Source organism: Dokdonella sp. GW821-FHT11D02 (genome assembly GCF_058808595.1).
Genome location: NZ_CM179520.1, coordinates 3,433,043 through 3,658,604 on the forward strand (window position 1 = coordinate 3,433,043; position 225,562 = coordinate 3,658,604).

At 65.5% G+C, this 225,562-nt stretch carries 217 protein-coding genes and 3 tRNA genes (2 of these 220 cut by a window edge); 80 read left to right on the top strand and 140 right to left on the bottom strand.

The genetic code is table 11. From position 1 onward, the window contains the following. Together AC3QL3_RS14620 and AC3QL3_RS14625 are read right to left on the bottom strand one after the other, a co-directional pair. Positions 1-189, bottom strand: partial view of a serine/threonine-protein kinase gene (locus AC3QL3_RS14620; protein ID WP_492894829.1) — the start only. The gene continues 2,613 nt to the left of window position 1, outside the view; only the first 189 of its 2,802 coding nucleotides appear in the window; the start codon lies at positions 187-189; the stop codon falls past the left edge of the window. Positions 190-254: 65 nt separating this feature from the next. Next, positions 255-800: an ECF-type sigma factor gene (locus tag AC3QL3_RS14625; RefSeq protein ID WP_492894830.1), complete on the bottom strand. Its 546-nt coding sequence runs from the start codon at positions 798-800 to the stop codon at positions 255-257. 139 nt (positions 801-939) lie between these two features. Between AC3QL3_RS14625 and AC3QL3_RS14630 the strand changes: the two genes are divergently transcribed. From AC3QL3_RS14630 to AC3QL3_RS14640, 3 genes are all read left to right on the top strand, one after another. Beyond that, complete coding sequence (locus AC3QL3_RS14630; protein WP_492894831.1) at positions 940-1,893, top strand: hypothetical protein; 954 nt, start codon at positions 940-942, stop codon at positions 1,891-1,893. A 50-nt stretch (positions 1,894-1,943) separates the two neighbouring features. Next, the gene (locus AC3QL3_RS14635) at positions 1,944-2,330 is read left to right on the top strand and encodes a glutaredoxin domain-containing protein (RefSeq protein WP_492894832.1); all 387 of its coding nucleotides are present in this window, start codon (positions 1,944-1,946) and stop codon (positions 2,328-2,330) included. Between the two features lie 154 nt (positions 2,331-2,484). Further along, a complete protein-coding gene (locus AC3QL3_RS14640) occupies positions 2,485-2,658 on the top strand; it encodes a hypothetical protein (RefSeq protein ID WP_492894833.1) in 174 nt (57 codons plus the stop codon). Positions 2,659-2,797: 139 nt separating this feature from the next. Here AC3QL3_RS14640 and kdsB read toward each other — a convergent pair whose 3' ends face one another. After that, positions 2,798-3,574, bottom strand: a complete 777-nt coding sequence (gene kdsB / locus AC3QL3_RS14645) for a 3-deoxy-manno-octulosonate cytidylyltransferase (RefSeq protein ID WP_492894834.1) — start codon at positions 3,572-3,574, stop codon at positions 2,798-2,800. 123 nt (positions 3,575-3,697) lie between these two features. Here kdsB and AC3QL3_RS14650 point away from each other — a divergent pair, with 123 nt between their 5' ends. Both AC3QL3_RS14650 and AC3QL3_RS14655 read left to right on the top strand, forming a co-directional pair. Continuing rightward, entirely contained in the window at positions 3,698-4,630 is a 933-nt protein-coding gene (locus tag AC3QL3_RS14650) for a DMT family transporter (protein ID WP_492894835.1), read from the top strand. Between the two features lie 12 nt (positions 4,631-4,642). Next, positions 4,643-5,233, top strand: a complete 591-nt coding sequence (locus tag AC3QL3_RS14655) for a DUF8453 domain-containing protein (protein WP_492894836.1) — start codon at positions 4,643-4,645, stop codon at positions 5,231-5,233. A 1-nt stretch (position 5,234) separates the two neighbouring features. On the opposite strand, the gene AC3QL3_RS14660 is transcribed toward AC3QL3_RS14655, so the two are convergent. The 3 genes from AC3QL3_RS14660 to ispG all read right to left on the bottom strand — a co-directional run bounded on the left by AC3QL3_RS14660 (position 5,235) and on the right by ispG (position 9,232). Continuing rightward, entirely contained in the window at positions 5,235-6,137 is a 903-nt protein-coding gene (locus AC3QL3_RS14660; protein ID WP_492894837.1) for a ribokinase, read from the bottom strand. Between the two features lie 69 nt (positions 6,138-6,206). Beyond that, complete coding sequence (locus AC3QL3_RS14665; protein WP_492894838.1) at positions 6,207-7,889, bottom strand: ArnT family glycosyltransferase; 1,683 nt, start codon at positions 7,887-7,889, stop codon at positions 6,207-6,209. An 83-nt stretch (positions 7,890-7,972) separates the two neighbouring features. Then, positions 7,973-9,232, bottom strand: coding sequence for a flavodoxin-dependent (E)-4-hydroxy-3-methylbut-2-enyl-diphosphate synthase (gene ispG / locus AC3QL3_RS14670; RefSeq protein WP_492894839.1), 1,260 nt, complete (start codon positions 9,230-9,232; stop codon positions 7,973-7,975). 365 nt (positions 9,233-9,597) lie between these two features. On the opposite strand from ispG, the gene AC3QL3_RS14675 reads away from it, so the two are divergent. Then, a complete protein-coding gene (locus AC3QL3_RS14675; protein ID WP_492894840.1) occupies positions 9,598-10,596 on the top strand; it encodes a peptidoglycan-binding protein in 999 nt (332 codons plus the stop codon). Between the two features lie 74 nt (positions 10,597-10,670). Here the strand turns inward: AC3QL3_RS14675 and AC3QL3_RS14680 are convergent, their stop codons facing one another. Next, complete coding sequence (locus AC3QL3_RS14680; protein ID WP_492894841.1) at positions 10,671-12,350, bottom strand: cyclic-di-GMP receptor FimW-related protein; 1,680 nt, start codon at positions 12,348-12,350, stop codon at positions 10,671-10,673. 59 nt (positions 12,351-12,409) lie between these two features. Between AC3QL3_RS14680 and AC3QL3_RS14685 the strand changes: the two genes are divergently transcribed. Continuing rightward, the gene (locus AC3QL3_RS14685) at positions 12,410-13,831 is read left to right on the top strand and encodes a phospholipase D-like domain-containing protein (RefSeq protein ID WP_492894842.1); all 1,422 of its coding nucleotides are present in this window, start codon (positions 12,410-12,412) and stop codon (positions 13,829-13,831) included. A 39-nt stretch (positions 13,832-13,870) separates the two neighbouring features. Continuing rightward, positions 13,871-15,250 (top strand): exodeoxyribonuclease VII large subunit, encoded by a 1,380-nt coding sequence (gene xseA / locus AC3QL3_RS14690; RefSeq protein ID WP_492894843.1) that lies wholly within the window; start codon positions 13,871-13,873, stop codon positions 15,248-15,250. A 7-nt stretch (positions 15,251-15,257) separates the two neighbouring features. Here the strand turns inward: xseA and AC3QL3_RS14695 are convergent, their stop codons facing one another. The 5 genes from AC3QL3_RS14695 to AC3QL3_RS14715 all read right to left on the bottom strand — a co-directional run bounded on the left by AC3QL3_RS14695 (position 15,258) and on the right by AC3QL3_RS14715 (position 24,335). Next, on the bottom strand, positions 15,258-15,716 hold the full coding sequence (locus AC3QL3_RS14695) for a DUF1249 domain-containing protein (RefSeq protein WP_492894844.1): 459 nt from the start codon (positions 15,714-15,716) through the stop codon (positions 15,258-15,260). Between the two features lie 306 nt (positions 15,717-16,022). Beyond that, a complete protein-coding gene (ppsR, locus tag AC3QL3_RS14700) occupies positions 16,023-16,838 on the bottom strand; it encodes a posphoenolpyruvate synthetase regulatory kinase/phosphorylase PpsR (RefSeq protein WP_492894845.1) in 816 nt (271 codons plus the stop codon). A 181-nt stretch (positions 16,839-17,019) separates the two neighbouring features. Next, positions 17,020-19,590 carry an LVIVD repeat-containing protein gene (locus AC3QL3_RS14705; protein ID WP_492894846.1) on the bottom strand — a complete coding sequence of 857 codons (2,571 nt, stop codon included), beginning with the start codon at positions 19,588-19,590 and terminating at the stop codon, positions 17,020-17,022. Between the two features lie 132 nt (positions 19,591-19,722). After that, on the bottom strand, positions 19,723-21,738 hold the full coding sequence (locus tag AC3QL3_RS14710) for an LVIVD repeat-containing protein (protein WP_492894847.1): 2,016 nt from the start codon (positions 21,736-21,738) through the stop codon (positions 19,723-19,725). 251 nt (positions 21,739-21,989) lie between these two features. Next, the gene (locus AC3QL3_RS14715; protein WP_492894848.1) at positions 21,990-24,335 is read right to left on the bottom strand and encodes a winged helix-turn-helix domain-containing protein; all 2,346 of its coding nucleotides are present in this window, start codon (positions 24,333-24,335) and stop codon (positions 21,990-21,992) included. 116 nt (positions 24,336-24,451) lie between these two features. Here AC3QL3_RS14715 and ppsA point away from each other — a divergent pair, with 116 nt between their 5' ends. Together ppsA and AC3QL3_RS14725 are read left to right on the top strand one after the other, a co-directional pair. Continuing rightward, positions 24,452-26,839 carry a phosphoenolpyruvate synthase gene (gene ppsA, locus AC3QL3_RS14720; RefSeq protein WP_492894849.1) on the top strand — a complete coding sequence of 796 codons (2,388 nt, stop codon included), beginning with the start codon at positions 24,452-24,454 and terminating at the stop codon, positions 26,837-26,839. A gap of 72 nt (positions 26,840-26,911) precedes the next feature. After that, entirely contained in the window at positions 26,912-27,841 is a 930-nt protein-coding gene (locus AC3QL3_RS14725) for a CHAD domain-containing protein (protein WP_492894850.1), read from the top strand. Here AC3QL3_RS14725 and AC3QL3_RS14730 read toward each other — a convergent pair. The 3 genes from AC3QL3_RS14730 to dksA form a co-directional block, all read right to left on the bottom strand. After that, positions 27,834-28,772, bottom strand: coding sequence for an isopenicillin N synthase family dioxygenase (locus AC3QL3_RS14730; RefSeq protein WP_492894851.1), 939 nt, complete (start codon positions 28,770-28,772; stop codon positions 27,834-27,836). The two genes, AC3QL3_RS14725 and AC3QL3_RS14730, sit on opposite strands and share 8 nt — an antisense overlap. A gap of 4 nt (positions 28,773-28,776) precedes the next feature. Further along, positions 28,777-30,132 (bottom strand): phosphoglucosamine mutase, encoded by a 1,356-nt coding sequence (gene glmM / locus AC3QL3_RS14735; RefSeq protein ID WP_492894852.1) that lies wholly within the window; start codon positions 30,130-30,132, stop codon positions 28,777-28,779. 125 nt (positions 30,133-30,257) lie between these two features. Then, entirely contained in the window at positions 30,258-31,178 is a 921-nt protein-coding gene (gene dksA / locus AC3QL3_RS14740) for an RNA polymerase-binding protein DksA (RefSeq protein WP_492894853.1), read from the bottom strand. A gap of 117 nt (positions 31,179-31,295) precedes the next feature. On the opposite strand from dksA, the gene yidD reads away from it, so the two are divergent. The 5 genes from yidD to AC3QL3_RS14765 all read left to right on the top strand — a co-directional run bounded on the left by yidD (position 31,296) and on the right by AC3QL3_RS14765 (position 36,592). After that, positions 31,296-31,565 (top strand): membrane protein insertion efficiency factor YidD, encoded by a 270-nt coding sequence (gene yidD, locus AC3QL3_RS14745; RefSeq protein WP_492894854.1) that lies wholly within the window; start codon positions 31,296-31,298, stop codon positions 31,563-31,565. After that, positions 31,558-32,892 carry a dihydroorotase gene (locus AC3QL3_RS14750; protein WP_492894855.1) on the top strand — a complete coding sequence of 445 codons (1,335 nt, stop codon included), beginning with the start codon at positions 31,558-31,560 and terminating at the stop codon, positions 32,890-32,892. Before yidD ends, AC3QL3_RS14750 begins: the two co-directional genes overlap by 8 nt. Further along, positions 32,889-33,764 (top strand): M23 family metallopeptidase, encoded by an 876-nt coding sequence (locus AC3QL3_RS14755; protein WP_492894856.1) that lies wholly within the window; start codon positions 32,889-32,891, stop codon positions 33,762-33,764. Before AC3QL3_RS14750 ends, AC3QL3_RS14755 begins: the two co-directional genes overlap by 4 nt. Positions 33,765-33,901: 137 nt before the next feature. Further along, positions 33,902-36,169, top strand: coding sequence for a TonB-dependent receptor (locus tag AC3QL3_RS14760; RefSeq protein WP_492894857.1), 2,268 nt, complete (start codon positions 33,902-33,904; stop codon positions 36,167-36,169). A 42-nt stretch (positions 36,170-36,211) separates the two neighbouring features. Then, positions 36,212-36,592 (top strand): hypothetical protein, encoded by a 381-nt coding sequence (locus tag AC3QL3_RS14765; protein WP_492894858.1) that lies wholly within the window; start codon positions 36,212-36,214, stop codon positions 36,590-36,592. 35 nt (positions 36,593-36,627) lie between these two features. On the opposite strand, the gene AC3QL3_RS14770 is transcribed toward AC3QL3_RS14765, so the two are convergent. Next, complete coding sequence (locus AC3QL3_RS14770) at positions 36,628-37,035, bottom strand: hypothetical protein (protein ID WP_492894859.1); 408 nt, start codon at positions 37,033-37,035, stop codon at positions 36,628-36,630. Positions 37,036-37,326: 291 nt separating this feature from the next. Between AC3QL3_RS14770 and AC3QL3_RS14775 the strand changes: the two genes are divergently transcribed. Further along, the gene (locus AC3QL3_RS14775) at positions 37,327-37,638 is read left to right on the top strand and encodes a hypothetical protein (RefSeq protein WP_492894860.1); all 312 of its coding nucleotides are present in this window, start codon (positions 37,327-37,329) and stop codon (positions 37,636-37,638) included. 101 nt (positions 37,639-37,739) lie between these two features. Here AC3QL3_RS14775 and folE2 read toward each other — a convergent pair whose 3' ends face one another. The 6 genes from folE2 to efp form a co-directional block, all read right to left on the bottom strand. After that, entirely contained in the window at positions 37,740-38,690 is a 951-nt protein-coding gene (folE2, locus tag AC3QL3_RS14780) for a GTP cyclohydrolase FolE2 (protein WP_492894861.1), read from the bottom strand. A 109-nt stretch (positions 38,691-38,799) separates the two neighbouring features. Further along, positions 38,800-39,624, bottom strand: coding sequence for a squalene/phytoene synthase family protein (locus AC3QL3_RS14785; RefSeq protein ID WP_492894862.1), 825 nt, complete (start codon positions 39,622-39,624; stop codon positions 38,800-38,802). 4 nt (positions 39,625-39,628) lie between these two features. Next, positions 39,629-40,297: an HAD family hydrolase gene (locus AC3QL3_RS14790; RefSeq protein WP_492894863.1), complete on the bottom strand. Its 669-nt coding sequence runs from the start codon at positions 40,295-40,297 to the stop codon at positions 39,629-39,631. Further along, positions 40,294-40,998 (bottom strand): bifunctional 2-polyprenyl-6-hydroxyphenol methylase/3-demethylubiquinol 3-O-methyltransferase UbiG, encoded by a 705-nt coding sequence (gene ubiG / locus AC3QL3_RS14795; RefSeq protein WP_492894864.1) that lies wholly within the window; start codon positions 40,996-40,998, stop codon positions 40,294-40,296. Before ubiG ends, AC3QL3_RS14790 begins: the two co-directional genes overlap by 4 nt. A gap of 22 nt (positions 40,999-41,020) precedes the next feature. After that, on the bottom strand, positions 41,021-42,349 hold the full coding sequence (locus tag AC3QL3_RS14800) for a TRZ/ATZ family hydrolase (RefSeq protein WP_492894865.1): 1,329 nt from the start codon (positions 42,347-42,349) through the stop codon (positions 41,021-41,023). 117 nt (positions 42,350-42,466) lie between these two features. Further along, positions 42,467-43,033, bottom strand: a complete 567-nt coding sequence (gene efp, locus AC3QL3_RS14805) for an elongation factor P (protein ID WP_492894866.1) — start codon at positions 43,031-43,033, stop codon at positions 42,467-42,469. 101 nt (positions 43,034-43,134) lie between these two features. Between efp and epmB the strand changes: the two genes are divergently transcribed. Together epmB and AC3QL3_RS14815 are read left to right on the top strand one after the other, a co-directional pair. Continuing rightward, positions 43,135-44,127, top strand: coding sequence for an EF-P beta-lysylation protein EpmB (gene epmB, locus AC3QL3_RS14810; protein ID WP_492894867.1), 993 nt, complete (start codon positions 43,135-43,137; stop codon positions 44,125-44,127). Between the two features lie 208 nt (positions 44,128-44,335). Then, the gene (locus tag AC3QL3_RS14815; RefSeq protein ID WP_492894868.1) at positions 44,336-46,411 is read left to right on the top strand and encodes a GGDEF/EAL domain-containing response regulator; all 2,076 of its coding nucleotides are present in this window, start codon (positions 44,336-44,338) and stop codon (positions 46,409-46,411) included. Between the two features lie 53 nt (positions 46,412-46,464). On the opposite strand, the gene htpX is transcribed toward AC3QL3_RS14815, so the two are convergent. Continuing rightward, complete coding sequence (gene htpX / locus AC3QL3_RS14820) at positions 46,465-47,343, bottom strand: protease HtpX (RefSeq protein ID WP_492894869.1); 879 nt, start codon at positions 47,341-47,343, stop codon at positions 46,465-46,467. Between the two features lie 189 nt (positions 47,344-47,532). Between htpX and gluQRS the strand changes: the two genes are divergently transcribed. The 5 genes from gluQRS to AC3QL3_RS14845 all read left to right on the top strand — a co-directional run bounded on the left by gluQRS (position 47,533) and on the right by AC3QL3_RS14845 (position 52,371). Continuing rightward, a complete protein-coding gene (gene gluQRS / locus AC3QL3_RS14825) occupies positions 47,533-48,423 on the top strand; it encodes a tRNA glutamyl-Q(34) synthetase GluQRS (protein WP_492894870.1) in 891 nt (296 codons plus the stop codon). 69 nt (positions 48,424-48,492) lie between these two features. Then, positions 48,493-49,233 carry an acetoacetyl-CoA reductase gene (phbB, locus tag AC3QL3_RS14830; RefSeq protein ID WP_492894871.1) on the top strand — a complete coding sequence of 247 codons (741 nt, stop codon included), beginning with the start codon at positions 48,493-48,495 and terminating at the stop codon, positions 49,231-49,233. Positions 49,234-49,563: 330 nt separating this feature from the next. Next, positions 49,564-50,064, top strand: coding sequence for a polyhydroxyalkanoate synthesis repressor PhaR (gene phaR / locus AC3QL3_RS14835; RefSeq protein ID WP_492894872.1), 501 nt, complete (start codon positions 49,564-49,566; stop codon positions 50,062-50,064). Positions 50,065-50,186: 122 nt separating this feature from the next. After that, complete coding sequence (phbB, locus tag AC3QL3_RS14840) at positions 50,187-50,933, top strand: acetoacetyl-CoA reductase (RefSeq protein WP_492894873.1); 747 nt, start codon at positions 50,187-50,189, stop codon at positions 50,931-50,933. 850 nt (positions 50,934-51,783) lie between these two features. Beyond that, entirely contained in the window at positions 51,784-52,371 is a 588-nt protein-coding gene (locus AC3QL3_RS14845) for a PraA/PraB family alkane oxidation protein activator (RefSeq protein ID WP_492894874.1), read from the top strand. Between the two features lie 191 nt (positions 52,372-52,562). Here AC3QL3_RS14845 and AC3QL3_RS14850 read toward each other — a convergent pair whose 3' ends face one another. After that, the gene (locus AC3QL3_RS14850; RefSeq protein WP_492894875.1) at positions 52,563-53,507 is read right to left on the bottom strand and encodes a LysR family transcriptional regulator; all 945 of its coding nucleotides are present in this window, start codon (positions 53,505-53,507) and stop codon (positions 52,563-52,565) included. A gap of 101 nt (positions 53,508-53,608) precedes the next feature. Here AC3QL3_RS14850 and AC3QL3_RS14855 point away from each other — a divergent pair, with 101 nt between their 5' ends. Continuing rightward, a complete protein-coding gene (locus tag AC3QL3_RS14855) occupies positions 53,609-55,033 on the top strand; it encodes an aldehyde dehydrogenase family protein (RefSeq protein ID WP_492894876.1) in 1,425 nt (474 codons plus the stop codon). Between the two features lie 53 nt (positions 55,034-55,086). On the opposite strand, the gene AC3QL3_RS14860 is transcribed toward AC3QL3_RS14855, so the two are convergent. From AC3QL3_RS14860 to bamJ, 9 genes are all read right to left on the bottom strand, one after another. Continuing rightward, entirely contained in the window at positions 55,087-55,866 is a 780-nt protein-coding gene (locus tag AC3QL3_RS14860; protein WP_492894877.1) for a PA3715 family protein, read from the bottom strand. Between the two features lie 642 nt (positions 55,867-56,508). Next, a complete protein-coding gene (locus AC3QL3_RS14865) occupies positions 56,509-57,546 on the bottom strand; it encodes a hypothetical protein (RefSeq protein ID WP_492894878.1) in 1,038 nt (345 codons plus the stop codon). Positions 57,547-57,632: 86 nt separating this feature from the next. Continuing rightward, the gene (locus AC3QL3_RS14870) at positions 57,633-58,244 is read right to left on the bottom strand and encodes a DUF2058 family protein (RefSeq protein WP_492894879.1); all 612 of its coding nucleotides are present in this window, start codon (positions 58,242-58,244) and stop codon (positions 57,633-57,635) included. A 471-nt stretch (positions 58,245-58,715) separates the two neighbouring features. Beyond that, on the bottom strand, positions 58,716-58,931 hold the full coding sequence (locus AC3QL3_RS14875) for a SlyX family protein (protein ID WP_492894880.1): 216 nt from the start codon (positions 58,929-58,931) through the stop codon (positions 58,716-58,718). After that, a complete protein-coding gene (gmd, locus tag AC3QL3_RS14880; RefSeq protein WP_492894881.1) occupies positions 58,928-60,067 on the bottom strand; it encodes a GDP-mannose 4,6-dehydratase in 1,140 nt (379 codons plus the stop codon). Before gmd ends, AC3QL3_RS14875 begins: the two co-directional genes overlap by 4 nt. Positions 60,068-60,165: 98 nt before the next feature. Next, positions 60,166-61,509 carry a DUF1501 domain-containing protein gene (locus AC3QL3_RS14885; RefSeq protein WP_492894882.1) on the bottom strand — a complete coding sequence of 448 codons (1,344 nt, stop codon included), beginning with the start codon at positions 61,507-61,509 and terminating at the stop codon, positions 60,166-60,168. Positions 61,510-61,519: 10 nt separating this feature from the next. Beyond that, the gene (locus AC3QL3_RS14890; protein WP_492894883.1) at positions 61,520-63,367 is read right to left on the bottom strand and encodes a DUF1800 family protein; all 1,848 of its coding nucleotides are present in this window, start codon (positions 63,365-63,367) and stop codon (positions 61,520-61,522) included. 108 nt (positions 63,368-63,475) lie between these two features. After that, complete coding sequence (locus AC3QL3_RS14895; RefSeq protein ID WP_492894884.1) at positions 63,476-64,819, bottom strand: UDP-glucose dehydrogenase family protein; 1,344 nt, start codon at positions 64,817-64,819, stop codon at positions 63,476-63,478. A 425-nt stretch (positions 64,820-65,244) separates the two neighbouring features. Beyond that, positions 65,245-66,081, bottom strand: a complete 837-nt coding sequence (bamJ, locus tag AC3QL3_RS14900; RefSeq protein WP_492894885.1) for a BamJ family beta-barrel-assembly machinery protein — start codon at positions 66,079-66,081, stop codon at positions 65,245-65,247. Between the two features lie 316 nt (positions 66,082-66,397). Here bamJ and AC3QL3_RS14905 point away from each other — a divergent pair, with 316 nt between their 5' ends. The 5 genes from AC3QL3_RS14905 to AC3QL3_RS14925 are packed head-to-tail and all read left to right on the top strand — an operon-like array spanning position 66,398 to position 70,259. Further along, complete coding sequence (locus AC3QL3_RS14905; protein ID WP_492894886.1) at positions 66,398-66,766, top strand: hypothetical protein; 369 nt, start codon at positions 66,398-66,400, stop codon at positions 66,764-66,766. 5 nt (positions 66,767-66,771) lie between these two features. Further along, positions 66,772-67,140, top strand: a complete 369-nt coding sequence (locus AC3QL3_RS14910; protein WP_492894887.1) for a GntR family transcriptional regulator — start codon at positions 66,772-66,774, stop codon at positions 67,138-67,140. Next, a complete protein-coding gene (locus tag AC3QL3_RS14915; RefSeq protein WP_492894888.1) occupies positions 67,137-68,021 on the top strand; it encodes an ABC transporter ATP-binding protein in 885 nt (294 codons plus the stop codon). Before AC3QL3_RS14910 ends, AC3QL3_RS14915 begins: the two co-directional genes overlap by 4 nt. Next, the gene (locus AC3QL3_RS14920) at positions 68,018-68,995 is read left to right on the top strand and encodes a hypothetical protein (RefSeq protein WP_492894889.1); all 978 of its coding nucleotides are present in this window, start codon (positions 68,018-68,020) and stop codon (positions 68,993-68,995) included. Before AC3QL3_RS14915 ends, AC3QL3_RS14920 begins: the two co-directional genes overlap by 4 nt. Before the next feature lie 34 nt (positions 68,996-69,029). Further along, on the top strand, positions 69,030-70,259 hold the full coding sequence (locus AC3QL3_RS14925) for a serine hydrolase domain-containing protein (protein WP_492894890.1): 1,230 nt from the start codon (positions 69,030-69,032) through the stop codon (positions 70,257-70,259). Positions 70,260-70,265: 6 nt separating this feature from the next. Here the strand turns inward: AC3QL3_RS14925 and AC3QL3_RS14930 are convergent, their stop codons facing one another. Continuing rightward, positions 70,266-71,363, bottom strand: coding sequence for a hypothetical protein (locus AC3QL3_RS14930; protein WP_492894891.1), 1,098 nt, complete (start codon positions 71,361-71,363; stop codon positions 70,266-70,268). A 353-nt stretch (positions 71,364-71,716) separates the two neighbouring features. Then, the gene (locus tag AC3QL3_RS14935) at positions 71,717-73,111 is read right to left on the bottom strand and encodes a class II fumarate hydratase (protein WP_492894892.1); all 1,395 of its coding nucleotides are present in this window, start codon (positions 73,109-73,111) and stop codon (positions 71,717-71,719) included. 109 nt (positions 73,112-73,220) lie between these two features. On the opposite strand from AC3QL3_RS14935, the gene AC3QL3_RS14940 reads away from it, so the two are divergent. The 3 genes from AC3QL3_RS14940 to bla are packed head-to-tail and all read left to right on the top strand — an operon-like array spanning position 73,221 to position 76,826. Beyond that, the gene (locus AC3QL3_RS14940; protein WP_492894893.1) at positions 73,221-74,537 is read left to right on the top strand and encodes a hemolysin family protein; all 1,317 of its coding nucleotides are present in this window, start codon (positions 73,221-73,223) and stop codon (positions 74,535-74,537) included. Next, on the top strand, positions 74,534-75,913 hold the full coding sequence (gene purB / locus AC3QL3_RS14945) for an adenylosuccinate lyase (protein WP_492894894.1): 1,380 nt from the start codon (positions 74,534-74,536) through the stop codon (positions 75,911-75,913). Before AC3QL3_RS14940 ends, purB begins: the two co-directional genes overlap by 4 nt. Before the next feature lie 10 nt (positions 75,914-75,923). Then, complete coding sequence (bla, locus tag AC3QL3_RS14950) at positions 75,924-76,826, top strand: subclass B3 metallo-beta-lactamase (protein WP_492894895.1); 903 nt, start codon at positions 75,924-75,926, stop codon at positions 76,824-76,826. A gap of 24 nt (positions 76,827-76,850) precedes the next feature. Here bla and gstA read toward each other — a convergent pair whose 3' ends face one another. Continuing rightward, positions 76,851-77,471 (bottom strand): glutathione transferase GstA, encoded by a 621-nt coding sequence (gene gstA, locus AC3QL3_RS14955; RefSeq protein WP_492894896.1) that lies wholly within the window; start codon positions 77,469-77,471, stop codon positions 76,851-76,853. Between the two features lie 167 nt (positions 77,472-77,638). Here gstA and AC3QL3_RS14960 point away from each other — a divergent pair, with 167 nt between their 5' ends. The 9 genes from AC3QL3_RS14960 to pilH all read left to right on the top strand — a co-directional run bounded on the left by AC3QL3_RS14960 (position 77,639) and on the right by pilH (position 88,135). Next, positions 77,639-78,040: a winged helix-turn-helix transcriptional regulator gene (locus AC3QL3_RS14960; RefSeq protein ID WP_492894897.1), complete on the top strand. Its 402-nt coding sequence runs from the start codon at positions 77,639-77,641 to the stop codon at positions 78,038-78,040. After that, positions 78,037-79,335, top strand: coding sequence for a JmjC domain-containing protein (locus AC3QL3_RS14965; protein ID WP_492894898.1), 1,299 nt, complete (start codon positions 78,037-78,039; stop codon positions 79,333-79,335). Before AC3QL3_RS14960 ends, AC3QL3_RS14965 begins: the two co-directional genes overlap by 4 nt. Further along, entirely contained in the window at positions 79,332-80,270 is a 939-nt protein-coding gene (locus AC3QL3_RS14970; RefSeq protein WP_492894899.1) for a GNAT family N-acetyltransferase, read from the top strand. Before AC3QL3_RS14965 ends, AC3QL3_RS14970 begins: the two co-directional genes overlap by 4 nt. A gap of 149 nt (positions 80,271-80,419) precedes the next feature. Continuing rightward, a complete protein-coding gene (locus AC3QL3_RS14975) occupies positions 80,420-83,311 on the top strand; it encodes a 2-oxoglutarate dehydrogenase E1 component (RefSeq protein ID WP_492894900.1) in 2,892 nt (963 codons plus the stop codon). 56 nt (positions 83,312-83,367) lie between these two features. After that, positions 83,368-84,609 carry a 2-oxoglutarate dehydrogenase complex dihydrolipoyllysine-residue succinyltransferase gene (gene odhB / locus AC3QL3_RS14980; protein ID WP_492894901.1) on the top strand — a complete coding sequence of 414 codons (1,242 nt, stop codon included), beginning with the start codon at positions 83,368-83,370 and terminating at the stop codon, positions 84,607-84,609. A 113-nt stretch (positions 84,610-84,722) separates the two neighbouring features. After that, entirely contained in the window at positions 84,723-86,147 is a 1,425-nt protein-coding gene (lpdA, locus tag AC3QL3_RS14985) for a dihydrolipoyl dehydrogenase (RefSeq protein ID WP_492894902.1), read from the top strand. Between the two features lie 87 nt (positions 86,148-86,234). After that, on the top strand, positions 86,235-86,711 hold the full coding sequence (locus AC3QL3_RS14990) for a pyrimidine dimer DNA glycosylase/endonuclease V (protein WP_492894903.1): 477 nt from the start codon (positions 86,235-86,237) through the stop codon (positions 86,709-86,711). After that, positions 86,708-87,703 (top strand): YhdH/YhfP family quinone oxidoreductase, encoded by a 996-nt coding sequence (locus AC3QL3_RS14995; RefSeq protein ID WP_492894904.1) that lies wholly within the window; start codon positions 86,708-86,710, stop codon positions 87,701-87,703. Before AC3QL3_RS14990 ends, AC3QL3_RS14995 begins: the two co-directional genes overlap by 4 nt. A 63-nt stretch (positions 87,704-87,766) precedes the next feature. Continuing rightward, positions 87,767-88,135 carry a twitching motility response regulator PilH gene (gene pilH, locus AC3QL3_RS15000; protein ID WP_492894905.1) on the top strand — a complete coding sequence of 123 codons (369 nt, stop codon included), beginning with the start codon at positions 87,767-87,769 and terminating at the stop codon, positions 88,133-88,135. A gap of 14 nt (positions 88,136-88,149) precedes the next feature. Here pilH and AC3QL3_RS15005 read toward each other — a convergent pair whose 3' ends face one another. Next, on the bottom strand, positions 88,150-89,049 hold the full coding sequence (locus AC3QL3_RS15005; protein WP_492894906.1) for a DnaJ C-terminal domain-containing protein: 900 nt from the start codon (positions 89,047-89,049) through the stop codon (positions 88,150-88,152). 314 nt (positions 89,050-89,363) lie between these two features. Between AC3QL3_RS15005 and AC3QL3_RS15010 the strand changes: the two genes are divergently transcribed. Further along, complete coding sequence (locus AC3QL3_RS15010; RefSeq protein WP_492894907.1) at positions 89,364-89,495, top strand: hypothetical protein; 132 nt, start codon at positions 89,364-89,366, stop codon at positions 89,493-89,495. On the opposite strand, the gene AC3QL3_RS15015 is transcribed toward AC3QL3_RS15010, so the two are convergent. Further along, on the bottom strand, positions 89,485-89,904 hold the full coding sequence (locus AC3QL3_RS15015) for an Hsp20/alpha crystallin family protein (RefSeq protein ID WP_492894908.1): 420 nt from the start codon (positions 89,902-89,904) through the stop codon (positions 89,485-89,487). The genes AC3QL3_RS15010 and AC3QL3_RS15015 overlap by 11 nt on opposite strands. 179 nt (positions 89,905-90,083) lie before the next feature. Between AC3QL3_RS15015 and AC3QL3_RS15020 the strand changes: the two genes are divergently transcribed. Continuing rightward, entirely contained in the window at positions 90,084-90,560 is a 477-nt protein-coding gene (locus tag AC3QL3_RS15020; RefSeq protein ID WP_492894909.1) for a peroxiredoxin, read from the top strand. Between the two features lie 58 nt (positions 90,561-90,618). On the opposite strand, the gene gyrA is transcribed toward AC3QL3_RS15020, so the two are convergent. The 17 genes from gyrA to murJ all read right to left on the bottom strand — a co-directional run bounded on the left by gyrA (position 90,619) and on the right by murJ (position 111,363). Continuing rightward, entirely contained in the window at positions 90,619-93,219 is a 2,601-nt protein-coding gene (gene gyrA, locus AC3QL3_RS15025) for a DNA gyrase subunit A (protein ID WP_492894910.1), read from the bottom strand. Between the two features lie 137 nt (positions 93,220-93,356). Next, positions 93,357-93,785: a GtrA family protein gene (locus tag AC3QL3_RS15030; RefSeq protein ID WP_492894911.1), complete on the bottom strand. Its 429-nt coding sequence runs from the start codon at positions 93,783-93,785 to the stop codon at positions 93,357-93,359. Between the two features lie 18 nt (positions 93,786-93,803). Next, positions 93,804-94,841 (bottom strand): S-methyl-5-thioribose-1-phosphate isomerase, encoded by a 1,038-nt coding sequence (gene mtnA, locus AC3QL3_RS15035; RefSeq protein WP_492894912.1) that lies wholly within the window; start codon positions 94,839-94,841, stop codon positions 93,804-93,806. Between the two features lie 108 nt (positions 94,842-94,949). After that, positions 94,950-95,024: transfer RNA gene (locus tag AC3QL3_RS15040), tRNA-Val, on the bottom strand. A 95-nt stretch (positions 95,025-95,119) separates the two neighbouring features. Then, positions 95,120-95,195: transfer RNA gene (locus AC3QL3_RS15045), tRNA-Thr, on the bottom strand. Positions 95,196-95,231: 36 nt separating this feature from the next. Further along, positions 95,232-95,714 carry a type IV pilin protein gene (locus tag AC3QL3_RS15050; protein WP_492894913.1) on the bottom strand — a complete coding sequence of 161 codons (483 nt, stop codon included), beginning with the start codon at positions 95,712-95,714 and terminating at the stop codon, positions 95,232-95,234. A 14-nt stretch (positions 95,715-95,728) separates the two neighbouring features. Continuing rightward, on the bottom strand, positions 95,729-100,918 hold the full coding sequence (locus AC3QL3_RS15055) for a PilC/PilY family type IV pilus protein (RefSeq protein WP_492894914.1): 5,190 nt from the start codon (positions 100,916-100,918) through the stop codon (positions 95,729-95,731). A 33-nt stretch (positions 100,919-100,951) separates the two neighbouring features. Further along, a complete protein-coding gene (locus AC3QL3_RS15060) occupies positions 100,952-101,452 on the bottom strand; it encodes a pilus assembly PilX family protein (protein WP_492894915.1) in 501 nt (166 codons plus the stop codon). 9 nt (positions 101,453-101,461) lie between these two features. Then, positions 101,462-102,733: a PilW family protein gene (locus tag AC3QL3_RS15065; protein ID WP_492894916.1), complete on the bottom strand. Its 1,272-nt coding sequence runs from the start codon at positions 102,731-102,733 to the stop codon at positions 101,462-101,464. Positions 102,734-102,756: 23 nt separating this feature from the next. Beyond that, entirely contained in the window at positions 102,757-103,182 is a 426-nt protein-coding gene (pilV, locus tag AC3QL3_RS15070; protein ID WP_492894917.1) for a type IV pilus modification protein PilV, read from the bottom strand. 29 nt (positions 103,183-103,211) lie between these two features. Then, the gene (locus tag AC3QL3_RS15075; RefSeq protein ID WP_492894918.1) at positions 103,212-103,874 is read right to left on the bottom strand and encodes a GspH/FimT family pseudopilin; all 663 of its coding nucleotides are present in this window, start codon (positions 103,872-103,874) and stop codon (positions 103,212-103,214) included. A gap of 70 nt (positions 103,875-103,944) precedes the next feature. Continuing rightward, a complete protein-coding gene (gene ispH / locus AC3QL3_RS15080; RefSeq protein WP_492894919.1) occupies positions 103,945-104,892 on the bottom strand; it encodes a 4-hydroxy-3-methylbut-2-enyl diphosphate reductase in 948 nt (315 codons plus the stop codon). Further along, positions 104,892-105,356: a cupin domain-containing protein gene (locus tag AC3QL3_RS15085; RefSeq protein ID WP_492894920.1), complete on the bottom strand. Its 465-nt coding sequence runs from the start codon at positions 105,354-105,356 to the stop codon at positions 104,892-104,894. Before AC3QL3_RS15085 ends, ispH begins: the two co-directional genes overlap by 1 nt. Continuing rightward, positions 105,353-105,838: a signal peptidase II gene (gene lspA, locus AC3QL3_RS15090; RefSeq protein WP_492894921.1), complete on the bottom strand. Its 486-nt coding sequence runs from the start codon at positions 105,836-105,838 to the stop codon at positions 105,353-105,355. The genes AC3QL3_RS15085 and lspA overlap by 4 nt, the downstream gene beginning before the upstream one ends. Before the next feature lie 2 nt (positions 105,839-105,840). Further along, positions 105,841-108,720, bottom strand: a complete 2,880-nt coding sequence (gene ileS / locus AC3QL3_RS15095) for an isoleucine--tRNA ligase (protein WP_492894922.1) — start codon at positions 108,718-108,720, stop codon at positions 105,841-105,843. Positions 108,721-108,767: 47 nt separating this feature from the next. After that, complete coding sequence (locus AC3QL3_RS15100) at positions 108,768-109,733, bottom strand: bifunctional riboflavin kinase/FAD synthetase (protein ID WP_492894923.1); 966 nt, start codon at positions 109,731-109,733, stop codon at positions 108,768-108,770. A 22-nt stretch (positions 109,734-109,755) separates the two neighbouring features. Then, positions 109,756-111,363 carry a murein biosynthesis integral membrane protein MurJ gene (murJ, locus tag AC3QL3_RS15105; protein ID WP_492894924.1) on the bottom strand — a complete coding sequence of 536 codons (1,608 nt, stop codon included), beginning with the start codon at positions 111,361-111,363 and terminating at the stop codon, positions 109,756-109,758. A gap of 179 nt (positions 111,364-111,542) precedes the next feature. On the opposite strand from murJ, the gene rpsT reads away from it, so the two are divergent. Then, complete coding sequence (gene rpsT, locus AC3QL3_RS15110; protein WP_492894925.1) at positions 111,543-111,806, top strand: 30S ribosomal protein S20; 264 nt, start codon at positions 111,543-111,545, stop codon at positions 111,804-111,806. 202 nt (positions 111,807-112,008) lie between these two features. On the opposite strand, the gene cgtA is transcribed toward rpsT, so the two are convergent. From cgtA to AC3QL3_RS15135, 5 genes are all read right to left on the bottom strand, one after another. Continuing rightward, positions 112,009-113,046 carry an Obg family GTPase CgtA gene (cgtA, locus tag AC3QL3_RS15115; protein ID WP_492894926.1) on the bottom strand — a complete coding sequence of 346 codons (1,038 nt, stop codon included), beginning with the start codon at positions 113,044-113,046 and terminating at the stop codon, positions 112,009-112,011. A gap of 229 nt (positions 113,047-113,275) precedes the next feature. Further along, positions 113,276-113,533, bottom strand: coding sequence for a 50S ribosomal protein L27 (rpmA, locus tag AC3QL3_RS15120; RefSeq protein ID WP_492894927.1), 258 nt, complete (start codon positions 113,531-113,533; stop codon positions 113,276-113,278). A gap of 11 nt (positions 113,534-113,544) precedes the next feature. Then, on the bottom strand, positions 113,545-113,865 hold the full coding sequence (gene rplU / locus AC3QL3_RS15125; protein ID WP_492894928.1) for a 50S ribosomal protein L21: 321 nt from the start codon (positions 113,863-113,865) through the stop codon (positions 113,545-113,547). 238 nt (positions 113,866-114,103) lie between these two features. Further along, entirely contained in the window at positions 114,104-115,747 is a 1,644-nt protein-coding gene (locus tag AC3QL3_RS15130; protein WP_492894929.1) for a hypothetical protein, read from the bottom strand. Positions 115,748-115,927: 180 nt separating this feature from the next. After that, positions 115,928-117,589, bottom strand: a complete 1,662-nt coding sequence (locus AC3QL3_RS15135) for a trypsin-like serine peptidase (protein ID WP_492894930.1) — start codon at positions 117,587-117,589, stop codon at positions 115,928-115,930. Positions 117,590-117,699: 110 nt separating this feature from the next. Between AC3QL3_RS15135 and uvrA the strand changes: the two genes are divergently transcribed. Together uvrA and AC3QL3_RS15145 are read left to right on the top strand one after the other, a co-directional pair. Beyond that, positions 117,700-120,570 carry an excinuclease ABC subunit UvrA gene (gene uvrA / locus AC3QL3_RS15140; RefSeq protein ID WP_492894931.1) on the top strand — a complete coding sequence of 957 codons (2,871 nt, stop codon included), beginning with the start codon at positions 117,700-117,702 and terminating at the stop codon, positions 120,568-120,570. Further along, positions 120,567-121,055: an acyl-CoA thioesterase gene (locus AC3QL3_RS15145; protein WP_492894932.1), complete on the top strand. Its 489-nt coding sequence runs from the start codon at positions 120,567-120,569 to the stop codon at positions 121,053-121,055. Before uvrA ends, AC3QL3_RS15145 begins: the two co-directional genes overlap by 4 nt. A gap of 13 nt (positions 121,056-121,068) precedes the next feature. Here the strand turns inward: AC3QL3_RS15145 and AC3QL3_RS15150 are convergent, their stop codons facing one another. Next, positions 121,069-121,542: a copper chaperone PCu(A)C gene (locus AC3QL3_RS15150; protein WP_492894933.1), complete on the bottom strand. Its 474-nt coding sequence runs from the start codon at positions 121,540-121,542 to the stop codon at positions 121,069-121,071. Positions 121,543-121,603: 61 nt separating this feature from the next. Between AC3QL3_RS15150 and AC3QL3_RS15155 the strand changes: the two genes are divergently transcribed. The 3 genes from AC3QL3_RS15155 (at position 121,604) to AC3QL3_RS15165 (ending at position 127,132) form a co-directional block, all read left to right on the top strand. Beyond that, complete coding sequence (locus tag AC3QL3_RS15155) at positions 121,604-123,028, top strand: DUF4139 domain-containing protein (RefSeq protein ID WP_492894934.1); 1,425 nt, start codon at positions 121,604-121,606, stop codon at positions 123,026-123,028. Between the two features lie 66 nt (positions 123,029-123,094). Further along, entirely contained in the window at positions 123,095-123,865 is a 771-nt protein-coding gene (locus tag AC3QL3_RS15160; RefSeq protein ID WP_492894935.1) for an enoyl-CoA hydratase/isomerase family protein, read from the top strand. A gap of 1,218 nt (positions 123,866-125,083) precedes the next feature. Then, on the top strand, positions 125,084-127,132 hold the full coding sequence (locus tag AC3QL3_RS15165; protein WP_492894936.1) for a Kelch repeat-containing protein: 2,049 nt from the start codon (positions 125,084-125,086) through the stop codon (positions 127,130-127,132). A gap of 27 nt (positions 127,133-127,159) precedes the next feature. On the opposite strand, the gene AC3QL3_RS15170 is transcribed toward AC3QL3_RS15165, so the two are convergent. From AC3QL3_RS15170 to AC3QL3_RS15215, 10 genes are all read right to left on the bottom strand, one after another. Beyond that, the gene (locus tag AC3QL3_RS15170) at positions 127,160-128,011 is read right to left on the bottom strand and encodes a sulfurtransferase (protein WP_492894937.1); all 852 of its coding nucleotides are present in this window, start codon (positions 128,009-128,011) and stop codon (positions 127,160-127,162) included. Next, positions 128,008-128,634 carry a CoA pyrophosphatase gene (locus tag AC3QL3_RS15175; protein ID WP_492894938.1) on the bottom strand — a complete coding sequence of 209 codons (627 nt, stop codon included), beginning with the start codon at positions 128,632-128,634 and terminating at the stop codon, positions 128,008-128,010. The genes AC3QL3_RS15170 and AC3QL3_RS15175 overlap by 4 nt, the downstream gene beginning before the upstream one ends. Continuing rightward, positions 128,631-128,822 (bottom strand): DUF1289 domain-containing protein, encoded by a 192-nt coding sequence (locus tag AC3QL3_RS15180; RefSeq protein ID WP_492894939.1) that lies wholly within the window; start codon positions 128,820-128,822, stop codon positions 128,631-128,633. Before AC3QL3_RS15180 ends, AC3QL3_RS15175 begins: the two co-directional genes overlap by 4 nt. Before the next feature lie 115 nt (positions 128,823-128,937). Then, entirely contained in the window at positions 128,938-129,588 is a 651-nt protein-coding gene (locus tag AC3QL3_RS15185; protein WP_492894940.1) for an FKBP-type peptidyl-prolyl cis-trans isomerase, read from the bottom strand. A gap of 143 nt (positions 129,589-129,731) precedes the next feature. Further along, positions 129,732-130,250, bottom strand: a complete 519-nt coding sequence (locus AC3QL3_RS15190; RefSeq protein ID WP_492894941.1) for a metallophosphoesterase family protein — start codon at positions 130,248-130,250, stop codon at positions 129,732-129,734. 22 nt (positions 130,251-130,272) lie between these two features. Next, complete coding sequence (locus AC3QL3_RS15195; RefSeq protein WP_492894942.1) at positions 130,273-131,181, bottom strand: DUF1684 domain-containing protein; 909 nt, start codon at positions 131,179-131,181, stop codon at positions 130,273-130,275. 130 nt (positions 131,182-131,311) lie between these two features. Then, positions 131,312-133,141: a DNA mismatch repair endonuclease MutL gene (mutL, locus tag AC3QL3_RS15200; protein ID WP_492894943.1), complete on the bottom strand. Its 1,830-nt coding sequence runs from the start codon at positions 133,139-133,141 to the stop codon at positions 131,312-131,314. A gap of 164 nt (positions 133,142-133,305) precedes the next feature. Beyond that, positions 133,306-134,646, bottom strand: a complete 1,341-nt coding sequence (locus AC3QL3_RS15205; protein WP_492894944.1) for an N-acetylmuramoyl-L-alanine amidase — start codon at positions 134,644-134,646, stop codon at positions 133,306-133,308. A gap of 112 nt (positions 134,647-134,758) precedes the next feature. Further along, positions 134,759-135,229 (bottom strand): tRNA (adenosine(37)-N6)-threonylcarbamoyltransferase complex ATPase subunit type 1 TsaE, encoded by a 471-nt coding sequence (gene tsaE / locus AC3QL3_RS15210; RefSeq protein ID WP_492894945.1) that lies wholly within the window; start codon positions 135,227-135,229, stop codon positions 134,759-134,761. Then, positions 135,226-136,716: an NAD(P)H-hydrate dehydratase gene (locus AC3QL3_RS15215; protein ID WP_492894946.1), complete on the bottom strand. Its 1,491-nt coding sequence runs from the start codon at positions 136,714-136,716 to the stop codon at positions 135,226-135,228. Before AC3QL3_RS15215 ends, tsaE begins: the two co-directional genes overlap by 4 nt. Before the next feature lie 70 nt (positions 136,717-136,786). Here AC3QL3_RS15215 and queG point away from each other — a divergent pair, with 70 nt between their 5' ends. Beyond that, positions 136,787-137,863, top strand: coding sequence for a tRNA epoxyqueuosine(34) reductase QueG (gene queG / locus AC3QL3_RS15220; protein WP_492894947.1), 1,077 nt, complete (start codon positions 136,787-136,789; stop codon positions 137,861-137,863). Between the two features lie 76 nt (positions 137,864-137,939). Here queG and panD read toward each other — a convergent pair whose 3' ends face one another. The 7 genes from panD to pcnB all read right to left on the bottom strand — a co-directional run bounded on the left by panD (position 137,940) and on the right by pcnB (position 144,326). Then, positions 137,940-138,320: an aspartate 1-decarboxylase gene (gene panD / locus AC3QL3_RS15225; RefSeq protein WP_492894948.1), complete on the bottom strand. Its 381-nt coding sequence runs from the start codon at positions 138,318-138,320 to the stop codon at positions 137,940-137,942. 283 nt (positions 138,321-138,603) lie between these two features. Beyond that, positions 138,604-139,449, bottom strand: a complete 846-nt coding sequence (panC, locus tag AC3QL3_RS15230; RefSeq protein ID WP_492894949.1) for a pantoate--beta-alanine ligase — start codon at positions 139,447-139,449, stop codon at positions 138,604-138,606. 10 nt (positions 139,450-139,459) lie between these two features. Then, complete coding sequence (gene panB, locus AC3QL3_RS15235) at positions 139,460-140,275, bottom strand: 3-methyl-2-oxobutanoate hydroxymethyltransferase (RefSeq protein WP_492894950.1); 816 nt, start codon at positions 140,273-140,275, stop codon at positions 139,460-139,462. A 148-nt stretch (positions 140,276-140,423) separates the two neighbouring features. Beyond that, positions 140,424-141,983 carry an asparagine synthase-related protein gene (locus AC3QL3_RS15240; protein WP_492894951.1) on the bottom strand — a complete coding sequence of 520 codons (1,560 nt, stop codon included), beginning with the start codon at positions 141,981-141,983 and terminating at the stop codon, positions 140,424-140,426. Between the two features lie 238 nt (positions 141,984-142,221). Continuing rightward, a complete protein-coding gene (locus tag AC3QL3_RS15245; RefSeq protein ID WP_492894952.1) occupies positions 142,222-142,395 on the bottom strand; it encodes a hypothetical protein in 174 nt (57 codons plus the stop codon). Between the two features lie 76 nt (positions 142,396-142,471). Then, a complete protein-coding gene (folK, locus tag AC3QL3_RS15250) occupies positions 142,472-142,975 on the bottom strand; it encodes a 2-amino-4-hydroxy-6-hydroxymethyldihydropteridine diphosphokinase (protein WP_492894953.1) in 504 nt (167 codons plus the stop codon). Beyond that, entirely contained in the window at positions 142,965-144,326 is a 1,362-nt protein-coding gene (gene pcnB, locus AC3QL3_RS15255) for a polynucleotide adenylyltransferase PcnB (protein ID WP_492894954.1), read from the bottom strand. The genes folK and pcnB overlap by 11 nt, the downstream gene beginning before the upstream one ends. A gap of 74 nt (positions 144,327-144,400) precedes the next feature. On the opposite strand from pcnB, the gene AC3QL3_RS15260 reads away from it, so the two are divergent. Both AC3QL3_RS15260 and fdxA read left to right on the top strand, forming a co-directional pair. Beyond that, positions 144,401-144,476, top strand: a tRNA-Glu gene (locus tag AC3QL3_RS15260). A 191-nt stretch (positions 144,477-144,667) separates the two neighbouring features. Beyond that, positions 144,668-144,991 (top strand): ferredoxin FdxA, encoded by a 324-nt coding sequence (gene fdxA / locus AC3QL3_RS15265; RefSeq protein WP_492894955.1) that lies wholly within the window; start codon positions 144,668-144,670, stop codon positions 144,989-144,991. A 54-nt stretch (positions 144,992-145,045) separates the two neighbouring features. Here the strand turns inward: fdxA and AC3QL3_RS15270 are convergent, their stop codons facing one another. Together AC3QL3_RS15270 and dapA are read right to left on the bottom strand one after the other, a co-directional pair. Beyond that, positions 145,046-145,669 carry a hypothetical protein gene (locus AC3QL3_RS15270; protein WP_492894956.1) on the bottom strand — a complete coding sequence of 208 codons (624 nt, stop codon included), beginning with the start codon at positions 145,667-145,669 and terminating at the stop codon, positions 145,046-145,048. Positions 145,670-145,713: 44 nt separating this feature from the next. Continuing rightward, positions 145,714-146,613, bottom strand: coding sequence for a 4-hydroxy-tetrahydrodipicolinate synthase (dapA, locus tag AC3QL3_RS15275; RefSeq protein WP_492894957.1), 900 nt, complete (start codon positions 146,611-146,613; stop codon positions 145,714-145,716). A 169-nt stretch (positions 146,614-146,782) separates the two neighbouring features. On the opposite strand from dapA, the gene AC3QL3_RS15280 reads away from it, so the two are divergent. The 3 genes from AC3QL3_RS15280 (at position 146,783) to AC3QL3_RS15290 (ending at position 149,317) form a co-directional block, all read left to right on the top strand. Next, positions 146,783-147,370, top strand: coding sequence for a glycine cleavage system transcriptional repressor (locus AC3QL3_RS15280; RefSeq protein WP_492898937.1), 588 nt, complete (start codon positions 146,783-146,785; stop codon positions 147,368-147,370). Next, positions 147,370-147,834: a peroxiredoxin gene (locus AC3QL3_RS15285; RefSeq protein ID WP_492894958.1), complete on the top strand. Its 465-nt coding sequence runs from the start codon at positions 147,370-147,372 to the stop codon at positions 147,832-147,834. Before AC3QL3_RS15280 ends, AC3QL3_RS15285 begins: the two co-directional genes overlap by 1 nt. An 85-nt stretch (positions 147,835-147,919) precedes the next feature. Then, complete coding sequence (locus AC3QL3_RS15290) at positions 147,920-149,317, top strand: PhoH family protein (RefSeq protein ID WP_492894959.1); 1,398 nt, start codon at positions 147,920-147,922, stop codon at positions 149,315-149,317. 107 nt (positions 149,318-149,424) lie between these two features. On the opposite strand, the gene AC3QL3_RS15295 is transcribed toward AC3QL3_RS15290, so the two are convergent. Continuing rightward, complete coding sequence (locus AC3QL3_RS15295; RefSeq protein ID WP_492894960.1) at positions 149,425-150,465, bottom strand: hypothetical protein; 1,041 nt, start codon at positions 150,463-150,465, stop codon at positions 149,425-149,427. 322 nt (positions 150,466-150,787) lie between these two features. Between AC3QL3_RS15295 and thiD the strand changes: the two genes are divergently transcribed. Continuing rightward, entirely contained in the window at positions 150,788-151,612 is an 825-nt protein-coding gene (gene thiD / locus AC3QL3_RS15300) for a bifunctional hydroxymethylpyrimidine kinase/phosphomethylpyrimidine kinase (RefSeq protein ID WP_492894961.1), read from the top strand. A 24-nt stretch (positions 151,613-151,636) separates the two neighbouring features. Here thiD and AC3QL3_RS15305 read toward each other — a convergent pair whose 3' ends face one another. Next, complete coding sequence (locus AC3QL3_RS15305) at positions 151,637-152,650, bottom strand: isocitrate dehydrogenase (RefSeq protein ID WP_492894962.1); 1,014 nt, start codon at positions 152,648-152,650, stop codon at positions 151,637-151,639. A gap of 322 nt (positions 152,651-152,972) precedes the next feature. Here AC3QL3_RS15305 and AC3QL3_RS15310 point away from each other — a divergent pair, with 322 nt between their 5' ends. Beyond that, entirely contained in the window at positions 152,973-153,983 is a 1,011-nt protein-coding gene (locus tag AC3QL3_RS15310) for a hypothetical protein (protein ID WP_492894963.1), read from the top strand. Between the two features lies 1 nt (position 153,984). On the opposite strand, the gene AC3QL3_RS15315 is transcribed toward AC3QL3_RS15310, so the two are convergent. Beyond that, a complete protein-coding gene (locus AC3QL3_RS15315; RefSeq protein ID WP_492894964.1) occupies positions 153,985-154,362 on the bottom strand; it encodes a carboxymuconolactone decarboxylase family protein in 378 nt (125 codons plus the stop codon). After that, a complete protein-coding gene (gene grxC / locus AC3QL3_RS15320) occupies positions 154,359-154,622 on the bottom strand; it encodes a glutaredoxin 3 (protein ID WP_492898939.1) in 264 nt (87 codons plus the stop codon). The genes AC3QL3_RS15315 and grxC overlap by 4 nt, the downstream gene beginning before the upstream one ends. A 278-nt stretch (positions 154,623-154,900) precedes the next feature. Here grxC and AC3QL3_RS15325 point away from each other — a divergent pair, with 278 nt between their 5' ends. The 8 genes from AC3QL3_RS15325 to AC3QL3_RS15360 all read left to right on the top strand — a co-directional run bounded on the left by AC3QL3_RS15325 (position 154,901) and on the right by AC3QL3_RS15360 (position 165,428). Then, complete coding sequence (locus tag AC3QL3_RS15325) at positions 154,901-156,682, top strand: M48 family metalloprotease (RefSeq protein ID WP_492894965.1); 1,782 nt, start codon at positions 154,901-154,903, stop codon at positions 156,680-156,682. Positions 156,683-156,821: 139 nt separating this feature from the next. Next, on the top strand, positions 156,822-157,511 hold the full coding sequence (phoB, locus tag AC3QL3_RS15330) for a phosphate regulon transcriptional regulator PhoB (RefSeq protein WP_291185122.1): 690 nt from the start codon (positions 156,822-156,824) through the stop codon (positions 157,509-157,511). Positions 157,512-157,599: 88 nt separating this feature from the next. Then, positions 157,600-158,913: a phosphate regulon sensor histidine kinase PhoR gene (phoR, locus tag AC3QL3_RS15335; protein WP_492894966.1), complete on the top strand. Its 1,314-nt coding sequence runs from the start codon at positions 157,600-157,602 to the stop codon at positions 158,911-158,913. Further along, the gene (locus AC3QL3_RS15340) at positions 158,910-159,854 is read left to right on the top strand and encodes a PstS family phosphate ABC transporter substrate-binding protein (RefSeq protein WP_492894967.1); all 945 of its coding nucleotides are present in this window, start codon (positions 158,910-158,912) and stop codon (positions 159,852-159,854) included. The genes phoR and AC3QL3_RS15340 overlap by 4 nt, the downstream gene beginning before the upstream one ends. Before the next feature lie 152 nt (positions 159,855-160,006). Further along, positions 160,007-162,085, top strand: a complete 2,079-nt coding sequence (gene ppk1, locus AC3QL3_RS15345) for a polyphosphate kinase 1 (protein ID WP_492894968.1) — start codon at positions 160,007-160,009, stop codon at positions 162,083-162,085. Positions 162,086-162,214: 129 nt separating this feature from the next. Beyond that, a complete protein-coding gene (ppx, locus tag AC3QL3_RS15350; protein ID WP_492894969.1) occupies positions 162,215-163,744 on the top strand; it encodes an exopolyphosphatase in 1,530 nt (509 codons plus the stop codon). A gap of 96 nt (positions 163,745-163,840) precedes the next feature. Further along, a complete protein-coding gene (locus AC3QL3_RS15355) occupies positions 163,841-164,530 on the top strand; it encodes a peptidylprolyl isomerase (protein WP_492894970.1) in 690 nt (229 codons plus the stop codon). A gap of 172 nt (positions 164,531-164,702) precedes the next feature. Further along, positions 164,703-165,428, top strand: a complete 726-nt coding sequence (locus AC3QL3_RS15360) for a UDP-2,3-diacylglucosamine diphosphatase (protein WP_492894971.1) — start codon at positions 164,703-164,705, stop codon at positions 165,426-165,428. 51 nt (positions 165,429-165,479) lie between these two features. Here the strand turns inward: AC3QL3_RS15360 and AC3QL3_RS15365 are convergent, their stop codons facing one another. The 4 genes from AC3QL3_RS15365 to AC3QL3_RS15380 form a co-directional block, all read right to left on the bottom strand. Continuing rightward, a complete protein-coding gene (locus tag AC3QL3_RS15365) occupies positions 165,480-166,694 on the bottom strand; it encodes an FG-GAP repeat protein (RefSeq protein ID WP_492894972.1) in 1,215 nt (404 codons plus the stop codon). Positions 166,695-166,776: 82 nt separating this feature from the next. Next, the gene (locus AC3QL3_RS15370; protein WP_492894973.1) at positions 166,777-168,150 is read right to left on the bottom strand and encodes a hypothetical protein; all 1,374 of its coding nucleotides are present in this window, start codon (positions 168,148-168,150) and stop codon (positions 166,777-166,779) included. A gap of 65 nt (positions 168,151-168,215) precedes the next feature. Continuing rightward, positions 168,216-168,713: a hypothetical protein gene (locus AC3QL3_RS15375; protein WP_492894974.1), complete on the bottom strand. Its 498-nt coding sequence runs from the start codon at positions 168,711-168,713 to the stop codon at positions 168,216-168,218. Between the two features lie 44 nt (positions 168,714-168,757). Beyond that, complete coding sequence (locus AC3QL3_RS15380; protein WP_492894975.1) at positions 168,758-169,549, bottom strand: hypothetical protein; 792 nt, start codon at positions 169,547-169,549, stop codon at positions 168,758-168,760. 473 nt (positions 169,550-170,022) lie between these two features. On the opposite strand from AC3QL3_RS15380, the gene AC3QL3_RS15385 reads away from it, so the two are divergent. Genes AC3QL3_RS15385 through AC3QL3_RS15395 form a run of 3 tightly spaced genes read left to right on the top strand, consistent with a single transcriptional unit; the run spans position 170,023 to position 172,299 of the window. Continuing rightward, on the top strand, positions 170,023-170,769 hold the full coding sequence (locus tag AC3QL3_RS15385; protein ID WP_492894976.1) for a glycosyltransferase family 2 protein: 747 nt from the start codon (positions 170,023-170,025) through the stop codon (positions 170,767-170,769). After that, on the top strand, positions 170,763-171,143 hold the full coding sequence (locus AC3QL3_RS15390; protein ID WP_492894977.1) for a DUF2304 domain-containing protein: 381 nt from the start codon (positions 170,763-170,765) through the stop codon (positions 171,141-171,143). The genes AC3QL3_RS15385 and AC3QL3_RS15390 overlap by 7 nt, the downstream gene beginning before the upstream one ends. A gap of 13 nt (positions 171,144-171,156) precedes the next feature. After that, positions 171,157-172,299, top strand: a complete 1,143-nt coding sequence (locus tag AC3QL3_RS15395; RefSeq protein ID WP_492894978.1) for a glycosyltransferase — start codon at positions 171,157-171,159, stop codon at positions 172,297-172,299. Here the strand turns inward: AC3QL3_RS15395 and AC3QL3_RS15400 are convergent. The 7 genes from AC3QL3_RS15400 to folC all read right to left on the bottom strand — a co-directional run bounded on the left by AC3QL3_RS15400 (position 172,241) and on the right by folC (position 180,346). Further along, complete coding sequence (locus tag AC3QL3_RS15400) at positions 172,241-173,692, bottom strand: hypothetical protein (protein ID WP_492894979.1); 1,452 nt, start codon at positions 173,690-173,692, stop codon at positions 172,241-172,243. The two genes, AC3QL3_RS15395 and AC3QL3_RS15400, sit on opposite strands and share 59 nt — an antisense overlap. Beyond that, positions 173,682-174,884: a hypothetical protein gene (locus AC3QL3_RS15405; protein WP_492894980.1), complete on the bottom strand. Its 1,203-nt coding sequence runs from the start codon at positions 174,882-174,884 to the stop codon at positions 173,682-173,684. The genes AC3QL3_RS15400 and AC3QL3_RS15405 overlap by 11 nt, the downstream gene beginning before the upstream one ends. 38 nt (positions 174,885-174,922) lie before the next feature. Continuing rightward, the gene (locus AC3QL3_RS15410) at positions 174,923-175,741 is read right to left on the bottom strand and encodes a ferritin-like domain-containing protein (protein ID WP_492894981.1); all 819 of its coding nucleotides are present in this window, start codon (positions 175,739-175,741) and stop codon (positions 174,923-174,925) included. Between the two features lie 131 nt (positions 175,742-175,872). After that, on the bottom strand, positions 175,873-177,351 hold the full coding sequence (gene purF / locus AC3QL3_RS15415; RefSeq protein ID WP_492894982.1) for an amidophosphoribosyltransferase: 1,479 nt from the start codon (positions 177,349-177,351) through the stop codon (positions 175,873-175,875). 11 nt (positions 177,352-177,362) lie between these two features. Beyond that, positions 177,363-177,932 carry a CvpA family protein gene (locus tag AC3QL3_RS15420; RefSeq protein WP_492894983.1) on the bottom strand — a complete coding sequence of 190 codons (570 nt, stop codon included), beginning with the start codon at positions 177,930-177,932 and terminating at the stop codon, positions 177,363-177,365. Positions 177,933-178,040: 108 nt separating this feature from the next. Further along, positions 178,041-178,973 (bottom strand): SPOR domain-containing protein, encoded by a 933-nt coding sequence (locus AC3QL3_RS15425; protein WP_492894984.1) that lies wholly within the window; start codon positions 178,971-178,973, stop codon positions 178,041-178,043. Positions 178,974-179,032: 59 nt separating this feature from the next. Next, on the bottom strand, positions 179,033-180,346 hold the full coding sequence (gene folC / locus AC3QL3_RS15430; protein WP_492894985.1) for a bifunctional tetrahydrofolate synthase/dihydrofolate synthase: 1,314 nt from the start codon (positions 180,344-180,346) through the stop codon (positions 179,033-179,035). A gap of 124 nt (positions 180,347-180,470) precedes the next feature. Here folC and AC3QL3_RS15435 point away from each other — a divergent pair, with 124 nt between their 5' ends. Together AC3QL3_RS15435 and AC3QL3_RS15440 are read left to right on the top strand one after the other, a co-directional pair. Then, the gene (locus tag AC3QL3_RS15435) at positions 180,471-181,220 is read left to right on the top strand and encodes a M15 family metallopeptidase (RefSeq protein WP_492894986.1); all 750 of its coding nucleotides are present in this window, start codon (positions 180,471-180,473) and stop codon (positions 181,218-181,220) included. A gap of 82 nt (positions 181,221-181,302) precedes the next feature. Further along, the gene (locus AC3QL3_RS15440; RefSeq protein WP_492894987.1) at positions 181,303-181,914 is read left to right on the top strand and encodes a glutathione S-transferase family protein; all 612 of its coding nucleotides are present in this window, start codon (positions 181,303-181,305) and stop codon (positions 181,912-181,914) included. 28 nt (positions 181,915-181,942) lie between these two features. Here AC3QL3_RS15440 and prpC read toward each other — a convergent pair whose 3' ends face one another. The 4 genes from prpC to prpE all read right to left on the bottom strand — a co-directional run bounded on the left by prpC (position 181,943) and on the right by prpE (position 186,576). After that, positions 181,943-183,097, bottom strand: a complete 1,155-nt coding sequence (prpC, locus tag AC3QL3_RS15445) for a bifunctional 2-methylcitrate synthase/citrate synthase (protein ID WP_492894988.1) — start codon at positions 183,095-183,097, stop codon at positions 181,943-181,945. A gap of 43 nt (positions 183,098-183,140) precedes the next feature. Further along, positions 183,141-183,707, bottom strand: a complete 567-nt coding sequence (locus AC3QL3_RS15450; protein ID WP_492894989.1) for a hypothetical protein — start codon at positions 183,705-183,707, stop codon at positions 183,141-183,143. Positions 183,708-183,711: 4 nt separating this feature from the next. Beyond that, positions 183,712-184,605, bottom strand: coding sequence for a methylisocitrate lyase (gene prpB / locus AC3QL3_RS15455; protein WP_492894990.1), 894 nt, complete (start codon positions 184,603-184,605; stop codon positions 183,712-183,714). Between the two features lie 75 nt (positions 184,606-184,680). Then, positions 184,681-186,576 (bottom strand): propionate--CoA ligase, encoded by a 1,896-nt coding sequence (prpE, locus tag AC3QL3_RS15460; RefSeq protein WP_492894991.1) that lies wholly within the window; start codon positions 186,574-186,576, stop codon positions 184,681-184,683. Positions 186,577-186,719: 143 nt separating this feature from the next. On the opposite strand from prpE, the gene AC3QL3_RS15465 reads away from it, so the two are divergent. Genes AC3QL3_RS15465 through AC3QL3_RS15480 form a run of 4 tightly spaced genes read left to right on the top strand, consistent with a single transcriptional unit; the run spans position 186,720 to position 190,416 of the window. Further along, positions 186,720-187,382 (top strand): TetR/AcrR family transcriptional regulator, encoded by a 663-nt coding sequence (locus tag AC3QL3_RS15465; RefSeq protein WP_492894992.1) that lies wholly within the window; start codon positions 186,720-186,722, stop codon positions 187,380-187,382. Then, on the top strand, positions 187,375-188,364 hold the full coding sequence (locus AC3QL3_RS15470) for an HlyD family secretion protein (RefSeq protein ID WP_492894993.1): 990 nt from the start codon (positions 187,375-187,377) through the stop codon (positions 188,362-188,364). The genes AC3QL3_RS15465 and AC3QL3_RS15470 overlap by 8 nt, the downstream gene beginning before the upstream one ends. 22 nt (positions 188,365-188,386) lie before the next feature. After that, positions 188,387-189,307 carry an ABC transporter ATP-binding protein gene (locus tag AC3QL3_RS15475; RefSeq protein ID WP_492898941.1) on the top strand — a complete coding sequence of 307 codons (921 nt, stop codon included), beginning with the start codon at positions 188,387-188,389 and terminating at the stop codon, positions 189,305-189,307. Next, a complete protein-coding gene (locus tag AC3QL3_RS15480) occupies positions 189,304-190,416 on the top strand; it encodes an ABC transporter permease (protein WP_492894994.1) in 1,113 nt (370 codons plus the stop codon). The genes AC3QL3_RS15475 and AC3QL3_RS15480 overlap by 4 nt, the downstream gene beginning before the upstream one ends. Before the next feature lie 42 nt (positions 190,417-190,458). Here the strand turns inward: AC3QL3_RS15480 and AC3QL3_RS15485 are convergent, their stop codons facing one another. From AC3QL3_RS15485 to AC3QL3_RS15505, 5 genes are all read right to left on the bottom strand, one after another. Then, positions 190,459-192,528, bottom strand: coding sequence for a S46 family peptidase (locus AC3QL3_RS15485; RefSeq protein WP_492894995.1), 2,070 nt, complete (start codon positions 192,526-192,528; stop codon positions 190,459-190,461). Between the two features lie 91 nt (positions 192,529-192,619). After that, positions 192,620-193,606: a malate dehydrogenase gene (locus AC3QL3_RS15490; protein ID WP_492894996.1), complete on the bottom strand. Its 987-nt coding sequence runs from the start codon at positions 193,604-193,606 to the stop codon at positions 192,620-192,622. A 77-nt stretch (positions 193,607-193,683) separates the two neighbouring features. After that, positions 193,684-194,049, bottom strand: a complete 366-nt coding sequence (locus tag AC3QL3_RS15495) for a glutaredoxin family protein (protein ID WP_492894997.1) — start codon at positions 194,047-194,049, stop codon at positions 193,684-193,686. A 4-nt stretch (positions 194,050-194,053) separates the two neighbouring features. Beyond that, positions 194,054-195,250: an aminotransferase class I/II-fold pyridoxal phosphate-dependent enzyme gene (locus AC3QL3_RS15500; RefSeq protein WP_492894998.1), complete on the bottom strand. Its 1,197-nt coding sequence runs from the start codon at positions 195,248-195,250 to the stop codon at positions 194,054-194,056. A gap of 175 nt (positions 195,251-195,425) precedes the next feature. Further along, positions 195,426-196,877 carry a coniferyl aldehyde dehydrogenase gene (locus AC3QL3_RS15505; protein ID WP_492894999.1) on the bottom strand — a complete coding sequence of 484 codons (1,452 nt, stop codon included), beginning with the start codon at positions 196,875-196,877 and terminating at the stop codon, positions 195,426-195,428. An 83-nt stretch (positions 196,878-196,960) separates the two neighbouring features. Here AC3QL3_RS15505 and AC3QL3_RS15510 point away from each other — a divergent pair, with 83 nt between their 5' ends. Together AC3QL3_RS15510 and AC3QL3_RS15515 are read left to right on the top strand one after the other, a co-directional pair. Continuing rightward, complete coding sequence (locus tag AC3QL3_RS15510) at positions 196,961-197,602, top strand: TetR/AcrR family transcriptional regulator (RefSeq protein WP_492895000.1); 642 nt, start codon at positions 196,961-196,963, stop codon at positions 197,600-197,602. Between the two features lie 110 nt (positions 197,603-197,712). Beyond that, the gene (locus tag AC3QL3_RS15515; RefSeq protein WP_492895001.1) at positions 197,713-197,976 is read left to right on the top strand and encodes a GlsB/YeaQ/YmgE family stress response membrane protein; all 264 of its coding nucleotides are present in this window, start codon (positions 197,713-197,715) and stop codon (positions 197,974-197,976) included. A 50-nt stretch (positions 197,977-198,026) separates the two neighbouring features. On the opposite strand, the gene AC3QL3_RS15520 is transcribed toward AC3QL3_RS15515, so the two are convergent. Next, complete coding sequence (locus AC3QL3_RS15520) at positions 198,027-198,560, bottom strand: peptidylprolyl isomerase (RefSeq protein ID WP_492895002.1); 534 nt, start codon at positions 198,558-198,560, stop codon at positions 198,027-198,029. A gap of 162 nt (positions 198,561-198,722) precedes the next feature. Between AC3QL3_RS15520 and typA the strand changes: the two genes are divergently transcribed. Both typA and AC3QL3_RS15530 read left to right on the top strand, forming a co-directional pair. Next, positions 198,723-200,555, top strand: coding sequence for a translational GTPase TypA (gene typA / locus AC3QL3_RS15525; RefSeq protein ID WP_492895003.1), 1,833 nt, complete (start codon positions 198,723-198,725; stop codon positions 200,553-200,555). A gap of 4 nt (positions 200,556-200,559) precedes the next feature. After that, entirely contained in the window at positions 200,560-201,510 is a 951-nt protein-coding gene (locus AC3QL3_RS15530) for a tetratricopeptide repeat protein (protein WP_492895004.1), read from the top strand. Between the two features lie 83 nt (positions 201,511-201,593). Here the strand turns inward: AC3QL3_RS15530 and AC3QL3_RS15535 are convergent, their stop codons facing one another. After that, complete coding sequence (locus tag AC3QL3_RS15535) at positions 201,594-201,869, bottom strand: hypothetical protein (protein ID WP_492895005.1); 276 nt, start codon at positions 201,867-201,869, stop codon at positions 201,594-201,596. Here AC3QL3_RS15535 and AC3QL3_RS15540 point away from each other — a divergent pair. Beyond that, on the top strand, positions 201,858-202,592 hold the full coding sequence (locus tag AC3QL3_RS15540) for a M48 family metallopeptidase (protein ID WP_492895006.1): 735 nt from the start codon (positions 201,858-201,860) through the stop codon (positions 202,590-202,592). The genes AC3QL3_RS15535 and AC3QL3_RS15540 overlap by 12 nt on opposite strands. A 17-nt stretch (positions 202,593-202,609) precedes the next feature. Then, positions 202,610-203,392, top strand: a complete 783-nt coding sequence (locus tag AC3QL3_RS15545) for a thioredoxin domain-containing protein (protein WP_492895007.1) — start codon at positions 202,610-202,612, stop codon at positions 203,390-203,392. A gap of 64 nt (positions 203,393-203,456) precedes the next feature. Here AC3QL3_RS15545 and AC3QL3_RS15550 read toward each other — a convergent pair whose 3' ends face one another. The 34 genes from AC3QL3_RS15550 to rpoC form a co-directional block, all read right to left on the bottom strand. After that, positions 203,457-204,836 carry a class II 3-deoxy-7-phosphoheptulonate synthase gene (locus AC3QL3_RS15550; RefSeq protein WP_492895008.1) on the bottom strand — a complete coding sequence of 460 codons (1,380 nt, stop codon included), beginning with the start codon at positions 204,834-204,836 and terminating at the stop codon, positions 203,457-203,459. A gap of 79 nt (positions 204,837-204,915) precedes the next feature. Further along, entirely contained in the window at positions 204,916-205,443 is a 528-nt protein-coding gene (locus tag AC3QL3_RS15555; RefSeq protein ID WP_492895009.1) for a disulfide bond formation protein B, read from the bottom strand. A 244-nt stretch (positions 205,444-205,687) separates the two neighbouring features. After that, complete coding sequence (gene rplQ, locus AC3QL3_RS15560; RefSeq protein ID WP_492895010.1) at positions 205,688-206,077, bottom strand: 50S ribosomal protein L17; 390 nt, start codon at positions 206,075-206,077, stop codon at positions 205,688-205,690. 203 nt (positions 206,078-206,280) lie between these two features. Next, entirely contained in the window at positions 206,281-207,279 is a 999-nt protein-coding gene (locus tag AC3QL3_RS15565) for a DNA-directed RNA polymerase subunit alpha (protein WP_492895011.1), read from the bottom strand. A 136-nt stretch (positions 207,280-207,415) separates the two neighbouring features. After that, positions 207,416-208,048, bottom strand: coding sequence for a 30S ribosomal protein S4 (gene rpsD / locus AC3QL3_RS15570; RefSeq protein ID WP_492895012.1), 633 nt, complete (start codon positions 208,046-208,048; stop codon positions 207,416-207,418). Positions 208,049-208,123: 75 nt separating this feature from the next. Further along, positions 208,124-208,516 carry a 30S ribosomal protein S11 gene (gene rpsK, locus AC3QL3_RS15575; protein ID WP_291184965.1) on the bottom strand — a complete coding sequence of 131 codons (393 nt, stop codon included), beginning with the start codon at positions 208,514-208,516 and terminating at the stop codon, positions 208,124-208,126. Positions 208,517-208,610: 94 nt separating this feature from the next. Then, positions 208,611-208,967, bottom strand: a complete 357-nt coding sequence (gene rpsM / locus AC3QL3_RS15580) for a 30S ribosomal protein S13 (protein ID WP_492895013.1) — start codon at positions 208,965-208,967, stop codon at positions 208,611-208,613. A gap of 109 nt (positions 208,968-209,076) precedes the next feature. Next, positions 209,077-210,369: a preprotein translocase subunit SecY gene (secY, locus tag AC3QL3_RS15585; protein ID WP_492898943.1), complete on the bottom strand. Its 1,293-nt coding sequence runs from the start codon at positions 210,367-210,369 to the stop codon at positions 209,077-209,079. 24 nt (positions 210,370-210,393) lie between these two features. Next, the gene (gene rplO / locus AC3QL3_RS15590) at positions 210,394-210,828 is read right to left on the bottom strand and encodes a 50S ribosomal protein L15 (RefSeq protein WP_492895014.1); all 435 of its coding nucleotides are present in this window, start codon (positions 210,826-210,828) and stop codon (positions 210,394-210,396) included. A gap of 43 nt (positions 210,829-210,871) precedes the next feature. Next, a complete protein-coding gene (gene rpmD / locus AC3QL3_RS15595) occupies positions 210,872-211,081 on the bottom strand; it encodes a 50S ribosomal protein L30 (RefSeq protein WP_492895015.1) in 210 nt (69 codons plus the stop codon). Further along, positions 211,074-211,586: a 30S ribosomal protein S5 gene (rpsE, locus tag AC3QL3_RS15600; RefSeq protein ID WP_492895016.1), complete on the bottom strand. Its 513-nt coding sequence runs from the start codon at positions 211,584-211,586 to the stop codon at positions 211,074-211,076. The genes rpmD and rpsE overlap by 8 nt, the downstream gene beginning before the upstream one ends. Positions 211,587-211,723: 137 nt before the next feature. Further along, positions 211,724-212,077 carry a 50S ribosomal protein L18 gene (gene rplR / locus AC3QL3_RS15605; RefSeq protein WP_492895017.1) on the bottom strand — a complete coding sequence of 118 codons (354 nt, stop codon included), beginning with the start codon at positions 212,075-212,077 and terminating at the stop codon, positions 211,724-211,726. Positions 212,078-212,169: 92 nt separating this feature from the next. Beyond that, entirely contained in the window at positions 212,170-212,697 is a 528-nt protein-coding gene (rplF, locus tag AC3QL3_RS15610; protein ID WP_492895018.1) for a 50S ribosomal protein L6, read from the bottom strand. 21 nt (positions 212,698-212,718) lie between these two features. Continuing rightward, positions 212,719-213,114, bottom strand: a complete 396-nt coding sequence (gene rpsH / locus AC3QL3_RS15615) for a 30S ribosomal protein S8 (protein ID WP_492895019.1) — start codon at positions 213,112-213,114, stop codon at positions 212,719-212,721. Positions 213,115-213,187: 73 nt separating this feature from the next. Next, on the bottom strand, positions 213,188-213,493 hold the full coding sequence (gene rpsN / locus AC3QL3_RS15620) for a 30S ribosomal protein S14 (protein ID WP_492895020.1): 306 nt from the start codon (positions 213,491-213,493) through the stop codon (positions 213,188-213,190). Positions 213,494-213,509: 16 nt separating this feature from the next. Then, positions 213,510-214,052, bottom strand: a complete 543-nt coding sequence (gene rplE / locus AC3QL3_RS15625) for a 50S ribosomal protein L5 (protein WP_492895021.1) — start codon at positions 214,050-214,052, stop codon at positions 213,510-213,512. 11 nt (positions 214,053-214,063) lie between these two features. After that, a complete protein-coding gene (gene rplX, locus AC3QL3_RS15630; RefSeq protein ID WP_492895022.1) occupies positions 214,064-214,378 on the bottom strand; it encodes a 50S ribosomal protein L24 in 315 nt (104 codons plus the stop codon). 13 nt (positions 214,379-214,391) lie between these two features. Beyond that, positions 214,392-214,760 (bottom strand): 50S ribosomal protein L14, encoded by a 369-nt coding sequence (gene rplN / locus AC3QL3_RS15635; protein ID WP_291186492.1) that lies wholly within the window; start codon positions 214,758-214,760, stop codon positions 214,392-214,394. Positions 214,761-214,785: 25 nt separating this feature from the next. Beyond that, complete coding sequence (gene rpsQ / locus AC3QL3_RS15640) at positions 214,786-215,061, bottom strand: 30S ribosomal protein S17 (protein ID WP_492895023.1); 276 nt, start codon at positions 215,059-215,061, stop codon at positions 214,786-214,788. 1 nt (position 215,062) lies between these two features. After that, a complete protein-coding gene (gene rpmC / locus AC3QL3_RS15645) occupies positions 215,063-215,257 on the bottom strand; it encodes a 50S ribosomal protein L29 (protein ID WP_492895024.1) in 195 nt (64 codons plus the stop codon). Then, positions 215,257-215,670 carry a 50S ribosomal protein L16 gene (rplP, locus tag AC3QL3_RS15650; RefSeq protein WP_492895025.1) on the bottom strand — a complete coding sequence of 138 codons (414 nt, stop codon included), beginning with the start codon at positions 215,668-215,670 and terminating at the stop codon, positions 215,257-215,259. The genes rpmC and rplP overlap by 1 nt, the downstream gene beginning before the upstream one ends. Positions 215,671-215,743: 73 nt before the next feature. After that, positions 215,744-216,448 (bottom strand): 30S ribosomal protein S3, encoded by a 705-nt coding sequence (gene rpsC / locus AC3QL3_RS15655; protein ID WP_492895026.1) that lies wholly within the window; start codon positions 216,446-216,448, stop codon positions 215,744-215,746. A gap of 17 nt (positions 216,449-216,465) precedes the next feature. Next, positions 216,466-216,795, bottom strand: a complete 330-nt coding sequence (rplV, locus tag AC3QL3_RS15660; protein ID WP_492898945.1) for a 50S ribosomal protein L22 — start codon at positions 216,793-216,795, stop codon at positions 216,466-216,468. 14 nt (positions 216,796-216,809) lie between these two features. Next, the gene (gene rpsS / locus AC3QL3_RS15665; RefSeq protein ID WP_291184930.1) at positions 216,810-217,094 is read right to left on the bottom strand and encodes a 30S ribosomal protein S19; all 285 of its coding nucleotides are present in this window, start codon (positions 217,092-217,094) and stop codon (positions 216,810-216,812) included. Positions 217,095-217,107: 13 nt separating this feature from the next. Beyond that, a complete protein-coding gene (rplB, locus tag AC3QL3_RS15670; RefSeq protein ID WP_492895027.1) occupies positions 217,108-217,935 on the bottom strand; it encodes a 50S ribosomal protein L2 in 828 nt (275 codons plus the stop codon). Positions 217,936-217,983: 48 nt separating this feature from the next. Then, positions 217,984-218,274: a 50S ribosomal protein L23 gene (rplW, locus tag AC3QL3_RS15675; protein WP_492898947.1), complete on the bottom strand. Its 291-nt coding sequence runs from the start codon at positions 218,272-218,274 to the stop codon at positions 217,984-217,986. Beyond that, complete coding sequence (gene rplD, locus AC3QL3_RS15680) at positions 218,271-218,873, bottom strand: 50S ribosomal protein L4 (protein ID WP_492895028.1); 603 nt, start codon at positions 218,871-218,873, stop codon at positions 218,271-218,273. Before rplD ends, rplW begins: the two co-directional genes overlap by 4 nt. 10 nt (positions 218,874-218,883) lie before the next feature. After that, entirely contained in the window at positions 218,884-219,528 is a 645-nt protein-coding gene (gene rplC, locus AC3QL3_RS15685) for a 50S ribosomal protein L3 (protein ID WP_492895029.1), read from the bottom strand. A 9-nt stretch (positions 219,529-219,537) separates the two neighbouring features. Next, the gene (gene rpsJ, locus AC3QL3_RS15690) at positions 219,538-219,849 is read right to left on the bottom strand and encodes a 30S ribosomal protein S10 (RefSeq protein ID WP_291186485.1); all 312 of its coding nucleotides are present in this window, start codon (positions 219,847-219,849) and stop codon (positions 219,538-219,540) included. 419 nt (positions 219,850-220,268) lie between these two features. Then, a complete protein-coding gene (gene tuf, locus AC3QL3_RS15695; RefSeq protein WP_492895030.1) occupies positions 220,269-221,459 on the bottom strand; it encodes an elongation factor Tu in 1,191 nt (396 codons plus the stop codon). An 88-nt stretch (positions 221,460-221,547) separates the two neighbouring features. After that, complete coding sequence (fusA, locus tag AC3QL3_RS15700) at positions 221,548-223,638, bottom strand: elongation factor G (protein WP_492895031.1); 2,091 nt, start codon at positions 223,636-223,638, stop codon at positions 221,548-221,550. A gap of 219 nt (positions 223,639-223,857) precedes the next feature. Next, on the bottom strand, positions 223,858-224,325 hold the full coding sequence (rpsG, locus tag AC3QL3_RS15705; RefSeq protein WP_343794027.1) for a 30S ribosomal protein S7: 468 nt from the start codon (positions 224,323-224,325) through the stop codon (positions 223,858-223,860). A gap of 77 nt (positions 224,326-224,402) precedes the next feature. Then, positions 224,403-224,777, bottom strand: coding sequence for a 30S ribosomal protein S12 (gene rpsL / locus AC3QL3_RS15710; protein ID WP_492895032.1), 375 nt, complete (start codon positions 224,775-224,777; stop codon positions 224,403-224,405). 243 nt (positions 224,778-225,020) lie between these two features. Beyond that, positions 225,021-225,562, bottom strand: partial view of a DNA-directed RNA polymerase subunit beta' gene (rpoC, locus tag AC3QL3_RS15715; RefSeq protein WP_492895033.1) — the 3' end only. 3,661 nt of this gene lie beyond the right edge of the window; 542 of the gene's 4,203 nt are visible here — the last part of the coding sequence; the start codon falls outside the window, past its right edge; its stop codon occupies positions 225,021-225,023.

Below are 225,562 nucleotides of genomic sequence, written 5' to 3' on the forward strand. Positions count from 1 at the left end.
TTGCCCCATGCCGCGTTCGAGGCCAGCGATGCCGGCGACGTTGTCGAGCGCCTGCGTGACCAGCACGCGCAAGGTGTCGTCCTCGCAGTGCCCGCGCAGCCAGCCGGCGCGTTCGGCGGCGGGCACGTCGAACAAGGCGTCGAGCAAGGGCTCGATCTCGGACCAACGCTGGGCGAAGGCCGCGATCATCGGCGGGAGGGAGGCGAGCGCATGAACTTCACTAGCGCAAAAGGAAGGCCGCGTCCGACATCGCCTCATGCCTCCGGCAGCAAGCAGCCGGCGAGAAAGGTGCGCGCCTTCAACCAGTCGCGCTCGACCGTACGCGTGTTGACGCCGACGATCTCGCCGATCTGCGTATTGGAGAGATCGGCGAACAAGCGCAATTCGGCCACGCGCGCGAGGCGCGCATCGAGACGCGCGAGCTGATCGAGCGCCTGATCGAGCGCGAGCACATCGACGATGCCCGATTCGGCTTCCGCCGCGGTTTCGTCCGCCGCCTGCCGCTTCTGCGCGCTCTTGCGCCGCGCATGGTCGATCAAGAGGTGGCGCATCACGCGGCTCATGTAGGCGTAGAAGTGCGCGCGATCGGAGAACTCGAAGCCGCTTTGCTTGGCCAGCGTGAGATACGCCTCGTGCACCAGCGCCGTCGTCTCCAGCGTGTGCGCGCCTTCGCGCGCGAGTTGGCGCCGCGCGAGCTGGCGCAGCGAGGCGTACACCTTCGGGATCAGCGCATCCACCGCCGCCGCATCGCCGCCGGCGGCGCGCGCGAGAAATTCCGTGATGTCCGGCTCGGCGTTCATTCGCCGGCGCAGTCTAGCGCGACGACCTCGTGTCGGTGCGTCGATTCGTTTTGCGCTGTAAGCAGAGACGGCCGCACTCCGCGCCGTCGGCGGCCTCCCCCGACCGTCCGAACCTCCCCCGGAAATTCAGGAGCAACACATGTCTCACCCCCGCACTTCACGCCGTCGCAACGCCCGCAGCGCCGGCCTACTGCTGCTCGTGCTGAGCGCCAGCGCCGGTGCCGCCGTATCGGATCTCTCCACCGACGCGGCCGCAGAAGCCACCGCCGCCGCCGCGGCAAGCGCCGCCGCACCCTACAACTACCGCACGCTCGACTACCCCGGCACCACCTGGACCAAACTCTGGGGCATCAACGATTTCGGCGACCTCGCCGGCGAATACCGCGTCGACGGCTCGCCCATCCACGCCATGACCCATCGCAACGGCCGCTTCGAGTCGCTCGATCCGGACGGCCAATTCGGTGATCGCGGCAGCGCGTCGGGCGGTCCCAACGATCTCGGCACGCTGTGCGGCTTCTACACCGACGAATCGAACCACCAGCACGGCTACACCTTGCAGTGGGGCCGCTTCGAAACGATCGATTTCGCCGGCCATCTGCATTCCAACTGCGACGACGTCAATCTGTTCGGCGCGATCGCCGGCGTGTACTGGGATGCCGACGGCATCCAGCACGGCATGCTGCGCCGCTACGGTCACGACACGCCGATCGACTATCCCGGCTCGCTCGGCACGTATCCGCTCGGCATCGACAACAGCGGCGGCATCGTCGGCATGTGGTACACCGACCCGCGCACGACGCACGGCTTCTATCGCAACGCCGCCGGACGCTACTCCGCGCTGGACGTGCCGATCGCAGGACCCGGCGGCACCGTCGCCATCGGCATCAACGACACCGACCAGATCGTCGGCTACTACATGGACGCCGCGCACCACTATCACGGCTTCGTGCAGACGCGCGGTCGCTTCCGCTATCTCGACGTGCCCGGCGCGGTGCAGACCTTCCCGACCCACATCAACAGCTTCGGCGTGATCGCCGGCTACTACGTCGATGCGGCCAACCACAACCATGGCTTCGTCGCGACGCCGTGGTGAGCTGCGGCGCGGCGCACGGCCGGTTTCATCGAACCTGACTGAGGACTCTCATGAAGATGCTCGTCAACGCGATCTTGGTCGCGGCGTTTCTCGGCGCCGGCATTTGGCTCGGCCCGCCTCTGCGCGCCGCCTACGAACGCTGGTTTCCCGAACCCGCGTTCGTCACCGGCGACTACGCCGAGCTGCATCGGCAAGCGCAGACCTCGGTGGTCCTGTTTTCGACGTCGAGCTGTCCCTACTGCCAAAAGACGCGCGAGTTGTTGAACGACGAACACGTGGACTACCGCGATTTCGTGGTCGACCGCTCGGCCGATGCCGCGCGTGACTTCAAGGCGCTCGGCGGCGGCGGCGTGCCGCAGCTGTTCGTCGGAAATCGGCGCATCACCGGCTTTCGTCCGGACGCGATTCGCGAATCGCTGGCCATGATCGAACAGTGATCGCCGGCGTCGAGCCGAGCAGTATTTTTGGAGAAAGCCCGGTCTGCTACGGCAGGCCGGCGCGAGCCGGGGCCGGACGGCCTCAGGGAGGCGGCGATGCTCGCGATTGGACGTCGTGTTCTGTGTGCATTCGCAACCACTATCGGAGCAACCCATGAAAAAACTGAACTATCGTTTTCTGCTGTCGGCTTGCGCCTTGGCGATGGGCCTCGGGATCAGCATGACCGCGTTCGCGCGGCCGTGCTGCTGCATGTGCGCCGAGGGCAGCGCGGGCAATGCCTGCCGCGCGATCTGCAGCCCCAATTGCGGCATCTGCGATCCGGACTGATGCGCGAACGTTCGTCCGCACGTTCCCAATAGCGCAACGTGCAAGCACCGCGGGATGCGGCGAGCGACGCGGATCAGCGCACTCGCCGCATCCGGCATCGTTGATTGACGGACCTCTTCGCTCGCTCGAGCGAAACGACTCAGCGCGCGGCGCTGCTAAGCAGACGCTCGGTGCGCGCGAGATCTTCGGCGGTATCGACACCGGGCGGGAACGGCTCGGGCGCGAGGCGCACGGCGATCGCGTGGCCGTGTTCGAGCGCGCGCAGCTGTTCGAGCGATTCGAGCGCCTCCAACGGCGTGCGCGCGAGACGCGCATAGCGGCGCAGGAAACCGGCGCGATACGCGTAGATGCCGATGTGGCGCAGAAACGTGCCCGGCGGCAGCGCCGCGCGATCGTGCGCGAACGCATCGCGCGGCCACGGCAGCGGCGCGCGGCTGAAGTACAGCGCACGGCCGGAAACGCCGCGCACCAGCTTGACGCAGTTGGGATCGAACAATTCGCCGGCGTCGTGCAGCGGCGTCGCCAGCGTCGCCATCGGCGCGTCGTCCTCGACCAGAGCCGCGGCGACGGCGCGGATGCCGCTGGCCGGTGCCAGCGGTTCGTCGCCCTGAAGATTGACCACGATCGCATCGTCCGCCCACGCGCAGCGATCGGCGCATTCGGCCAACCGGTCGCTGCCCGAGGCGTGCTCGGCGGCGGTCATCACCACGCGCACTCCGCTGCCCACCAGCGCCGCCTCGATGCGCGCATCGTCGGTGGCGACCACCACCTCGGCCGCGCCGGCCGCGCGCGCGCGCCGCGCCACGTGCACGATCATCGGCTCGCCGGCCAGAAGCCGCAGTGCCTTGCCGGGCAGGCGCGTCGAGCCGTAGCGCGCCGGAATCGCGACGATGAAGGAGGTAGGCGCAGAGTCCATCGCAAGCCCAGGCAGGAAGGCATCGCAGCGTAGCCGAGCGATGGTCGCGAGGACAACGCGCACGGCGGCGGCGCACGCGGCGATGTTAGGATGCGCCACCCTCGCCGTCCCGACCGCCCGCTCGTGAACACGCCCGCCGCCGCGTCGCCCACGGCTTCCGTCTTGCCGCTGCGCGCGGTCGTCATGATGGTCGCCAGCACGCTCTGCTTCGGCACGATGGCGGTGCTGATCCGCATCGTCTCGGCGCGCGTGCATCCGTTCGAGATCGCGTTTCTGCGCAGCTTCTTCGGTGCGCTGGCGGCATTGCCGCTGCTGTGGCCGCGCGGCCTCGGCATGCTGCGTACCGACCGCCTCGGCTTCTACGTGGTGCGCTGTGCGATCGGAGTCGCCTCGATGCTGGCCGGCTTCTGGGCGATCGCGCATCTGCCGCTGGCGCAGGCGATCGCGCTGTCCTATTCCTCGCCCCTGTTCGTCACCATCGGCGCGGTGCTGTTTCTGGGCGAGGCGGTGCGGCTGCGGCGCTGGACCGCGGTCGCCGCCGGCTTCGTCGGCGTGCTGGTGATCGTGCGCCCGGGCGGCGACGGTTTCAGCGCCGCCAGCCTGGTCGCGTTGTTCTCGGCCGCGATGACCGGCATCGTCACCATCAGCATCAAGTTCCTCTCGCGCAGCGATCCGGCCGACACCATCGTGCTGCTGACCACGTGGTTGTGGGTGCCGCTGTCCTTGCCCGCCGCGCTGACCGTGTGGCAATGGCCACCCGCCGATCTGTGGCCGTGGCTGATCGTGATCGGCGTGCTTGGCACCAGCGGCCAGTACTGCTGGACGCACGCGCTCAAGCGCGCCGACGCCTCCAGCTTGGCGCCGTTCAGTTATCTGCAACTGGTGTTCGTCGCGGTACTGGCCTGGCTGCTGTTCGGCGAGACGCCGGACCGCTACACCGCGCTCGGCGCCGCCATCGTGATCGGCGCCAGCCTCTACATCGCGCGGCGCGAAGCGCAGCTCGCGCGTCAACAACGCGCGCAACCGCCTTCGGACAAGGCCGAACCGCAGATCTGAATCGAGACATCCATGACCGCACCCACACCGCCATCGGAACAGCCGCCCGCTTCGCCCGTCGCGCGCTCGCGACCGGACCTGGTCAGCCTGCTCGCACTCGCGGTCAGCGTGTTCGCGCTCGCCGTCGGCACGTGGCAGACGCGGCTGATGCAAGGGCAGGCGCGCGCCAGCGTGTGGCCCTACCTCGCCATCGGCTACACCTACAGCAACGACGTCGACACCGACGGATTCATCTGGACGATCGACAACAACGGCGTCGGTCCGGCGCGCGTGCAGTCGGTCAAGCTGACCCTCGACGACAAGCCGATGCGCAACTGGGACGAAGTGCTCGCTGCGCTCGGCCACACGAAGCGGACGCGCATGGCCACCACCAGCTTCGCCCGCTCGGTGATTCCACCGAACACCAACCGCGAGACCACCGTCTCGCCGATCCGCGTGCACGAACGCGAAGTCGGTTCGCTGTTCAAGAACGCGATCGAGCGCTTCCGCATGGAAATCTGCTACTGCTCGGTCTACGACGACTGCTGGGTCGCGCACTGGCAGCGCTGGCAGGTCGATCCGGTCGATCAATGCCGCGCCGACGGCGTGCAGTTCGAGCAGTAGCTCAGGCCAGCGCGCGGCGCAGCAGCGCCTGCACCTCGGCGCGCGTCGGAATGCTCGCCTGCGCGCCCATGCGCGTACAGGCCAATGCGGACGCTGCGCAGGCTTCGCGCAAGGCCTCGGGCAAGGCTTCACCGCGCGCACGCGCGGCCACCAGCGCGCCGCAGAACGTATCGCCGGCACCGGTGGTGTCGACCACGTCGACTTCGAACGCAGGCTGCTCCAGCGTCTGCTCACCGACACGCGCACGGCAGCCGCGCTCGCCGAGCGTGACGATCACGCACGGCACCTCGATGCGCGCGAGATTCTGCTCGACCGTCGCCTGCGCGCCTGCCAGCGCGGCGAGTTCGCCTTCGTTGACGATCAGCACGTCGACGTCGGCCAGAAGTTCGGCCGGCAGCGACTGCGCCGGCGCCGCGTTCAGCACGACCTCGACGCCGGCCGCGCGTGCCGCGCGCGCGTAGGCGGCGACGCTGGCGAGCGGCGTCTCCAATTGCAGCAGGAGATGGCCGACGCCATCCAATGACGGCAGATGCTCAGGCCGCAGCGCCGAGTTCGCGCCGGGCGCGACGGTGATCGCGTTCTCGCCGCGATCGGAGACGCAGATGAAGGCGGTCCCGGTCGCCTCGTCACTGCGATGAACGTCGAGTTCGACGCCGGCTGCGCGCAAGGATTGCTCGATCGGTGCGGCGAACGAGTCGTCGCCGAGCGCGAGCAGCATGCGCGTGGCGACACCGCCCGCGCGCGCGCAGGCGACCGCCTGGTTGGCGCCCTTGCCGCCGGGAAAGGTGCGGAACTCGCCGCCGAGCACGGTCTCGCCGGGCGCCGGGACGTGTGGCGCGCGCACGACGAAATCGAGATTGGCGGAACCGGCAACGAGGATCGAAGAACGTCGTTCGGAAGTCATCGCGGCGAGAGTGCAGCCGCTCGCGCGCCGACGCAAGACCGCTGAGCGCTGGGTCTACACGGACCCGCTTCAGCGCTGGCTGAGCGACTGCGACGGCAGCGTGCGCGGCAACACCGACTGCAGCGACAGGCCGCGCTCGATCGCACGCGACCAGACCAGGGCGAGCTCCGCATCGGCGACCGGCTCGAAGCGATGCTCACCGGCGGCCAGATGCACCGGGCCGTCGAGGAAGCGATCGCCGTCCAACCATCCGGCCACCTCGCCGTGGCGATCGACGAAGCGGTAGTCGCCGGCGATCGCGATGCGGAATTCCGTCTCTCGTCCCGCCGCGATCGCGCCCAAGCGCTGGCCGGCCACGCGCAGACGCCCGCCGACCGGCAGATAGTTGGCCTCGACGAAACCGCGGTCGGACGCCGGCAGATGATCGTCGAGCAGGAACGCGGTCGAGGTGGCGGCCAGCCGCTCGGTCAGATCGTCGTGGATCGAGCCGTTGCGCAAACGTTCCTCGGTTACCCGTTCGATCACCCAGAAGAACGGGCGCGGGCGGAAGATCGAATCGCCCTTGGGGTCCATCACGTAGTCCTCCGGCGCGGTCAGCGCGAGGATGTCGGCGAGTTCCTCGCGCGTCGGCGCGTAGCGGTCGGGCGCGATCGACACCTTCACCGTCAGCAGCGCCAACGCAAGCGCCGGCAGCGCCCAAGCCAACGCGTGGCGCCGCAGCGGCGGTCTTCCCGGTTCAGTGCCGGCGGCCAACAACGCGGCCGGCAACAACGCGAGCAGCGGCAGCACCGGCAGCAAGTCCTGGTGCGTGAACAACGGCCAGTACGCACTCAACGCTAGCAGGTAGCCGAACGCCGACAACAGCACCCAAACACCGCGTCGCCAGCGCGCAGGATCGGCTTGCCGCCGCCAGCGTGCCGCGGCCACGCAGGCCAGCGCATAGCCGACCGGAAACAGCGCGAAGTACCAATCGCTGCGCTTCCAGCGGCCGAGGCCGGCGACCAAGTTGTGCTCGAACACGGCATAGATCGCGGCGTGCCAAGCATCGTGGGCGATGAAGTACGCGGCCAGCACGGCCGGAATCACTACCGCACCGGCGCTGCCGAGCAGCAACCAGCGCAGCGCGCGCAGCGGCACCGCGCGCTCGCGCCATTCCAAGACGAACACCGTGGCCGCGGCCAGCAGCGCCATCGCGATCAGCAGACTGGTCTTGGCCGACACGCAGAACGCCGCGCCGGCGAGCATGCCGACGCCGAACGCACGCAGACCGGTGAACGGCCGCTTCACCGCGGTCGCGACCGTGCACAACCAGAGCAACATCCACAGATCGTCGGTGCGGTACTGCGTGGAGGTGGTGAAGAACACCGGCGTCGCGCCGGCCAACAGCGCCGCGCAGACGCCGACGCGCCAGGACCACACCGCGCTGCCGATGCGCCAGGTCGCGTACAGCGCGCCGAAGTACAGCGGAATCATCGCCAGCCGCGCCCACAAGACCACGTCCGCGCGTTCACCCAACAAAGCCAGCAGCGGCGCGCACAGCAGATGGAACAGCGGCGTGTGGTTGTCGAACACGTCGCGGTACACGACCAGGCCATGCATCCAGGCCCACACCACGTGCAGGTGCTGCGCCTCGTCGGTGTCGGGCACCAGAGTGAAGGCGTGCATCACACGCAACAGCAGAAGCAGCGCGAAGGCGGCGGCGACGAGCACGCGCGGCGCGTGCGGATGGCGAATCAAACGGGCGATGTGCATGACGGATCGTTCCTTCGATCCGTCCAGCCTGCCCGAGAAAGCTTACGAAAAGGCCACGCCGATCCCGTTCAGACCGGCCACGTTCAGGCCGAAGCGCGCGCGGCGTAGCGCCGCGCCACGTAGTCCTCGATCACCTGAACGAACTCGAGCGCGATGCCGTCGCCGCGCAGCGTCATCGCCTTTTGCCCGTCGATGAACACCGGCGCGGCCGGCGCTTCGCCGGTGCCGGGCAGTGAGATGCCGATGTCGGCGTGCTTGGATTCGCCAGGTCCGTTGACGACGCAGCCCATCACCGCCAGGGTCAGGTTCTCCACCCCGTCGTAGCGCAGGCGCCATTCCGGCATCTTCGCGCGCACGTGGTCCTGCACCGTCTTCGCCAGTTCCTGGAACAGCGTGCTGGTGGTGCGGCCGCAGCCGGGACAGGCGGTGACCAGCGGCGTGAACGCGCGCAGGCCCATCGTCTGCAACAGCTCCTGCGCGACGATCACCTCGCGCGTGCGCGACTCGCCCGGCTCCGGCGTCAGCGAAATGCGGATGGTGTCGCCGATGCCTTCCTGCAGCAGCACCGCCAGCGCGGCGGACGAAGCGACGATGCCCTTCGAGCCGATGCCGGCCTCGGTCAGGCCGAGGTGCAGGGCGTAGTCGCAGCGCGCGGCCAAGTCGCGATAGACCGCGATCAGCTCCTGCACGCCGGAAACCTTGCACGACAGCACGATGCGCTCGCGCGCCAGGCCGAGTTCCTCGGCGCGCGCGGCCGAATCGAGCGCCGAGCGGATCAGCGCCTCGCGGCCGACGCGCGCGGCGTCCCAGGGCTCGGCGCGCGCGTGGTTCTCGTCCATCAGGGCGACCACCATGCTCTGGTCGAGCGAGCCCCAGTTGGCACCGATGCGCACCGGCTTGTCGTAACGCAGGGCGGCCTCGATGATCGCGGCGAATTGAGTGTCCTTCTTCTTGCCGAAGCCGACGTTGCCGGGATTGATGCGGTACTTCGCCAAGGCTTCGGCGCAAGCCGGCTCGCGTTCGAGCAGCTGGTGGCCGTTGTAGTGGAAGTCGCCGATCAACGGCGCCGCCACGCCCATCATGTCGAGCCGGTCGCGGATGCGCGGCACCGCCGCGGCGGCTTCGGGCGTGTTGACCGTGATGCGCACCAATTCCGAACCGGCGCGCGCCAGCTCGGCCACCTGCTTCGCCGTGCCGGCGACGTCGGCGGTGTCGGTATTGGTCATCGACTGCACCACGATCGGCGCCGGCGCGCCGACCGTGGTCGCGCCAATACGCACCGGTACGCTGGCGCGCCGCATCGAGCCGGTCGGCCGCAAGCCTGCACTGTCTGAATCGGTCATGCTTTCGTTCTAACGCGCCGGCGCGAGGCGCGGCGGGACGCCGATTATACGGGCGGCGCGCAACCGCCTCGATGACAAGACCGCCGCGCGCGGGCGCGTCGAGCGACCCGTCGACGAAATTACCGATCCGTTACCGCACCGTTATCGCCGCAGGATGGGCGGCTGGCTAGACTGCGCGCCGCTCGAACCCCCGGCGACAGCCCGCTGCGCAGCGATTTAGCGGACGGTCTGGTATAGTCGCGCCCCCGCGGGGGCGGACTTTTCGGGGCTTATCTGGCAGGCGACGCAGCGATTGATCCGCGGCGCCGCCGCGCGTGCCCGCCGCTGGCGTAAACCTCTACCTGGAGCAAGCAATGGAGAAGCACATGAATTCGGTGAAGATGGCCGGCCTGTTCGGCCTCGCCACCCTGCTGGCCGGTTGCGCCACCGGACCGCAGATGGGCGGTGGCAAGAACAATCCGGTGACCGGCGCCGCCGGCGGCTCGTCGACCGTCAACCGCAGCACCCAGCTCGAGCATTGCGATCGCCCGCTCGGCACCGCCGCGGTCGAAGAAGACACCTCGCAACAGTGGTACATCATCCTGACCTCGCAGTACCAGCTGCCGGCCACCACGCCGCTGCTGCGCCTGATGATCCAGCAGAGCAACTGCTTCGTGATCGTCGATCGCGGCCGTGCGATGGGTTCGATGATGGCCGAGCGCGACCTGGCCAAGTCGGGCGAGCTGCGTAACCGCAGCAACATGGGCGCCGGCCAGATGGTCGCGGCCGACTACATCATCACCCCGACCATCCAGTTCTCGCAGGAAACCGGCGGCGGCGGCCTCGGCGCGATCGCCGGCCACTTCAGCCCGCTGGCCGGCGCCATCGCCGGCAGCATGAAGACCTCGGAAGCCTCGACCGTGCTGATGCTGACCGACACGCGTTCGGGCGTGCAGGTCTCGGCCGCTCAGGGCAGCGCGCGCAACACCGACTTCGGCTTCGGCGGCGTGCTCGCCGGCGGCGCCGCAGCGGCCGGCGCCGGTGCCTATGCGCGCACCCCGCAGGGTAAAGTGATCGCCAGCGCGTTCATGGATTCGTTCAACCAGATGGTCGTTGCGCTGCGTTCGTACGCGCCGCAGCGCACCGCCGGCGGCCTCGGCACCGGCGGCGAACTGAAGGTCGACGGCGCCAGCAATGCGGGTTCGTCCGGCATGTCGGTCAGCGACGCGCAGCGTCGCCTGAAGGAGCTGGGTCTGTACGCCGGCAAGGCGGACGGCATTTCCGGTCCGGGCACCAGCGGCGCGATCCGCAAGTTCCAGCAGATCCGCGGCTTGCCGGTGACCGGCCAGCTCGACGATCCGACCGCGGCCGCGCTGCGCCAGTAAGCGCTTCGCGATCCGATGCAATCAGCGGCGCCGGGAGCGATCCCGGCGCCGTTTTCGTTTTCGAGGTCGCCGCTTCAGCTCGGTTCGAGCGCGTTCGAGGCCGGCTCCGCCGCGGACGCGAACTCCTGCGCCGCCAAGGCGTAGCGGCGATACGCCGCCGCGTCTTCGCGCAGTTCCAGCCCGCTCACGCGCTCGCTGCGCGGCGCCGCCGGTGGACCCTGCTCGTCGGTCGGCAGGATGCAGTCGACCTCGGTCGCCTCGCGCGGCAGTTCGGTCGACGCCAACAGCGCGACATAGCCGGCCTCGACGCCGCCGGCGCTCGGCGCCAGCAGCATCCCGCGCAACGGCGCCTGCTCGCGCGCACCGGCCAGACGGATACCGATCGGCAACGCGCGCCGCGCCAGCAACTCGACCCCGGCATCGACCGCGCCGTGCTGGTCGATGCGCAGCCAACGCACGACGCCGATCAGCCAATCCTGCGGCGATTCGCCGTCCGCCTCCGGCAGCGCCAGACCGACCAGTTCGCCGACGCGCACGCGCGCGCTCTGCGCGGCGGCGTCCTGCCACAACAGGCGGTAGCCGCCCAGGCTCTGGTCGAGCACGCGCACCGGCACGCGCGCGACGCGCGCGGCCAGCGCCAGGCTGCGCGCGCCCTGCTCGCTCTCGGCCGCCTCGCCGCGCGCGCGGCGCAGGAAGCGCGCGAACTCTTCGCCGCCGGCCAACACGTAGTGCAGGTCGTGCAGACCGAGCACGCTGTCGAGCGTGTAACCGCCGCCGAGTCGCGCGTGGCCGCGTGCGGCGTGCGCGCCGAGATCGGCGACGAAGCGGCGCGCGAGCGCGTTGTCCAGCGTCAGCGCTCCGCCGCCACGTTGGCGGAACGCGGTCGCGCGCGCGAACGCCGGCGTGCGCGCGAACTGTTCCTCGATGAAGACGAACGCGCGATCGAGGTGCAGACGAATCGCGCCGCGGCCGCCGCGCTCCTCGGCGACGTAGCCGGGGCCGCGGTCGGAATCGGTCTCGACCGGCACGTCGTGCGCGCCGTCGCCGCGCGGACGCAATTCGGCATACGCCGCCAACAGACGCGCGAATGCGGCCGCGTCGGCTTGCTCGCGTTGCGTGTAACGGTAGGGATTGGTCAACGCCAGCAGCAGCGCTTCCAAATAGATCGTGCGCGCATTGACGCCTTCGATGTCGCGATCGTCGAGGCGCGCATCGGCAGCGAAGCGGTGCACATCGTGCAAAGCCTGCCACACCCCCGGCGGCGGCGCGCGATAGAGCAGATAGGCGCGCGTCAGATGAGCGTGGCCGTGTTGCAAGGCGCGCAGCGCCGCCAGCGCGACGGTGCGGCTGCGCATGAAGCCGACCGCGCCGGCCGGCGCGCACAACTCGACCAAGGCGATGCGATAACCGAGCGCGAGTTCGTCTTGCGCGGCGAGCGCGAACTCGCCCAGTTCCGCCTTCGAGGCCGGCAGCGGAAAACTCGCGCCGGCGATCTGCTGATCGGCCGTCGCAGCCAGCTGCAACAAGGTCGGACGCAGCGCTTCGAGCGCCTCCAGCCGCGCCGCGACGTCGACGCGCTGGCGATTGAGCCGGCGCACGCCATCGAGCACTTGATTCGCGGCGGCGCCGAAATTGGCCAGCGGCAGCGCTTCGATCCAGGTACGCAGCGCGCGTGTTTCGACCGCGAACGCGCCGGCGGCTGCCGGCGCACGTGGCGGCAAGGCCGCACTCAGTCGCTGATAGGATTCGCTCAAGCGCCGTCCTCCTTTTCGCCACGAAGTATAGAGCGGCCGGCTGCGGCTACACTGCGACGATGGCCTCCGCCCCACTGTTCACGCACACCAAATCGTCCAGTCTGCGTCTGCTCGCCGAGCAGGCATTCAGCCGCGCCGCCGGCGCGCCCCTGGTCGACGGCAATGCGGTCGATCTGCAAATCGACATCCGCGCCACCTTCGACGCCTGGCTCGCCGCGATCCGCACCGCGCGCGCCACCATCTTGTTCGAAAACTACATCTTCCGCGACGATGCGGTCGGACGCGAATTCCTCGCCGCGCTGAGCGAACGCGCGCAAGCCGGCGTACGCGTGTGCGTGCTGCGCGATTGGCTCGGCTGCCTGGGCCAATCGCGCGCGAGTTTCTGGAAACCACTGTTGGCCGCCGGCGGTGAAGTGCGCGTGTACAACCGGCCGCGCTTCAGCAGCCCGCTCGGCTGGCTCTCGCGCGATCATCGCAAACTGCTGGTGATCGACAACGAGGTCGGTTTCCTCGGCGGCGTCTGCATCAGTGCGAAGTGGCTCGGCGATCCGGCGCGCGGAATCGAACCCTGGCGCGATACCGCCGTCGCGATCCGCGGCCCGGCGCTGGCCGATCTGGTGCGTGCGTTCGCCGACAACTGGGCCCAACTCGGCCAGCCGTTGCCGGACGAAGCCATCGCGCGCAGCACGACCTGTCTCGACGCCGGCAACGTCGACCTGCGCGTGGTCGCGACGGTGCCCAATATTGCCGGGCTGTATCGGCTCGACCAGCTGATCGCCGGCATGGCGCGCACCAATCTGTGGCTGGCCGACGCTTACTTCGTCGGCGTCGCGCCGTACGTGCAGGCGCTGATCGCGGCGGCGCGCGACGGCGTCGACGTGCGCTTGTTGGTGCCGGGCACCAGCGACGTGCCGGCGGTCGGCGCGCTCTCGCGTGCCGGCTACCGGCCCTTGCTGGAAGCGGGCGTGCGCGTGTTCGAGTGGGGCGGCTCGATGATGCACGCCAAGACCGCGGTCGCCGACAGCCGTTGGGCGCGCGTCGGTTCGACCAACCTCAATCCGACCAGCTGGATCGGCAACTGCGAGATCGACGTCGCGATCGAGGACGAAGCGTTCGCGCGCGAGATGGAAGCGCAATACCGCAAGGATCTGGAGCATGCGACCGAGATCGTGCTGAAGACGTCGCGCCGGCGCGCGCGCAGCGAACGCGGCGCGGCGCGCGCGCAAGGTGGCAGCACCGGCCGCGCCGCCGCCGGCGCGTTGCGCCTGGCCAATTCGGTCGGCGCCGCGATCTCCAATCGGCGCACGCTCGGCCGCGCCGAGTCCGGCCCGCTGCTGTTCGCCGCCGCGCTGCTGCTCGGCGCGTCCGTGCTCGCGCTGGTGTGGCCGCGCCTGGTGGCGTGGCCGCTGGCCGCACTCGGCCTGTGGATCGGCGTGAGCCTGGTCGCGCAATACTTCAGCGCGCGCAAGAACAAACATTGATTTGTCATTCGCGCACCGCTGCCGTGCTCCAATACGCCGATGCCCCGCTTCGATCCGCCCCTCGATCCACCCGCCCAGCCCTCCTTCGCACGCGAGCGCGAGGTCTACACGCCGTCCGCGCTGACGCGGCTGGTGCGCGACCTGCTCGAAGACGCACTGCCCTTGATCTGGATCGAAGGTGAGATCTCCAATTTCTCGCGCCCCGCTTCCGGCCATCTGTACTTCACGCTGAAGGATTCCGGCGCGCAGGTGCGCTGCGCGATGTTCAAGCCGAAGAGCACCTGGCTGCGCTTCAAACCCGGTGACGGCCAGCGCGTGCTGGCACGCGCGCGCGTCGGCCTGTACGAGGCGCGCGGCGAATTTCAACTGATCGTCGAATCGTTGGAAGAAGCCGGCGTCGGTGCCTTGCAGCGCGCGTTCGAGGAACTGAAGGCGCGGCTCGCCGCCGAAGGCCTGTTCGACCCCGCGCACAAGCGCCCGATTCCGTCGCTGCCGCGGCGCATCGGCGTGATCACCTCGCCCACCGGTGCTGCCGTGCGCGACGTGCTCAGCGTGATCGCGCGGCGCTTTCCCTTGGCCGAGGTCGAAATTCTGCCGGTGCCGGTGCAAGGCAAGGACGCGCCGCCGGCGATCGCGGCGATGCTGGCGAGCGCGTCCAAGGCGCAGCGCCACGACGTGCTGCTGCTGACGCGCGGCGGCGGCTCGCTGGAAGACCTGTGGGCGTTCAACGACGAAGCGGTCGCGCGCGCGATCCGCGCCAGCGCGATTCCGGTGGTCAGCGCGATCGGCCACGAGATCGATTTCACCATCGCCGATTTCGCCGCCGACCTGCGCGCACCGACGCCATCAGCGGCGGCTGAGCTGCTAGTGCCGGACGCGCGCGCAATCGCACAGACCTTGCAGCGCGAACGCACGCTGTTGCAGCAGCGCATGCGGCGCGCGCTGGAGACGCGCACGCAACGGCTCGACCATCTGCTCGCGCGCGTCAACGCGCAGCGGCCGCAGGCGCGGCTCGCACGTGCGCGCGAACGCCTGCTCGCGTTGCAACGGCGTCTGTTCGAACGCGAACGCGGCAGCCGCGAGCGGCGCGCAGCGCGACTCGCCCAGCTGCACACACGCCTGTTCGCGCAGCACCCGGCCGCGCGCATCGCGCGCGAAGTGGCCGCGACACGAGTGCAGGCCGAACGTCTACAGACCGGTCTGCGCCGCGGACTGGAACGCCGTCGCGCCCGCGTCAGCGAACTCGCGCGCGCCTTGCACGCGGTCAGCCCGCTGGCCACGCTCGAGCGCGGTTATGCGATCTTGTTCGACGATTCGTCCGGCCGCGTCGTGCGTTCGGTACAGCAGGTCGGCGCGGACACCGCGCTGCGCGCGCGGCTCGCCGACGGCGAGATCGCGCTGAAGACGATCGATTCCTGACGATCGCTCAGCTGCGTTCGAGCGTGCCGATCGAATGACCCTGCTCGGCCAGGTATTCGAGCCAGCGGTTCAGGAACGAACTCATGCGCACGCGCTGCTGGAACACGTCGCGCGCCGGCGCCAGCGGACCGATCGCGCGCGCCAGACGGCGATCGGCGCGGCAGTCGAGCACCTCGGCCATGTGCGCGTCGTGGTACATGCGCAGCTGCGCCGACGGCGCCGCTTCACCGGTTTCGCTGTCGACGAAGTCGTAGGTCAGGTGCAGATCGAGCGTGTAGCGATGCCGCTCGAGCACGTCCAGACGCAGGTCGAGACCGTCGTCGAGCGAAGAACGATAGCGGCCGAGCGCCAGCGCCTGCGGCGCGAACAGGCGCGCGAGGCGATGGTAGTTTTCGGCGTACAGCCCCATCAGCCACGAAAAGCGGCTGGGCAACATGGGTGACGGGCGTTCGAGAACGGCGGACATGGCGGCGATCATAAGCAGGGGGTGGGGCAGCGAACAGTCTTATGCGCACGCCGCTGGGGCAGTAAGATAGGGTTCCTGCCGCCGTTTTCAAAAGCGCCCGCGAATCGCCGCGCAGCGCTCTCGATTCCCCGCCCTTTCGCGCCGGCACATCCGTGCTGGCGTCCCTCACACCTTCGCTCCGGCCGCAGCGCGATCAATAGTCGCGAAACACCAAGTTCCGTTTCGATTGCGGTCTCAGAGCCACTGTTGCCAGCACTAGACGACTTGCGACTGTCTCGCCCGTCGCGAGGAGAGGCTGTAGCCGCCTCAAAACATATGCTTCTCAATCCCAAGCTGCGCCAAGATCTTGCTCGCAATCTCCTCGATCGAGGTATGCGTGGTGTTCTGCACCGGAATGTTTTCGCGCCGGAACAGCTTGTCGGCGAGTTCGAGTTCGCGCCGGCATTGTTCGATCTTGGCGTAGCGGCTGCCGGGGCGGCGTGCTTCGCGCACTTGCGCCAGCCGCTGCGCGTCGATCGAGAGGCCGTACAGGCGCGGGCGGTGCGGTAGCAGGCGCTTGGGGATTTCGAGGCGCTCGAGGTCTTCTTCGGTCAGCGGATAGTTGGCCGCCTTCACGCCGTAGTGCAGCGCCATGTACAGGCAGGTCGGGGTCTTGCCGACGCGCGAGACGCCGACCAGGATCACGTCGGCATCGGCGTAGTTCACGTCGATGCCGTCGTCGTGAGTCAGCGCGTAGTTGGTCGCGTTGATGCGCGCTTCGTATTCGGTGAAGTCGGTCAGGCCGTGCGCCTTGCCCACGCGCGCGGAACGCGGCGTGCCGAGTTCGGTTTCGAGCGGGCCGATGAAGGGCGCGAACACGTCGAGCATCAGCGCGCCGCTTTCGGCGACCACGTCGCTGAGGCGCTTGTCCATGATCGTGTTGACCACGATCGGCCGCGCGCCGCTCTGCGCGTAGGTGGTCTTGATGCGCACTGCGGCGGCGCGTGCTTTTTCTTCGCTGTCGACGAACGGGATGCGGAAGGTGTCGAACTCGATCGCGTCGAACTGGGTCAGCACGCTGTGGCCGATCGTCTCGGCGGTGATGCCGGTGCCGTCGGAGACGTAGAAGATCGTGCGGCGCATGGACCCTTCCTGCGGGGAAAGGCGCAGTCTAGCGTCAGAGCCGCGCGCGAGGCGCGGGATCGCGTAGGGAGTCACGATCCCGCACCTCGCGCCGCTCCGACCGCAGACCGGACGCGCGCATTGCCGCGCCGCCCGGTCCGGCGAATCCGGCTCGCATCCGGATTCGCCGTCGGTACTTCCGCTAGCGCGCGAGCGGCGTCAGCGTCAGATCGTCGATCAACACGCGCGGCGCGGTCGGCTGGCCGTCGTAGGTCGCGTAGAGCTTGAGCTGGTCGAACTCGACGCCGCTCACGGCCAAGCTCGCGATGGCGACGTTGTCGCGGCCGCCGCCGTTGGCGATGGTGAGTTGGTCACCGCCGACCAAGGCGCCGTTGCGATAGGCGTCCAGATGCAGTTCGATGCCGCCCCACGGGCCGTTCTCGTAGTACGCGAGCTGCACGCTGACCGCGCCGGCCGCTTGCGCGAGGTCGAGCTTCGCGCGCACCAGCGCGCCGATCGAGAAGTTCTCGCCCGGAATGTAAGTGGTGCCGAACGTCAGCGCGTTCGGCGCGCTGCCGAAGTCGGGGAAGTCGCCGTGGAGCAGGTTGACGTTCTCGACGATCAACTCGTCGCCGACGTCGGCCGGCTCGAACGTGCTGCCGTCGGGGAACACGCCGCCGATGCCGTTGACCTCGCTGTAGTCGACGCCGTTGTAGCTGTAGCTCTGGCCGAGAAAACCTTCCGGCAGGTCGTCGTAGGTGCTGACGCTCGCGTTCGGTACGGCGCCGTCGAAACCGTCGGCGAAGATGCGATCGGTCGGCCCGACCGAGCCGGCCGTCCCGAATACATGCATGCCGGTGCCGTAGGCGAACGCGAACAGGCGGCCGTCGTCGGTGGCGCGCAGGCGGCGCGGCTGGATGTAGGCCATGGTGGTGGCCTGACCGAGCTGCACCGGCGAGGCCGGGTCTGCGATGTCGAATTCGAGCAGGCCTTGCGCGTCGGCGAACCAGGCGCGGTCGCCATGGATCGCGGCGGTCGGGCGCGCGGTCCAGTAGTCGATCGTATGAAGGCCGACGCGCACCGGATTGTCCGGCTGGCTCAGGTCGAGCAGATGCAGGCCGGTGCCGCAAGCGACCGCCGCCAGCGTGCCGTCGGCGTTCACATCGATGTCGTAGGCGCTCATGCCGAGCGTGTCGGTGCAGCCGTCGTTCCACGTGCGCACTTCGACCGGCGCATCGGGGTTGCTGACGTCGAACACGTGCACGCCGGCCAGCTCGTCGGCGGCGTAGACGTAATGACCGTGCGCCTGCAGTCGGTTGATGGTGACCACGCCGAGCGCACCGCGCGCGACCGGATGGGCCGGGTCGGACACGTCGACGACCTGCATCACGCCGCCGTTGGTGGCGGTACCGAGGTAGGCGAAATTGCCGCTGGCCGCGACCGCCGAGGGATAGCCGTACTCGAGCCGGCCCAGCTCCGTCGGCTGCGCCGGATCGGACAGGTCGGCGATGATCAGGCCGTAGCCCCAGGCCACCAGATACGCGCGATTGCCGTCCACCGCGAACTGTTCGAAGTCGCGCTGGTTGAGCGCCTCGGGCAGGTTCGCGTCGAAGCGACCGAGCGGCGCCAAGGTGCGGCGATCGGCGATGCCGAGGCCGTAGTTCTCCTGCAGGATCACCGCTTTGTCGCCGACGATCGCGACGTCATTGGCGACCGCGCCGCCGATCGGCGTGCCGGTGCCGACGGCGACCGGCTGCAGCGGATCGGACACGTCGATACGGGTGTAGCGGTCGGTGCTGGTCAAGAGGATGGCGCCCTGCTCCAGCACGCTGACCGATTCGGCGCCGAGCGTCGGCAAAGCCGAATGGCCGACCGTGGTCGGTGCGGTGCGATCGGAAATGTCGTGGATGTCGATGCCGGCGAAGCCGAGGCTGTAGGCGTGATCGCCGGCAACGAAACCGTCGGTCGCCGGCGGCGTGTCGATCGCGCCGAGGACAGTCGTCTGATTCGGATCGGACACGTCGAACAGGCTCAGCTTGAGCCCGTAAGCGGCCGCCAGCGGCGGCTGGATGCGGCTGCGGAACAACTCCAGCGAATCGCCGCCGCCGCAGCCGGTATTGAGCAGCGCGGGCGCGCCCGGCGTGGTCACGTCGATGACGGCGCAGGCGTGCAGCGGCTCGGCCGAGTTGGTCGTGCCGCTGGCGAAGATGCGGTTGCCGGCGACTTGGCTGCGCGCGAACGGAACCGGCGTGCGCATCAGCAAGCTGAAGCTCGGATGCAAGGGATCGGGACCGAGATCGCCGTAGTAGATGCCGTTCTCGCTGTCGAACAAGTAGAGATAGCCGTTCGCTGCGGCCAGCGTCCACAACGACTTCAAGCTCGCCGCGGCGTAGTCGCTGAATTCGTTGACCAGTTCGGGACGCACCGGATTGCGCAGCGAGTACACCGCGACGCCGCCGCTGTCGTCGCCCGCCTGCCAGCTCGCGTACAAATAGTCACCCGCGCGCGTCAGGCCGCGGATGATACCGCTGGTCGGCTGCGTGCTGGTGGTGGCGTACAGCCGCGGTGTCGGATTGGAGTAGTCCCAAGTGCTGATGATGCGTCCGCTCGGCACGTAGACGAAGTCGCCGGAGACGACCGGATCGAGCGGGCTGCCACCGGCGACCAAGGTCAGCGGCAACGGATCGGAGCCGCGCGGCGCGGCGGGAACGGACGGCGCGAACGCCACGGCGGTTGCGGCTAAAGCCAGCGCGATCAGGTTGAGCGATTTCAAGACGACGAACTCCTCCAGTTCAGAACAGCATCGGCCCACGACGGAGCCGACCCCGTCCGAACTCTGCCGCGAATGACCGCCGAACGCATTCGCGAACGATTCGGCGCCTATGCGTCGGCGATTGCGGCGGTGCTAAGGCGTTGATCCGGCCTCGAAACCGTCGCCAAAAATCGAGTCGACGGCGGGGCCGAACTCGTGCACGCCGCCGATCGAGTTGAATGCGAACAAACGGCCGTCGGCCAGCGCACGCAGGCGGAACGGATGCCATTCGCCGGTCCCGGTGACGCCGAGCAGCGCCGGGGCACTCGCATCGCTGACGTCGATCTCGTGCACGCCGGAACGATCGCCGTACCAGGCGCGATTGCCGTATGCGGCCACCGAGAATCCGCTCGAGGCGTAGTCCGATGCCTGATACACGCCGAGTTGGCGCGGCTGGGTCGGATCGCTGACATCGACCACGTGCAGGCTGTTCAGACAGGCCAGGTAGGCGTGCGTGCCGGCTTCGGCGAGATCGACGTCGTAGACCGGATGCATCTCCGGCGTAAGACCGGGACATTCCTCGTAGTGTCCGACTTCGACCGGTGCCGCCGGATTGCGCGCATCGAAGATGCGCAGACCCGCCTCTCCGACGGCATAGAGGTAGTGATCGCGCACCTGCAAGCGGTCAAAGCCATCGGCCGCGGTCGTGCTCAGCACCATCGGCGCGGCCGGATTGCTAACGTCGATGATGCGCAGGAAGCTGCCTTGAAACTGTTTGCGCGCCACGTAAACCAAGCGGTCTTCGACCGCGATCGACAGCACGCCGTTACCCACGTCGCCGCCGGGGACAGCAAAACGCCCGCGTTCGGTCGGCTGCAGCGGGTTGGAGAGATCGACGATGAACACGCCATAGCTCGCCGCGGCCAGGTAGGCGAGATCGCCCTCCACCGCAAAATCGCCGACGCGGCGAGCGGCGAGATCTTCGGGCAGGTCGGCGTCGAAGCGCGCCAGCGGCGTCAGCGTGGCCGGCTCGGCGATGCCGAGGCCGTAGTTCTGCTGCAGCAGCACCGCCTTCCCCTTGACCAAGGCGATGTCGCTGGCGGCGACCCCGCCGGGCGGCGTGACCTCGCTGCGGATCTGCGGCGTGCTCGGGGTCGAGACGTCCAGCCGCACGAAGCGGTCCGTCGCAGTAAGAACCAGCGCGCCGTCGTCGAGTGCGGTGACCGAACCGACGCCGAGCATCGAAATCGGCGAGTGCGCGGCCAGGTTGGGATTCATGCGGTCGCTGACGTCGAAAATGTCGATGCCGACGATGCCGAGAGCGTAGGCGTGATCGCCGGACAGAAAGCCGTCCACCGCCGACACCGCCTCGCTGCGTCCCAGCGGCACGGGATGGGCGGGTTCGCTGATGTCGGTCAGGGCGAGATTCTGCAAACCGAAAGTGACCGCATACGGCGGCTGCACGCGCGTGCGGTAGTAAGTCGGATAGCTGCCGCTGCCGCAGCCGTTCTCGACTCCGGCTGGTGCGCTCGGCGCGCTCAGATCGTAGATGCCGCAAAAATGAAAATTGACCGAGGCGAACGCGAGCGAACCGCTGGTGTAGAGCCAGTCGCCGTACGCATAGGCACCGTCGAAATAGAAGCCGCCGGTCGGCCACGGCGACTGCCCGAAGCTGGCCGGATGCACCGGGTCGAGCGCTAGATCGGCCCAGAACAAACCGTTTTCCTGGTCGAAGAAATACAGATACCCGTTCATCGCGGCGATCGCCCAGATGCGTTTGAACGAGGAGCTGAGGTAGTCCTCGAACTCGTTGACCAGCACCGGATGGGCAGGGTCCGCCAGCGAATACACGGCGATTCCGGCGCTCACATCGCCGGTGATCCAGCTCGCGTAGAGATAGTCCTGCCAGCGCGTGAGGCCGGTGATCTGGCCCTTAGCCGGCCGCGCGGTGGCACCGAGGTAGAGCGGCGCGGACTCGTCGGCATAGTTCCAGGTGCTGACGATACGGCCGCTCGGGATGTAGACGTAAGGCGCCGCCATCACCGGATCGCGCAACGGACCGCCGAGCGCACGCTTAAAGCTCAGAGGCGGCTGGCCGTGCAAGGCAGGGGACGCGCCTGCAAGCGGCTGAGTGCAGGCGAGCAGCGCGATGGCGAGCAAAGTTCTCATGAGCGGGTCCTGGCAAAGCCGTAGCGGCGAGCCTGGACTCTGGCGGGCAGCGGCGGCGTGCGCATTTGGCGCTCGTGTCGAAGCGATTCTGCGGCCATGCTCAAAACCTGTGAACGCCGCCGTTTACGATGCGTGGAAACTGAAAGATCGCCCTGAGCGGGTGCCGGCGTCATGCCCGCGACCGCAGGTATTCCGGGAGAATCGGCCACGCGAATTCCCGCGGACGCGGGAACGACGACCTCTCCTGGGCCTTACTTCGCCGCGACGCCGGCGTCGCGCAACGACGGCACCACGCGCTCGCGCGCCAGTGCGGAGGTGCGCTCGAACGCGCGCTGCCACTCGTCGGTGCGGCCGAGCGCGTGCAGGAGCTGCGTCTCGGCCCAGGCGGCGCGGAAATCGACCGGCGCCCAAGACGCGACGGTGCCGACCACGGCGCTGGCGCGATCGAGCTGGTTCGCCGCGATCAAGGCCGGCACCGCCGCGGCGGCGACTTCGACGCGATCGTCCGGCACGCCGAGGCGGTCGGCACGCTGATTGGCGTCGGCGAATTTCGCCAACGCCGCCTCGCGCCGGCCTTCGGCCCAGGCTTGCTCGGCCTCGGCCAGCACCGCCTGCAATTGCCGCCATTCGTTCGGATTGGCGTCGACCCAGGCGCGCAGCGCGGTGGTCTGGCCGGCCGCCTGCTCGATACGGCCGCTGCCGCGCAGTGCGCGCGTCAGCAGCAGCCAGGTCGTCAGATAGGTGTCCTGCTCGTCGGCGCGCAAGGCCGGCGTCAGCGCCGACTGCGCCAGTTCGGCGGCGAGCGCCGCATTGCCGCGCATCAGCGCGACGCGCGCGCCTTGCAGGTGCGCGATCGTGCGCACGATCAGGTCCTGCGTCGGCGAGGAGTCGCGCTCGATCCGTTCGAGCAGGCTCGACGATTCGGCCAGGCGCCCCTCCGACAGCAGCACGTGCGCGCGCGCCAGCACCAGCTGCCAACGCAGGCGTTCGTTGCCGGTGTGCGCTTCGGGCGGCCAGTTTTCGTCGCTGAGCGCGCGCGCCGCGGGCAGATCGAGCAGTTGCAGCTCGACTCCGATCATGGCGAAGCGCGCGTACACCGATTCCTCGCGCGCACCGATCTCGCGCAAGCGCGCTTCGGCTTCGCGCAACATCGGCAACGCTTGCGCGATGCGATAACGCTGCGCCGCGACCATGCCGAGGTTCATGTCGGTATGGGCGACGCCGAGCGCGTCGGCGCCGGTGCCGAACTCGACGCGTGCGCGGCCGAGCTCGGCGGTGGCGCGATCGAGATCTTCGTGTTGTGCGGCGACCGCTGCGCGGCCGGTGTAGGCGGTGGCGAGACCGATCGGATCGTCGACCCCGCGCAGCACCGTCAACGCTTCCTCGTAACTGGTGTCCGCCTCGGCGTAATTCGCCAGACGCAGCTGCGCGCCGCCGAGCAAGTTCAAAATCCGTCCGTGCAGCGAGACGTCGGCGTCCCGCGGCAGACGGTCGAGCAAGGCCAGCGCCTGCTGCTGCACCGACTCGTAGCGCCCCTCGCCCATCTCGATCTGCGCCAGCCGCATCGCCACCTCGGGCGACTGGCGCAATTCCGGCGTCGCCTGCGCGATCAGGCTGCGGGCGAGATCGAATTGATCGGCCAGGATGGCTGCCTTGGTCCGCTGCAAGAGTTCCTGCAAGGCGAGCGTGGCCGGCGCGTCGCGCGCCGGCGGCGGCTGATAGCCGAGCTTGATCAGGAGCTGGTCGGCGGCCAGGCGCCCGGCACCGAGCACGTCGTCCGCCTCGGCCTGGATCTGCATGCGCTCGCTGCCGTGGCGGGCGAGCAGGCTGACCTGCCAGCGGCCGTCGCGGAATTGGGCGCTGGGCACGACTTCGAGCGCATCGGCGAAGGCCGGCGGCGGCGTGCCCGATTGCTTGAGCAGGGTCAGCACGCTCTCGGCCGGCGCGGTGGCGAGCCCGCCGACGCGCAGGCGGCCGGCGATCAGGTCCATCAGACCCAGCCGCAGCCAGCTCCATTCGGCCGCATCCGGCGTCTGTGCCGGCATCACGTAGGCGGCGACGCGTTCAGTCTCGACGACGGCCGAGGGCTGCTGCCGATACCAGAACAGACCGCCGCCGAGCGCCGCCAGCAGCACGGCCGCCAGCACGAGCGCGCCGACGCGGCGCCGGCGCGCGGGGACGGCAGCCGGCGCTGGCGGTGCGGCGGTTGGATCGGGCAACGCCGCCGGCGCGGGCGCGGCGTCGACGCTTTCGGGCGCCGGCAACGGCGCGGCGCCCTCGTCGACCTCGACTTCGGCGGTCCAGCGGTAACCGAAACGCGGCACCGTGCGGATCGAGGACTGCTCGCCCCCGCTCTCGCCGAGCGCGCGGCGCACGCGCAGCACGGTCTGCGCCAGCAGCGTGTCGGCCACGTCGGTGCGGCCCCAGACCGCGGCGATCAGCTCGTCGCGGCCGACCGCGCGTTCGCGTTGGGCGATCAGATAGGCCAGGCAATCGAGCGCGCTGACCGGCAGCACCACCAGCTCGCCGTTGCGGCGCAGCTCGCGCGCGGCGGGATCGAGGCAGAAATCGTGGAAGCGGTAACGCGGTGCGGTCATCGGGGCAGGATAACAGCCGGGTCCGCCGGGCTTGCTTGCCCGCGCGGTCGCGAAGCCCGAAAATTGGCGGCTCGCGCAGCGCCAGCCGCGTGCCTTTTCTCTTCCGGAGCATTCCTTTGAGCGACTTGGTCCTTTGGCTCGATTCCCTGCGCATGTCCGACCTCGGCAAGGTCGGCGGCAAGAACGCCTCGCTCGGCGAAATGATCGGCAACCTCGCCCAGCTCGGCGTGTCGGTGCCGGGCGGTTTCGCGACCACCGCGCAAGCGTTCCAGGATTATCTGGAAAAGAGCGGCCTCGCCACGCGCATCCAGCAGCGCCTGGCCACGCTCGACGTCGAAAACGTCGATGCGCTGACCGTCGCCGGCCCCGAGATCCGCGGCTGGATCGTCGACACCGCGCTGCCGGCCGAACTCGATCAGGCGATCCGCGCGGCCTACGCCAAGCTGTGCAAGGACGCCGGCTCCGACGACATCGCCGTCGCGGTGCGCTCGTCGGCCACCGCCGAAGATTTGCCCGACGCCTCGTTCGCCGGCCAGCAGGAAACCTTCCTCAACGTCAGCGGCATCGAGGATGTGCTGCACAAGGTCAAGGAAGTGTTCGCCTCGCTCTACAACGACCGCGCGATCGCCTACCGCGTGCATCACGGCTTCAAGCACGAAGACGTGTTCCTGTCCGCCGGCGTGCAGCTGATGGTGCGTTCGGACGTCGGCGCCTCCGGCGTGCTGTTCACGCTCGACACCGAATCGGGCTTCCGCGACGCGGTGTTCGTCACCGGTAGCTACGGCCTCGGCGAGATGGTCGTGCAGGGCGCGGTGAATCCGGACGAGTTCTACGTCTACAAGCCCACGCTCGCGGCCGGCAAGCCGGCGATCCTGCGCCGCCAGATCGGCGCCAAGCAGCAGCGCATGGTGTATTCGTCGACGCCGGGCGAGCGCGTGAAGATCGAGGACACGCCGGCCGCGGATCGCGCCAAGTTCTGCATCGACGACGCCGACGTGCACGAGCTGTCCAAGCAGGCGCTGGTGATCGAGCAGCACTACGGCCGCCCGATGGACATCGAGTGGGCGAAGGACGGCGTCACCGGCAAGCTGTACATCGTGCAGGCGCGGCCGGAAACGGTGAAGTCGCGCGCACGTGCGACGCAGATCGAGCGCTTCCAGCTGATCAACGACGCCTCCAAGCCGCGCGCCAAGGTGCTCGCCGAAGGCCGCTCGATCGGCCAGAAGATCGGCGCCGGCAAGGCGCGCGTGATTCGCTCGATCAAGGACATGAACCGGGTCGAGCCCGGCGACGTGCTGATCGCCGACATGACCGACCCGGACTGGGAACCGGTGATGAAACGCGCCGCGGCGATCGTGACCAATCGCGGCGGCCGCACCTGCCACGCCGCGATCATCGCGCGCGAGCTGGGCGTGCCGGCGATCGTCGGCACCGGCAACGCGCTCGACGCGATCGCCGACGGCACCGAAGTGACGATTTCCTGCGCCGAGGGCGACACCGGTTTCGTCTATGAAGGCAAGCTCGAATTCGAGCGTGTCACCGCCGACCTCGAAGCGATGCCGCCGGCGCCGCTGAAGATCATGATGAACGTCGCCAACCCCGAGCGCGCGTTCGACTTCGCCATGCTGCCCAATGCCGGCGTCGGCCTGGCGCGCTTGGAAATGATCATCGCCAGCCACATCGCGGTGCATCCCAAAGCGCTGCTCGAATACGACCAGCAGGACGCCGAGACCAAGCGCCAGATCGACGAGCGCAGCGCCGGCTACGCCAGCCCGGTCGATTTCTACGTCGATCGTCTGGCCGAAGGCATCGCGACCATCACCGCCGCGTTCGCGCCCAATCCGGTCATCGTGCGCTTGTCCGACTTCAAGTCGAACGAGTACGCCAACCTGATCGGCGGCAAGCGCTACGAGCCGCACGAAGAGAATCCGATGATCGGCTTCCGCGGCGCCAGCCGCTACGTCGATCCGAGCTTCGAAGCCGCGTTCGCGCTCGAATGCCGCGCTATGAAGAAGGTGCGCGAGACGATGGGCCTCGCCAACGCCTGGGTCATGATTCCGTTCGTGCGCACGCTGGAAGAGGGCCGCAAGGTCATCGAGGTGCTGAAGAAGAACGGGCTCGAGCAGGGTAAGGATGGGTTGAAAGTCATCATGATGTGCGAGGTGCCGTCGAATGCGCTGTTGGCGGACGAATTCCTCGACATCTTCGACGGCTATTCGATCGGCTCGAACGATCTGACCCAGCTCACGCTCGGCCTCGACCGCGATTCCGCGATCGTCGCCAGCCTGTTCGACGAACGCAATCCGGCGGTGAAGAAGATGCTGTCGATGGCGATCTCGACCGCGAAGAAAAAGGGCAAGTACATCGGCATTTGCGGCCAGGGCCCGAGCGACCATCCCGATCTGGCCGAATGGCTGATGGAGCAAGGGATCGAATCGGTGTCGCTGAACCCCGACACCGTGGTCGACACCTGGCTCGCGCTGGCGAAGAAGAAAGCCGGCTGAGGCATGACAATCGGCGCCGCTGCGTAGCGGCGCCGCGTTCGGGAGCCGTCGCGCTGCTATGCTCGCGAGATCATGGCAGCAGCCAGCGGTCAGATGGACCCGAGCGACAGCGCCGCGGAAGCCGCATCCTTTCCGTCCGTGGGGGCGCGCTTACGGAGCTACGCCGCCGCCGAGCTCGCCCGCGCGATCGCCTGCCTCGGCTGGCGCGGATCGCGTTTCCATACCGGCGTGCATCAGGCGCGCAAATCGCTGCGGCGCACGCGCGCGACGCTCGCGCTCGGCGGCCGCGCGCTCGACCCCGGCGCGGCGCTGATCGATCGCGAGCTGCGCCGCGTCAATACGCGGCTTTCGAAACTGCGCGACACGCACGCGCTGATCGACACGCTCGATCATCTCTTGCGTAAACGCAGCGACGATCCGGCCGCCGCCCCGGTGCTGCGCCGCGTGCGGCGCATCGCGGCGCGCTCACGCGCCGAGCGCGCGCGCGACACGCTCGCGGCCGACCCGCAGCTGCGCGACCGGCGCGCCTTGCTGACGGTGCTGCACGCCGCGCTATCGGCGCTGCCATGGGAGACGCTCGACGTCGAAGCGGTGCAGCTGTCGCTGGATGCGAGCGCCGCGCGCGTCGAGCAAGGCGGCACGCAGGCGCGCGCCAGCGGCAGCGACGACGACTGGCACCGCTGGCGCCGACGCGCACGCCGGTTGTCGCAGCAGCTGCGTGCGCTCGGCGATTCGCAGCCGGCAGCGCAGATCGAGGAGCAGGCTAAGCGCTTGGCGGTGCTGCTCGGCGAAGCGCAGGACTACTCCCTGCTGCGCGAACACTGCGGCAAGCGTTCGGGCTTCAGCCCGGCCGATAGAGCCGTCTTGCGCGAATTGAGTGAGCGCGGCATGGCGCATTTGCGCGAGCGCATCGCGAAGCTGCTGGCGCAAGCGCCGACCACGATGGACGAATCGGCGGCGGATCGGAGCGAGCGCGCAGCCGCGCCCGACGTGCTCAGATGAGTTTGATCTCGCGCAAGCGTTCCTGCAGGTACTCGTGCGCGGTGATCGGCTGCGGATAGCGGCTGGGATGCTCGGCGTCGACGCAGGACGGCAGCACGTCGATCAGGAAATCCGGATTGGGATGCAGGAAGAACGGCACCGAGTAGCGCGGCTGGCGCGCGGCTTCGCCCGGCGGATTGACCACGCGATGGGTGGTCGACGGATAAACGTGGTTGGTCAGGCGCTGCAGCATGTCGCCGATGTTGACCACGATGGTGTCGGCGTCGGCGGTGAACGGCACCCACTCGCCCGAATGCGAACGCACTTCCAGTCCCTGCGCGCTGGCGCCGACCAGGAGCGTGATCAGGTTGATGTCTTCGTGCGCGCCGGCGCGCACGTTCGGGATCTCGGGCGCGGTGATCGGCGGGTAATGAATCGGGCGCAGGATCGAATTGCCGAAGTTGGTCTTGTCGTCGAAGTAGTTCTCGGGCAGCTCGATGTGCAGCGCGAGCGCGCGCAACACGCGCGTGCCGAGCGCGTCGAGCGCCTCGAACAGACCGTAGCCGTAGTCGCGAAAGCCCGGCACTTCGTCCGGCCACAGATTCGGCGCCATCACCGCGCTGTACTTCGAATCGCGCGGAATCTCGCGGCCGACGTGCCAGAATTCTTTCAGATCCGGATACTTCGAATCCTTCGCCGTTTCGACCCCGAACGGCGTGTAGCCGCGCGCGCCGCCGCCGCCCCTGACGTGGTACTTCCGCTTGGTTTCGTCCGGCAGCGCGAAGAAGCGCTTGAACGCGTCGTAGGCGCCGTCGATCAGATCCTGCGCGATGCCGTGGCCGCGAATGCCGGCGAAGCCCCATTCGCGATAGGCCGCACCAAGTTCGGCCACGAAGGCGCTGCGGTCGCTGGCGTAGCGACCGATGTCGAGAGTCGGGATGCGTGCGGTCATGGCGTCAGGCCGGACTGTGCGATGCGGCCGATCTTACGGTGTCGGCGAGTTCCTCGGCGAGCCGCGCGACCACGGCCGGATCGCCCGCCTCGACCGTCACGCGCACCAAGGGTTCGGTGCCGGACGGCCGCAACACGACTCTTCCCTGCCCTTCCAATTCGGCGCGCACGCGTTCCAGCACGCGCTGCACCTCGGGCTGCGCGACCAGCGCTGCGGCGCCGCCGGTGACGCGGATGTTCAAGGTGGTCTGCGCGACCTTGGCGCAGCCGGCCACCGCTTCGTCGAGGCGACGCCCCGTGCGTACCAGGACGTCGAGTACTTGCAGCGCGCTGACGATGGCATCGCCGCTGCTGGCGCGGTCGAGCGTCAGGATGTGCCCCGAAGTCTCGCCGCCGAGCACGCCGCCGTGCTGCTTGAGCTGCTGCAGCACGTAGCGGTCGCCGACGTTCGCGCGCAGGAACGGCACGCCGAGCGCGCGCATCGAGCGCTCCAGGCCGTAGTTGCTCATCAGCGTGCCGACCAAGGGTCCGCGCAGGCGGCCGCTGGCGTGCCAGTCGGTGGCGAGTACGTACAAGAGTTCGTCGCCGTCGACCAGGGCGCCGTGGCGATCGATCATCTGCACGCGATCGCCGTCGCCGTCGAAGGCGATGCCGAGATCGGCGCCGGCGGCGAGCACCGCGCGCGCCAGCGCCTGCGGATGGGTCGAGCCGACGTCGCGGTTGATGTTGAGGCCGTCGGGTTGCACGCCGATCGACTGCACCTTGGCGCCGAGTTCGGAGAACACCGCCGGTGCGATCTGATAGGTCGCGCCGTGTGCGCAATCGAGCACGATCGAGAGGCCGTGCAGATCGAGCGCGGCCGGCACGGTCGATTTGCAGAACTCGGTGTAGCGCGAAGCGGCGTCGCGCACGCGCACGACCTTGCCGATCGCGGCCGAATCGACCGTGGTGAACGGCGCTTCGAGCTCGGCTTCGATCGCCTGCTCGAGCGCGTCGTCGAGCTTCTCGCCCTGAGCGGAGAAGAACTTGATGCCGTTGTCGTGGTGCGGATTGTGCGAGGCGCTGATGACGATGCCGGCGCTCGCTCGCAACGATCGCGTCAGATAGGCCACCGCGGGTGTCGGCATCGGGCCGAGCAGGCCGACGCCGGCGCCGGCGGCGACCAGGCCGGCTTCGAGCGCCGATTCGAACATGTAGCCGGACACGCGCGTGTCCTTGCCGATCACCACGTTGACCGCGCCGCCGGCGCGCGTCGCCAGCACACTGCCGACGGCGCGTCCGAGCTTGAGCATGAATTCAGCGGTGATCGGCCACTCGCCGACGTGGCCGCGGATGCCGTCGGTGCCGAAGTAGCGCTTCATGGAAGCCGGGATTGGGGATTTGGGATTCGGGATTCGTTAAAGGCGTAGAGCTGGCAATGCATCGCAGGCGCGCGTTGCGCCGCCTTGCCCAATCCCCAATCCCCAATCCCCAATCCCGGCTCCACTCAATCGCCCATCTGCTTCTGGCGATGCTCCCAACGCTCCTGCGCGTCGAGGCTCAGCGTCGCGATCGGGCGCGCTTCGAGACGATCGATGCCGATTTCCTCGTCGGTTTCCTCGCAGAAACCGTAGCGGCCTTCCTCGATGCGCTTGAGCGCCTTGTCGATCTTCGCGATCAGCTTGCGGTAGCGGTCGCGCGTGCGCAGTTCGAGCGAGTTCTCGGTCTCGCGCGTGGCGCGCTCGGCTTCGTCGCCGACGTCGCGCACTTCGTCGCGCAGGCTTTCGATCGTCTGCCGACTCTCCTCGACCAGCTCTTCGCGCCACTTCGACAGCTTGCTGCGGAAATACTGCAGCTGGCGCGGGCTCATGTACTCTTCTTTCGCGTTCGGCTTGTAACCGGCCGGCAACTCGATGTTCACCGTGGTCGGCAGCGCGTAGCGGCCGTCCTGCATGGTCACGCCGTTGTCCGACGGCGGCGGCGGCGGAGTCGCGCGCGCCTTGGCGCCTTTTGCTGCGGTATTGGATTCTGGCTTATTGATACTGGTAGTCACGAATTTCTCGGGTACTGCTTTGCTGGTGGACGGTTTCGACGGTGCCGGCGGCGGCGCGGCGGCCGCTTTCGGTTTCACCGCCGGCGGGGCCGGCTTGACGACCTTGGCCGGCTTCGCCGGCGCCGCCTTCTTGGCGACAGTCTTCTTGACGACCTTGGGGGTGGACTTCGTCGCAGGTTTGCGCGTCGCAGCGGCCTTGAGCGGCTTGGCGGCGGGCTTCGGGGCCGGCTTCGCCTTCGCCACCGGCTTCTTCGCGCCCGCCTTCGAAGCCGGCTCGCGCGCCGTGCTGGCGGCCGCTCGCGCCACCTGCTTGCCCTTCGCAGGCGCCTTCGCGACCTTCGTGCGAGCGACCGGTTTTGCTTTGCTCTTCGCCATTCCTAAGCCCATCTTGTGACTCGGCGGTCGCGTGTTATAGCCTAGTTCCCTACCCCCGGCAACCGCCCCAAAACCCCATGCGGCGACGCGCGATCCGGCGCGCCGCCGTAGCGGCACATGTCACGGCCGATCATTGTCCTGATCCGATGTTACAAGCGCTGGCTGAGTCCCCTGCTCGGTCCGCGCTGCCGTTTCCATCCGAGCTGCTCGGACTACGCGCGCGTCGCGATCGCGCGCTTCGGTCCGCTCCGCGGCGGCTGGCTCGGCCTGCATCGCATCGCGCATTGCCAGCCGTTGTGTGCCGGCGGCCACGATCCGGTGCCGCTGGAATTCCGCCTGTGGCCGTCGCACGCCCATCAATCCGAGGAAGACCTTCCGCATGAATGACTGCCTGATCGTCAACGCCGAGCTGGTCAACGAAGGCCGCCGCTTCGCCGCCGACCTGCGCATCCGCGACGGCCGCATCGAAAGCATCGGCGCGCAGCTCGCCGCGCGTCCGAACGAGCGCGTGCTCGACGCCGCCGGCCGCTGGCTGCTGCCCGGCATGATCGACGACCAGGTGCATTTCCGCGAACCGGGGCTGACGCACAAGGCCGACATCGCGAGCGAATCGCGCGCCTGCGCCGCCGGCGGCATCACCAGCTACATGGAGATGCCCAACACCAAGCCGCCGGCGACCGACCACGCCGCACTGGAGGCGAAGTACGCGCGCGGGGCCGAGGTGTCGCGCGTGAACTACGCGTTCTATCTCGGCGCCACCAACGACAACATCGAGGCGATCCGCACGCTCGATCCGCGCAGCGCGCCCGGCATCAAGGTGTTCATGGGCGCCTCGACCGGCAACATGCTGGTCGACGATCCGGCCGTGCTCGATGCGATCTTCCGCGACGCGCCGACGCCGATCATCACCCACTGCGAAGACACCCCGACCATCAGCGCCAACGAGGAAGCGGCCAAGGCGCGCTGGGGCGAGGACATTCCGCCGGCGCAGCATCCTTTGATCCGTTCGCGCGAGGCCTGCATCAAGTCGACCCGGCTGGCGATCTCGCTCGCGCGCAAGCACGGCACGCGCCTGCACGTGCTGCACATCTCCACCGCCGACGAATGCGCGCTGTTCGAGCCAGGCCCGCTCGCCGGCAAGCGCATCACGGCCGAGACCTGCGTGCACTTCCTGCATTTCTGTTCCGACGACTACGCGCGCCTGGGCACGTTGATCAAGTGCAATCCGGCGATCAAGGACGCGCACGACCGCGACACCATCACGCGCGCGCTGGCCGAGGGCCGCATCGACGTGCTGGCGACCGATCACGCGCCGCATCTGGTCACCGAGAAGTCGAACCAGTACGCACGTGCGCCGTCGGGCCTGCCGCTGGTGCAATACGCCTTGCAGTGCGCGCTGGAGCGCGTGTTCGACGGCGCGCTCACGCTCGAGCGCGCGGTCGAAGCGGTCACGCACGCGCCGGCGCAGCTGTTCGACGTGCGCGAGCGCGGCTACCTGCGCGAGGGTTACCACGCCGATCTGGTGCTGGTCGATCCGAACAAGCCGCATACCGTGCGCGCCGAGGAGGTGCTGTCCAAGTGCGGCTGGACGCCGTTCGAGGGCCATACCTTCCGCTCCAGCATCGCGGCGACCTTCGTCAACGGCCAGCTGGTCTGGCACGAGGGCCATCTCGACGACGGCGTGCGCGGCCAGCGGCTGGAGTTCACGCGGTGACGGGAGCGGGCGTCACGCTTCCGATCCGCCTCATTCTCTCCCGCCTGGCGACGCTGGCCTGCCTGTTCGGCGCGATCCCGTTCGCACACGCCGCCGCGCCGCCGCCCGTGCAGTTTCCCGTCGCGGTCGCGCAAGGGTCGCTGGTGATCGTGCGCGTCGCGCCGGGCAGCGAGGTGCGCTACGGCGGGCGCGAGCTGCGCGTGGCGCCGGACGGCGCCGCCGTGTTCGGCGTCGGCCGCGACGAGCGCGGTCCGGTCGCGTTTGAGGTGCGCGCACGCGACGGCGCCAAGCGGCGCCTGACGATCGAGGTGACGCCGCGCGACTGGCCGGTCGAGCGCATCGATGGCGTGCCGCCGAAGACGGTCGAGCCGCCGCCGGAGATCGCCGAGCGGATCCAGCGCGAGCAGGCACGCGTGGCCGCCGCGCGCGTGCGCGACGATGCGCGCAGCGACTTCGAGCAGCATTTCCTGTGGCCGTTGAGCGGGCGCATCAGCGGCCGCTTCGGCAACCAGCGCGTCTACGTCGTCAAGGGCAAGGACGTGCCGAAATCGCCGCACTCGGGCATGGACATCGCCGCGCCCGAAGGCACGCCGGTGAAGGCGCCGGCGGCCGGTGTCGTCAGCTTCGCCGAAGAGGGCCTGTACCTGACCGGCGGCACCTTGCTGATCGATCACGGACACGGCGTCAGCTCGAACTTCCTGCACCTCTCGCGCATCGACGTGAAGGTCGGCGAGCGCATCGAACAGGGCCAGGTGGTCGGCGCCGTCGGCAAGACCGGCCGCGCCACCGGGCCGCATCTGCATTGGGGCATGAACTGGTTCGAGGTGCGCCTGGACCCGTTGCTGCTGCTCGATCCGCCGCGGCGGGAATAGACACCCAAGCAATCGTCATTGCCGGCGTATGACGCGCCGGTTGCACTTCGGCGTCGACTTCAGCAGATTAGCCGCGCGGAAACATTGCCGGTGGCGGCCGCGCGCCGCCACGCACTTCAGAATCGGGGACCCACATCTTGAACGCCTATACGTCCGTTCGTGCCGTACGTTCGTCGTATCCGACCTCGCGCCTCGCCGCCGCGCTCGCGCTGGCCTTGCTGGCGCCGCCGGTGTTCGCGCAGGAAGCTCCCGCCGATGCTACGCCGCCGAGCAAGAACGAACTCGGCACCATCACGGTGACGGCCGAAAAGCGCACCGAGAACCTGCAGGAAGTGCCGATCTCGATCAGCGTGGTCACGCCGGAGAAGCTCGAAGCCTTCGGCCAGTCCGGCGACGGCGTGCTGCAGCTCGCTTCGCGCATGCCCAGCGTGTACGCGGAAACCTCCTACGGGCGCGAGTTCCCGCGCTTCTACATCCGCGGACTCGGCAACGGCGACTTCGACCTGAACGCCTCGCAGCCGGTGTCGATGGTGTACGACGACATCGTGCAGGAAAATCCGATCCTGAAAGGCTTTCCGCTGTTCGATCTGGACCAGGTCGAAGTCCTGCGCGGACCGCAAGGCACCCTGTTCGGACGCAACTCGCCGGCCGGCGTGATCAAGTTCGACTCGGCGCGGCCGACGCAGGAGACCAGCGGCTATGCGCGCGTGTCCTACGGCAGCCTCGGCAGCGCCAATCTCGAAGCCGCGCTCGGCGGCTCGCTCGGCGGCCCCTGGTCCGGGCGCGTCTCCTTCCTCGCCCAGCATCGCGACGACTGGATCGACAACACCTACAAGGGCATCAAGGACGATCTGGGCGGCTACAACGATCGCGCGATCCGCTTGCAGGCGCGCTACCAGCCGAGCGACGAGTTCGATGCCTTGATCAACCTGCACGCACGCCAGCTCGACGGCAGCGCGATGGTCAACCGCGCCAACGCGATCCGCTACGGCGACGATTCCTTCGAGACCGGCTTCGACCGCGACAAGGTCGCGCAGGACGGCAACAACAAGCAGCACCTGTTCACCTGGGGCGGCAACCTGCGCCTGGTCTGGCGCTTCGGCGACCTCAGCTTCACCTCGATCACCGGCCTCGAACGCGCCACCACCTACAGCCTCGGCGACGTCGACGGCGGCTACGGTGCGGTGTTCCATCCGCCGATGGGGCCGGGCGTGATCCCGTTCCCGTCGGAAACCGCCGACGCGTTGCCGAAGGATCGCCAGCTGACGCAGGAATTCCGTCTGTCCAACGACCAGAGCGAACAGCTCAAGTGGCAGACCGGTCTGTACTACTTCGACGAAGACATCCAGATCAACAACTTCAGCTACAACACCTTCGCCGACCACGCGCTCGACACCTGGGCGCAGCAGCGCCAGAAGAACAAGGCCTGGGCCGTGTTCGGCTCGATCGACTACGCCTTCACCGACCGCTTCGACGTGCGCGCCGGCGCGCGCTGGTCGCACGACGAGCGAGATTTCTCCGCCAATCGCCTGTTCGGCTTCACCGGGCCGATCGGGCCTTTGAAATCCAGCCCGAGCGATTCGCGTTGGAGCGGCGACCTGACCGCCTCCTACAAGATCAACGACGACGTCAACGTCTACGCGCGCGTCGCCAACGGCTTCCGCGCGCCGAGCGTGCAGGGCCGCATCACCTTCGGCAACGACATCTGGACGGTCAAGCCGGAGACGATCACCTCCTACGAATTCGGCCTCAAGATGTTCACGCTGGACAAGCGCCTGCGCTTCAACGCCGACGTGTACTCCTACACCATGCGCAACCAGCAGCTGACCGCGGTCGGCGGCGCCACCAACATCGTGCGCCTGTTGAACGCGAAGAAGACCGAGGGCTACGGCGCGGAATTCGATCTCGAAGCCTTCGTCACGCCGAACTTCATCCTGACCGCCGGTGGCAGCTACAACCACACCAAGCTGAAGGACAAGGGTCTCGGCGTCGCGCCCTGCGGCGGCGGCTCGCTCTGCCACGTGCTCGATCCGGTCGACGCCAACGGCCTCGCCCTGGTCGACGGCAACTCGCTGCCGAACTCGCCCGAATGGATCGGCACGATCACCGCGCGCTACGGCATCCCGGTCGGCGACGGCGGCGAGTTCTTCGTCTACACCGACTGGAACTACCGCAGCGAGATCAACTTCTTCCTGTACGAATCGAAGGAGTTCCGCAGCGAACCCTTCCTCGAAGGCGGCGTGCGCGTCGGCTACAACTGGAACTTGGGCAAGCGCGAGATCGCCTTGTACGCGCGCAATCTGACCAACAAGAAGATCCTCACCGGCGGCATCGATTTCAACAACCGCACGGCCTTCGTCAACGATCCGCGCATCGTCGGGGTGGAGTTCCGCGCGGATTTGTAGTGAGTGCGCCGATCGTCGAACCCAGCCCAAAGACTCCAAGCGGTGGCCAAGAAGCTAGTTCTTTACTTGCTCGGTGCTGCCGCGCTGGTGGCGATCATTCATTTCTCGCTCGGCACCGGCTTGGGCATCACTGCCTTCGTGATCTACGTCGGTTGGCCGCTGCTCGGAACGCTGGTCACGAGTGACGATGATCTGCCGGGAGGCTGGAACAATCTCGACGGAAACGCCGAACCGGACTGGCGCAAGCCGTTCTACTGGGGCGCGATATCGCTGGGCCTGGGCTTGTCCGCGCTCGGTTTTGCGTTCGACGAGGGACTGACGAGCGCGTCCGCCAAGCCGAGTTTGATGATCGCGGCTGTGGCCGTTCTCGTGGGAGTGGGCTTGCTTCTACGCGATAGAGAACGTCAGCAAGGTAGCGACTGAACTCCGATCGCAACCTCGAGACAAACGGGTTCGTTTCAAGGCGTCGCCAAGACGTAGTAGTCGTTCCGATCCAACGCGTCCCGATCCACGTCGACGAGGGTCGTCACACCCGTCTCCGAGACGAGCACGAACGAATACGGATCCACGCTTTCGTCATTCGCCAACAGGATGCGAGTGTGCAGCCGCTTCGCCAAACTACTGGCCGCCTCCGCTATGCCGAGGCGCGTCGGCAGCGGCTCCGTATAGATCGAGAGGATCTGCGAAAACGTGCCTCCCGCTCGTGCACCGACGAGGCACGTTACCGTGGCATCGGCATTGCCCATCGCTGCAAGATCGTAGACCACTCGAACGGAGTCGTACGCAAGGTCGAGAACGGCCGCAAGGCCTCGGCGCAAAGTCTCCGCATCGACGGTTTGCTCGAGCGCAGCGTCGAACCAGATCATTCTCCCGTTCCCATGCGTAAGGCCACAGCACATCCATTCTGAGCCATCGCGTCTTCCGCAGCCGCAAGCGACCGAGGTGGTGACGTGGGCGTCGGGGGAAACACAATCGAATTCATAACTGCACCGCGCTTTCGGCGCCAACGAGTTTCCGAGGAACAAAACCGCTGTGCAACGGGTCGATACAGGCCGTAAGTCAATTGGGCGGAAATCGTCATCGGTCGCATCGGCAACAGCGATGGACCTTCGTTGACGAGCACCGTCGTCGGATCTGCAGCAACAGCGAGCCTTCGAATGAACGAACCCGCTCCGCTTGCCCCTCTCCCCATCGTCAACACGACGTCGGAAGCCAAATCGATTCTGCTCTTGATCGTGCTGGGAAGCGCCCTCGCCTGCGTCGCGCTTCCGTTCAATCCGACATTGGCGGCGATCGTTGCTTTGCTCACCTGGCTGGCGGGCATGGAGAGGCTGCATAGGCTCTTCCGCCAGTTTCGAGCGCAGAAGCACTACGCGGCGTGTTGCGCGATAGCAGCGGTAGTTGCCGCATCCGCGCTGCTGGCGCTGGCGCTTGTCGGCTGGATGATTTCACCGACAAGGCACGGATGAGAGAAATCGAAACGTAGTGCTCTGCTTGCCCTCGCCCTGCCCACTCCCGCAAGCGGGAGTGGGGAAAGCGGGCGAGCCCGGGTCGGGTCAGTCGTGCGACGTCATTCCACCGACGCGTAACCGCCCGCCACGCCCTTGCTCGCATACGCCACCGCGTCGTGCGGATGCAGGCTCTCGTAGTGCGCCGCGCGCAGCTGGAAATCGGCGATGCGTTCGTCGGCGTCGAGCGCGCGCGCGATACGGCGCGCGGCGTCTTCGCAGAACATCAGGTTCTGCCCGTTGGCGAGTGCGAAGGCCTGCTCGTCCTCGCGTTTGACCGCGGTCTGCACCGGCGTCTTCAGCGCGCGCTCGATGCGATCGATCAGATCGACGATCGGAAAGTCGAAACCGGGCGCGAGCTTCACCCGCACTTTCGCCGCGCTGCGCTGGCTGTGCGGTGTCGCGACGACGCCGGCCGGCGTGGCCAGCCAGGCCAGCACCGCTTCGCGCTCGATCGATTGGCCGCTGGCGAAATCGCGCGCGAACTGTTCCTGGATCAATTGGCGCGACAGCGCGGCTGAAGCCGGACAAGTGCTCGAGTACTGCACCTCGACTCTCAGCTCCGCGTCGAAGCCCGCTTCGTCCATGTGTGCGGCGATTTCGATCGGATACGAACGCCAGCCGCTGTTGCCGCTGGCCAGTGCCGGCCGCCGCACGAGATGGTCGTAGCGCACGCGCACGCGCGCGCGGTCGGACAGGTCCTGGTGCGAATCGAGAAAATCGCGCAGCAAGCGGCGCAGGGCGGCCGGGGTCAAGGCTTCGGCCGAAAGATGCCGGTCCAGATGCAGATACAGGCGCGACATGTGGATGCCGCGCGCATCGGCGCGATTGAGGTTGACGAACGCGGCCACGCGCGCGCTGACGCGCTGCACTTCGCCATCGGTGCCGGCGATCAGCACCGGCAGCTCGATCTCGTCCATGCCGACCCAGTCCAGCGCACCGGCCAGCTCCGGCTGCCGCTCGCTGGCGACGTCGGGCATCGCGCGCTGGGTGTTGTCTCGATTCGTGTTCATGCGGAAATCCGGTGGCGGCATCGGCGCCAAAACCGGCGCAATGCCCTCAATTGCGGCCATTGTGGCCCATCCTCAATGCTTCGCGCAGGGTCGGAGCGCGATGCAGCGTTCAGCGGGACGAACGCCGCCCGCCGCGCCAGGCCGCCCAGACGGCAGTCAGCGGCAAGCGCCCGAGCGCCTCGTTCAAGCTGGCGAGCGGCTCGCCGGCGCGGGCGGCGCGGCGCGCGCGCGCGCGATCGGCTCCGCGAGACGCCGCGCCGATCGCGCCCAGCACGGTAGGCGCCAGCGCGGCGAAATCGGCCACCAGCGCCGCCAACCATTCCTTCAGCGCCGCCGTACGCGCCGGCGATGTCTGCGCCAGGTCGCCGCGCGCGAGTCTATGACGCGCGAGCAGATCGAGCGGCAGCGGCAGGCGCCCGGCACGCAGGCTGTCGCTCAGCGCGGCGGTTTCGCGCAGTGCTCGCGAGAGCGCCGCCGCGCGCGCGCGCGGCGCGGCAGCGACGCCGAACAGCGTCGATTCGATCGCCGCGAGCGGTTCGTACAAGGCGGCATAGCCGCCGAGCAGCGCGCCGCGATCCGCCGCGGGCTCCGGCTCGCGCTGCTCCAGCGCACCGCGAATCGCCGCGAACCAGCTCGCCGCGGTTATCGCCGCAAAGCCCGGCTGGGCCGACAACACTTGTGTCAGCGGATGGCGCGCTTCGCCACGACCGGCACGCGCGAGTTCCTCCGCCCACCATTGCAGCTTGATTGCGGCGGGTTCGGCATCGCGCGTGGCGAACGCGGCATGTTCCAGTTCGAACGAAAGGCAGGCGAATGCGGCGCGTGCAGCGCGCTCGGACGGGGAGACGAAGGTCAACGCGAGCGCGAACTCAGGATAGGCCGCCGCCCATTTCGCCTCGAAGCTCGCCAGCGGCGTGCCGCCCTCCTCGTCCATCGGCTCAGCCGAGCGCGAGCGCAGGGATCAGGCCGGACGGCGTCGCCACGACTTCATCGGCGCCCCAGCGGGCGGGATCGCCGCCGTCGAGATAGCCCCAGGCCGCCGCGATCGTGCGCATGCCGGCGGCGCGGCCGGCCTGCACGTCGCGCAGATCGTCGCCGACGAAGACGCTGCCGTTCGCTTCCACGCCGGCCAGCGCGCACGCGTGCAGCACCGGCGCCGGATCGGGTTTCTTCACCGGCAAACAGTCGCCGCTGACCGCGGCCGCGCAGCGGGCGCTGAGTTGCAGCTGGTCGAGCAAGGGCCGCATCAGCCAGCCCGGCTTGTTGGTGACGATGCCCCACGGAATGCGCCGCGCCTCGAGCTGCGCCAGCACCTCGGGCATACCGTCGTACAGCCGCGTGTGCACCGACATCGCGACCGAATACAGATCGAGGAAACGCGGCAGCCATTGGTCGATCATGGCGTCGTCGGCGCCGGGCAAGCCCTTGCGCAGCATCGCACGGCCGCCGGCGGAAACGACCTGGCGCACGGCCTCCGCGTCGGGCGCCGGCGCGCCGAGTTCGACGCACAAAGCCTCCACCGCGGCGACCAGATCGGGCGCCGAATCGACCAAGGTGCCGTCGAGATCGAAGAACACCGCGCGCGGTGCGAGCGCAGCGAGACTCATGCCGGCTTGGACGCGCAGACGAGATAGTTGACCGCGACATTGCCGGTCAGCCAGGCCTTGCGCGTGAGCGGGTTGTAGGCGAGACCGGACAGATCGTCGAGCACCAGCCCGGCCGTGCGCAGATCGGTCGCCAGCTCGCTCGGCCGGATGAATTGCGCGTAGTGGTGCGTGCCGCGCGGCAACAGGCGCAGCAGGTGTTCGGCGCCGACGATCGCCGCGCCGAAGGCGAGCGGCGTGCGGTTCAAGGTCGACAGGAACAGGCGACCGCCGGGTTTGAGCAAGTCCGCGCAGGCGCGGATCACGCTAGCCGGATCGGGCACGTGCTCGAGCATTTCCATGCAGGTGACGACGTCGAACGCGGCCGGCGATTCCGCCGCCAGCGCCTCGACGCTGACTTCGCGATAGTCGACCGCGAGGCCGCTCTCGTGCAGATGCAGTCGCGCCACTTCGAGCACGCCGGCAGCGAGATCGATCGCGGTCACCTGCGCGCCGGTACGCGCCAAGGCTTCGCTGAGCAGACCGCCGCCGCAGCCGACGTCGAGTGCGCGCGCGCCTTTCAGCGCCGCGCGTTCGGCGATGTAGCCGAAGCGGACCGGATTGAGATCGTGCAGCGGACGCGATTCGCCGTCCGGATCCCACCAGCGCGAGGCGAGGCGGTCGAACTTGGCGGTTTCGGAACGATCGACGTTGACGGCATTCATCGGCAGGACTCCCAACGGCGTATCAGGCTTGTGCGATGCGGTCGCGCCAGCGCTGCGCTTTGTCGCGCAGTTCGGCGAGGTCGAATTCCGGCAGCACGCGGTCGCGCAGCTTGCGCCGCCCGGCGATCCAGACGTCGCTGACCTGCTGGCGGCCGGTCGCGTAGACCAGTTGCGAGACGACGTTGTAGAGCGGCTGCGTCTCGATCTCATCGAGGCGCACCGCGACCAGGTCGGCCAGCTTGCCCGGCTCGATCGAACCGATCCGCGTCTCCCAGCCGAGCGCCTTGGCGCCGTTCAAGGTGGCGGCGCGCAGCGTGCTGGCGGCGTCGAACGCAGCGGCGTCGTTGGCGACGGCTTTCGCCAGCATCGCGGCCGTGCGCATTTCGCCGAACAGGTCGAGATCGTTGTTGCTGGCCACGCCATCGGTGCCGATCGCCACGTTGACACCGGCGCGGCGCAGCTTCTCGGCCGGGCAGAAGCCGGAGGCGAGCTTGAGATTGGACTCGGGGCAATGCACGACCGAGACGCCGGCTTCGGCGCAGGCGGCGACTTCGGCGTCGATCATCTGCGTCATGTGCACGGCGATCAGGTGATCGTTGACCAGTCCGAGCGCCTGCATGCGCGCGAACGGACGCGCACCGCGCTCGCGCTTGGCGTCCTCGACCTCTTGCGCGGTTTCGTGCAGATGCAGGTGCACCGGCAGGTCGAGCTGGTCGGACAGCATGCGGATGCGTTCGAAGCTCTCGTCCGCGACCGTGTACGGCGCGTGCGGCGCCCAGGCGCTGCCGAGCAGAGCCTCGCCCTTGAATTCGTCGTGCACGGCCAGCGCGCGATCGAAGTATTCGTCGCGCGTCTTGGCCCAGGCGCTCGGAAATTCGATCACCGGCAGGCCGATCATGGCGCGGAAGCCGAGGCGCCTATAGGTCGCCGCCTGCACATCGGGGAAGAAGTAGTTCTCGTTGCAGCAGGTGGTGCCGCCGCGCAGCATCTCGGCGACCGCGAGTTCGATGCCGTCGCGCACGAACTCCGGCCCGATCGCCTTCGCCTCGGCCGGCCAGATGTGCTCCTGCAGCCAGCGCATCAGCGGCAGGTCGTCGGCCAGACCGCGCATCAGCGTCATCGGATTGTGCGTGTGCGCGTTGACCAAGCCCGGAATCAACGCGTGCTCGCGCAGCTCCACCCGTTCGCGCGGCGCGTAGCGTGCGCGCGCCTGCTCGAGCGGCAGCACGGCGAGGATGCGTTCGCCGTCGATCGCGACCGCGTGCCCTTCGAGCACGACGCCGTGCGGCTCGACCGGCACCAGCCAGCGCGGTTCGAGCAGGAGATCGATGGGAGACAAGGTTGGGGTCATCTTGGCGTCATTCCGGCGCGAGCCGGAATCCACTGCTCGTCCGAAAACAATAGGGGTCTCGGCTTGCGCTCGGATGACGATACGGCGAGCCGCGCGCTGCGCACACGGCTCGAATCGTCACTTCACGCGTGACATGTACTCGCCGGTGCGGGTGTCGACCTTGATCTTCTCGCCCTGCGAGACGAACAACGGCACGCGCACGACCGCACCGGTTTCGAGCTTGGCCGGCTTGCCGCCGCCGCCCGAGGTATCGCCGCGCACGCCCGGATCGGTTTCGGTGATTTCCAGCTCGACGAAGATCGGCGGCGTGACCGTCAGCGGCGCGCCGTTCCACAAGGTCATGATGCAGACCTCGTTGCCTTTCAGCCATTTCGACGCGTCGGCCATCGCGTTTTCGTCGGCGGCGATCTGCTCGTGCGTGGAAGGATCCATGAAGTGCCAGAACTCGCCGTCGGAGTAGAGGAACTCCATGTCGGTGTCCATCACGTCGGCGGCCTCGACCGAATCGGTCGACTTCATCGTCATTTCCTGGGTGCGGCCGTTCTTGAGGTTGCGGAACTTCACGCGCGTGAACGCTTGGCCCTTGCCGGGCTTGACGTACTCGGTGTCGATGATCGTGCACGGATAGCCGTCCACGATGATCTTCTGACCGTTCTTGACGTCGTTCATGCCATAGCTGGCCATGTGCTGCTCCCGAATGTGGTTGAGAAGTCCGGCCGGCGAGAAGCGGGGCCTTCGCGGGCGGACTTGCTGGAGGCTAAACTTAGCCGCCTATGATACCCGCAATGCCACTACCCGCGCAGCCGCGCCGCTGGCAGCAGCTCTGGCGCGAGGCGATTTCCGACCCGCTCGAACTGCTGCGACTGCTCGACCTCTCGGCGCTGGCCGCAGACCTGCTGGCGCCGGCCGATACCGGCTTCGCGCTGCGCGTGCCGCGCGGCTTCGTCGCCAAGATGCGCCGCGGCGACGCGGCCGATCCGTTGCTGCTGCAGGTGCTGCCGCAGGCGGCCGAACTCGGCAAGGTACCCGGCTTCACCCGCGATGCGGTCGGCGACCTCGACGCACGCGCGGCCAACGGCGTGCTGCACAAGTACCACGGCCGCGCGCTGCTGATCGCGACCGGCTCCTGCGCCGTGCATTGCCGCTACTGCTTTCGCCGCCATTTCCCCTACGCCGAGGAAACCGCGGCGGCGAATCGCTGGCAGCTCGCACTCGAGCATCTGCGCGCGGACGCCTCGATCGGCGAAGTAATCCTGTCCGGCGGCGATCCGTTGTCGCTGTCGACGCCGAAACTGGCTGAGTTGAGCCAGGCGCTGACGGCGATCCCGCATATCCGCCGCCTGCGCATCCACACGCGCCTGCCGGTGGTGTTGCCCGAGCGGGTCGACGCGGAATTCCACGACTGGCTCGCTGCTCTGCCGCAGCAGAAGGTCGTCGTGCTGCACGCGAACCATGCGAACGAAATCGATGCGGCCGTCGCCGAGGCGGCCGCGTCGCTGCGCGCGGCCGGCGCCACGGTGCTGAACCAGGCGGTCCTGCTCCGCCGCGTCAACGACGACGCCGAGACGCTCGCCGCGCTGTCCGAGCGCCTGTTCGAGGCCGGCGTGCTGCCGTACTACCTGCATCAGCTCGATCGCGTCGCCGGCGCCGCGCACTACGAAGTCGAAGAGTCGCGCGCTCTGGCTCTGCTGGACAACCTGCGCGCGCGCTTGCCGGGCTATCTGGTGCCGCGCCTGGTGCGCGAAGTCGCCGGCGCGCCGTCGAAGCAGCCGCTGTAGCCGCGCCACGTCACGCCTGCCGGACGCATCGATGGAAAAGCCACAACGAATCCGGTAGAACGACAGCGTCGTCGCGGCCGACGCTCGCCCCGTGGTCGCAGACTCCGTCGTCAGCTTTCTTTCGCAGTCCGCGCGCCTCGTGCGGGTGCGCACGAGGCGTTCGACGGCAAGCTTGCCCCCTTTTCGCTGGTCGTCCCTGCCCGCACCGATGAACCGATCCGATTCCATCATCAAACTGCTGCTGATCGACGACTCCGTCGAAGACGCCGAGCAGATCATCAGCATGCTGCGCAACGGCGGCATCGCCGTGCGTCCCGCGCGCGCCGCCAATGAGGCGCAGCTGGAAGCCGCGCTGGAACAGCAGACACCGGATCTGATCATCATCGACCTCGCCTGCGCCGAACTGAACCTGATCCAGGCGCGCGACTTGGCCGAGCGCGGCGGGCGCGACATCGCGCTGATCGCCAGCGGCAAGAATCTCGACCAAGCGGCGATCGTCGACGCATTCCGCAACGGCGCGCGCGCCGTGCTTCTGCGCGAATCGCAAGAACTCGTGCAGATCGTGGTGCGGCGCGAGTTCGACGCGCTGACGATGCGCCGCAGCGTGCGCCGGCTGGAAGCGAGCCTGCGCGAATCGGAACGCCGTTGCGAGGCGCTGCTCGATTCCTCGCGCGACCCGATCGCGTTCGTGCATGAAGGCATGCACGTGCGCGCGAATCGCGCTTATCTGGAAATGTTCGGCTACGACAGCCTCGAAGACATCGAGGGCATGTCGATCCTCGACATGATCGCGGCCGAAGACGCCGACGACTTCAAGGCTCTGCTCAAGCGCCTGTCCAAAGGCGAGAAGCCGCCGCAACGCTTGAATCTGAAGGCCAAGCGCGGCGACGAGTCGACCTTCGACGCGACCATGGAATTCACCGAGGCGAGCTTCGAAGGCGAGCCTTGTCAGCAGATCACCTTCCGCCGCCAGATCGCCGACTCCAAACTGGAGCAGGAGCTGGACACGCTGCGTTCGAGGGATCTCATCACCGATCTTTACAACCGCCAGCACATGATCGCGCAGATCGAGCGCAGCGTCGGTGCGGCGGCCGCCGGCACCGGCGATCAAGCGCTGCTGGTGATCGAGCCGGACAACTTCAAGCAGGTGCTCGACACGGTCGGCCTCGGCAACGCGGACGTGCTGCTCGGCGACATGGGCGGCGTGCTGCGCCGGCTCGCCGGCGAGAACGACGTCGCCGGGCGCCTCGCCGATCACAGCTTCGGCCTCTTGCTCACCGCGCGCGACAGCGAGGCGACACAGGCGCTGGCGGAAAAACTGCGCAACGCGTTCAGCGAGCACATTTTCGAGGTCGGTCGGCAGTCGATCAGCCTGACCGTCAGCATCGGCGGTGCGCTGATCGGCGAACGCAACGCGAACGCCGAGCGCGTGCTCGGACTCGCTCATTCGACCCTGCGCGAGGCGCAGGACGCCGGCGGCAATCGCGCGCGCATCGTCGATCCGTCGGCACAAGACAAGGCCGCGGCCGAGAGCTCGCGGCACTGGATCGAGCAGATCGACCGCGCGCTGGCGGAAAACGGCTTCGTGCTCTACTACCAGCCGATCATCAGCCTGCACGGTGCCGACGGCGATTTCTACGAAATCCTGTTGCGCATGCGCGGAGCGCAAGGCGAGATCTTGCCGAGCCAGTTCCTGCCGATCGCCGAACACCACGGCAAGATGGCGGCGATCGACCGCTGGGTCGTCGCCAGCGCGATCCGCGCGATCGCCGAGCGCGAACGCGCCGGGCATCGCACGACCTTCTTCGTCAAGCTCGCACCGCAGTCGCTCGACGATCCGACCTTGCTGCCGTGGATCGCGCAGCAGCTGAAGAACTCGCGTCAGCGCGCCGACTCGCTGGTGTTCGAGATGCCCGAGAGCAAGGTCGTGACGAATTTGAAGCCGGCACGCGCGTTCGCCAAAGGGCTGGAACAGCTGCGCTGCGGTTTCGCGCTGGAGCAGTTCGGCTCAGGCCTCAACTCGTTCCAGCTGCTCAAGCACATTCCGGCGCACTACCTGAAGATCGACCGCAATTTCATGGCCGAGCTGCCCAAGCACAAGGAAAACCAGGAGCGCATCAAGGACATCTGCGAGCAGGCGCATCACGCCGGCAAGCTGACCGTCGCCGAGTTTGTCGAGGACGCGGCGAGCATGTCGATCCTGTTCAGCTGCGGGGTCAACTTCGTGCAGGGCAACTTCCTGCAGGAACCCGAGAAAGTGATGACGCAAGGCGCCGCCGCCTGAGCGGCGACGGCGCTTTCCAGATCAGCGCAGAACGTCTCGTCGAACGAAACCGATCAGGCCGCTGCGCGCAGCGCGGCGACGCGTTCGGCGATCGGCGGATGGCTGCGCAGCAGGCGCGCGATGCCGCCCTCGCCCGAGATGCCGAACGCTTGGATCGCCTTGGGCAGCGTGTTCTCGCCGTGATTGCCGGCCAGACGTTCCAGTGCGGAGATCATCGACTGCTTGCCGGCCAGATGCGCACCGCCGGCGTCGGCGCGGAACTCGCGCCAGCGCGAGAACCACATGACGATCAGCGAGGCGAGGAAGCCGAGGCCGATCTGCAGCGCAATGACGATGCCGAAATAGGCCAAGCCGTTGCCGCCGTCGCGGTTGCCGCTGATGGCGCGATCGATCACCGTGCCGAGCACGCGCGCGAAGAAGATCACGAAGGTGTTCAGTACGCCCTGGATCAGGGTCATCGTGACCATGTCGCCGTTGGCGATGTGGCTGACTTCGTGGCCGAGCACGGCTTCGACCTGAGCGCGATCCATGCTCTGCAACAGGCCTGTGCTGACCGCGACCAGCGAGCTGTTCTTGCTCATGCCGGTGGCGAACGCGTTCATCTCGGGGCCTTCGTAGACGGCGACCTCGGGCATGCCGATGCCGGCCTTCTCGGCTTGGCGGCGAACGGTATCGAGCAGCCAGGCTTCGCTCTCGTTGCGCGGCTGCGTGATGACTTCGGCGCCGACCGAGCGCTTGGCCAGCCACTTCGACATCGCCAGCGAGATGAACGAACCGCCCATGCCCATCACGGCCGACAGGATCAGGAGGCCTTGCAGGTTGATGCCGCCGTTGCGCTGCGTGTAGACGTCGATGCCGGTCAGCTTGACCACGATGGTCAGAAGCAGCATCACCGCCAGGTTGGTCAGGACGAAAAGAACGATACGCAACATGGTTTACCTCGACTCCGATAGGGCGGTTTCAACAAGCTCGCTGCCGGCAGCCGCAAAACGGCGCGCCGACTTCGCTATGGATAGGTTCCCCGACAGGCTTTTTAAAGCCTATCCTGTTTCAATCGCGATCACGAGCCGACCCTTCGACATCGGCGCAGGCCGCAGGTTCCTGCTCGGACCGTCACCCGCATGAGCGTTTATCGTGGACGTTTCGCGCCGTCGCCGAGCGGCCGCTTGCACTTCGGTTCGCTGGTCGCGGCGCTCGGCAGCTGGCTGTTCGCCCGCGCGGCCGGCGGCGAGTGGCTGGTGCGTATCGAGGATTTCGACCGCGAACGCGTCGTGGCGGGCGCGACCGACGACATCCTCGCGACCTTGGACGCGTTCGGTTTCGAATCGGACCGGCCGGTGATCTACCAAAGCGAGCGCGACGAGATCTACCGCACCGCACTGCGGCAGCTGGAGCGGGACGATCGGGTCTATCCATGCTGGTGCAGCCGCAGCGACCTCGCCGCGTTCGACGGTATCCATCCGTCGCGCTGCATCGCTGCCGCCGATCGCACGCGCGTGCCGGCCTGGCGCCTCCGCGTGCCGGACGAGACCATCGTTTTTTCCGATGCCGTGCAAGGCGAGCAACGCCAAGATCTGCGCCGCGAAGTCGGCGACTTCGTGGTCTGGCGCGTCGAAGGCACGGTCGCTTACCAGCTCGCCGTCGTCGTCGACGATGCGGCGCAAGATATCGATGCGATCGTGCGCGGCGCCGACCTGCTCGATTCGACGCCGCGGCAACTCTTGCTGCAACGCCTGCTCGGCCTGCCGCAGCCGCAGTACGCGCATCTGCCGCTCGCGCTCAGCGCCGACGGACGCAAGCTGAGCAAGCACGAAAGCGCGCTGCCGGTCGACGCGGCCGATCCGCTGCCTGCACTGCGTGCTGCGCTGAATTTCCTCGGACAGCCGGCGCCGCCGATGCGCAACGTCGCTGCACTACTCTCCGCCGCGCTCGCCGAGTTCGATCCGAGCCGAATTCCGCGCACGCTTTCCGTTCCCGCGCCATTTGCGGCGCTGCGGAAGGAAGTTTGCTGACGCTGCGGGCACAATCGAAACGAACGCTGCTCGCGTTACCACCCCACAGAAAACGAAGGAGCATCAGTCATGACGACACGCGTTGCCCTGGTCACCGGCGGTACCGGTGGAATCGGTACGGCCATCTGCCGGCACTTGGCGAAACTCGGCCACAAGGTCGCCACGAACTATCGCGACGAAAGCAAGGCCAAGGCCTGGCAGGAGGCGCAGCGCAAGGACGGATTCGATTTCGCGATCGCGCACGGCGACGTCGCCGAAGCCGCGGGTGCGGAAGCAATGGTGCGCGAGGTCGAAGGTCAGCTCGGCCCGATCGACATCCTGATCAACAATGCCGGCATCACGCGCGACACGACTTTTCACAAAATGAGTGCGCTGCAGTGGCAGGAGGTGATCAACACCAACCTCGGTTCCTGCTTCAACGTGACCCGCCCGGTCATCGACGGCATGCGCAATCGCAAGTGGGGCCGCATCGTGCAGATCAGCTCGATCAACGGCCAGAAGGGGCAGTACGGCCAGGCCAACTACGCCGCCGCCAAGGCCGGCATGCACGGCTTCACCATCTCGCTGGCGCAGGAGAACGCGAAGTTCGGCATCACCGTGAACACGGTTTCGCCGGGTTACGTCGGCACCGACATGGTGATGGCGGTGCCGGAAGACGTGCGCGCCAAGATCGTCGCGCAGATTCCGCTCGGCCGCCTCGGCGATCCGGATGAAATCGCTTACGCAGTCGGCTTCTTCTCCGACGAACGTGCGAACTGGATCACCGGCGCGAATCTCGCCATCAACGGCGGACAGTACATGGGTTGGTAAGCGTCGCGTTTGGCCGTCGCCATCCGGCGACGGCCGCGGCGAGGCAGGTCGATCGCGCCCATCCGGGCGTGTGAGGGCGAGCCAAGGATGGCGAGCGGTGACCGCTCCATGGACGGACGCTCGAGCTGAGGCGGCCAAAGCCGGTTGTTCGCAAAGGGCTGCTCGGGCTCCACCAAAAACCATTGCTGCGCTCGGGCTTCGAGCCGCCCGATTCAAAGCACTCGAGCCCCTCCCCGCGCACTCCCACGCCGCAGCATTTCTTCCGAACGAACGTTTGCTGCGCAGCATCCCAAACTGGTGCGCCGCGACACATTCTGCTAGCGTTGCGGAATGGCCGACGTCCGCATCATCAAGAAGTACCCGAACCGTCGTCTCTACGACACCGAGATTTCCAGCTACATCACGCTGGAGGAAGTTCGGCAACTCGTGCTGGACGACGAGGAGTTCGAGGTTCGCGACGCGAAGAGCGGCGAGAACCTGACGCGCTCGGTACTGCTGCAGATCATCTCGGAATACGAGGATCGCGGCCAACCGATGTTCACGACCAAGCTGCTGTCGCAGATCATCCGTTTCTACGGCGATTCGCTGCAGGGTTTCATGGGCGGCTATCTTGAGCGCAGCCTGCAGATCTTCCTCGACCAGCAGCAACAATTCCGCAGCCAGCTCAGCAACATCCTCGGCCAGACACCGTGGTCGATGTTGAACGACCTGACCGAGCGCAACATGGATCTGTGGAAGTCGCTGCAGCAAGGCTTCCTGACCAGCGCCGCGAACAGCGTGCGCAACGGCACGTTCGATCCGTCCAAAGCCAAGAAAGACCCGAAATCCTGAGCGTCGCCCCATGCCTTTCGGGGCTTGACACGTTTCCGTCACGTTCCTAGCATCCCGCGCGCTGCGCCGCAGCAAATTCCGGCTGCGTCGATTGCCGCAGCGCAAGAGCGGGAACTGATCTGATGAGCAAGCGTATCGCGGTCGTCACCGGCGGCATCGGCGGACTGGGCACCGAAATCTGCAAGTATCTCGCCCGCTCCGGGCGTTTCGTCGTCGCTGCCGACCTCGCCAGCCGTGGCGAACGGGTCGAGGCGTTCCGCCAGGAAATGACCGAGTTCGCCGACTCGATCGTGTTCGAGCCGCTCAATGTCGCCGACTTCCAGGCCTGCGCCGAGCTGATCGAGCGCGTCACGAAAAATTACGGTCCGATTTCGATCCTCGTCAACGCTGCCGGCATCACGCGCGACACCAGCCTGCGCAAGATGGCGCCGGAGCAATGGATCGACGTGCTCAAGGTCAACCTCGAAGGCGTGTTCAACATGTGCCGTCACGTGGTCGACGGCATGACCTCGCAAGGCTTCGGCCGCATCGTCAACATCTCGTCGGTGAACGGCCAGACCGGCCAGTTCGGCCAGACCAACTACTCGGCCGCCAAGGCCGGCATGCACGGCTTCACGATGGCGCTCGCGCGCGAAGTCGCGCGCAAGGGCGTGACCGTCAACAGCGTCTCGCCCGGCTACTGCAAGACCGCGATGGTCATGTCGGTGCCGGAAGACATTCGCAACCAGATCGTTTCCGACATCCCGGTCGGCCGCCTCGGCGAACCGCACGAGATCGCACGCGTGGTGGACTTCCTCTCCGCCGACGACGCCGGCTTCATCACCGGCGCGAACATTCCGGTGAATGGCGGCTACTTCATGAACTACTGACGGGAAGCTCGGGAGCCGCATCGTGATGCGGTTCTCGAGACTGTTCCGTCGGCCGTTCGTGTTCCAGCGACAGCCATCCAGGCAGCTCTCCATTCTTATGCGGGTGAGCCGGCCCTGCCCTGCCGCTCCAAGCATCGAGTTGCATGACGACGAAGTGCAGCGACTGCTCGCTTCAGCGAGAAAAATCGTCGGCCTTCTGATCTAACGGCGTCGAACGCTCTGACCAGGCAGAGCACCGCGAAGCTAAGCAGTGTGTGACTGGACGCCGTGATGGCGAAGACCGGTGTCTCTTTTGAGTTGCGCTCGCGCTATTCGCGCGCACTCAGCCCAACGCGCCGGACTGCTCACGCGAACTATGGACGCTGTTGCCACCGTGCGTGCTTGCCGCCATCGCCGATTCTCTTTCGGGATCGAGCGATTTGCGTATCTCGACTTCGCGTCGACGAAGGAGATGCCGACGCATCAGCGACGTCTCAACGCAAGGCGATTTGCGACGCGGGGCTTCGATCGCGCGATCTGAGACGTCAGCCGACGATCCTTGCTGCACCTGCCGCGATCCCCCTCTCGGCAGGTGTCACAGCCCATTGTCCGTAGCCGCTCGTCGTGAGACGCCGGGACTGCGGGACTCTTTCGCAACGGGTTTTCGATGGTTCGACAATCGCGGAGAGCGTGGAAATCGCATGGCTGTGAGCTACTACAAAGAACGTACGTAGATGCACGTATACGCTTGTCGGCGGCGTGCAATTTCGAGGTTCGAACCTGCCTCGAAGAGACTCGTCCGGCCCGCGGGGTGACGGGCTGTTTTGATGGAAACGAAACGAAACTTCTACCTCACTGAAAGGACACTTCGATGATCGCTCAAATCCAGAAAGCCGCTCTGGCGGCCTCCCTCATTCTCTCGGCCGGTGCTGTCCATGCCGTGACCGTCACCGTCTCCCCGGGCGGCAATTTCACCGCATCAGGTCAGGCGTACTTCAGGCTTTCCGGCAGCACCCAGAATTTCGGTGGCAACTGCCCCGTCACCATGCAAGGGACGCTCAATCCGGCGAACGCCGGCTTCACCATTACCTCCGCGACCTTCAGCCCGCCCTGCGGTACGTTGAGCGGCGGCACCCCGGTTGGTGCCGCGATCGATTTGCCCTGGTCGGGGCCCACGCAGAACGTGTTCTCGGATGGAGCGTACTCGTATCCGATCTACTTGGACGGGAGCTTGTTCCAGATCGGAGGGGACGGCCCGTTCTGGGGAGCAATTTGCGAATCCAGGCTCGCGCCTCCCTTTTCGCTGAGATGGTTCACCAACGGTCTGCCCGGTGCGGCATCGACTCGCCTTTCGACGAACGGCTATCAGATGTTCGGACAGAATGCGACGTCCGGTTCGACCTGCGAAATCATGTTCGATCTCTATCTTTCGCCGTTCCAGACGTTCACGAAGCACTGAGATAGCTGATTCGGCTTCGTCGAGACCATCCTTCTGGAAGAACAAAGATGGTCTCGATTTCCCTGCGGCACACGGACGTGCCGCCTTCGCGGCGAACGATCGCGAACGACCCACATGTCGAATGCCGCCACAGGTCCGCCATGGCGGCCCTCGAAGGGAGCAAGACTTCCGCCACGGATCTTCGAGATCGCTCAACTGTACGGAAGACCGACTTGCTGCCGAGAGGATCCGATTCGACTTCGGGCTAAGCCCAGCTCCCGGATCAGATCGATGAGCGCACGCAAACGCGCCGGCACGAAGCGGTGGCCTGAGTAGTAGAGCCGCAAGCCGCCGAACGGCGGACACCACGGCAGCAACACCGGCTTCAGGGTGCCGGATTTCAGTTCTTCGCTGATGGACCACTCGGTGATGAAGCCGATGCCCAGCCCGAGCAAGATCGCCTGCTTGATCGCCGGCATCTCCTTGAGCGCGATCCGCACGGGCAGATCCATCTGTAATTTCTCGCCGTCGCGCTCCAGCTCCCAGTGATAAATGCCGCCGTGCGACATGAGCATGCCGATGCTCCGGTGCTCGAGCAGGTCGCGCGGGTGCTTGGGCGTGCCATGGCTTTTCAGGTACTCGGGCGTCGCCACCACGAGCATGCGAATGTCGCGCGAGAGCGGCACGGCGATCATGTCCTGCGGCACCGACTCAGCCAGGCGGATACCGGCGTCGAAACCTTCGGCGACGATGTCGATCATGCGCGACTCGCTGACGATGTCGATGCGCACGTCGGGATAGCGCCGAGCATAGTGGGCGAACAAGGGCTCCATCAGAAGAGAAGCTGCGCCGTGCGGCAGGTTGATGCGCAAGGTGCCGCTGGGCGTATCGGGGCCGCCGCCGGCCTCTTCGCCGGCGCTTTTGATTTCGGCGAGCGCGGGTGCGATGCGCTCGACGTAGCGCTCGCCCACGTCGGTCAGCGCCACGCTGCGCGTGGAGCGATTGAACAAGCGCACCTTCAGGCGCGTTTCCAGTCCGGCCACGGCATTGCTCACGGCGGTGGTCGACATGCCCAGCTCCAGCGCCGCTGCGCGAAAGCTGCGGCGGCGCGCGACGGCCAGAACCACTTCGAGTTCGGTCATACCGGTGCGGTGCATGAACTGTCCTGATTATCGGGATTCATCATCATCGAAAAGACGGCTTATCCGAACAATAACTCATCCTTAGATTGCATGTCCCAACGATCCGAAGGACTGCCATGCAACGCATCGAACAGATCTACATCGACGGCGAATTCGTCACGCCGCACGGCCAGGAATGGTTTGATCTGCATAACCCCAGCACCGAAGAAGTCATCGGCCAGGTTCGCCTGGGCGACGAGCACGATGCGCAGCGTGCCGTCGCGGCGGCCAAGGCGGCGTTTCCTGCCTGGTCGCGCAGCACGCGTGCGGAGCGCATCGCGGCGCTCAAGCGCATGCACGAGGCGGTTGCTGCGCGCGAGGACGAGTTGATGGAAGCCGTCGTGTTGGAGTACGGCGCACCGTCGAGCCGCGGGCGCTGGATGGCGACCTATCCGGCCGATGTCATCGCACAGACGATCGACACCTTGGAGTCCTTCGCGTTCGAAGAGCAGGCAGGTAGCGCGCGAGTCGTGCTGACGCCCATCGGCGTGGCCGGCCTGATCACGCCGTGGAACAGCAACGCCGGCTTCATCTGCAACAAGCTCGCGACCGCGCTGGCGGCGGGCTGCACCGCCGTGATCAAGCCCAGCGAGATGAGCGCGATGCAGACGCAGATCGTCGCGCAGGCACTGCACGACGCCGACCTGCCCAAAGGCGTGTTCAACATCGTCAACGGCCGCGGCGAGGTGATCGGCGAGGAAATCGCACGCCACCCCGACATCGCCAAGATCTCCTTCACCGGCTCATCCGCGGTCGGCCAGCATTTGCTCAGCGCCGGCGCCGCGACGATGAAGCGCGTGACGCTGGAGCTAGGCGGCAAATCGCCCACCCTCGTGCTCGACGATGCGGATTTCGCGAGCATCATGCCGTTCGTGCTGCAAGCCGGGTTCGCCAACAGCGGCCAAGCCTGCATCGCGGGCACGCGCATCCTGGTGCCGCGCCATCGACTCGCGCAGTTCGAGCAGGCCGCCAAAGAAGCCGTCTCGCACATCAAGTCAGGCGATCCGCGCGATGCCGATACCGCGATCGGACCGATGGTGAGCGCCAAGCAGTGGGAACGCGTGCAGAACTACATCCGCATCGGCATCGAAGAAGGCGCCACTCTGCTCGCCGGCGGCGAAGGCCGACCCGACGGCCTCACTGCAGGCTGGTTCGTCAAACCCACCCTCTTCACCGGTGCCAGCAACCAGATGCGCATCGCGCGCGAAGAAATCTTCGGCCCCGTGCTCGCCATCCTCCCCTACGAAGACGAAGACGACGCCATCGCCATCGCCAACGACACGCACTACGGACTCAGCGCAGTCGTGCTCGGCGCGGACGTGGAGCGTTGCGAACGCGTGGCGCGCCGGATCGACGCCGGCCGCGTGCTCGTCAACACATTGGCGCATGAGCCGCGTGCACCGTTCGGCGGCTTCAAGCACTCGGGACTCGGGCGCGAAATGGGCAAGTGGGGAATGAGCGCGTATCTGGAGCCCAAGACCTTACTGGTGGGACGAAGCTGAGGTCTCGGCCTCTGCGCGGCAGGCCGCAGTAGATAGGCTCGTTCTCGCCCTTGCTACTGATAGACCTTCCCGTCATAGCGAAGCCTCTTCGTCCGTGTCTTCGGAGACAGCGGCTCGCATTTGGAAGAATCTTCGTCGACATCATAAGTCGGCGTCTCGATCGTGGTCAGCAGCAAATCCGCGAGCCCGTGGCTCTTGCTCTTGCCGACGGCGATCGTCGTCTTTCGAGCGGTGGCAATCGAGGTGCACGTCGGCGGCGGCGGCGTGCCCTGCTCGTATCCGGCTTGGTCGCTGTCGATGCCCGTCGACAGCAGCCGATCCAGCCGTTTTCCGTTCTGCAGATACAAGGTCAGCGTCTTCACGCTCAGATTGGCGCAAGAGCAATGCGTACCGTTGGAAACGCGCACGCCGAAGGCGCGCTTACCTGCCGCGAGAACGTAGCGACCCGTGTCGATGGCGATGCCTTCCAATCGCTCGCCGCCGTCTTCGACGGCTTTGTCTTCGTGGCGGTGCGCGAGCACCGCGTCGTTGGAAAGATCGATGACGACGACGTCGAGATCACGCTGCCATAGGGAGTCTCCTTGATAACGCTGCCCGGTACGTTCTTCGCCGGCGATGTAGGTCAAAGCGACGATGGCTCGGTCCGGGTGATCGGGATCGAGCCTACAGGCATGGTGCCAGCGGTCGATCCAGAAATCCGCCGTGCCGGCGAAATGCAGGGCTTTGGCCGCCGTCGCGGTCGCATCGTCGGGACACGCCAGCGGGTCGTCGCCCGGATCGGCCGAATTGGGGGAAGCCGATGCCGCAGGCACCGCGACGACGACCGAAGCCAACGCCAGACAAGCGCGGAACACCCGACCGAGACGACGACCCGAAACTCCCCTAGTCCTCAAGCGCCCTCTCCTTCGAAAGCCTGATATCGGCCCGATCACGAACGTCCACAACAAGGCCGCGTTGCGTGTCGGGAAACCGGCTGCATGTTCGCCGCCGAAAGTGGCGAAGTCGAGGACGACCGATGTCGGCTGTCTGAATTCAACAAGTGTTTGGGAACGTGCGCTGTGCGGCGCCGCGCTCAACGCAACGGTAACTGACTCGCTCCTGCCTCAACCGATCAAAGTACGAATCGGCGCTGCGACCGACGCAGCTGCTGCGGCGTGACGCCGTGGCGTTCGCGAACACGTGCACGCGAGCGCACGGAACAAACCTTCCTTCCGCATGACGGATATCGTCGTTGCGATGCCGCATCGCGATGAATTGGTTTGCGGCAGGGAAAAGAAATGGCTCCTTCGCCGCCAACGGCAAGGTCGGCGGCCGCGCATCGCGAAACCCCAATTCGTCGACAGCGAATTGCAGGAGGTGTCAGATCGCCGGCAGCAGATACAAGTGGAGATCGATCTCAGTGAGAGGGCGACATTCATTCTCCTCGAAGCGCCTTCCAGAACGCCGCCAACATATCCGTCGAATCGGAGCGGCACTCAGTAGTCGTAACCGTCGACGAACAGGAAATCCTCGGGATTGCGCACGCAATCGTAGGTGACCACGTGACGCGGACCGGTCTCGACGACTTCGAAGTCGGTCACGCGCGGCGACGGCGTGCCGTCGACGAAGACTTGCTCGTCGATGCCAAGGTCGGCCCATTTCACGGTCGTGTAGCGATCGCTTTCGCCGGTCAGCGCGATGTTGCCGCCGTCGGAGAGCACGATTCCGTAGCGCTGCATCGTGCGCAGCAGAACCTTCGCAGCCGCGTTGTAGCCGCTCATGTCGAAATTGGCGCGCAGACGCATGCGGACGCCGTAGGGCACGCTGGCGTCGGGGCCGCTGGTGACTAGGGTGCCGTGCGTGGCTGGGTGCACGTAGCGATCGTTGGCGATGCGTGCGTTCGGCAGGACGAAGCGGATCGCGTGGCCGAGGTCGCCACCAGCCGGAATCGCCGCGGCGACTTCGTCGGCATTGAATAAAAGCGGTGCGATCGGAAATCCGGCGCCGTCGGCGCTGGTGCATTGCTCGCCGCGGCCGTTGCGCGGATAGCGGCGCGTCAGATCCCAGCGCAGGGCGCAGATCGTCTGCAGGCTGCCGGCGGAGACATTCGCCTCATACGCCTCGTACAGCACATCGCCCTGCTGCACGAGCAAGTGACAGTCTTCGTTGTCGTGGTCGCAGGTATAGCCGGCCGAGCCTTCGATCGCGCCGCCGAGCGGAACCGGGAAAGCGAAGCCCGGCGCGTCGCAATCCGGACTGTAGTACTCGTCGACGTCGGGCCAGGCGACTACCGGGACGGTCGGCGCGGCGGCGCCGGCTTGCAGCACGATCATGGAGAAATCGATCTGGAAACGGTCACCCGCTCCCCAGCCGCCCAGTCCTTGCAGAGTCGAGAGCATCGTCGCCGAATCGGTGGCGAGCGGGGCATGGCTGACGTCCTGATGCCAAACCGCCCCGGGCGGAAAACGCGGCAACGGCGCCGCGGTCGCGGACGAAGCCAGCGCGCACAAGACGATCCAACCGAGACGATGCATGACCCCTCCTCCGCGCGGCATCGTCTCGCGCGCGGCGCCGAAAATCCGAGCGCTGCGTCGCGCCCCTTGCGGAATCGGCGCGGCGGCTACCAGACCAAGTCGGCCGGCACGCCGTCGTCTTCCATCGCATGCGGATCGCAGAGCAAGACCAGCGCGTCCGCGTCGATCGCCTGCGCGGCGAGCCCGGTCTCGCGCGTGACCAACAAATAACGTCCGGCGAATTGCGTCACCGCCAGCTCGCCGCCGTTCAGACGCGGCAGCTGCTCGGCCGTCACGTAGATGCGGCGGATCTTGTTCGCATGCGGGAAATGGCGCGGAATCTCCGCCGCCGTGTCGTTCAACCCCTTGCCGTTCAACAGCGCGGCGAGCTTCTGTTTGCGTTCTTTCTTCTCACGCGCCCGCTGCTCCGCCTCGCGCTGCTCGCGCTCGCGCGCTTCGCGCTCGTTCCTGTCGCGCAGCGCATACGCCTTCGCCAGATCGATCTCGCCATCGCGGCGCGGTCGCTGCGGTTGTTGCTGTTGCTGCGGCGGGCGTTGCGACGGCCGTTGTTGCTGCTGTTGCCGTTGTTGCGACCGCTGCGGCGGCCGTTGCGGCGGCCGTTGCTGCGGCCGGCCCTTGTTCGCCGACGGCTCCGGCTTGCTCTGCGGTTTCGGCTGGAAGCCGGCTTTCAACAGTTGATCACGCAAGGAATCGGACATGACTCAGACACTCATCACGGAACGCACACTATTGGACGGATAACGAGCTTACACGAGCCGCAAATCGAAAATCCGGATTCGCGCTTCCATCAGTTCAACCTGCTCTTAGCGAGTCCGCACTTCCCTCAACCCGCCACCAGCAGCCTGCTGTTAGTTAAAAAGTGCGGCCATGGATGGCCGCTCTGGACCCCAAAACAGTCTTAACCAACACGAACTTGAAGTCTTTCGCCAAAGCAGCGATCAAGGACGATCGCACTAGCAATTGAAAAGTGCGGGCATGGATGGCCGCTCTGGACTCGATAACTGCAGCAACCGACACGAATCACGCAATCTTCTAAGACACAGCGATCAAGGACGATCCCACTAACCATTGAAAAGTGCGGCCATGGATGGCCGCGTTGGACCCCACCGTCGTCTAACGCGACATACCTTTTTGAGACTTCCCTACCGCAGCATTCACGGACGAATGCATCAGTAATGCGGCGGCGGCGGCTCATCCCGCGCATCCTGCACGAGCGACCCGCGCATCGAGACCAGCTCGCTGCGCAACCGATCCATCGCCGCGCGAATCCCGAGCAGCTGCTGCTCGTGCGCGGCGACGGTGTCGTTGAGCAGGTTCATGGTGTCGTCGACGAAGGCGAGGCGCACTTCGAGTTCGGTCAGCCGGTCTTCGAGGGTGGCGGTCATCCGTTGCGCCTCGGCAGGTTCTCGATCAGATGGCGGCCGTGGCGCGCGCCGATCGCACCCTGCGCTTCGCGCTGTGCGAGCGCGAGGTCGGCGGCAGCCATCTCGCGCACGAGCTCGGCGAAGCTGGTCTTGGGCGTCCAGCCGAGACGTTCGCGCGCGAAGCTGGCGTCGCCGAGCAAGGTATCGACCTCGGCCGGGCGGTAGTACTGCGGATGGATGCGCACGATCACCGCGCCCGCCTCGATCTTCGCGCCGGGTGTACTGACGCGGGTGACGACCGCATGTTCGTCGGCACCATCGCCGCGGAATTCGAGCTCGATGCCCATGTTGCGCGCGGCCAACGTGACGAACTCGCGCACCGAATGCTGGATGCCGGTCGCGATGACGTAGTCGGCCGGCTGGTCCTGCTGCAGGATCAGCCACTGCGCCTCGACGAAATCGCGCGCGTGGCCCCAATCGCGGCGCGCGTCGAGGTTGCCCAGATACAGACAATGCTGCAGCCCGTGCGCGACGCGCGCGAGACCGCGCGTGATCTTGCGTGTGACGAAGGTTTCGCCGCGGATCGGCGACTCGTGATTGAACAGGATGCCGTTGCAGCCGTACAGGCCGTATGCCTCGCGGTAGTTCACCGTGATCCAGTACGCGTACAACTTGGCCACGCCGTAGGGTGAGCGCGGATGGAACGGCGTCGACTCGCGCTGCGGCATTTCGTGCACGAGACCGTAGAGCTCGGAGGTCGACGCCTGGTAGTAGCGGCAGCGGTCGCCGAGGCCGAGGCTGCGCATCGCTTCGAGGATGCGCACCGCGCCGAGGCCATCTACGTTGGCGGTGAATTCCGGCTCTTCGAACGACACCGCGACATGGCTCTGCGCGGCGAGGTTATAGATCTCGTCCGGCTTCACCAGTTGGATCACGCGCAGCAGGCTGAGCGAGTCGGTCAGGTCGCCGTAGTGCAGGCGCACGCCGGGGCTGGTTTCGTCGAGCTCGTGGTAGAGATGATCGATGCGCTCGGTATTGAACGAAGAAGCACGCCGTTTCAGCCCGTGCACTTCGTAACCCTTCGCCAGCAGCAGTTCGGCCAGGTAGGCGCCATCCTGGCCGGTGACGCCGGTGATCAATGCACGCTTTTTTTCCATCGCTCCCGCGCTTCGAACAGGCCGCAAAACGGGGATGTTAGCGGAAAAGCCGTGCCCCATGCGGCCGCGCGGGCTCGCTGCCGCGCGCCGCGTTCGCTTCAGTCGAAGCCGTTGGCGAAGATCGGATCGCCCGGCAACAATCCCAGCGGGCCGGGATAGTCGTACTCGGGGAACACACTGGCGAGATCGGCGTTGCCGAGGTGATCGGCGACGATCTCGCTCAGCGCTCGGCGCGAGTCGGTGGTGGTGGCGACGTCTTCGTTCTGGAACAGCTGGCCGTCCTGCAAACCGCCGAAGGTGCCGAACAAGCGCCCGCCTTGCACACGCCCGCCCAGCACCAGCATCGGATTGCCGCTGCCGTGATCGGTACCGCGATTGTCGTTCTCGCGCACCCGGCGGCCGAATTCGCTCTGTACGACCACCACCATGCGCTCGGCCATCTGGCTGCCGGCGAGGTCCGCGTACAGCGCCGACAACACCTGCGACAGACCGTCGACGCGCGCGGCATACTGGTTGTTGTTGAGATTGGCCTGATCGCCGGCGCCCTGGTTCTCGTGCGTATCCCAGCCGCCGTAGTCGAGCGTCGCGACCTGCAAGCCGAGCTCGCGCTTGGCGATGTTGGCGATCAGCTTCGCCTGATTCGCCAGACCCGCGGCGACACCGTTGCTCGGATAGTTGGCACCCGGCGACGGCGTGTAGCTGGCGATGTTCAGCGAATCGACCAGCTCGACGGTCGTCGCCGCACCGGCGCCGGCCAGATCGAGCGCACCGGAACCGCCGTACATCTGGTTCAACGTGATCATCGTCGACAGCTTGTACAGCGGCTGGCCTTCGACTTGGGTGCCGCTGTTGCCGTTCGGATGGAAGCTGGACGGATCGTCGAGCGTCATCGCGTCGCGCCGGCCGAGCAGGCTGTCGGGCGGTGCGGAGCCGGCGGCCAGCGCGGGTATGCGCGCGGCAACCGGCACCTGGCCGGCCGATTCGAGGTGGCGCGTGAGCCAGCCGCTGCTGGTGCGCGTGCTTCCGGGCGTGCCGAGATCGACGTAGTCCTGCGCATCGAAATGGCTGCGCGAAATGTGCTCGAGCGGGAAGCCGACACCGTGCACGATCGCCAGGCGGCGCTGCTGATACAGCTGATGCAAGCCGGTCGCCGCGAAGTGCAGGCCGAAGTTGCCCGACAACGGCAAGGCCGCGGTCGGCCCGCTGGTGCGGATGTTGATGGTCGGCCGCTTCGCCTCGTACGACGCGCGGTCGGGACCTGCGATCGGCGGCACCAGGTTGAGGCCGTCCATGCCGCCGCGCAGGAACACGAAGACGAGGAAGCGGTTGCCGCTCCAGTCCGCGTGTGCGAGGCGGCTGCGCAAGCCCAGCTGCATGCCGCCGAGCGCGGTCAGGCACAACGTGGAACCCTTGATGAAACTGCGTCGCGTCAGATTGCCCATGTCGCCTCGCTCAACGCAGCATCGCTTGGGGACTGAACAGGATGCAGCCGACCATTCCGCGCAGCCGGTTGTGCCAGTAATTCGGTCCGTTGTTGGTGCCGATGCCCAGCGTGTTGCCGGCCGGCCCGGCGCCGATGCCGACATCGGGCGGGAACATCGTCAGGGTGTCGGTGTTGCGGCAGAGGAAGTCGCGGATCTGCGTGTGCAGCGCGGTGCCGACCCAACCGGTGCTCGCGTTCGGCACCCAGCCGAAGCAGCGCGCCAACCAGAAGTTGGCGAGCTTGGTCGGCGTGTGCTGGGCGGCATCGCTGCTGAACTCGGCCAGGGTGGTCGCGAGCAGCGGCACCAGCGGCGTCTGATCGGTGCCGAGCCCTTCGTCGAGCGTCCAGTCGATCGTGCGCCAGGCGTGCACGAAGGCGGTGCTGCCCATCCAGTAGTCGGAGAAATCCGGAAAGCCGTTCGGCGGACGCCAGTCGAACGGGCGATGGCCGGTGCGGCGGAAGCGATCCATGAAACCGTCGCTGCTGGGCGAGCCGTTGTTGACGTTGCGGCGCACGGTGAAATCGACGCTGACCGCACGCAACGCGGAGACTACCGTCTCGAACGGCCGCTTGACCTTGTTGCCGAAGTTCGCAATGTCGCCGAAGCAGCCCGGAATGGGCGGATCACCGGCCTGGCTGCCGTATAACAAGACCGCGCGCAGTACCTGCTTGAGCTGATCGGCGTCGTTGCGCGCGAGAAAGAATATGTGCGCGGCGTGGTCGATCACTTCTTGCGGCGGGTCTTCGCCTAGGAAACGCCGCGCGAGCTTGGTCGCGATGTGGCGGCCGGTACCCGGATGCGTCGCGATGCGGTCGAGGAAGGCCGCGATCTCGGTCGGCGGCGGCGTGTTGGCGGCTTGGAACAGGCCGAGCACGGTCTTCTGGCCGATGTCGTGCCAGCCGTTGATGAAAGCCGGCAGGCCGTTGTTGGCGGTGCCGTTGCCGCCGTTGCCGAAGGTCCAGCCGGTCAAGGCGCGCGCGAGTTCGTAGACGTCGGCGTCGACGTAGCCGACCGGCATGCCGGCGCCGTCCTCACCGGCCTGGATCAACGGCACTTCGTGCTGTTGCAGTTCGGGGCCGAGATAGTTGAGAGCGCCGAGCGTGTGCAGTTCGAGGATTTCGCGCGCGTAGTTCTCGTTGAAGCTCGGCGCGCGATTGATGAAGTTGTCGAGGAAGTACAGCATCGCCGGCGCTTCGAAAGTCTTCTGCAGCATCGTGCGGAAGTTGCCGAGCGCGTTCTTGCGGATCACGTCGCGATCCCACGGCTGCCAGGTCGGCGCGGCGTAGCGATCGTAGCCGTAGAGGCTGAAATGGTCGTGCCAGAAATCGGCGATCTGCTCGATCAATTGCCAGCGCGAATAGAACGCGCGCACGAACACGGCGCGCTCGCCTTCGCGGATCGGCAGATCGCGCACGTAAGGCGCGCCGGACGGACTGCCGTTGACCTCGTAGTCGGTCCAGGACTGCTCGAAATTCTTGCCGAGCGTGACGTAGTCCGGATGCGCGAGGCGCGCGTCGACGTCGGCGTCGGTGACGTTGCCGCTGCTATCGCGGCTCGGATTGAGCTGCTCCTCGACGAAGGCGATCAGACGGTCGCTGTCGCCGGCACCGAGCGAATTGAAATGTTCGATGCTGTAGAGCGAACCGCGCCGCGGCCCGTAGCCGAGCCGGCCGAGCACATAGGCTGCGTACGGCGGCGTCAATACGTTCGAGGAAAGCGCCGCCGGTGCAGGCAGCGCATCGGATGCGACGCCCGCCGCGCGCGCCAGAAAACTACGCCGCGCCGCGGACGTGATCGCCTGTAACTGAACCGCCATGATGCCCCCTAGCATCACCCCAACAGGCGCATCCTACCGATTCATGATGACGAGACTGTGCGGCGCTCCGCTATTCGTCCAGCACGTCCGCGCAAGCCGGCTTTTTTTTCAGCTCGAGGGTGCCAGTACGCTACGCCCGCGGCCGATGCCGTAGTAGGCGATTCCAGCCGCCTCGACCGTTTTCGGCTCGAAGATGTTGCGGCCGTCGAACACCACCGGCTGTTTGAGCCGATCGCGGATGCGCTCGAAGTCGGGACTGCGGAACGCTTTCCATTCGGTCACGATGACCAGCGCGTCGGCACCTTCGAGCGCAGCGTACTGGCCGCACAGAACCAAGTCCTCGCGCTCGCCGTACAGGCGCGCAGTCTCGGCGCTGGCTTCGGGGTCGAAAGCGCGCACCTTCGCGCCGGCCTGCCACAGTTGTTCGAGCAAGGTGCGGCTCGGCGCCTCGCGCATGTCGTCGGTATTGGGCTTGAAGGCGAGCCCCCATACCGCGATCGTGCGGCCGGACAGGTCGGCGCCGAAATGCCGCTCGACCAGCGCGAACAGCTTGCGCTTCTGCGCCGCGTTGACGTCTTCGACGGCGCTGAGCAAACGCGGCTCGTGACCGTGCTGGCGCGCGGTGTACTCGAGCGCTTTGACGTCCTTCGGAAAACACGAGCCGCCGTAACCGGCGCCCGGATAAATGAAATGATAGCCGATGCGCGGATCGGAGCCGATGCCACGCCGCACCAGCTCGACGTCGGCGCCGACCTGCTCGGCGATGTTGGCGATCTCGTTCATGAAGCTGATCTTGGTCGCCAACATCGCGTTGGCGGCGTACTTGGTCAGCTCGGCCGAACGCACGTCCATCAGCACGATGCGCTCGTGGTTGCGGTTGAACGGCGCGTACAGCGCTTTCAACAGATCCACCGCGCGCGCGCTGTCGGCGCCGATGATGATGCGATCGGGGCGCAGGCAATCCTGCACCGCATCGCCTTCCTTGAGGAATTCGGGATTGGAAACGACGTCGAACGCGACCTCGCTGCCGCGCGCGGCGAGCTCCGCCGTAATCGTCGCACGCACCGAGTCGGCGGTGCCGACCGGCACGGTCGACTTGTTGACCACGACCGCATAGCGATCGAGCGTGCGTCCGACCGTGCGCGCGACCGCCAACACGTGCGAGAGATCGGCGCTGCCGTCTTCGTCCGGCGGCGTGCCGACCGCGATGAAGATCAGCTGCGCATGCGCGATCGCGTCGGCCGCGTCGGTGGTGAAGCGGAGATGCCCGCTGGCGCGATTCGCGCGCACCAGCGATTCCAGGCCGGGTTCGTAGATCGGAATCTCGCCGCGCTCGAGACGCGCGATCTTGTCCGCGTCGATGTCGACGCAGATCACGTCGTTGCCGACCTCGGCGAGGCAAGTGCCGGTGACCAGCCCGACGTAGCCGGTTCCGAAGATCGTCACGCGCATGCGGTTTTCCTACTCGGAGTAGTCAAAGGCTCTTAAGGCTTCTACTGAAGAGTGCGGCCATGGAGGGCCGCTTCTGGAGTTGGGGTTAGCAACGTGCTTCAAAGCCGCGCTCCATCGCCTATACAGCGATCAAGGATGATCGCAGAAGCAAACCCAGAGTGCGGCCATGGAGGGCCGCTTCTGGAGCTCGGGCTAGCAACGTGCTTCAACGCCGCTCCATCGCCTATACAGCGATCAAGGATGATCGCAAAAGCAAACCCGGAGTGCGGTCATGGATGGCCGCACCTTCGGAGTTCAGGTCAGCAACACGCACCAACGCCGCGCTCCACCACCTACACAGCGATCACGGACGATCGCAAACGCAACTCTAAAAGCAAAGGCGCGCCGGTTCGCGGCGCGCCTTTGCGGGTGTTACGAACAGCGGCTTACTTCTTGTCGCCGCCCTTCTCGGCCGGCTTGGCCGCCGGCTTCGCGGCCGGCTTGGCGCCAGCGGCGGCAGCAGGCTTGGCCGCAGCGGCCGGCTTGTCGGACGGCTTCTCGATGTCGAGCAGTTCGACTTCGAAGATCAGCGTCGCGTTCGGACCGATCTGGCCCGGCGCGTTCTCACCGTACGCCAGCTCCGACGGCACGAACAGCTTGTACTTCGAACCGACCGGCATCAGCTGCAGGCCTTCGCTCCAACCCTTGATCACGCCGTTCAACGGGAAGGTGGCCGGCTGGCCGCGATCGTAGGAGCTGTCGAACTTCTCGCCGTTGATCTTGGTGCCGAGGTAGTTGACCTTGACCGTGTCGGTCGCCTTCGGCTTCGCACCGGTGCCTTCCTTCTCGGCGATGTACTGCAGGCCCGAGGCGGTCGTCTTGACGCCGGCCTTGGCCTTGTTGGCGGCGAGGAAATCGGCGCCTTCCTTCTTGTTCTTGTCGGCGATGACCTTCTGCTCGGCGACGCGCTTGGCCTGCATCTGCTGCATGAAGGCCTGGCGCACTTGCAGCGCCTCTTCCTGCGTCAGCGAGGTCTTCTCGCCCTTCAAGGTCGCTTCCAGCGCCTGCTCGACGACCTTGATGTCGATGTCGTCTTTGATCTGCACCAGGCCACGGCCGATGTCCATGCCGACCATCGTGCTGACCTTGTTCTTGTCGATCGCGACCGGCGGCGTGGCCGCGGCGGCGGCGGCGGGCTTGGCCGGCTCGGCGGCGATCGCATTACCGGCGACGAAACAGGCCATCAATGCGGCCGCAAGAGACTTCTGCACGAAACGCGTCATGTTTGCTCCTGGAGAGAATTCGAATTCGAAATAGTGCCGGTCTGGAACACCCGGCGGCAGAGCCACGCGGCTGGTAGGCCGCCAATCGGGGCCGCGTATTGTGGACGCGGCTTCCGACATTGGCAAACGGCACGCTGAGTGGGGAAAGCGGGTTGGAGGCCAGGTTTGTGACAAGGTTCCCGAACCGTGTCCGCGGGGCTCGGCGGCCGTTCAGCGATCGAGCCGGACCGAGAACGCGGGCGGGCTTGACAGGTCTATTTTTAGTGTTATAGTTAACTACAACACTACTTCATCAATCGCCTCATAGGAGGCTGACATGTCCCATCGATTGATCCAACTCCTCGTCCTAGCTGCCGCCCTGCTGGGTACTGGCGCGACGGTGGTTGCCGTCTCGGGTCGCGGCGCTCCGAACCCGGTAGATGCCGTGGCGCTGCAAGCGCCGGTCTTGCTGCCGACGATCGTGGTGCGTCCCGAGGCCCAGATCCCGGTACTCGGCGAAATCACGGTCAGCCCGAGCCGGGCCGAACGTGCAGCGGCTGGCCTCGAAGTTGCCGATGACAAAGACGCGCTCGGCGCCGTCGCCGAACGCGTACGCACTTCCTCACGCGCGCTGCTGCCGGGCACCGGTTTCGGCATGCCCTACTATTCGTTCGGCAAGCCCGTGCAACGCGCGAGTAAGGAATGATGGGGATGAGCATCGCCTGGAACGACTCCACGCCGATCTACCGCCAACTGCGCGACCGCGTCGTGGCGATGATCCTGGACGGCGTGCTCAAGCAAGGCGATCCGCTGCCGTCGGTGCGCCAGGTCGCCGGCGATTTCCAGATCAATCCGATCACGGTCTCCAAGGCCTATCAGGAACTGGTCGACGAGAACTTGGTGGAGAAGCGAAGGGGGCTGGGCATGTACGTAACCGACGGCGCGCGCGAAGCGCTGTTGAAATCCGAGCGCGAGCGCTTTCTGCGCGAGGAGTGGCCGGCGCTGCACGCGCGCCTGACCCGTCTCGGCTTGAGCCTGCAGCAGCTGATGGAAGAAGCCCGCCGCGAGGAATCCCGATGAGCGCGCTCGATCCCGGCTCGACTCACACAGCGGTCGTGCAGGCGCGCGACCTGCGCAAGCGCTTCGGCACGACCAAGGCGCTCGACGGCGTCAGTTTCGAGATCGAAGCCGGCCGCATCGTCGGCTTGATCGGTCCGAACGGCGCCGGCAAGACGACCGCGCTGAAGGCGATCCTCGGACTGACCGATGTCGAGGGCGAGTTGTCGGTGCTCGGCTTCGATCCGCGCAAGCAGCGCACCGAGCTGATGGAGCAGGTTTGCTTCATCGCCGACGTCGCCGTGCTGCCGCGCTGGCTGCGCGTGCGCGAAGCGATCGAGTTCGTCGGCGGTGTGCATCCGCGTTTCTCGCGCGAGAAATGCCAGGCCTTCCTCGCACATACGAAGATCGAACCCGGCATGCGCGTGCGTGAACTGTCCAAAGGCATGATCGTGCAGCTGCATCTGGCCCTGGTGATGGCGATCGACGCCAAGCTCTTGGTGCTGGACGAGCCAACGCTCGGCCTCGACATTCTTTATCGCAAGTCGTTCTACGAAAGCCTGCTCGCCGACTATTTCGACGAAAACAAGACGATCCTTGTGACCACGCACCAGGTCGAGGAGATCGAGCACATCCTCACCGATCTCATCTTCATCCGCGACGGTCGCGTCGCGCTGGCCGCGACGATGGACGAAGTCGGCGACCGCTACGCCGAAGTGCTGGTCAATCCGGACAAGGTCGAGGCCGCGCGTGCGCTGAAGCCGCTCAACGAACGGCAGATCTTCGGCAAGTCGATCTTCCTGTTCGACGGCGTCGAACGTTCGCGCCTCGCACAACTGGGCGAGCTGCACAAGCCGAGCGTGGCCGATCTGTTCGTCGCCACCATGAAGGGGACCTACGCATGAACCACCTGCCGCTGCTGCTCAAGCGCGAATATTGGGAACACCGCGGTGGTTTCCTGTGGGCGCCGATCTGGATCACGGCTGCAATCCTGATCATTACCGTGATGGGTATCGTCAGCGCCGAAGTGTTCAGCACCAAGGCGCAGGTGCACATCGGTTTCTCGATCGACGAATTGCGCGGCAGCATCAGCGCCGCGGACATCGCACAGGCGGCCAACGGCCTCGACATCGCGCAGCTCGCGATCGCCGGCATCGCCGGTATCGGCATGTTCTTCGTCACTTTCTTCTACCTGCTCGGCGCGCTCTACGACGACCGCCGCGATCGCAGCGTGCTGTTCTGGAAATCGCTGCCGGTATCGGACACCGCCACGGTTGTGTCCAAAGCGCTGGCCGCAATGCTGCTGATGCCGATCATCATGCTCGTGGTGGCGACGCTGGCCTACCTCGTCTTCCTCGTCATGATCTGCAGCTGGACCGCAGTGCACGGCGTGAATCCGCTGCCGGCCGTGCTCGCCTCACACCCGCTCGGATTCTTCCTGCGCATGCTGGCGATCTTGCCGGTGAGCGCGCTGTGGGCCTTGCCGGCGATCGGTTGGCTGCTGTTCTGGTCCGCGTTCGCGCGCAGCAAGCCATTTCTGTGGGCGGTACTGCTGCCGGTCGTCGCAATCGCCGCGAACCGCTGGCTGCAGATGATCAGCGGGGTGAACCTGCTCGGCGACATCAATCTCGGCGCGATCCTCGGCCGCCTCTTGTTCAGCATCTTTCCCGGCAGCTGGATGTTCGGCGACGGTGTGCTGGTCGGCGCCATGGGGATGTCGCTCAACATCAATGACGATCAAGTCATCGCCAGCTTCGATCCGAGCCGGGTCTACGGTCTGCTCGCGACCGCGAATCTGTGGATCGGCGTCGTCGGCGGCCTCGTCCTGCTCGCCGGAGCGATCTGGTTGCGCGGACGTCGCATCGAAACCTCGGTCTGAAAGCCGCAACATCGCTTCGCCTCGGGAGATCGCCATGCTTCGCTTCGTCCTCGCCGCGAGCGCGCTCGCGCTGACCGGTTGCGCCACGCTGTCGCCCTCACCGCAATCCGCGCGCCTGCACGGCGCGGCTTTGGACCGCGAAGTCGAACGACTGATGACGGCGAGCCACGTCCCCGGCCTCGCTCTCGCGGTGATCGAGAACGGACGTGTCGCGCATCTGCACGCCTATGGCAAACGCGACCTCGAACAAGGTCTGCCGCTGACCGCCGAGACGACGATGTATGCGGCCTCGATCACCAAGGCGCTGTTCGCCTACGCGGTGATGACCCTAGTCGACGAAGGCCGCATCGATCTCGATCGCAGCATCGCCGACTATCTCCCCAAGCCGCTGCCCGAGTACGAGAAGTACGCCGATCTCGCCGGTGAGGAACGCTGGCGCAAGATCACTCCGCGCATGCTGCTCAGCCACACCGCCGGCTTTCCGAATTTCCGCTTCTTCACGCGGCAGGGAACCTACGACAAGAACGGCAAGCTGACCATCGAATTCGAGCCCGGCAGCCGCTACGCCTACTCCGGCGAAGGCATCAATCTCTTGCAGTTCGTACTCGACAACGGCTTGCAGATCGACACCGTCCAATTGATCCAGACACGCGTGTTCGACCGCTTCGGCATGCGCGGCAGCGGCCTGGTCTGGCGTGACGCCTTCGCGACGAACCTCGCGATCGGCTACGACGAAGCCGGCAAACCGCTAGGCCACAAGCAGCGCGGCGCTTTCCGTGCTGCCGGCTCGATGGACACGACGATCGCCGACTACGCGAACTTCCTGGCCGGCCTGGCGCGCTGCGAAGGCTTGAGCGAAAAGAGCTGCGCCGAGATGAAGCGGACACAGATCGCGATCCGCTCGGTGCAGCAGTTCCCGACGCTGTCGGAAGAGACGACCACCGACAACGATTCGATTCATCTCGCCGCCGGATTGGGCGCGATCGTCTACGACTCGCCGCAAGGCCGTGCCTGGTTCAAAGGCGGCCACGACGACGGCACCCGCAATCTCGCTTACTGCCTCACCGACCGGCGCGACTGCGTGCTGATCTTGAGCAACAGCTCGAACGGCGAAGGCACGTTCAAGTATCTGCTCGAAGCGGCGCTAGGCCCGACCTGCCTACCCTGGTTTTGGGCCGACTACGTGCCCTACGACCACCCCGAATGGCGCGGCGCCGAGGCGCGCCGGCAATCGCATCCGCCGTGCGCGCCATCGCCGCCTTGAGGTCGCTCAGCGCGTGACGCTGCCGCGGATGCGGTACTTGCCCGGACCGTCGGCCTGCACGCTGGACTGGCGCAGATCGAACGAGCCGTCGAGCCAATAGCGCAACAGATCCTTGCCGTCGCGACGCACGACGACCGACGACCCGGTACCGGTGTAGACGACGTCGCCCTCGCGCAGCTCTGCGGCGGCGAGGCGGTCGTCGATGCGGCGGCCTTCGTTGAACGCCTTCTCCAGCGCCGTGCGCACCGGCGCACCGTCGGCCGGCACGGTGGCGACGAGTTCGACCTTGGAATTGTCGAATTCACGACGCAAGCTGCCTTCGCCGCGGATCGCCGATACGACCTGGTAGCGGTTCGATCCCGACGGGGTCAATTCGCTGCGGCGCAGATCGAGGTCGCCGTCGAGCCAGTACAGCACGGCCTTCAGCTCCTCACGTCGCACCACGCCGCGCACCGGCTCTTCGACATAGATCACGTCGCCCGCTTTCAGCGAAGCGACCGCCAACGAACCCTGTGCAGGGCGTCCGCCGATCAGCGATTCGCGCAGACGCTCGCGAATCGCCTCGACATCGACGACCGGCGCGGCCGGCTTTGCGGCCACCTTCGACGCGGCCGGTGCGGCCGGCACCGGCTTTGGCGTCACCGCGGCCGGAGGCGCCGGCGGCGGTGCTGCGACGGCCGGCGCGGCGGCCGCGACGGCAACCGGCTTGGCCGGAGGCGCGGGTGCCGGTTCCGGCTCGACTTCCTTGACCGGAGCCGCGGCGGCGACGGCCGCCGCGCGTGCCGGCGCCTTCTCGGCCTCCGGCTTGGCCGGCTTGGCCGCTTCGGCCTTGTCTTCGACACGCGCCAGCACGCTCTCGTAGAAGCCTTCGCGCAGTACGACGTCGCCCTTCTTCTTGCCGAGCTTGGCGGCGATCGAGGAATGCCATTCCTTCGGCGCCGTGATGACGACGCGCTTGCCTTGCGCGGCGGCTTGCTGCACCAGCGCGGCGAGCCTGGCGTCGCCCTTGCCGCTGGAGAAATCGGCGCCGCTGATGTCGACGCTCTGTTGCGCGGAGGCGCTGGCGGCGAACAGCGCGGCCGCAAGGATCAGCTTCCTGGACATTTTGTTACTCCTGGATTTGTGGACTAGGCGCCGCCCCAAGCGGCGCAACAGTGAAAGTCTGGAATCGCCGTGCTGCGGCGACATGTGCCGTTCGGCACGATGACGGTGCGGGCGACGGGCGTATGGACAAGATGAACGGCGCGCCGGCTTCGACCGACCCGACGTTCCTCACGTGAACGCCGGAGGGCGTCTTTCGAGGGCAGCAGCGCCCCGCGTGGATGAGCGCGGCTGCGAAACACGACCTTCCCTGGCCTGGTCAACTCGAGCCGCCGTCCGTGGCGCTCTCTAGGTTTCTCACGCCGCCCAGGCGACGATCGACCCTTCTACCCGCGACGCCCGCAGGCGTCGCCGACTCAGCCGCCGGCCGAGCCGCCGTGGATGCCGCCCTTGGTCAGCGCGGCGGGATCGAGCAAGGCCTGCAGTTGCTTGCGCGGCAGGCCGGTCTCCTCGATCGCGACGTCGAGAATCGCGCGGCCTTCCTTGTACGCTTTCTTCGCGATCGCCGCGCCCTTGTCATAGCCGATCACCGAGTTCAAAGCCGTGACCAGGATCGGGTTCTTGTCGAGCGCTTGCTTGATCTTGTCCTCGCGCACCTTGAAGCCCGCGATCGCCTTGTCCGCCAAGGCGACCGACACGTTGGCGAGAATTTCGATCGACTGCAGCAGGTTGTAGGCGATCACGGGCAGCTGCACGTTGAGCTGGAACAAGCCGCTCTGGCCGCCGATCGTGATGGTCAGGTCGTTGCCGATCACCTGCGCCGCGACCATAGCGACCGCTTCGGGGATCACCGGATTGACCTTGCCCGGCATGATCGACGAGCCCGGCTGCAGCGCCGGCAGTTCGATTTCGCCCAGGCCCGCAAGCGGACCGGAATTCATCAGGCGCAGGTCGTTGGCGATCTTGGTCAGCGCGACCGCCAGCGTCTTCAACTGACCGGACAGCTCCACCGCCGCGTCCTGCGCGCCGATGCCTTCGAAATAGTTGTCGGCCGACTCGAACTTCACCCCGGTCATCTTGCCGAGCTCGCGCGCGACCGCCGGACCGAGCTTCGGGTCGGCATTGATGCCGGTACCGACTGCCGTACCGCCGAGCGGCAACTTGCGCGCGCGCTTGAGGGCGTCGTTGATGCGTTCGATCGAAGAGCGGATCTGCGCCGCCCAGGCGCCGACCTCCTGCCCGAACGTCACCGGCATCGCATCCATCAAATGCGTGCGGCCGGTCTTGGCGACCTTGTTCAACTCGCGCGCGCGGCGATCGAGTGTCTTCTTGAGGTGCGCCAGCGCGGGCAGCAGCTTCTCGCTCGCGGTCAGGGTCGCGCTGACTTGGATAGCGGTCGGGATCACGTCGTTGGACGACTGCCCGTTGTTGACGTCGTCGTTCGGATGCACCTTGGTGCCGGCCGCGGTCGCGACGTGCGCGATCACCTCGTTCGCATTCATGTTGGACGAGGTGCCCGAGCCGGTCTGGAATACGTCGATCGGGAAATGTGCATCGAACTCGCCCGCCGCAACACGCTCGGCTGCCTTGCGGATCGCCTTCGCGGCGTTCTTCTTCAAGTGTCCGAGATCCGCATTCGCCTGCGCCGCCGCGGACTTGATCAGGCCGAGCGCGCGGATGAACTCGCGCGGCATGGTCAGGCCCGAGATCGGGAAATTGTCGACCGCGCGCTGGGTCTGCGCGCCGTACAGCGCCTTCGCGGGCACCTTCAACTCGCCCATGCTGTCGCGCTCGATGCGGTACTCGCTCATGCTTCACCTGCTGCGAAAAGGGGCGGCGATTATAGCGGCAGCGCACGCCGCGCCGGAGCCGGATCGCGCTGGATGCTAGAATGGCCGGCCGTCCCGTTCGCGCCCTGCGATGCTGCAAAACCTGCTCTACGTCGTCGCCGCCCTGCTCTTGGTGCTGCTCAACGGGTTTTTCGTCGCCTCCGAGTTCGCGCTGGTCAAGCTGCGCCAGACCCAGGCTGCGACAATCGGCGACAGCCACGGTTGGCGCGGTCGCATCCTCGTCGACGTCCACAACCATCTGGACGCCTATCTGTCCGCCTGCCAGCTCGGCATCACGCTGTCCTCGCTCGGCCTGGGCTGGATCGGCGAGCCGGCCTTCGCGCACCTGCTCGAGCCGCTGTTCGTCTATTTCGGCGTCGGTCCGGAGACGACCAAGATCGTCGCGCTGGTGATCGCCTTCACCCTGATCTCGTACCTGCACATCGTGCTCGGCGAGCTGGCGCCCAAGTCGCTGGCGATCCGCCGCCCCGAAGCGACCTCGTTGTGGACCGCGGCGCCGCTGTACGCGTTCTACTGGCTGATGTACCCGGCGATCTGGCTGCTCAACGCGAGCGCGAATTGGATGCTGCGCCAGGGCGGCGTCGAGCCGGTCGCGCACGACGACGCGCATCACTACTCGCGCGACGAGCTGAAGCTGATCGTCGACGCCCAGCGCGAGAGCCGTGCCGGCGAGGAATACTCGATGATGAAACACGCGCTCGACCTGCCGGAGCTGGTGGTCGGCGACGTGCTGCGCACGCGCGACCAGCTCGCCAGCTTGCGCGAAGGCATGGATCGCGACACCGTGCTGGCCGAGTTCGACCGCACGCGCTACAGCCGATATCCGTGGTTCGCCGCCGACGGCGACCGCGTACTCGGCGTGCTGCACATGAAGGATCTCCTGCACGCGATGGCCGGGCGCGAAACCGTCACCGACATGACGTCGCTGCTGCGCCCGCCGATCCTGCTGCCGCTGCACACGCCGGTGCTCGACGTGCTCAAGCGCTTCCGCGCCGGCGACACGCATCTGGCGCTCGGCGTCGAAGAATCGGGGCGCGTCGCCGGCTTCTTCACGCTGGAGGACATCCTCGAAGTGCTGGTCGGCGACATCGAGGACGAGCACGCGCGTGGCGGCAGCGCGCAGCGCCAAGGCGCGGGTGAAGAGCTGACCATCTCGGGCGGCACGCCGATCTACAAGCTCGAGCGCCTGCTCGATCACGACATCGCCGCGCCGGCCGACGTGAACTCGGTCGGCGGCCTCATCATCCATCGCCTAGAACGCCTGCCGGTCGAAGGCGAAACGCTCAGCTTCGACGGCTTCGACCTGACCGTGCGCACGATGCAAGGCGCGCGCGCCAAGACGATCGTCGTCCACCCCCACGAAAATCGTTCCGAGGACACCGCATGAAAGACGCATCCGCGCCGTCGGCCTTGCTCGCCCTGTCGCCGCTGGACGGGCGCTACGCCGCCAAGGCGGCGCCGCTGCGGCCGATCTTCAGCGAGTTCGGTTTGATGCAGCGGCGCGTGCGCGTCGAGCTGCACTGGCTGCTGGCTCTGGCCGAGGAACCGCGCATCACCGAAGTGCCCAATCTCTCGGCCGCGGCGCGTGCCGCGCTGCTCGCGATCGACGAGCGGTTCGGCGAAGAAGACGGCGCGCGCATCAAGACGATCGAGAGCACCACCAATCACGACGTCAAAGCGGTCGAATACTTCATCAAGGAAAAGATCGCGGACCAAGCCGAGCTGGCTGCGGTGAAGGAGTTCATCCATTTCGCCTGCACCAGCGAAGACATCAACAACCTCGCCTATGCGCTGATGCTGCGCGACGCGCGCGACGGCGTGCTGCTGCCCGCGCTCGACGGCGTGATCGGCAAGCTGCGCGCGCTGGCACACGAACACGCGAAGCTGCCGATGCTGGCGCGCACGCACGGCCAGACCGCATCACCCACCACGCTCGGCAAAGAATTGGCCAACGTCGTCGCGCGTCTGCAGCGCCAACGCCGTCAGATCGCCGCGATCGAGATCAGCGGCAAGATCAACGGCGCGGTCGGCAACTACAACGCGCACGCGATCAGTTATCCGGAAGTCGATTGGCCGGCGCTGTCCGAGCGCTTCGTCGAAAGTCTCGGCCTGAGCTGGAATCCGTACACGACGCAGATCGAACCGCACGACGGCATCGCCGAGTTCGGCGACGCCGTGCGCCGCGTCAACACGATCCTGATCGATTTCGCGCGCGACGTCTGGGGCTACATCTCGCTCGGTTATTTCCGTCAGACGGTGAAGGCCGGCGAAGTCGGCTCCTCGACCATGCCGCACAAGGTCAACCCGATCGACTTCGAGAACGCCGAAGGCAACTTCGGCCTCGCCAACGCGCTGTTCGAGCATTTCAGCGCCAAGCTCCCGATCAGCCGCTGGCAGCGCGACCTGACCGATTCGACCGTATTGCGCGCACTCGGCACCGCGTTCGGTCACACGCAGATCGCGCTCGACGCGCTGCTGCGCGGCTTGAACAAACTCAATGCCGCGCCGGAGCGATTGCAGGCCGATCTGGACGCGAGCTGGGAAGTACTGGCCGAAGCGGTGCAGACGGTGATGCGCCGCTACGGCCTGCCCGAACCGTATGAACAGCTGAAGGCGCTGACGCGCGGCCAAGGCATCACGCGCGATTCGATGCGCGAGTTCATCACCGGCCTCGATCTGCCGGCGCAGGCGAAGCAACGCCTGCTCGCGCTGACGCCGGGCAACTACGTTGGCCTGGCCGAATCGCTCGCCGCGTCGATCTGAGGGGCGCGAAATGCGGTACGGCGCAGTTTTTCTGCTCGCACTCCTTTTCGCGGGCGGCAGCACGCAGGCGAAGTCGCCCTCGCCCGCCGACGTCCCCGAATGCCGGCCCGGTGCCGACTGGAATCAGCCGGCGCGACCGCGACGGATCTACGCCAATGTCTGGTACGTCGGCACGTGCGGCTTGAGTTCCTTGCTCGTCGCCGGCGATCAGGGTCACGTCCTGCTCGACGCCGGCACGGAACGCGCAGCGCCGCTGATCGAAGCGAACATCCGCCGCCTCGGCTTCCGCCTGGCGGACATCCGTTACGTTCTCAACTCGCACGGCCATTTCGACCATGCCGGCGGCTTGGCGCAACTGCAGCGGGACAGCGGCGCGACCGTGGTCGCGCGCGGCGACGACGCCGAGGCGATCGAGCGCGGCCGCGGCGCGCGTAGCGACCCGCAATTCCTCAGCGCCGACGCGTTCTCGCCGGTCGCCCAGGTACGGCGCATCACGGACGGTGAAATCTTGAGCTTGGGAACGCTCGCGCTGACCGCGCATGCGACGCCGGGCCACACGCCGGGCGGCACCAGCTGGACCTTGAGCGCCTGCGAAGAGCGCCGCTGCGTGCGCATGGTCTACGCCGACAGCCTCACCGCGTACACCGACCAGGAATATCGCTACCTCGACCATCCGGCCTTTCTCGCCGAGCTGCGCGCGAGCATCGACGCGGTCGCGGCACTGCCCTGCGATCTACTGATCACCCCGCATCCCGACGCGAGCCGTCTGTGGGAGCGCGTCGGGGGTGATGCGAAAGTGCCGCTGATCGACAGCAGCGCCTGCCGCCGCTATGCCGACAGCGCCACGACGTTTCTGCACAAGCGTCTGGCGAAGGAACGAGACGCCGAGAAGGCGGCCGCGACGAAGCCCTGAGAGCGCCTGCGACCGCCCGTATCGTCAGGCCGGTTTGGACTTGATCAAACCCTCCGCCGCCATCGCCGCCTGCACGGCGGGCCGCTCGGCGACGCGCTTCTGGAACGCGAGCAGCGCCGGGAATTCCGTCAGATCGAATTTGACCGAGCGCGCCCAGTTGGTCACGGTGAACAAATACGCATCGGCCAGCGTGAACTGCTCGCCGAGCAGCCACGGCTGTCGCGTCAGAGTCGACTCGATCAGCTGATAGCGCTTGCGCAAGTACGCTTCGCGCTCGCTGCGCGTCTCCGCCGGGGTCGCATCGCTGAACAGCGGACTGTAGGTCTTGTGAATCTCCGAATTGATATAGCCGAGCATTTCCTGCAGGCGCGAGCGCGCCGGCGTGCCGTTCGGCGGCGCGAGCGTGTGGCCGGACTTTTGATCGGCCAGGAACTGCACGATCGCCGGGCCTTCGGTCAACACCTCGCCGTCGTCGAGTTCGAGCGCAGGGACGTAGCCTTTCGGATTGATCGTCCAGTAATCGGCGCCGGTTTCGGTGCGCTTGGTCTTGCTGTCGACCTTCTCGATCTCGATCGGCAGGCCCAATTCGTGCGCCGCGATGTGCGGCGACAGCGAGCAGGCGCCGGGGGTGTAGTAGAGCTTCATGATGACTTCCTTCTTGATGGAAACGACGGTGCCCGGACCGTGCGATCGTCGCTGCCGGGGACGCTCTATCGTAGTCACCCATGGTTACTGATAGATACCACCTAACTCGCAGTAACGCATAGAATGTGGTTACTCCCGCGTAACTTGAGAACTGCCGAGTCATTCGTATGGGCCTGCCGCTGCGCAAGAGCAAAATCGTTCCGCCGCCGAGTTGTCCTTTGACCAAGAGCGTGCTCATGCTGCGCGGCGCTTGGGCGCCGAACGTGATCTGGGCGCTGTCGGGCGAGCCCCGCCGCTTCGGCGAATTGCGTCACGACATTCCGCAGATTTCCGCGCGCGTGCTGTCGGCGCGCCTGCGCGAACTCGAATTGCGTGGCCTGGTTTCGCGGCATTTGCTCGACACCTCGCCGCCGTCGGCGGAGTACGCGCTGACCGAACTCGGCCGCGAAGTGATGCCGGCGATCAAGGCGCTGGTCGCGCTCGGTCACAAGCTGCCCGAAGTCGGCGAACGCGAGCGCGCGGCGGCGCGACGTGCCGCACGCAAAACCTCGGCGTACGTCTCCGCATGAAGAACACACCGGCGTTTCCCCTCGAAGTTCGCGCGACGTCGAAGCAGCCGCTCGGCATGTCGGCCGCGCACTTCCTGCGCGACTATTGGCAGAAGCGCCCGCTGTTGATCCGCAGCGCGTTCCCGGATTTCCAGAACCCGGTCGCGCCGGACGATCTCGCCGGACTGGCATGCGAAGAACTCGCGTTGTCGCGCCTGATCGTGCACGAGCCGAAGCGCGACCGCTGGAGCGTGCGCAACGGGCCGTTCGACGAAGCCGATTTCGCCAAGCTGCCGCAGACGCATTGGACCCTGCTCGTGCAGGACGTCGACAAGTGGGACGCCGACGTCGCCGCCCTGCTGCCGCATTTCTCGTTCCTGCCGAGCTGGCGCGTCGACGATGTGATGATCAGCTACGCCGAAGACGGCGGCTCGGTCGGCGCGCACGTCGACCAGTACGACGTGTTCCTGCTGCAAGGGCTCGGCCGCCGCCGATGGCAAATCGATGCAAGTCGCTGTAGTGAAAAGTCCCCGCGCGCGCATGCGGGCTCTAGCGAGGGATTCGCATACAGGACGGACACCGAACTGAAACTCCTGCGCGAATTTGCACCGACGCAGGAATGGGTGCTCGAACCCGGCGACATGCTGTACTTGCCGCCCGGCCTGCCGCATCACGGCGTCGCGCTCGGCGCGTGCATGACCTATTCGATCGGCATGCGTGCACCATCGCAGGCCGAACTCCTGGTCGATTTCGTCGAGACCTTGGCGGAGCGCCTGCCGGAATCGGCGCGACTGACCGACGCCGATCTCGTGCCGGCGCGCGGCGACGGCGAGATCGATGCCGCGGCGATCGCGCGTGTGGCCGCTGCGCTGCCTTGGCTTCGCACACAAGCAAGCGCAGCTGCGTCCGATCACGCGGATCGCGACAACGGCGATTCGAAAGCGATTGACTCGTCCTTGCTGCGCACGTGGTTCGGTTCCTTCATCACGCGCTATCGCAGCGCGCAGAACGCGGCGTCCAATCCGCGACCGCTCGGCGACGCCGCGTTCGCACGTGCGCTCGAGCGCGGCGCGCGCGTGCGGCGCAATCCGTGGTCGCGTTGCGCCTGGATGCGCGAAGGGCGCGGCGCGCTTCTGTTCGTCGCCGGCACGGCGCACGCCTGCTCGATCGGGTTCGCTCGACTGATCTGCGCGCAGCCCGAGTTCGCCAGTGCCGACGTACCGAACAACAAGCTCGATCATGCCGCGCTGCGCGCCCTGATCGATGCCGGGCACCTGGCCCTGCTGCGCCGGAGCGGACGTGGAGACCTGGCATGACCATGCCTGCGGATTTCGACGTGCGGCTGGTCTCCTGGAGTGGCGACGACCAATCCGGCTTGCGCCACGTTCGTGAACAAGTCTTCATCATCGAGCAGCAATGCCCGGAGGAGGAAGAATGGGACGCGCTCGATGAAACGTCGCTGCACGCGCTCGCCTGCGACCGCGACGGCCGGCCGATCGGCACCGGGCGGCTGACTCCCGAGCACAAGATCGGCCGCATGGCGGTGCTCGCGGATTGGCGCGGCCGCGGCGTCGGCGACGCGATCCTGCGCGCGCTGCTGGAGCAGGCGCGTACGCTTGGCTATCGAGCGGTCGAGACGCACGCACAGGCCCATGCAATCCCGTTCTACCAGCGCTTCGGCTTCGCCGCCTACGGCGAAGAATTCGACGAATGCGGAATCGCGCATCGCCGGATGCGGATCGAGCTGGACCCTGCGGCCGCGCGGCCACGCAGCGAGCGGCTCGCCGCCGGCGACCGCGAGCAGTCCGTGGCCGCCGTCGCCGCACTGCTCGAGGACGCGCGCTACGAGCTGGCGATCCTGACCGCGGACCTCGACCCCGAACTGCTCGCCACGCCGGCTGCACTCGAAGCGATCAAGCGCATCGCCCTGTCGAGCCCGCGCGCGCGCATTCGCATTCTCGTGCGCGAGCCGCGCCAGGCGCTGGCCGACGCGCAGCGGCTGATCGCATTGGCGCAGCGGCTGCCGAGCGCGTTCGCGCTGCGCACGCCGATTGAGGAAATCGATCGGCAAGACGGTTCCGCTTTCTTGCTCAACGATCGCCACGGCTACCTGTTCCGACCGCTCGCGGGCCGCTTGGCCGGAGAGGCCTCCGCCTACGCGCCGGGCCGCCATCAGCAGCTGCGCGCACGCTTCGAGGAGATGTGGGAGCGCGCCGAACCGGCGACCGAGCTGCGCGCGCTGGGAATCTGAATCGATGCCCCCAATTCGTCTGCGTGCACCGCAACAAAGTTTCGTTAAATGGTTATAATTCCGCTGTTCTGCCGACCCGCCCGGGGCGGCTGCCGCAGCCTGTTGTGAGGCGCGCATCCGGCGCGCTTTTTCGTCTGTAGGGTGTCAGCGTGAGCGCCAATCAGCCCAGTCTTCTCCAGCAGTTCCAGGCCACTTCCCCGATTTCCGGCGGCAACGCCGCTTTCATCGAAGATCTCTACGAGCAATACCTCGCCGACGCCGGCGCGGTCGCGCCGGAATGGCGCGAGTTCTTCGACGCCCTCAAAGGCCGCGAAGCCGGCGACGTGCCGCACTCGGGCGCGATCGCGCGCATCGAGCAGGCGCAGAAGCTCAACGGCCATGCCCGCCCCGCCGCCGCTTCGGCCGGCGATGCGCAGTCGCAGAAACAGGCGGCCGTGCTGAAGCTGGTCACCGCCTACCGCTCGCGCGGCCATCTCGCCGCCAAGCTCGATCCGCTCGACATGGAGCACGCGTTCACCGCGTCCGACCTGCAGGCGATCGGGCTGCTGCCGCGACCGTCGGCGCCGGATCTCGATCCGAGCTTCCACGGACTCGACACGGCCGATCTGGACACCGAGTTCAGCACCGGCTCCCTGGCCGGCCCGCAGAGACTCAAGCTGCGCGACCTGGTGGCCCAGCTCAAGGCGACTTACGCCGGCAGCATCGGCGCCGAGTTCATGTACATCTCCGACGTCGAACAGCGCCAGTGGGTGCACGAGCAGCTCGAGCGCGCCGGCGGCCGCTACGGACTCAGCGTCGAAGACAAGAAGCACGTGCTCGAAAAACTGGTGCAGGCGGACGGCCTCGAGCGCTATCTGCACACCAAGTACGTCGGCCAGAAGCGCTTTTCGCTCGAAGGCGGCGACAGCCTGATTCCGCTCTTGGACGAACTGATCCGCCGCGGCGGCGCCGACGGCATGAAGGACATGGTCGTCGGCATGGCGCACCGCGGCCGCCTCAACGTGCTAGTCAACATCCTCGGCAAGTCGCCGCAAAAACTCTTCGCCGAATTCGAGGGCAAGTTCGACCACCCCGACGATCCGGCCCATTCGGGCGACGTGAAGTACCACATGGGCTTCAGCGCGAACGTCAAAACGCCGGGTCGCACCGTGCACCTCGCGCTCGCGTTCAATCCTTCGCATCTGGAAATCGTCAATCCGGTCGTCGCGGGCTCTGTGCGCGCGCGCCAAACGCATCGCAGCGACGCCAGCCGCGAGCACGTGGTGCCGGTGCTGATCCATGGCGACGCCGCCTTCGCCGGCCAGGGCGTCAACATGGAATTGTTGAACATGTCGCAGGCGCGCGGGTTCGCGGTCGGCGGCGCGATCCACGTGGTGATCAACAATCAGGTCGGCTTCACCACCTCCAATCCGAACGACGCGCGCTCGACGCTGTACTGCACCGACGTCGCCAAGATGGTCAACGCGCCGGTGTTCCATGTGAACGGTGACGATCCGGAGGCAGTGCTGTTCGTCGCGCGCCTCGCCTTCGACTTCCGTCAGAAGTTCAAGCGCGACGTCGTCATCGACTTGGTCTGCTACCGCCGCCACGGCCACAACGAGGCCGACGAGCCGGCGGCGACGCAGCCGTTGATGTATCAGCTGATCCGTGCACGCCCGACGGCGCGCGAATCGTATGCGCAGAAGCTGACGGCCGAAGGCGTGATCGCCGAAACCGATGCCAAAGCGCTGGTCGACGCGTATCGCGCCAAGCTCGAAGCGGGCACGCCGATCGCCGAACTCGACAACGAGTTCAAGGACGAGTTCGCGGTCGACTGGAGCCGCCACCTGCGCGCTACGCTCGACCAGCCGGTGGCGACCGGCGTGTCCAAGGACAAGCTGGCCGAGCTGAACAAGAAGATCCTGACCATTCCGTCCGGCGTCACGCTGCACGCGCGCGTCGCCAAGATCTACGACGACCGCGCCAAGATGGCCGCCGGCGAGCAGTCGATGGATTGGGGTTTCGCCGAAAACCTCGCCTATGCCGCGCTGATCGACGATGGCTACGACCTGCGTCTGGTCGGCCAGGATTCGGGGCGCGGCACGTTCTTCCATCGCCATGCGGTGCTGCACGACCAGAACAGCGGCGGCGATTACGTGCCGCTCGCCACGCTGCGCGACAACGCCAGCGTCACCATCGTCGACTCGCTGCTCAGCGAAGAAGCGGTGATGGCGTTCGAATACGGCTACTCGACGGCAGAACCGCGCACCCTGGTGCTGTGGGAAGGCCAGTTCGGCGATTTCGCCAACGGCGCGCAAGTCGTCATCGACCAGTTCATTTCCTCGGGCGAGGCGAAGTGGGACCGCCTCTCCGGCCTGGTTCTGCTGCTGCCGCACGGCTACGAAGGCCAAGGTCCGGAGCACTCCTCCGCACGCCTGGAGCGCTATCTGCAACTGTGCGCGCTGGAAAACATGCAGGTCTGCGTGCCGACTACGCCGGCGCAGATGTTCCACATGTTGCGCCGGCAGATGCTGCGCGACGTGCGCAAGCCGCTGATCGTGATGACGCCGAAGTCGCTGCTGCGTCACAAGCTGGCGGTGTCGACGCTGGACGATCTCGCCGGCGGCCAGTTCCAGCTGGTGATACCCGACACGACGACGAAGAATGCGAAGAAGGTGCGTCGCGTCGTGCTCTGCTCCGGCCGCGTCTACTACGACTTGGTCGAGGAAGCGGCCAAGCGCAAGATCGAGGACGTGGCGCTGGTGCGCGTCGAACAGCTGTATCCGTTCCCGCGCACCGAAGCGGCTGCGGAGCTGGCGCGCTTCTCCGCCGCCAAGGAAATCGTCTGGTGTCAGGAAGAACCGATGAACCAGGGCGCGTGGTACCAGATCAAGCATCATCTGCAGACACTGGCCGGTCCGAAGCAGTCTCTGTCCTACGCCGGCCGCGCGCGCTCGCCGGCACCGGCCTGCGGCCATCTCGCCACTCATCTGGTCGAGCAGGCAGCGCTGGTCGAGCAGGCCCTGGTCGCCCCGGTCGGTCCGGACAACGTTTTGGAGTAGTTCTTCCCGCCGCTCTCCCTCCATCGGTGCAGCCGCCCCATCTTTAGGAACAAAACATGTCGTCCATCGAAGTCAAGGTTCCCGTCCTCCCCGAATCCGTCTCCGACGCCACCATCGCGACCTGGCACAAGAAAGCCGGCGACGCGGTCAAGCGCGACGAGAACCTGGTCGACCTCGAAACCGACAAGGTCGTGCTCGAAGTGCCGGCGCCGGCCGACGGCGTGTTGAAGGAAATCAAGTTCGACACCGGCGCGACCGTGACCAGCCAGCAGGTACTGGCGATCCTCGAAGAAGGCGCGGCTGCCGCGGCGCCCGCGGCGAAGGAAGCGGAGCCGGCCAAGAGCGAAGCGCCGAAGGCCGCCGCCCCTGCTCCCGCACCGGCTGCAGCGGCGGCCCCGGCGAAGAGCGCCGATCTTTCGCCGGCCGGTCAGCGTGTCGCCACCGAAAATCGCATCGATCCGGCCAACGTCGCCGGCAGCGGCCGCGACGGCCGCGTGACCAAGGAAGACCTGATCAATTTCATGCGCAACGACGGCGCTGCGAAGGCCGCTCCGGCTGCGCCGGCCGCTGCCAAGCCGGCCGCGACCGGCGGCGGCGCACGCGCGGAAGAGCGCGTGCCGATGACGCGCATGCGCGCGAAGATCGCCGAGCGCCTGATGCAGTCGAAGAACTCGATCGCGATGCTGACCTCGTTCAACGAGATCAACCTCGCCAAGGTGTCGGCGATGCGCAAGGAACTCGGCGAACAGTTCGAGAAGGCGAACGGCATCAAGCTCGGCTTCATGAGCTTCTTCGTCAAGGCTGCGGTCGAGGCGCTCAAGCGCCATCCGATCGTGAACGCCTCGGTCGACGGCAACGACATCGTCTATCACGGCTACCAGGATGTCTCGGTCGCGGTGTCGACCGACAAGGGCCTGGTCACGCCGGTGCTGCGCGACGCGCAGAGCATGGGCTTCGCCGACATCGAAAAGGCGATCGCCGCGTTCGCCAAGAAGGCGCGCGAAGGCGGCCTGACCCTGGACGATCTCGCCGGCGGCACCTTCACGATCACCAACGGCGGCACCTTCGGTTCGCTGTTCTCCACTCCGATCGTCAACCCGCCGCAGAGCGCGATCCTCGGCATGCACACGATCAAGGAACGCGCGATCGTCGAGAACGGCCAAGTCATCGCCGCGCCGATGATGTACGTCGCGATCAGCTACGACCACCGCATCATCGACGGCAAGGACGCGGTGCTGTTCCTGGTCGACATCAAGAACCAGCTCGAGAATCCGAGCAAGATGCTTCTCGGCTTGTAAGAGCTGGGATTCGGGATTGGAGATTCGGGATTCGCGGAGGCAGTCAGCGGCTCCGGTCTTGATTCTTTTTCCGAATCCCCAATCCCGAATCTCGAATCCCGTGAGCGAATGAAATGAGCGAACAGTACGACGTCATCGTCATCGGCGGCGGCCCCGCCGGCTATCACGCCGCGATCCGCGCCGCGCAGCTCGGCCTGAAGACCGCTTGCGTCGACGCCTGGACCGGCGCCGACGGCAAGGCCGCGCTCGGCGGCACCTGCCTCAACGTCGGCTGCATTCCGTCGAAGGCGCTGCTCGATTCGTCCAAGCAGTTCTGGAACCTGACCCAGCACTTCGACGTGCACGGCATCAGCGCCAAAGACCCTGCGATCGACGTCAAGACGATGATCGGCCGCAAGGACAAGATCGTGAAGCAGTTCACCGGCGGCGTCGCGATGCTCTACAAGGGCAACAAGATCGCCTCCTTCCTCGGCACCGGCAAGTTGCTGCAGGGTCGCCAAGTCGAGATCACCGCGCCGGACGGCGGCAAGCAGACGATCGCCGGCACCAATGTCGTCATCGCAACCGGTTCGGCGCCGATCGAACTGCCGTTCGCGAAGTTCGACGGCAAGCGCATCGTCGACAACGCCGGCGCGCTCGCATTCGACGCGGTGCCCAAGCGCCTCGGCGTGATCGGCGCCGGCGTGATCGGCCTCGAACTCGGCAGCGTGTGGCGTCGTCTCGGCGCGGAAGTCACGATCCTCGAAGCGCTGCCCGACTTCCTCGGTGCAGCCGACGCCGACATCACCAAGGTCGCGCTGAAGGAATTGAACAAGCAAGGCCTCAAGATCGAACTCGGCGCGAAGCTGTCGAAGGCCGAGATCAAGGGCGAAGAAGTTCACCTGACCTACGCCGGCAAGGACGGCGAGAAGCAGCTGGTGGTCGACAAGCTGCTCGTTGCGGTCGGTCGCCGCGCCTACACCGACGGCCTGCTCGGCGACGGCACCGGCGTCAAGCTCGACGAGCGCGGCCGCGTCGTCGTCGACGAGCACTGCTGGACCGGCGCCGAAGGCGTGTGGGCGGTCGGCGACTGCGTGCGCGGGCCGATGCTCGCACACAAGGGCTTCGAGGAAGGCATCATGGTCGCCGAGCTGATCGCCGGCAAAGCCGGCCACGTCAATCTCGACACGATCCCGTGGGTCATCTACACCGAACCCGAGATCGCTTGGGTCGGCCAGACCGAGAAGCAGCTCAAGGACGCCGGTATCCCCTACAAGACCGGCAGCTTCCCGTTCGCGGCGATCGGTCGCGCAGTCGCGATGAACGAGCCGGCCGGTCTGGTCAAGATGATCGCGCACGCGGAAACCGACCGCATCCTCGGCGTACATCTGGTCGGCGCGAACGTGTCCGAACTGGTCGCCGAATGCGTCGTCGCGATGGAGTTCAAGGGTTCGTCGGAAGACCTCGCGCGCATCGTGCACGCGCATCCGACCTTGAGCGAAGCGGTGCACGAGGCGGCGCTGGCGGTCGACAAGCGCGCGATTCACAAGATGAACTGAGCATCGACGGTGGCGGCGAGCTAGCACACGCCGCTGCCGCGATCTCGCTCATCCTCGACGCTGAAGAACGAGCGCGTCGAAATCCTCATGCGCATCTGGAGTCTGCATCCGCAGTATCTCGACGCCAAAGGTCTGGTCGCGCTGTGGCGCGAGACCTTGCTGGCGCAGGCGGTGCTGCTCGGGCGAACCAAGGGCTACACGCGCCATCCGCAGCTCGATCGTTTTCGCGCTACGGACTCGCCGCCCGCACTGGTCGCCGACTATCTGCGTGCGGTGGCGGCGGAAGCGGCGCAGCGCGGCTATCGCTTCGATACCTCGCGCATCGTCGACGCCGGCGGCACGGCTCGTCTGCCGGTGACGGATGGCCAGATGCAATGCGAATGGCAGCATCTGATGACCAAGCTCGCGCTGCGCGATCCTTTGCGCCGCGAGCGGCTGGCGGCGACACGTTCGCCCCTGCCGCACCCGCTGTTTGACGTCGTGCCGGGCGATGTGGAACCTTGGGAGAAAGCCGCGCCCGTGTCGGGACGGACGGCGAAGAAATCCTCCAAGGATCCCAAATGACGAGCGCGACGTTCAAAGCCTTCCGCATCCGCAACGACAACGGCGCGCATCGCGCCGGCATCGAAGATATGCGCGCAGACGAGCTGTCGGCCGGCGAGGTGCTGGTCAAGGTCGCCTACTCGTCGATCAACTACAAAGATGCGCTGGCCGGGACCGGCAAGGGCAAGATCCTGCGCCAATACCCGCTCAACGGCGGCATCGACCTCGCCGGTTACGTGGCGGCGTCGACCGATCCGAAGTTCAAGGAAGGCGATCAGGTCTTGTGCACCGGCTGCGGCTTGTCGGAAACGCGCGACGGCGGCTACGCCGAGTACGCACGACTCGAATCGAAATGGACGATTCCGCTGCCGACCGGACTGACCCTGCGCGAATCGATGGCGCTCGGCACCGCCGGCTTCACCGCCGCGCTCGCGCTGTTCCAGATGGTCCGCAATGGGCAGACGCCGGCGATGGGCCCGATCGTCGTGACCGGTGCGACCGGCGGCGTCGGCTCGCTCGCGATCGACGTGCTGACCCAGGCCGGTTTCGAAGCGCACGCGATCACCGGCAAGGTCGAGCAGTTCGACTATCTGATCGGGCTTGGCGCAAAACAATGCGTGGCGCGAACCGGGCTGCATTGGGGCCAACGGCCGCTCGAGACGGCGCACTGGGCCGGCGCGATCGACAACGTCGGCGGCGATCTCCTGGCCGGCTTGACGCGCGTGATCAAGCCGTACGGCAACATCGCCGTCTGCGGCAACGCGGCGGCGATCGACCTGGCCACGACCGTGGTGCCGTTCATCATTCGCGGCCTCAGCGTGCTCGGTATCGCCTCGGCCGGCACCGCGCGCGACATCCGCGATCAAATCTGGGCGCACCTGGCTTCCGATTGGAAGCCGGCGCAGCTCGAGCGAATCGCGCAGCGTGAAGTCGAACTGGCTGATCTGCCGACTGTTTTCGACACGATGCTGGCCGGCGGTTCGCTCGGCCGCAGCGTCGTTCGCATCGGTTGATTGCGTCTCTGGCGACACCGCCTTGGTCTGTCTAGAATGCCGCCCTTGCCCAGGGGGAACGCTATGTCCAGAGTGCTGATCGTCGACGACTCGCCTTCGCAGCTCGTCGGCATGAAACGCACCGTCGAGAAGCTCGGCCATCAGGTCATCACGGCGGAAGACGGCGCCGCCGGCGTCGAAGCGGCGAAGCGCGAACTGCCCGACCTGATCCTGATGGACGTGGTGATGCCGAACCTCAACGGCTTCCAGGCCACGCGCACCATCGCGAAGGACCCCAAGACCAGCCACATCCCGATCATCCTGGTCACCACCAAGGATCAGGACACCGACCGCGTGTGGGGCATGCGCCAGGGTGCCAAGGCGTATGTGACCAAGCCGATCGACGAGAGCGAACTGACGCGCGTGATCAAGGACTATCTGCCGGCAGGCTGAGTGCCGGGTTTGCTTCAGCCGCGCGGATCGTATTCGAAGTACGCCTTGGCCAGCGCCTCGTACAGCTCGCGCTGCTCGTCCGTTTCGGCTTTCGGTACACGCACTTCGAGCGTGACGATCTGATCGCCCGGCGTCTTGCCGGGCCAGCCGCGCCCGCGCAGACGCATCTTGCGGCCGCCGTCCGAGCCGGCCGGAACGCGCAGCTCGACGTTGCCCGCCAGCGTGGGCACCGTCACCGTCGCGCCGAGGGCGGCTTCCCACGGGGCGATCGGCAGATCGACCAGCACGTTGCGGCCGTCGAGCCGGAAGCGCGGATCGTCGCGCAAGCCGACTTCGAGAATCAGATCACCGGCCTTGCCGCCGTGCACGCCGGAATAGCCCTGCCCGGCCAGCCGGATCTGCTGGCCCGGTGCGATGCCGGCCGGAATCTTCACTTCCAGCGTGCGCTCGCCACCGCCGTCGCGCAGTGAAATGCGTTCGCGTCCGCCGTGGTAGGCGGTGCTGAGGTCGACTGCGATCTGTGCGTGCAGATCGCGCCCCGGCCGTGGGCCGGCACGTCCCGCGCCGCCGCGATTGCCGAACAGCGATTCGAAGAAGTCGCTGAAATTCTCTTGCTCGAAGCGACCGTCGCCGCCGCCGAAGTCGGTCTCGCCCTGCCAGTTCGGCGGCGGCCCGCGGAACGTGTCGCCGCCACGATAACCGCCGGCGCGCAGCTGATCGTAGGCCTTGCGTCGCGACGGCTCGCGCAACGCCTCGTAGGCCTCGTTGACCGCCTTGAACTTGTCCTCCGCGCCGGCTTCCTTGCTGACGTCCGGGTGGTATTTGCGCGCGAGTCGCCGATACGCCGATTTGATTTCGGCGTCGCTCGCATCCGACTTCACGCCGAGCGTTTCGTAGTAGTCCTTGAACTCCATCCCCGCCCTCGGTTGCTTTTGCGATCGTCCTTGATCGCTGCTTCGAACGTTGCGCGGATTCGCCTGACGCAACCGCGACTTGCAAGTCTAGAGCGGCCATCCGTGGCCGCACTTTTGAATGGGTTTTTGCGATCGTCCTTGATCGCTGTTTCAGATCGCGCTGCGATTCACGTGATGCAGACGCAACTTGAGAATCCAGAGCGGCCATCCGTGGCCGCACTTTAAATAGGTTTGCGATCGTCCTTGATCGCTGCTGCGAGTCGCGCTGAGACCACCCGACGCAAACGCAATCTGCAGGTTCATAGCAGCCGTCCATGGCCGCGCTGTCCAACAACAACGAAACCCGCGGTATGCCTACCGCGGGTGTGGCGTTCCTCGTTGCGGTACGCCGGCTGGATGCCAGCGTACCAAAGCGACTGCGTTCGTTCGCGGCGATCAGCCGTTGATCGCGATGCGGCGCGGCGCCAGTTCCGGCTTCTTCGGAATCGAGATCTCGAGCACGCCGTGCTTGCCGGCCGCGCTGATGCCGTCGGCGTTGGCGCTCTCGGGCAGCGTGAAGCGACGCTCGAAACTGCCGTGGCGGCGCTCGACGCGGGTGAGCTTGGCGCCGTCTTCCTTCGATTCGGACTTGCGTTCGCCCTTCAGCGTCAACACGTTCTTGTCCATCTGGACTTCGATCTCGGACGGGTCGATGCCGGGCAGGTCGGCCAGGATGACGAAACGCTCGGCTTCCTCGCGCACGTCGACGCGCGGCGCCCAGGTGCTGGTTTCGGCGTCGCCGAAGTAGCGATCCAGCGCGTGCTTGGCCTGCGCATTGCCGCGTACCAGCCAGGGGGAATAGTGGTTGACCAACATGGGTTCTCTCCGCATAGGTGTACGGCGACGCTCGCCGCGATGAGAACCAGATGGAGCTCGGCTTTAGGCTTTCAAGAGCCGGTTTGATGAGCCGCTTTCCCGAGCGAATCGGAACGATACCGATCGCGATCGAAGCCACGCGCCGTATGATCGGCCACTCCCTCCCAGCGGAACACGACATGATCCAGCCAGGCGAACGCATCCCGGCCGCAACCCTCAACATCCTCAAGGACGGCGTGCAGACGATTTCCACCGACGACATCTTCGCCGGCAAGAAGGTGGTGCTGTTCTCGGTACCCGGCGCGTTCACGCCGACCTGCTCGGCCAAGCACCTGCCCGGCTACGTCGATCACTACGAAGAATTTCGCCGGCACGACGTCGAGATCGCCTGCATCGCGGTCAACGACGCCTACGTGATGAACGCCTGGGCGCAGTCGCAGAACGTGCCCGAAGGGCTGTTGATGCTGGCCGACGGCAACGGCGAATTCACCCGCGCGCTCGGCTTGGAGATGGACGCGACGCGCTTCGGCATGGGCCTGCGCGGCAAGCGCTTCGCGCTCTACGCCGAGGACGGCGTGGTGAAGAAGATCAACGTCGAGGCGCCGGGCGAGTTCAAGGTTTCCAGCGCCGAGGCGATGCTGGCCGAGATCGGCTGATTAGCACCGGTATCCAATCGAAGCCGGGCCGCCGACGAGCAGCGGCCCGGCGCGTCGATCACTCTTCCGCAGGCGCGGCCGGCAACTCGCTCGCGGCGGCGTCGCCGCCCTCTTCCTCGCTGAGCGCCTGGACCTTGACCACGCCGACCAAAGCTTCGTCGGTCGGCAGGCGGATCAGGGTCACGCCCTGCGTGTTGCGGCCGACGCGCGCGATCTCGCTCGCGCGTGTACGCACCAGGGTGCCTTGGTTGGAGATCAGCATCAGCTCGTGGCTTTCGCCGAGCTGTACCGCGCCGACCAGGGCGCCGTTGCGATCCGAGCACTGGATCGCGATCACGCCTTGGGTGCCGCGTCCTTTGCGCGGGTAGTCGGCCAGCGGGGTGCGCTTGCCGTAGCCACGCTCGGTCGCGGTCAGGATGTCGCCGTCGGCATCGGCGTCGCCGCTTTCGCTGACGATCAGGCTGACCACCTGCTCACCCTCGGCCAAGCGCATGCCGCGCACGCCGGTCGCGGTACGACCCATCGAGCGTACCTCGCTCTCGTCGAAGCGCACCGCCTTGCCGTTCGACGCGAACAACAGGATGTCGCGCGCACCGTCGGTGATCTGCACGTCGACCAGGGCATCGCCTTCGTCGAGGCCGATCGCGATCTTGCCGCGCTGCAACTGGAACTCGAACTCGGTCAGCGGCGTCTTCTTCACCGTGCCGTTGCGGGTGGCGAAGAACACGTAGCGATCGGCGGCGAAGTCGCGCACCGGCTGCACCGCCTGCACCTTCTCGCCCGGTTCCAGCGGCAACAGATTCACGATCGGCTTGCCGCGCGCGTTCGGGCCGGCGTCGGGCAGCTTGTAGACCTTGAGCCAGAACACGCGGCCGGCGCTGGTGAACACCAGCAGGATGTCGTGCGTGTTGGCGATCCACAAGCGCTCGACGAAGTCTTCTTCCTTCATCGCGGTGGCCGAGCGGCCTTTGCCGCCGCGCCGCTGCGCGCGATACAGGCTGACCGGTTGACGCTTGGCGTAGCCGGCGTGCGACAAGGTGACGACGACGTCTTCGGGCTCGATCAGGTCGAGCACGTCGAGGTCCTCCTGGCTCGCCTGAATCAGGGTGCGGCGCGCATCGCCGTACTGCTCTTTCAATTCGACGAGCTCGTCGCGAATCACCTTGAGCAGCACGTCGGGATGCTCGAGGATCTCGATCAAGCCGGCGATCGTGCGCAGCAAATCCTTGTACTCGTCGGTGAGCTTCTCTTGCTCGAGGCCGGTCAGACGCGACAAGCGCATCTCGAGAATCTGCTGCGCCTGCACCTCCGACAGCTGATAGCCCGCATCGGCCAAACCGACCGACGCGTCCAGCCCTTCCGGTCGCGACGCGTCGGCGCCGGCCGCGGCGAGCAGCGCGCGCACCAGACCCGGCTCCCAGCGCCGCGCCAGCATGCGCTGCTTGGCTTCGTCCGGTGAAGGCGAGGTCTTGATCAGTTCGACCATCTCGTCGATGTTCGCCAGCGCGACGGTCAGGCCTTCCAAGATGTGGGCGCGGTCGCGTGCCTTGCGCAGATCGAAGATCGTGCGCCGCGTGACGACTTCGCGGCGGTGGCGGATGAACGCATCGAGGATTTCGCGCAAGCCGAGCGTACGCGGCTGGCCGTCGAGCAAGGCCACCATGTTGATGCCGAAGGTGACCTGCAGCTGCGTCTGCTGGAACAGATTGTTGAGCAGCACGTCGGCCGAGGTGTCGCGGCGCACTTCGATGACGACGCGCAGACCGTCCTTATCCGATTCGTCGCGCAGCTCGGAGATGCCCTCGATGCGCTTTTCCTTGACCAGCTCGGCGATCTTCTCGATCAACCGCGCCTTGTTCACCTGGAACGGGATCTCGGTGACGATGATCGTTTCGCGACCGTTGTCCTCGCTCTCGATCTCGCATTTCGCGCGCACCAGGATGCGGCCGCGACCGGTGCGATACGCCTCGATGATGCCGGCGGCGCCGTTGATGATGCCGGCGGTCGGAAAATCCGGCCCCGGAACGTGGCGCATCAACTCGTCGAAACCGAGCTCCGGATCGTCGATCAGCGCGATGCACGCCGACAGCACTTCGCCGAGGTTGTGCGGCGGCACGTTGGTCGCCATGCCGACCGCGATACCGGCGGAGCCGTTGATCAGCAGGTTCGGTATGCGCGTGGGCAGTACGGTGGGTTCGAGTTCTTTTTCGTCGTAGTTCGGCTGGTAGTCGACGGTTTCCTTGTCGATGTCGGCCAGAAGTTCCGACGACAATCGATCGAGCCGGCACTCGGTGTAACGCATCGCCGCGGCTTCGTCGCCGTCGACCGAACCGAAGTTGCCCTGGCCGTCGATGAGCGTGTAGCGCATCGAGAAGTCTTGCGCCATGCGCACCAGCGCGTCGTAGATCGAAGAGTCGCCGTGCGGATGGTATTTACCCATCACATCGCCGACCACGCGCGCGCACTTCACGTACGGACGATTCCACACCGTATTCGATTCGTGCATCGCGTACAGCGTGCGCCGATGCACCGGCTTCAGGCCGTCGCGCACGTCGGGAAGCGCGCGCCCGACGATCACGCTCATCGCGTAGTCGAGATAGCTCTTGCGGACTTCGTCTTCGATATTGACGCGAATGACTTCTCTGGCCAGTTCAGCCATCAGCAACCCTCTGTGATGCGGTGAATTCCGATGATTCCGATGCCGTTCGGCTAGCGCCAAGGCAACATGAAATCATAGCACAGACGGGCGCCGAAAACGGCGTTTTTCCTTGACCGCAGAGGGACTTGGCCGACGTTTCAGCCGCTCGTGCGATTCGCCGCGGCGGCTTCCGCCGGCGCGCGGAAAATCCAGTACTTCGAACTCAAGAAATTGACGAAGGCGGCGGCGACCGAACCGGCCGCGACACCGATCGCCGGCCACTCGTGCACCAGCGGCCACAAGGCGAGACAAGCGGCATAAACGCCGTAATTAAGGGCGAAACCGAGCGCCATCGCGATCAGGTAACGCACCAGCTGACGCCGCTTGCTGCCGCTGCTGCGGCCGGAGAAGGTAAAGCGGCGGTTGAACACCCAGGTCGTGGTCGCTGCGGCCAGGAACGAGAGCACGCGCGCGCCGTAGGGATTGAACGCGAACTCGCGCACCAGCAGCTGCACGATGCCGGCGTCGACGACGAAGCCGATCGCGCCGCTGATCGCGAACAGAAGAATTTCCTTGCGCAAGGCCATGCCCGACCGTCCCCGCGTTCAGCGCGCAGCGCGAAACAGCTCGGCCATGCGCGCGGTATCAGGGCGTTCGACCACGCCGCGCTCGGTCACGATCGCATCGATCAGCGTGGCCGGCGTCACGTCGAACACCGGATTCCAGGCCTGCGCGCCGTCGGCCACCGTGCGCTGGCCGGCATAGCCGAGCAATTCGTCCGGCGCGCGCAACTCGATCTCGATCTCGGCGCCGTTCGCGGTCGCCATGTCGACCGTCGAGGACGGCGCCACCACCATGAACTTGACGCCGTGGTGGCGTGCCGTGATCGCGAGCTGGTAGGTGCCGATCTTGTTCGCGGTGTCGCCGTTGGCGGCGATGCGGTCGGCGCCGACCACGACCCATTGCACGGCACCGGACTTCATCAAGTGCGCGGCGGCCGAATCGGCAATCAGGGTGGCCGGTATGCGATCGCGCAACAGCTCCCATAGGGTCAGACGCGCGCCCTGCAGCCAGGGGCGCGTCTCGCCGGCGTACACGCGCGCGAGGCTTCCGGCAGCGAAGCCTGCGCGGATCACGCCGAGGGCAGTGCCGTAGCCGGCGGTCGCGAGCGAGCCGGTGTTGCAGTGGGTGAGCACGCCGACGCCTTCGCCCGGCGCATTCGCGCCGATCAGCGCCGCGCCGAGTTCGCCCATGTGGCGATTTGCGGCGAGATCTTCGTCCTGAATCGCCTGTGCCTCGCGCGTCAGCGCGGCGACGTCGCTGCCGGCGCCCTGCATGCGGTCGAGCGCCCACATCAGGTTCACCGCGGTCGGCCGCGCCGAGCGTAGCTGTGCCAGCGCCGCGTCGAGCCGCTCAGGCTCGTTGCGCGCCGCCAACACCACGCCCCAGGCCGCCGCGATGCCGATCGCCGGCGCGCCGCGCACGACCAGATCGCGGATCGCAGCGCCGACTTCAGCCGCGCTGCGGCAATCGACGTAGGTTTCCTCGGCTGGCAAGCGCCGCTGATCGAGCAGGCGCAGATAATCGCCCTGCCAAAGCACGGCGCGGATCGAATCGTGGCTGGAGACGACGGCAGCGTTCATGGCGACGGAAGCTCGGAAGAAAACGCGGATCGCAAGGCTCGCCTGCGGGGCGCGCAGCGTACCAGCGCGATCCTGCGCGGACCAGATCGCGACGCCGTTGCGAGGAGATGGTGGGCGGTGCAGGGATCGAACCTGCGACCCTTGCCGTGTGAAGGCAATGCTCTACCGCTGAGCTAACCGCCCTGAACCGATCTGGAGACTGCCTGACGTCGCCGCTGGGGCGATTTCGCCTGGCAAGACGGAGTGGCGGTGCTGTCGCATCGCCGCCCCACCAGAGGTGGTGCCGGAGAAGGGAATCGAACCCCCGACCCACGCATTACGAATGCGTTGCTCTACCAGCTGAGCTACTCCGGCGAGGGGCGCGGAGTATACGGTGCCGCGAAGTGTTGCTCAACCTCCGGACGGCGGACCGACGGTGCCGAAGGTGCAGTAGTCGTCAGTGCCGCGCTGGTGGAACTTCTGCCCGACATTGTCGATGGTCAACGTACCGCAGCGATCACTCGCTTGAGATCCCTGCGGCGTTGCCTGCAATCGGTAACGGGCGGCCTGAGGGTCTGCCGGAAATGAGAGCGAGTAGTACCCACCGCCCGTCGCGTCGCGCGGCGAGCCGGTAAACGGCAAGGTGAAGCCGACATAAGTCCGGTTCTCCGTGTAGCGGCGCTCCAGCAACTGCGCAATCTCGAGCAGGTCCGCCTTGGCTTGCGCACGGCGAGCCTTGCGGATGTGTTCGAGATAGCTCGGCATCGCAATCGCGGCGAGGATCGCCACGATCGCAACGGTCATGACCAGCTCGATCAAAGTAAAGCCGCGTTGCGCCGACGCTTGCTGCGCCGGCGACCGCCGCGACCAACGAGTTTTGCGCTGTTCGTGCATGGGATCCTCCTCAATCAGCGCAGCTGGCGCCAGGACGCGCGGCATTGGAAATCTTGACTACCCGGCAAGCCAGGGTTGGGTATCAGACTGCAACGCTGATTGGCTTCGGGGCCGCCGCATTGGAGCGGATAGCCGGGATCGCCCGGGTGACACCACGACGGCGGGTCGCACTGCGGATCGGTCGATGGGGTTCCCGGTGGGGCGTTCGGATTCGCGCAGGGGCAGTTCGGATAGCCCGGCACACCCGGCGTGCAGTAGGGCCGTGGGTTGGATACGCAATCGGGCGTGCCCGGCGGACAGCCGATCGCTGGAATGCCGGTGTGTCCCGGGATCGTGACTACCGGATTGGGAGAGTTCAGCGGCGGACCGTTGCCGATGTTCTGCCCGCCAGGCGCCGTACCGCCGCCATTGCCGCCGAAGCCGCGTGTTTCGGACGGGAAAGCAGCCGAACCGTTCAACAGATCCAGTTCGAGCAAGCTGTTGACGCCGGCCGGCAAGCAGATTTCACCGCTCGGCCGGAACACGTTCACGAACAGCTTGCTGAGCAGGCCGACCGGCGCTGCGACGATGCGCTCTCCGCTCAACGGGTCTGCGTCGCCGGCGTTGCGTTGCAAGGTCAGATCCAGGAACCAGCCCAATTTGCCGATGCTGTAGTCGGTACTACGGTAGCCGAACGCGTTCTGCGTCATCGTCCACAAGCCGCTCGACGCGTTGTAGGCAGTGACCTTCTGCTCCTGCAAGTCGTCGCGGATGACTTGGGTGCCGCTGTTGTTGTCCCAGATCGCGTAGAGCGTATTGACCAAGGGCTTGTTGTCGGATTCCAAGTGATACGGATCGTTGTCGGTGATGTCGAGGTATTTGCCGGTGCCGAAATACACGATCACGCCGCCAAGCGGATTCTTGACCGCGAACATGCCGCTGGTGATCGGCTGCTGGTGACCATAGCTGTCGACCGCCTTGAAGATCGGCGTCGAGGGCGACAGACGCCAGCGATTTTCGGACAGCACGAACTTCCACACATTGCCGCGATAGTCACCGGCGTAGATGGTGTCGCCGATGCCGTCGGAGCAGACGCTCTCGCCGGTCGCCGGACAGTTGCCCTTCCCATCGACAATGGTCGCGGTCGACAGTCCGTTCGGCGCGGCATTCGCCGCATCGGTGATTGGATCCACCGTGCGTGGCGTGCCAGTGGCCAAGTCGATCACGAACAGTTTCGCCTTGTTGCTGGCACCGTTGTAGCCATTGCCGAACGCGGTGACCCATTTGCCGTCGGCGGTCAGCGTCGGCGGACTCGGAGTCCCGGTGAATTGGCCCATATCGGCGTCGGTCTGGTCGTTGAACTCGAACAACAAGTCATTGCCGCCGAAGGCCGACGGAGTCGTCACGTTGAGCGCGAACACCGAGCGCGCGCCGGCACCGGCCGAACCGACCAGCACCGTCTTCCAAGCGCCTAGGAAGGCATCGCCGAGAGCCGGCGTACCGTCGACGAAATACGTGTGCGCGTAGCTCGGCTTGGCCAGCTTACCGAGCTTGGGTACGACGGCGTTCGGGATGTAGGCGAACAACTCCTGGCCGCCGTTGGCGGCGCCGGCGAATGCATGCAGCATGCCGTCGTTGGCGCCGACGAAGACCGTGGTCGGCTTGGCGTCGACGTGCGCCTGATAAGCGTTGATGCAGGCTTGGTCGCAGCCCGGTGCGGGCTGCAACATGTTGTAGCCGTAGCTGAGCTTGTAGCCGACCTGAGGTGAGGAATTGACGATGTCACCGAGCCGCTTGGCCGTCTCGCGCTTTCGATAGGCTCCGCCCGGCTCCTCGTTGTCTTGCGCGCCTTTGAGATAGGCCACCAGATTGTTGATGCTGTTGGTGGTGTTCGGCCAGTCGCTGCCGGCCAATGCCGTTTGCATCGCCGTCGTCAGATTCGAGCCGGTGAACTGCTGCGCCCGATAGCCGCTGCTACCGCTCGGAACGCCGACCCAGATCGTGTTGCGCGCACCGGCGGGCAGTTTGCTCGCTGCCGACCACTGCTCTCCGCCGAGCGAGCCGTCCGCGCCAAGTTGAAATGCCTTCAGGTCACCGACCCAGCCGCTGGAGTCGTAGGACGATTGATACGCCAGTGTCTGCCCGACGGTGAAGCGCGAGGCGCTGGCGGCGACACTGCCGGACGGACTCGATCCGGCAATGACGGACTCGAACACCTTCTGCAACTGCTCCTTCAACTTGGCCGGATTGCGCACGAGGAAGTAGTTGTTTGGCACGTTGGTCGGGTGCCCGTCTGCATCCAGCGGTGCCCAGTCCTCCGATGGAGCTGCATTCGGCCATTCATTCGCCAGCGGCGGACGGCGCTTGTGCGTGTTCGCGTCGACCGTGGTGAAACCGCCGTACTTGGCCGAGTAGAACAGCGGGTTTTCGAGCTGCTTTGCGCTCGAGGTGCCGGCCGAGAACTTCAGCACCATCGGCTTGTACCAGTTCGAATCAGGCTCGAGCGTCTGCGTGAGGATCGAGCCATTCGTGTTGCCTGGACGCAGCGTGAGTCGCTTGAGGCCGTCGGCGTTCGAGCCGGTCACCGCGTAACCGGTCAGCATCGCATTGCCGGCATAGGCGGACAGGTTTTCGATGCGAATCAGCACGTCGTTGGCGCGCACCGTCGGCCGGCCATCGCTGCCGCACACCGGCGACGCGTCAGCGTCAGTGCCCGTACCCTTCGCGCGCCAGCAGATGTCGAAGCCGCTGTACGACGCCGTAGACGGCGGCGGCACGACGCCACCGGTGATCACGTAGCTTTTCGTCGAAACGTCAATATTGCCGTTGTTCGCCGTATAGGACGAGCAGGTTCCCGTACCGTTAGAACCGGTGCACAGCTTCAAGGTATAGCCGGACGCTACCTTGACCGAGCGGACTCTCACTGCGATCAGATTGTCGCCCGAGGCCGTGTTCGGACAAGTTCTACCCGATCCGTAATTGGTGGAGGTATACCAACACAGCTCCTGCGCCGTCGTGGTCGGCAAACCGGTCGAACGACTGCAGGCATCACCGACGCAATAGGTCAGCATCGACACGACGTCGTTGTCGTGGTCGTTGCCCCAGAGCGAGTCTTCCCAGACCAGCGAAAAGCTGCCGGCGCTGGCGTTCGACTCGAGCGCGCGACCATAGACGTAACGCCGATCCTGCGTCGACGTCTTGCTGCCGATGCTGACCGAACCCAAGAAGCAGCTGCGCCACGCCGTGTCGTTGGTTCCACCAAGGCCATCTGCGGAACCGCTGTTGTTGGCTTGGCACAAGGGCGCCAGCGCAATTTTGTTGTTGCCGACCGGAATTTCGAATTTCGGCAGATTCTCGGCCAATGCGACCGCGTAGGTCTGCACTGTATTGCGCGAGTCGACCGGCTTGGGTTCGCCGCGAGAATTGGTCAGATTGGGCCGCAGATCGGTGGTCCAGGCCTTGTAGGCCAATCCCGCCATCAGGTAACTGCCCTCCATCGACGGAATATCCGGGCAAATGCCGCGCACGTCGCCGAGGCTGGTGACGGTTTTGGCCGTGCACAAATCGACATGCGTGTTGGTGTCGGTCTGCTTCGGTCCCGCGGCCGCACTGGCTGGATCGACCAGATGGCCGAGGGAGCGGCCGACCAGATCTTGGCCGTTCACGCTCTCCTTGCCGCCTACGGATCCCGTCAGCGTTGCCGCATCGCTTTGCAGCGAAGCCACAGTCGGCACTTCGTCGCCGTCGAACGAATTCAAGCCGCTGGCCAAGACCAGGATGCTGCAATTGGCGCAATACGGATTGCCGCCCTGCGCCGGCGCTCGATACGGATCGAGCCAATTCGGCGCCGGCAAACCGGACAAGTCATTTGAAGCCGAGAAACCGGTCGTCTTCGACTCGTTGGAGATATAGCGCACCGCCTCGGCGTACATTTCAGACAGCGGATTGCCCCAGCCACTGCAATTCTGGCTGTTGGCCGACGTACCGGGATTGTTGAGATGCTTGTCCCCGTCGCGGTTGAGGATGCCGTAGGTGTTGCAGTCGTTCCACTTGGCATTTTGGATGCCATTGGCATTGACGGTCACCTCCCAATTCGTCAACTTGAACCGCTTGATCGCATTGACGATACCCTCGGTACCATCCTCTTGATTGCAGAAGCGACCGTTACTCAGATTGACCTCGTCGCCCGTTGCGCAACCAGCACCCGTCCCGTTACCGGCGAACTTGCCGATATTGCGGCGCAGAACGCCGCCGCTACGCGGCTTGGAATAGCTACCGCTGATCAAGCCGAAGCGCAGCTTGCCGCTCTCACCGTAGTTCTGCAGCAAGCCGACCGGCTTGTAGGATGCCGCACCGCTAGTGTCGGTGTATTTTTGACAGAAGCTTTCGCGTTTGGTCGCGTCCGTTCCGCAGACTTGCACACGAACCGTATAGTCGCCCGCGGTTCCACCGAGAGCCGCGCTCTTGGGAGCGTCGTCCCAACAACTGTTGTCGCCGCTCGCACCGGAGCAGCTGCCAGTGCCAGGAGGATAAGCCGTCTCGCGCCAATTACACTGGCTCAATGCCGTCGCCGCCCATTCGGGGTAGTCGCCGCTCGCGACACGCAAGGTCGGGTCGCCAGCTCCATTCGCTCCGAAAGAAGCGCTGCACAGTGTTACGGGACCGGTGGCGCCGGGCACGAACTGAGCCACATCGCTGCCGCGATAAACCTTCGCCCAGGCGTGCAAGTCGTTCGGGATGTAGGCGCGCTCGAGTACCGTGCTTGCATCGTCGGTCGAGCGGTTGCCGCCGTAGAGCACGAAGCGCAGCAGGTCGATGCGGCTCATCGCCGCCCAGTTCAGAAAGTTTCCGCTCCAGGCGCTGCTGCATTGATGCGAATTCGTTCCGGTCGCCTTCGCCGAGGCGGTGAACTTGCTGCTGCCGTAGGTGTAGCAGAGCTTTGGATCGAAGTAGCCCGAATAGTCGAAGGTGTCGATGTAGGTCGTGTCGATGCCGTTGTTGTTTTCCGGATCGAGATCGGTGTAGTCCGGATAGGCTTTATTGAACAACTGCTCGTCGCGTGACATCACCATCATCATCAGCGGCGGCACGCCTGCGGTGGTGAACAGCGGTTGGTCGGTGATCGGAATCGACTGCGCCTGCGCGTATCCGACCGGTGCGGCCAGCGCAGAGAGCAGACTCAGCAGCGCAGCTGCGCCGGTCAATCGCAAATCGAGAAGCTTCATTGGACGTTTCCCCTACGGCGCGGTTACGACGCCTCAGAAAATGAAAATGCCTTGCAAAGCCGCCTTGGCATCTCCGCTGCGGTCTTTGTCGATCGCGGCGACCGAGTAGTAGCGCAGGGCGCCGCCGTTGGGCGGCAAGGCGGCACTCGAACAGGTTGGGCAATACATCAAGGATCGCTGCGGCTGCACAGGCAAGGTCGGCTCGCTGGTCAGCCAAGATGACCACGGCATCTGATTCACCGCAGCGGTATTCGGATCGGCACCGACGGTGAGACAGTTGCCGGCGGTATAGCAATTGATGCCGTAAGTGATCGGGTTCGCACGCACGGTTTCGCGTGCGTTCGTCAAGGCCGTCTCGCCTGCCTCGAAGCCGTCGTGACGGACTTTGAAATTGCCGGCCATGCGCTCTTGCAGCAAGGTCACCTGCATTGCCGTGATGCCGATCATGGTCATCAAGAGCAGCATGATCAGGCCGACGAACAGGGCCGCGCCGCGCTGGTGAGAAAAGGATGGATGTTCGAGTCGCTTGTCCATGGCGGCCGCTCAAAAGCCAGTAAGTCGATTGCGCAAGGCAATCGTGGTTTCGTAAACATCGCGGAAGCGATGATCGTCAGGACGCGTCATCTTCGTAAACGGTGCCGTCGTCGCATCCTCGCCGCCGAGATGGAACACGTTTCCACCCGTACGCGGTGCAGTGCCGACCGGATCCTGGCTGCGCATCAGCAACGCGATACGAACGCTGACGACTTGGCGCCAAGCGGCGTCGATCTGAACCGGCGTACCGGTATTGGGAATCTCGTCGGCCCTGACGAACGAATTGGCCAAACCGTCGCCGTCACTGTCGATGCCGTACCACAACTGCATCGCTTCGACACCGTCGGCAATTTCTTCCGTCGTCAGCGAAGGAAAGGCACCGCCGCCTGTGTTCGCGTAGCGCTGAACTTTCAGCGCCGGGTTACCGACTTCCGAGCTTCCGACGAAGATCGCAAGGAATTCGGCTTTGTGAATCTCGGCGTTCAACGTGCCTTCCGGCGTACCCAGGGGCGGCTGCTTGAACTCGCCTTCTGCATTGGTGAAACCCCAGGTGTCGTTCGGGCCGGTTCCGTTCGGATTGCGCATCGCATTGTCTGTGCTGCCACCGATCAACACCGTATTCGCGGACCCGGCGCTGGCACGGAAAATATCGACGCGCGGACGGCAATTGGTGGCCGCGTAGACGCCGCCGACGGTGACGAAATTCGAATCGTTCGGCACGCTTCCCAGATTAAAGGTGCCGGTGGTGGGATTGAACGCAGGACCGGCGGGCGTAGTCACCACCGCTGCCGAGGCTGAACTCAGAATGCGCAGCACCAGGACGTCCGAACCGGCGACGGGCCGCGCCGTGGACGAAGGGAGAACGCCGCTCTGGGTCAGACTCGGCGTCCAATCACCAGCCGCTCCGGGCGGCGGATCGGCGACGCCATCGGTCGAACAGCTGTCCTGACCGCAATTGGTGTATTCGAAGCCCTGGATCGGACGGCTGAAGCGAACCACGTTCTGCGTGTCGCTCGCCGGTGTGGTCGGTATGTGGTTGTAGTACTGCAACGTCGCATCCGATTCGTTGCCGCAACCCAAGTATCCGGTCATACGCAAGTTGTCTTCGAGAAAACTGAAGATGAAGCGCGCGTTCTCCTGCGAACGCGACATGCCAGCCTGCAACGAATAGGCGACCTTCGAGCCGATAAAAATCTGGCTGAGCCCGAGCAGCAGCAGAGCCGAGATCGTCATCGCGACGAGAATCTCGATCAACGACAAGCCTTTCGCGGGTGCGAGCAAGCGGATTCTTTTCGCGGATGCGTTCATAGCGTCGTGGTCAGAGTGAATTCCCTACCGCGGTCGGCGTCGGTGATCGCCCAGCGGGCGTCGGTCCAGGTGATGTGTATGGCGATATCACCGCCACCGAACTCGAGCCGACCGCTGCCGTCCGGCAACTGCGCGGCGATCTGCGCTTGCCAGTCGTCCAAATCGGCGACTGCGCGAGGGCTGTTGCCGCTGCCGTAATAGGCGATCGCGGTATTCGTCGCGCCACCGCCGTGCGCACGCATGCGCTCGACGATCATGTTCGCCAAAGCGGTTGCCTGAGTACGGAAATTCGCGCTCTGGTTCGCCTTCATCGAAAATGCCTGCAGCGCGGCAAGGCCGAGCAAGCCGAGACTGAGCACGACCATGGCGACCAGCACTTCGAGCAGGGTGAAGCCACGTCGCGAGCGGGTATGGATCGTCATGGATGAGCCGTTCTCGGAAGTGCGACCATTTATCGACAGATATCGTTGACGATCAAAGCTCGTCCACGCAGTTCCAACGTGATCGTGCGCTGCAATATTGCAGTCGCGGAAACGCAAGATCGCGGCCGCAGCTTGAACGTCGTATGTGGCGCCCTATCGGCGGTACCGGTGTTCACGGTGTTGCTATCGGTTATCCCTCGCCCGGAGCGATCGAAGCTGATCCACTTCACCACATCACTGCTGGAAAGGGCCTCGAGGGTGGTGTCTGGACTGATCGGTTCCCACATGCGCAGCACCACGTCGGTGCCTGCGTCGACCTGGCCGCGCGTGCCGTAATCGGTGAACACGATCCAGCGATTGGTCGCCCAATTGCTCGAATCGGCGCAAGTCGTCCCGTTCGCACTCGGACACAAAGTCACCGGCCGCGAGCGCGTCATCGCCTCTCCTCGGGCCAGATTGATCGCGGTGACGAACTCGTTCGCCCCGGTCGCGGTGCGATTACTCTGGATAGTTTGCCGATAGCTCGGCATGGCGATCGCCGCCAGGATCGCGACGATCGCGATCGTGATCATCAACTCGATCAGGCCGAAGCCGCCGCTGAGGATGCTGGTGCGGATAGGTGGCGACACGCGACGGCTTCCCCCGAATGCCGGAATGGGTCGCACCTTAGATTTAGTAAGGAAGCGGCGCAAGCCGCGATCCAGCCTGCGGTAGGAATTGGCGGACGAATGGTGCTCGCCCGGGCGCTGCGCCGATCGCCGCTTACGCGACCACCCGCAGCCTGAGTTCCTTCGGCAACGCGAACGTCACGTTCTCGGGCTCACCGTCGAGCTCGCGCACGGTAGCGCCACCCGACTCGCGCAGGCGCGCGACGACGTCGCGGACCAGGCTTTCCGGGGCGGAGGCGCCGGCGGTGACGCCGATGCGCTGGCGGTCCTGCAGCCATTCGGGGCGGATATCTTCTGCGCCGTCGATCAGGTAGGCCGGCACGCCCTGCTTCTCGGCCAGCTCGCGCAGACGGTTGGAGTTGGAACTGTTGGGTGAGCCGACCACCAGCACCAGGTCGCACTGTTGACCGAGCCGGCGCACCGCGTCCTGGCGATTCTGGGTGGCGTAGCAGATATCGTCGTGGCGCGGCCCGACGATCGCCGGGAAGCGGCGCTGCAGGGCTTCGATCACCGCGCGCGTGTCGTCGATCGACAGCGTGGTCTGGGTCGCGAAGGCGATCTGCTCGGGATTGCGCGGCGTCAGGTGATCGACGCATTCGGGCGTTTCGACGAGGTGGATCGCGCCGGCGTTGGCGCGGTCCCACTGCCCCATCGTGCCCTCGACTTCGGGATGGCCGGCGTGGCCGATCAAGACCACGTCACGCCCGGCCTTGCCGTGGCGCGCGACTTCCATGTGCACCTTGGTCACCAGCGGACAGGTCGCATCGAACACGCGCAAGCCGCGTTCACCCGCCTCGCCGCGTACCGCTTGCGAAACGCCGTGCGCGCTGAAGATGACGGTGGCGCCGTCCGGGACTTCGGCCAATTCGTCGACGAAGATCGCGCCCTGGCCGCGCAGTTTCTCGACCACGAAGCGGTTGTGCACCACTTCGTGGCGCACGTAGATCGGCGCGCCGAAGGTCTCCAGCGCGCGCTCGACGATCTCGATCGCGCGATCGACGCCGGCGCAGAAGCCGCGGGGATTGGCGAGGATGACTTGCATCAGTAAGGCGTACCGTCTTTGTGCGTGTACGCGAAGCGGCCTTCGGCATCTACCCGCAAGGCCAGGTCCACGTCCGCATAGTGTACCGGTCCGGTCCGAGGGGTGCGATTGCTGATCTCGAGGTAGGACGCCGGCACGTTGCCGCGGTTCACGAACTGGTGCGCATTCGGCTCGCCCGCCTTGAACCCGACGACCATGCCGGCATCAAGGGTTTCCTCCCCCTCTTCCGTGCACAGGACCAGCTCGCCCTCGAGCACGTAGATCAGCTCGTCGTCGTCCTCGTGCCAGTGGCGCATCGAGGATTCGACGCCGGGCGGTAACACGGTCAGGTTGACGCCGATCAGGCCGAGACCGAAGGCGTCAGCGAGTGATCGCTTCTCGCGCGGCAACACGCGCGAACGGAACGGCTCGGGATAGGTGCTGGTCGTGCGGGCCGCGAGATCGAGTGCGCGCTTGGCGATCATGCGGATTTCTTTCCGTCGAACAAGCCAAAAGCGATCAGCAGCACGGCGCCGACACTGATCGCCGAGTCGGCGATGTTGAACGCCGGGAAGTACCAATCGCCGTGGTAGACCTGGATGAAATCGGTGACGTGGCCGAAACGCAGGCGGTCGATCAGATTGCCTATCGCGCCGCCGACGATCAGCGCCAGCGGCAGCGCTGTGCGCCAGTCGCGGCGCGCCGTGCGTGAGAGCCAGATCACCAGCACCGCGCTGACGCCGATCGCGAGCGCGGTGAACAGCCAGCGCTGCCAGCCGCTTTCGTCGGCGAGGAAACTGAAGGCCGCGCCGGTGTTGAAGGCGAGCGTCCAGTTCAGCAACCCCGGAATCACCTCGACGCGCTGCAAGTGCTCGAGCGCGCCGAGCACGATCTGCTTGGTCCACTGGTCGAGCGCGATCACCAGCAGCGACAGCCCGAGCCAGGACAACGCATTCGGCTTGGCCATGCTCAGAACCAGCGCCGCGTTTCGCCGGCGCCGTCGACGTTCTCGACGCAGCGGCCGCAGATCTCGGGATGCTCGGCATGGGAACCGACGTCCGGGCGGTAGTGCCAGCAGCGGATGCATTTGGGCGCATCGCTCGGCTGCGCGGCGACCCACACTTTTGCTCCGTCCAGATCCACGCCCTGCACGTCGGTGCGCTCGGTCGGATCGGCAATCACGCCCAGATCGGCCAACGCGAGTTCGGAAGTGATGAAGAGGAAGCGCAGCTCGTCGGCGACCTCGGCGTAACGCGCGCGCGTGGCCGCATCGGCGTGCACGACCAGCTTGGCCTGCAGCGACGCGCCGATCGCGCCGGTTGCGCGCATGCCTTCGAGCAGGCGCGAAGCCGCGCCACGAATCGTCAGCAGATCGGCCCACCACTGACGTTGCTCCGGCGCGCCTTGCGCCGCCGTCAGACCTTCGTACCAGGTCTCGAACAGCACCGATTCGCTGCGCGTACCGGGTACGAATTTCCAGATTTCCTCGGCGGTGAACGACAACACCGGCGCGATCCAGCGCACCAGCGCTTCCAGCACGCGGTACATCGCGCTCTGCGCGCTGCGGCGGCCGTGGCTGTCGGTCGGCATCGTGTAGAGGCGGTCCTTGGTGATGTCCAGGTACAAGGCGCCCATCTCGTTGGTGCAGAAGTTCTGCACGCGCTGCACGACTTCGGGGAAGTCGTGGCGCGCGTAGGCGGCGATCACCGCCTGCTGCACATCGTAAGCTTGCTGCACGGCCCATTGATCGAGCAGCAGAGACTCGCTCACCGGCAGCAGATGCTCGGACGGCTCGAAACCGTCCAGATTGCCGAGCAGGAAGCGGCAGGTATTGCGGATACGACGGTAGGAATCGGCGACGCGTTTGAGGATCTCGTCCGACAGCGCCATTTCGTTGCGATAGTCGCTGGAAGCGATCCACAGGCGCAGGATGTCGGCGCCGTAGTTCTTCATCACGTCCTGCGGCTCGATGCCGTTGCCGAGCGACTTGGACATCTTGCGGCCCTGCGCGTCGACGGTGAAACCGTGCGTGAGCACTTCGTCGTAGGGCGCGCGGCCGTGCATCGCGGTCGCGGTCAGCAAGGACGATTGGAACCAGCCGCGATGCTGGTCCGAACCTTCCAGATACATCACCTTGTCGCCCGGCTTGCGCGCCAGGTTCGCGCGCTGGTCGAGTACGCACCAATGCGTCACACCGGAATCGAACCAGACATCGAGAATGTCGGTGACCTTCTCGTAGCGCGCCGCATCCGCGCCGAGCAGCTCGGCCGGATCGAGCGAATACCAGGCGTCGACGCCGTCCTTCTCGACGCGCTTGGCGACTTCCTCCATCAGCTCGACGCTGCGCGGATGCGGCTGGTGGTCGTCCTTGTCGACGAACAGCGCGATCGGCACGCCCCAGGTGCGCTGGCGCGAGATGCACCAGTCCGGACGTCCGGCGACCATGCCGGCGATGCGCTCCTCGCCCCAGGCCGGAAACCAGTCGACGTCGTCGCGGATCGATTTCAGCGCGGCAGCGCGCAGGCCGGCACGCTCCATCGCGATGAACCACTGCGGCGTGGTGCGGAACGCGACCGGCGTCTTGTGCCGCCAGCAATGCGGATAACTGTGAGTGAGCTTGGCCTCGGCCAGGAGCACGCCGCGCTCGCGCAGCAGCGCGATGATCGTGTCGTTCGCCTTCCAGATGAACTGGCCTTCGAAGATCGGCGTACCGGGCAGATAGACGCCGTTGCCGCCGACCGGGTTGAGTACGTTGGCCGGATACTTCTCCACCAATCCATACTGCTGCCCGACCGCAAAGTCCTCCGCGCCGTGGCCCGGCGCGGTATGCACCGCTCCAGTGCCCTCTTCCGCCGACACGTGATCGCCGAGCAGCAGCGGGATTTCGCGCTCGTAGAACGGGTGACGCAGTGCGAGATTTTCGAGTGCGGCGCCGGCAGCATGGCCGAGGACGTTCATGCCCTCGACGCCGTAACGCGCCAGCGCGCGCGCAGAGAGCGCCTCGGCCAACACCAGCAAGACGCGCTTGCCGTCGCGCGACGGGCCCTCGACCAGCACGTACTCCAATTGCGGCCCGAGCGTGACCGCCACGCTGGCCGGCAAGGTCCACGGCGTCGTCGTCCAGATCGGCACGGCGACGATGTCGCCGTCGGCGATTGTCACGCCGAACTTCGCCGCCAGCGCCTTCGGATCGAGCGCGTCGTAGGCGACGTCGATCGCCGGCGACTGCTTGTCCTGATATTCGATCTCGGCCTCGGCCAGCGCCGAACCGCAATCGAAGCACCAATGCACCGGCTTGAAGCCGCGCACGACATGACCGTTGGCGTGGATCTTCGCCAGCGCGCGGATCATGTCCGCCTCGTAACTGAAGTCCATCGTGCGATAGGGATTTTCCCAATCGCCGAGCACGCCCAGCCGCTTGAAGTCGGCGCGCTGCAGATCGATCTGCTGCGCGGCGTATTCGCGGCACTTGGCGCGGAACGTGGCCGCGTCGACCTTCTGCCCGACCTTGCCGATCTTCTTCTCGACCGCGACTTCGATCGGCAGTCCGTGGCAATCCCAGCCCGGCACGTAGGGCGAGCGGTAGCCGGCCAGCAGCGCCGACTTCACCACTACGTCCTTGAGGATCTTGTTGACCGCATGGCCGAGATGGATCACGCCGTTCGCGTACGGCGGACCGTCGTGCAGGATGAAGGCGTGCTCGCGCGCAGCGGTGCGGCGCTGAATCTCGCCGTAGCGATCGACCTTCTCCCATTCGGCCAGCATGCCGGGCTCGCGCTTGCCGAGATCCGCCTTCATCGCGAATTCGGTCTTGGGTAGGTTGATCGTGTCTTTGTAGTCTTTGGACATGGAGGACGCCGGAATCGGGAATCGGGAATCGGGAATCGGGAGAAAAACTAGCGTGTGGCGCCGGCAAGAATTGCGCGCGCCTCGGCCGCATCGCGATCGATCTGCCGCACCATCGCATCGAGATCGTCGAACTTCAACTCGTCGCGCAATTTGCGCACGAACTCGACCTCGATGCGGCGGCCGTACAAATCGCCGTCGAAATCGAACAGATGCGCTTCCAGCAAGGGCTCGCCACCGCCGTCGATACTAGGGCGGACGCCGAGACTGGCGACAGCGGGCCAGCGGTCGAGAATCGCGTTGCCCGCTTCGCGCTGGCCGGTCTCGCTCACCCGCACCGCGAAGATACCGCCGACCGGCGAGGTTCGCCGTCCCAAGCGCAGATTCGCGGTCGGATAACCGAGCTTGCGGCCGAGCTGCTGGCCGCGCACGACATGGCCGCCGATCGCGAAGCGGCGACCGAGCAGTCGCGCCGCGGCCTCGAATTCGCCGGCGGCCAGATGCGCGCGAATCGCGCTGCTGCTGACGCGCTCGCCGTCGACGCAGACGTCGTCCATCGTCGCAACCTCGAAACCCAGCCGCGCACCCATGTCGCGCAGCAAGGCGACATCGCCACGACGCGCATGGCCGAAGCGGAAGTCAGCGCCGACCCAAAGTTCGCGCACGCCGCAGCGGCGCAAGAGCACGTCCTCGACGAAGGCTTCGGCCGACATCGCCGCCAGCGCATGGTCGAAGCGCAGCGAGAGCAAGGCCGACACGCCGCGGTCGCGCAACTGTTCGATCTTCTCGCGCGCGCTGGCCAGCCGCGGCAGCGGCGTGCCGCGCGCGAAGAATTCGCGCGGAATCGGCTCGAAGCTGATCGCGAGCGACGCCAGTCCGCGCGCCTGCGCACGCTCGCGCACGTGTGCGAGCAGAGCACGATGGCCCAGATGCACGCCGTCGAACGCGCCGACGCACGCTACGCTGCCGCCCGGAGCCAGACTCGGCCCCGCGGCATCACGGAATAAAAAGCCCATCCGGCGAGTATATCCGGCCGGCTCAGACACCTTTCAAATCGCGCAGCCGAAAACCGCTGGCGAACAAGGCGAGCAGGAATGCGCCGCCGGCGGCGCCGATCGCCGCAGCGAGCCGCCCCACGCGCGTCAACGCCGATCCCGCGCTCCAATCCGGCCAGTACCACAGACTCGCCACGATCACCGCGACCATTGCCGTACAGGCCAGCGCGAGACGCAGCAGATGGCGGCTCCAACCCGGTTGCGCGACATACACGCCGTCGCGCTTCAGCGCGAGCCAGAGCTGGGCGAGGTTCAAATAGCCGGCCAGCGCACTGGCCAACGCCAATCCCATGTGCAGACCGGGCACTTTCTCGAGCGCAGCGAGCCAGCCGTCGCCGAGGTCTTCCGGCCGATGCCACAGATGCAGCAAGAGGCCGACGAAAATCACATTCAAAACCATATTCGCGATCATCGCGACGATGCCGGCGCGCACCGGCGTCTTGGTGTCCTGACGCGCGTAGAACGCCGGCGCGACCACTTTGACCAGGGCGAACGCAGGCAGGCCGAACGACAGCGCCGACAACGACAGCGTCGCCATCTGCACGTCGTGTGCGGTGAAGCGGCCGTACTGCAGCAGGGTCGTCAGAATCGGTTTGGCCAAGAGCACCAGCGCGAGCATCGCCGGCAGCGAAATCAGCAGCGCCGTACGCAGTCCCCAATCGAGCGCCTTGGCGAAGCCTTCGCGATCGGTGGCGACGTGGTGGCGCGAGAGCGACGGCAGGATCACCGTGCCAAGCGCGACGCCGAAGATGCCGAGCGGAAATTCGAGCAGGCGGTCGGTCTGCGCCAGCCAGGTTTGCGAACCGGTGATCAGGAACGAGGCGATCAAGGTGTCGAGCAGGAGATTGATCTGCGCGACCGAGGAGCCGAACAGCGTCGGCACCATCAAGGTCAGAATCCGTCGCACGTCGGGATGGCGCCAACCCCAGCGCGGCAAGCTCAGCAGGTCGAGCCGACGCAGCGCCGGCAACTGCACCAACAGCTGCAAAATGCCGGCGGCGAAGATGGCCCAGCCGAGCGCCATGATCGGCACGTCAAAATACGGCGCGAACCAGAGCGCGCCGGCGATCATGCAGAGATTCAAGATCACCGGCGTCAGCGCCGGCAGCGCGAACTTGTGGAAGCTGTTCAACACGCCGCCGGCCAGCGCGGTCAACGAGACGAAGAACAAGAACGGAAAGGTCACGCGCAACAGATCGGTGGTCAGCGCGAGCCGGCCAGGTTCGTCGATCATGCCCGGCGCGAAGCCGCGCGCCAGATAGTTCGCGCCGAGCACGCCGAGCGCGGTCAGCAGCAGCAGTACGCCGCCGAGGGTGCCGGCGGTGCGCGCGACCAGCTCTTTCAGGTCGGCGTGCGGACGTGTTTCCTTGACCTCGGTGAACACCGGCACGAAGGCGACCGAGAACGAGCCTTCGGCAAACAGCCGGCGCAGGAAGTTCGGAATGCGGAAGGCGACCCAGAACGCATCGGTTGCCGCGTTCGCGCCGAACGAATAGGCGATCGCCTGCTCGCGCACCAGCCCGAGCAGACGCGACACGAAGGTGCCGCCGCTGAAACTGAGCATCGAGCGGAGCAGGCTGGGGCGGGTCACGAGTGGAGCCGGGATTGGGGATTGGAGATTCGGGATTGGCGGAAGCATGTGACCGGGGGGGTTTTAGTCGGACTCCCGATTTCGTCTGCTCCATTTCCACTTGAATCGTTGACGCAAGCCGCGGCTACTGGCAGAATTCGCGGTCTTTTTCCGAACAACCCATATTCCGGAGTCTTCCCTTGGCCAACATCAAGTCCGCGAAGAAGCGTGCGCGCCAGTCCGAGCAGCACCGCCAGCGCAACGCCAGTGCGCGTTCGATGGTTCGCACCGCGATCAAGAACGTCGTCAAGGCCATCGAGGCGAAGGACAAGGCGCGCGCCGAAGCCGCTTACAAGATCGCCGAGCCGGTCATGGATCGCTACGCCGCGCGCGGCCTGATCCACAAGAACAAGGCCTCGCGCCATAAGAGCCGCCTCACCGCGCACATTCTCGCGCTGGCCTGAGTACTCGAAAAATGCGGCCACGGACGGCTGCTTCGCAATCTCGACGCTCGCGGACGAGCGCAAAAATACCAAGCCGGCGCGAGCCGGCTTTTTTGTTGGCGTGTTCGGCGAAAAGGCGCTCATCTGCCCTTGCTTCAGCCGGCCGCGGAAAGCTTCGACTTGCTCGCGAAGATGAGAGCGGCGAAAGCACCGCTTGCGACGCTCACGCTTCGGCCTCGCGCGCGGCCAGCTTCTGTTCGTCGAAGAAGCGCTGAATATCCAAGCACAACGGCCAGGTTCCCTCGCGCGCGATCGCCGAGACCAAGTGCCAGGGCTGCTTCCATTTCAACTTGCGTACGATCGCCTTGGCGGTCTTTTCGCGCTCTTCCGGCGCGATCAGGTCGATCTTGTTGAAGACCAGCCAGCGCGGCTTGTTCAACAAATCTTTGTCGAACTCGCCCAGCTCCTTCTCGATCGCGCGGATCTCCTCGATCGGATCGGTCACGCCGTCGAGCGGTGCGATGTCGACCACGTGCAGCAAGAGCCGCGTACGCGCGAGGTGCTTCAAGAACTGGATGCCCAAACCCGCGCCGTCGGCGGCACCTTCGATCAGGCCGGGAATGTCGGCGATCACGAAGCTGCGGTCGGTTTCGATGCGCACCACACCCAAGTGCGGCTGCAAGGTCGTGAACGGATAGTCGGCGACCTTCGGCGTCGCCGCCGACACCGCGCGAATCAAAGTCGACTTGCCCGCGTTCGGAAAACCGAGCAAGCCGACGTCGGCGAGTACTTTCAACTCGAGCCGGAGTTCGCGCTCCTCGCCGGCGCTGCCGGAAGTCGCCTTGCGCGGCGAGCGATTGACCGAACTCTTGAAGTGGATGTTGCCCAAGCCGCCACGGCCGCCCTGCGCGACTAACAAACGCTGGCCGTGCGTGGCGAGATCGCCGATTTCTTCATCGGTCGCGGTGTTGATCACGACCGTGCCGACGGGCACCCGGATGATCAGATCGTCACCACCCTTGCCGGCCATCTGCCGACCCATGCCGTTCTCGCCGCGCTGCGCGCGGAAGCGGCGCTCGTGGCGGAAATCGACGAGGGTGTTGATGCCTTCGTCGGCGAGCAGCCAAACGCTGCCGCCGCTGCCGCCGTCGCCACCGTCCGGCCCGCCGAACGGGATGAATTTCTCACGCCGGAAACCGACGCAGCCGTTGCCGCCGTTGCCGGCATGGACTTCGATGGTGGCTTCGTCGACGAATTTCACTTGGGAGGGGCCGGGATTGGGGATTTGGGATTGGGGATTCGGAAAAGCTGAGAAAAAAAGAGGAACGCTGATAGGGATCGGCGGATGTTTGCGCTAGACGGTGTCCGCATCGAGGCGAAATTCTGCTTTCGCCGTTGCGAATCCCCGATCCCAAATCCCCAATCCCGGCCTCCTCAAACGAAAAGCCCCGCCAGAAGCGGGGCCTTCGCGATCTTTCGGCGTTTGTGGATCAGCCCGAAACGACGCTGACCGTCTTGCGCGCGAGCGGACCCTTGGCCTTGAACTCGACCGTGCCGTCGACCAGGGCGAACAGCGTGTGGTCGCGGCCGAGGCCGACGCCCTTGCCCGGGTGGAAGCGCGTGCCGCGCTGACGCACGATGATGTTGCCGGCTTCGACAGCCTGACCGCCGAACACCTTGACGCCGAGATACTTCGGGTTCGAATCGCGACCGTTGCGGGTTGAGCCGCCTGCCTTCTTATGTGCCATTGCCGTGCTCCTTACTTGCCCGCGCCGGCGATGCCGACGATCTCGATTTCGGTGTAGTGCTGACGATGTCCCGTCTCTTTGCGGTAGTGCTTGCGGCGACGGAACTTGACGATGCGGATCTTATCCGCGCGGCCGTGCTTGACGACCTTGGCCGTGACCAGCGCTCCGGCGATGGTGGGCGCGCCGACGGTGACGCCGTCGCCTTCTCCGACCAAAAGAACCTGATCCAGCTTGATCTCGGCGCCGATATCGGCGGCGAGCTTCTCCACGCGCAGGGTCTCGCCCTGCGCCACGCGGTACTGACGACCGCCGGTGACGATGATTGCGTACATGAAACGGTGCCTTCTGTAGTTATTCTGGGAACGACCCCGCGACCGATCAGGCCGCAGAGAACTGCGAATTCTAGGCGAGCCGGCACACAAAATCAACGCCGGCTTGGACTTAGCGGGCGTGACTTGGCGCAAGCCAACGCGTCGAAAACGCGCCCGCCTGAGCGGGCGTCCGATCTTCGGTCACGCCGCAGGACACGGCGATCCGGGGAAAATTCCTTTCTCGACATCCAGTTAGCGACTATGGAGACTCGAAGCCGCCGGTGAAGATGCGATCGTAAAGGTAACGCCGCACGCTAGCGAAGCTCGAACGGAATGCGCCGTCGGCAGTCGAGGTCGCATTCGGATCGCACTGGTTCAACGGCTCCTGCGCGCCGACCGCACCGGTCAGCTGGCCGACGAACACGTAAGAACCGTCGCTCCCGCGCAGCAAGGCCGGGCCGCCGCTGCTGCCGCCGGCGGTGGCGCCGGCCCAGTCGTCGCTGGAGGAAGCCAGGGCTGAGTACAGGAAGGTCGGCTCGGGCCAGGGCGTAGCCACCGGCACGCTGGAATTGTCGTGTCGCGCGCGACGGAAGCTGAAGGCGAGCGGCGAGCCGGCCGGGTGTCCCATGTGCGCGATCACGCCCGTCTCCGGAACCAGCGCCGTCGTCCAACCGAGCAGACGCGCACCGCCGGCCGGAAAACCGGGCAGCCGCACGAAGGTGAAGTCGGCATAGGTCGGCCACGCGCCGGTCGCCAGCAAGGTCGAGCCGTTGACGCGCGGCACCTCGCCCAAGCTGGGGCAGGTACCGTTGCAGGCGGCCGTGCGGTATTTGAAAAACGCCTCGAGCGAGCTGGCCGACGCCTGCGTGGAGAAGCAATGGTTGGCCGTCATGAAGTACGGCTGCTGCGGCGCGTTGCCGGTCTGCGCCAGGAACGAGCCGGTGCAGATGTAGCTGGTGCCGCCTTCGATGAATTGCAGATGCGCGATCGCATCCGAAGGCGCAGCCAAGCCGGCGTTGGCGTCGATCCAGCAAACGCCGTTCTGCGTGCAGTCGGGGACCGGTGCACCGCAGTAATCGATGTTGTCCGGCATCGGCCCGACGGCGTAGCGCTCGCGTATGCGGTCTTGCACGGCGCCTGCGCGCGCGCCCAGATGCATCACGCGCGCGAGCGTGAAGCGGCTTGCCACCAATGCAGCGGAATCGCGTGCACGCACATGCACGCGCGCGGTGTCGCCGAACAGCGACGGGCTCCAGAACTGACCGCTGGCGTCGGGTCCGTTCTGCAGATACGGACCCCACACTTGACCGTCCTCGTTGTAGACGTAGAGCTCGACGCCCGGCGCAAGCGAAAGATCGGTGAACTCGATGCGCAAAGCTTTCGCGTCGACCGAGCTCAAGGCCGTCTCCCACACCAGAACACCCTGCGGCGTACGCCCCACCCTGCCCTCGTGCAAAGCGGCTCCGCCTTGCGTCAACGCGGCTGCATTGACGCCTGCGAACTCGATGGCACGAGCGAGATCGATCGCACTACCAACCTTGGGCCGCGAGACGTCGATCGCGTCTTGCTCGATTTCGGCGCGCTGCGCCGCCGACAACTGCAGATGTGCCGGCATCGGTACGGTGACCGCCGAGCGCTCGCTCAAGATACGCTCGAACGATGCGCGTTCCTGCGCGCGCGCAAGCCCTTCGCCGTCGACGGCTTGATCCGGACTGGCGCTGCCTGCCAGCGTCGTGCCGTCCTGCGGATCGAAAACGGGCGCGGTCGCCAGCGCGGCGAGACTTGGCGGCGCTCCGGCAGGACATGCCGCCGGCCCGAGCGCGCCTGCACTCGAAGCTATTGCAAAAACGGGTGACAACACGAGCGCCGCGGCGAGCACGGAGCGGCGAACGATACGAGACATGCAATCTCCTCCCTGGACATGTTTGCGGCACGCGCATGCGTGCCGCGACGATCAAACTAGGCATCCGCCCACAATCGCACCTGAACGTCATTCGGCGATTCGCGGCGAAGAAATGATTAATTTACTTGTGCAAAACGAACGCCGGCCGCGAGCGGCCGCATCGTTGATGAACGAAGCCGCTCAGTCGAAGCCGTCGGCGTAGATGCGATCGACCAGGAAGCGCTTCAGATAAGGGAATGAGGCGCGGAACGAACCGTCGAGGGTCGCGTCCGTGTTCGCGTCGCAGACATCGCCGGTGTTGGGGCAATGCCCGAGCAACTGGCCGACGACGCGGACGTCGGACGCGTCGTCCAACAACACCAAAGCGGCAGCGCCGCTGCTGCCCGAGCCGACCGCACCGGATGCATCGCTGGTCTGCGCAGAAAGACCCGAGTACAGGAAGTTCGGCTCCGGCGCCCCTTCGCAATGCGGCAGGTTGGGGTTGTTCACGCGCGCGCGGCGATGGCTGTAGGCCAACGGCGCGCCATTGGGATGGCTCAGGTGCAACAGATACCAGCCACTCAACACCGACTCCGAGCTCCAGCCCAGCCGCACCAGACCCGCGCCGACCGGCAACGGCGAGAGCTGCAGCAGCGAGAAGTCGGAGTAGGTCGGCAAGGCGCCGGTGGTCAGCAGCGTGGCGCCGTCGACTTCGACCAGGCTCCAGCTGCACGCGCCGTTGCAGGCCGCTGTGTGATAGCGGAAGTACGCTTCCATATTGGCGGCGCTGGTCGGATTGTCGACGCAATGATTGGCCGTCAAGAGATAGGGCGGACGTCCCGCTGCGTTGCCGGCGCCAGCCTCGGTTCCTTCGAACGTGGTGTTGAGCAGGGTGCCGGTGCAGATGAAGGCGTCGTCGCCGTCGGGAAATTGCAGATGCGCGATCGCGTTGGTTGCGTTCTCAAGGCCTTCGTTGGTTTGCAGCGCGCACATGCCGTCGACCGTGCAGCTGGCCACGATCGTGCCGCAGAAGCCGCCGTTCGGCTCCGGACCTACCGAATAGTTCTGCCGTACCGCGTCGGCGATGCGATAGCGCGAACCGAAATGCATCGCCTGCGCGAGATCGAAACGGCTGGCGCGCAACGCGGCCGGATCGGGCGCGCGCAGATGCACGCGCACGCGTTCGCCGAACACCGAATGGCTCCAGAAATCGCCGCTGCCATCCGGCCCTTTGCCGGTGTACGGCCCGGCCACGCGGCCGGCTTCGTTGTAGACGTACAGCTCGACGCCCGTCGCCAGCTCGACTCCGCGAAAACGCAGCCGCAGGGCGCTGGCTTGCTCCGACGCGACTTCGGCTTCCCACACCGTCTCGGACGAGTCGACACGCAAGATGCCGCCGGCGAAGGCGAACTCGCCGCGCATGTCTGCGGGCGTTTCTAGACGTGAAAAGTCGATCGGCGCATCGATGGGCAACGCGGTGCCCACGCGCAAACGGTTGCCGCTCTCTTCGTGCTCGATCGCCTCACGCTGGCGTGGCGTGATCGCCACCTCGAACGCCGCTTGCGTAGATAAGGCCGGGCGCGTCGCGAGAAGTCGCTCGAACGTCTGCCGCTCGGCTTCGCGGCGCGCCGCCGCGGCTTGCGCGTCATAGGGGCCGGTGCTTTCCGACGCCAGCTCGACACCGTCGCCGCGCCGCATCTCGCGCGTGACGGCGGCCGCCGCGAGTCCGCTCGCCAGCGACTGCGGCGAGGCCAGCGGGCAGGTCGGCCCCGCATCCGCCTGACCGGCTAAAACCCAAGGCGCATACAGCAGCGCAACAGCAGCCCAGGCAGCGAGGCGGCGGAGGTACGCGGTCTTCGGCATCGATCTTCCCCTGAGCAGATTCGTCCCGCGTGAACGCAGGAACTCAACTTCGAATCTTCGCGGAGTTCGCACGGTTGTTATAGTTAGGGTTTCCCCCATGTTCCGGCGGCATGGACACGATTCGCATCCGCGGCGCACGCACGCACAATCTCAAGAACATCGACCTCGATCTGCCGCGCGACAAGCTGATCGTGATCACCGGCCTTTCCGGCTCGGGCAAATCCTCGTTGGCTTTCGACACGATCTACGCCGAAGGCCAGCGTCGCTATGTCGAATCGCTGTCGGCCTATGCGCGGCAGTTCCTGTCGATCATGGAAAAGCCCGACGTCGATCACATCGAAGGCTTGTCGCCGGCGATCTCGATCGAGCAGAAGTCGACCTCGCACAATCCGCGCTCGACCGTCGGCACCATCACCGAGGTGTACGACTACCTGCGCCTGCTGTTCGCGCGCGTCGGCACGCCGCGCTGCCCGGACCATGGCATTCCGCTCGAGGCGCAGACGGTCAGTCAGATGGTCGATGCCGCGCTCGCGCTCGATGCAGACAAGCGCTGGGCGCTGCTCGCGCCGGTGGTGCGCGAACGCAAGGGCGAGCACGTGCAGGTGTTCGAGCAGCTGCGCGCGCAGGGCTTCGTGCGTGCACGCGTCGACGGCATCGTGCACGAACTCGATGCGGTGCCGCCGCTGACCTTGCGGCAAAAGCACACGATCGAAGTCGTGATCGACCGCTTCCGTCCGCGCGAGGACATCAAGCAGCGTCTAGCCGAATCGTTCGAGACGGCGCTGCGCCTGGGCGAAGGCATTGCGCTCCTGGTCGATCACGACGATCCGAAAGCGGCCGAGATCACCTTCTCCTCGCGCTTCTCCTGCCCGATCTGCGACTACTCGCTGCCCGAACTCGAGCCGCGTTTGTTCTCGTTCAATTCGCCGATCGGCGCCTGTCCCGGCTGCGATGGCCTTGGCGTGACGCAGTTCTTCGATCCCGCGCGCGTGGTCGTGCATCCGCAGCTGAGCCTCGCCGCCGGCGCGATCCGCAGCTGGGACCGGCGCAATCCGTACTACTTCCAGCTGATCCAGTCGCTGGCCAAGCACTACAAGTTCGACGTCGACACCCCCTGGCACGACCTGCCCGAGGCGACGCGCCATCACGTCCTGTTCGGCTCCGGCGACGAAGCGATCGCATTCCGCTACACGCCCGGCAACGCCAGCGGCACGGTCACGCGCAAGCACTCGTTCGAAGGCATCGTGCACAACCTCGAACGCCGCTACCGCGAGACCGAATCGCCGGCGGTGCGCGAGGAGCTGTCCAAGTTCATCTCCTCGCGCCCCTGCCCCGACTGCGGCGGCCAACGCCTCAACCGCAGCGCGCGCAACGTGTTCGTCGGCGATCGCAACCTGCCGGTGCTGACCGCGCTGCCGATCGAGCAGTGCCTGGCCTTCTTCAAAACGCTAACGCTATCGGGCTGGCGCGGCGAGATCGCGGTGAAGATCGTCAAGGAGATTCGCGAGCGCCTGCACTTCCTGGTCGACGTCGGTCTCGACTACCTCACGCTCGACCGCCAGGCCGACTCGCTCTCGGGCGGCGAGGCGCAGCGTATCCGGCTCGCCTCGCAAATCGGTGCCGGCCTGGTCGGTGTGATGTATGTGCTGGACGAACCGTCGATCGGCTTGCACCAGCGCGACAACGAACGCTTGCTCGGCACGCTCAATCGCCTGCGTGATCTCGGCAATACGGTGATCGTGGTCGAACACGACGAGGATGCGATCCGCCTGGCCGATCACGTCGTCGACATCGGCCCCGGCGCCGGTGTGCACGGCGGCGAAGTCGTCGCGCAGGGCAAGCTCGAAGCGATCCTCAAATCCAAGCGTTCGCTGACCGGCCAGTATCTTTCCGGCGCGCGCCGCATCGAGATACCCAAGCAGCGCCGCCGGCCCGATCCGGAAAAGATGCTGAAGATCCTCGGCGCCAGCGGCAACAATCTGAAGAATGTCGACCTCGAAATTCCGGCCGGCCTATTCACCTGCGTGACCGGCGTGTCCGGTTCGGGCAAGTCGACCCTGATCAACGACACGCTCTACCGCCACACCGCGGCCGAGCTCAACGGTGCCAACGAGAAGCCGGCACCGTTCCGCGCGATCGAAGGGCTCGACTTGTTCGACAAAGTGGTGGACATCGACCAATCGCCGATCGGTCGTACGCCGCGCTCCAATCCAGCCACTTACACAGGCTTGTTCACGCCGCTGCGCGAACTGTTCGCGCAGGTGCCGGAGGCGCGTTCGCGCGGCTACGGCCCGGGTCGCTTCAGCTTCAACGTCAAGGGCGGCCGCTGCGAGGCGTGCGAGGGCGACGGCCTGATCAAGGTCGAGATGCACTTCCTGCCCGACGTCTACGTGCCTTGCGACGTCTGCCACGGCAAGCGCTACAACCGCGAGACGCTGGAAGTCACCTACAAAGGCCACACCATCGCCGACGTGCTCAACATGACGGTCGAAGACGCGTTCAAGTTGTTCGAGCCGGTGCCGGTGTTGGCGCGCAAGCTCGAAACGCTGATGCACGTCGGCCTGACCTACATCAAGCTCGGCCAGAGCGCGACCACGCTGTCGGGCGGCGAGGCGCAGCGCGTGAAGCTGTCGCGCGAGCTGAGCAAGCGCGACACCGGCCGCACGCTGTACATCCTCGACGAGCCGACCACCGGCCTGCACTTCCACGACATCGAGCAACTCTTGAAGGTCTTGCATCGCCTGTCCGAGGACGGCAATACCGTGGTCGTGATCGAGCACAATCTGGACGTGATCAAGACCGCCGACTGGATCGTCGACCTCGGCCCCGACGGCGGCGAGCGCGGCGGCACCATCCTCGCCACCGGCACGCCGGAACAGATCGCGAAGACGCCCGGCTCCCACACCGGCCATTTCCTCGCGCGCAGCCTCGGCATCCAAACGCCCAAGCCGCGCGCGCGCAATCGCAAGGAAGCCGCTTGAGCAAACCACGCTCTTCCCGTTCCGCCGGCGACGAGCCGGCGGCGAACCCGCAAGCGCCAGCCGACGCCTGGACGCCGATGGCGAGCGTGCCGCTGGCCGTGCGCTGGGGCGATCTCGACGCCTTCAATCACGTCAACAACGCCGCCTTCCTCGTCTACGTGCAGGAGGCGCGCCTGGTCTGGCTGGCCGCGATCGACGGCACCTGGTTCGACGAGACGATGATGCCGGTGGTCGCCGCAGCGACGATGAACTATCGCCGGCAGCTCACTTGGCCCGCGAATATCGTGATCGAACTGGTGCCGACACGAGTCGGCAATTCCTCGGTCACCATCGCCCACCGCATCGTCGCCGCCGACGAACGCGACTGCGTCTACGCCGACGGTGACGTCGTGATGGTCTGGGTCGATCCGTCCAGCGGCCGTTCGGTGCCGCTACCCGCCGCGATCCGCTCGGCTTGTGCGCCGAACGGCGGCGAGGACACCTGAGCGTCGGCGCGAATCAGGGGTGATGGTGCGCGGGCGCAGTGTCGCCGTCCGCATCGGCATTGGGCACGATCTCGAACGACGCCGGCACGCGCGCACCGTCGCCGAGCAGGAAGCGCACCTCGACCTTGTCGCCGGCATGCACCTCGCTGCGCGGCTGCATCAGCATCAGATGCTTGCCGCCCGGTTCGAGCGCGACGCTCGCGCCCGGCGCGAGATCGAGACGATGCAGCTCGCGCATGCGCGAAACACCGTCGGCGACCGCGGTCTCGTGCAGCGAAGCCGAGCGAAACGCATCGGTCTGCACGGTCAGCACGCTGATCGGCGCGTCGCCGGCATTCTTCAGCTTGGCGTAGCCGGCCAGCATCGCCGCTCCCGGCGGCGCCTCGCGAATCCACGCATCGGTCACCACGAGCTTGCCGTCGGCGTGCGCGAGGCTCGCCGCCGCGGCCAGTGAAACGGCGGCAAAACAGATCGACAATCGGCGCATGGCATCCTCCGGGTGCATCGCTATGATAGTCGCAACCTTTCTCCGCAACTGGAATGCGACCATGCGTCACTCCCTGCTCACTCTCGCCATGACCGCCATCGCCAGTACCGCCGCCGCAGCCGATCCCGCCCTGACCATCTACCGCAGCGACGGCGACGCGCTGTTCGACGCCGGCCGCTCGCCGGTCGCCGACGGCCACGCGATCGTGCACGAGCAGCGCACGCTGCAGCTCAGCGGCGGTCGTCAGACCGTCGTCGTCGGCGGACTGCCGGCGATGCTGGACACCGAAGCCGTGGCGATCGATCTCGGCGGCGCCGGTCGCGTGCTGGCGCAACGCGTGCTCTCGGCCGGCGACGGCGGCGCGCTGGCAGCGCATCGCGGCGAGCGCGTGCGCGTATCCGGCGCCGACGGCCGCAGCATCGCCGAAGGCGTCTTGGTCGCACTCGACAACGGCAACCTCGGCGTGCGCGGCGACGACGGCCAAGTGCGCTACGTGCGCGACTATGCCGCCGTGCAATTCCCGGACAGCTCCGGCCTGCCCGGCAGCACCTTGCAGGTCGCCCTCGACGGCAAGGCCGGCGCGGCGCCGGCGACGCTGACCTATCCGACCAGCGGCCTCGGCTGGCGTGCGGCGTATTCCGCGTTGCTGCTGGAAGGCGAGTGCAAGCTGCGCCTCGACGCGCTCGCCAGCATCGCCAACCGCAGCGGCCGCGATTTCCCTGCCGCGAAACTGAAACTCGTCGCCGGCGCGCCGAACTTCGCCAAGGGCGGCGGTCCGCGCCCGATGTACATGGCCAAGTCGATGGCCGCCGCCGATGCGCCCGAGGCGATGCCGGAGCAATCCGCGCTCGGCGACTACCGCAGCTACGCGATCGACGGCCAGCTCGACCTGCCCGACGCGAGCGTGACCCAGGTGCCGCTGTACAGCAGCCGCGAACTCGCCTGCGAACGCCGTTGGGTGCTGGAAAGCGGCGGCGCCTGGTTCGCGCCCAAACCGTTGTTGCAGCCCGATGCGCTCGGCGACGGCGGTGGCGGCCCGGTGCTCAGCCAACTGCGCTTCACCGCCGCGGAAAATCTGCCGAGCGGCAACCTGCGCGTGCTGACGCGCGACAAGGACGGCCGCAACGAGCTGCTCGGCGAGAATCGCATCGGCGACATCGCCAAGGGTCGCGAGGTGAATGTCGGCCTCGGCGTCGCGTTCGATCTTTCCGCGGCGCGCGAACGCACGGCGTTCAGCGTCGACCGCGGCGCGCATGAAATGAACGAAGCGTTCCGCATCACGTTGACCAATTCCGGCGACAGCGCACGCGCGGTGACCGTACGCGAGCATCCGAACCGCTGGCGCGCGTGGAGCCTGGCGTCCTCGAGCCAGAAACCGGACAGGCAGACGCCGGACGCATTGGAATTCCGCGTCAACGTGCCTGCCGGCGGCAAAGCCACGCTCGACTACGCCGTCCGCTACAACTGGTCGGCCGCCGAAGAGTAACCCCCAACTCCACCGCCACCCGCTTCGCCCAATCCCGAATCTCCAATCCCCAATCCCGGCCCTCCCATGCTCGACTCGATCCACCACGACGACATCCTCGAACTGCGCTTGGCGCGGCCGCCGGTCAACGCCTTCGACCATCACCTGAGCCGCGCGCTGCGAGAAGCGATCGAAGCGGCGCCGGACAACGGCGCGCGCGGCATCGTGCTGTCCGGACGACCCGGCATGTTCAGCGCCGGCCTCGACGTCGCCGTCGTGCTCGAGCTCGATCGCAACGGACGGTTGGGCGATCTCTGGCGCGAATACTCCGGCCTGTGCCGCGCGATCGCCGCTTCGAAGATTCCGGTCGCGGTCGCGATCGGCGGCCACGCTCCGGCCGGCGGCGCGGTGCTGGCCACGTTCTGCGACTACCGCGTCATGGCGCGCTCGATCGATCCGGCCAAGCCGTTCCGCATCGGCCTCAACGAAACCCAGGTCGGGCTGTCGATCCCACCCGAAGTGCAGACCGGCTTGCGGCGCCTGATCGGTGCGCATCGCGCCGAACGGCTGATGGTTGCCGGCGCGATGATCGATCCGGAAGAAGCGTTGCGCATCGGCTTCGTCGACGAATTGGCCGACGCCGACAACGTTCTCGCACGCGCGTTGAGCTGGATGCGTGCGCTGCTCGCGCTGCCGCGTCATGCGATGACGACGACACGGGCGTTGGCGCGCGCGGATTTGGTCGCGGCGTTCGACGCCGCTTATCGCACCGACACCGATGCGTTCGTGCGCGAGTGGTTCGGTAACGAATCGCGCGTAACCTTAACGGCGGTACTGGCTAAGCTGAAGGCCAAATAGTCTCTGCACAGCATCGCAGAATCGCGTTTCGATATTCTCTTGTCGTTGCCTAAAACATGGAGGGACTTTCTTGTGCGCAGCAAACATACGCGATGGGCGTTTCCAGCACTTGCGCTTTCGATGCTCGCTTTTTCCTCGACATCGTACGGCTACGATCCACTCGACTGGGTCGACGCATGCAACGTAACGGACCCGAAGATACTTTCCCTCCTGGAATCCGAAGTAGCGTTAGTTCAAATTGGAAATGATCCTGGGCAAATCCATGAAAAGCCGGACGGAAACTATCAAATAAATACTATTCCATATACTTATTTTTCCAAGTGCAGCGACGGAACTCCGCAATGCCAAACGCCACTCGAGCAAAACAGTATATTCTACTCAAAACCCATGGCAACCGGGAGGTCCGGATCCCTAATAGGGCCTGATCTTGTGCTAACAGCGTCGCATGTTAACCCGTTTCCTTACGGAATATATAAGGTAGTAACGGGGCTGCGCTCAAAAAAAGTAAACGGAATCTGCACAGAGCCTGATTGGGGAAACATACCAGCATCGAACGTATTTACCCCAGATCAATCTAGACCTACAATTAATACAGCTATCAGAGGCGAATATAAACCAGATTACTTCGCCTTCTATCTAACTCGTCCGACCGGAAAACCTTATCTCCGTATACGCAGGACCGGAAGCCCATATCCGGGAAATCGAGCCGTGGAGATCAATCATCCGGAGAGGCTTTCGGTCAAAATAACGACAAATGCACAATTATTTGGCACTGGATACGATAGCCATGGATGGTACGGTCCATTGATCAATGGCGGGCACGCCTTAGATGGGTCGTCAGGGGGCATGATATATAACTATGACTATGATTATATAGAAGCAGTTACCGCGTGGAACACGGGATGCGTTAGTTACGAAAGAAGCATCATCCCTTCGCGAGCAATTTTGTCGTGCCCAGATACACCCTACACGACAAACGGGCCAATCTCCGACGTCGCCGACTTATATAGCTTCCCATACTATTCGCTCGTTGCGTCGCCTCAAGGCGACATCACGCACGCCCTTCCTTCGATTCCCCAAGGCGTCACAACGCCCTACACTGTAAAAGCTCCTCCATCGAGCGTCTCCACTTCACCTACATCCTGGTCGATCACCGCGCCTTCCAGCAGTCCAGGAATTTCTCAATTCAGCATCACCCCATCCGCAACGAGCGGGTCCTTGGCGCCCGGCGCTGCATATTCCTTTTCCGCGAACTTCCAGACGACGGGGCAATGCGGGACTTACGATCAACACATCAAAGTAACGGACGTAACCCGCGGGGTTGTCGAGACCCTCACACATCACTTCGAAGTTGGCCTGACGGAATTTACCGCCGCGCCTTCGGATGGCTTCTACGCCACCAAGATGCTACCTACATTTTCCTCGTTCTCGAAAACTTACCGACTGGAGAATCCTCGGCCAACCGCGTCGTCAATTCAAATAAAATTTCCTCCGTGGATTAGAGCGGTCGTCACCCAAGGTAGCGCAACGACAACCCCACAAAGCTCTCCGTTGACGATTTCATTGACACAGAAAGGAGTGACCGGCGACTCGGCGGAAATCTCTCTTTCGATTCATGAACAGGCCGCCGGCGCTCTGCCTCGCGAAACGACAAATTGGGGTAGTTTGACATTTACAAACTTGGCCACTTCTTGCAAGGCGACCGCGGAATTGAGCCGTGAAATTTCTCTGACTCCGGGCAAGCAAGAATATCCGCGCGTTTTATCTGGATTCCCGTTATTGCCGAGCCCGACCGCGGGAAATGCGTACGGCGCGCCATTGGTCGATTCAATCCAATTGACCGATAACTTCATCGTCGATCGCATTCAAGTTGGTGTAGGGTTGAATAATTTTCCAAATATAAAAGCTCGAGAAGACCTTGCCAATATCAAGGTAGTTCTGAAATCACCACAGAACGTCTCTTATCTTCTTTGGGATAGCACGCGTATTCCGAATGGATTTTGGCTGTCGATGGAAAATCCTTCAGGTCTCGACGGCAACGCCGTGGCCATATTGCAGACCAACGACACGAATGCATTTCCAATTACCGGCAATGTTCTGGGGGCATTGGCTGGCGCCAATGCACAAGGGACATGGACGATCAACGTTTCAGGAAATCAGAACGCGTCGTCATCTTTCGCATACTGGAGGCTGGCGTTTTGGGGACATGCACCAAACGCGGATTGTAATGCGTCATGCATGAGCGGCCGCACATGGGAGAGTCGCAAGCGCATCAACGCGTTCCCAAGAGTGAGGCATTCAGCAACTCTCCTCCCCGACGGCCGTGTTCTGGTTACCGGCGGACTCAATAATGCGACAAATCTCACAACCTCCGACACGGAGACGTACGATCCGGCCACGAACGTCTGGACGAACCAGCCTCCGTCTGCGGCCAAGCGTGCCGATCATATTGCGGTAATGATGCCGACCGGGGATGTGCTCGTGACTGGAGGCGCTGCGTCTCCGTCCAGCCTGGATAAAAGCGCTGAGCTCTACAATCCCATAGAGAACAAGTGGAGGATGGCCTCTCCGCTCAATGATGTGCATTCAGGTGCATCGGGAACGCTATTGCACTCCGGGAAAGTTCTCATTGTGGGCTACAACAACGTAACCCATGGAAACAGCGCGGAGATCTATGATCCTTACACCGACGCCTGGAGCTCTACGGGAACTCCGCAGTATCGCCGCGAGCTGCATTCGGCCGTGCTCCTGCCAAACGGCAAAGTTCTCGTGACGGGAGGAAGGTACAACTCGACCCCTTTGGCGACCGCCGAGATATTCGACCCGGCGACGTCGACTTGGTCGAATGCGGCCCCAATGGCAGTGGCGCGGTACGGCCACACTACGACGCTCATTCCCGGGTCGGGGAAAGTAATCGCCGTTGGAGGATATGGGCTGAGTGGAAATTCGAACAGCGTCGAAATCTATGACCCCGTCACGAACAGCTGGGCGTCTACGGCTAGCCTCTCTACCGCACGCTCCTTCCACTCCAGCGTCTTGCTTCCTAGCGGAAAGCTGCTAGTCGCTGGCGGCGGGACCGGAAGTTCCTCGGACGCAACGGCTAGCGTGGAGTTCTACGATCCGACCGTCGGTACCTGGAGTTCGGTCGCCAGCTTGCTAGCGGCACGCAGCGGGGCTACCGCGACTTTACTGGAGAGTGGAAATGTCTTGATGGTGAACGGCGTCGGAAGCGGAGGTGCACCAATCTCATCGGTGGAACGTTACTGAGCGAGCTATTACGGGAGGACTCTGCTTCTAGCCCTTAGCCACCGTTCGCTTCGAATCTGCAATCCAACCGCTCCACGACGGCGCGAACACGCGCGAACCAGCCAGCCCAACGTGCTCCATCGCGAGTACGTTGTGGCAGGCTGTGACGCCGGAGCCGCACATATGCACGACGTCGTGCGCGCTGCGGCCACTGAGCAAGGCGTTGAACTCGCGGCGCAGGTCGGCGACAGGCTTGAAACGGCCGGAGGCATCGAGATTCTCGGAAAACGCGCGATTGACCGCGCCCGGCACGTGACCGGCGACGGCATCGATCGGCTCGACTTCGCCGCGGAAGCGCGGCGCGGCACGCGCGTCGATCAACAGCGCGCCGCGTGCGGCGAGTCGCTCTTGCAACTCGTCGGACCAGACGACTTCGTCGCGAGCGAGCGCCACTTGCGCATCGGCCGCGGTGCGCGCGACGACACCCGCTTCGAGCGGATGGCCGTCGTCTTTCCACGCGGCGATACCGCCGTCGAGTACGGCGACGCGTTCGTGTCCGGCCAGGCGCAGCAGCCACCAGAAGCGCGCCGCGGCGAGCGCGCCGTTGGCTGCGTCGTAGACGATCACTTCGAGGTCCGGACGCCAGCCCCAGCGCGACAGCGCGGCCGAGAATCTCGCGTCGTCCGGCAACGGATGCCGGCCGAGTCCGTGTTGATGCGTACCGGAAAGATCGCGATCCAGATGCGCATAGACCGCACCCGGAATGTGCGCCTCGGCATAGTCGCGCTCGCCTTTGGCGGGATCGGAGAGATCGAAACGCGCGTCGACGATCAAAACCTCGCCGCGGCGGCACAGCGCGTCCAATTCCGAAGCAGAGATCAGCGTGCGGGAAACGCTCATGCGAGCCGCTCCAGTCGATCGAGGAGATTCTTCAGGATCGCCGCCGTCGCGCCCCAGATGCGGTGTCCCTGCCATTCGAACGAGAAGATATCGCGTTCGTGTCCGTCCCACAGAAACGCTTCCCGCTGCAGGCGGCCCGGCTCCAAGATATAGGGCAGCGGCACCTCGAACGCCTCGTCGACTTCGTGCACGTCCAGGCGCAAGGAGTAATCACCCTCGACGAAGCCGGCCACCGGCGTCACGCAGTAACCGGACACCGTCGCGAACAGATCGAGATAGCCGAACGGCTCGACCAGCGCCGGCGCAATACCGGTTTCCTCTTCGGTCTCGCGTAATGCCGCCGCCACGACGTCGCGATCGCCGGCTTCGACGCCGCCGCCGGGGAAACTGATCTGACCGGCGTGATGACGCAAATGCTCGGCACGGCGCGTGAACAAGAGCGACAAAGCATCACCGCGGCGGACGACCGGTACCAACACGGCAGCCGGACGCACCGGTGGCGGCACCGGCAGATCGGCCAGTTCGTCGGCGTTCCAGGCCGCCGCTCGCGGCGGATCGTCGAGGCCGCGCACGGCTCGACGCAGGCGCGCGACATCGGAATTGTCGGCCGTCGCCGCGTTCACCGGCGTTGCGCTTCGCGCTGCGGCAGCACGTCCTCGACGATGCGTCGACGCTCGGCCTCGCCCATCGCGATCCAGCGCGCAATTTCATCACCGCTGCGCAAACAGCCCTCGCAATAGCCGTCTGCACCGAGATGACAGATGCCGATGCAAGGACTGAGGATGGGCAGTTGGAAGGAAATCGTCGTCATGCTTCAAAAAAGCAAACGCCGCATGAAAGCGGCGTTTGCGGTGGCGTCGTTCAAGTCACTCGATCTCGGCTGATCGCACCTTCACGGTGCCGTCCGGGACGACGCCATGTCGGCGTCACTTGACGTCGATGATCTTGATTTCCCAGATGAAGACCTGGTTGCCCGACGCCGGATCCGGCGGCAGGAAGATCTGCCAATGGTCGCCGACCTTCATCTTCTGGATCATTTCCGGCAACAGCTTGCTGCCGAAGATGTTCTGCATTTCCGATACCTTCGCCTTCACCGGCTCGCCGACGAAGGAGCTGCGGATCTCGCGGCCGTTGGTCAGCGAAACGCGCACGTGGAAGGTGACTTCGCTGTTGGCGGTGATCGTCTTGCCGGTACCGTCTTCGATCGCGCGGTACTGCACACCGCTCGGCTGCGAAACCACGCCCTTCTTCGACTTGTTCTCGGCCATGAACTGATCGGCCTGACGCTTGTTGTCACCGAGGGCCTTGTCGGCCTCGGCCTTCATCTTGGTGTCGAGCTTGGTCAGCGCTTCCTTCATCGCCGCTTCCGGCACCGCCGGCGGCTTCTTGCCGAACGCGTCCTGGATCGCGCGCGTGACGGTATTGATGTCCACTTCCATGCCGCGGTCGGCGAGACCGGAGCCGATCTGGTAGCCGATCGCGTAGGAAACCTTGCCCTTCTCGGACGTGGTGTCCTGCGCGAGCGCCGACCCACTGATAAGCAGCGCCGCAAGGGCGAGTGACCAACCGAACTTCATGCCTGATGCCTCCGGGGTGAATGCTGAGCGGATCCGGCCCGAAGCGAATGCCGGGCCGCACAAACGCGCTAGTGTAACCGAGCCCCGCCGCAAGCGAAAATGGGAGTTTCGCGGGCGCGGAAAGTTCGCCCGGCCGGCCGCCATCATGCTCGGCGCGGCTGAACGGGAGCCGAGTTTGGCACCCTTACCGCTTCGACCGTCCAATTCCCGCGCGCCGCGCCAAGCAGCAGTGCGCTGGGCCCGCCGAAGGTGCGCGCGCGACCGGCCGCGCCGGGATTGAGCACCCATGGCCGCTCGCCGTCGTCGATGCAAAGACGGTGGCTGTGGCCGTAGACGACCGCGCGCGCCTGCGGGAAGGCTGCCCGCAGCAGCGCATGTCGTCGCGACGCTGCGAAGCGATCACCATGGACGACGGCGAGAACGCCGCCCGGCAGCTCGACTTCGATGCGTTCTTCGAGCGAGTCAATCGCAGTACGCTGCGCTGCCGGCCATTTCGACGCGACATCGTTGTTGCCGCGCACCGCGAGCACACGCGCACACCGCGCACGCAACCGATCTAACACCTCGGCCGAACCGACGTCGCCCGCATGCACGACCAGATCGGCGTCGCGCGCGAGTATCTCGATGCGTGGGTCGAGCGCGCCGTGCGTGTCGGAGATCAACAGGACACGCACGGCGCCGGCATCAGTGGTGGCCGCCGCGATACTTCTTCTCGCCGGCGACGACGGGCAGGTCGAGACGATTCTCCGGCGGCGCCAACGGACAGGTCGCATGCGGCGTGAACGCGCACGGCGGGTTGTAGGCTTTGTTGAAATCGATCACGAGCTTGCCGTCCTTGGGCATCTCCGCATACAGGAAACGACCGGAACCGTAGGTCTCCTTGCCGCTGGTGCGATCGGCGAAGATGAAGAACAGTTCCTTCGCGTCCTTCTCCTCCAGCACCGGCAGCAATTCGTACTTCTTGCCGTCGCGCTCGAACACGGCTTTGCCGGGCACCGGCATCTTATCGACGGTGCCGAGCACGGTCGGCACGTCGAGCGTGTGCGGCGGCTGATACGGTTCCCAGCGTGCTTCGATGCGCCAGCTCGGATCGATCGGGTAGTTGTCGATGCCGAGGAAATGCTTGCGCGTTTCCGCTTCGCTGTCCTTCACGCGCAAGCCTTTCTTGCCGTTGCGATCGATCAGATAGAAGCTCGCCGTGCCGAACGCGACCGTGGTCGGCTTCTCGTGGCTGTCGTCGAGCAGTTCGGCGGATTTCGCCTTCTTGCCGTCGATGCTGGCGTCGGCCTTGGCATCGAGTTCGATCGTCGCCTTGCCGTCCTTCAGCACGATCGTGCCCAGGCGGGCTGGGCCCTTCGCCAGCACGACGTCGTTGTCCTTCGCGCTGCCGACCGTGTTCTTGCCGTCTTTGAGCCAGTGCAAGCCGATCAGGCTGAGCCAGCCGTTGGGCGACTTCAGCCGCTCCACGCGCTGCGTGCGCCAGGTTTCGATTTGCTTGGTGTAGTCGGCGGGCGCGTTGCCGCCTTCGACCTTGGCTGACATCAGTTGCACTCCGGCGAAACTGGCGGCGAGCAGAAGACTGGTTTTGAACATCGTGCACCCTCGATGATGTGATTTTTGAGAAGTGCGGCCATGACGGACCGCTGGTGGATCTTCCGAAGTCGGATTTACTCGACCTCGAGCGACGATCCAAGTTGCGACGACCCGCCATCGATCGCCAAAGTCACCTTCCGCGCAGGAACAGCCGGTCGAGTTCGGCGATGCCGAGCTGCACCCAAGTCGGCCGTCCGTGATTGCACTGACCGGAACGCTCGGTCGCTTCCATCTCGCGCAGCAGCGCATTCATTTCCGGAACGCTGAGGCGGCGATTCGCGCGCACCGAGCCGTGGCAGGCCATCGTGCTGAGCAGTTCGTTGCCGCTCTCTTCGATCCGGCGCGACTCGCCGTGCACGGCGAGATCGGCGATCACGTCGCGCACGAGCTGGGCCACGTCGGCACCGTCGAGCAGCACCGGGATGCGCCGCACCGCCACGCTCTGCGGACCGCTGCGCGCGACGTCGAAACCGAGTTCGGCGAAGCGCGCCGCGTGCTCTTCGACCACGCCCGCTTCGCGTTCGCTGACGGCGAGCGTCAGCGGCACCAGCATGAGCTGCGAGCGGATGCCGGCACCTTCTTGCGCGGTCTTGAGCTTCTCGTAGGTGATGCGCTCGTGCGCGGCATGCATGTCGACCAGGATCAGACCGTGCGCGTTTTCGGCCAGCACGTAGATGCCATGCAGCTGCGCCAGCGCGAAACCGAGCGGCGGCACGTCCTGCGCGTCGTGGTTTGCCGGCAGCGATGCCGTGTTGCCGACGAGCGCGCCGGTGTCGCCCGCTGCGTGCGGCAAAGCGCGCGCTTCGCCGAACAAGGCCGCGTAGTCGGCCAGCGGTTCGCGCACGCCGAGGCCGAGACCGCCTTGGCGTTGCGGCGCGTAGCCACCGTACGAAGGCATCGGCGCTGCCGTCGGCAGCGGTGCGGCGGCGGCCGTCGCCTGTACCGAAGCGACACCGCCGGCACGCGCGCCGCCGAGCACGTCGTCGAGCGTGCGATAGAGAAAGTCGTGTACCAGGCGCCCTTCGCGGAAACGCACCTCGTGCTTGGCCGGATGTACGTTGACGTCGACCAGGGCCGGATCGAGTTCTAGGAACAAGACGAAGCTCGCATGACGGCCGTGGTAGAGCACGTCGGCGTAGGCCTGACGCACCGCATGCGCGACCAGGCGGTCACGCACCAGGCGGCCATTGACGTGGAAATATTGCTGATCCGCCTGCGAACGAGAAGCGGTCGGCAAGCCGACCCAACCGTGCAGGCGCAAGCCGGCACCGGCGTGCTCGATGCGCAGACTGCTGCCGAGGAAGTCCTCGCCGAGCACGTCGGTGACGCGACGCGCCTCGTCGCCCTCTGTGCGTTCGCCGTGCAACAGACGCACCGGCTTGCCGTTGTGGCTGAGGCGGAACTCGACCTGCGTGCGTGCCAGCGCGATCGACTTCACCAGTTCGTCGATGTGGCCGAACTCGGTGCGTTCGGCACGCAGGAACTTGCGCCGTGCCGGCAAGTTGTAGAACAGGTCGCGCACTTCGACATTACTGCCGGGCGGATGCTGCGCCGGCGTCGGCGCACGCGGCTTGCCGCCGTCGACTTCGATGCGCCAGGCGGCCTCGGCGCCGCGCGCGCGCGAAGTCAAAGCAAAACGCGAAACCGACGCGATCGAAGGCAGTGCCTCGCCGCGAAAACCGAGTGTGCCGACGCGTTCGAGGTCGTCGAAACTGGCGATCTTGCTGGTCGCGTGCGCGGCGACCGCGAGCGGAAGATCGTCGGCCTCGATGCCGCCGCCGTCGTCGCGGATGCGGATCAAGCGCGCACCGCCTTGTTCGATGTCGATCTCGATGCGCTTGGCGCCGGCGTCCAGGCTGTTCTCGACCAGCTCCTTGACCACCGACGCAGGCCGCTCGATCACCTCGCCGGCGGCGATCTGGTTGACGAGTTCGGGCGGAAGCGAACGGATGCGCGGCATGGGCGGCGCATCATAGCCGACGCGTGAAGGCCGCGCTCATGAAGAATCGCGGCTTGGAAGCCGACGGGTGGACCCCGAGGAACGCGCAAAGAAGGAGCGGAAATCCTTGTACTTTTCTCGTTTTCTCAGCGTAGCTCGCGTTGCTCCAGCCTTACGCGGCGCGATCAACCGGACGGCGGAATCTGCAGCACTTCGCCGGGGCGAACGCGCTCGTCGGCCAGATCGTTGGCGGCGCGCAGCTGTGCCGACGTCATGCCGTGACGTTCGGCGATCGCACGCAAGGTGTCGCCGCGGTTGACGACGTAGCGCTGCGCCTTCGCGCGCGCGTTGTCGCGTGCGCGATCGGCGTTCTGCGCATAGAACGTGCCCGGCGGCGGCGTGGCGCGGAAATACTCGTCGATGCCGTCGAGGATCGCACCGGCGAGCTTTTCGCGATGTTCCGGGCTCTTCAAACGCGCTTCTTCCGACGGGTTGCTGATGAAGGCGGTCTCGACCAGGATCGAGGGCACGTCGGGCGAGCGCAGCACGACGAAGTTGGCCTTTTCGACGTAGTTGCGATGGGTCGGGCCGAGTTTGCTCAGCGCGCCGTGTACCTGCTCGGCGACCGCGACGCTGGCGCCCATGGTGGCGCCTTGCGAGAGATCGAGCAGTACTTTCGCCAGCATGTCGTCCTTGTCGTCCAACGAGATGCCGCCGACCAAGTCGGCGCGGTTCTCGCGGTCGGCCAGCCAGCGCGCGGCCTCGCTGGTCGCGCCGCGCGGCGACAACACCCACACCGACGAGCCGCGCGCGTCGCTGCGCGTGAACGCGTCGGCGTGAATCGAGACGAACAGGTCCGCCTTCGCGTCACGTGCTTTCAGGTAGCGCTTTTCCAGCGGGATAAAGTAGTCGGCATCGCGAATCAGCACGGCGCTCATGCCGGGCGTGCGGTCGATCTGCTTCTTCAGCTGGCGCGCGACCGCGAGCGTAATTTCCTTTTCGTGCGTGCCGCTGGCGCCGGTCGCGCCGGGATCGTCACCGCCATGGCCGGCGTCGATCGCGATGACCACGTTGCGCGCCTTGCCCGGCGCCGCGTCGGCGACCGTTTTGATCGGGGCGGGCTTGACGGTGGCCGGATAGAGGTCGAGCACGAGCCGATAGCCGAACTTGTCCGCCGGCGGCAGCAGAAAACTCTTCGGCCGCACGCCGTCGGCGAGATCGAATACGACGCGCGAATCGCTCTTGCCCTGCTTGCCGGCGCGCAAGCCCTTGAGCAGGCCCTTGACCGCCGGTGCGCTGAAGCCGGCGCCGAGCTCGCTGCCGCGAATATCGAGCACGATGCGGTCCGGCTTGCTCAGCTCGAACAGCTTGTAGTCGACCGGGCCGGAAACATCGAACACGGCGCGTGTGTATTCCGGGCCGGCCCAGATGCGCAAGTTCTTGATTTCAGACGCGCGAGTACTTTCGCTTCCGAGCAGCAGCGCAAAGCCGACGAGCAACGAAGCTTGGATGCGAAATCCCCACATGGCGCGTATTCAAATCGAAAGCGGCTCAAAAAAGCAAGCTTTTTCCTTGAAAATCCGAAACGTGCGAAGCTTTCGTGAATAATCATTCAGGAATCGGGCTCAAGCGACCGATTCACAACGCGGCCGCAGACGCCCAGGCGTTCAGCCATGCGGCGCCGCGTGCGCTGCCCGCCGTCGCGTCGAGGCTGCGGCCGGAACCGGCATGGTCGAGGCGCACGCTCAGATCCGCCGCCGGCATTGCGCCGGCACCGCGCTCGGGCCATTCGATCACAACCAAAGTGCCGGCGCCCCATAGATCGCCGATGCCGAGCCACTCGAGTTCGCCTGCATCGGCAAGGCGATACAGATCGAGATGATGGATGTCGAGATCATCGACGCGATACGACTCGATCAGGCTATAAGTCGGACTCTTGACGCGCTCGCCGACGCCGAGCGCCTGCAGCAATGCGCGCGCAAACGTCGTCTTGCCGGCGCCCAGTTCGCCGCTCAGATGCACGATGCCGCCATCGCGCAGGATCGGCGCCAGTCGCCGTGCGGCGGCAGTCAACTGCACTTCGTCGAGATCGGGCATTCGCAGGCTCATGTGAGGAATCGGTTCGCCAGACGGCGCAATGACGGCAACAGATCGCTTGCGATCAGCCCGCGCGGCGCGTCGGCCGCGGCGAGGTCGCCTGCACGCGCATGCAGAGCGACACCAAATCGCGCGGCATCCCAAGCCGACAGCCGCTGCGCCAGCAAGGCCGCGACCACGCCGGTCAGCACATCACCCATGCCGCCCGAAGCCATGCCCGAGTTGCCCCACGGACACACGGCGACGCGGCCGTGTGGATCGGCGATCAGACTTTCCGCCCCTTTCAACACGGTCACTGCCGTATAGCGTTGCGCGAGCGCGCGTGCCGCCGCGTAGCGATCGCGCTGAATCGTCGCCGTATCGCACTCGAGCAGGCGTGCCGCCTCGCCGGGATGCGGCGTGAGCACGGTCGTCGGCGGTAATGGCCGCGGCCCCTGCCCCAGCAGATTCAGCGCATCGGCATCCAGCAGCAGCGGCCTGCCGCAGGTCAACGCGGCCTCGAACAGCGACCTGCCCCAAGCGGCCTGGCCCAGACCCGGGCCGATCGCGACGACACTGGCGCGCGCGAACAGCGGCTGCAACGCCGTCGCCGCTTCCACGCCGTGCGCCATCAGCTCGGGGCGCGCCGCATTCATCGCGAACACGTGCTGCGGTCGCGTCGCCACACTGACCAGCCCCGCTCCGCTGCGCAAGGCGGCTTCGCCGGCAAGGCGGATCGCGCCACCCATGCCCGCGTCGCCGCCGATCGCGAGAACGTGTCCAAAATGCGCTTTGTTCACATTGCCGCGCCGCGCCGGCAGCACCTCCGCGATCGTCCCGTCGAGCAACTCGGCATCGGCGTCGACGCCGTCGAAGGCTGCGGCCGGAACGTCCAGAGGCGCGAGCTCGCGTGCGCCGCAGGTGTCGGCGCCGTCGGCAGTGAACGCGCCGCGCTTCCAGGCGATGAAGCTGATCGTCGCATCGGCACGCACGCATGGACCGAGCGGTACGCCGCAGTCGGGATCGAGGCCGGACGGCAGGTCGAGCGCGAGTAACGGCCGGCGCTTTCTTTCGAGTCTGACGATCAGGGCGGCTGCCGCTCCTTCGATCGGACGGCTGAGGCCGGTGCCGAACAAGCCGTCGACGCAGACGTCGGCATCCGCAAGATCGAACGTGTCGAGGTCGAGCGAAATCGTTCCGCCCGCCTCGACGAACGCATTGCGCGCCTGCTGCGCGTCGCCGCGGGATTGCGTGGACAGGGCGATTGCGACGACGGTCAGGCCATCGTGAAGGGCGAGTCGTCCGAGCAAGAACGCATCGCCGCCGTTGTTGCCGTCGCCGGCGAGCAAGGCGATGCGCCTTGCCTGCGGCCAATGCCGCCGCAAGACCGCATAGGCCGCCGCCGCCGCGCGCTCCATCAGCACGAAGGACGATATGCCGAGACGCTCGATCGCGTTGCGATCGATGCGGCGCACCTGATCGGCGGTGTACAACGAAGTCGCGCGTGTGCCGCTGCTCATCGGGCGATTATAAGTGCGGGTTCGCACGGAAGCCGCGCGCTATGCTGCGCGGCGCGGACGCCGGAATTGCATGGACACGATCGACTACACGAAGTTGCGCGAGGACATCCAGCGCTGGGGAGGCGAGCTCGGCTTCCAGCAGGTCGGTGTGTCCGGCATCGACCTTGGTGCCGACGAAGCGCATTTGCTGAGCTGGCTCGACGCGGACTTCCACGGCGAGATGGACTACATGGCGCAGCACGGTGCGAAGCGTAGCCGCCCGGCCGAATTGCAGCCGGGCACTTTGCGCGTGCTGTCCGCACGCATGGACTACGCGCCGCCCGGCATCGCTCAGGCATGGGACGTGCTCGCCGACGGCGAGCGCGCCTACGTCTCGCGTTACGCGCTCGGTCGCGACTACCACAAAGTCTTGCGCGCGCGCCTGCAAAAGCTCGCCGACCGTATTGCCGCCGGCATCGGATCGTTCGGCTACCGTGTCTTCACCGATTCGGCACCGGTGCTGGAAAAAGCGCTCGCGCGCAACGCCGGCCTCGGCTGGATCGGCAAGCACACCTTGCTGCTCAATCGCGATGCGGGATCGTGGTTCTTCCTCGGCGAAATCTATACCGACCTGCCTTTGCCGATCGACGCGCCGCAATCGGCGCACTGCGGCACCTGCACGCGCTGCATCGACGTGTGTCCGACACGCGCGATCGTGGCACCGTACCGGCTCGATGCGCGCCGCTGCATTTCGTATCTGACGATCGAGCTGCGCGGCGCGATTCCGCACGAACTGCGACCGCTGATCGGCAATCGCGTGTTCGGCTGCGACGACTGCCAGCTGATCTGCCCATGGAACAAATTCGCGCAGCCGACGCCGGAGGCCGATTTCGCGCCACGCCACGGCCTCGATGGCGCGAGCTTGGCCGAGTTGTTCGCCTGGAGCGAGCAGGAGTTTCTCGAGCGCACAGCCGGCATGGCGATCCGGCGCACCGGTTACGAAGGCTGGCTGCGCAACATCGCCGTCGCGCTCGGCAATGCGCCGCGAACGCCGGCGGTGCTGGCAGCCTTAGGCAGCCGCAGCGACGATGCGTCGGAGCTCGTTCGCGAACACGTGCATTGGGCTTTGCAGCAACACGCGATGACGTCGCTGACAACCGGCAAGTGACCGCGCATCGTGTCGCCGCACGAGCGACGCGTTCAGAAGTGCTTTCGTTCGCACTTTGCGTTAGTAACGCGCGTTGTTACGCAGCCTGCTTGGGAATCGAGCGATTCGTGTGCGTGAGCTTGTTGCTGCGGTCGACGTAGACCAGCTGCGGCTTGTGCTGAGCGGCTTCGGCTTCGTTGTAGCCGCCATAGGCCGCGATGATGATGATGTCGCCCGGCTGGGCGCGATGCGCGGCGGCGCCGTTGATCGAGATGATGCCCGAGCCCTCATCGGCGCGGATCGCGTAGGTCGAGAAGCGCTCGCCGTTGTTGACGTTGTAAATGTGGATCTGCTCGTACTCCAGAATGCCGGAAACGTCGAGCAGATCGCCGTCGATCGCGCAGGACCCCTCATAGTGCAACTCGGCGTGCGTCACCGTCGCGCGATGGATTTTCGCCTTGAGCATGTTGAGGTGCATGGGGTCTCCTGCTGTTGCTTCCACGCAACACGCGTGGAGTGAGTGATTATATCAAAGCATGTGCTGATGCAGCACGACTCACGAGCAAGTGCGGATAAATCTTTATTTATCAATGGCTTCACGAAAGGCGCACGCAAAAAAAACCCTCGCGCGTCGCCGCAGCGAGGGTCCTAATTTGGAGTGACGACTACCTAAATGCGCCCTGCTGCCCTTGGAGCAAGCAACTTGCGTTGCGAAAACCCCTCAGGCAGTGGGGAGAATACCACAGCCCGAACGGAAAACGCTACAACTCGATCAAAACATTGTCGATCAGGCGCGTAGAGCCCATCCGCGCCGCGATCAATGCGACCAGCCGGCGATCGCCCGCGGTCGGCTCGACCAGATCGGCCGCGCGCCGGACGACGGCGTAGTCGGGCCGCAAGCCCGCTTCGGCCAGTCGATGTGCCGCTTCCGCTTCGACCTCCTGCCGCGCCCCGCCCGCTTGCAAGCGCTCGCGCATCGCCTGGAGCGTGACGTGAATCACGCTCGCGCCCGCGCGCTGCTGGTCATCGAGATATTGGTTGCGCGAACTCATCGCCAGACCGTTCGCTTCACGCACGATCGGCGCAGCGACGATGTCGATCGGATAACCGAGGTCGTGCGCGAGACGACGGATCACCAGCAGCTGCTGATAGTCCTTCTGCCCGAACACGGCGACGTGCGGACGCGTGAGGTTGAACAGTTTGGCGACGACGGTCGCCACGCCATCGAAATGACCGGGCCGGATCGCGCCTTCGAGCACGTCGGTCAACTCGGGCACACTGACGCGCACACTGCGCTCGGCGCCGTAGGGATAGAGATCCTCGACGCTGGGCAGGAACAACAGATCGCAACCGCTCGCCGCCAGACCCGCCGCATCGGCCTCCGGCGTGCGCGGATAGCGCGCAAAGTCCTCGTGCGGGCCGAACTGAGTCGGATTGACGAACACGCTAGCGATCACGACGTCCGCGCGCGCGCGCGCCAAGGCGACCAATGAATGGTGTCCGGCGTGAAGGTTCCCCATCGTCGGCACCAGTGCGATGCGTTTGCCGTCGCGCAGGCACGCATCGACGAAGGCGTGCAGTTCGGAATTGCCGCGGATGGTTTTCAAGCGATGCTCGTCAGTAACTGTGTTCGGCGGTCGGGAACGCTCCGCTGCGCACTTCGCCGGCGTAGGCCGCGATCGCCTCGACGACCGATCCGCGCCCGTGCAGGAAATCCTTCACGAAGCGCGGCCGCTTGCCGGTGCTGATGCCGAGCAAGTCGTACAGCACCAGCACTTGTCCATCGCAGTCGACGCCGGCGCCGATACCGATGGTCGGGATGCGCAGGTCACGCGTGATTTCGGCGGCCAAACCCGCCGGCACGCATTCAAGCACGAGCAAATCGGCGCCGGCATCCTGCACCGCTTTGGCTTCGGCTTTCAGACGCGCCGCTTCGGCGTCACCGCGGCCCTGCACCCGATAGCCGCCGAATGCGTGCACCGACTGCGGCGTCAAGCCCAGATGCGCGCAGACCGGCACCTCGTGCCGCTTCAAAGCATCGATGACTTCGCACACCCACCCCGCGCCCTCGAGCTTGACCATTGCCGCGCCCGCCTCGCCGAGCAAACGCGCCGAGTTGGTCAACGCGACGTCGACGTTGCGATAGCTCATGAACGGCAGATCGGCGACGAGCAGGGCGCGGCGCAGGCCGCGTGCGACCAGACGCGTGTGATAGACCATGTCGTCGACGCTGACCGGCAAGGTGCTCGAATGGCCTTGCACGACCATGCCGAGCGAATCACCGACCAGCACGACATCCACGCCCGCCTCGTCGACGCGTTGCGCGAAGCTCGCGTCGTAGCAGGTGACGGTGACGATCTTTTCGCCGCGATGCTTGCGTTCGCGCAGTTCCGGTACGGTGACCGGTGCGCCGGTCGCGGTGTTGGCTGCCATCGGATGGTCGGCGCTCGATGTGAGGTCGCGCATTATTCCGTGCTTGCGCGCATCGGCTCAAGCCGTTTTGCGGAAGTGGCGGGTCTCTGGAAGCCACCAGTACGCGGCACAGCTTGCTAGGTGCATGCGCACAAGAGCGAGAGGCGCTTCAGCCTATCTGCCGCGCAAGCCGCTCCAGCCACAAGAACGGGGCCAATACTGCCGTAGGCGCTTTCGCTCCGGTCGTTGCGACCCGATTCACCAATTCGATCGCCGCTTTGCGCTCGACCAATCCCAAATCGGCCAAAGCGCATTCGCGCAGTTGCTCCGTGAGAGCGTCGACGTTGCGAGCGATGGCAGCAGGCAGTACTTGGACGAAGGTTTCTTTGACGTAACCGGAAGGAAAGACATCGCCGCCGAGATGCCGGTCCAGGTATCGCCGCAGGACCTTTCGATCGAGACGGTTCTCCGCCGGCAAGCGGTGGCAGAACGCCACCAGACGGGGATCACCGAGCGGATTGATCGGCCACAAGCCACGCTCGAGCATGTCGGGCGCGCGACAAGCTTGCGCCAAAAGCGCCGTCGTCGGCACGGGGCTGTCGGGGGCATCGAAGCCGCGTCGGCTGCGTGCCGCACTCCGGGCACGAGGCGTCAGCAGTCGCTCGATATACGGAAGGCTCTCGTTCGCTGGTTCTGTGCCTGTCGACGTCTCGTCGAAATAGCTCGGAAACAGCTCATCTCCGCCGATCCCCGTGAACAACGTATCGCAACCTTGCGCTCGTGCTACGTCCCACAGCGCCGCCGATGCTTCGAGGTAGTATTCCCAATGCAGCCTGCGCGAGTGTTCCGGCCCGGGACGTACATGCACACTGGGCGGATAGGCGGCCATCTCCACCGTATGGTCGTGCAGCTCGAGTCGATCGACGATCGATCGACGCCGCTGCACTTGCGCGTCGCGGACCTCGCCCCCCAATACGATGCCCAGGCTCGCCACGTGCTCGTACGATTTCGCCAAAGCGCACGCGACGGCGGCTGAATCCATGCCTCCGCTCAGCTCAGCCGCTATCCGGACAGCCCCGCTCGCCCGCACGGTGGCGGCGTACTGAACGAGCTCACCGAATGCCTCGGTGGCGTTTTGGCCCGGCGGCAGCGGTGCGGGAGTCGTTTCCTCCACTGCTGCGGGATATCGATAGCTGTGCTTGCCCGGCTCGATCTGCAGCGAGGCGCGCTCGGTCAGCAAGGTAACGCCGACGCAAAGCTGGCGTGCCGAGTACGCGGTGTTGAGGGCGAGGCGATGGCTGGCCATCTCGGTGTCGATCACCAACGGACCGATCAGTACATCGCCGGGGTCCCAGGAAATAATCGTTCGGTCTTCGAGCGCTCGGCAATAAACCGGAGCAGAACCGAATGCGCCAGCGCGCACCCGCATCCGACAGCCGGCCTGAGCCGCCTCGAGCAGGACGTAGTCGAGCGGCCAGAGCAGATTTTCCCGATACAGCCGGTTGAATTCGTCCTGGCCGACGCATCGGTCCGCCATCGACTCCTCCAACGCTTTGGAAGCGAGGCGCTCCCGCACGACCACGAACCATCGGCCTTCCGTGCGCACCAAAAGCGTTTCGATCGAAGGATGCGAATAGGGGGAAATGTGGCTTCCGCCGAATGCGATCCGCTGATCCTTCCACTCCACCGCAAGGCGAAGATCGGACAAGGTGATATCGGCTTTGAGCATGGTCGTCCCGGACGAGGCTGGTCTTGTCGGTTCGAGCGTCGTGTCGCTCGCACCAGCGATCTTTCCGCTGTCGCGCTTTTATCGATCTATGCCTGCGTGTCGCTCGGCAGTGCGAAGAAGCGGCTCGAACGAGTCCGTCTCAGGTGCCAATTCATTCGATCCGCGACCGCGGCGACTGGAAAAAGAAAAAGCCGCCTCGCTGGGCGAGACGGCTTTTGGTTGAGTGCGGCGAATCGGATCAGCCGCCGCCACGACCGCCATGGCCGCCGGTATCCCACGGCTCGAACGGCGTCTTGGGCGGAAGCTTGCCGAGTTGTACTTGCGAATTAAGCGGTTCCTCGACCTGAATCCCGAACGGATTGGCCGCGGCTTCCAATTCATGCGCGACCATGTTTTGGTTTTGCTGTTTCATGTCAGCACTCCGCTATTTCCCTGCCGCTCCATTGCGGCGAAACCGACGCTAGCACGGTTCCATACGGTTGTGAATGTTAGTTTGCGTCCAGCGGCACGCAACCGTGCGTATCGACGCCGGCGAGCAGGTCGCGTACGCGTCCCTGGCCTGCGATTTCGATGTCCGGCGCAATCTCGGCCAGCGGCAGCAAGACGAAGGCGCGCTCGCCGATATGCGGATGCGGCAGGGTCAGCCCAGGTTCGGCGAGACGACTGTCGCCATGCACGAGCAAATCCAGATCGAGCGTGCGCGGCCCCCAGCGGGAACCATCGCGGCGTCGACCTTGCTCGATCTCGAGCGCGAGCAGTGCCTCGAGCAGCTCGCGCGGCGTCAGCGACGTCGACAGTTCGGCGACAGCGTTGATGAAATCGGGCTGTTCGCCGCGTCCCCAGGGCGCCGTGCGATAGAGGCGCGAATGACGCATCAGACGCGTGTGTGCGATGCCGTCGAGCGCCTGCAAGGCGAGATGGATGCGTCGTTCCGGTCCATCGAGGTTGCTGCCGAGACCGACGTACGCGGTCGTCGCCGCCCTACTCGCCACCGCCGGCCTGCGATTCAGATCGCGCCTTGCGCCGGCGCCGGCGCTTGCGTTTCTTCGGCGCCGGTTCCGCGTCGGCGGGTGCTGACGGCGCGGCATTCAGGCGCGAAGCGAGCTCGACCGGATCGACCTCTTGCACCTCGGTCCACCATTGCGCGAGTTCGGCCAGGTCCGGCGATTCGCTCGCGCGCAGCAGCAGAAAATCGTAAGCAGCGCGGAAACGCGGATGCTCGAGCAAGCGCAGCACGCGCTTTTTCGTGCGCACCGCGAAGCGCGGCTGCAGCGACCAGATCTCTTCCACCGCAAGCGTGAAACGGCGCGGAATCGCGACGCGTTGCGCCTGCTCGCGCAGGATGCGCGCGGTCGCATTCGGCCAGGCGATCGATGCGTCGCTGCCGCCGTCGATCAAGGCCTGCGCAGCCGCTCGCGCCGGTTCCCACAGCATCGCGGCGAACAGGAAGGCCGGCGTCACCGGTTTGTCCTCGCGCACGCGCGCATCGGTGTTGGCGAGCGTTTGTTCGAGCAGATGACGGAACGCGGTCGAGCCGGCTCCGGCAAGCGCACGTGCGGTCGCCGGGAATACGTGCTCGAGCAGCCCGTAGCGTTCCAGCGCGCGGAAACTGGCCAAGCCGTAGCCGCTCAGGAACAGCTTCAGCGACTCGTCGAACAATCGCGCCGGCGGCGCTTCCGCGAGCAGCGCGCCCAGCGTTGCGAACGGAGCAGCGGTATCGGGTGCGATCTCGAAATCGAGCTTGGCCGCCAGGCGCGCCGCGCGCAGCATGCGTACCGGATCCTCGCGATAGCGCAGCTCCGGATCGCCGATCAGGCGCAGCGTGCGGTGTTCGAGGTCATCCATGCCGCCGATCGAGTCGCGCACGCTGAAATCGGCGATGTCGTAGTACAGCGCGTTGACGGTGAAGTCGCGACGTACCGCGTCTTCTTCGATGCTGCCGTAGACGTTGTCGCGCACCAGGCGGCCGTCGACCAGATGGCGGTCGCCGCTGCCGTCGTCGCTGCTGCCGCGGAAAGTCGCGACCTCGACGATCTCGCGGCCGAACACGACGTGGGCGAGGCGGAAGCGCCGGCCGATCAGGCGGCAATTGCGGAACTGGGCGCGAACCTGTTCCGGGGTCGCGTCGGTGGCAACGTCGAAATCCTTCGGATGCCCGCCGAGCAGGAGATCGCGCACCGCGCCGCCGACCAGGCAGGCGCGAAAACCTGCTTCGTGCAGCCGGTACAGCACGCGCAGCGCGCCCGGCGAGATGCTCTTGCGCGAAATCGAGTGCTCCGAGCGCGGAATGATGCGGAACGAGCCGTCGAGCGACGTGTTCCGTACGAGGGGATCCGAATTCATTCCTTACTGGCGCTCCGGTGTTTGCCGCGTGTTACCGATTCGTTATACTACGCGGCCTCGCAAATCCCAACTGCGCTCCCTTCGTCTAGTGGTCTAGGACACCGCCCTCTCAAGGCGGGAACACGAGTTCGAACCTCGTAGGGAGCGCCATTTGTTAGTGCGTTCGTCCGTGAATGCTGAGTGGGGAAGTGAAGTAGGTGCTGGAAAGGCTTGCCCTTTGCCACGCTCCAGAGCGGCCGTCCATGGCCGCACTTTTCAATTAACATCCGCTTCGAAACGGGCTCGACGCGGCTTGCGCGGAAAGAGCGTGTTCGAACCCGGCGCCGCCTCAGGCTGAACTCATGCCCTTCGTCGTCACCGAGAACTGCATCAAGTGCAAGTACACCGACTGCGTCGAGGTCTGTCCGGTCGACTGCTTCCATGAAGGGCCGAACTTCCTCGTGATCGATCCCGAGGAATGCATCGACTGCACCTTGTGCGAGCCGGAATGCCCGGCCAACGCGATCTTCCCCGAAGACGACGTGCCGGCAGGCCAGGAAGAGTTCATTGCGCTGAACGCCGAGCTGTCGAAAGCCTGGCCGGTGCTGACCGAACGCAGAGATGCCCCCGCCGACGCGAAGGACTGGGACGGCAAGCCGGGCAAGCGCACGCTGATCGAGCGCTGAGCGCGCCGGCAGCGGCCGGACGGCCGCTGCGGGGTATCGAGAATCAGGTGGAAATCAGGACAGGCGTTCGCGCAGCGTCGCCAGCAGCGCACGCGCGGCGTCGCGCGACGCTTCGTCGTTGGCGCCTTCGATGCCGACCTTGCTGGTCTGGCCGTCGGCGCTGACGCGCACCGTGAGCTGTACTTGAGCGGTCTTTTTGGTGCTTGCCATACCGAGCGTGACCGCGCGCTTGAACCAGCCCGGCTTGACCGTGGTTTGGCCGGTGGTCTGCACGGTATAGGTACGTCCGCTTTCGTCGCGGCTCAGAACCGTCGCGGCGCCGGAACGCTCCAGCGCGAGGCCGACGCGCGACCAGGTGCTTTCAACGGTATCGCCGACACGCAGCCCATCGCCGCCGAGTGCGGCACCGGCAGCGCCGCTGGCGCCGGCGACCGGCGGCGTATCGCTTCCCGTCGAAGCCGTGCCCGACGCAGGAGCCGCGCCGCTCGCGTTCGGAATCGTCAGCGCGGCGGTCGTGTTCGGCATGTCCAAACCCGGCGGCACTTCCAGCGGCCGCTCTTCCACGGCGAGCTTGTACTCGTTGCTCTTGCGTTCGTTGTGCCGACGCAGGAAACCGCAGCCGCTGAGCAGGGAAGCCGCAATGATGGCCGTCAGCAGCGCGAGGAGAATTCTTTTCACGTGTGCAATCTCGTGGAATGAGCCAGTGAGACGCCTAGTCTAGCTTAGCCGGCGGCTCGGGCGGCTTCGGTCAGACCGAGGCGATTCAGCGTATCGAGCGCGGCGGCGTGGTAGGCACCGGACAACGGCAGCAGCGGCAGGCGCAAATAGGCCTCGCCGAGGCCGAGCTGGGCCAGACACCATTTCAGCGGGATCGGATTGGGCTCGACGCCGAGCGTCGCGTACAGCGGCTGCAAGGCACGGTCGAGTGCGTCCGCATCGCCCTCGCCCTTCATACAGGCCTCGCACAGGGCGGCGAACAAGGCTGGGGCGACGTTCGCGGCGACCGAAATCACACCGTCTGCGCCGGCTCGCAGGGCTCGTGCCGCGGTCGGATCGTCGCCGGAGAGAACGCGGAAGCTCTCGCTTCTGAGCGCGAGCAGGGTCTGCATGCGCTGCGCTTCGGGCAACGCTTCTTTGATAGCGACGATGTTGCCGTGACGTGCGAGCTGCGCAACGGTCTCCGGCAGCAGATCGCTGGAAGTGCGTGCCGGCACGTTGTACAGCACGATCGGTAGGCCGCCACGTTCGGCGACCTCACTGAAATGACGCAGCATGCCGGCCTGGGTCGGCCGCACATAGGCGGGCGCGACGACCAGGGCCGCATCAGCGCCGGCGGCGCGCGCGCGCTGCGTCTGCGCGACCGTCTTCGCGGTCGCCGGCATGCCAGTGCCGGCCAGCACCGGTATGCGGCCGGCGACGCGTTCGGCGACGAATTCGATCAGTGTGGAATATTCGGTGTCGTCGAGAGCGGCGGCTTCGCCGGTCGAGCCGGCGACCACCAAGGCACGCGTGCCGCCGGTGAGCTGGTAGTCGACCAGACGGCCGCAGGCCTCCAGATCGAGGCGGTCGTCGCGGGAGCGCAGCGGCGTCGCCAGTGCGCAAATGCTGCCGGAAAGAACCAAGGCGGAGATTCAGACGCTTACGGGAATTTCGATGGTAGCGGGGATGATCGGAACAAGTCCATTCGCACGCCGCACCGACGCTGCGGCTCGCTTGCGACCCCTCCGCCCCGCCAGTATTCTGCAATCTGCCGGCGCCGGTCAGTGGCGTTGCGACCGACAGGGCGACGGAATCGTGAAGCAAGCAGGAAGACAGGTTCCGACCGACAGCGCGTCGCGTCCCGCTTCGAACGAGAACTACCTGTTGATCAGCGCGTTCAGCGCCTCCGCACAGTCACCGCTGGTTGCTATCAGCAAGCGCATCTCCGAATGCGGCTGCAATCTGGCCGAAGCGCGCGTGTCCACGCTCGGCAACGAACTCAGCGTGCTCGCCCTGGCGCAGGGCGCCTGGGATGCGATCGCCAAGCTCGAGAACGCGCTGGCGCGGCTCGAACGCGATGGCGAGCTGCGCCTTAGCCATTTCCGCACCAGCGCGAAACAACAGCAATCGAACCTGCTGCCTTACGTGGTCGAAGTCGTCGCGGCGGACAAGCCTGGCGTGCTGTTCCAGCTCGCCGAATTCTTCGCGCAGCAGAACATCACGATCGAGCAGCTGCACTCCACTCGCTACCGCGCGATGCAGACCGGTGCGGACATGTTCTCCGCGCAGATCACGGTCGGCATCCCCAACACCATGCACATCGCGGCACTGCGCGACGATTTCCTCGAGTTCTGCGACGGACTCAACCTCGACGCGATCATGGATCCGATGAAATTCTGATGACGGTCGCGATCGGCAAGAAGGTCCCCAGGCTCAAGGGCACGCTGCACGACGGCGGTACGCTGGCGTTGGCGGATCTGCGCGGAAAGCCGCTCGTCGTCTATTTCTACCCCAAGGACGCCACTCCCGGCTGCACCAACGAAGCGCAGGCGTTTCGCGACCTCTACCCGGAGTTCCGCAAGCACGGTTGCGAGATCGTCGGCGTCTCGCGCGACTCGGCCGCTTCACACGCGAAATTCCGCGACAAGCAGTCACTGCCGTTTCCGCTGATCGCCGACGTCGACGAAACCTGGTGCAACGCGTTCGGCGTGCTCGGCGAGAAAAGCCTGTACGGCCGTCGCTTCATCGGCGTGATCCGCAGCACCTTCCTGATCGACGCGGAAGGCGTTCTGATCGCGGAATGGCGCGGCGTACGCGTACCCGGCCATGCCGCCGCCGTACTCGAGCGACTCGCCCACTCGTGAGCGTCATCTTGTTCTGCTATGCATCGCGGCCAAGCGCCGCGGTTGTCGCGTGCGCATCTTTTCTTCGTTCCCACGAGAACTCCGCATGACCCGAGGCAAGCGCATCTACGTGCTCGACACCAACGTGCTGATGCACGACCCGACCGCCCTGTTCCGCTTCGAAGAACACGACGTGTTCATCCCGATGACGGTGCTCGAGGAACTCGACGCCGCCAAGAAGGGAACCTCGGAAACGTCGCGCAATGCGCGCCAGGTCAGCCGCTTCCTCAACGAACTGATCGTCGCCGCCAACGGCCGCCACATCGAGGACGGCGTCGAGCTGCGCCTGCCGCAAGGCATTCAGCTCGACCGCAAACCTAAGGTCGGCCGCCTGTACTTCCAGACCACCGCCTTCGTCGCGGCCGACAAGAGCCAGCGGCGCACGCTGCCGGACAACCTGATCCTCGCCTCGATCGTCGCGTTGCGCGATCAGCGGCCGAAAGAGCCGGTCGTGCTGGTGTCCAAGGACATCAACCTGCGCATCAAGGCGACGATCTACGGCATCACCGCCGAGGACTACGAGAACGACCGCGCGCTGGACGATTTCAGCCTGCTCTACACCGGCCTCGCCGAGCTGCCGCCCGACTTCTGGGACCGTCACGGTGAATTGCGCTCGTGGTCCGAGCGCGGTCGCACCTATTACGAACTCAAGCGGCGCAAGGACGAAGACTGGCATCCGAACCAGAGCTTGTATTTGCCTGGCGAGGATGAGGTCGAAATGCGCGTGCTGCGGCTGGACGGCAACAAAGCCGTGCTGCAGATCGTCGACGACTATCGCAGCGGCTCGCACACGGTATGGGGCATCTCGGCGCGCAATCGCGAACAGAACTTCGCCTTGAACGCGCTGATGGATCCGGAAATCGATTTCGTCACCCTGCTCGGCACCGCCGGCACCGGCAAGACCTTGCTCGCGCTCGCCGCCGGGCTCGCTCAGGTCATGGACCAGCAGCGCTATCGCGAAATCATCATGACACGCGCGACCGTTTCGGTCGGCGAGGACATCGGCTTCCTACCCGGCACGGAAGAGGAAAAGATGACGCCATGGATGGGCGCGCTGACCGACAATCTCGAAGTGTTGACCAGTCCGCAGGAAGGCGGCGCCTGGGGTCGCGCGGCGACCAACGACCTGCTCGCTTCGCGCATCAAGATCCGCTCGATGAACTTCATGCGCGGCCGCACCTTCCTCGGCCGCTACGTCATCATCGACGAGGCGCAGAACCTCACGCCCAAGCAAATGAAGACGCTGATCACGCGCGCAGGTCCCGGCAGCAAGATGATCTGCCTCGGCAACGTCGAGCAGATCGATACGCCGTACCTGACCGAAACGACCTCGGGCCTGACCTACGCGGTCGATCGCTTCAAGGCCTGGGATCACAGCGCGCACATCACACTGCGTCGCGGCGAGCGCTCGCGGCTGGCGGACTACGCCTCAGAAGTGCTGTAAGAGCCGGGATTGGAGATTCGCGATTCGGGATTCGGAGAAAACACTGCATCTGGGGTCGGACTGCCGTCTAATCCCCGATCCCCGATCTCCAATCCCGAATTCCCGCCCTAAAACCTTACCGACCACAAGGCTTCGAATTCGAAGCGGCTGGCGGTGGCGTCGTTCTGCGCGACATAAGTCGGCATCAGCAGGAAGTACGGCGAGGTTGCGTAGCTCGCCATCAGGCTGACTTTGGAACTGTTGCCGAACGCGCGCGACCAGCCCAGCGAAACCATGTTGTTGGCGATCGTGGAAGAGAGCGCGCGCTCGAGCAATTTCGACGTCGGCGACGGCTGCTGACGGGTGGTGTAGCGCAATTGCAGGCTGCCGAGCGCATCGGCGCGCACGGTCCAGCCCAGGCTGTAGACGTCGAGATCTTTCCACGCGAACACCGGGCTCGAGCTATCGCCGAGCAAGGCGAGGAAGCGTCGCGGCAGGTTCGAGCTGGCGAACGGTTTGATCGTGCTGTAGTCGATACGCTGCGCACCGATGTCCACGCTGAAATTCGGCGTGATCGCATAGGCCAGCGTGGCGGTCGCGCTGGCTGGAATGTCGAAGTCGGCATGATCGGCGAACACGCCGCGATAGCGAGCGAACGTGTCCATGCCCACGCGCGACTGATAGCCGATGTTCCAGCTCAGGCGCTCGCTCAGCCGGTTGCCGATTTCCATGCGCGCGCCGGCACCGTAGGAGCTGTCGCCCAGCCACGATGGTGGGGGTGCCCAGCCGTCGGACGGCGTCAGGCCGAGATTGAAGGTTGCGAACCGCTGATAGGCCAGCACGCCGGTGAGGCGGACGACGCCCGTCTCGCCCCAACGCAAAGCCAGAGACGGCGCGACGACAGTACGCTGCAAGCCGCTCGATGGCATTTCGACTAGGTGTGCAGCCTGTCCCGGCAGCACGCTCGGCGTATCGGAAACCGTGCCGTTGGCGACGGAAATCGAGAATTCAGCGCTGGAACGCGCGCGGCCGCCGAACAGAGCCGCTTTCTCGACCGTGCCGGTGTAGTTGTCGAGCACGCGCGGAGGTTCGAGCGCCTGCGGCGCCAAGGCCCAGGAGAACTGCGGCGTGATGCTGGCGAGCGCGTAAGCGCGCCAGCGCGTCGGCACCGACTCGCTGACGTTTTCGATCGACGAGGAGACGTAGGCGGCGGCTGAGTTTCCGCCATCCGCTACGCCGGCTTGTGCCGCAACGGAAAAAAATGGGAGCGCTAGCCCTGTGCCCAGCGCTCCCATCCACTTCCCCATAGTTATCGTTGCCCGCTGCATCGCCCCGTCACTGCAGTGGTGAATAGGATGTGCTGTAATTTGGCGTGAATTTTGGCGAAAAAGCAACAGTTGTCAAGCATTTCGACCTGCTCTTTTCGTCCCAAAGCCTCATAGCTTCCGAAAAATCAGGCACTTTCATTCCGATTGCAGTGAGCCTTTTCTGTTGCAAAAACACGACAGTTCCGCCAACACCACCCGCCGCTTCCCTCCGATCGCCCTGACCATCGCCGGTTCCGATTCCGGTGGCGGCGCGGGCATCCAGGCCGACTTGCGCACCTTCGCCGCATTCGGCGTGCACGGCCTCTGCGCAATCACCGCGGTCACCGCGCAGAACACGCGCGGTGTCGATGCAGTGCATGAAGTGCCGCGCGCGACGCTACGCGCTCAACTCGACGCCGTATTCGCCGATTTCCGCATCGGTGCGGTCAAGATCGGCATGCTCGCCAGCGCCGGCTTGGCGCGCGAAGTCGCGCAAATCCTGCAGCGTCATCCGCGCGTCAGCGTGGTGCTCGATCCGGTGCTGGTCGCCACCACCGGTGCAGCGCTCGCGCGCGACAATCTGGTCGGATCGATACGCCGCCATCTGCTGGCACGGGCGGATCTGCTGACGCCGAACGTCCCCGAAGCCGAAGCTCTGCTGGATCGCAAGATCCGCGATCGCGACGATCTGCGTGCCGCCGCAAGCGCATTGCTCGAACTGGGCGCACGCGCCGTGCTGCTGAAGGGCGGCCATTTGCGCGGTGGCGACGTGGTCGACTTGCTGCTCACGCGCGAGGGTGAGCACTGGTTCCATCAGCGGCGCATTCGCGGCGAAAGCCATGGCACTGGCTGCAGCCTGGCGTCCGCGATCGCCGCCGGTCTCGCCAGCGGCCAACCGCTCGAAACGGCGGTCGAAGACGCGATCGGCTTCGTCCACGCCGCTCTCGAAGCCGGCTACCGGCCCGGACGCGGAAGTCTGCGCGTACTCGATCATCTGGCGGCGCGCTGAGCCGGCGCGCCGAGCCGCCTTCGATCAGCCGCCGAGGCGCGAGATCAACGCGTCGGCGAACGATTGGGTGGTGCCGCTGCCACCGAGATCGGGCGTGACGCGATCGCGTGCGGCCAGCGTCTCGCGGATCGCCAGACGCAGGCGCGTCGCTTCGTTCTGACGGCCGAGATGGTCGAGCATCTGAGCGGCACCGAGCAGCAACGCGCACGGATTGGCGACCCCCTTGCCGGCGATGTCCGGCGCCGAGCCGTGCACCGCTTCGAAGATCGCCGCATCGGCACCGATGTTCGCGCCGGGAGCGAGACCGAGACCCCCGACCAGACCTGCGCAGAGGTCGGAAATGATGTCGCCGAACAAATTCGTCGTGACGATCACGTCGAACTGCTCGGGTCGCATCACCAGCTGCATGCAGGTGTTGTCGACGATCATTTCGTTGTGGTCGATATCGGGATACTGCTCCGACACCTCGCGCGCGACCTTGAGAAACAGACCCGAGGTCGATTTCAGAATGTTCGCCTTGTGCACGATCGTGACTTTCTTGCGGCCATCTTTGCGCGCGAGATCGAAGGCGTAGCGCACGATGCGCTCCGATCCCTTGCGCGTGATCTTCTGCACCAAGGTGGCGGTGGCGCCGTCTTCGGATACCTGCTGGCCTTCGCCGGCGTAGGCACCTTCGGTGTTCTCGCGCACGGTGATCAGATCGACGTTCTCGGGGAAGCGCGAACGCGTGTTGGGGAAAGACACCGCCGGGCGCACGTTGGCGTAGAGATCGAACTTGCGGCGCAGTTGCACGTTGATCGAGCTGAAGCCTTCGCCGACCGGCGTGGTCAGCGGACTCTTCAGAGCGATGCGATGCTTGGCGATCGCGTCCAGCGTCGATTGCGGCAGCAGTTCGCCGAACTTCTGTTGCGCGGCGAGGCCGGCCTCGACGAAATCGTAGGAAAGGCCGAGGCGCAACTCCTCGAGTACGCGCAGCGTGGCGTCCATGATTTCCGGGCCGATGCCGTCGCCGGGAATCACTGCAATGGTCGTGCTCATCGAAACGTCTCCTGAAACGCGGCGGGCGGGCGCCGAGCGGCGCGCGCGGACCGTCCGCGCGTACCCAGCCGTGGGTGAAAGGTGGGCGTCCGCTGCTGGCCTGGATGACGGTCAGATGACAGCGATCGCGCCGAAAAACCTTGCGCGGCAAGGACTTCGGGAAATCCGACTTGCCGGCGCCGGCGAGGGGGCGCATTATCCATAAATGCTGTCGATTCGTACAAGAAAGCGGGCCGCCGGGTCTGTCGTCTTCGCGTGGCTCTGCGCGCTAGTCTGCGCCGCGCCGGCGGCTGCGGCCGAGCTGAACGCAAAGGATCTGCGCGTGCTGCTCGAGACGCAGACGAACGCGGTCGCGACCACGTCCATCATTCCGCGCATCGCCCTGACCGGGCGGGCGCCCGCCAGCTGCACGCCACAGCTGGACCGCATCAGCATTGATGGCACCGATATCAGCATCGAGCTGAAGTCGCCGCCGTCAGTTTGCACCTCGAAAAACCTGACCTCGTTCTATCTGCGCATCGATCCGGCCGCCAGCGGTACCGCACCGGTGCTGCCGGAACAGGTCTATCGCACGCGCATTTTTTCCTCCGACAGCGGCTCTCCGCGCTTGTTTGCATTCGGCCTGCTCGACACCCATGCGGCGATTTCGGCGCCGATGCCCGAATCAGGCCTGTGGTGGTCGGAGGCGAGCGCGGAAACCGGCGCCGCGGCAGCCGGCAACGGCGCCAGCCTCGAGCTGCAGGATGGCCACCTCGCCATCGGCTTGTTCGGCTTCGGCGAAACCGGAGTGGCGACCTGGTACTTCGGCACCGGGCAACCGAACGGTCGCATCGCCAGCGTGCCGCTGGTGCAACTCACGAACGGCGATTCGCCGTTCGCGCCGCTCGGCAACCAACCCAAGGTGCAGCCGGGTCCGCGCGTCGAACTGGAATTCATCTCACCGAGCCGGGCGCGCGCTTATGTCGTACGCAACGACGGCACGCGCGACCTTGAAGTCCGCCCGCTGATGCTCTCGCGTTCGCGTTTTTCCAGCGGTCCGATCGCTGCCAGTTGGGGCGGTCAATGGGTCTTGGTGCCCGACGACGGCGGTGCACCGCGACGGTTCGATTTCGCCGCAGCGGGCAGCCAGGATGCCGAAAACTTTCATCTGGCCGACGCCGTCAACGATGCGCGCCTCGATTGCCGCCTCGCTGCCGGCACCGATCATCCGGACATTTGTAGCCTGAGCGCCGCTGCGTCGCCGCTGGCGGATTTCGATCAGGTCGGCTTGGATCGCTTGTCCGGCCGCGCCAGCAATGGGACACGTGTGACTCTGCTGCGCGTTCCGCGCTAACTCAACTCTTTGCAGGCGTTTCTGACACCGCATCTTCTGTTGCCAGCGTCTGATCGAGAAAATCCACTGCACGACGCAGATGCGGAATCACGATCGAACCGCCGACCACCAAGCCCACACTGAATACCTCGAAGAACTCCTCTTCGCTCACGCCTGCCTGGGCGCATTGCGCGACGTGGTAGCTGATGCAGTCGTCGCACCGCAGAACCAGCGAGGCGACCAAACCGAGCATTTCCTTGGTCTTCACATCGAGCGCGCCGGCCTTGTAGGTCTGCGTGTCGAGCGCGAAGAAGCGGCGGACGACTTGATTGTCTTGCGCCAAAATACGTTCGTTCATGCGCTGACGAAACGCGGTGAACTCGGCGATGCGCTCGCTCATCGTGGCGCCTCCGAGAATTCTTGCAGACGTCCTGCACGATCGGCGGCGACCAGATCGTCGTAGCCACCCACGTGCGTGTCTCCGATGAAGATCTGCGGCACTGTGCGGCGACCCTGACTGCGACTGAGCATTTCATCGCGCCGCTGGACATCGAGATCGACGCGGATCTCTTCGTACTCGAACCCACGCCGCTGCAGGAAATTCTTCGCCGCGACACAATACGGACAGGCGGCGGTCGTATAAATCTCGACACGGTTCATGGCGGATTTCCGAAAGATAACGCTGGGCGCAAGATTGGGGCGTACGCCATGGCGTTGCAAGACCGCTCCAGCTCCCCATCTGCAGGAAGCACTGAAAAAAGCGGCGCTGTCAGACGTCCCGAAGCCAAGGCCGAAGACCTCTATGACCTCCATCAAGTAGTCGGATGAGGGCCGAAGCGTCGGCAAATGAATCTGCGCTAAGCGTTGCCGCGGTTCGGTAGCCGCGGGAACCGGCGCGCGTTAATCTGGTCTCAGCAACCGTTCTGTCCGGTGTGGTCATGCGTCTCTCCCGCGGTCTCTCCCTGTTAGCCGCCGCCTGTGTCGCGACACTTGCCGGCGCGCGCGAACCCGACCTGCAGCTGCCGGACATCGGCAGCTCGGCTGCGGGCATGGTTTCACCGCAGGAGATGTACGACTACGGCGCCGGTGCGCTGCAGGAAATGCGCGCCTACGGCATGGTGCTCGACGATGCGCTGCTGAACGACTACCTCACCGGACTCGGATATCGCCTGGTCGCCAACAGCGACCATCCGAATCTGCGTTTCACCTTTTTCATGATGAACGACGAGCAGATCAACGCGTTCGCGATGCCGGGCGGCTTCGTCGCGGCGAACGCCGGTCTGATCATCGTGATGCAACGCGAGGACGAGCTCGCCGGCGTGCTCGCGCACGAAATCTCGCACGTCGAGCAGCAGCACATCCTGCGCGCGTTCGAAGACACCACTAAAGTATCGATTCCGATCATGCTGGCGATGCTCGGCGTGATGATCGCGGCCTCGGGCCGCTCTGACGACGCGGCTCCGGCGGCGATGGCGGCCGGTACATCGCTGATGCAGCAGCGACAGATCAATTTCACACGCAGTGAGGAAGCCGAAGCGGATCGCTTCGGCATCCAGATTCTCGCGCGCGCCGGCTTCGATCCGAACGCCATGGCGAGCGCGTTCCAGGCGCTGCAGAAAGTCATGCGTGTGAACGGCATCGACATTCCGGAATTCCTGCTCGACCATCCGCTCGATACCAAGCGCATCGCCGAAGCGAAGGAGCGCGCCGCACAGCTCGGCTGCCCCACTGAACCGCAACTGCGCCCGAACAAGCCGTCGCTGTCCCCCGGGGGGTCGTTGAATTTGAGCCTGCCCGCACAGGTCAAAAGTAGTGCCAGTTCGGACACGATCGACGAAGCCAGCGCGATCGCCGCGAGCGAGGCGGCGACGACGAAGGTCGAAAAGAGTTCCGGCGAGCCGAAAACGCTGCCGCAGGTATCGGTCACCGCGTGCATCTCGCGCGGACCTTCGGTGCAAGGTTATTTCGAACTGATGCGCGAGCGAGCACGCGTGCTGAGCGCGAAATCGAAGACGGCCATCCGCGCGTACTACGCCAACAACCTGCGCGACGACCCCAGCTTCGACACCGTTGCGAATCGCTACGGCTACGCACTCGCGCTGACGCGCAGCGGCGAGGCGAAGACCGCGGTGACGGAACTGCGCAAGATGATCGAACGCCAGCCAAGCTCCGCCCCACTGAGCCTCGCACTGGCGAACGCACTGGATCTCGCCGGCGACAAGCCCGCCGCGCTGAAGACTTATGAACACGCCTACGCCGACTTCCCCGGCAATCGCGCGGTGACGCTGTCCTACGCCGATGCCTTGCTCGGTCAAGCCGATCCGGGCGGCGCCAAGCGCGCGTTGGAGCTGCTGCGTCCGTTGGTCGCGCGCTATGCCGACGATCCGGATCTGCAGAAGAGCTTCGGGCGCGCCAACCAGCTCGCCGGCGACAAGGTGCGCGCCGCCGAGGCCTATGCCGAAGCCGCCTATCTGAGCGGACAGGCGGAGGACGCGCTGAACCAGCTGAAGGCGCTTTCCAAACAGTCGGACCTGACCTATTACCAGCGCAGCCGCATCGACGCGCGCATCACGCAATTGACACCGACCGTACTCGAGCTCAGGAAGCGGCGCTCGCCGAGCTCCGATTCGCCCAATTCGATGGCCCCGGCGCTGTCATGCTGCGAGCCGTCGCGCCTGCAGATTCGTGTCGGAAAACCGCAGGACGTCATATTTCCGTAATACTATGACGCCGCTGGGTTGCGGCCTCGAGGCTGACCGACGCTGAAATAGAGCGCCCACTGTCATTCTCGCGTAACACAATACGGCTGCAATGATGGCGTCATAAAGCGCACGGTTTGCGCTGTCCTGCGGTGCCGAAGTGCAGAAACACATCCTGATCGTCGAAGACGAAACCGCGATCCGCGACATGGTCGCCTTTGCGTTGCGCAAGGCCGGCATGGAGGCCATGCACGCAGCCGACGCGCGTGCCGCCCAGACCGCGATCGGCGAACGTGTGCCCGACCTGATCCTGCTCGATTGGATGCTGCCGGGTATGAGCGGCATCGACCTTGCGCGACGCCTGCGCAAGGACGATCTGACGCGCGAAGTTCCGATCATCATGCTGACCGCACGCGGCGAGGAAACCGACCGCGTCGGCGGCCTCGACGCCGGCGTCGACGACTACGTCGTCAAGCCGTTCTCGACGCGCGAACTGCTGGCGCGTATCCGCGCGGTCATGCGGCGCACGCACGGCGAGGACTCCGAAGGTGTGGTCGAACTCGGCGGGTTGCGCATCGACAGCGCAGCGCACCGCGTCTTCTCCGGCGATCAACCGGTACACATCGGCCCGACCGAATACCGCCTGCTGCACTTCTTCATGACACACGCCGAGCGGGTCTATTCGCGCGGCCAGCTGCTCGATCACGTCTGGGGCGGCGGTGTCTACGTCGAAGAACGAACGGTCGACGTGCACATTCGCCGTCTGCGCAAGACGTTGGAACCGTTCGGTCGCGATGCTCTGGTGCAGACCGTGCGCGGCGCCGGCTATCGTTTCTCGACCAGCGTGTGACGCCGCTCCGCTGCGGATCGATCATGCACGAAGAGCGCTTCCGATCCGCCGCGACCGCATCGACGTCGTCTGATGGGGCGATAAGCCAATGTCCGCGCGTCTGAATCGGGCCTGGCGTTCAAGCCTGTGGCGACTGGGCGCCCTGCTGCTAGTCGCGCTCGCACTCGGCGGCTGGCTGCGTGCGATTCCGCAAGCGCTGCTGATCGCACTCGCCGCCTGCTTCGCTTATGGCTTGCTGCGCCTTGCGCGTCTGTGCCGGATCTTGCTCGGTCCGCGCCACGTGCCGGCGGCCGACGGCAGCGGCCTGTGGGACGAGATCCAGAATCTGCTGCGTCGACGCCAGCGCGGTGCGTTCGAGGAAAAGCGCCGTTTCGTACATTTGCTGCGCGAATTCCGTAACGCCGCCGCTGCGCTTCCGGATGCGGTGGTGGTACTCGATCGCGAACGCCGCATTCGCTGGTTCAACACGGCGGCCAATAGCCTGCTCGGGCTGAAGTATCCGCAAGACATCGGCGGCCCGCTGACCAATCTGGTGCGTGCGCCGCGTTTCGCCGAATGGCTGCGCACGGAAGCGAACGAACCCTTGCTCGATCTCGCCGCGCCGGCGGATGAGAACCTGCGTCTGAATCTGCGTCTGATCCGCTACGCCGACGAACAATCCCTGCTCGTCGCGCGCGACGTCAGCCAGTTGATGCGGCTCGAGCAGGTTCGACGCGACTTCGTCGCGAACGTCTCGCACGAGCTGCGCACGCCGCTGACCGTGGTGCACGGCTATCTGGACATGATCGAGCCGGAGAGCATGCCCGAGTACGAGTCGATCCTGCACGAGCTGCGCAACCAGTCGCGCCGCATGACGCAGATCGTCGAAGATTTGTTGACGCTGTCGCGACTCGAAGCGCAGAGCGACTTGCCGCAGGAACGCGTCAGCTTGCGTTCGCTGTTGGAAGCCTTACGCCGCGAAGCGGTCGCCTTGAGCCAAGGCGAGCACACGGTGACGACCGAGCTGCGCGGCCGCCATGATCTGCTCGGCTCGACCAAGGAACTGCACAGCGCCTTCTCCAACCTGGTCAGCAACGCGGTGCGCTACACCCCGGCCGGGGGCCGCATCACCTTGCGTTGGGAAAGCAGCGACAGCGGAGCGCGATTGTCGGTGATCGATACCGGCCCAGGCATCTCGCCCCAGCATCTGCCACGTCTGACCGAGCGCTTCTATCGCATTTCCACCAGCCGCTCGCGCGACACCGGCGGCACCGGCCTCGGTCTGTCGATCGTCAAGCACGTTTTGCAGTTGCATCAAGCGCGTCTGGACATCAGCAGCGAGCTCGGTGTCGGCAGCACGTTCAGCTGCGTCTTCGGTGGCGAGCGCCTGCTCGAACCACTGGCGCTGGCAGAAACGATGTGAGCCGGCCGACGCCACTGCTACTGGCTTGGTTCGCCGGCGTTCTGCTCGCGTGCGGCAGCGCGAGCGTCGGAGCGGTGGAAGCGCTGGCCGGGACTTTGACCGGCGTCGGTTCGGATACCGTCAGCGCCCTCGTCGCGCGCTGGGCGGAGGCATTTCGTACGGCACATCCGCATGTGCGGGTGCAGGTACAGGCGGCCGGTTCGGCCAGCGCACCGACCGCGTTGATCGAGGGCGCTGCGGATTTCGGCTCGATGAGCCGGCCGATGAACGCGGCGGAATCCGCGGCGTTCATCACGCGCTACGGCTATGCGCCCACTGCGATCGTCGTCGCGCACGACGCGATCGCCGTATTCGTGCATCCCGACAATCCGCTGACGCACCTCACTTTGGCCCAACTCGATGCGATCTACTCGGCCGATCGCCGCTGCGGCAACGCCGCTCCGGTTCGACACTGGCGCGATCTCGATTTCGCCGATACGACGCTGGCGGCTGCGCGCGTGCTTGCCAGCGGCCGTAACGATGCTTCCGGCACCTACGAGATGTTCCGCGAAGGCGCTCTCTGCGGCGGCGACTATCGCGCCGATGTGGTCGCCTGGCCCGGCAACGGTGCCGTCGTCGCCACCGTGGCCGGAAACCGCGAAGCGATCGGCTATGCCGGCCTCGGCTACGTCAACGGCCTGGTCAAGCCGCTTGCGCTTGCGCGCAGCGACGGCGAGATTCCCGTGATGCCGGATCGCGCAGCTGTCACGCAAGGTCGATATCCTCTGTCGCGCGCCCTGTATCTGTACGTGAATCGCCGACCGGGCAGTGCGCCGGCGCCGTTGCCGGCCGCCTTCCTCGCTTACGCCCTGTCCGACGAAGGCCAGACCCTGGCGCAGCGCGAAGGCGTTACGCCCCTGCAAGCCGACGAACGCGCGGCGCAACGCGCATTGCTGGAATGAGAGGAGCGGTCCGATAGACCGCTCGGCACGTGAGGTACCGTCGCAGCCGGCGCTCGAGCGCCGGTCGCGGCAAGGATGACGCGGCTCTGCCGCGACCGTTTTTCCGCGAACCGGACTCAGAGGCCGGTTCTGCCACTGACCGATGAGCCGCCATGAACCGCGACGTGCTGCAGCAGAACCTCAAGGATCCCGCCCTCTATCTGAACCGCGAGCTGGCCCAGCTCGAGTTCAACTTCCGCGTGCTGGCGCAGGCCGAGGACGCCGGCGTTCCCCTGCTCGAGCGGCTGCGCTATCTGTGCATTTCGTGCACCAACCTCGACGAATTCTTCGAGGTGCGCGTCGCCGTGCTGCGCGAACAGCTGAGCTTGAACGAGCCGCGCCCGGGACCCGACGCGCTGCCGCCGGCCGAAGCATTGGCGCGAATTCGCGAGCGCGCCTTGACCTTGGTCAAAGCGCAGTACGATTTCTGGAACGCCACCCTGCTGCCGGCGCTCGAGCGTGAGGGCGTGCGCTTTTCCAAGCGCGACACCTGGACGGTGAAGCAGCGCCGCTGGCTGCAAGGCTACTTCCGCAACGAGAGCTTGCCGGTGCTGTCGCCGCTCGGCCTCGATCCGGCGCATCCGTTCCCGCGCATCCTCAACAAGAGCTTAAACCTCGCTGTGGTGCTGCAAGGCCGCGACGCGTTCGGTCGCGAAGGCCACATGGCGCTGGTGCGTGCGCCGCGCTCGCTGCCGCGCATCATCCGCATGCCGAGCGAAGTCTCCGAATCGCCCTACGAATTCGTCTTCCTCTCCAGCGTGCTGCACGAGTTCATGGATGAGCTGTTCCCGGGCATGCAGGTGAAGGGCTCGTATCAGTTCCGCGTCACGCGCAACAGCGAACTGGTGGTGGACGAGGACGAAGTGGAGAACATCGCGCTCGCGCTGCGCGACGAACTCAAGGGTCGCGGCTTCGCCAAGCCAGTGCGACTCGAGGTCGCGGACAACTGTCCGAAGGCCATCGCCGACATGCTGATGCAGAACTTCCAGCTGACCGAATCGGAAGTGTTCCGTTGCGAAGGTCCGGTCAACGTCAGTCGCGTCAGCGCGGTGTACGACCAGATCGATCGTCCCGATCTCAAATTCCCGCCGTTCACGCCGCGCGTACTGCCGGCGGTGATCGAGGAGCAGAGCCTGTTCGAGGCGATTCGCGAACGCGACATTCTGCTGCACCATCCGTTCGAATCGTTCAACGCGGTGATCGAACTGGTGCGCGAAGCCAGCGTCGATCCCGACGTGCTCGCGATCAAACAGACGCTGTATCGCGTCGGCAACGCCTCACCCTTGATCGACCATCTGATCGAAGCGGCGCGCCAGGGCAAGGACGTGACCGTGGTGGTCGAACTGCGCGCCCGCTTCGACGAAGAAGCGAATCTGCGTCTGGCCAACCGTCTGCAGGAGGCCGGCGTGCAGGTCGTCTACGGCGTGGTCGGTTACAAGACGCACGCGAAGATGCTCTTGATCGTGCGGCGCGAGCAGGGCGCGCTGCGCCGCTACTGCCATTTGTCGACCGGCAACTATCACCAGATCACTTCACGCATCTACACCGACTTCGGCTTGATGACGTCCAATCCGACGATCGGCGAGGATGCGCATCTGTTGTTCCTGCAGCTGTCGGGACTCGGCCCGATCATCCAGCTGAAATGCCTGCTGCACTCGCCGTTCACCCTGCACAAGGGGCTGATGGAGAAGATCGAGCGCGAGATCGCGCACGCGGCCGCCGGCAAGCCGGCGCGCATCATCGCCAAGATGAACGCGTTGAACGAGGAGCGTGTGGTCGAGCAGCTCTATCGCGCTTCGCAAGCAGGTGTGCAGATCGATCTGATCATTCGCGGCGCCTGCACGCTGCGGCCGGGCATCGCCGGGGTGTCGGAGAACATCCGCGTGCGCTCGATCGTCGGCCGCTTCCTCGAGCACAGCCGCGTGTATTGGTTCCAGAACGACGAGCAGCCGGAAATCTACTGCTCCAGTGCCGACTGGATGGAGCGCAACTTGTTGCGCCGGATCGAGACCTGCTTCCCCATCCTCGATCCGAAGCTGGCCGAGCGCGTGTTTGAAGAATCGCTGGCCAATTACCTGGCCGACAACACCCAGGCCTGGACCTTGGAAGCCGACGGCAGCTACGCCCGAACCTCGCCGGGCGATGCTCCGCCGCATTCGGCGCAGCAAATCCTGCTGGCGAAGTACACCTGAGGAACGGTCTTGTCCGCCCCCTCCTCTCGCTCGCGGCGGCCAGCCAAAGCGGTCGCGCGCGCGAGCGCCTCGACATCGTCCCTACAGAGTCCCGTGCGACAATCCCGCTCCCTCACGCGAGTGCACCCGGTGACGCGAGTCAGCCACGACATCCGTGACGGCGATACCCTCGCCGCCGTCGATCTCGGCTCCAACAGCTTCCACCTCGTCGTCGCGCGCTACGAACACGGTAGCTTGCGCCTGATCGACCGCCTGCGCGACAGCGTGCGCATGGCGTTGGGGCTGCGCCCCGACGGCAGCCTCGATGCGGAGCGGCGTGAGCGCGCGTTGGCGTGCCTGGCGCGCTTCGGCCAGCGCCTGCGCGCAATTCCGCACGAGCGCGTGCGCGCGGTCGCCACCAACACGGTGCGGCGCCTGGCCAATCCGCAGAGTTTCCTGCTGCCGGCCGAGACGGCGTTGGGGCATCCGATCGAGGTGGTCAGCGGCCGCGAAGAAGCGCGCCTGATCTATCTCGGCGTCGCGCACGACCTCGCCGTCTCCAATCAGCGCCGCCTGGTCGTCGACATCGGCGGCGGCAGTACCGAATTCATCATCGGCCAGGGCTACGACGCGCTCGAAACCGAAAGCCTGCAGATGGGCTGCATCGCCAGCACGCTGCGCTTCTTCCACGACGGTAAATTCACCGCCAAGCGCTGGCGCCAGGCGCAGACCGAGATCGCGGTCGAGTTGCAGCAGTTCGCCGCCGACTACAAGGCGCGCGGCTGGGGCGAGGCGGTCGGCTCATCCGGCACCGCCAAGGCGATCGGCGCGATCGTGCAGGCGAACGGCTGGAGCGAGCAAGGCATCACGCCGTCGTCGCTGGCGCGCTTGCGCGAGGCAATCCTCGAGGCCGGCAGCGTGGAGAACCTGCGCCTGGCCGGCCTCGCCGAAGAGCGCGCGCCGGTACTCGCCGGCGGCGTCGCGATCATGGAAGCGGTGTTTGCGACCTTCGCGCTGGAGCACATGGCGACCTGCGAAACGGCGATGCGCGAGGGCCTTCTGTACGACATGGTCGGCCGCGCCATGCACGGCGATCCGCGCGCCGGCAGCGTCGCCGCACTCGCTTCGCGCTACGGCGTCGATCGCGCGCAGGCCGCGCGCGTACACCACGCCGCCGTCGCCTTGTTCGAGCAGGTCGAGGAAGCCTGGCAATTCGGCTCGCTCGATCGCGACCTGCTCGGCTGGGCTGCCGACATCCACGAGATCGGCTTGGCCATCGCACACAGCCTGCACCACATCCACGGCGCCTACATCGTGGCGAACTCCGACCTCGCCGGCTTCAGCCGACAGGGCCAGCAGGCGCTGGCGGCGATCATCCGTTCGCATCGGCGCAAACCCGATCGGGAGGCGCTAGACGCGCTGCCTGAGCGCCTGCGCCGCCCTGCCCGCCGCCTGACCGCCCTGCTGCGCCTGGCGGCCCTGCTGGAGCGCCCACGCACGACCGAAGCGCTGCCGCCGCTGCGCCTCCAAGCCGAAGACAAAACCCTGCGCCTGGACCTGCCCGAAGATTGGCTGGCTCAGCACGCGCTGACACGCGCCGATCTCGAGCAGGAGCGCGACTACTTCAAGATTCTCGACCTGAAGCTGCACGTGCGCGCGCTGGAAGACGCCGAGGCCTAGACTCGTCGGTATCGGCAACTCACCGCCCGGCATGACGCGTCGCGCCGCAGCGCCTATCATTCGCCGTCGTTCCCTTCACCCGATTCGGAGGTTTCCGTGCTGAAACGCGCGTTGTTCCTGTTTGCCCTGCTCGTCCCCGCCTACTCGTTCGCGCAGACCGCTCCCGCGCCTGCCCCTAAGCCCGCCGCCAAGACCGACGCGAAGCCGGCAAAAGCCGCCGCCAAACCGGCCGCGAAGACTCCGGCCAAAGCCGCCGAAAAACCTGCAGCCGACCAGGCCGCGGTGAACTCGAACAAGGTACTGATCAAGACCAACCTCGGCGACATCACGGTCGAGCTGTACCCGGAAAAGGCGCCCAAATCGGTCGAAAACTTCCTCGGTTACGTCAAGAGCGGCTTCTATGACGGCACCGTATTCCACCGCGTGATCGCCACCTTCATGATTCAGGGCGGCGGCTTCACCAAGGATCTGCACCAGAAGCCGACCAAGGCGCCGATTCCGATCGAATCGAAGAACGGCCTCAGCAATCTGCGCGGCACCGTCGCGATGGCGCGCACGATGGACCCGAACTCGGCAACCGCCCAGTTCTTCATCAACACCGTCGACAACCAGCGCCTGGACTACGTCAGCGACGCGAACCCCGGTTACGCCGTGTTCGGCAAGGTGACCTCGGGCTTGGAGGTCGTCGACAAGATCAAGGCCACGCCGACCGGCCCACAGGGCCCGTTCCGCAGCGACGTGCCGACCACGGCTGTCGTAATCGAAAAGGTCAGCATGGTGCCGTAACGGTTTTCGATGCGAGGCGCGACAAGGTCGCGCCTCGCACGAGCGTTGTAATGGCGGGCCCCGCGGCAACGCCGACCTCAAGCCATCACGCCGTCCGCGTCCGTGACCACGGCTGATGCAAATGCCGGCCGATGCCGCATCGGTCAATCGAAGTGTCGGCTAGACTTCCGGCATGACGACGCTGTTCATTTCCGACCTGCATCTCGACGCAAGCCGACCGCACATCACCCGACTATTTGTCGATTTCGTGCGCGACGAAGCCGTCCAAGCCGAAGCGCTCTACATCCTCGGCGACTTGTTCGAAGCCTGGATCGGCGACGACACCGACGATGAAACGGCGAGCCAAGTAGCCGATGCATTGGCTCAGTTGCATGCGCACCGGGTGCCGTGCTTCTACGTCCACGGCAACCGCGACTTCCTGCTCGGCGACGCCTATGCGCGGCGCGCGCGGATGACCTTGCTCCCCGACCCTTGCGTGATCGAGATCGAAGGCGAGCGCGTGCTGCTGATGCACGGCGACATCTTGTGCACGGATGATGTCGCCTATCAGGCGTTCCGAAAGCAATCGCGCTCGCCGGTCTGGCAGCGCGCCTTTCTGCAGCGCCCGATTGCCGAGCGGCAGGCATTTGCGTCGCAGGCTCGGGCCGAAAGTCAGCGCTACACACGGTCGGTCGACGATGCAATCACGGACGTCAATGCTTCGGCGGTGCTCGATGCATTGCGCATACACGGCGTGCGGACGCTAATTCATGGGCATACGCACCGACCTGCGGTGCATCAGTTACCGGGTGGCGCGGAGTCGCACAAGCGCATCGTGCTTGGCGATTGGTACGAACAAGGGAGCGTGCTTCGCGCCGGCGCCGATGAGGCGGTCTTGTCCGCGCTTCCCAAGTCCTAAGCGCATGGTCGTTGTACCAGCCAATACCTTCCGTCGATCGACTACGATTCTTTACGACGAACTCACCACGGCGCGCTGAGGCATCGCGAAGAAATAAGCTGCGCCTTGCCGGGAGGTTTCAATCGACGCCCCGTAAGCACCCACCAGCGCATCGCTCTTGGAGAGAGCGCAGTAGTAACCGAAGACATCTCGTATGGCGCCATCGCTCGCTGTCAATGTCTTAATCTGCTTCCACAGCCCTCCGCTGGGAGCAAAGACGTAGGCCGCTCCTCGATAGTCATCGACGGCATACGCTCCGACGAGCAGCTTGTTCTGCGAAAAGCTCATCGACGAACCAAAGAGGCTCGCCGCGGCTCCTTCTTCGGCAAGAATCTTTTGCGTTTGTGCCCACTTGCCACCGACGTTGGCGAAGCGATACACCGCTCCCTGGCTTACGTTCCCATCAATAGTGGCGCCGAATGCACCGACGAAAACTTCTTGATCGGACAGTGCAACCGAAACGCCGAAGTTATCGCGCGCGGCGCCGTCTTGCGCTGTTAGGCGAGTATCCAGTGTCCAGCGTTCGGAAGAATCGTACGTGTAGATGTACGCGGCGCCTTGACCAGCTCGACCATTGAGTGTCACGGTGCGCGAACCGATCAGAAGCCTTGAGCCTGCTACCGCAACGGAGGCTCCGAAGCCGTTGGACAAATCTTCGGCGTCGGGAGAATTCAATACCGAATGCTCCGTCCAGGTTCCAGCAATCCCTCTGGGCTGGGGTTTGAAGGCGCGCACACGAAACGGGATTATTGAGCCGCCGCGGTTGGCTCCGCCGGAAGAGATGAATACCCACTTCGAATCCATCTGGACCAGCATTCCGAAGGTCTCGAAAGCTGCTCCGTTACGCGCCACGATCTTCTGCGTCTGCTTGCAGCCTTGCGGCGAAATGATGAAGGCGTAGGCTGCTCCCTGCCACGTTCTGCCATTTACTGTGGCGTACGGTGCCGTAACGATGGCGAGTGAGCCGAACAACGCCACGGAGGTACCGAACTGATCGCCTGCGACGCCATCGGCGGCCGTCAGCTTCTGAACCTGCTTCCAGACTCCACCCAGCTTTTGGTAAACGTAAACTGCGCCTTGATGTTCGCTACCATCGACGGTCGTATTCTTGGCTCCCACCAGCGCGAAGTCGCCCGATACCGCGACCGCGGAACCGAGCCAGGCTTGTGCGTTGCCATCTGCGGCATAAACTTTCCGCTCGGACCAGCTGGGAGTTTGGGTGGGCATAAGCTTCTCGAATGAGGGGATTTGCGGCTACTCGAACAATCTAAACTAGCGCCTGCGTTTCATTCTAGCCTAGCCTCGCCGGTCATTTGGCAACGACTTTCGCTGCATCCGTTAGCTTTTCTCGATGCCCGTCCTGGTAGAGCATCGCGACCGAGTACCAGTACGTTTTCCCCGGCTCGGCCGATACGTCGCGCCATTGGTACACGCCGTCGCCGTGGTCGTCCGACGCGACTCTTATGATTTCCTTGTTGACTCTCGCGTAAGGACCCTTCTCGCTGTCCGCGCGATAGACGACATAGCCGTAGAGGGCTTGCTCATTGGCTACTGACCACTTAAGCAAAGGACCCCGTCCCTCCGGGGGTGTCACGGCTGCTTGTTCGTCCCGCCGAATTGCGTTCTTTACGGCACCACCAAGATCTAGTTGCGGCTGGGCCTGCGCATCAGGAAGAGGTTTGACGCTCGACTGTCGCGCCGCATCGTCGATTGGCACCACCCTCGCCGTTTTCGAAACCACGAGTCCGCCGACGATAACCGACACTATCTTGTCTGAACCCGAAACCTTCGCAGAAAGAGTGCCCGTAGCCATCCCTTCCGACTCTATTTTTGCAAGGCGCACCTTGAGCAAAACGCAGCTCGGTTTCTCAGGCGAACAAGACGATGCTTCGACCTTGCCCGCGATACCTTCCAGTTTGGCATCGGTCACCTTGACCGCCTTACCGCTGCGGCTTTCCAGCTTCACCAGATAGGTGCCCTCTTCGCCGACACGAATCGTGCCCAGGTCCAACGGATTGACCGAGGGAACGACGTCGCCTTGCACATCAGCTCGGACAGGTATCCAGATCTCTGACTGCAATTTGGAATTGGTCGCCAACTTGACCGTACCGTTTTGAATGCCTAGCTGCGCATCCTTCTTGATCTGAAACGACAGCTTGCGACCTTCGGAATCGACTTTGACGTCGACGAAGCCCGGACTGGCGAGCACGTTCGCAACCCGAAGGCCAGGAGCGTCGCGGCTATCCAATTCGACGGTCTTCTGTACGAGAAAATCCTCCGATTTCACGACACCGAAATCCACCCGAGGCGAGGGGCCGTCCACCACCGACATCCCGAAGAATTTGACGGAAAGGAGCGGCTCCGAGCTTCCGGCCGGGGCGCCGGTCCGCACACGGAATCTATGAGTGCTTTCCCCCATGTCTTCGCCGCTGAAGATTTCGACCTCGACGTTTACGGTCGATTTGGCCGGAATACTCGGCGGCACCTCGATCACCCGATCGCCGGCTCGAACCGGCTCGACCGCTAGAATCTTGACCGGCGTATCGGAAGCATTGGAAATGGATACCGAAGCCTTGGCTCGGTTGAACTGATAGATTTCGCCCAAGTGCTGATCGCCTACCGACAAAACCGCATTTGAGGAAGGCGCAACGAGCAGAAGCGACAGAAACAGGAATGCGCGCATAAGTCTTCAGAAAGAAAAAAGCCCACCCTATTCGGGTGGGCTTTTCGAGGCAGGAAAAAAACTGCTTACTGGACCGAGAAATTCTGCAGCTGAACCGGAAGCGTACCGTTTACGGTGCCGCTAAACGTTCCGCACGCCGTGTTCGGCTGGCCCGCACCCGGATCGGTCGTCACGACCAGATAGTACGTCGTCCCGTCCGTCAGGCCGCTCAGAGCCGGAGCCGTAGCACTGCCGCCGCTGTTCGAGCCACTCGCCACGATGTTGCCATTGACGGCATCGCAAGGAGCGAGAATGACCCAACCCGGAGCCGCCAGACCGGCGCTGCCCTGCACGGTGATGACCGCATCCGCGCCCTGAGCGACGAAGCTGTACACCACATCGTTCTGCGGGCTCGGAATGCCGCCCGGGAAGGACGGGAAGGCATTGGTTCCCGCACAGGTATCACCCGAGAACGGCGTATTGCTCTTCGCCGGAAGCGGCGACGCACACGTTTGAGCGAACGCGCTAGCGGACACTCCCATTCCAACCAAAGCTACCGACGCTGCCAGAAGAAGCTTGCGCATTTCATCACTCCTATAAGTTTAAATTCTAACAAGATGCTCGACGCTTAACCGCCGGTACCAATAAAGGTCGTGCGACGGGAGTCGAATGCATCGAAGAAGGTGTTCTGTCCGGTGTTGTTCTGACGGAACGGACCGTTCGGCGCAGCAAGTCCCAGGTAAGCGGTCTTGACGCCAACCCAGCCACCATTCGCCAGAGCGGCGAAGTTAGCGCCGCCGGCGATCGGCGTCACGCTGGCTTCGGTGGTGCTGTTGACCCAAAGCTTCACGTAGCCGTCCGTTCCAGCCGGAGTGGTAGCGGCCTTCCATTCGATTTCAATGCGGTTCGTGCCCGCAGCGAGGTCGACGTTGCCCGTGATGATGTCGTTCGGCTGACCGGCGTTGGAAGCAACAACGTTGAGCTTCTTGGCACCAGCGGAACCGCCGGAGATCGTCAGCTGCAGAATACGGGTCGTGCCGCCGGTCGCCGGGAAAGCGGCAGCCGACTGAGCGCTGAACACCGTGGTAGCAGCGAACGAACCCAGATTGGTGACGGCGTCAGCATTGATGAGGAACTGCGCGCGGTAACGCGTTTCGTTAGCCGGCGAGTCGTCGCGCACGTTGGCCGAAGCAAACGAACCGGCACCCGCGTTGTAAACGGCCTGCAGCTTGCACGCGCTCGGCGTTGCTTCCAGACCATTCGCCACGATGCTGACCGCACCCTGCGTCTGCGTCTTGCCCGACCATGCACCGCCTTCGGCCGTCGTCGGACCACCCGGGCAGGTACCTGCCATGGCGTTGCCCGCAAAACCAACGGTACCGATCAGAGCCAGCGAAAGAAGCTTCATCTTCGTGTTCATGAGAAATCTCCCAGAGTGTCTCGGGCGAGGTGCAGTCCCCATCCCCGTTTGGTTGTGAATGTTGGTTAACCAAGCCCGATCCGCGCGGACGATAGTGAAGAGTTAACACCATGTCAACACGTTCGCAGCGTGGACCAGGCTAACCCGTGCCCGATTCGAGAAGGGGGTCCCCAACTGCATGCGGTCCCTCGACCCGGTCAGGGGCTGCCGTGCGGCCGCGCCTGAACCCACGAACCTCTATGACGCACGTCCGGATGGAAACCGGACACGATTCGGGAAAATTCTTTGCCGACCCGGACGGCGGCCTGCGATCGGCACTGCTCGGCAACCTCTCCTATATGAGAAGAGTCGTTGCCTCGAAGCCTCGACCCCACGAACGCAAACCTCCATAAACCCTCGCCAAGTTAACGGCGCATTGACCTACCCCACCCCCATCCGCAGAATCGCGCCTCCCTGCGACTCGCCTCCCCTTCGTGGCCCCGATTCCTTCCGTACCGCTCCTCGCCGGCGAGTGCCTGGCCGTCATCCCCGCGCGCAACGAGGCGGCCACGGTCGGCACGGTCGTCGCCGGCGTGCGCGCGGCGCTCGGCTGCCGCGTACTGGTGGTCGACGATGCCAGTACAGACGCAACCGCGACCGAGGTCCGGACGGCGGGCGGCGAGGTACTCACTTTGCCGCTTGGCCTCGGTGCCTGGGGGGCGACCCAGGCCGGCATCCGCTATGCGCGACGCAACGGCTACGCCGGCGTCATCACCCTCGATGCGGACGGCCAGCATCTGCCCGAGTCACTGCCGGCGCTGTTCACGGCGCAAGCGCGGAGCAGCGCGAACGTCGTCATCGGTACCTGCATCGAGCGGCTCAGCCGCGCCAAGCGCATCGCCTGGCGCTATCTGCGCATTTTGACCGGCCTCAAGCTCGGCGACTTCACCTCCGGCCTGCGTCTATACGACCGTCGCGCGGTGGAAATCCTGGCCGGACCGGAGGCCAGCCTGCTCGACTATCAGGACGTCGGTGTACTGATGCTACTGTCTAAGCACGGCCTCGCCATCGAGGAAACGCCGACGCCGATGCTGCCGCGGCGGCAAGGCCATTCTCGGGTGTTCGCCTCGTGGTGGGTAGTCGCACGCTACATGCTGCATACGACGGTGTTGTGCATGGCCCAGATCGACGCCGGCCGGCGCCAGGCGCCGCGGGCGGCTGCGGACGGCCGCGCATGCTGACCGGCCAGATCACCTCGGCAATCCTTGGTGTCGGCCTAGCCGGCGCGATCCTGTTCCTGGTCCGGCGCGATCATCTGCACGGCCCGTTCGCGGTCTGGTGGTTCGCGGTCGCCGCAGCGACTTTTGTGCTCGGTGTGTTCCCGAATGTGGTGATCTGGCTCGGCCACGCCACCGGCATCGTCTATGCGCCGGTGCTGCCGATCATCATCGGCTTGTCGCTGGTGCTGATCCGCCTGCTCAAGCTCGATATCGACCGCTCCAAACAGGAGCGCCAGATCCGACGCCTGACCCAGAAACTCGCGATCCTCGAGCAGGAACTGGATCGCCTCGGCGGCCGTACCGCGCCGGACGCGCCTGCCGCCGACGAAGACTGAGCGGGACGCGTCGATGCGCGTCCTGCACCTCGGCAAGTACTACGCTCCCGAACGCGGCGGCATCGAACGCTACACGCAAGCGCTGGCCGAATGGTGCGCCGCCCATGGCGACGCGATCGCCGCCTTGGTGCACCAGCGGCCCGGCCGCTGGCGCGGGATGCGCGAGCGCATCAACGGGGTGGAAATACGCCGCGCCGGCTGCATCGCGGCGCCCGTCTACACCCCATTGAGTCCGGCCTTCCCCTTCGAACTGGCCGACTCGTTGCGTGAGTTCCGGCCCGACCTCCTGCATCTGCATCTGCCTAATCCGTCCTGCTTCGCCGCGCTGGTCAGCCCAGCGGCGCGGCGCCTGCCTTGGATCGTGCATTGGCATGCCGATGTTCCGCCGGATTCGCCCGACTGGCGCTTGCGCACGTTCTACCGCGCGTATCGGCCGTTCGAGGAAGCGGTACTCCGTCGCGCAGACGCGATCGTCGCCACCTCGCAGCCGTATCTCGACGCCAGCGCGGCGTTGGCAACGTGGAAAGATAAAGTGCGCATCGTTCCTCTGGGCATCGATGAGGATATGGCGGCCGACCATAACCGCTCAGCATCGCCCCTCCCACCTACTGCGACTGGCTTGCGTCTTCTCGCGGTCGGCCGCCTGAGCCGCTACAAGGGCTTCGAGGTCTTGCTCCGCGCACTCGTCGAAGCCGAAAACGCGAGTCTGCTGCTGATCGGCCGCGGCGAATGCGAGAGCGAATTGCATGCATTGACGAGGACGCTCGGACTCGAATCACGCGTGCATTTCGCCGGCGATCTCGACGACGATGCACTCTCGGCCGCCTATGCCGAAGCAGACGCGTTCGTACTACCGTCGTTGGATCGCGGCGAGGCGTTCGGCCTGGTCCTGCTCGAGGCGATGCGCGCCGGATTGCCGACGATTGCCAGTGCGATCCCCGGTTCCGGCGTCGCCACCGTCGTGGCGGATCGTGAAACCGGTTTGATGGTACCGCCCGGAGACGCGCCGGCGTTGACGCAGGCGATCACTCACCTATACGACCCGGTGCTGCGCCGCCGCCTCGGCGACGCCGGCCGCATGCGCTGGCGCACCCAATTCACCCTGGCGAAATCGGCACAGACGATCCGCTCGATCTATGCGCAGGCGCTGCGCTGAACGACGCTTCGCGCAGCAGCAACGCCGCCAATACGAACACCGTCGGCACGATCTGCAGGATCAGACGGTTCGCGCTGGTGAAATCCTGCGCCCACGCAGCGGCGCCGGTGAAGAAAAACAGCACGAACAGGAACGCCATATTCAGCAGCACGAACAAGCCGAGCAGCCGCGCCGCGCGGTCGCGCAACAACACGCGCCAGCGCCAGGCCACAAGCAACGGCAGCGCATACCAGAGCAGATGCCAGTTCGGCAGCGCGAACAAACTCGACAGCATTGCTCCGCCAATCGGATGCCAAGCCAGCTCGTAGGTCGTCAGCATCGGAATCTTCACGCTGCCCCAGGCCACGTGCACCCAGCCCAGACCGAGCATCGGCAACGCGAAACCGCCGATCAGCACACCGAGTACAGCCAGTACGACGATGGCGCCGGCGACGCGCCAGCGCCAGCGCGAGGGCAACAGATCGAGCGCGACCACCGCCGAGAACGCGAGCAGCCAGACCGCACCCTCCAGCTTGATCGCCGGCAGGCACAGGGCGAGTCCGACGCCGAGCAGCCACTGGCCGCGCTCGCGATACAGCAGCCAACGTGTCCAAGCCAAGGTGGCAAGACCCAAGGTGACGGCGATCCAGAGGTCGGCGTAGCCGGCCAAGGCCGCGTGAGCATCGAGCAGCGGCAACGAAACCAGAGCGTAGACCAGCCCGATCGCCACTAACGGGGACAAGGCGAAAGCGCGAAGGTAGCCGTACATCGCAAGAGCAAGGGCGGCAAGCGCACCGCTCCAAGCGAGATCGACCAAGGGCTCATTCCAGCCGCCGGCGCCGCTGGCGAACCAGATCTGGATCCAGGCCAGCCATTCCGGATAGTTCCAAGTCGCCAAGGTGCGCGTCACCGTCTCCGGCTGCACCAGCCATTCCGGCATCGACACATAGGGCTCGACGTGGCCGAGCAGCATCCAGGTCTTCGCTTTGACCGCCCAAGCCGACCATGCGTCCCAAGGAAAGATCGGCCGCAGCGAAGCCTCCTGGCCGACCAACAGCAAACGCGCGAGGACTATCGCGAGCAACAGCCACCACAACAGACGTACCCAGAACGACGGTCGCACCACGGCCGAACCCACACCGGCCCACGCTGCGCGGCGCATCCGTATCGCGGCGGCGATCCAAAACAACGCGGCGAATGCGAGCAGCCACGGCGCCGTCGTCGCGAACGCCCGCGCGGTGTCCGCTTGCGCCAGCCAGCTCGCACCGATCGCGGCGAGAAACACGCCGATCAACCAGCCCATGCCGGCCGCGGCGGCCCAGTCGCCGTGTCTGCGTGTCTGGGCAAACAGCCACCACAAACCGCTACCGAGCAGCAGCGGCAACGACCAGGCGAAAAGATAGTTAACGCCCACGGCGATACCGGAATACGACCACCCGGCCCTCCTCGAATCCGTTCGCGTGTCCGCCATGCGGCGAGGAAATGCGCAGGCTGCCGGCGAGCAGCTTGCGCAGCGCCGGATCGGTGTTCCAGGCGTCACTGTCGAAGAACACGATGACGCAGCCTCCCGGCAGCTCGCTGCCCGAGGCCAGCGCGAGCACCAAGGGACTCGCGTTCATCGGCAGCAAGTGCCAAATCATGCGCAGCAGCTGATAGCCGGAACCGGCCAGTACCAGCACACGGGTCTGCGCCGGCTCGTTGGCCAGCAGCGCCTTGACGTCCGCGGCGGCAGCGAGGATGTCGCTGTCGCCGACGAGGCGTTCGCGTTCGGGCCACGCGACCTCCGCATACAGCGTGCGCGTGGCCAGTAGACGTTGCAGCAAGCCACCCTGCCAGAGCAAATCGAGCGCGACCCAAGCCAGCACGAAGCTACCCAACGCCACGCCGTGCCAACGGCGGCGTCCCAACAACAACCAAGCGCAGACGATCCCCGCCGCCACGGCGGCGGCAGCGAATACCACCACCGAACGCGCGCGTGGCGAATCGGTGTCACGACCGAGCGCATGCACCGAGCGTTGGCTCCACGGCCAGGCGCCGAGCCAGTCGGTAGCCAAGGCGGCGAGATCGCCCAGCCAGGAAGGCGACCAGAGTTCGGTTCCGACCAGTTCGAACGGACGAAAGCCGAGTTCGGGCGGCACGTTCTGCGCGGTCGCGAATTCGCTGAAACCGAGTTCGATGATGGTGCCGCGCCACGCGGGCACGCGCGACAGATCGAAGCTCGAAACGCCGGCGCCGGGCCACGGCAAGGCCACCGTGTGCACGTCGTCGGGCTGCTCGGCGGTGCGGAACACCAGCGTCAGCTCGAGCGTGCGCGGAAAGTCCTCGAGCCGGTAGCGCAGGATCGGAAACTGCTCGGCGACGACGTTCGCCAACGCGGTCGATTGCAGCGCGGAATGGTCTTCCGCAGCAGCGGTCACGTGCAGCCGCCCATCCCGCGCATCGGCACTGCCGAAGATCGGATGGAAGTCGCTGCCGGCGAGCGAGCGCGTCGCCTGCGGCGTCAGCGGCGCGCGCCAATCGACCTCGGCCGCCCACAACAAAAGCAACAGCCAGATCGCCGCGACCGCAACGACGAAGGCCGCGACGCGCAGGCGCGTCGATGTCATGCGGGAATTCTCATGCGGAAGTGCTCATGCGCACGGCCTCACGCGGCCAGCTCGGCGAGACGATCGAGTTCGACCGCGCTGAAGCCAGCGCGCAGGCGCGCGTCGACATTGAACGGACCGCGCAAGCCACCGCGAAAATGCGTCTCGAGCAGGTCGCGGAAAGTCTGCTCCGGCTCGACCCCTTCGCGCTCACAGCACCATGCGAACCAACGCGAACCGGCGGCGACGTGCGCGACTTCCTCGCGCAGGATCACCTCGAGAATCTCGACCGTGGCGCTGTCGCCGGCGCCGCGCAGGCGCTCGATCATGCCGGGTGTCACGTCGAGTCCGCGCGCTTCCAGCACGCGCGGCACCAGCGCCATGCGCGCGAGGCTGGAATCGGCGGTACGCACGGCCATGTCCCACAAGCCGTCGTGAGCGTCGAAGTCGCCGTAGCCATGACCGAGCTCGCTCAGCCGCGCCGCGAGCAGCGCGAAGTGGCGCGCCTCGTCAGCGGCGACCTGGGCCCAATCGCGATAGTAGTCGTCGGGCAGGTCACGGAAGCGGTAGACCGCATCCCAGGCCAGATTGATCGCATTGAATTCGATGTGCGCGACCGCGTGCACCAGCGCCGCTCGGCCTTCCGCCGTGCCGAGCCCGCGTTGCGCCAATGCGCGCGGCGCGACCAGCCGCGGCCTAGCCGGACGGCCGGGCACCTCGATCGAACGCGCTAGCGGCGGCGACGCCGGGCGGCCCAGCTCGCCGGACACGATCGCCGCCGCGTATTGCCGGGTCAGCGCGCACTTTTCCTGCGGGTCGGCGCTGGCGAGACAAAGTTCGGCCGCCGCGAACAGATCGGCGGGTCTGGCTGGCTCCATGTCGTATCGAGTCCCTGCTGGTTCCGCCGCGGATTATCCACGAACGCAATCGGCAAGGATGCGATACGAGTCCGCCGCGAGTGCAAAGAAAACGTTCAGCGAACCGCGCGATCGCCGGCCCGCCCTCCTTCTCAGCCTGCCTGCCGCCGCTGCATCTTGGCGTCGTCGGAGCGCGCGAACTCAAGGTCGCGCAGGTAGGTCGGCTCGACTCCGGTGACGTACTCGCCCGAGAAGCACGAGGTGTCGAAGTGCTTGAGCTCCTCGTTGCCGTCCTGCACCGCCCAGATCAAGTCGTCGAGATCCTGGTAGATCAGCTTGTCGGCGCCGAGGATCTTCTCGATTTCCTCGACCGTGCGCGCGTGCGCGACCAGTTCGGCCGTCACCGGCATGTCGATGCCGTAGATGTTGGGGTAGCGCACCGGAGGCGCCGCCGAAGCGAGATAGACCTTCTTCGCGCCGGCCTCGCGTGCCATCTGGATGATCTGCTTGGAGGTCGTGCCGCGCACGATCGAATCGTCGACCAGGAGCACGTTCTTCTTGCGGAACTCGAGGCCGATCGGGTTCAGCTTGCGCCGCACCGAACGCACGCGCTCGCTCTGTCCCGGCATGATGAAGGTACGCCCGATGTAGTGGTTCTTGACGAAGCCGTCGCGCACCGGCACGCCGAGCTTCTGCGCCAGGGGACCGGCCGCCGTACGCGAGGTGTCGGGAATCGGGATCACCGCGTCGATGTCGTGGTCGGGCATCAGGCGCAGGATCTTCTCGCCGAGCTTCTCGCCCATGCGCAGGCGCGCCTTGTAGACCGACACATCCTCGATCATCGAATCGGGGCGAGCGAGGTAGACGTATTCGAAGATGCACGGCGCGTGCACGGTCGGCTCGGCGCACTGGCGCGCGTGCAACTTGCCGTCGAGGGTCAGCAGCACCGCTTCGCCGGGCGCGACGTCGCGCAGCAGCTTGAAGCCGAGGATGTCGAGCGCAACCGATTCGGACGCGACCGCGTACTCCTTGCCATTGCCAGTATCGCGCTCGCCGAGTACGAGCGGACGGATGCCGTGCGGATCGCGGAACGCGAGCACGCCGTAGCCGAGCAGCAGCGAAACCACCGCGTAGCCGCCGACGCAGCGCGCATGCGTGCCGGCGACGGCTTTGAAGATCTCATCGGGCGTCAGCCGCATCCGATCCTGGATCTGCAGCTCGTGCGCGAGCACGTTGAGCAAGATCTCCGAATCGGAGTCGGTATTGATGTGGCGGCGGTCGTCCTCGAACACCTCGCGCCGCAGCGAATCGGTGTTGATCAGATTGCCGTTGTGCGCGAGCGCGATGCCGTACGGCGAGTTCACGTACAGCGGCTGCGCCTCGGCCGAGCCTTCCGAGCCGGCGGTCGGATAGCGGCAGTGACCGATGCCGACGCTGCCACGCAAGCCCAGCATGCTGTCGCGATCGAATACGTCGCGCACCAGCCCGCCGCCCTTGTGCAGGCGCAGGCGGTTGCCGTCGATGGTGGCGATGCCGGCGGCGTCCTGGCCGCGGTGCTGCAGGACGGTGAGCGCGTCGTAGAGCGCCGCCGCGACTTCCGACTGGCCGACGATGCCGATGATTCCGCACATGGTTGGATACTTCAGGTAGAGGAAGGATGGGTAACGGCCGGCGGCTTTCCGTCGGACTTGCCGTCGGACTCCGGCGGCCGAATCAAGCTCGCGGCCGGTTCGAGGTAGCGCGCCACCTCGGCCGGCAAGCGTTCGCGCAACCAGTGCGCGCCGCGCTCGAAGCTCGGCAGCAGGCGCGATTCATTCCACCACGGGTCGCGCGCGAACGGCGTGAAGCCGAGCAGCAGCACGACCAGCACGACCAGCGCCATTCCGCGCGCGAGCCCGAACACCATGCCGAGCAAACGATCGCTGCCCGACAGGCCGCTGCCTTCGACCAGCTTGCGCATCAGGAAGGTCACGATCGCACCGGCGATCAGCACCGCGACGAAACACAGACCGTAACCGAGCAGGATGCGCACCGACGGCGTCGATATGCTGCCGGAAAAATGTTCCGCAAGTACCGGTCCGAGCAGCCAGGCGACCCAGAACGCACACACCCACACGGCCAGCGCCAGCACTTCGCCGATGAAACCGCGCCAAAGGCCCATCAGCACCGACAGGCCGAGCACGGCCAGAATCGTGTAATCAGCCCAAGTCATCGAAGGGCCGGGGCTGGGGATTGGGTAGGCGGGATTGGAAAGAGACTCGGCAAGGCTGGCGCCCTGCTCTTACGAATCCCCGATCCCCAATCCCCAATCCCGGCTCCATCACAAAGTCACGATCATGCCGTCGAGCTTGAGCTTGTCCTTGATGCCGGTCTTGAGCTTGTCCGCCGCGGCGCGATCGACTTCGGGGCCGACGCGCACGCGCCACAAAGTGGCGCCGCTCGCCTCGACCTTGTCGACGAAGGCCGGGTAGCCGGCGTTCTTGACGCGATCGCGCAGCTTGTTCGCGTCCTCCACCGTCTTCATCGCACCCAGTTGCACGGCGAACGCGCCGGCACGGTTCTTCGGCAGCGCCGCCGGCGCGGCATCGGCGGTCGCGTCGGCAGCCAGCTGCACGACACTGCCCGGCACGCTCGGCTTGGCCTGCTTGATGCGCACACGCGCCGCCTCGGCGGCAGCGCGATCGGCGAACGGGCCGACGCGCACGCGCGAAGCCGGCTTGCCCTGGTAGACGCTCGTCTCGGCGAACGCCGGAAAGCCGTCCTTCTTCAGGCCCGTAACCAGATCGTCAGCGTTCTTGCTCGCCGTATAGACGCCGAGATGAACGAAGTAGCGCCCGTCCGCAGCCTGTCCGGGCACCAGCTTGGGCGCTTCGGGCGCCGCCGCGGGCGCTGCCGTCGGCGCGGCCGGCTTCGGGCTCGGCGTGGTCGGCGCAGGAGTCGGCGTCGGTGTCGCGGCAACGGTCGCCGGCGGCGGCTCGACCGGCTTCGGTGCGGTCGCGGTATCGACGGTCGCGATGCGGCCGTCGTCGGCCGGCGCCGCGGCCGGCGCGGTAGGATTCTTGCCCGCCGCATCGACCGGCAGCACGCGCGTCTGGAATTCGCGATCCGGCGCCGGCGGAATCGCCAGACTCGAGGTCTCCATTTCTGCGCTTTTCTTCGGCGCCGAGCCGGATATGAACATCGGCACGAAGATGACGGCCAGCGCGATCAGCACGGCGGCGCCGAGCAGGCGCTGTTTCAGCGACAGATCCATGTGGAGTCCGGGTCGAAAGATCAGCGCGATTATACGCGCGTGCCCGGCTGTATCGAAGGTTAAATGGAACGCTTGGCCAGTCGTCGAGCGGCGAATTCGAGCGCTGCCGCGGCGACGAAGAACGAGCCGAATGCGAGTACGCGATCGCCCTGGCGCGCTTGCGCGCACGCGACCGCCAGCGCCTCGGCGACGCTCGCGTGCGAAGACCGCACGGCCTGGTCGTCGAGGCTTTCGCCGAGGGCCGCGCGCAGCGCATCCGCGCTCAGGCCGCGCGGCGAGTCGCGCTCGAGCCCGGCCAGAAACCAGCCGTCGATCGAATCCGCCAACGCGGCGGCGATGCCGCGTACGTCCTTGTCGCCGAGCGCGCCGAACACGGCCAGCGTGCGCCCCGCCGCCGGTGTGCTGCGCAGCCACTCGGCCAGCGCGCGCGCCGCTTGCGGATTGTGGCCGACGTCGACGATCAGCTCCGGCGTGCCGGCGAAGCGCTGCAAGCGCGCGCCGATGCGCGCCCGCGCCACGCCCTGCGCGATCGCCTGAGGATTCCAGCCGAGCCGCGCGCGCAAGGCCTCGAGCGCCGCGATCGCGGCCGCCGCATTGGCGAGCTGGCACGGCGCCGCCAGCTGCGGCGGCGGCAAGGCGAGTTCGACCTCGCCGCCACGCCAGGTCCAGCCGGCCTCACCGCGCGAGTAGGAGAAATCGCGGCCGGCGCGGCGCAGATCGGCGCCGATGCGCGCGGCTTCGGCGAGCAACGCCGGCGGCGGGTCCGCTTCGCCGGCGATCGCGACACGGCCGCTGCGGAAGATGCCGGCCTTCTCGCGGCCGATGCTGTCGCGATCGTTACCGAGCCAGTCCTGATGGTCGAGATCGATCGTGGTCACGATCGCGACATCGGCGTCGACCAGGTTGACCGCGTCCAGCCGTCCGCCGAGCCCGACTTCGAGCACGGCGACGTCGAGCGCGTTCTGCGAAAAAATCCACAACGCCGCCAAGGTGCCGTATTCGAAGTAAGTCAACGCGATCGCGTCCTGCGAATCGGCCTTGCGCGCCGCCTCGATGCGCTCGAACGCGTCGATCAAGGCGGCATCGTCGACGTCGCGCCCGCCGACGCGCACGCGTTCGTTGTAGCGCAACAGATGCGGCGAGGTGTAAGCGCCGACGCGACGGCCGTCCGCGGCGAGCATCGCTTCGAGGAAGGCCACGGTCGAGCCCTTGCCGTTGGTGCCGCCGACCGTGATCACCAGCGGTGCCGGCGCCGGTGCGCCGAGCCGCTGCCAGACCGCGCGCACGCGTTCGAGACCGAGTTCGATCGCATGCGGATGCACGCGCTGCTGGTAGTCGAGCCAATCGGCCAGCGTGCTCGGAAGTTCGCTCATGACAGAGTGCGGACGGTGCGGGTCGGCGATGGTGGGGACTCGGCTCGCGTTTGGCAACGGCCGGTAGGGTCAACTGCGGCGACGACGCGGCTATGATGCGGTCGATCTCACTTCGAGTCCGCGCATGCGCCGCCTGCTGCCGCCGATCGCCGCACTCGCCCTCGCCGCCTGCGCGGCGACCTCCACACCGCAGGTCGACGCTGGCGGCACAGCGGCGGTATTCCGCATCGAACCGGTGCGGCCGGTCGCAGAGCTGTTGCCGCAGGCGCTCGCCGCGACCCCGCCGAGCGAAGCCGGCGAATTCCGCCGCGCCGACCTGGTCGAGCTGACCTCGCTCGACGCATCGATCCGGCTCGACATCCGCTACGCCGGCACGCAGAACTTCTTAGGGACACCGCTGTACCGCGAAGCGCGCGCTTTCCTGCAGCGGCCAGCCGCCGAAGCGCTGGTCCGCGTGCAACGCGCGCTCGCCGCCGACGGCTACGGCCTGCTCGTGCACGACGCCTATCGTCCGTGGTACGTGACCAAGCTGTTTTGGGACGCGACCCCCGAGCATCTGCATCGCTTCGTCGCCGACCCGGCGCAGGGTTCGCGTCACAACCGCGCTTGCTCGATCGATCTCACTCTGTACGACTTGAAGAGCGGAGCCGCAGTGCAGATGCCAAGTCTCTACGACGAGATGTCCGAACGCGCCTATCCCGACTACGCCGGCGGCGATGCGGTCGCACGCGCACGGCGCGACCTGCTGCGCCGGCGCATGCAGGGCGAGGGCTTCGCGGTGTACGAGTTCGAGTGGTGGCACTACGACTATCGTGACTGGAAGTCGTACGCGATCCAGAACCTGCGCTTCGAGGATATTCCCGCTACGCGCTGAGGCCGACACAGGCCGAACGTGTCGCGCTTGCACCTCGCGCACCGCCGTTTCCACCACATCCAAACTACTGGGGAATTGATCGATGAAACTCTATACCTCGTCCGGCGCCTGCTCGATGGCCGATCACATCGTGCTGGAATGGATCGGCCGACCCTACGAGGCCGAGCTCGTCAGCCGCGAGCAACGCGCGACACCGGAGTTCAAAAAACTCAATCCGGCCGGTGCCGTGCCGGTGCTCGACGCGGACGGCTGGATCCTGACGCAGAACGCGGCGATCCTGAACTATCTCGCCGACCTGCACCCGGAAGCCGGCCTCGGCGGCGACGGCACGCCGAAAGGCCGTGCCGAAGTGAATCGCTGGCTGGCGTTCTTGAACGCGGACGTGCATCCCGCCTTCCATCCCCTGTTCGGCATGACGCGCTATATCGAGGACGCGGCCGCAATCGAGAAGACCAAGGCGAATGCGCTCAAAACCTTGCGCACTTTGTTCGGGCGCATCGACGAGCAACTCCGCGGGCGCGACTGGCTCGCCGGCACGCGCTCGATCGCCGATCCGTATCTCTACGTCGTGCTGCGCTGGGCGAGATCTTCGGGCGTGGATCTGTCCGGCTTCGATCGGCTCGTGCAGTTCGGTGCGCGCATGGACGCCGACCCGGCCGTGCGCAAAGTGCTGCAAGAAGAAGGGCTCGCCTGAGCGAGCCCCGTTCTGCGTCGCCGCGCGCTCAGCGCTCGGCCAGCGGCACGAATTTCAGGTCTTCCGGACCGACGTAGTTCGCGCTCGGCCGGATGATCTTGCCGTCGATGCGCTGCTCGACCACGTGCGCGCTCCAGCCCGAGGTGCGCGAGATCACGAACAGCGGCGTGAACATCGCGGTCGGCACGCCCATCATGTGGTAGCTGACCGCGCTGAACCAGTCGAGGTTGGGGAACATCTTCTTGATCTCCCACATCGTCGATTCGAGCCGTTCGGCGATGTCGAACATCTTCATGTTCGCTTGCGCGGCGGAGAGTTCGCGCGCGACTTCCTTGATCACCTTGTTGCGCGGGTCGGACACGGTGTACACCGGGTGGCCGAACCCGATCACGACTTCCTTGCGCTCGACCCGCGCGCGGATGTCGGCTTCGGCTTCGTCCGGCGTGTCGTAGCGTTTCTGGATCTCGAACGCGACTTCGTTGGCGCCGCCGTGCTTGGGCCCGCGCAGCGCGCCGATCGCGCCGGCGATCGCCGAGTACATGTCGCTGCCGGTGCCTGCGATCACGCGCGCGGTGAAAGTGGACGCGTTGAACTCGTGCTCGGCGTAGAGGATCAGGGAGGTGTGCATCGCGCGCACCCACAACTCGCTCGGCGCCTGCCCATGCAAAAGATGCAGGAAATGGCCGCCGATCGAGTCGTCGTCGGTCTCCACCTCGATGCGCTTGCCGTTGTGGCTGTAGTGGTACCAGTACAGAAGCACCGAGCCGAGCGAGGCCATCAGGCGATCGGCGATGTCGCGCGCGCCGGGATGGTTGTGGTCGTCCTTCTCCGGCAGCGCGCAGCCGAGCACGGACACGGCCGTGCGCATCACGTCCATCGGATGCGCCGACGCCGGCAGTTGCTCCAGCGCCGCCTTCACCGCCGCCGGAATGCCGCGCAGCGATTTCAGCTTGGCCTTGTAACCGGCCAGCTCGGCGCGATTGGGCAGCTTGCCGTGTACGAGCAGATGCGCGATCTCCTCGAATTCGCAGGTCGTCGCCACGTCGAGAATGTCGTAGCCGCGATAGTGCAGGTCGTTGCCGGTGCGGCCGACCGTGCACAGCGCGGTGTTGCCGGCGGTGACGCCGGACAGCGCGACGGACTTCTTCGGTTTGAACGCCGGGGTGGCTTCGTTCTCGCTCACGTCTTTCTCCGTAGTGCGATCGCTGCAGGCTTGCGGCGATCGTTCAGTCTTTGAATTGCTGCTCGATCGGCCAGGCCGGGCACGCGTCGACCGGCACACTGGTCTGCTCGCGCGCCTTGCGGTCGCGCAGCCAGCATTCGTCCAGCGTCGAGCAGTAGCAGACGGTGATCTTCACCCGCGTCTGCGCGGCCACGCGGAAGCGCTCGTAGCTGGCGTCGTCGGGCAGCTGGATCGCCTCGATCCGCTCGCCCGGCGACATCACGTTGCCGCTGATGGTCGAACGTTGGATTTTGTCGGCGACGGCGGCGTCGATATCGAGCGCCTTCAACACCTCGCTCCAATTGCGCTTGGGCTGATCGTCGACGGTCACTTGCATGCTGCGCACCTGCGCCGGCCCGACACCCTTGTTCAGCACGACGATCGCGCGATTGGGGTCGGCGTAGCCGATGATCAAAAACGGCCACACCTGCGCGCGCACCTGCTGTCGCTGCACGTAGGCGGTGTAGCCGGAGACCACCAGCGCCAGAAAACCGATCAGCGCGGCGACCACCGCCGCCAGCGCATCCCAGTTGCGCTCGCGGCGCGGCGCGGGGGCGGCCGGTGTCGCCACGGATTCAGAGCCCCGTCTTGCCGCTGGCGAACAAGGTGTCGAGCTTGCGCTCGTAGTCGTGGTAACCGAGGAAGTCGTACAGCTCTTCGCGCGTCTGCATGGTCGGCACCGCGGCCTTCTGAGTGCCGTCGCGGCGCGTGGTTTCGTAGAAGTTCAACGCCGCCTTGTTCATCGCGCGATAGGCGCCGCAGCAATACAGCGCGATGTCGACGTTGGCCGACCTCAGCTCGTCGACGGTGAAGAACGGCGTCGAGCCGAATTCGGTCAGGTTGGCCAGGATCGGCACCTTCACCGCGGCCTTGAACTTGCGGTAGTCCTCGAGCGTCTTCATCGCTTCGGGGAAGATCATGTCGGCGCCGGCTTCGACGTAGGCGACCGCGCGTTCGATCGCGGCGTCGACGCCTTCGACCGCGGCTGCGTCAGTGCGCGCCATGATGACGAAGCCCGCGTCGGTACGCGCATCGACTGCGGCCTTGACCCGGTCGACCATTTCTTCCTTCGGCACCACTTCCTTGCCCGGACGATGGCCGCAACGCTTCTGCCCGACCTGGTCTTCCATGTGCACGGCGGCGACGCCGACGTTGATGAAGGAACGGATCGTGCGCGCGATGTTGAAGGCGCCGCCCCAGCCCGTGTCGATGTCGACCAAGAGCGGTAAGCCGGATGCGTCGACGATGCGGCGCGCGTCGATCAGGACGTCTTCCATCGTGCTGATGCCGAGATCCGGCACACCGAGCGAATTGGCCGCGACGCCGCCGCCGGACAAGTACACCGCCTTGTAGCCGACGCGCTTGGCCATCATCGCCGCGTAGGCGGTGATCGCGCCGACCACTTGCAAAGGAGCTTCCTCGGCGAGGGCGGCGCGGAAGCGGGTGCCAGCGGATGCAATCGAACTCATGCGACCTCCTGCAAAGACCGGCGATTTTAGCAGGGTGTCGAATGCGGCGCGGAAGCGAGCGCCGGCGCCTTCGCGTCAGAGGTCGCTGCCGCGCTGCAGCGCGCGTCGGATCTCCTCCAACACGTTCGGATCGTCCAGCGTCGACAGGTCGCCCGGGTCGCGCTGCTCGGCCAAGGCCTGCAGCGAGCGGCGCAGCAGCTTGCCCGAGCGCGTTTTCGGCAGCGCATTGACGATGTAGATGCGTGCCGGTTTGGCCACGCCGCCGAGCGTCTCGATCACGCGGCGCTGCATCGCATCGGCGGTTTCGCGCTTGGCGCTGTCGTCGACGGGCGCCGTCTTCAACGTCGCGAACACGATCGGAACCTGGCCTTTCAGCTCGTCCTGCACACCGACCACAGCCGCCTCCGCCACGCCGGCATGCGTGGCGACCGACTCCTCGATCTCGCGCGTGCCGAGCCGATGACCGGCGACATTGATGACGTCGTCGGTGCGGCCGAGGATGAAGGTGTAGCCGTCCTCGTCGCGCACGGCCCAGTCGAGCGAGCTGTACAAGAGTTCCTTGAAGTGGCTGAAGTAGCTGGTCTTGAAGCGCGCGTCGTCGCGCCAGACCGTGGTCATGAAACCCGGCGGCAGCGGCGGCACGATCACCAGCACCCCTTTCTGATTCGGCGCGGCGTCGCCGCCGCTGATCTCGTCGATCACGCGCAGGTTGTAGCCGGGGCTGGGCAGGCCGGGCGAGCCGAACTTGAGCGGCTTCAGCTGCAGCCCCGGCATCAGGGTCAGCACCGGCCAGCCGGTCTCGGTCTGCCAGTAGTTGTCGATCACGGTCTTGCCCAAGCCCTGGCTGATCCACTGCGCGGTCGGCTCGTCCAGCGGCTCGCCGGCGAGGAACAGCCATTTCAGTTCGGACAGATCGTACTTGCGCAGCCACGCAGGGTCTTGTTTCTTCAGGATGCGGATCGCGGTCGGCGAGGAGAACATCGTGCGCACGCGGTACTGCTCGCACAGGCGCCACCAGATGCCGGCGTCGGGATGCGTCGGCAGACCTTCGTACAAGACCGAGGTCGCCCCGGCGATCAAGGGGCCGTAAACGTTGTAGGAATGGCCGACCGTCCAGCCGACGTCGGAGGTGCTGAAGATGGTCTGCCCGGCGCGCACGTCGAAGATCGCCCACATCGACAAGGCCAGCGCGACCGCATGGCCGCCGACATCGCGCTGCACGCCTTTCGGTTTGCCGGTGGTGCCGGAGGTGTAGAGCAGATAGCTCGGTTCGTTCGATTCCAGCCATTCGACCGGCACGTGAGCGCCGTCGTGGCGCGCGCGCAGTTCGTCGTAGTCGAGATCCCGCCCGGGCACGCGCGCGTGATCGGGATCGAGACCGCGGCCGACGATCAGCACCTGCGGCGGCGGCGATCGCGACGCGGCGCAGGCCGCATCGACCAGCGGCTTGTACGGAATGATCTTGCCGCCGCGCACGCCGGCGTCGGCGCAGATCAGGAGCTTGGGTTGCGCGTCGTCGATGCGCAGCGCGAGGTTGTGCGCGGCGAAGCCGCCGAACACGACCGAGTGAATCGCGCCGATGCGCGCGCAGGCGAGCATCGCGAACACCGCCTCGGCCATGTTCGGCATGTAAATCACGACGCGATCGCCGCGACCGACCTCGAGCGACTTCAACACCGCTGCGAACGCGTTCACTTCGCGGTGCAGTTCGCGATAAGTGACTTCGCGCGTGAGATTGGTTTCGGTCGACACCGCAATCAGCGCCAGCTGGTCGCCGCGCGTGGCGAGATGGCGGTCGACCGCGTTGTGGCACAGGTTCGTCTCGCCGCCGACGAACCAGCGTCGGAACGGCGGATCGGAATCGTCGAGGATGCGTTGCGGCGGCTTGTGCCAATCGATCGCGCGCGCCTGCTCGGCCCAGAACGCCTCCGGCCGCTCGATCGACTGCCGATAGAACTCCTCGTACTCCATCGCACACTCCCGCCGCAGCCGTCCGCGAATCCGCCGCCTGCAAGCCTAGAGGACGCGGCCGCCGCAGCCAGCCACGACGATGGTCGTAGCCGCCGCTCCGCGCGCGCTTGAAATTAATTGACCATTTAATTAATCTGCGGCGCATGACTACCCGCAAGAACCCGACCGGCCGCGCGCCGGGGCGCCCCGCCCGCACCCGCTCTCGCGGCGACGAACGAGCGCGCCTGCTCGACGTCGCCTTGGCGCTGTTCGCCAAGCAAGGCATCGCGGCGACGCCGCTGAGCGCGATCGCGCGGCGCGCGCGCGTCACGCCGGCCCTGCTGCACTACTACTTCGGCAACCGCGAACGCCTGCTCGACGCGCTGATGGCGGAGCGCTTCCTGCCGATGGCCGACAGCGTGCGCGTCAGCCTGCTGGCGCAGGCCGGCAAGCCGGAGCAGCAGATCGCAACCTTCGTACGCAGCCTGTTCGCGGTGCTCGAAGCGAACCCGTGGCTGCCGCCGCTGTGGCTGCGCGAAGTGCTGACCGAAGGCGGCCTGCTGCGCGAACGCCTGCTGCAGGGCGTGGCGGTGCATCTCGCGCCGCTGCTGCACGACGCGATCGCCGCGGCGCAAGCGCGCGGCGCGATCAATCCCGATCTCGATCCGCGCCTGACCGTGGTCTCCCTGGTCGGCTTGACGCTGTTCCCGTTCGCAGCGCGGCCGATCTGGACGCGCATCTTCGACGCCGACGACATCGGCGCGGATCGCCTCGCCCAACACACCCTGACCCTGCTCGAACGCGGACTGGAGCTCGACCATGAGTGAACGCATCCAACGACATCGCGAGCGCGCGCGCCGGCTCGGCGCTTGCGCCGCCATCGCCGCGCTCGTCGCCGGCTGCACGAAACACGCGCCGCCACCCTTGCTCGGAACCTTGGAATGGGATCGCGTCGCGGTCGCCGCCGAAGTGTCCGAGCCGATTCTCACGATTGCAGTGGCCGAAGGCGCGCGGGTGAAATCGGGCGAACTGATCCTCAGCCTCGATCCGCGCCGCAGCGACGCGCAGCTGACGCAAGCGCGCGCCGAGCAGCGGCGCGCCGAAGCGGCGCTGACCGAACTGCGCCGCGGCACTCGCATCGAGACCATCGACGCCGCGCGCGCGCGCCTCGACGGCGCCACCTCGACCGCCGCCAACGCACGCAAGGAACGCGACCGCCTGGCCGAGGTGCGCCGCCGCGGACTGATTGCGCAAGCCGATCTCGACAACGCCGAAACCGCGTTGCGCAGCGCCAGCGCCGATGCGAACTCGGCGCGCGCGAATTTGAACGAACTGCTCAACGGCACCCGCATCGAAGACATCGAGCAGGCCGAGGCGACCTTGGCCGCAGCGCAAGCCGCCACCGAACACGCCGAACTGACGCGCGCGCGGCTCGACGTGCGCGCGCCGCGCGACGGCGAAGTCGACGCGTTGCCGTTCAAGCTCGGCGACCAGCCGCCGCTCGGCGCGGCCCTGGTCAGCCTGCTCAGCGGGCCGGCGCCGTATGCGCGCGTCTACGTGCCGGCCTCGCAACGCGCGGCCTTGGCGCAGGGCGCGCGCTGTCGCGTGCACGTGCAAGGCGTCGCCGAGGCGTTCGACGCGAGCATTCGCAGCCTGCGTTCCGATCCGGCGTTCACGCCGTACTACGCGCTGACCGGCGAAGACGCGAGCCGCCTCGCCTACCGCGCCGAACTGCTGCTGGCGGGCGAAGCGGCGAGCAAACTGCCGGCCGGTCTGCCGGCGCAGGCGGACTGCACGCATGGCGGCTGACGAACGCAAGAGCGAAGCGGTCATCGTCGCGCGCGGACTCAGCAAGCGCTTCGGCGATCTGCTCGCGGTCGACCATCTCGATCTCGACGTGCGCCGCGCCGAGGTGTACGGCTTCCTCGGCCCGAACGGCAGCGGCAAGTCGACCACGATCCGCATGCTGTGCGGCCTGCTGCAGCCGAGCTCGGGCGAGATCCACGTGCTCGGCCGCACGCTGCCGCAGGAGGCGGAAGCGGTCAAACGCGCGATCGGCTACATGACGCAGAGGTTCTCGCTGTACGAGGATCTGAGCGTGCGCGAGAACCTCGAATTCCTCGCCGCAGTGCACGGACTGCGTGGCGCTGCGGTGCGCGCGCGGCTCGACGAAATGTACGAACGCTATCGCCTGGGCGACCTCAAGAATCGTCTCGCCGGCACCATGTCCGGCGGCCAGAAGCAGCGGCTCGCGCTGGCCGGCGCCGTACTGCACGAGCCGGAGTTGCTGCTGCTGGACGAACCGACCAGCGCGGTCGATCCGCAATCGCGCCGCGATTTCTGGGACGCGCTGTTCGATCTGGCCGAGGCCGGCACCACGCTGCTGGTGTCGACCCACTACATGGACGAAGCCGAACGCTGCCATCGCCTGGCCATCCTCGATCGCGGCCGCCTGGTCGCCGACGGCAGCCCGCAACACCTGATGGCGGAATTGCCCGGCTCGACCTTGCGCGTGGACTGCAGCCAGCCGCGTCGCGTGCAGCAGGCGCTGGCGCGCGAGCCGCACGTGCTCGGCGTCGCACAGATCGGCAGCAGTCTGCGCGTGCTGACCGATCGCCGCGAGGACGACGGCTGGCTGCGCGAACGCGTACGCGCGATCGATCCGGGCGCCGAGGTCGAAGCCGTCGCCGCCAATCTCGAAGACGTGTTCGTCGCCTCGACGCGCAAACCCGCCGCCGAGGCCGCCGCATGAGCTTCGCGCGCCTTTTCGCGGTGGTGCGCAAGGAGCTGATGCAGCTCGCGCGCGACCGCATCACCTTCGCCATGATCGTCGGCATCCCGACCTTGCAGCTGCTCTTGTTCGGCTTCGCGATCAATCTCGACATCCGCCATCTGCCGGCGGCCGTGCTCGACCAGGCCAACAGCGCGCACTCGCGCGAGTTGGTGGCGGAACTCGCCTCTTCGCAGGTGCTCGATTTCCGCCGTGTCGTCGCCGCGCCAGAGGAAATCGGCGTAGCGATGCGGCGCGGCGAAATCAGCGCGGCGGTGGTGATTCCGCCCGACTTCGAAACGCGCCTGGCGCGGCCGGACCGCCCGGCCTGGCAGGTCGTGGTCGACGGCTCGGACCAGTCGGTGCAGGCGGCCGCGCGGCAGCTGTCGGCGTTTCCGCTCGCCTCGCTCGATTACGGCGAAGCGCCGAACCGGCCCGGCGCGGGCGCGACACCGTCGGTGGAGATCGTCAACTTCTACAACCCCGAGCGCCGCGCACCGATCAACACGGTGCCCGGGCTGATCGGCGTGATCCTGGCGATGACGATGGTGATCTTCACCGCGATGGCGATCGTGCGCGAGCGCGAACGCGGCAACATGGAGATGCTGATCGCGACGCCGCTGTCGCCGTTCGAGCTGACCATCGGCAAGGTGCTGCCCTACGTCGGCATCGGCCTGGTGCAGGTCACCCTGATCCTCTTGCTCGGCCTGCTCGTGTTCGACGTGCCGGTGCGCGGTTCACTGCTCGAGGTGTACGTCGCCTCGATCGTCTACATCGCCGCGACGCTGTCGCTCGGCGTGTTCATTTCGACGCTCGCCAACAGCCAGTTCCAGGCGATGCAGATGGCGTTCTTCACCTTCCTGCCGCAGATCTTGCTGTCGGGCTTCATGTTTCCCTACGACGGCATGCCGCGCGCGGCGCAGTGGCTGGCCGAGATCTTCCCGCTGACGCATTTCCTGCGCCTGGTCCGCGGCATCATGCTGCGCGAAGCGGGGATCGGCGAAATGTGGCACGAGCTGGCCGCGCTCGGCGCCTTCGTCGCGATCGTGCTGACGATCGCGGTGCTGCGTTTCAACAAGCGGCTCGATTGAGCCGACGGCCTTCCCGCATCCGCGGGAAGGCCGTCGTCGGGATCAGCGCTTGCGCGCCCCTTCCAGTTCCTTCACCAGCGCATCGGCGCCGTAAACCTTGCCGAGCGCTTCGAGGATCGCGCCGCTGTGCACCGACACCGCGCGATTGAGGCGTTCGTCGTACCAGTAGTCGCCGCCGAGCGAATGGATGTTGCCGTCGAACACCAGGCCGACGATCTCGGCGTTCTTGTTGATCACCGGACTGCCCGAATTGCCGCCGATGATGTCGTTGGTGCTGACGAAGTTGTAGCGCTGGTCGAGAGCGAGCTTGGACTTGGCGTCGAGCCAGCTCTGCGGCAGCGCGAACGGATAGGCGCCGGTGGCGTGGCCGAAGGCGCCGCCGATGGTGGTGAACGGCTTCACCGCCTCGCCCTTCTCGTCCCAACCCTTGACCTCGCCGAACGAGAAGCGCTGGGTGAAGGTCGCGTCCGGATAGACGCTGGTGCCGTACTTCTCGAAGCGCGCGGACGCGATCAGCTCGGAGTTCTTGTCGATGACCGACTCGATCTCGTTCTCGTAGCGCGTGCGCACCGCGCGCGCATCGCCGTCGACGGCGCGCGCGAGCGCGATGAACGGATCGTCCGACTTCGCGATCGCTTCCGCGCCGCCTTCCCACAACGCCTTGCGCACGGCCGGATCGCCGAGCTTGCTGCCTTCGACCAGACGCTTGGCCAGCGCGTCCGGCGCTTCCTTGCCGAGCACCTGCTTGACGAACGGATCGTCGGTACCGAGCACCTCGCGCAGCTTGGCCAACGACCAGCCGAGTTTGACCTTCTCGTAGTCCGCGTACACCGGTGCGGTCGAGAACAGTTTCTGCGTCACGCTCGGCAGTCTGGAATCGCTGTATTCGCGCAGACGTTCCGCATTGGGTTTGCCGCGCTCGGCCGCCGCGCGCACCAGGGTGCGTGCGTAGTCGAAATAGCGCGAGTAGAAGCCGCGGGCGGACTCGATGTAGGAGTAGCGATCCTCGATGTTGCGATGGAGCGCGACCGCCTTGGCGATCTCGTCCCAGGCGGCGCCGTACTTCTGCTTGCGCGCGGGATCGGCGTCGACGAAATCGCGCAGCTCCTTTTCCTGCTGGCGCTTGAGTTCGAACACGCTCGGGTCCTGCAGCGCCTGCAGACGGCCGCGCAGCGCCTTGAACGAGTTCTCGGTGTAGAACAGGTCGCTCTGCGCGATGCGCCATTTCTCCGCGCTCTGGCTGCGGAACTGCTCGAGCAGGCCGCGACGCTCGGCCAGCAACAAGAGATATGAAATCAACTCGTCGTCGCGCACCGATTCGAGCTGGGCGATCGTCAGCTGGCGATCGGTACCGCCCGGGTTGCCGACGATGACTGTCATTTCGCCTTCGTCGGCGCCGTTCTTGGAGAACGGGAAGTAGTCTTTCACCTTGACCGGCTTGCCGTTCTCGTAGGCGCGCAGCACGCCCATGTCGAGGTCGTAGCGCGGGAAGTTGAAATTGTCCGGATCACCGCCGAAGAACGCGATTTCGAGCTCCGGCGCGAACACCAGACGCACGTCCTGGAAGCGGCGGTATTTGTACAAGTCGTAGACGCCGCCGTGATAGAGATCGACGACGTCGCAGCGCGTGTTCGCGCTGTCCTTGCCGACGCACTCCTTCTCCAGCTCGGACTTGATCGCCTTCTCGGCCTTGCTGTAGTCCTCGCCGGTCTTGCCGGCGGTCGCCTTGCCGACGCGCTCGGTGACGTTGACGATCTGGTCGAGCCGGTTCAGCTCGATCTCCGGGCACTTGATCTCGTCCTTCTGCTCTTTCGCCAGAAAGCCGGACTTGATGTAGTCCTTCTCCGCGCTCGAGAGCTGCTGCACGCAAGAGTTCACGCAATGATGATTGGTCAGCACCAGCCCGTTCGCCGACACGAACGAACCCGAACAACCGCCGGCCAAGCGCAGCGCCGCCTTCTGCACGTGCTCGGCCCAGCGCGCATCCGGCGTGAAGCCGTGCTTCGCCTGCACCGCTGCCGTGGGCAGATTGTCCGGCGTCCACATGCCTTCGCCGGCGAAGGCGGCGGTACTGGTGGCGAACGCCAACAGTGCGAGGGTGAGCTTGTTCATCGAATACCTCTCGGAAGGACGATGCGCTCGCGCATCGGCGGCACCCTCCCGATCACACTCGGGAGGGCGGTTGACGGAATACGGACGAAACTCAGCCCTTGGCGAACAAATGCTCGACGCCGGCGCGCTCTTCGCGCAGTTCCTTCTCGGTCGCGTCCATGCGCTCGCGCGAGAACGCATTGATCTCCAGGCCCTGCACGATCGCGTACTGGCCGTTCTTGACCGTGACCGGATAGCCGTAGATCACGCCGGGCTGGATGCCGTAGGAACCGTCGGACGGGATCGCCATCGAAACCCAATCGCCGTCCGCCGTGCCGAGCGCCCAGTCGCGCATGTGGTCGATCGCGGCGGACGCGGCGGACGCCGCCGACGAGGCGCCGCGCGCCTTGATGATCGCCGCGCCGCGCTGCTGCACGGTCGGGATGAAGCTGTCCTTGTACCAACCGCCATCGATCGCCTCGACCGCGGACTTGCCCTTGACCGTGGCGTGATGGATGTCCGGATACTGGGTCGAGCTGTGGTTGCCCCAGATCGTCATCTTGCGGATGTCGGTGGTGTGCGCGCCGGTCTTCTCGGCCAGCTGCGACAGCGCGCGATTGTGGTCGAGGCGCACCATCGCGGTGAACTGCTTGGGATCGAGGCTGGGCGCGTTCTGCTGCGCGATCAGCGCATTGGTATTGGCCGGATTGCCGACCACCAGCACGCGCACGTCGCGCTTGGCGTGATCGTTGAGCGCCTTGCCCTGTGGCGCGAAGATCGCACCGTTCGCTTCGAGCAGGTCCTTGCGCTCCATGCCGGGGCCGCGCGGACGCGCGCCGACCAGGAGGGCGTAGTCGACGTCCTTGAACGCGACGTTGACGTCGTCGGTGGCGACGATCCCGGCCAAGGTCGGAAAGGCGCAGTCGTTGAGTTCCATCACCACGCCCTGCAGCGCGGGCAGCGCCGGCGTGATTTCAAGCAAGTGCAGGATCACCGGCTGGTCCGGACCGAGCATGTCGCCGGCGGCAATGCGGAACAGGAGGGCGTAACCGATCTGGCCGGCAGCGCCGGTGACGGCAACTCGGACGGGAGCTTTCATCGTTTCTACCTCGCGGGATTGCGGTAAGGAATCGGGAAGCGACACATGACGTGTGGCGGAGCGGGTTTTCGGAGCGATCAGGGTGCCGGCGCCGGCAACAGGCCGGCGTCGGACAGCGATTGGCGGATCTGTTGCGGAACGTAACCGTGGAAGCGCCGCTCGCCGACCACCAGCACCGGCACACCGGAGCTTCGCAGCAAGCCGTAGGCGCGCGCGCCGCGCTCGCTCTGCTCGATATCGTACTCGCGGTAGCGCACGCCCCAGCGATCGAGGTCGGCGCGCAGCTTGCGGCAGTAACCGCACCAACTCGCCGACAACAGCACGACCGGCTCGCTGCCGATCGTCGCGCGCAGGGCGGCCTGGTCGAGCGGCGCCCTGCGTGTGCACGCGGCCAGCGTCGCGAGCGCGACGGCGGCCAGCAGCACGAGCGCGAGGCGGCGCATGCGATCAGCTCAGTTCGGCGAAGAACTCGCAGAAGCGCTTGAGGCCCTCGGCCAGCTGCGCGGTCGGACAGGTGTAGGAAATGCGCAGCGCGTTCGGATCGCCGAACGCCGAGCCCGGCACGCAGGCGACGCCTTTGGTTTCGAGCAGCGCGTTGCACAGCTCGACGTCGTTGCCGATCTTGACGCCGCCATGGCTCTTGCCGAACGCGACCGAGACGTTGGGGAACACGTAGAACGCGCCTTGCGGGCGCGGGCAGACCACGCCCGGAATCGACAGCACCGCGGCCAGCACCTGGTCGCGCTTGGCCTGGAATTCGGCGCACTTCTGCTCGGTGATCGTCTGCGGTCCGCTCAGCGCCGCGGTGGCGGCCGCGTTGACCACTTCCGGCACGTTGGTGATGTGGTTCGAATTGAGCGTGACCATCGCCTGCGCCACGCTTTCGGGACCGGCGATGAAGCCGACGCGCCAGCCCGGCATGCCGTAGGTCTTGGAGATCGAATCGACGTGCACGGTGCGCTCGCGCAGCTCCGGCCGCGCGTTGACGAAGTTGTGGTAGCCGAGGCCGTCGAACACCATGCGGTTGTAGATGTCGTCGCAGACGATCCACACGTCGGGGTGCTTGACCAAGACGTCGGCGAGCGCGGCGATCTCGTCCTTGCTGTAGACCATGCCGGTCGGATTGGACGGATTGTTGAAGAGGAAAAGTTTCACGCCCGGTAGCGCGGCGTCGAGTTGGGCCGGCGTCAGCTTGTAGTTCTGGCTGGCCGGGCACGGCAACAGACGCTTTTCCGCACCCACGATGTCGGCGATGTCGACGTAGGTCGTCCAGTACGGCACCGGGAAGGCGATCGTATCGCCCGGATCGAGCAGCGCTTCGGCCAGGCTGTAGAGCATGTGCTTGGCGCCGATGCCGGTAGCGATGTTCTTACGCCCGTAGCCCTTCAGGCCACCGTCGTCGAGATGCTTGATGAAGGCGTCGAGCAGCGCTTCGGGGCCGCGATTGGAGCCGTACTGGCCGCTGTCGTGGTTGAGCGCTTCGCGTGCCGCGGCGTAGACGTGCTCGCCGGGCAGGAAATTCGGTACGCCGATCGAGAAACTGATGATGTCGCGGCCGGCGGCCTTGAGCGCCTTGGCCTTTTCGGCCACGGCCATGATCGCACTGGGTTTGGCGCGACTCATGCGCGCCGCAAGATTCGGCATGACGGTCCTGCGTGTGTCCGGAGTGGAAGGTTTCAGCTGCAACTAAAGTTTCAACTGCAACTATCAACTCTATCACAGGCCGCCCGCCGGCTCGCGACCTTTGCCGGCGAAGCCCGCCATGTCGGCAGGCACATGTCGACCCGTGCGCGACCGTGCTACGGGCTGCGCGGCTCGCTCAGGAAATGCGCGCGAGCACTTTCAACAACTTCTCCGCGACGGCACCGTAGGGCGGATACAGCAGGCGCGCGCCGGCGAAGCGGGATTGAATGAACACCGGCTTCTCCTTGGAGAACTGACGGAAGCCGTACTCGCCGTGGTAGTGCCCCTGCCCGGACGGGCCGACGCCGCCGAACGGCAGCGCTTCCTGCACGATGTGCATGAGGGTGTCGTTGATGGTGACGCCGCCGGCGATCGTCTCGTTGAGCACGCGCTCGCGCCTCGCGCGATCCTGGCCGAACCAATACAGCGCGAGCGGCCGTTCGTGCGCGTTGACGTAGTCGATCGCCGAGTCGAGCGTGTCGCTGGCGACGATCGGCAGGATCGGTCCGAAGATCTCTTCCTGCATCACGCGCATGCTGTCGTCGACGTCGAGCAGCAGGGTCGGCGCGAGCTTGCGCCGTGCGGCATCGGCTTGTTCGCCGGTCGGTGCGAGTTCGATCACTTGCGCGCCGCGCGCGCGCGCATCGTCGATCAGCTCGCGCAGGCGCCGGTAGTGACGCTCGCTGACGATGCTGGTGTAGTCGGGATTGTCCTGGATGGTCGGGTACATGCGCGTCATCGACGCGCGCAGCGCTTCGACCAGCGCCGCACGCTGCGCGCCCGGCACCAAAACATAGTCGGGCGCGATGCAGGTCTGACCCGCGTTGAGCAGCTTGCCGAACGCGATGCGGTCGGCGATCAGGCCGAGATTGGCCGAGGCGTCGACGATCGCCGGCGACTTGCCGCCGAGTTCGAGCGTGACCGGAGTCAGGTTTTTCGCCGCCGCCTGCGCGACCAGCCGGCCGACTGCGGTCGAGCCGGTGAAGACCAGATGATCGAACGGCAGGGTGGAGAATTCCTTGCCGACTTCGGCATCGCCGGTGATCACCGCGACTTCGTCTTCGGCGAACAGCGCCGCGATGCGCTGCTGCAGCGCTTCGGAAAAGCGCGGCGTCAGCTCGGACGGCTTCAACAGCGCGCGATTGCCGGCCGCGAGCGCGCCGACCAGCGGCGCCAGCGCCAGCTGCAGCGGATAGTTCCACGGGCTGATGATGCCGACCACACCAAGCGGCTGGCGCAGCAGCAGCGCACGGCCGGGCTTCTGCGTCAACGCGGTCGGTGCATGCCGCGGCTTCATCCAGGATTTCAGATGCGCGCGCGCGTGCTTGATCGCGTTGCGCGTGAAGATCGATTCGGCGAATACGGTCTCCACCCGCGAGCGGTTGCCGAAGTCCTGCGCGATGCGCTCGACGAACTCGCGCTCCGCGTCGGCGTCGAGCAGTCGCTCGAGGCGGTTCAATCGGTCCAGGCGCACTTCGCGCGACGGATTCATGTCCTTGCGGAACGCCTGCTGCTGCAAGCGCAACAGCTGCGGCAGGCGTTGGTCCGGGAAAGCGACGGCAGTATCGAGGCGCGCAGTCGAGAGCATGAGTACGTCTCCGGCGGAAGGACCCTGCGAGCAAACTAGCGCTGAATGTTGACGTCGTCAACATCGGCTCCTACCCTGCGCCGATGGCGAGCCGCAAATCCATCACCGAACGCGCTTCGGCACGACGTGCGGACGAGGCGAGTTATCACCACGGCGACCTGCGCGCAGCACTGTTGCAGGCGGCCGAAGAGCTGCTCGCCGCCGGTGGCGTCGGTGCGGTCGGCATGCGCGAGATCGCGCGCCGCGCCGGCGTTTCGCACGCGGCGCCGTATCGCCACTACGCCAATCACGAAGCGCTTCTGGCCGACCTCGCCGGCCACGGCTTCGAACGCCTGCATCGGCGCTTCACGCATCTGCCGGCACGTGGCGGTGCCGAGCGTTTCGTCGCGATGGCACGCAGCTATGTGCAGTTCGCGCGCGACGAACCGGAAGCTTGGCGTCTGATGTTCGGCGATGCGATCGACAAACCGAACCACCCCGAACTGATGCGCATCTCAGGCCTCGCCTACGACACCTTGCGCGAGGCGGTGCAGGCACTCGGCGTCGCGGCGCCGGCGACGCTGGAAACGCTGGCCGCCTGGGCGATGGCACACGGTGTCGCGCGGCTCGTACTGGATCACCGCATCGATGCGCATCTCGACACGCCAGTCGATCCCGACGAACTGATTCGGCATGCGGCCGAAGTGTTCATCGCCGGTTTGCAGGCATCGGCGCGACGGCGCTGACGACGTGAGCAGCGCGCGTCGCCCGTTCGCAAACTTGTAAACGTTTATCTACATCCACCGGCGTCCGACTGCGCTAGAGTGTCGGCGCGTTTCCACTCAGAGGAGGTGCTATGTCTTGGTTGTGGATGTTCATCGTCGGCTTGGTCGTCGGCATCGTGGCGAAGTTTCTGATGCCGGGCAAAGATCCGGGCGGCTTCATCATCACCGCGATCCTCGGCATCGCCGGCATGTTTCTCGGCGGCTACCTGAGCCATATCCTCTTCGGCACCGCCGGACCTGGCGGCGAGATCCAGCCGTCCGGCTTCATCGGCGGCGTGATCGGCTCGCTGATCCTGCTCGCGATCTATCGTCTGGTCCGCCGCAACGCCGGCTGAGCCTGCTCCGACGGCGCTCCGCCTTGCGCGGAGCGCCGTCTGGCGCGTTTTCAGCGCGCCTTGAATCCGGCGGCGTCGGCCGCCGCGCTCCACTGGTCCACGCGCGCTTTCTGCTGCGCCAACAGCGGGGCGGTGTCGCCCTTGATCGTGATCGACTCGATCTTGTCGCCGTTGCGCACCTGATCGACGATGGCCTTGTCGGCCTCACCGATCACCGCGCCGAATACGGTGTGCTTGCCGTCCAGCCACGACGTCGCCGTGTGGGTGATGAAGAACTGGCTGCCGTTGGTGCCCGGCCCTGCGTTGGCCATCGACAGAATGCCGCCGCGATCGTGCTTGAGCGCCGGGCGGATCTCGTCCTCGAACTTGTAGCCGGGACCGCCGGTGCCGCTGCCGTGCGGGCAGCCGCCCTGGATCATGAAGTCGGAAATCACGCGATGGAAGCTGAGGCCGTTGTAGTAACCGCGCTGGGCGAGGTTGACGAAGCTGGCCACGGTGAGCGGCGTCTGCTCGGCGTACAGGCGCAGGTGGATGGTGCCGTGCTTGGTCGCGATTTCGGCGGTCAGTTCGGGAAGTGCGGACATGGTTTTTCCTGTGGTTTTGCGGGCCGCGCAGCCTAACCGATTCGCGCCGGCGCGACATCGGCGCGGGGGTGTGCTGCGTCGCGGCAATCTGGCCGCCGAACAGGTATAATCTAGGTCATTCTTCCCAAATGCCTTCCTGCTGCAAACGGCGGGAGCTTTCCCATGTCCATCGAAAACCTGCGCAATATCGCCATCGTCGCCCACGTCGACCACGGCAAAACCACCCTCGTCGACTGTCTCTTGAAGCAGTCCGGCACGTTCAGCGAACGCACCGTGCTGGCCGAGCGCGTGATGGACAGCAATGACCAGGAAAAAGAACGCGGCATCACGATTCTGTCGAAGAACACCGCGATCACCTGGCAGGGCAACCGCATCAACATCGTCGATACGCCCGGACACGCCGACTTCGGCGGCGAAGTGGAACGCGTGCTGTCGATGGTCGACACGGTACTGATCCTGGTCGACGCGATGGACGGCCCGATGCCGCAGACGCGCTTCGTGACGCAGAAAGCGTTCCAGATGGGCTTCCGCCCGATCGTCGTGATCAACAAGGTCGACCGCCCCGGCGCGCGCCCGGACTGGGTGCTGAACCAGACCTTCGACCTGTTCGACCGCCTCGGCGCGACCGACGAACAGCTCGACTTCCCGGTCGTCTACGCCTCCGCCCTGCACGGCTACGCCGGCCTCGATCCGGACGTGCGCTCGGGCGACATGACGCCGCTGTACGAGGCGATCATGAAGCACGTGTCGCCGCCGAAGGTCGATCCGGAAGGCGCCTTCCAGATGCGCATCAGCCAGCTCGACTACAGCAACTACGTCGGCCTGATCGGCATCGGCCGCATCCAGCGCGGCAAGGTGCGCACCAACATGCAAGTCGCCGTGGTCGATCGCGAAGGCAAGAAGCGCAACGCGAAAGTGCTGCAGGTACTCGGCTTCATGGGTCTGGAGCGCCGTGAAGTGGCCGAAGCCGAAGCCGGTGACATCATCGCGATCAACGGCATCGAAGGCTTGGGCATTTCCGACACCGTCTGCGCGCCGGAAGCGCCGGAACAGCTGCCGGTGCTGACCGTCGACGAGCCGACCATCAGCATGACCTTCCAGGTCAACAATTCGCCGTTCGCCGGCCAGAAAGAGCACAGCGGCGGCAAGTTCCTGACCAGCCGCCAGATCCGCGAACGCCTCATGCGCGAGACGCTGCACAACGTCGCGCTGAAGGTCGAGGAGACCTCCGATCCGGACAAGTTCAAGGTTTCCGGCCGCGGCGAACTGCACCTGTCGGTGCTGATCGAGACGATGCGCCGTGAAGGCTACGAACTCGCCGTGTCGCGCCCCGAGGTCATCATCCGCGAGATCGACGGCGTCCTCAGCGAGCCGATCGAACAGCTCGTCGTCGACATGGAAGAGCAGTACCAGGGCGGCGTGATGGAGCGCCTCGGCACGCGCCGCGGCCAGCTGACCAACATGGAACCGGACGGCAAGGGTCGCACGCGTCTGGATTACATGATCCCGGCGCGCGGCCTGATCGGCTTCCAGACCGAATTCCGCACGATCACCGCGGGCACGGGCCTCTTGTTCCACGTGTTCGACCACTACGGCCCGAAGGCCGAAGGCGCGATCGCCAAGCGCCCGAACGGCGTGATGATCTCCAACGGCCAGGGCCCTGCCCCGGCCTACTCGCTGGTCAGCCTGCAGGAGCGCGGCCGCTTGCTGGTCAGCGAAGGCGACGAAATCTATGAAGGCCAGCTGGTCGGCATTCACGCCAAAGACAACGACCTCACCGTCAACGCGCTGCGCGCCAAGCAGCTGACCAACATCCGCGCCGCCGGCAAGGACGACAACGTGCAGCTGACGCCGCCGATCAAGATGTCGCTCGAGCAGGCGCTCGAGTTCATCGAGGACGACGAGCTGGTCGAAGTCACACCGAAGGCGATCCGCTTGCGCAAGAAGTTCCTGACCGAGAGCGATCGCAAGCGCGCTTCGCGCCAGGCTGCCTGAGAGAATGCGTACAGCTGCCTTCGCTCTGTTGGCAGCACTGCTCAGCGGCTGCAGTTCGGTAGCAACGCGTGCAGCGGTGAAGGACTCGCCGCTGCTCACGATGGCCGAATCTCGCCACTATCTCCAACCACTCGGCCATCAGCAGCAGGAAATTGCTGCATTGACGGCTCAGGCGATGCTTGGCGCCTATGCTGTACGTAGCGACGGCACCACGCCATGCGACGGCGGCGCCTGCAATGACGACCACATCAGTACGTTGCGAGAGTTGGCACTCGCCTACAGTCGCCTAGGTCTGCACCGGATTTCGCTCGCTGTCTATCAAGCCGTGCTCGCGCAGCGTCCCGACGAGGCGACGTCGTACGAAGATTTGGCGGCCGAACAAATGTTCCTCGGCCGTGACGAAGACGCCGCGCGCAACTACGACCGCGCTTTAGAACTGTCGCAGGAAAGTAGTGCTCTGACGCTTAATTTTGCCGCGACATTCTCGTTGCTGACCGGCGATCTCGTGCTCGCTCGCAAGCGATATGAGTCATGCGTGCTCCTGGGCAAACCGGCTCTCGCAATTCAGTACTGCGCGATTGGCCTCGCCATCGTAAAAGCACGTGGCGGCGACGACAGCCTGCTGCTCGCGATCACGCCAGCCTCAAGCTGGCCCGGACCGTTGCTGGCGCATCTACGCGGCGAGATCGATGAGGCTGCCCTGGCGAAGCTGATCGCAAGCGCCAAAACCGACACGCAACGCGAATATCTGAGCGAAGCGCTCTATTACGTCGGTGAACTCCATCTCGCGCATGGTCGGCAAGCGCTGGCTCTGCGCTGTTTCCGTGCCAACCAGGCGCTGCGAGTCGAAGCATTTTTCGAAACCGAAGCCGCTGCTCGCCGCATCCGCCAACTCGGCGGCAGCGACGACCCACCAGCCGAGTCGATTCCGACCCAACACGTGCCAGTCGGCTAACGCAGCTGCTACGCCAGAGAACTCCGGCGATACCGCCGCGCTTACGCACGATCAGCATCGCCAGTCCAGCGACTGCTCGGAGTTCAAATGTGCATCGACCTGCGGCTTATGCACGCGTGCCAAATCGGTGGCAATTCAACTTGCGTAAGAAGCTCCTGACCGAAAGCGATCGCAAGTGCGCCGCGCCAGGCGGCCAGCGCCGCCGCGGCGAATTCCGACGAATGCGCGCCCGCCCGCTCGCTGCCCGCGTTGCGCGCGAAGAATGACGCAATCGATCGTACAAACGTGATCTCTCTCGATGCCAGTGAAGCGGCGCCGTCGCCACTTCCATCGAGAGAGGAATTCACATGAAGAACCATTGCTGCGCCATCCTGCTGACGACCGCGCTGTGTGCCGTCGGCAGCGCGTCCGCGATCGACCTCGGCAACGCCCTCGGCGCCGGAATGGGGGCCGCCAAGGGATTGACCCTCAGCGACGAAGACATCCGCAAGACCTCCGACGAGGCCTGCGCCGCCTACGACAAGCAGAATCCGGTCGCACCGTCCGGCAACAAGTACGCCACTCGACTGGCCAAGCTCACGCAAGGGCTGGAAAACGAGGACGGCATCAAGCTCAACTTCAAGGTTTACCTGGTCAAGGACGTCAATGCGTTCGCGATGGCCAACGGCTGCGTGCGCGTGTTTTCCGGACTGATGGACATCGCCACCGACGACGAGGTGCGCGGCGTGATCGGGCACGAAATCGGCCATGCCAAGCTCGGCCACAGCAAGGCGAAGATGAAGACGGCGATCCTGACGCGCGCCGCGCGCCAAGGCGCGGCGGCCGCCGGCGGCAAGGGCGGCCAGCTCGCCGCATCGGAACTCGGCGGCGTCGCCGAAAACTTCGTCAACGCACAGTTCTCGCAAAAGGAAGAAAGCGAGGCCGACGTCTACGGCTACCATTTCATGATCAAGCACAAGTACGACGCGAACGCGATGGCCAGCCTGTTCAAGAAGATGCCCAGCGGCGGCGGCCTGATGTCCTCGCATCCGGCTTCACCTGATCGCGCGAAGAAGATCGAAGCCTTGATCAAGAACGGCTGATACGGAGAGGCGCAAGCATGTCGACTGAGGGCTTCCTGCGTTTCGCGCTTCTGCTTTTGCTCGGCACGAGCATCGCCGACAGCCGCTTCGCCACCGCCGCGACGAGTGACGTCGCGGCGGTTCCGGCCGCGTTCGCGAACACCGACGTCGCGACAAAAATTCGCGGCCGCGAGCGCGTCGTGTTACCGATCGAGGGAGTGTCGGCCTGGCCCGACCCGGACGGCGGTCCGACCTGGTATCTCGACGCGGTCGAACGCGTCGCCGGAACGCGCGAAGGCTGGTATCGCCTGAAGAATGACCGTCTGCAACCGATGACCAAGGAAGAGACGGCCGCGTTCCGCCGCGGCATGGCGCGCCGGCTGGCGCTGCCGGAGAAATTCCGCTGGACCTCCGGCGACGGCAAACCCGAAGGCAAGCGCGACTTGGTGATGCTAGCCGCTTACGACTGCGACGGCTGCGCATGGCTGCAGGAAGAGCTGAGCGACCACGCCGCGCAATTGAAGGTGCGCATCCACTACATCATCGGCACGCTCGATCCCGAGGATTCGGACTCGAGCGGTGTCGTACGTGCGATCACGTGCGCGAACGATCCGATACGGGCATACCGCGAGGCCGACGACGACGCGTTGCCGAAACCCGCGCCGGACTGCGCTGGCCAAGGAGACCTGTTCAGCTACATGGCGACCTTGCTCGGCGCGCGCTACTCGCCGTGGCTAGTCGACAAATCCAGCGGCGCCATCGTGCCGTTCGGTTCGCTCGAATCGGACACGATCGTGAAGGTTCTGAACGGATCACCCTGAAAAGCGTCCGGCAGGAAATCGAATATCTCTTCCGGCGCGGCGAGAGGCCGCGCCGACTCGAACTTCAGACGATACCGCCGCGCTTGCGCACGATCAGCATCGCCAGCTCCAGCGACTGCTCGTAGTTCAGGCGCGGATCGACCTGCGACTTGTACGCACGCGCGAGATCGGCCTCGGCCAGCGCGCGCGCACCACCGAGGCATTCGGTGACGTTCTCGCCGGTCAGTTCCAGATGCACGCCGCCCAGGCGGGTGCCGACTGCCGCGTGCACGTCGAACGCGTGATCGAGTTCGCTGCGGATGTTCTCGAAGCGCCGCGTCTTCACGCCGCCACCGACCGTTTCGGTATTGCCGTGCATCGGATCGCAGATCCACAGCGGCTTGCGTCCGCTCGCCTTCACGGCGGTCAGCAGCGGTGGCAATGCGCTCTCGATCTTGGTGGCGCCCATGCGGTGGATCAGTGTGAGGCGGCCCGGCTCGCCGTCCGGATCGAGCACGTCGACCAGGCGCAGCAGCTGATCGGGCGTGACGGACGGACCGATCTTGACCGCGATCGGGTTGCGCAGGCCGCGGAAGTACTCCACGTGCGCGCCGTCCAGCTGCGCGGTGCGCATGCCGATCCACGGGAAATGCGTGGACAGGTTGAACCAGCCCCAGTGGCGCGGCACCTGACGAGTCAACGCTTGTTCGTAATGCAGCACCAACGCTTCGTGCGAGGTGTAGAAATCGACGCGCTGGTAGCTGCCGATCGACTCGCCCGCCAGCGTCTCCATGAAACGCAGCGAATTGCCGATCGATTCGACCATCTGGCGGTACTCGCTCTGCAGCGGCGAATGCTCGACCCAGGCCAGATCCCAGTACTCGGGGTGGTGCAGATCGGCGAAACCGCCGTCGATCAGGGCACGCACGAAGTTCATCGTCATGGCCGAGTGCGCATGGCCGCGCAAGAGGCGCTGCGGATCGGCGCGACGCGCCTCGGCGGTGAAGGCGACGCCGTTAACCAGATCGCCGCGATAGCACGGCAGGGTCACGCCGTCGCGCGTCTCGGTGTCGGCCGAACGCGGCTTGGCGTACTGGCCGGCGAAACGGCCGATGCGCACGATCGGCAACCGCAGGCCGTGCACCAGCACCAGGCTCATCTGCAGCATGACCTTGAGCCGGTTTGAGATCAGCGGCGAGCTGCAGTCGTCGAAGCTCTCGGCGCAATCGCCGCCTTGCAGTACGAAACGCTTGCCCTCGGCGGCGTCGGCGATCAGCCGCTTCAGCGCGAGGATCTCCCACGAAGTGACCAGCGGCGGCAGCTCGTGCAGCTGCGCCAGTGCGTGGTCGAGCTCAGCGCTGTCGGCATAGACCGGCTGCTGCTGCTGCGGGCGCTCATGCCAAGACGAAGGCGACCAGCCGGCGGCTTCGCGGACGGGACCGATGTTTCGTTCGAGCGACCTCATGGCGATCACATGTTGTTGCAGTGCGGAAAACGATCATGCCACAAGGTCGAGGCTGCGCCTACGGCATAAGCCGGCTCGATCAGCGCAGGGTCGGGAACCCGTCTTTGCGCTTGCGGAACCCGGCCCACAGAGCTCCGCCGGCGAGCAGCACGTACCAAACCAGGGTCCAACCCGGCATGGTCAGACCGAGAAAGGTCCAGCCGATTTCGCCGCAGTCGCCGGTGGCCATGAACGCTTTCTTGATCGCCTCGGCGATCGGGAACGAATCCATCAGGTAGTTCAAGCCGGGACCGCAACCATCCATCAGCGGGTCTTTCGGCGAGAACTGCACGATCAAATGGCGGATCGCGACGACCGCACCGACCGCAGCCGCGATCGCGACCAGGATTGCGTAGACGCGTCGGCCTGTGGCCTTTGGCCCGTGCGCCGCGCCGGCCAGGAAGAACAGCGCCATCGCCATGAACGCGACGCGCTGGAAAATGCATTTCGGGCAGGGCTCCAGGCCCATTTGGAACTGTTCGTAGAGCGCGTACGCCAGCAACGCGACACAGACGAAGGCGCCGAACAGGAACTGCGCACGGAACGGCCAGCGGAAGGGATTGAGCATCTCGAAGCCTTGATCGGATTTTTGCAGACAGTCTGCCGCGCTCTGGACCACGAAATCCAGCCAAAGTGCCGAGGAGACGAAAAGTAGAAGCGCGGATGGCGAGGAGCCGACGACCCGACACCGGAGACGGCGAGTATCGCCCGAATCTCTCAACGCAGATCGATCGAAGAAGAGCGCGCAGATGCCACAAAAAACGAACCCCGGACTCAGCCGGGGTTCGTCGGGTATTCAGTGCGCGGACGCCTTACTCGGCGGCAGCTTCTTCGGCGGAAGCGCGCGGGCGGTCGACCAACTCGACGAACGCCATCGGCGCATTGTCGCCGACGCGGAAGCCGCACTTCAGCAGGCGCAGGTAGCCGCCCTTGCGCTCGCGGTAACGCGGGCCGAGTTCGACGAACAGCTTGCCGACCGCCTGCTTGTCGCGCAGACGCGCGAAGGCGAGACGACGGTTGGCGACGCTGTCGGTCTTGGCCAGCGTGATCAGCGGCTCGGCGACGCGACGCAGTTCCTTCGCCTTCGGCAGGGTGGTGCGGATCAGCTCGTGCTTGAACAGCGACGAGGCCATGTTCTTGAACATCGCTTCGCGGTGGCTACTGGTTCGATTGAACTTGCGGCCGGCTTTCTGGTGACGCATGGCGGAATCCTCTTGTCTCTGATTGTTATGAGAAGCCGGCGCTCAAGTCCGATTTCCCGCGGTTACCCGCTTATGTCAGCCCTGCGATAGAACGGGCTGTATTTGAAAAGTGCGACCAAGGATGGTCGCTGGGGAGTTCGGCCGGAACGTTTGCACGCAAATCAGCCGAACCCTTTCCTACTCAGCGATCAAGGACGATCGCATTAACCCAACTGCATACCGTGCACGAGGCCCGGCGGCGGCCAGCTGTCCAGCTTCATGCCGAGCTGCAGGCCACGCTGATACAGCACGTCCTTGATCTCGGTCAGCGACTTCTTGCCGAGATTCGGCGTCTTCAGGAGCTCGACTTCAGTCTTCTGCACCAGATCGCCGATGTAGTAGATGCTCTCGGCCTTGAGGCAGTTGGCCGAACGCACGGTCAGTTCCAGATCGTCGATCGGACGCAGCAGCACCGGGTCAACGCCGCTCTTGTCGGTCTTCGCATCCGCGCTCTCGCGGCGGGTGAAGTCGCCGAACACGCTGATCTGGTCCTGCAGGATTTCCGCCGCCTTGCGTACGGCTTCCTCGGCGTCGATCGCACCGTTGGTTTCGACATCGAGCACGAGCTTGTCGAGGTCGGTGCGCTGCTCCAGACGCGCGCTGTCGACCTGATAGGCGACGCGGCGAACCGGGCAGAACGACGCGTCGAGCGGCAGGCGACCGATCGGGCGCGCTTCTTCGTCCGGCAGACGGCGCGCCGTGGCCGGCTGGTAGCCGACGCCGCGTGCAACCTTCAGGCGCATGTTCAGCGCGATGTCTTTGGTCAGGTGGCAGATGACGTGATCGGGATTGACGATCTCGACCGTGTGGTCGACCTTGATGTCACCCGCCGTGACGACGCCCTTGCCCTTCTTGCTGAGCGTGAGCGTGGTCTCGTCGTTGCCGTGCATGCGGATCGCGACATCTTTGAGATTCAGCAGAACCTCGATGACGTCTTCCTGCAGGCCTTCGAGCGTGGTGTACTCGTGCAGCACGCCGTCGATTTCGACTTCGATGATCGCACTGCCCGGAATGGACGACAGCAGAACGCGGCGCAGCGCGTTGCCGAGCGTATGGCCGAAGCCGCGCTCGAGAGGTTCGACGACGACCTTCGCGCGATCGGCGCCGATGCGCTCGACATTGATGCCGCGCGGACGCAGCACATTGGTGGACGATCCCGCCATATGACAACTCCAAGAACCCCGAGAGGGCCCTATATGGTGTGTTTGCCGCAAAAATCCAGTTGCGGCGGCATGAAGAGTGCAGACACGGACGTCTGCTTTTTGACTTTCGCGGTCAGGATGACCGCAAAAACAAACACTACTTCGAGTAGAGCTCGATGATCAGGCTTTCGTTGATGTCGGGCGGCAGGTCCGCACGCTCCGGCAGCGTCTTGAACAGACCCGCGGCCTTCTTCGCATCGACTTCGATCCAGGTCGGCACGAGATCCATCTCCTGCGAGACGGTCAGCGCTTCCTGCACGCGCAGCTGGGTCTTGGCGCGCTCGGACAGGGCGATCTCATCGCCAGGACGCACCTGGAACGACGGCAGATTCACCTTCTTGCCGTTGACGCGCACGGCAGCGTGCGAAACGAGCTGACGCGCACCGGCGCGCGTTACCGCGAAGCCCATGCGGTAGACCACGTTGTCCAAGCGCGACTCGAGCAAGCGCAGCAGATTCTCGCCGGTATTGCCCTTCTGGCCCGACGCTTTCTTGTAGTACGAGCTGAACTGGCGCTCGAGCAAGCCGTAGATGCGCTTGACCTTCTGCTTCTCGCGCAGCTGCACGCCGTAGTCGGACAAGCGACCACGCTTGGCGCCGGTCGCACCGTGCTGGCCGGGCTTCTGCTCCAGCTTGCACTTGGAATCCAGAGCGCGCGCGGGGCTCTTGAGGTTGAGGTCGGCGCCTTCACGGCGCGCGAGCTTGCAGGTAGGTCCGAGGTAACGTGCCATTCTGAGCTATCTCTTATTGAGAAGTCCGGCCATGGTTGGCCGGTTCTTGATTCTCGCGATCGCGAACGATCGCCCTTATACGCGCCGCTTTTTCGGCGGACGGCAGCCGTTGTGCGGAATCGGCGTCACGTCGATGATGTTGGTGACCTTGAAGCCCGCGTTGTTGAGCGAGCGGACAGCCGACTCGCGACCCGGGCCCGGGCCCTTGATGCGCACTTCGACGGTCTTGATGCCGTAGTCGGCCGCTGCACGCGCCGCCTTGTCGGCCGCGACCTGAGCCGCGAACGGGGTCGACTTGCGCGAACCGCGGAAGCCTGCGCCTCCGGCGGTCGCCCACGACAGCGCGTTGCCCTGGCGGTCGGTGATCGTGACCACGGTGTTGTTGAACGAAGCCTGCACATGGGCGACGGCGTCCGTCACCACGCGCTTGGTCTTCTTCTTTGCTTTGACTGCAACCGGCTTGTTCATGGGTCCGGAGGATCCTCGAAAGATTTTTGTCTACGCAGCCATCCTGGCCAGACAGCGAATCCGGCCGTCCCGGCCGGATCCTTCAATGGGGCTGTTACTTCTTGATCGCGCGACGCGGACCCTTACGGGTGCGCGCATTGGTACGTGTACGCTGGCCGCGCATCGGCAGGCCGCGACGATGACGTAGACCGCGGTAAGTGCCGAGGTCGATCAAACGCTTGATCGACATACCTACTTCGCGGCGCAGATCGCCTTCGACGCCGAACTTGGCGATCTCATGGCGCAGCTTGTCGACCTCGGCCTCGGTCAGATCCTTGATCTTCGCGGCCGGATTGACGCCAGCGTCGGCGCAGACCTTCTTCGCGCGCGAACGGCCGACACCGAAAATGCTCTGCAGGCCGATCACGACATGCTTCTGAACCGGCAGATTGACACCTGCAATGCGTGCCATGCTTGTTTGTCTCCAACTACTGAGTGCGCAGAGAACTTGACATTATATCCGGATTGTCGCAGGCAGCAAACCCCTCTGCCCCATCCACCGGGAATACCGTTTTTGCCGCTCAACGGCCGCGCAAATTCGCCTTCTTGAGCAGACTTTCATATTGGTGCGAGACCAGGTGCGCCTGGATCTGCGCCGTGAAATCCATGACCACGACGACCACGATCAACAGCGAGGTGCCGCCGAAATAGAACGGCACGTGCCAGGCGTTGCGCAGGATGTCCGGAATCAGACACACCGCGACCAGGTACAGAGCGCCGGCGCCGGTCAGGCGGGTCAGCACGCTGTCGATGTAGTCGGCGGTCGCCTTGCCCGGGCGCAAGCCCGGAATCAGCGCGCCGGAGCGCTTGAGATTGTCCGCGGTTTCCTGCGAATTGAACGTCAACGCCGTATAGAAATACGCGAACACGATGATCAGGACCGCGTAGATCAGCATGTGCAGCGGCTCGCCCGGACCGAGGGCGGAGGTCAGCACCTGCAGCCAATGGATCTGGCTCGAATTGTTGAACCAAGTCGCCGCCGTCGCCGGGAACATCAACAACGAGGACGCGAAGATCGGCGGAATCACACCGGCCATGTTGATCTTCAGCGGCAGGTGCGAACTCTGATTCATGTACGCCTTGCCGGCGCCGCCCTGGCGGCGCGCATAGTTCACGGTGATGCGGCGCTGGCCGCGCTCCATGAACACGACGAAGGCGGTCACCGCGAGCACGATCACGAACACGATCAGCACGCGGATGATCGGCAGTTCGCCGCTCTGCGCCATGCCGAGGGTATGCACGACGGCCGCAGGCAGCCCGGCGACGATGCCGGCGAAGATCAAGAGCGAAATGCCGTTGCCGACGCCGCGCTCGGTGATCTGCTCGCCCAGCCACATCAAGAACATGGTGCCGGCGGTCAAGCCGACCACCGTTGCGAAAATGAAGCCCGGACCCGGCGAGTAGACGATACCCTGCTGAGTCTGCAGCATCGTCGCGACGCTGAAGGACTGGAACAAGGCCAGCACCAAGGTGCCGAAGCGCGTGTACATGGTCAGCTTGCGCCGACCCGACTCGCCTTCCTTGCGCAGGGCCTGCCAGCTCGGCACCACGGTCGCGAACATCTGCACGATGATCGAGGCCGAGATGTAGGGGATCACGCCGAGCGCGAAGATCGAGAAGCGGCTCAACGCGCCACCCGAGAACATGTTGAACATGTCCAGCAGTCCGCCGCCCTGCTGGATCAGGCGCGACATCGCGTCCGGATTGACGCCCGGCACCGGAATGAACGAGCCGAGCCGATACACGATCAGCGCGCCGATCACGAACAGCAGACGCTGCTTCAGCTCGGTCAATTTACCGAACGAAGCGAGCATGTTGGACTGCGAAGACGCCACGGTTTACTCCACGCTGCCGCCAGCTGCCTCGATCGCCGCCTTGGCACCGGCGGTCACCGCCACGCCCTTCAGCTTGACGGCGCGCTTGATTTCACCCTTCTTGACGATCTTCGCGCGCTCGGCGCGCGTCTCGATCAGACCGGCCGCCTTCAGCGCGTCGAAATCGATCACGTCCGCCTTCAGCGAGTCGAGCTTGTACAGCAGCACTTCGCTGACTTCGTGCGCCTTCTTCGAGCGGAAGCCGACCTTTGGCAGACGGCGCTGCAGCGGCATCTGACCGCCTTCGAAGCCGGCCTTGACCTTGCCCTTGCCCGAGCGTGCGAACTGGCCCTTGTGGCCGCGGCCGGCAGTCTTGCCGAGGCCGGAGCCGATGCCGCGACCGACGCGAACGCGATCCTTGCGGGCGCCGGCGGCAGGCTTGAGTGTATTGAGACGCATGATGTGACTCCTGAACGGGTAAGCGCGCCGTGCGCGCTTTTTCTTAAGCGCTTTCTTCGATGCGAACCAGATAACTGACCTGATTGATCAGTCCGCGCACCGAGGGCGAGTCCTTGAGTTCGCGTACGTCATTGAGCTTGCGCAGGCCGAGCGCGCGCACGCTGAGACGATGGCGCTCCTGGCAGCTGTTGATGCTCTTGAACAGACGCACACGGATGGTCTTGCCTTCCGCTGCTTTCTTCGCCTTAGCCATTGCCGAGCACCTCATCGACCGACTTGCCACGCTTGGAGGCGATGCGCTCCGGCGACACCATCGCCTGCAGGCCGTTGATCGTCGCGCGCACCAGATTGATCGGGTTACGCGAACCGACCGCCTTCGCCAACACGTTCTTGACGCCGACCACTTCGAGCACAGCACGCATCGCGCCACCGGCGATCACGCCAGTACCCTCGGACGCCGGCTGCATGAACACCTTCGCCGCACCGTGGTTGGCTTTGACCGCGTGGAACAAGGTTCCGTTGTTGAGCTGAACCTTGACCATGCCCTTACGCGCACGCTCCATTGCCTTGGAGATCGCGACCGGCACTTCGCGCGCCTTGCCGTAACCGAAGCCGACCCGGCCGTCGCCGTCACCGACCACAGTCAGCGCGGTGAAGCTCATCTGACGGCCGCCCTTGACGGTCTTCGCTACGCGGTTCACCGCGATCAGCTTCTCGAGGAAACCGTCCGCGCTTTCACGTTCGTTGTTGTTCGCCATGTTTCACCTTTATGCCGCTCCCTGGGGAGGCGGACTTCTGCTTGCGGCAAGGCCGCTTAGAATTGTGATATCGCTGGAACTTGTGGATTGGGGCTCGGGATCGAAAAAACTACGATCTCCAATTCCCAATCTCTGCTTTAGAACTTCAAGCCCGCTTCGCGCGCCGCGTCGGCCAGAGCCTGGATGCGACCGTGATAACGGAAACCGGAACGGTCGAACGCGACCTTCTCGATGCCGGCCTTCAGCGCCGCTTCCGCGACCGCCTTACCGACCGCCGCCGCTGCCGCCTTGTTCTTGGTGCCCTTGAGGCCCTCGGCCAGCGACTTCTGCACGGTCGAAGCTGCCGCGACGACCTTCTCGCCGTCGGCGCTGAAGACCTGCGCGTAGATGTGCTGCGCGCTGCGGTGGACCGACAGACGCGGCACGCCCAAGGTGCGAATACGCGCACGCGTGGACTTGGCGCGGCGGAGTCTTGCGATGTTCTTTTCCACTGTAGTTCTCCGGAAAGCGGATCGGCTGATTTGCTGCTTTTGGTGAGAAGTGCAGCCAGGGACGGCCGCTTTCACACGCAGGGACAGCGTACTTAAGCCTTCTTGGCTTCCTTGATCGTGATCTGTTCACCCGAGTACCGCACGCCCTTGCCCTTGTAGGGTTCCGGCGGACGGAACGCGCGGATCTTCGCTGCAACTTCGCCGACGCGCTGCTTGTCGGCACCCTTGATCAAGATCTCGGTCTGTGCCGGCACTTCGATCGTGATGCCTTCCGGCGCCTTGAACAGCACCGGATGCGAAAAACCGAGGCTGAGATTCAGGTCCTTGCCCTGCAGGGCAGCGCGATAACCGACGCCGACCAGTTCGAGCTTGCGCGTATAGCCTTCGCTAACGCCCTTGACCATGTTGTTGATCAATGCGCGCGCGGTACCGGCCATCTTGTGATCGTTATCACCCTGCGCCTTGAGCTGGACTTCGCCGCCATTGATGGCGACGTCGACGCCGGCCGGCGCCGCGATCTTGAGGGTGCCCTTCGGGCCCTTCACTGTGATCGCGTCGGCCTGCACCTGGCATTCCACGCCTTTCGGCAGCGCAACGGGCTTCTTTCCTACACGTGACATGGTTGTGTCTCCACCAAAACTTTAGGCGACCAGACCGATGACTTCGCCGCCCAGCCCCTGCTTGCGGGCTTGTGCGTCGGTCATGATGCCGGACGAGGTCGAGACGATCGAAATGCCGAGGCCGCCGAGAATCTTCGGCAACGCTTCCTTGCCGCGGTACACACGCAGGCCCGAACGGCTGATGCGCTCGATGCGCTCGATCACCGGCTTGCCTTCGTAATACTTCAGCGCGATCTGGAGCTTCGGCTTGCCGTCTTCGGTGACGGTCTGCACTTCGGCGACATAACCTTCGTTCTTCAACAGGTTCGCAATCGCCTGCTTCACGCGCGACGCCGGCATCGCCACGGTACGCTTGCCCGTGGCTTGCGCGTTGCGGATGCGCGTGAACATGTCGGCGATGGGATCAGTCATGCTCATGATTCATTCCTTCTCTAGCATCGATATCCCGGAATTCACGCGATGCGCGAACTCCGAAAAATTGTAGTGTTGCTTACCAGCTGGCCTTGCGCAGACCCGGCACGTCGCCGCGCATGGTCGCTTCGCGCAGCTTGTGACGGCCGAGGCCGAACTTGCTGTACACGCCGCGCGGACGACCGGTCAGCGCGCAACGATTGCGCTGACGCGCGGGGCTCGAATCACGCGGCAGCTTCTGCAGCTTGACTGCAGCAGCGAGCTTGTCGTCGTACGACGCGGTCGCGCTGGAGATGATCTTCTTCAGCTCGTCGCGCTTCGCGCCGTGACGCTTGACCAGTTTGGCCCGCTTCAGGTCGCGATTGATCATTGAACGCTTTGCCATGATGGGTCCTGGTCGATCAGTTACGGAACGGGAACTTGAAAGCTTCCAACAACGCCTTCGCTTCCTCGTCGGTGCGCGCCGTCGTCGTGATCGCGATGTCCATGCCGCGCAGCGCGTCGATCTGGTCGAAGTCGATCTCGGGGAAGATGATCTGTTCCTTCAGACCCATGTTGAAGTTGCCGCGGCCGTCGAACGAACGACCCGAAATACCGCGGAAGTCACGCACGCGCGGCAACGAGATGTTGATCAGACGATCGAAGAACTCGTACATGCGCGCACGACGCAAGGTGACCTTGCAGCCGATCGGCCAGTTCTCGCGGATCTTGAACGTCGCATGCGCCTTGCGCGACAAAGTCACGATCGGCTTCTGACCGGCGATCTTCGCCATGTCGGCGACCGCGTTCTCGAGGATCTTTTTGTTGCCCACGGCCTCGCCCACGCCCATGTTGAGCGTGATCTTGGTCAAGCGCGGGACCTGCATCGGATTGGCGTAGCTGAAGCGCTCGACGAGCTTCGGCACCACCTGTTCCTTGTAGATTGTTTCAAGACGCGTCGTCATTGCTGCAGACCTCAAGCGTCAACCACTTCGCCGGAAGAGCGGAACACGCGGACCTTGCGCCCATCATCGAGCGTCTTGTAGCCCACGCGCTCACCCTTACCGGTGGCGGTGTTGAACAGCATTACGTTGGAAATATGGATCGGTGCCTCGCGCTCGACGATTCCGCCAGGCTGATTCGCCTGCGGATTCGGCTTGGTGTGGCGCTTGACGAGATTGATGTTCTGCACGAACACGGAATCTCCCGCGACGCGCGTCACCTCGCCCCTCTGGCCCTTGCTTTTGCCGGCGATCACCAGAACCTGGTCGCCCTTGCGGATACGGTTCATGACATCAACCTCGTTACAAAACTTCCGGCGCCAGCGACACGATCTTCATGAATCGTTCGCCACGCAGCTCACGCGTGACCGGCCCGAAGATGCGGGTGCCGATCGGCTCGAGCTTGTTGTTCAGGAGGACGGCCGCATTGCCGTCGAAACGGATCAGCGAGCCGTCCGCACGGCGTACACCCTTGCGGGTACGCACGACGACGGCGTCGTAGACTTCGCCTTTCTTGACCTTGCCGCGCGGAATCGCGTCGCGGATCGAAACTTTGATGATGTCGCCGATGCCGGCGTAACGGCGCTTGGAGCCGCCGAGCACCTTGATGCACATCAGTTCCTTCGCGCCGCTGTTATCCGCTGCGGCCAGCGTGGTCTGCATCTGGATCATGTCGCTTGACTCCTCCGCTCCACGCTCAGGCTTCAGCGCGCGTGACGACTTTCACGACGCGCCAGTTCTTGGTCTTCGACAGCGGACGGCATTCCGCGATGCGGACGACGTCGCCTTCCTTGCATTCGCCGGCCTCGTCGTGCGCGTGCACCTTGGTCGAGCGGCGTACGATCTTGCCGTACAGCGGATGCTGGACCTGACGCTCGAGCAGAACGGTGACCGTCTTCTGCATCTTGTTGCTGACGACACGCCCTTCGAGCGTGCGCTGGGCTTTCTGGTTTTCGGTCGACTGTTCGCTCATCTCACTGCCCCTGCTTCTGCGCGCCGAGCAGGTGCTTGACCTGCGCAATCTCACGGCGGACGCGGCCGAACTGATGCGTCTGCGAGAGCTGGCCGGAGCCCTTCTGCATGCGCAGATTGAACTGTTCGCGACGCAATTCGGCGAGATGCTCGACGAGCTGCTGCGGGTTCTTCTGGCGGAGTTCCTTCAGTTCCATCACAGCACCGTCCGGGTTACGAATTGAGTCTGCACCGACAACTTCGCAGCAGCCAGGCGGAACGCCTCGCGCGCCTCGGCTTCGGTGACGCCTTCCATTTCATACAGCATGCGGCCCGGCTGGATCGGCGCGACCCAGAACTCGACGTTGCCCTTACCGTTGCCCATGCGGACTTCGATCGGCTTCTTGGTGATCGGCTTGTCCGGGAACACACGAATCCACAGCTTGCCGCCGCGCTTGACGAAGCGCGTGATGCAGCGACGCGCGGATTCGATCTGACGGGCGGTCAAATGGCCGTGCGTGGTCGCCTTCAGGCCGAACTCGCCGAAACTGACCTTGTTGGAAACATAGGCCAGACCGCGGTTGCGGGCCTTGTGAACCTTGCGATACTTGGTGCGCTTGGGTTGCAGCATGACTTTTCTCTGCCTGTGCGATCGTCCTTGACCGCTGGATCACGAAGCGGTCATCCCGACCGCGTCGATTGTTTTAGTTCTTGCCCGGCGCGCGACGCTGCGGACGCTCTTCCGCCGCTTCAGCCTTGGCTTCCTGCTGCGCAGCGTGCAGATCGAAGATCTCGCCTTTGTAGACCCACACCTTCACACCGATGATGCCGTAGGTGGTCTTAGCTTCGGCGAAACCGTAGTCGATGTCGGCACGCAGCGTATGCAGCGGCACGCGACCTTCGCGGTACCACTCCGAACGCGCGATCTCGGCGCCGTTCAGGCGACCGCCGACGTTGACCTTGATGCCGAGAGCGCCCAGGCGCATCGCGTTCTGCACCGAGCGCTTCATCGCGCGACGGAACATGATGCGGCGCTCGAGCTGCTGCGCGATCGACTCGGCGACCAGCTGCGCGTCGAGCTCGGGCTTGCGCACTTCGGTCACGTTGATGTGCGCCGGAACGCCCATCACCTGCGACACTTCCTTGCGCAGCTTCTCGATGTCCTCACCCTTCTTGCCGATCACCACGCCCGGGCGGGCGGTGTGGATCGTCACGCGCGCGGTCTTGGCCGGGCGCTCGATCAGAATCTTCGAGATGCCGGCCTGCGCCAGCTTCTTCTTCAGAAGTTCGCGCACCTTGAGGTCGGCGCCGAGGTAGTCGGCGTATTCGCGCTTGTTCGCGAACCACTTCGAGTTCCAGTCCTTGGCGATGCCCAGGCGGATACCGATTGGATTGACTTTGTGACCCATCGTTTCGATCCTGTGCCTTATTCGCCGACGACCACGGTGATGTGGCTCGTACGCTTGGAAATGCGGGAACCGCGACCCTTCGCACGCGCATGCATGCGCTTGAGGATCGCACCCTCGTCCACGAAGATCTTCGCGACCTTCAACTCGTCCACGTCGGCGCCGAGATTGTTTTCCGCGTTCGCGACCGCCGAGCGCAGCACCTTACGGATCAGCTGCGCCGCCTTCTTGTCGCTGAACAGCAGCAGGTTGTCCGCCCGGCCGACCGGAAGACCACGAACCTGGTCGGCGACCAGACGGGCCTTCTGCGGAGAAATGCGCGCGCTGCGCAAGATCGCTTTCGCTTCCATCGTGCTCACCGTCGTCACTTCTTGGCCTCGGCGGCCTTCTTGTCGCCCGAATGCCCCTTGAACGTGCGGGTGACCGCGAATTCGCCGAGCTTGTGGCCGACCATGTTTTCGTTGACCAGCACCGGTACGTGCTGGCGACCGTTGTGGATGGCGAGCGTCAGGCCCACCATTTCAGGCACGATCATCGAGCGGCGCGACCAGGTCTTGATCGGGCGCTTGTTGTTTGCTGCGCTCGCCGCGTCCACCTTCTTCTGCAGATGGTGATCGACGAACGGACCTTTCTTGAGAGAACGTGGCATGGATCGCTACCTGTTAGCCGCGACGATCGCGGACGATGAACTGCGTCGTACGCTTGTTCTTGCGTGTCTTGTAACCCTTGGTCGGCATGCCCCACGGCGATACCGGATGCGGGTTACCTTGGCCGGCCTTGGCCTCACCACCGCCGTGCGGATGGTCGACCGGGTTCATCGCCGCGCCGCGCACGGTCGGACGCACACCGCGCCAACGGCTCGCACCGGCCTTGCCCAGCTTCTCGAGGTTGTGCTCGGAGTTGCCGACTTCGCCGATCGTCGCGCGGCACTCGGCCGGAACCTTGCGCATTTCGCCCGAACGCAGACGCAGCGTGGCGTAGCCCTGCTCACGTGCGACCAGCTGCGCCGAAGCGCCGGCGGAACGCGCGATCTGCGCTCCCTTGCCCGGCTTCATCTCGATGCAATGCACGGTCGAGCCGATCGGGATATTGCGCAGCGGCAGCGAGTTGCCGACCTTGATCGGCGCGTCGTGACCGGAAATCAGCTGGTCACCGACCTTCGCGCCCTTGGGCGAGATGATGTAGCGACGCTCGCCGTCGACGAACAGCAGAAGCGCGATGAGCGCGGTGCGGTTCGGATCGTATTCGATGCGCTCGATGCGGCAGGCGATGCCTTCCTTGTCGCGCTTGAAATCGATGATGCGGTAGTTCTGCTTCGAACCGCCGCCCTTGTGGCGCGTCGTGATGCGACCGTAGTGGTTACGGCCGCCGGTCTTCGACTGCGACTCGGTCAGCGGACGGTACGGATCGCCCTTGTGCAGTCCGGGCGTGACCACGCGCACGACGGCGCGGCGTCCGGCTGAGGTGGGTTTGACTGTAATCAGTGCCATGATGTCTTTTTCCTGATTTCCATGAGCGCCATGGCGCCCATATCCACCTTAAGCCTTGGCGGTCACGTCGATGGTTTGGCCATCGGCGAGGCGTACGTAAGCCTTGCGCTTGCTACCGCGCGTTCCCGCGCGGTTGCGGAAGTTGCGAGCCTTGCCCTTCTGGTTGACCAGATTCACCGACTGCACTTCGACGCTGAAGAGGCCCTCGACGGCGGCCTTGACGTCGGCCTTCGTCGCGCCCTGCGCAACTTCGAAAACATACTGATTGTGTTCCTGCAGGCGCGCGCTCTTCTCGGAGATGTGCGGCGCGCGCAGGACGCTGAAAAGCTGCTCTTTCATGCCAGCCACTCCTCGATGCGCTTCAGCGATTCGACCGTCATCACGACCTTGTCGGCGCCGACCAGGCTGACCGGATCCAGCGCGGCGACGTCGACGACGTGCACGTAGGGCACGTTGCGGGCGGCCAGGAACAGCGCCTCGGGCGCATTCTCGGCGACCAGCACAACGCGACCTTCGGCCTTCAGCTCGCCGAGCTTGGCGACCAGCGCCTTGGTCTTCGGCTGCTCGACACCGAACGACTCGACCAGTGCGATGCGACCCTGGCGGTTGAGTTCCGACAGAATCGAAACCATCGCGCCGCGGAACATCTTGCGATTCACTTTCTGCGCGAAGCTGCGCGGCTTGGCCGCGAAGGTCACGCCGCCGCCGACGAAGATCGGAGCCTTCAGCGCACCGTGACGCGCGCCGCCGCCCTTCTGCTTCTTCGACTTCTTGGTCGTGCCGTTGACCTCGGAGCGCGTCTTCTGCGCCTTGGTGCCGGCACGGCCTGCGTTGCGATACGCGACGACGACCTGATGCACGAGGTCTTCGCGGAATTCTTTGCCGAACACCGCCTCGGAGACGGTCACGGCCTTGGCGCCAACAACGTTGAGTTCCATGGCGTCCTCCTTACTTCGACTTCACGGCGGGTCGGATGACCACGTTGCCGCCCGGAGCGCCCGGAACCGCACCCTTGACCGCAATCAGATGACGCTCGTTGTCGATCTTGACGACTTCGAGGTTCATCGACGAACGATTCACGTTACCCATCTGGCCGGACATCTTCTTGCCCGGAAACACGCGGCCCGGCGTCTGGCGCTGACCGATCGAGCCCGGCGAGCGATGCGACAGCGAGTTACCGTGCGTGGCGTCGCCCATCGTGAAGTGGTGACGCTTGATCGTGCCCTGGAAGCCCTTGCCCTTGCTGACGCCGGCGACGTCGACTTTCTGGCCGACCGTGAACAGCTCTTCGGCCTTCACTTCGCCGCCGACCGCGAACTTGCCGAGATCACCGGCTTCGACGCGGAACTCCCACAAACCACGACCGGCCTCGACCTTCGCTTTCGCGTAATGTCCGGTCAGCGGCTTGCTGATCAGCGCGGCGCGCTTCGCGCCGGCAGTGACCTGGATCGCGCTGTAGCCGTCGACCTCGACCGTCTTCACCTGGGTCACGCGGTTCGGCGTCGCTTCGATCAGCGTCACCGGCACCGAGCGACCATCCTCGGTGAAGACGCGGCTCATGCCGCATTTACGACCTACCAATCCGATACTCATGATCTAGCCTCAGTGCAACTTGATCTGGACGTCGACGCCAGCGGCCAGGTCGAGCTTCATCAGCGCGTCCACGGTCTTGTCGTTCGGGTCGACGATGTCCAGCACGCGCTTGTGCACGCGCGTCTCGTACTGATCGCGCGCATCCTTGTCCGCATGGGGCGAAACCAGAATGGTGTAGCGCTCGATCTTGGTCGGCAGCGGGATCGGGCCGAGCACTTGCGCGCCCGTACGCTTCGCTGTTTCGACGATCTCGCTGGCCGAGCGATCGATCAAGCGATGATCGAACGCCTTCAGTCGAATTCGAATCTTCTGATCCGCCATTGCCGTGTCCTTGAATCTGAAAGAACGTTGCTGTCCACGTCGAGACTCTCGCGCCCCGTCCGCGGCGATCCGGTTCCGGATCGCTTGCCCAACCACATGCTTGGAACTACGAAAGTTTGGGCGAGCCGATATCGGCTCGCCCAAACTGGAATTTCTCCGCCCCGTCGAGCCCCTGAGCAACATCGTTGCCAGGCGCACGCAGCGCGATCGACCGTCCTTGTCCGCGAATTCGAAGCGCGTCCTGCGCCTCATTTCGCTGTAGTGCCGACCCGACTTATGAAGTTTGGCCGGCAGTGAGTCGCCTACTATAACGCGGTGTCAGCCAGAAGTGAATAGCTGGGAGCCGAAAATTTCATCGAAAAGTCGTCGAAAGCGAAAACTTGTCCCGACGACCCCTCATTTCCGCTTGCCAGGCTCTCTTACTGGATGATCTTGGCCACCACGCCGGCGCCGACGGTACGACCGCCTTCGCGAATCGCGAAGCGCAGACCCTCGTCCATCGCGATCGGCGCAATCAGCGTCACCACCATTTTGATGTTGTCGCCCGGCATCACCATCTCGACGCCTTCCGGCAGCTCGCACGCACCCGTCACGTCCGTCGTACGGAAGTAGAACTGCGGACGGTAGCCCTTGAAGAACGGCGTATGACGACCGCCTTCTTCCTTCGACAGCACGTACACCTCCGCCTCGAACTTCGTGTGCGGCGTGATGCTGCCCGGCTTCGCCAACACCTGGCCGCGCTCCACGTCGTCGCGCTTGGTGCCGCGCAGCAGCAGACCCGCGTTGTCGCCCGCCTGGCCCTGATCCAGCAGCTTGCGGAACATCTCAACGCCCGTCACCGTCGTCTTCTGCGTCGGACGAATGCCCACGATCTCGATTTCGTCGCCCACCTTGATCACGCCGCGCTCGATGCGCCCCGTCACCACCGTGCCGCGACCCGAAATCGAGAACACGTCCTCGACCGGCATCAGGAACGCCTTGTCGATGTCGCGCTGCGGCTCCGGAATCCACGTGTCCAGCGCTTCCACCAGCTTGATGATCGCCGGCACGCCGATTTCGCTCTGATCGCCTTCCAGCGCCTTCAGCGCCGAACCCTTCACGATCGGCGTGTCGTCGCCCGGGAAGTTGTACTTCGACAGCAGCTCGCGGATCTCCATCTCGACGAGCTCCAGCAGCTCCGCGTCGTCGACCATGTCCGCCTTGTTCATGAACACCACGATGTACGGCACGCCGACCTGGCGCGCCAACAGAATGTGCTCACGCGTCTGCGGCATCGGACCGTCCGCCGCCGAACACACCAGGATCGCGCCGTCCATCTGCGCCGCTCCCGTGATCATGTTCTTCACGTAGTCCGCATGACCCGGACAATCCACGTGCGCGTAGTGACGGTTCGGCGATTCGTATTCCACGTGCGCCGTCGAAATCGTAATGCCGCGCGCCTTCTCTTCCGGCGCCGCATCGATCTGGTCGTACGCCTTGAACTCGCCGCCGAACCGCTCCGCACCGATCTTCGTCAGCGCCGCCGTCAGCGTCGTCTTGCCGTGGTCCACGTGACCGATCGTGCCTACGTTCACGTGCGGCTTCTTGCGCTCGAATTTTTCCTTGGACATGACTTGAAACCTCAGAACAGAAATTTGGGAACGTGCGGCCACGCAGGACCGCGCCTATCGTTTGCGATCGTCGATCGCAGGTTTGAACTCAACCCTTCTTGATCACCGCCTCGGCGATATTGTTCGGCGCTTCGGCGTAGTGATCGAATTCCATCGTGAAGGTCGCGCGGCCCTGCGACATCGATCGCAGGGTGGTGGCGTAACCGAACATCTCGCCGAGCGGGATCATCGCATCGATGACCTTGCCCGACGGCGAATCGTCGGAGCCTTGCAGCACGCCACGACGACGACTGACGTCGCCCATCACGTCGCCGAGATAATCCTCCGGCGTCACGATCTCGACCTTCATGATCGGCTCCAGCAAGACCGGGCCGGCCTTGTCGAAGCCTTCCTTGAAACCCATGGAAGCGGCGATCTTGAACGCCATTTCGTTCGAATCGACTTCGTGAAACGAGCCGTCGACGAGCTTGATCTTGATGTCGACGACCGGGAAGCCAGCCAAGGGACCGCTGGTCATCGCCTCCCGAATGCCCTTGTCGACGGCCGGTACGTATTCTTTGGGTACCGAGCCGCCCACCGTCAGATTCTCGAACAAGTAACCGGCGCCGCGATCCTGCGGTTCGATCTCCAGTACGACATGGCCGTACTGGCCCTTGCCGCCGGACTGGCGCACGAACTTGCCGTCTTGCCGCACCGGCCTGCGGATCGTTTCGCGATACGCCACCTGCGGCTTGCCGACATTGGCCTCGACGTTGAACTCGCGCTTCATGCGGTCGACGATGATCTCGAGGTGCAGCTCGCCCATCCCCGAAATGATCGTCTGACCGGACTCCTCGTCCGAGCGCACGCGGAACGACGGATCTTCCTGCGCGAGACGCGACAGGGCGATGCCCATCCGCTCTTGATCCGACTTGGTCCGCGGCTCCACCGCCATCGCGATGACCGGATCGGGGAACGTCATACGCTCCAACGTGATCACGTCGTTCTGCGCGCACAACGTGTCACCGGTGGTGACGTCCTTCAAACCGACCGCCGCGGCGATGTCGCCGGCGCGCACTTCCTTGATTTCGTCGCGCTCGTTGGCGTGCATCTGCAAAATGCGGCCGACGCGCTCTTTGCGGCTCTTGACCGGGTTGTAGACGGTGTCGCCGGAGTTCAGCACGCCCGAATAGACGCGGAAAAACGTCAGCGAGCCGACGAAGGGATCGGTCATGATCTTGAACGCGAGTGCCGAGAACGGCTGATCGTCGCCGGCGAGGCGCGAACCTTCGCGTTCGTTCTCGTCGATGCCCTTGACCGGCGGCCGATCCGACGGCGCCGGCAGGTAGCGTACGACGCCGTCGAGCATCGCCTGCACGCCCTTGTTCTTGAACGCCGTACCGCAGAACACCGGAATCAGCGTATTGGCCAGCGTACCGGCGCGAATGCCGCTGTGGATATCGTCCTCGTCGAGAGAACCCTCTTCGAGGTATTTGTTCATCAGATCTTCGGACGTCTCCGCGGCGGACTCGACCATGTAGTCGCGCGCCTGCTTGGCCTCGTCGATCAAGCTCGCGGGAATCTCGCGGTATTCGAATTTCATGCCCTGGGATTCGGTATCCCAGTAGATCGCTTTCATCTTGACCAGGTCGATCACGCCCTCGAAATCGTCCTCGGCGCCGATCGGCACCTGCATCGGCACCGGATTCGCGCCGAGACGGCTTTTCAGCTGCGCCACGACTTTGTCGAAATCGGCGCCGGTGCGATCCATCTTGTTGACGAAGGCGAGACGCGGCACGCCGTACTTGTTGGCCTGGCGCCAGACCGTCTCGGACTGTGGCTGCACGCCACCGACCGAGCACAGCACGAAGACGGCGCCGTCGAGCACACGCAAGGAACGCTCGACTTCGATCGTGAAGTCGACGTGTCCGGGCGTGTCGATGATGTTCAAACGATGCTGCGGGAACGAGCGATCCATGCCGGTCCAGAATGCCGTCGTCGCGGCCGACGTGATCGTGATGCCGCGCTCCTGCTCCTGTTCCATCCAGTCCATCGTCGCGGCACCTTCGTGCACTTCGCCGATCTTGTGACTGACGCCGGTATAGAACAGGATGCGCTCGGAAGTCGTGGTCTTGCCGGCATCGATGTGGGCCATGATGCCGAAATTACGATACCGTTCGATGGGAGTCGTGCGTGCCATGATGCGCCTCGGCGACCGTCCGTGATCGCGAAAATCAGCCGGCGTCCGTCCCGGTCGCCCTGCTCCTGCAACTTTCCCTGATCGCGGAAATCAAGCAGCGGCCGAATGGCCGCCGTTCGTCTTTTGCGGCCATCCCTGAGCGAGGTTTTTGCGGTTGCCCTTGATCGCGGAGATCAAGGAGCGGGCATCCTGCCCGCACTTGCAACCAAGAGCGTTCGATTACCAGCGGTAATGCGAGAAGGCCTTGTTGGCTTCCGCCATGCGATGCGTCTCTTCGCGCTTCTTGACCGCGCCGCCGCGGTTCTCGGAAGCTTCGAGCAACTCGGCTGCGAGCTTGCGCGGCATCGAGTTCTCACCGCGCTTGCGCGCCGCGTCGATTAGCCAGCGCATCGCCAGCGCGGTACGACGCGAAGAACGCACTTCGACCGGGACCTGATAGGTGGCGCCGCCGACGCGACGCGACTTGACTTCGACCGCGGGCGCGACGTTGTTCAGCGCCTTCTCGACCAGTCCGACCGGCTCGGCGTGCTTCTCGCCGATGTGATCCAGCGCGCCGTAGACGATTTTCTCGGCGACCGACTTCTTGCCGCTCTGCATCACCATGTTGATGAAGCGAGCGATGACCTGGCTGCCGTGCTTGGGATCGGGCAGGAGTTCACGAGTGGGGGTATTACCTTTACGCGACATATTCTCTTCTCAATGATGCGGCCACGAAGGCCGCTTGATACTCAAGCGCCGTAGCGCCTGTGTTGTGCGAGCGGAAATCAGCTCTTCGGGCGCTTCGCGCCGTACTTCGAACGGCTCTGGCGGCGCTTGGCAACACCGGCCGCATCGAGACTGCCGCGCACCGTGTGGTAGCGCACACCCGGCAGATCCTTCACACGACCGCCGCGGATCAGCACGACCGAGTGCTCTTGCAGGTTGTGGCCTTCGCCACCGATGTAGCTGATGACCTCGAAACCGTTGGTCAGGCGCACCTTGGCGACTTTGCGCAGCGCGGAGTTCGGCTTCTTCGGCGTCGTCGTGTAGACGCGCGTGCAGACACCACGACGCTGCGGACAATTGGCCAGCGCCGGCGAGGCGCTCTTGTAGGCCTTCGACTGCCGCGGCTTGCGAACCAGCTGATTGACTGTTGACATGCGTAGGACCGTGCTCACGAAGCCTGGGAAGGAGGCTTCTGGGTGAATATTCGGGCGAACCCCGGAGGAAACAAAAGGCAGGCCGAAAAATCGGCCTGCCAAGACAAAAAAGTCTAACGTGCAGCTAACGAAACCGTCAAGGTTTCGCGCTTGGCTCCCTGCACTCGAACACGAGGCGATTCCTTCGCCTCATTTCGATGAGTGGCGCCCCTGAGGGGGCGCGTATCAATCAGTCGACGCGGATCAATGGTCGCCGTCTTCGGCGACCGCCTCGGCCACCGAACTCGTGGCGCCAAGCGTCTCGCGCTCCAGCTCGGTCAGGGTTCCTTGCTTGCTACGCCGTTGAGCGTGATAGGCAAGGCCGGTACCGGCCGGAATCAAGCGGCCGACTATAACGTTTTCCTTCAGACCCCGCAAGGTATCGCGGGTGCCGCGCACCGCCGCCTCGGTCAAGACGCGCGTGGTTTCCTGGAACGAAGCCGCCGAAATGAACGACTCGGTCGCCAGCGACGCCTTGGTGATGCCGAGCAGCACCGGCAACATCTCGGCCGGACGCTCGTTGCGCGCCTCGGCACGAGTGTTCTCTTCGAGCAGGCGCATGCGGTCGACCTGCTCTCCGCGCAGGTAGCGCGTATCGCCTGCTTCGGCCACTTCGATCTTGCGCAGCATCTGGCGAATGATCGCTTCGATGTGCTTGTCGTTGATCTTCACGCCCTGCAGGCGGTAGACGTCCTGGATTTCCTTGACCAGGTACGCCGCCAGCGGCTCGACGCCGAGCAGGCGCA

Bases quoted from the DNA above. Each gene is read 5' to 3' on its own strand.
- AC3QL3_RS14675 (WP_492894840.1), top strand. From the start codon at position 9,598: ATGAATTCGGTGAAGATGGCCGGCCTGTTCGGCCTCGCCACCCTGCTG.
- AC3QL3_RS14925 (WP_492894890.1), top strand. From the start codon at position 69,030: ATGCTTCGCTTCGTCCTCGCCGCGAGCGCGCTCGCGCTGACCGGTTGC.
- rplB (WP_492895027.1), bottom strand. From the start codon at position 217,935: ATGGCACTGATTACAGTCAAACCCACCTCAGCCGGACGCCGCGCCGTC.
- AC3QL3_RS14875 (WP_492894880.1), bottom strand. From the start codon at position 58,931: ATGACCGCCACCCTCGAAGACCGGCTGACCGAACTCGAAGTGCGCCTC.
- AC3QL3_RS15290 (WP_492894959.1), top strand. From the start codon at position 147,920: ATGACCCGAGGCAAGCGCATCTACGTGCTCGACACCAACGTGCTGATG.
- AC3QL3_RS15410 (WP_492894981.1), bottom strand. From the start codon at position 175,741: ATGGAGCCAGCCAGACCCGCCGATCTGTTCGCGGCGGCCGAACTTTGT.
- AC3QL3_RS15365 (WP_492894972.1), bottom strand. From the start codon at position 166,694: ATGCCCACCCAAACTCCCAGCTGGTCCGAGCGGAAAGTTTATGCCGCA.
- epmB (WP_492894867.1), top strand. From the start codon at position 43,135: ATGCCACTACCCGCGCAGCCGCGCCGCTGGCAGCAGCTCTGGCGCGAG.
- rpsG (WP_343794027.1), bottom strand. From the start codon at position 224,325: ATGTCGCGTAAAGGTAATACCCCCACTCGTGAACTCCTGCCCGATCCC.
- AC3QL3_RS14770 (WP_492894859.1), bottom strand. From the start codon at position 37,035: ATGATCTGGTTCGACGCTGCGCTCGAGCAAACCGTCGATGCGGAGACT.
- lspA (WP_492894921.1), bottom strand. From the start codon at position 105,838: ATGGCCAAGCCGAATGCGTTGTCCTGGCTCGGGCTGTCGCTGCTGGTG.
- folC (WP_492894985.1), bottom strand. From the start codon at position 180,346: ATGAGCGAACTTCCGAGCACGCTGGCCGATTGGCTCGACTACCAGCAG.
- rpsL (WP_492895032.1), bottom strand. From the start codon at position 224,777: ATGTCAACAGTCAATCAGCTGGTTCGCAAGCCGCGGCAGTCGAAGGCC.
- AC3QL3_RS14845 (WP_492894874.1), top strand. From the start codon at position 51,784: ATGATCGCTCAAATCCAGAAAGCCGCTCTGGCGGCCTCCCTCATTCTC.
- AC3QL3_RS14785 (WP_492894862.1), bottom strand. From the start codon at position 39,624: ATGGACGAGGAGGGCGGCACGCCGCTGGCGAGCTTCGAGGCGAAATGG.
- yidD (WP_492894854.1), top strand. From the start codon at position 31,296: ATGTCACGGCCGATCATTGTCCTGATCCGATGTTACAAGCGCTGGCTG.
- AC3QL3_RS14655 (WP_492894836.1), top strand. From the start codon at position 4,643: ATGACCGCACCCACACCGCCATCGGAACAGCCGCCCGCTTCGCCCGTC.
- AC3QL3_RS14685 (WP_492894842.1), top strand. From the start codon at position 12,410: ATGGCCTCCGCCCCACTGTTCACGCACACCAAATCGTCCAGTCTGCGT.
- AC3QL3_RS14790 (WP_492894863.1), bottom strand. From the start codon at position 40,297: ATGAGTCTCGCTGCGCTCGCACCGCGCGCGGTGTTCTTCGATCTCGAC.
- rplF (WP_492895018.1), bottom strand. From the start codon at position 212,697: ATGTCACGTGTAGGAAAGAAGCCCGTTGCGCTGCCGAAAGGCGTGGAA.
- rpsM (WP_492895013.1), bottom strand. From the start codon at position 208,967: ATGGCACGCATTGCAGGTGTCAATCTGCCGGTTCAGAAGCATGTCGTG.
- panD (WP_492894948.1), bottom strand. From the start codon at position 138,320: ATGCACCTCAACATGCTCAAGGCGAAAATCCATCGCGCGACGGTGACG.
- AC3QL3_RS15325 (WP_492894965.1), top strand. From the start codon at position 154,901: ATGCGTCTCTCCCGCGGTCTCTCCCTGTTAGCCGCCGCCTGTGTCGCG.
- AC3QL3_RS15060 (WP_492894915.1), bottom strand. From the start codon at position 101,452: ATGGACAAGCGACTCGAACATCCATCCTTTTCTCACCAGCGCGGCGCG.
- AC3QL3_RS15285 (WP_492894958.1), top strand. From the start codon at position 147,370: ATGACGGTCGCGATCGGCAAGAAGGTCCCCAGGCTCAAGGGCACGCTG.
- ubiG (WP_492894864.1), bottom strand. From the start codon at position 40,998: ATGAATGCCGTCAACGTCGATCGTTCCGAAACCGCCAAGTTCGACCGC.
- AC3QL3_RS15540 (WP_492895006.1), top strand. From the start codon at position 201,858: ATGAAGAACCATTGCTGCGCCATCCTGCTGACGACCGCGCTGTGTGCC.
- AC3QL3_RS14665 (WP_492894838.1), bottom strand. From the start codon at position 7,889: ATGCACATCGCCCGTTTGATTCGCCATCCGCACGCGCCGCGCGTGCTC.
- AC3QL3_RS15470 (WP_492894993.1), top strand. From the start codon at position 187,375: ATGAGTGAACGCATCCAACGACATCGCGAGCGCGCGCGCCGGCTCGGC.
- AC3QL3_RS14905 (WP_492894886.1), top strand. From the start codon at position 66,398: ATGTCCCATCGATTGATCCAACTCCTCGTCCTAGCTGCCGCCCTGCTG.
- rplU (WP_492894928.1), bottom strand. From the start codon at position 113,865: ATGTACGCAATCATCGTCACCGGCGGTCGTCAGTACCGCGTGGCGCAG.
- AC3QL3_RS15370 (WP_492894973.1), bottom strand. From the start codon at position 168,150: ATGCGCGCATTCCTGTTTCTGTCGCTTCTGCTCGTTGCGCCTTCCTCA.
- AC3QL3_RS15435 (WP_492894986.1), top strand. From the start codon at position 180,471: ATGCGCCGCCTGCTGCCGCCGATCGCCGCACTCGCCCTCGCCGCCTGC.
- AC3QL3_RS14885 (WP_492894882.1), bottom strand. From the start codon at position 61,509: ATGGGCAATCTGACGCGACGCAGTTTCATCAAGGGTTCCACGTTGTGC.
- AC3QL3_RS15420 (WP_492894983.1), bottom strand. From the start codon at position 177,932: ATGACTTGGGCTGATTACACGATTCTGGCCGTGCTCGGCCTGTCGGTG.
- rpsE (WP_492895016.1), bottom strand. From the start codon at position 211,586: ATGGCGAACAACAACGAACGTGAAAGCGCGGACGGTTTCCTCGAGAAG.
- lpdA (WP_492894902.1), top strand. From the start codon at position 84,723: ATGAGCGAACAGTACGACGTCATCGTCATCGGCGGCGGCCCCGCCGGC.
- prpB (WP_492894990.1), bottom strand. From the start codon at position 184,605: ATGAGTTCGATTGCATCCGCTGGCACCCGCTTCCGCGCCGCCCTCGCC.
- AC3QL3_RS14800 (WP_492894865.1), bottom strand. From the start codon at position 42,349: ATGACCCCAACCTTGTCTCCCATCGATCTCCTGCTCGAACCGCGCTGG.
- AC3QL3_RS15195 (WP_492894942.1), bottom strand. From the start codon at position 131,181: ATGTTCAAAACCAGTCTTCTGCTCGCCGCCAGTTTCGCCGGAGTGCAA.
- pcnB (WP_492894954.1), bottom strand. From the start codon at position 144,326: ATGAATTCGGATCCCCTCGTACGGAACACGTCGCTCGACGGCTCGTTC.
- AC3QL3_RS15530 (WP_492895004.1), top strand. From the start codon at position 200,560: ATGCGTACAGCTGCCTTCGCTCTGTTGGCAGCACTGCTCAGCGGCTGC.
- AC3QL3_RS15155 (WP_492894934.1), top strand. From the start codon at position 121,604: ATGCGTCACTCCCTGCTCACTCTCGCCATGACCGCCATCGCCAGTACC.
- rpsH (WP_492895019.1), bottom strand. From the start codon at position 213,114: ATGAGCATGACTGATCCCATCGCCGACATGTTCACGCGCATCCGCAAC.
- rpsS (WP_291184930.1), bottom strand. From the start codon at position 217,094: ATGCCACGTTCTCTCAAGAAAGGTCCGTTCGTCGATCACCATCTGCAG.
- AC3QL3_RS14625 (WP_492894830.1), bottom strand. From the start codon at position 800: ATGAACGCCGAGCCGGACATCACGGAATTTCTCGCGCGCGCCGCCGGC.
- AC3QL3_RS15550 (WP_492895008.1), bottom strand. From the start codon at position 204,836: ATGAGGTCGCTCGAACGAAACATCGGTCCCGTCCGCGAAGCCGCCGGC.
- ppsR (WP_492894845.1), bottom strand. From the start codon at position 16,838: ATGCGCCGCACGATCTTCTACGTCTCCGACGGCACCGGCATCACCGCC.
- AC3QL3_RS15510 (WP_492895000.1), top strand. From the start codon at position 196,961: ATGGCGAGCCGCAAATCCATCACCGAACGCGCTTCGGCACGACGTGCG.
- AC3QL3_RS15380 (WP_492894975.1), bottom strand. From the start codon at position 169,549: ATGAACACGAAGATGAAGCTTCTTTCGCTGGCTCTGATCGGTACCGTT.
- rpsD (WP_492895012.1), bottom strand. From the start codon at position 208,048: ATGGCACGTTACCTCGGACCTACCTGCAAGCTCGCGCGCCGTGAAGGC.
- xseA (WP_492894843.1), top strand. From the start codon at position 13,871: ATGCCCCGCTTCGATCCGCCCCTCGATCCACCCGCCCAGCCCTCCTTC.
- ispG (WP_492894839.1), bottom strand. From the start codon at position 9,232: ATGACCGATTCAGACAGTGCAGGCTTGCGGCCGACCGGCTCGATGCGG.
- AC3QL3_RS15395 (WP_492894978.1), top strand. From the start codon at position 171,157: ATGCGCGTCCTGCACCTCGGCAAGTACTACGCTCCCGAACGCGGCGGC.
- AC3QL3_RS15015 (WP_492894908.1), bottom strand. From the start codon at position 89,904: ATGTTGGTCAACCACTATTCCCCCTGGCTGGTACGCGGCAATGCGCAG.
- efp (WP_492894866.1), bottom strand. From the start codon at position 43,033: ATGGCCAGCTATGGCATGAACGACGTCAAGAACGGTCAGAAGATCATC.
- AC3QL3_RS15055 (WP_492894914.1), bottom strand. From the start codon at position 100,918: ATGAAGCTTCTCGATTTGCGATTGACCGGCGCAGCTGCGCTGCTGAGT.
- AC3QL3_RS14815 (WP_492894868.1), top strand. From the start codon at position 44,336: ATGAACCGATCCGATTCCATCATCAAACTGCTGCTGATCGACGACTCC.
- ppk1 (WP_492894968.1), top strand. From the start codon at position 160,007: ATGAACCGCGACGTGCTGCAGCAGAACCTCAAGGATCCCGCCCTCTAT.
- AC3QL3_RS14890 (WP_492894883.1), bottom strand. From the start codon at position 63,367: ATGGCGGTTCAGTTACAGGCGATCACGTCCGCGGCGCGGCGTAGTTTT.
- rpsQ (WP_492895023.1), bottom strand. From the start codon at position 215,061: ATGAGCGAACAGTCGACCGAAAACCAGAAAGCCCAGCGCACGCTCGAA.
- AC3QL3_RS15360 (WP_492894971.1), top strand. From the start codon at position 164,703: ATGACGACGCTGTTCATTTCCGACCTGCATCTCGACGCAAGCCGACCG.
- AC3QL3_RS15505 (WP_492894999.1), bottom strand. From the start codon at position 196,877: ATGCTCTCGACTGCGCGCCTCGATACTGCCGTCGCTTTCCCGGACCAA.
- phbB (WP_492894871.1), top strand. From the start codon at position 48,493: ATGACGACACGCGTTGCCCTGGTCACCGGCGGTACCGGTGGAATCGGT.
- AC3QL3_RS14915 (WP_492894888.1), top strand. From the start codon at position 67,137: ATGAGCGCGCTCGATCCCGGCTCGACTCACACAGCGGTCGTGCAGGCG.
- AC3QL3_RS15375 (WP_492894974.1), bottom strand. From the start codon at position 168,713: ATGCGCAAGCTTCTTCTGGCAGCGTCGGTAGCTTTGGTTGGAATGGGA.
- AC3QL3_RS14630 (WP_492894831.1), top strand. From the start codon at position 940: ATGTCTCACCCCCGCACTTCACGCCGTCGCAACGCCCGCAGCGCCGGC.
- AC3QL3_RS15315 (WP_492894964.1), bottom strand. From the start codon at position 154,362: ATGAGCGAGCGCATCGCCGAGTTCACCGCGTTTCGTCAGCGCATGAAC.
- panB (WP_492894950.1), bottom strand. From the start codon at position 140,275: ATGGCAGCCAACACCGCGACCGGCGCACCGGTCACCGTACCGGAACTG.
- ispH (WP_492894919.1), bottom strand. From the start codon at position 104,892: ATGCAAGTCATCCTCGCCAATCCCCGCGGCTTCTGCGCCGGCGTCGAT.
- folE2 (WP_492894861.1), bottom strand. From the start codon at position 38,690: ATGAACACGAATCGAGACAACACCCAGCGCGCGATGCCCGACGTCGCC.
- AC3QL3_RS15100 (WP_492894923.1), bottom strand. From the start codon at position 109,733: ATGGGCTTTTTATTCCGTGATGCCGCGGGGCCGAGTCTGGCTCCGGGC.
- AC3QL3_RS14930 (WP_492894891.1), bottom strand. From the start codon at position 71,363: ATGTCCAGGAAGCTGATCCTTGCGGCCGCGCTGTTCGCCGCCAGCGCC.
- gstA (WP_492894896.1), bottom strand. From the start codon at position 77,471: ATGAAGCTCTACTACACCCCCGGCGCCTGCTCGCTGTCGCCGCACATC.
- AC3QL3_RS15495 (WP_492894997.1), bottom strand. From the start codon at position 194,049: ATGCGCCGCCTCGCGCTCGTGCTGCTGGCCGCCGTCGCGCTCGCGACG.
- rplE (WP_492895021.1), bottom strand. From the start codon at position 214,052: ATGACGACGCGTCTTGAAACAATCTACAAGGAACAGGTGGTGCCGAAG.
- rpsC (WP_492895026.1), bottom strand. From the start codon at position 216,448: ATGGGTCACAAAGTCAATCCAATCGGTATCCGCCTGGGCATCGCCAAG.
- AC3QL3_RS15480 (WP_492894994.1), top strand. From the start codon at position 189,304: ATGAGCTTCGCGCGCCTTTTCGCGGTGGTGCGCAAGGAGCTGATGCAG.
- AC3QL3_RS14855 (WP_492894876.1), top strand. From the start codon at position 53,609: ATGCAACGCATCGAACAGATCTACATCGACGGCGAATTCGTCACGCCG.
- AC3QL3_RS15180 (WP_492894939.1), bottom strand. From the start codon at position 128,822: ATGACGACGATTTCCTTCCAACTGCCCATCCTCAGTCCTTGCATCGGC.
- pilV (WP_492894917.1), bottom strand. From the start codon at position 103,182: ATGACGATCCATACCCGCTCGCGACGTGGCTTCACCCTGCTCGAAGTG.
- typA (WP_492895003.1), top strand. From the start codon at position 198,723: ATGTCCATCGAAAACCTGCGCAATATCGCCATCGTCGCCCACGTCGAC.
- AC3QL3_RS15465 (WP_492894992.1), top strand. From the start codon at position 186,720: ATGACTACCCGCAAGAACCCGACCGGCCGCGCGCCGGGGCGCCCCGCC.
- rpmC (WP_492895024.1), bottom strand. From the start codon at position 215,257: ATGGAACTGAAGGAACTCCGCCAGAAGAACCCGCAGCAGCTCGTCGAG.
- uvrA (WP_492894931.1), top strand. From the start codon at position 117,700: ATGGACACGATTCGCATCCGCGGCGCACGCACGCACAATCTCAAGAAC.
- gmd (WP_492894881.1), bottom strand. From the start codon at position 60,067: ATGGAAAAAAAGCGTGCATTGATCACCGGCGTCACCGGCCAGGATGGC.
- fdxA (WP_492894955.1), top strand. From the start codon at position 144,668: ATGCCCTTCGTCGTCACCGAGAACTGCATCAAGTGCAAGTACACCGAC.
- rplO (WP_492895014.1), bottom strand. From the start codon at position 210,828: ATGCGTCTCAATACACTCAAGCCTGCCGCCGGCGCCCGCAAGGATCGC.
- AC3QL3_RS15185 (WP_492894940.1), bottom strand. From the start codon at position 129,588: ATGAAGTTCGGTTGGTCACTCGCCCTTGCGGCGCTGCTTATCAGTGGG.
- rpsN (WP_492895020.1), bottom strand. From the start codon at position 213,493: ATGGCAAAGCGTTCAATGATCAATCGCGACCTGAAGCGGGCCAAACTG.
- AC3QL3_RS15010 (WP_492894907.1), top strand. From the start codon at position 89,364: ATGGCCGCGCTGTCCAACAACAACGAAACCCGCGGTATGCCTACCGCG.
- AC3QL3_RS14920 (WP_492894889.1), top strand. From the start codon at position 68,018: ATGAACCACCTGCCGCTGCTGCTCAAGCGCGAATATTGGGAACACCGC.
- AC3QL3_RS14940 (WP_492894893.1), top strand. From the start codon at position 73,221: ATGCTGCAAAACCTGCTCTACGTCGTCGCCGCCCTGCTCTTGGTGCTG.
- phbB (WP_492894873.1), top strand. From the start codon at position 50,187: ATGAGCAAGCGTATCGCGGTCGTCACCGGCGGCATCGGCGGACTGGGC.
- AC3QL3_RS15240 (WP_492894951.1), bottom strand. From the start codon at position 141,983: ATGCTCAAAGCCGATATCACCTTGTCCGATCTTCGCCTTGCGGTGGAG.
- AC3QL3_RS14640 (WP_492894833.1), top strand. From the start codon at position 2,485: ATGAAAAAACTGAACTATCGTTTTCTGCTGTCGGCTTGCGCCTTGGCG.
- rpmD (WP_492895015.1), bottom strand. From the start codon at position 211,081: ATGGCTAAGGCGAAGAAAGCAGCGGAAGGCAAGACCATCCGTGTGCGT.
- odhB (WP_492894901.1), top strand. From the start codon at position 83,368: ATGTCGTCCATCGAAGTCAAGGTTCCCGTCCTCCCCGAATCCGTCTCC.
- rplN (WP_291186492.1), bottom strand. From the start codon at position 214,760: ATGATCCAGATGCAGACCACGCTGGCCGCAGCGGATAACAGCGGCGCG.
- AC3QL3_RS15485 (WP_492894995.1), bottom strand. From the start codon at position 192,528: ATGAACAAGCTCACCCTCGCACTGTTGGCGTTCGCCACCAGTACCGCC.
- AC3QL3_RS15020 (WP_492894909.1), top strand. From the start codon at position 90,084: ATGATCCAGCCAGGCGAACGCATCCCGGCCGCAACCCTCAACATCCTC.
- phaR (WP_492894872.1), top strand. From the start codon at position 49,564: ATGGCCGACGTCCGCATCATCAAGAAGTACCCGAACCGTCGTCTCTAC.
- gluQRS (WP_492894870.1), top strand. From the start codon at position 47,533: ATGAGCGTTTATCGTGGACGTTTCGCGCCGTCGCCGAGCGGCCGCTTG.
- mtnA (WP_492894912.1), bottom strand. From the start codon at position 94,841: ATGAACGCTGCCGTCGTCTCCAGCCACGATTCGATCCGCGCCGTGCTT.
- AC3QL3_RS14935 (WP_492894892.1), bottom strand. From the start codon at position 73,111: ATGAGCGAGTACCGCATCGAGCGCGACAGCATGGGCGAGTTGAAGGTG.
- mutL (WP_492894943.1), bottom strand. From the start codon at position 133,141: ATGCCGCGCATCCGTTCGCTTCCGCCCGAACTCGTCAACCAGATCGCC.
- bla (WP_492894895.1), top strand. From the start codon at position 75,924: ATGCGGTACGGCGCAGTTTTTCTGCTCGCACTCCTTTTCGCGGGCGGC.
- AC3QL3_RS15030 (WP_492894911.1), bottom strand. From the start codon at position 93,785: ATGGCCTTGCGCAAGGAAATTCTTCTGTTCGCGATCAGCGGCGCGATC.
- AC3QL3_RS15245 (WP_492894952.1), bottom strand. From the start codon at position 142,395: ATGAAACAGCAAAACCAAAACATGGTCGCGCATGAATTGGAAGCCGCG.
- AC3QL3_RS15085 (WP_492894920.1), bottom strand. From the start codon at position 105,356: ATGATCGCCAAGCGCGCACTCGATCTCGCGGCCCGCACGACCAGCACC.
- ileS (WP_492894922.1), bottom strand. From the start codon at position 108,720: ATGTCCAAAGACTACAAAGACACGATCAACCTACCCAAGACCGAATTC.
- queG (WP_492894947.1), top strand. From the start codon at position 136,787: ATGGACACGATCGACTACACGAAGTTGCGCGAGGACATCCAGCGCTGG.
- AC3QL3_RS14715 (WP_492894848.1), bottom strand. From the start codon at position 24,335: ATGACCGCACCGCGTTACCGCTTCCACGATTTCTGCCTCGATCCCGCC.
- secY (WP_492898943.1), bottom strand. From the start codon at position 210,369: ATGCTCGCTTCGTTCGGTAAATTGACCGAGCTGAAGCAGCGTCTGCTG.
- AC3QL3_RS15160 (WP_492894935.1), top strand. From the start codon at position 123,095: ATGCTCGACTCGATCCACCACGACGACATCCTCGAACTGCGCTTGGCG.
- AC3QL3_RS15425 (WP_492894984.1), bottom strand. From the start codon at position 178,973: ATGGATCTGTCGCTGAAACAGCGCCTGCTCGGCGCCGCCGTGCTGATC.
- AC3QL3_RS14725 (WP_492894850.1), top strand. From the start codon at position 26,912: ATGGCAGCAGCCAGCGGTCAGATGGACCCGAGCGACAGCGCCGCGGAA.
- AC3QL3_RS15500 (WP_492894998.1), bottom strand. From the start codon at position 195,250: ATGCCGAATCTTGCGGCGCGCATGAGTCGCGCCAAACCCAGTGCGATC.
- AC3QL3_RS15050 (WP_492894913.1), bottom strand. From the start codon at position 95,714: ATGCACGAACAGCGCAAAACTCGTTGGTCGCGGCGGTCGCCGGCGCAG.
- AC3QL3_RS15390 (WP_492894977.1), top strand. From the start codon at position 170,763: ATGCTGACCGGCCAGATCACCTCGGCAATCCTTGGTGTCGGCCTAGCC.
- AC3QL3_RS15515 (WP_492895001.1), top strand. From the start codon at position 197,713: ATGTCTTGGTTGTGGATGTTCATCGTCGGCTTGGTCGTCGGCATCGTG.
- tsaE (WP_492894945.1), bottom strand. From the start codon at position 135,229: ATGAGCCTGCGAATGCCCGATCTCGACGAAGTGCAGTTGACTGCCGCC.
- gyrA (WP_492894910.1), bottom strand. From the start codon at position 93,219: ATGGCTGAACTGGCCAGAGAAGTCATTCGCGTCAATATCGAAGACGAA.
- AC3QL3_RS15130 (WP_492894929.1), bottom strand. From the start codon at position 115,747: ATGTCTCGTATCGTTCGCCGCTCCGTGCTCGCCGCGGCGCTCGTGTTG.
- rplC (WP_492895029.1), bottom strand. From the start codon at position 219,528: ATGAGTATCGGATTGGTAGGTCGTAAATGCGGCATGAGCCGCGTCTTC.
- rplW (WP_492898947.1), bottom strand. From the start codon at position 218,274: ATGAAAGAGCAGCTTTTCAGCGTCCTGCGCGCGCCGCACATCTCCGAG.
- AC3QL3_RS15405 (WP_492894980.1), bottom strand. From the start codon at position 174,884: ATGACATCGACGCGCCTGCGCGTCGCGGCCTTCGTCGTTGCGGTCGCG.
- rpsJ (WP_291186485.1), bottom strand. From the start codon at position 219,849: ATGGCGGATCAGAAGATTCGAATTCGACTGAAGGCGTTCGATCATCGC.
- rplQ (WP_492895010.1), bottom strand. From the start codon at position 206,077: ATGCGTCACCAGAAAGCCGGCCGCAAGTTCAATCGAACCAGTAGCCAC.
- rplX (WP_492895022.1), bottom strand. From the start codon at position 214,378: ATGAACCGTATCCGCAAGGGCGACCAGGTTCTGGTGATCGCCGGCAAA.
- glmM (WP_492894852.1), bottom strand. From the start codon at position 30,132: ATGAAGCGCTACTTCGGCACCGACGGCATCCGCGGCCACGTCGGCGAG.
- prpE (WP_492894991.1), bottom strand. From the start codon at position 186,576: ATGGAGTACGAGGAGTTCTATCGGCAGTCGATCGAGCGGCCGGAGGCG.
- AC3QL3_RS15490 (WP_492894996.1), bottom strand. From the start codon at position 193,606: ATGAAAGCTCCCGTCCGAGTTGCCGTCACCGGCGCTGCCGGCCAGATC.
- AC3QL3_RS15150 (WP_492894933.1), bottom strand. From the start codon at position 121,542: ATGCGCCGATTGTCGATCTGTTTTGCCGCCGTTTCACTGGCCGCGGCG.
- rpsK (WP_291184965.1), bottom strand. From the start codon at position 208,516: ATGAACAAGCCGGTTGCAGTCAAAGCAAAGAAGAAGACCAAGCGCGTG.
- AC3QL3_RS15205 (WP_492894944.1), bottom strand. From the start codon at position 134,646: ATGTGGGGATTTCGCATCCAAGCTTCGTTGCTCGTCGGCTTTGCGCTG.
- htpX (WP_492894869.1), bottom strand. From the start codon at position 47,343: ATGTTGCGTATCGTTCTTTTCGTCCTGACCAACCTGGCGGTGATGCTG.
- AC3QL3_RS15215 (WP_492894946.1), bottom strand. From the start codon at position 136,716: ATGAGCAGCGGCACACGCGCGACTTCGTTGTACACCGCCGATCAGGTG.
- AC3QL3_RS14990 (WP_492894903.1), top strand. From the start codon at position 86,235: ATGCGCATCTGGAGTCTGCATCCGCAGTATCTCGACGCCAAAGGTCTG.
- AC3QL3_RS14970 (WP_492894899.1), top strand. From the start codon at position 79,332: ATGACCATGCCTGCGGATTTCGACGTGCGGCTGGTCTCCTGGAGTGGC.
- kdsB (WP_492894834.1), bottom strand. From the start codon at position 3,574: ATGGACTCTGCGCCTACCTCCTTCATCGTCGCGATTCCGGCGCGCTAC.
- AC3QL3_RS14865 (WP_492894878.1), bottom strand. From the start codon at position 57,546: ATGCATCGTCTCGGTTGGATCGTCTTGTGCGCGCTGGCTTCGTCCGCG.
- phoR (WP_492894966.1), top strand. From the start codon at position 157,600: ATGTCCGCGCGTCTGAATCGGGCCTGGCGTTCAAGCCTGTGGCGACTG.
- tuf (WP_492895030.1), bottom strand. From the start codon at position 221,459: ATGTCCAAGGAAAAATTCGAGCGCAAGAAGCCGCACGTGAACGTAGGC.
- rpmA (WP_492894927.1), bottom strand. From the start codon at position 113,533: ATGGCACATAAGAAGGCAGGCGGCTCAACCCGCAACGGTCGCGATTCG.
- AC3QL3_RS15520 (WP_492895002.1), bottom strand. From the start codon at position 198,560: ATGTCCGCACTTCCCGAACTGACCGCCGAAATCGCGACCAAGCACGGC.
- AC3QL3_RS14870 (WP_492894879.1), bottom strand. From the start codon at position 58,244: ATGTCCGATTCCTTGCGTGATCAACTGTTGAAAGCCGGCTTCCAGCCG.
- AC3QL3_RS15170 (WP_492894937.1), bottom strand. From the start codon at position 128,011: ATGAGCGTTTCCCGCACGCTGATCTCTGCTTCGGAATTGGACGCGCTG.
- AC3QL3_RS14730 (WP_492894851.1), bottom strand. From the start codon at position 28,772: ATGACCGCACGCATCCCGACTCTCGACATCGGTCGCTACGCCAGCGAC.
- AC3QL3_RS14895 (WP_492894884.1), bottom strand. From the start codon at position 64,819: ATGCGCGTGACGATCTTCGGAACCGGCTACGTCGGGCTGGTCACCGGC.
- AC3QL3_RS15005 (WP_492894906.1), bottom strand. From the start codon at position 89,049: ATGGAGTTCAAGGACTACTACGAAACGCTCGGCGTGAAGTCGGATGCG.
- grxC (WP_492898939.1), bottom strand. From the start codon at position 154,622: ATGAACCGTGTCGAGATTTATACGACCGCCGCCTGTCCGTATTGTGTC.
- AC3QL3_RS14965 (WP_492894898.1), top strand. From the start codon at position 78,037: ATGAAGAACACACCGGCGTTTCCCCTCGAAGTTCGCGCGACGTCGAAG.
- AC3QL3_RS14775 (WP_492894860.1), top strand. From the start codon at position 37,327: ATGAACGAACCCGCTCCGCTTGCCCCTCTCCCCATCGTCAACACGACG.
- AC3QL3_RS14750 (WP_492894855.1), top strand. From the start codon at position 31,558: ATGAATGACTGCCTGATCGTCAACGCCGAGCTGGTCAACGAAGGCCGC.
- pilH (WP_492894905.1), top strand. From the start codon at position 87,767: ATGTCCAGAGTGCTGATCGTCGACGACTCGCCTTCGCAGCTCGTCGGC.
- rplP (WP_492895025.1), bottom strand. From the start codon at position 215,670: ATGCTGCAACCCAAGCGCACCAAGTATCGCAAGGTTCACAAGGCCCGC.
- AC3QL3_RS15565 (WP_492895011.1), bottom strand. From the start codon at position 207,279: ATGGCGGGATCGTCCACCAATGTGCTGCGTCCGCGCGGCATCAATGTC.
- AC3QL3_RS14695 (WP_492894844.1), bottom strand. From the start codon at position 15,716: ATGTCCGCCGTTCTCGAACGCCCGTCACCCATGTTGCCCAGCCGCTTT.
- AC3QL3_RS15545 (WP_492895007.1), top strand. From the start codon at position 202,610: ATGTCGACTGAGGGCTTCCTGCGTTTCGCGCTTCTGCTTTTGCTCGGC.
- AC3QL3_RS14960 (WP_492894897.1), top strand. From the start codon at position 77,639: ATGGGCCTGCCGCTGCGCAAGAGCAAAATCGTTCCGCCGCCGAGTTGT.
- AC3QL3_RS14660 (WP_492894837.1), bottom strand. From the start codon at position 6,137: ATGACTTCCGAACGACGTTCTTCGATCCTCGTTGCCGGTTCCGCCAAT.
- AC3QL3_RS15535 (WP_492895005.1), bottom strand. From the start codon at position 201,869: ATGGTTCTTCATGTGAATTCCTCTCTCGATGGAAGTGGCGACGGCGCC.
- AC3QL3_RS14710 (WP_492894847.1), bottom strand. From the start codon at position 21,738: ATGAGAACTTTGCTCGCCATCGCGCTGCTCGCCTGCACTCAGCCGCTT.
- AC3QL3_RS14850 (WP_492894875.1), bottom strand. From the start codon at position 53,507: ATGCACCGCACCGGTATGACCGAACTCGAAGTGGTTCTGGCCGTCGCG.
- AC3QL3_RS14635 (WP_492894832.1), top strand. From the start codon at position 1,944: ATGAAGATGCTCGTCAACGCGATCTTGGTCGCGGCGTTTCTCGGCGCC.
- rplV (WP_492898945.1), bottom strand. From the start codon at position 216,795: ATGGAAGCGAAAGCGATCTTGCGCAGCGCGCGCATTTCTCCGCAGAAG.
- AC3QL3_RS15555 (WP_492895009.1), bottom strand. From the start codon at position 205,443: ATGCTCAATCCCTTCCGCTGGCCGTTCCGTGCGCAGTTCCTGTTCGGC.
- purB (WP_492894894.1), top strand. From the start codon at position 74,534: ATGAAAGACGCATCCGCGCCGTCGGCCTTGCTCGCCCTGTCGCCGCTG.
- AC3QL3_RS14910 (WP_492894887.1), top strand. From the start codon at position 66,772: ATGAGCATCGCCTGGAACGACTCCACGCCGATCTACCGCCAACTGCGC.
- rplD (WP_492895028.1), bottom strand. From the start codon at position 218,873: ATGGAACTCAACGTTGTTGGCGCCAAGGCCGTGACCGTCTCCGAGGCG.
- AC3QL3_RS15305 (WP_492894962.1), bottom strand. From the start codon at position 152,650: ATGAGCACGACCATTGCAGTGATTCCCGGCGACGGCATCGGCCCGGAA.
- AC3QL3_RS15135 (WP_492894930.1), bottom strand. From the start codon at position 117,589: ATGCCGAAGACCGCGTACCTCCGCCGCCTCGCTGCCTGGGCTGCTGTT.
- fusA (WP_492895031.1), bottom strand. From the start codon at position 223,638: ATGGCACGCACGACTCCCATCGAACGGTATCGTAATTTCGGCATCATG.
- AC3QL3_RS14995 (WP_492894904.1), top strand. From the start codon at position 86,708: ATGACGAGCGCGACGTTCAAAGCCTTCCGCATCCGCAACGACAACGGC.
- bamJ (WP_492894885.1), bottom strand. From the start codon at position 66,081: ATGACGCGTTTCGTGCAGAAGTCTCTTGCGGCCGCATTGATGGCCTGT.
- dksA (WP_492894853.1), bottom strand. From the start codon at position 31,178: ATGGCGAAGAGCAAAGCAAAACCGGTCGCTCGCACGAAGGTCGCGAAG.
- AC3QL3_RS15440 (WP_492894987.1), top strand. From the start codon at position 181,303: ATGAAACTCTATACCTCGTCCGGCGCCTGCTCGATGGCCGATCACATC.
- purF (WP_492894982.1), bottom strand. From the start codon at position 177,351: ATGTGCGGAATCATCGGCATCGTCGGCCAGTCGGAAGTCGCGGCGGCG.